Here is a 230,686-nt window from a genome sequence, read left to right as displayed (position 1 = left end):
AATTTAATAGTAGTTGAAGAGAATTCGCATGTGCAAATTATCGAGCGCCATCAAAGTTTAACAGACAATCCTGTTTTAACCAATAGCGTTACCGAGATTTTTACAAACAAACGTGCTATTGTAGATTATTACAAGATTCAAAACGATAGTAAAAAAGCCTCTTTAATAGATAATACATTTATCAAACAAAGGAGAGAAAGTATTGCATCGGTGCATACTTTTTCATTTGGTGGGAAATTAACGCGTAACAATCTAAACTTTTATCAAGAAGGCGAACGTATTGATTCTACGCTAAAAGGCATCACCATTATTGGCGATAAACAGCATGTAGACCACAATACTTTGGTACATCATATCGAGCCAAATTGCGAAAGCCATCAAGATTACAAAGGTATTTTTGACGATAATTCAACAGGCGTTTTTAACGGTAAAGTTGTTGTTGAAAAAGAAGCCCAAAAAACTAATGCATTTCAAGCAAACAACAACATTTTAATAAGCGATAAAGCCTCTATAAACACTAAACCACAACTCGAAATTTTTGCAGACGATGTAAAATGTTCTCACGGATGTACCATCGGGCAATTAGACGAAAGTGCTATGTTTTACATGCGTTCGCGCGGTATTCCAGAAAAAGAAGCCAAAGCACTTTTAATGTTTGCCTTTAGTAATAATGTATTAGAGTCTGTTAAAATTCCAGAAATAAAACAACGTATCACCAAAATTATCGCTAAAAAATTAGGCGTAAATATTGGGTTCGATTTATAATTAATTTATTTGAAGCTTAATCCCGCTATCCACTGTATCTTTTTTTATGTCACCCTAAGCGCAGTTCAAGCGTCAAACATAAAAAAAGGATGCCGTTTCTATCGGGGCTAGACCTATCAGCCATGTTTAATGTAGAAGACATAAGAAAAGATTTTCCCATTCTTTCTCGAAAAGTAAATGGCAAACCATTGGTGTATTTTGATAATGCTGCAACATCGCAAACCCCAAAACTAGTTATTGATGTTATTGTAGATTACTATTCAAATTACAATGCCAACATACATCGAGGTGTGCACACCTTAAGTCAAGAAGCAACAGATTTATACGAGCAATCACGTAAAAAAATACAAACCCATTTTAATGCTAAGTTTTTACACGAAATTATTTTTACTTCGGGTACAACACATAGTATTAATTTAGTAGCAAACGGATTCACATCGTTATTAAAAAAAGGAGACGAGATAATCGTTTCAGCGCTAGAACATCACAGTAATATTGTCCCTTGGCAAATGTTATGCGAGCGTACAGGTGCTACTTTAAAAGTTATTCCTATGAACCTTGAAGGGGAATTGGAAATTGAAGCTTACAACAACTTACTTTCAAAAAACACCAAGCTTGTTTTTGTAAACCACGTTTCAAACGCGTTAGGAACAGTAAATCCTATTGAACACATTATTGACGAAGCGCATAAAGTAGGTGCGGCTGTATTAATTGATGGCGCACAATCTTGTCCGCATATAAAACCCGATGTGCAAGCCTTAGACGCCGATTTCTACGTAACCTCAGCACACAAAGTATGTGGACCAACTGGTGTAGGCATGCTTTATGGAAAAGAATCATGGCTTAAAAAATTACCGCCATACCAAGGAGGTGGCGAAATGATTGCCGAAGTTACCTTCGAGAAAACAACTTACGCCGATTTACCACATAAATTTGAAGCAGGCACGCCTAACATCTGTGGAGGCATTGCCTTTGGAGCCGCTTTAGATTATATGAATGCTATTGGTTTCGATGCTATTGCAGCTTATGAAAACGAGTTACTAGAATATGGCACTGCGCAACTTTTAGCTATTGAAGGTTTAAAAATCTACGGCACATCAAAACATAAAACGTCCGTTATCTCATTTAATCTAGAAGGTATTCATCCATACGATGTAGGGACTATTCTGGACAAACTCGGAATTGCCGTAAGAACAGGTCACCATTGTGCACAACCTATTATGGATTTCTATAAAATTCCAGGAACAATTCGGGCTTCATTTTCATTTTACAATACAAAAGCAGAAATTGATGCCTTAGTTGAAGGTGTTAAGAAAGCTAAAATGATGCTTTCTTAAATTATCTGTCCTATCTTTTTTAATGTCATTTCAATAAATTTGAATAGTTCATTTTGTTAATTATATAACACGATGATGCATTTTGTCGAATAATTAACAAGTTTTTTGTCAATTTATTAGAAATAATGCAAAATAATTTTATCTTCAGCATCGACTAATTCAAAATAATTAATAAAAATGAAAAAAATTCTTTTAGGTATGGCTGCCATAGCCTTACTATTCACAGCTTGTGATGATGACAAAAATGAAATTATTGAGGACCAATCTGTAAAAGTCGACATGAGCGACTTTTTTGTTTACACAGACACTTCTGACGACCTCGTTTCAAAATCACTTAATAGTAAGAACAAGGTAAAAACATGTCATACCATGCATGTTTTAAACAAACAACTTGATGCGAATCCTGGTCTTGAAAAAAAGATGTATGACGTTGAGTATCACACAAGAAGTTTTATTGCTGCTAAAGGAAAACCAACTAAACCCGGAAATGGAAACGGCGGAGGCGGTGGCGGCGAAGAGCCAACACCAGATAACTTAGGCGTTATTAACATTCCTGTAAACGTTATTGTGGTTTACAGCAACTCCAATGAAAATATTAGTAATGCTCAAATAGCATCGCAAATTGCCGTTTTAAACGACGATTTCAGAAAAGCAAACAACGATGTAAATCAAGCACCTGCCGAATTCTCTGGTGTTGCTGCAGATAGCGAGATTACATTTACACTGGCGAATACTTTCAGACATGCTAGCTCAACAACCTCTTGGGGTACAAATAATGCAGTTAAGAGTGCTTATCCTCCGGTAAATCCAGAAACGCATTTAAACATTTGGGTGTGTAATATTGGTGGCGGAATTTTAGGTTATGCGCAATTCCCAGGTGGTAATTTATCTACTGATGGTGTAGTGTGTTCTCCGCAATACTTTGGTACTACAGGCTACGTTTCTGCACCGTTTGATAAAGGCAGAACCATGACACACGAAGTTGGGCACTATTTAAATTTACGTCATATCTGGGGAGATGGCAGGTGTAAGCGAGACGATTTTGTTTCTGACACACCGTCATCAGATGGACCAAATTATGGATGTCCGTCATATCCAACTGTTAATTGTCGATCAAACGATATGACAATGAATTACATGGATTATGTTGATGATGCTTGTATGTATATGTTCTCTGAAGGTCAGAAAGAAAGAATGCGTGCTATTTTTGCTCCTGGCGGTGCAAGAGAAAGCATGCTTCCATAAAAAATATTATATAAGATAATTAAAAAGACGCCTATTTTGGCGTCTTTTTTGTATTATTAAACTAAACTTAATGCATCTCATGAAAACTATATTCATCCTTTTATCCATACTCCTAGTAAACCAAGATTGCTCTACCCATTTAAATCAAGAACAAATGAGTGTAGTTTATAACGCAAGTAGTAGAGGTTCTTATTTTGAAGTTAAATTGGAAAATGATAGCGTTTCAATAAACAGACAAAGAGGAGGCACTCCAGAAATTAAATCATTCCCCGAATCATTAAAAGACAAACTATTTTTAGAAATTCATAAAATAGATGTAAAACAACTCGAGGATTTTGAACCACCATCTGAAAATCATCACTTTGATGGTGCGCAAATTGCCTATTTACAAATTATAAAAAACAATAAAACATATCAATCTAAAAACTTCGATCATAACAATCCGCCTAAAGAAATTGAAGCAATAGTTAAAGAAATCTTATCAATTGTCGAAAACATTGAATAGCAATAATTCTTATTGTATTTTTGCATTGAATTAGATGTTAGATTAAGCACTGTCGAAATCTTCTAGATATTAATCATGCAGATAAACTTAGGACAGAGTTTAAGATAACAAAACTAAAAAAGAACCTATGAGTATTGAAGAGATACAAAACGAAATTATAGACGAATTCTCAATGTTTGAAGATTGGGAAGAACGTTACCAATATATGATTGATTTAGGGAAAGATTTACCCTTAATTGACGACCAATACAAAACCGACAGCAATATTATAAAAGGTTGCCAAAGTAAAGTATGGGTGCATGCTGAAATGAAAGACGATAAAATACTATTTACAGCCGATAGTGATGCGATTATCACCAAAGGTATTATTGCTATTTTAATTCGTGCCTTTTCAAATCAGCATCCAAAAGATATTATTGATGCCGATACCGATTTTATTGATAAAATAGGCTTAAAAGAACATTTATCGCCAACCAGAGCTAATGGTTTGGTGAGTATGATAAAACAATTAAAAATGTATGCTATAGCATACCAAACACAACTTAATTAGTGAAGTTGTGAAGCGTTAAGTCGTAAAATGGTAAAACTACCCTTTCGGCTAAACAACAAACAACTAAACACATAAACAAAAAGTTATGAGTGAAACCATAGATACCGCCGCATTAGGCGAAAAAATAGTAAACGTACTTAAAACGATTTACGATCCAGAAATTCCTGTTGATATTTATGAATTAGGATTAATTTACGACGTATTTGTAAATGAAGATTACGACGTAAAAATTTTAATGACATTAACAACACCAAACTGCCCGGTGGCAGAAACTTTGCCTTTAGAGGTTGAGGAAAAAGTGAAATCGCTTAACGATGTTCGCGATGCAGAGGTTGAAATAACTTTCGATCCGCCGTGGACTCAAGATTTAATGAGTGAAGAAGCTAAGTTGGAATTGGGGATGCTGTAATTTAGTTTTCAGTCGCAATACTCAGTAATACAACGAAACAAAAAACAACTCAACAACTACATATTCTTGAAAGACGAAATTGTAAATCGCGTAGCGAATAGTAAACTAGTAACTATTGATCTTGAGGATTATTATCCTAAAGGGCAACGTATCCTGTTTGATATTAAAGATTGGCTGTATGAAGGTTTTGTGCTTCGTGAAAAAGATTTTAGAGCGCAAGTTTCAGAATTTGATTGGAACCAATACGAAGGTAGTTATGTTGCTTTAACCTGCAGCAGTGATGCTATAATTCCAGGTTGGGCTTACATGCTTCTCAGTATTCAATTGGAGTCGATTGCCAAAAAAGTTGTTATTGGAGATTTAGAACAACTAGAAACCTCCATTTATCAAGACATTATAAATAACCTCGATGTTTCTGCCTATGCAGATAAACCCATCATCATAAAAGGTTGCGCTAACAAACCCGTACCTCAAAATGCCTACATCATGCTTTCTAACAAGCTAAAACCTCTTGCTAAGTCCATTATGTATGGCGAAGCATGCTCTTCTGTACCTCTTTTTAAGAAGAAATAAATTTAATGTGACCAAACTTTGTTAATTGCGTCTAAACATTATATTTGCACAAATTTTTAACAAAAATTAAATTATGAAAAAATTATTTTTCGCATTATTATGTATTAGTGTTGTATCATTAAACGCACAAACAAAAGAAGAATTACAAGCTCAAAAAGCTGAAAAACAAGCTATAGCAGATGCTGCACAAGGTGAAGCTAATGCACTACAAGCTCAAATTGATGCGCTTCCAGGATGGAGAAAAGGTGCATTTGGTACTATTGGTGGTAGCTTATCAAACTTCAACAACTGGTATTCTCAAGGCGCACCTAACAATGCTTCTGGAAACATTGGTATTACTGTTAACGCTTTTGCAAACTTAATTGAAGACAAGTTTTTCTGGAGAAACAGCTTAACTTCCAATTTAAACTGGGTAAAATTAGACAATAAGGATAACCCTGCTGACGACGACAGTTTTAACCCAACTACTGATGTTTTTAATATTTCATCTTTATACGGAAGAAATATTGCTAAAAACTTGGCAGTTTCTGGTTTAGCAGAATACAGAACAACCCTTTTAGATAACTTTAACGACCCAGGTTATTTAGATGTTGGTGTTGGTGCGACTTGGACACCAATTGCCAATTTAATCGTGGTGGTACACCCATTAAACTACAACTTTGTTTTTGCTGATGGAGATTCAGTTTTCGAATCGTCTTTAGGTGCTAAAATAGTTGCAGATTATACGAGACAAATTGGAGCAGTAAACTTTAAAACAAACCTATCGGCTTTCCAAAGTTACAAGTCTGGAGATTATTCAAACTGGACATGGTCTAACTCGTTTGGCTACACCCTATGGAAAATGATTGGTGTAGGTTTTGATTTTGGTTTAAGAAGCAACAAACAAGAGGCTTTAAACTACTCTATCAATACCTTAGGTAATACGGGCGAAACTTTTGATAGCGTTGATAACGACCTACAATCTTACTATACGTTTGGTTTGAGCTACAAGTTCTAATCCAAAACATTTATAAACTTATAAAAAGTGCTTCCTTTTGGGAAGCACTTTTTTTTGGATAAGGTGAAATGATTAAGTTTGATTTTGTGAGAAAAAAATTATAAATTCGTTTGAATTCTGATATAAAACATCGGTTTCATATCATGAAAATTAGGCATCAGATACTCACAAAACCTAAATAACAATGAAAAATTATATTTCAATTATATCCATACTCTTATTATTTCTTTCTCCTAATATTTATTCGCAGAATTTTAATAAGGTTCTAAAAAAGCCAAATCAAGGAGATGTATTTTGTTATAATAATGAGACCAAAGAATGGACAAAAATAGATTCTGAATTATATAAAATAAAAAAAGAAGGCAAACTTGAAAGTCTTCAGTATAAATTAAAAAATTTGAATTATGATGTTGATATTACAAATTGTATTGATAAAAAAACAATTGAAGCCTTTGAAGCTGAATAAATAAGACTCAAAAACGAAAAAAAAATCAATCGGAAATCGGAGCGGTTAAAACAAAAAGCAAAACGGAAGAAAAGACAAATAAATAAAGAAACATAGAATACTAATGCCTAACTCCGAATAAAATTATTTGTTAATCTACGCATATACAAAGCCGTTAAACAAACCCTCCAAAAGAACTTCAAACTAAGAACTAAAATAACCCACCGCAAACAGGTGCGTTAGGGATTGCCGCGGTAGCTTTTGGCGAGGCGTGCATCGAGCCAAAACTTTTAGCAGAAAGCCCGACCCTGTTTAGGGTAACGCCCAACTTCTCGATACATCTCGAATTAAATTGTAGACACTGGAAGTGACATTACTTCATGTCTTCGTAATTGTAATCGGGGTACAAAAAATGGTTGTAAGGGAAGCGGGTAATATGAATGTCGCGAACCTCGTCGTAAACTCGTTTTTTAAAGTCTTCTAGGTTTTGTTTGTTGAGCGCCGAAATAAAGAGGGCGTTGTTGCCTAACTTACTCATCCATGTGCTTTTCCATTCTTCTAGCGAGTAGTGCTTTTCGGTACGCTCGGTTTCTAAATCGTCGGCTTCTAAGGGTTCTGCTTCGTAGGCATCAATTTTGTTGAAAACCATTATGGTTGGCTTATCGCCACTATCTATTTCGCCTAAAATTTTCTCAACAGAGGCTATGTGCTCTTCGAAATTAGGATGTGAAATATCAACAACGTGCAACAACAAATCGGCTTCTCGAACCTCATCTAGAGTGCTTTTAAAACTATCTACCAATTGTGTTGGCAGCTTTCTAATAAACCCTACGGTATCGCTTAATAAAAATGGTAGGTTTTGAATGACTACTTTTCTAACGGTGGTATCGAGCGTTGCGAACAGTTTATTTTCGGCAAACACATCGCTTTTACTTATCACATTCATTAGGGTAGATTTACCCACATTTGTATACCCAACCAGCGCCACACGCACCATTTTACCGCGGTTACCGCGTTGCACCGCCATTTGTTTATCTATGGTTTTGATGCGCTCTTTTAACAATGATATTTTATCTCTTACAATACGTCTATCTGTTTCAATTTCGGTTTCACCGGGTCCGCGCATTCCAATACCCCCTTTTTGACGCTCAAGGTGAGTCCACATACCTCTTAAACGAGGCAGTAAATATTCGCATTGTGCCAGTTCTACTTGTGTTCTGGCATAACTGGTTTGTGCGCGTTGCGCGAAAATATCGAGAATTAAATTGGTTCGGTCTAATATTTTAATACCCAGTATTTTACTAATATTACGCTCTTGTGCTGCCGATAATTCGTCATCAAAAATAGCGGTAGTAATATCGTTTTCTTCAACAAAAACACGTACTTGCTCCATTTTCCCGCTACCAATAAAGGTTTTAGGATCTGGTCTGTCCATTTTTTGGGTGAAACGTTTTACGGCATAACCTCCAGCGGTGAAGGTTAAAAACTCCAGCTCGTCTAAATACTCCTTGAGTTTAGTTTCGTCTTGGTCTTGAGTTATAATACCGATTAAAACTGCCCTTTCGAGGCTTACATCTTTCTTTTCTATCATGCTACAAAGTTACATAATTGCCGTGGTTTTATTTTTAATATTTTTAAACCTATTTTTGACCTATGACAGAATCTTTTGAAGACATTCCCGTTCGCCACGACATGCAAACTGTGGCTTTTTATAATATTGAGAATTTATTCGATTTAAAAAATGATGAATTAACCAATGATGCCGATTTTTTACCGACTTCGGTTAAAAAATGGACACCCAAACGATTGGATAATAAACTGCGGAAAATAGGGTATGCGATTTCTAATATTGGACGAAGAGAAACTGGGAAACATCCCGCTATTGTTGGTTTAGCAGAGGTTGAAAATGATAGTGTTATTAAAGAATTGATTGCCTCTAAACATTTGGCAGATTGCAATTATGATTTGGTGCACTTTGATTCTTTAGATGAACGTGGAATTGATGTAGGCTTAATTTACGACACAACGGTTTTTAAGGTTTTACATGCTGAACCATTTACCATAGCATTAACAGATGAAGATGGCACTCCTGACTATACACGCGATGTTTTATTGGTTTCTGGAATTTTAGATAGTGAAAAAGTGCATGTGATTGTGAATCATTGGTCGTCTAGAAGAGAGGGCCAAAAGGAAACGGAATTTAAACGGTTGGCATCCTCTGAAAAAGTAAGCGATATCATTAGCTCTTTAAGGCTTGAAGATGAACATGCCAAAATTATTGTAATTGGCGATTTTAACGACAATCCTAACAATGACAGTATAAAACGCTTGGTTGATGGTTATGATTTATTTAACCCGATGGAAACGCTACGTTCGTTTAATCGAGGTACCGTAAAACATAAACGCCAGTGGTTTATTTTTGATCAGGTACTTATTTCTACGAACTTCTTTAAAAGCACTCAAGAGGGTTTTGAGTTTTTCAAGGCTAATATTTTTGATGAAGATTTTTTAAAGCTATTTAAGGGCCCTTTTAAAGGTTCTCCGTTTAGAACTTACGTAGGCAAAAAGTACAAAGGTGGTTACAGCGACCACTTTCCAGTTTATGCTATTTTTAAAAAGTAATTAAGTTGCTTGATAGAGTACATAGGTTAACCCCAAAATAACTACGGGCAGTAACCATAGCAACCAAATATTGTAATAAAGTTTTCTGTTTTTAAGCACTTTGGCGTTTAAAACTTTACGCTTTTTACCACTGTATTGTATCCAATTTTTAAAATAGAGGAAGATAACGACTAAACCAAATAAGGTCCATGCTTTAACTGAAGTCATGGTTTGCACATGCATTTGCTTAAAAAAACCAGCAAAAAACACGCCTAATAACAAAAGCAAACTACTTTGCAGAAGTGTTAAATAGAAGGTTGCAATACTATTGGCTTTTTTACTTTTTTTAGATTTATAATACTGAAAAAAGTGAAAAAATAAGGCGTCAAATGTGCTCATATATAAAAATATTGGCGCAAATGTAGCCCTAAAGTTTTACTATTCCACATAATCAATACGAATCTCGTCTAATTCGTAAATACCGTCAAAAGTATCTTGTCCGCTTCCAGTGTATTTAAAGGCAATGTGAATGGTTCCTGAAAGGCAAGATAAATCTACATTCCCTGAATTAAACCAAGGCGCAAAAGAATCTGAATCTTTTACCACATAAGCGTCTGATAATATGCTCCAAGTTGCAGAAGTGATATTGGCTTCGGTACCATCCCAATCTAAAGAAAATAACACTTCCATATAGCTGCTATCTGCTAAACTGTTGGAGGTTTTAAAGTTTAAGGTTTCACCATCTTGGGCATCTAAATCTATGGCTGGTGTAATTAACCATCCAATATTACTTTCATCGCCCGAACTTGCCGATTGAAATCTTGCCGATCTACCTAATGACGCATTTGAAGATGTAGATGAATAGCCTTCCCAAGCCTGAGTGCCTGTTTCCATAAAATTGGTCCAACCATCAATTTCAACGGGTCTATTGTTTCTTTGAGACTCAAAATCTTCATAAAGTAAATTCCCTGAACCAATTGTTGAAGCAATACCACAGCTAAACTCTGAAGGGTCGCAACGCTCATTACTTTCAAAATTAATATCAGCAGAGGTGTTTAACAAAAGGACGTTAAAATCATCTCGAAAATCGCGACTAAATATTCCTGTTACGGTACCTTGACCTTGTGGTACAATTAAAGTTTTAAAATCTGAAAATGTACTGGTTTGCATAATGATTTGAATACCAGAATCGCAACTTTCAAGCAATCGTAAACCATCAAATTCGTCGTATGATTCGCTTGCAAAAGTTGCTCCCATTTCGAATCGGTTCAATTGCATGTTGTTTAACTGTACTAATGTGTTTTCGTCATTTTCAGACAACTCAGCTATTCCTGATACTTTAGGTGATATCTCCACAACCTCATTGGTTCGTATTACGATGTCTTTATATTCTGCAGGTTGAATTTGTTCCACATTGGCCGCATCGCCTTTGCCAATAGTTACCACACCACTTGTTTCTCCAACCGTTAATCCTTGGAGCTTAACATATACTTTTTGCCCAATTTGATAGGTATCAGATAAACTACTTACATTAATATCTATTTTTAAGCCCAATCTTGGGTCTGCATCAGGATTGCTATCGTCTGTTTTGTTTTGAATTATTAACTCTTCGAAAAAATTGCCCGCTTTGTCTGATGATATCACATAGCCTTCAATATAAACATCGTCATTTATAATTGCTGTTGAATTTCCAGCATTAACAGCTTGCTCATAAAGCGACTTTACGGCTTTAAAGGTAACTAATTGATTACTTGGAATATTGGGGTCTTCAGATGAAATATCAGGTGTTCCAAAATCATCATCTTGCACACATGCCGTCATGATGAATAGTATCAAAATGAAGCCAAAAGCCGATTTGTTGATGTTAAATTTCATAATCTATATTTTAGTTTCCAAAGTGGTTTCAACAGTGCGCCACCATGCATTGGAATATTTTAAAATCTATAATTCACATTTAAAAAATAAGTTGCCCCTCTTCCATACCAATATTTCGAACCAAATACTGGAGTATCTAGAGCTTTATCATTTCTTAATTCTCTAAAATTGGCGTTTCTTCCTTGCTCGAAACCACCAGTTTTAAAGGCTTTATCTAAGAGATTATTCACACTTGCAAATACGCTAATGTATTTACTTCCTATTTTCCATGATTTTCCCCCAACTAAATTCACAACCAAATAATCATCAAAACGTTCTTGTTTTAGTAATTCTCTTGCTAAAACTTCATCGTAATCATTAAACACATTACCATCAAAATCTGTTGTAAAATTTGAGGAACGTGTTAGCGGACTGATATCAATATAGGTATTCGTGAAAAAATTGGCCGTAGCGCCAAACCACCAAAACTCTGGGTCGCGATATTCAAACCCAACAGAGTAGGCTCGATGTGGTCCCGCGGCGATTTTGTAATCTTTTAATTTGGATTGGCCAAAATCTTTAAATCCGTTTACGAATCCAGCTTCAACCGATTCATCGTCGGCCTCGGTAGTTAGGTATAAATTAGGGTTGTTGGCATAAGTATATTGACCTAACGAGGCCACACCTTTTAATTTTATGGTTGGTGTTACTTGGGCTTCAATTCCCAATTCTACAACCATATGTTGTTTATCCACGCCTTGTAAAATCTCTTGAACAAAAGCCACATTATCGCCTCCAATACCATCAGCGAAGAAAAAAGAAATCTCATTCGCATCTTCAATTTTAGTGTAGTAACCTGTAAGTTTCGCTTTAATTATTGGTGAACGAAAAATATAACTCACATCTGTAGAAAGTATTTTTTCTTCCGTAATGTTTGGAACAATGTTATGGTTTTCTCTTGAATTGGAATACGTGTTTCTTAAAGACGGTGCCTTAGAAATAAAACCACCATTAGCCACCAACAAATGCTTTCCTGAAAGTTTGTAGGTTATGCCACCTTTGGCGCCAAAACCTGTAAAATTCAATGTTTCGCCTTTTCCTAAAGATGTATCTGGGAAAGCTCCATTTTGATAAAATCCTTCTCGTTGATATTGGGTTTGGGACACGCTTCCAGACACATAATAATCAAACTTATTATATGTAAATTGAGCTTGTGCATAGGCAGTTAACACATTAGCAAAAAGGTTGTAGTTGTATTTGAATTTATCTCCTTCTCCAACTAATCGGTTTGGGTTTTGCAAATCGTTCTGCGCTTCATCAATATCTGTTGCAAACTGGTCGATATCGAGGTAAGTTTCGGCTCCAAATAAATCTAATACGTGTGCAAAATTTTCAGATTTTAACCGTTGAAAATTCACTGAAGCATTAAAAACTGTATTATCATTTAACTCTGCATTTAAAATGGTGTTGAATGTTAACTGAGAGTCATCAACACGATCTTCATACAAGGCATAAATGGCGTTACCTCCAGCTCGTGCGTTTGAAATATTGGCAAGGTATAGGGCGTTCCAATCTATCTGCCCATTGTTTTGAAAATCTTTTAAAGCGGTATAAGCAAACTCTAAATCGTCCGGAAAATTACGCTCGAAATAACTTGGTAGTTTTTGATAATAGGTTGGGCTTGGGTTGGCGCCACCACCTTCAGGAAACCCGTTTACCAAATCGGTTCCATTATTATCTAAACGGCTATTGCCTAATTTTCCAAATTGATAAGCGATATTGGTATTTAAGGTTGTTTTTGAAGATACATCCCAATAATGATTTAGCATAAAAAGTGGCTCTTCAACTTCTTTAATTCTTGAATTACGCTTTTTACCATCTTGCGAACCCCAATATTCATTGTATTTAATATCTTTTAAATCGTAAACTTCTTGTGTATTTGGTGAAGACTTTCCTCTGCGGTTTGGAGCATAAATCCCTGTGAAATTTAAACTGTGCTTTTCATTAAGCTTTTTTTCAACTGATAAGAAAAACGAATTGGCATCGTAAATAGTAGCATCTTGGTATCCCTCATTTCCCCAACGTCTTCCTAAAGAAATAACATAAGCCCAATTATTTTTTAAAAGACCAGAGGCATAAGTTGCCATTAATCGGTTGGTATAACTCCTGTTAGAAGACGAATAAGTAATGCGACCGCCCGATCTCGCTTTTGATGCTCTAACATTAATATTGGTTGTTCCTAATACACCACCAAAATTATAACTTGAAGGCGATAATCCTGATGTGAGTTCCTGGTTTCGCATCACATCATTTAAACCACCCCAATTGCTCCATTGTGGTCTGCCGCTATAGAGTTTATTCATGGAAATGCCGTTAATAAGTACAGAACCGTTTTCAGAATCTAACCCGTGTAATCTGAAAAAAGATTGACTAAACTCAAAGGCTGCAGTTCTTTGAAAAACATCTAATGAAGAAGACAGTAATCCTGTAATATTATCGGAAGCAGTGGCATCATTATCCAATTCATCGTCAGAAAGTGTTATGGTAAATAAATCTTGACTTTGAGATAAATCGCGTTCCATAATCATATCAGAGATATCTACTATTTCGCCTTCATTTACAACTATTGGAAAGCGTTTTATAATATATCCGCTTTTAGAAATCTTTAATATTTGCTCTCCTAAAGGTACATTAGCAGAAAAACTAAATTCACCTTGAACATCGGTAAGTGTTTTGAAATCTGTGTCTTCTAAAGCAACTTCAACATTTAAAATAGGCTGAAACGATGTGGCGTCCTTCACACTTCCTTTTATTAAAGTTTGTTGTGAGTGAAGTGAAATTGAAAAAATTCCGAATAAAAAAATGAGGGTTATTTTATTCATAATTATCTTTAAGACACCAATAATAAGAAAAAGTAACTATTTAATACTAAAATTATTACAACAATAACAGTAAATTTGGCTTAGTATTTGTATAAATAACTACCATAATTACACAGATTTCATGAATTTATTTAAATTCTTAAGTACAGTTTTATTTTTGAGTTTCATTGTTACCGTTAGAGCTCAGGATAAAAAATATAAAATACACACCATTGCTTTCTACAACTTAGAAAATTTGTTCGATACCATCAACGACCCGCTTAAGTTTGATGAATACAGTCCGATAATGGAATTAAAATCGAACCGCGACGAAGCTTATAGGCAAAAAATAAGTAATATGGCACGTGTTATTGCCGAAATCGGAAAGGATGTAACCAAGAACACACCGGCAATTTTAGGCATTTGCGAAATAGAGAATAAGAATGTTTTAGAAGACCTTGTGAATGACCCTCATTTATTAGATAAAGATTACGGCATAATACATTATGATTCCCCAGATGCTAGAGGTATTGATGTCGCCCTATTATACCAAAAAAACATTTTTGCGCCAATTAGCTCAAGCATCCATGAGTTAAAAATTTATGATGACGAAAGTCAAGAGCGCATTACTACACGAGACCAACTTTTGGTTAGCGGAAAGCTTGAAGATGACTTGATTCATTTTCTTGTAAATCATTGGCCTTCAAGACGAGGTGGTGAAGCTAGAAGCAGACCCAAACGGGTAGCGGCAGCAAAATTAAATAAACGTATTATTGATTCTCTTCAAACCGATGACCCATATGCCAAAGTAATTATTATGGGTGATTTTAACGACGACCCCATAAACTCAAGCTTTAAAGATGTTTTAAAAACCACAAGAAAACGAAAGAAAGTAGGTTTTAAAGGCTTGTATAATCCGTTTGAAAATTTTCATAAAGATGGTTTAGGCACAACTGCATATCGTGATAATTGGAGCTTATTCGACCAAATTATCATATCAAAACCTTTACTTGAAAAAGACTATTCATCATTTAGATACTATAAAGCCGGTATCTTTAATAAAAACTATCTAATCCATTCTAAAGGAAAATATAAAGGTTACCCCTTTAGAAGTTGGAGTGATGGTAGTTTTAGCAATGGTTATAGCGACCATTTTCCGGTTTATATGTATGTTATAAAAGAAGTTCAGTAAAAAAAGACCCGATAAATTTAAAATTCTAACAGGTCTGAATTTAGTTTTAACTACTTCCTAAGACAACCAAGCATCCCAAGGAATTCTTGATAATAATAACACCAATGCTATCGTATAAAAAATAGCTATAGTTTTAAGTTTTGGTGCAGAAGTCAATTTCTTTTTATGTTTTGAATACCCAATGGTAATTAGTGCCACAACAGCAATATTTACTATTGGATGCTCTACAAGATATAATCTATTTACAGCATCTTTCATCACGCCGCCCATACCTAATTCGCTAAAAACAGCAAATCGAGGTGAAACAAAATAGAGAACAATACCAATAAGTAACTGGATATGAGAAACGATTAATGTGAATAAAGCAATTCTGAAATCTTTGGCGCTATATTCTTTTCCTCCAACAGATTTAACAATGGCATTTACCACTGCTATTATTAAAATTATTAGCACTAAATAGGCCCAATAAGAATGTAAGTTTAGTATAGCTTCGTACATGATATTATGTTTTAACGAATCAAAAATAATGATTTTAATCTTAAAAAAACCGCTTCTTTGTTGGAAGCGGTTTTTCTAATTCCATTTTTATTTATTACCATCTGTTTTCAGCATTATTACCTCCCCAAACTAAAGTAACCAAATAAGGATTATCAATAAAAGGATTTCTGTTGCCTTGAGCCGCATAAATAACATTGTTTCGTTGCTCTTCAAAGGCAGAAACAGGGTCTTCAATATTCCACTGCAAAAACAATTCTAAAGTTCCAACCTTGGAAATGGTTTCACCATATCTAATATTTAGGTAAAGTACCATTCTTGCAACATCGCCTTTCCACTCGTCACCCGGAAACCAGGTTTCTCCTATTAATTTATAAGTACCACTACCCGCTGCAAAAGGATAGTTAAGTCTATCACTATTTACATTTGCATCACATGATCTTAAATGATGTAAGTCTGTCACAGCATCAGTCGATGCTAACAAAGATTGAGGAAAAACATGCTCTGTATTGAAGGTTTGTGGCGAATATGGATTCGTTCCAGAGGTGTATTCTTGCCAGTATCGACTTTCACTTGAATACATTAAAATAACATTATCAGAATTACTTAAATCGGCATCAGCGTTATACAGGTAAGTATGTCTTTGTCCGTAAGACAAAATAGTAGTGTGCTTCGTTTTAGTAAGGTCTTCTAATTCAGAAAACATTAAATCAGAGTCATTGGCAAACACAACATTATTATAGTAATCTTGTAATTCTGAAGGAATATTAAAGCTTAAAGGGGCAATGACAGTAATAGTTACCGTAGCTGATGAGCACGAAGGATTTGGTGTATCATCATCACAAATGGAATAAGAGAATGAATCTTCGCCTAAAAAGTCGTTTGGTGGTGTATACGTTACTGTTTTATCACTATTTAAAACCACAGTACCCAGCGTTCCTGTATTATCAACAGAAGTTAAAACCGCTTCATCTATAATATCATCGTTTTCTAGAAGCCTATTTAAAATGGTTGAAGAGTTTTGTACGACGTTGAGAGCATCCGCGTTTGCAACCGGATTACCTTCATCTGTCACCATTATTGTCACAGTAGCCGTTGAACAGTTTTGAGGTGTATCATCATCGCAAAGCGTGTATGTAAACGTGTCACTCCCTATAAAACCAGGTTTAGGCGTGTACAAGTAAAATAACCTTTCGTCTGAAACTGTTCCACCGTTAGACGTAGAAGTATCGAATGTAGTTATTCTGGCATTATCAACAACGGTATCATTATTCAATAAAGTACTTAATTCTAAAGGCGTGTCTTCTATGGTTGTTGCCGAATCATTAACAGCAATCGGAACGCCATCATCTGTAGGTTCTTCTTTTGGCGGCGAATCATCACTTCCCGAACTACTACAACTACAAATAAATACTAAGCTGAATATTAATAAAATATTTTTCATAACAGATTAAAGGTATCAAATTTTGAGGAAAAAAAACCACCTCGTTTGAGGTGGTTTTTAAATATTATCATACTATGTTATTGGTATACCCAAACACCATCGGTTTTAATAACGCTTTTTGTTTCGTTAGTTGTAGAACCGTTATAGATTACATAGGTAAGCACATATTTTTGTCCTTCTTCTGCACCTGGATTTTTATTATCTAAAAGTGCATTAAATGCTTCTAAAAGCATATCATCTGTCCAGTAATTTGAACTACTTGGTCGTCTATCAAAACTTCCAAAGAATCCAACATTATCTGCAGGACCAGGATAAGTTGTAATAAATGCATTTGAAATAAATGCAACATCATCGCCAGTAAATGTATATTTTATAGTATTATCTGGAACCCATGTTGTTCCATCATGACCAAATTGAATGGTAGTTGATAAAACATCGCTGTACTCAGACCACGCACTACCGTCAAAAATAAAATATTTTACATAGCTATAAGTAGTTCTATCATCAGTACGACCATCGCCATCAATATCATCAACATCAGTTACAAACAACTTATACATTGTTGCAACAATATCACCAGCTTCTGTGGTTTCATACTTAAATTTATCTTTTAAAAATACAGGTATTTTCGCAATCGCTTCATCTTCATTAGAAAAATTAGGGAAACCTTCTCCCATTTCTGAATATTCATCGTCAGTAAATCCTAATATGAATTCCCAAGCACCATTTATGTATAAAAACCCGTTGTTATATTCATTAGTACTACCATCATAGTAATCATATGTTAATGATACCAACACTCTATCTGCAGGATCAGGATATTTATACTCTAAAAATTCATATAGTTCAGATTCTCTATCAAAATTTCCAAAAGTATGACCTAAGGCAGCATAATCGTCAGAAGACACTGTATATCTTATGATACTTTTTTCTTCTCTTTTTGGTGAGTAAATCTTGAATGTAATTAATGCTGAAGAACCTAATCCCCAAACAGGAAATTTATCCGCTAACAGACCTGGAATTAATGTTTTAGCTTCATCTTCTGAATCAAAATTACCAAAAGATTTATCTAAATCATCATAATCTTCATCTGTTAATTCGTAATTAACGTCGCCAACAATTGGACTCTCTATGGCGTCTATATCTTCATAGATATCATCTAAAGGATTACAACCTGTAAAGGTTAATCCTAAAATCATTAAGTAAAAAATTATTTTTTTCATTTTCAAAGTTTTTTAAAAATTAAGTTTTGCCCCTACACTAAATGTTCTTCCATATCCGTAATAAACCAAAGCTGTATTTGTTGTAGATCCAGAACCATCTTGTGCATCAGAAATATATTCTGTATCAAATACATTATTCATTCTAGCTGTTAAACTTGCATCAAAAGAACCAAACTTAAATCCATGAGTCATTGCTAAATCAAATAAACCGTAATCAGGCATTTTCCATGCATCAGGTGCTCCTGCTACGCCTCTATCACTAGGATCGAAATCCGCATAGATATCTGCATAGAAATTATAATCAACAATAAATCTTGTTTCTGGAGCAAATTTATAATTTAGTCCTAAAGCAGCAGTAGTCTGAGCGGCATCTGCTACGTGTAAGTCTTTAATATATAAATCAACCGTTTCCACTACATTTTGATCTTCATCAAGTATATCAACATCTGTTACATTGCTATCCCATCTCCAGTCTCCTAATGATGCCATACCAGTAATATCTAATTTATCAGATGCTCTGAAGATAAAATCTAATTCAATTCCTTGATGAATCGCATTTACACCTAAAATATTTGCAACGGCTCTAGTTCCATCTGGTTGTTGAAATGTTGCAGTTTCTGTTCTATCATTCCATCTAGTATGATAAAGGTTTAAATTAGCAGATAATTTATCTCCTCTGAATCCATAACCTAGTTCAAAACTTGATATTTTTTGGTTTGGCGCGTCTGCATTAATATTATCATTACTAAAGTTTAAAAATACAGCATCAAAACCTGGAGCCTTCTCAAAGTAACCAAGGTTTGCAAACACATTATGATTCGTGTCAATTCTATAGTTAGCACCACCTTTAGCACTAAACCCAAAGAAATTATAACGATCTGTTTCTTGTAATGGATCTGAATCTAAATAATTGAAATAGTCAATTCTTTTATATGATGTATTAGATGCTGCTAGTGATATAAAGGTATTAAAATTTTCGTTTACATCATACTCTAACTGAGCGAATGCTCCAGTCCAGCCTACTAATCCATCATTGTAATAATCTCTTTTATCACCTACTTGAAGAGCCGCATTTGGATTGTTTACGTTTCCATCATCCAATGCATATTGTGCTCCTAATAAGTCTGTAACTTCAGAGAAGTGTATTCCTTTATAGTTTCTGTAATCTAAACCAGCTAATAAAACTAAATCGTCTGATAAGTTTGTTTTTAAAGTAGACAGTACACCATACCAGTTGTGGTCGTTTCTAGAAGCTCTTAAATACGTTTCGGCACCATTTGCTCCTGCTGCCACATTTTCGTCAACTATTTTATCGAAATCAATTGGTCCAAATGTTCCAATTCTATAATCTCCTTGGCCTGTACTAGAATCAAATCCAAACTTGTAAGTTCCGGCAGTTCCGCCTCCACCACCAGATCCGAAAGATGCGTAAGCTGATGTATTGATTGACGTATTATCATTTAAATTCCAATAGTGGTTTAAAGATATTTGTGGTTTATGATAAAAGTTATCTTCTTGGTGTGTTACTTGACCATTTTTATAACCCCAATCGGCATTAAATTTTCTACCTCTATCACTATTTCTATAAGTTTCAATTAATTGTCTGTTTTGTCTTTGTCCGTGACGTTGTTTTGCACCAAAAGCAGAGAACGATAACTTATGAGAATCATTAATTTCTTTTGAAATATTTACAAAATAGGATAAGCCTGTAAACTCAGTACCATCAACATAACCATCTCCTACTGTTTTTGCAGCAGAAACTGTTGCAGCAAAACCGTTATCCATTAATCCTGTAGAATAAGTTAAACCATATTTAAAATAACCATCGTTAGCTACCGATGTAATTACATTTCCGCCTTCTTCAACGTCTGTAGTTTTAGTTACAATATTAATTGTTCCACCAATAGAAGGTACTGCAATTTTAGCAGCTCCTAACCCTCTTTGTACTTGCATTTGGCTTGTTACATCGCCAAGACCAGCCCAGTTAGACCAGAAAACTCGACCATTTTCCATATCGTTTACTGGAATACCGTTAATCATTACCGCAACGTTTTCAGAGTTAAATCCACGAAGGTTAATTCTACCGTCACCATAACCACCACCAGCTTTGGTAGCATATACACCAGGTGTTGATTTTAAAATCTCTGGAAATTCTTGAGTTCCTAATTTAAGTTCAATGTCGGCAGACTTTACAGTAGAAACTGCAACTGGTGTCTTTCTATCTACTGCAACCGATGCAATAATTTGAATTTCTTCTAAACCAACTTGACTAGATGTTAGAACAACACTTCCTAAGCTCATATCGCCTGAAAAAGAAATGGTTTTAGAATTATATCCTATATAAGATATTACAATGTCTCCAGAAGAAGATTTCGTTTTAATAGTGAAATTTCCATCAAAATCTGAAGTTACACCATTTGTTGTACCCTTCTCAATAACATTTGCTCCCGGAAGTGGAATATTAGTTCCTGCTTCAACAACTGTACCCGAGATTGTACTTTGTGCCATAACTACTGCTGAAAATAGCAATGCTACAGTAAACATTAAAAAATGCGTAGTTTTTTTCATAATTAATTATTTGAAATTAGTCGCGTCAAAAATACATAATTTAAGGCATATAACATTATTTAAATGTTAAGACTTTTAACACCTATTATTAACAAAAAAACGTCGATATTCACAATATCGACGCTTTTGTTAAAAGAATGATAAGTTTTTAGGAATTTTCTTTATAAAAATTTAACAGATTTTGTGTTGACGAATCATGATTGTTAACTACACTATTATTAAATTCTTGTAAAATTTTACTAGCTAATTGCTTACCTAATTCTACACCAAATTGATCGTAGCTAAAAATGTTCCAAATAATACCTTGAACAAATATTTTATGTTCGTACATCGCTATTAATTTACCTAAACTTTCTGGAGTTAGTTTATTAATAAAAATGGTATTAGTTGGTTTATTTCCTTGGAAAATCTTAAAAGGAATAATATCTTCTTTTGTACCCTCTGCAACAACTTCTGCTTTTGTTTTACCATTTAACAAAGCTTCAGTTTGAGCTAAAAAGTTTGAAGTTAATTTGTCTTGATGGTCTTGGTTGCCGTGTAAGGATTTGGTAAATCCAATAAAGTCGGCTGGAATTAACTTCGTACCTTGATGTATTAATTGAAAAAAAGCATGCTGCGAATTCGTTCCAGGCTCTCCCCATATTAAGGTTCCTGTTTCATAATCAATAGGATTGCCGTTTCTATCAATACTTTTACCATTACTTTCCATAATACCTTGTTGCAGGTATGTTGCAAATTGATTTAAATACTGAGAGTAGCCAATAACTGCCTCACTTTCTGCCTTAAAGAAATTGTTATACCAAATACTAATAAGCGCTAAAACTACCGGAATATTACTCGAAAATTCTTCGTTTTTGAAATGCTCATCCATTTTGTTGGCACCTATCAAAAGATTATCAAAGTTATTATAACCAACAGCTAAACTAATAGATAAACCAACGGCACTCCATAATGAAAAACGACCACCAACCCAGTCCCACATCGGGAAAATGTTCTTAGGGTTAATACCAAAATTCTTTACAGACTCTATATTTGTTGAAACTGCAACAAAGTGTTTCGCTATATCAGATTCACTAGCATGTTTTAAAAACCATGCCTTTAAAGTGTTAGCATTCGATAAGGTTTCTTGTGTTGTAAACGTTTTGGATACCACAACAAACAATGTAGTTTCAGGGTTTAGCTTTTTAATGACTTCATTTACATGATCCCCATCCACATTACTCACAAAATGTGTAGTTAATTGGTTTTTGTAAAATTGTAAGGCTTCAACCACCATAGCGGGACCAAGATCTGAACCACCAATACCAATATTCACAATATCTGTAAACGCTTTACCTGTATAGCCTTTTAAATTGCCCGATACCACCTCATTGGTGAAGGCTTCAATTTTTCGTTTTACCTTATAAACTTCGGGCATAACATTCTCGCCATCAACCTTAACGCTGTAAGATTCAGGTGCTCTTAATGCGGTATGCAATACTGCTCTTCCTTCTGTTTTGTTTATAATTTCACCAGAAAACTGACTTTCAATTGCATCTTTTAGCTTCACATCTTCAGCTAATTCAAGCAAATATTTAAAGGTTTCTTCTGTGATTCTGTTCTTGGAAAAATCCACATAAAAATCATCCCATTTAATGGTGAATTTATTTGCTCTATCGCCATCTTTTGCAAACAAATCTTTCATATGAAGATCTTTGACATCATTAAAATGTGCATCTAGTTTTTTCCAAGATGGGGTTGTGGTTGGGTTTATATTTGGTAAAGCCATGAATTAATGGTTAAAGGATATTAAATTATTATTTTGTTTTATAATTTGTTCTGGTTGGTTTTGTTCTTCAAAAACATCTTCCAAGAAATGAATATTATCTAATTTGGTTTTTATAGGTTGTATAAAGTCTAAATATTTCACTTTTAATGAATCTGAAATAGGCTTAGCTTCTGGTAGTTTTTGCTTGAATGGGTCTACTTGTTTCCCGTTTTTCCAAAAACGATAACACACGTGCGGGCCACCAGTATTTCCAGTCATTCCTACCCATCCAATTACATCGCCTTGTTTCACGAATTCGCCCACTTTAGCCTTACGCTTTCTCATGTGAAGGTATTGGGTTTCGTAAGTAGCATTATGTCTAATTTTTACATAATTACCATTACCGCCTTTTCTTCTAGACTCTGTTACTGTGCCATTTGCAGTTGCCATGATAGGCGTTCCTATAGGTGCTGCAAAATCGGTTCCTTTATGTGGCCGTAATTTAAACCCGTATACGGCAATGCGTCTTTTTAAATTATAGCGGGAAGAAATTCTACTGAATTTAACGGGTGCTTTCAAAAATGCGCGACGCAGATTTTTAGCGTCTTCACTAAAATAATCTATAATTCCTTTAGTGGAATCGGTTACAAACTCAAAAGCATAAAATGGCTCTTTATTATGCTCAAAATAGGCTGCTTTAACGTCGTGTACACCAACATATATACTGTCATCTATATACTTGTCGGTGTAAATAACTTTAAAACGATCGCCTTTTTGAAGTCGTCTAAAATCTATGGTCCATGCATAAATTTCATCGGCCATTTTATAGGCTAACCTTGGGCTTAACCCTTGCTCTTCTAAAGTTTCAGAAATATTACTGTTTATTATTCCAGTAGCTGTTTTTTCAACATACGTTACAGGCTTTCTACTGGTATAAGCATGAATAGAATCTTGAAAATTTATCACTACATAGTCTACCAAATTGGGTTGATAAATAAAACACCTAGGTGTTTGCAAAGAATCTTTAGAGCATAAAAGCGTATAAGGCTTGCCTACTTGTAGTCTTCGAATGTCAAAGGTGTCTTTTGCTTTTTCAGCAATGTGAAATATCTTTGGATAACCAACATTATTTCGTTCTAGTATCTCACCAAAACTATCACCACGCTTAATAGTATCTCGTTTTACAATGTAATCTTCTATATTAAAACCAAATTCTATAATTTCTTCTGGTTCCTCAATTACTTCAACTAGCTCTTCTACCGCTGGTTTTTCATCTTCCTTACACCCATAGGCACAAAGTACTATTAGTAAAATTACTAAACATCTGTTCCCCAATCTGCTATTTCTTTGTCGGTCCATAAATCTGGAAAAAATATTCTTTTTTGATATTTTGGGTGCATGTATTTTACCCACTCACTTCCTCCTGTTGCTTCGGCAGTTTTCCCACCAATATTTAAATAATGATTAGCAGTATTATAATGCGCCATAACCCATTTAATATTTACCGTATAATCATAATGTCTCATCGCTTCAATCAGATCTTTATTAGAACGACCTTCTTTGGGCAATGACTTATATTTACTCCACAAATTGTTGTGTTGATAAAACTTTGTAAATCTAATAAATTCTTCCTTATAACGCTTCTCAAAAGCGGTAAGAGTATAAGTTTTTTTACCAGTTTTATAATCTTTACCTGCAGCTTGCCAATATAAGTGCTCAAAAGCATGCTCGTATGTAGAATTTCTATCAATGGTGTCTCTAAAGCGTTTATCAATTAAATTAATTAATTCTGTAGATGCGAATTCAATTTTCCGATATTGTGCACTTTGAAATCCACTTGCTGGAGTTAACGTAGTTCTAAACTTATTATATTGCTCCACATCCATACCATCTTTCATGATACTAAACGAAGAGGTAAGCACATCAAAATAACGACTTATGCGCATTATTTTAATTGTAAAAGTTTCAGTGTTAATAGTAGCGCTTTCGGCTATTTGAGCCATTTCAGAAAGCACCATTTTAAATAACAATTCGGTTACCTGATGATACATAATAAATACATTCTCATCTGGAAAAACTGTACGTTGTACCTGTAAATTTAAAAGTGCATCGGTTTGAATATAATCCCAGTAGTTTATGGGTTTACTATGCAATAACCCTTCCAAATGTACCTCTACATCTTGGTCTATAGCTTTGTACTTGTCTTTAAGTTGGTCCGTTATTTTAGAGTCCAAAATATCTTAATTATTAACAACTATTTTAAATGGATGTTTTAAGCCTTTAAAAGCTTCTAAGTCTGCTCGTAAAGAGCCTACCGCCAAATCTGCCTTGATACGTAAAGGTACTTTATTTTTGTCTTTTGACACCCAAAGCGTTAAACTTTCTTCTTCTTTAAAAACACGACCAGCCATTACATAAGGCCTAAATTTTAACGACTCTATCTCGCCAAAATCCGTATCAATAATTTCCTCACCAAGGTATTTAAGTTTAAAACCGTAGTTTTCTTCATCAAAAAACATGTCAACTCGCACCTCATCTCCAACTTTTAAAGTCTTTGTTTCTAAGTTATTACGCAAATAATAAAACGTTGAAACCATGTCTTGAATATTCGGCGGCGTATCAAAAACTTTTAACGTGTTATGTTTTTTGTTATTAACATGGGCCTTATTATTCTTTTGGTCAAAATCTATTTCAATATCTTTAGTATGACCACCTTCATCAATATTTCTAATAAACTTATAAGGCATAATAGTTTTTTTATCAAAATAGCTTTCATACCTATCCTTAACCTTAAAAAACCATTTAATCATACCTGTAGTCCAGCCTTTGCCAACCACATGAAAAACATCTTTATTATCTAACTGCGTTTCTTTTACGGTAAGTGTTGCATTACCAGCCTTAAGCCAGTTGCTATAACTCATTTTAAATTTAAACCATTCGCCAGTATCAAACGCCGATTCTTTTTGAGCAAAAGCCGTTTGCATTGAAACTATAGCGATACATATAAGTAGTATTCTTTTCATTCTCTTGGGGTAATTGTTTTGTAACTCAATTGCGCCACAAATATTGTATTACACAAGAAATTACAATTACTGTTCCAAAAATATAAATTTTATTGGTTTAGCAGCGGTTAAGCCCGTTATAGTTAGGCTACATTAACAAATATTAACTATTTATCGATTTAAGGGCGTTACCGCAAGGGTCGGGCTTTTCGTTATTAGTTTTGGCTCGATGCATGCCTCGCCAAAAGCTAGCCACTACAATCCCTAACGCAAAAAACCTGCTCATTTTTTAAAGCAGGTTTTTTTTATCATGGTATTTATAAAGTTCTACAGCGTACCTCTTTTAGCTTGTTCGCGCTCAATAGATTCAAAAAGTGCTTTAAAATTTCCTGCCCCAAAACCTCGGGCACCCATACGTTGAATTATTTCAAAAAATAACGTTGGCCTGTCTTCCACAGGTTTTGTGAAAATTTGAAGTAAGTAACCTTCCTCATCAGCATCAATCATAATGCCTAATTTTTTTAATTCTTCAATGTTTTCGCGCAATTCATGGCTATGTTCTTCTAACCTCCCTGGAACAGCACGATAATATTCTTCTGGCGGAATCGATAAAAACTCTACGCCTCTAGCCCTTAACTGGCTAACGGTACTAATAATATCATCTGTTGCCACAGCAATGTGTTGTACACCTGCGCCTTCGTAAAAATCCAGGTATTCTTCAATCTGGGAGCGTTTTTTACCTTTTGCTGGCTCGTTTATTGGGAATTTTATGCGGCCGTTACCATTACTCATCACTTTACTCATAAGTGCCGAATATTCGGTATGGATTTGCTTATCATCAAACGATAAAAAGTTTTCAAAACCCATAACATCTTCGTACCATTTTACCCATGTATTCATTTGGCCCCAACCAACATTACCAACCATATGGTCTATAAATTTTAAACCAACAGGCGTTGGATTGTAATCGGATTTCCATGCTTCAAAACCGGGTAAAAACGTTCCATTGTAATTTTTACGCTCTACAAACATATGCACCGTTTCGCCGTAGGTATAAATACCGGCTCTTACTACCTCGCCATGTTCGTCTTTTTCAACAACAGGTTCCATATAAGATTTGGCCCCTCTGCTAGTCGTTTCTTGGTATGCTTTTTTGGCGTCATCAACCCAAAGTGCAATTACTTTTACACCGTCGCCATGCTTAACAATATGGTCGTTTATGGGTGACTTACTTGTTAATGGTGTAGTTAAAACCAATTTTATTTTATCCTGTGTTAACACATAACTTACTTGTTCTTTCGAGCCTGTTTCTAAGCCTTTATAAGCGTAGGATTGAAACCCAAATGCCGTTTTGTAAAAATGCGCCGATTGTTTAGCATTACCTACGTAGAATTCTACATAATCTGTTCCTAAAAGTGGCAAAAAATCTTGTGCCCCTTCGAATATTTTTTCTAAACCGTAGTTTACTGATTTTATGTCTTTACTCATTTTCTTAAAGTTTAATTGTTTATGAGTTTAAATAGTTTATTTGAAAAGTTAAAACTTACCTATTATGCCTAGCCCTGATTGCAGTGGCATCCTTTTTTGATTTTTCTTCAAAAAAGATATAACGGAAAGCAGGTAATAGCTTCTTTTAAAAAAATTACTCCAACCACGATTTATGGTAACTGTCATCGCTTATTTTCATGGCTTCTTCAGTTACTTTTAGTGGTTTAAACGTATCTACCATAACCGCTAGTTCATCGGTTTTTGTTTTACCAATACTACGCTCTGTAGCTCCAGGATGTGGCCCGTGCGGTATGCCCGCAGGGTGCAGTGATATGTGACCTGCGGCAACATCGTTTCGACTCATAAAATCGCCGTCAACGTAATACAACACCTCATCACTATCTATATTGCTATGGTTATAAGGCGCTGGTATGGATAGCGGATGGTAATCATACAGTCGTGGCACAAAACTACACACCACAAAAGCATCGGTCTCAAAAGTTTGATGCACTGGTGGTGGCTGATGAATACGACCTGTAATAGGTTCAAAATCATGAATAGAAAATGCGTAGGGGTAATTGAAACCATCGTAGCCAACCACATCAAACGGATGGGAAGCGTAAACCATTTCTATAATATCATCTTGTTTTTTGACTTTTATTAAAAAGTCGCCACTCTCGTTATTTGTTTCCAACTCATGAGGCCTGCGAATATCGCGTTCGCAAAATGGCGAATGTTCTAACAATTGCCCAAACCAATTGCGATATCGCTTTGGCGTGTAAATTGGTCTGCGAGACTCTACAATAAACAGTCTGTTGTCTTCAGTATCAAAATCTATTTTGTAAATAATCCCTCTTGGGACTAACAAGTAGTCACCATATTTAAAATCTAGATTTCCTAACATAGTGCGGAGCTTACCAGTGCCTTTATGAATAAAGATAAGCTCGTCGGCATCGGTATTTTTATAAAAATAGTCTTTAGTTGATTGCTTTGGTGCAGCTAAAATAATGGCACAGTCGCTATTAATTAATACTGTTTTTCTACTCTCTAAAAAATCGTTTTCTGGTTTTACCTCAAACCCTTTTAAGCGATACGACTTTATATTATTGGCTTTCGCAATTTTAGGCGCTACACTGTATTGCTTTTTTATTTCTTTGACTTGAGTTGGCCTTTGCTCGTGATAGCTATTTGTATACATTCCATCAAAACCGATAGTACCAAAAAGTTGTTCGTAGTACAAACTCCCATCTGATTTTCTAAACTGTGTATGACGTTTAGCCGGAATATTCCCTAATTTATGATAAAAAGGCATATTTTAAAATTTATTAAATGATTAATAAGTACAGTCCTAAATCAATTTTAGGACGTTAAGTGGCTCGTATTTATAAAGATACAAAAAGTATGCTCATTCAGGATTCCTCTTGATGAGATAGTGAAGATGAATTAATAAGTCTTTCCAATAAAGATTCATAACTACACAAATATCGCAATAATTTTTGACAAAATATGATTCATGCGATTCGTGAGATATTTGCACGATTATATAAAAGCCTAATTAACAATTAAAACCAATAACCAATATTAAAAAACCAAGTGCCGTCTTTTCGCTCTGGCGAGTAACTGTATTTAGCTTGTACAGGGCCTAAAAAAGTTTCAATAGCATAACCTAAGGCATAGCCCCTGTAATCTGGCAACGTAAACCATTCACCAGTATCAAAAATATTATCATCAATATTAGCCCAATTGCCTTCAAGAGTGATGTGATGCTTTTTAAAGATTTCATAATCTGCAACTAAAGATGCCTTAACATAGCTGTTTCCCGTTAATGAAATAAAATCGTAACCTAAAAATGGAATAAAATTGTTTATTAAATTATTGCCGTATCCACCCAAAGCAAAATCTAGAGTTCTTCTTGATTTATCGCCTAATTTAAATCCGCCACTGGTTTTTAAATTAATGGCTAATTTATCGGTAACTCCAAAGGCGTAACCCATATCGGCTTTGGCAATAGAAAAATTATCAAAATCTTCAACAAATTTAGATGCGTATAGATAAATATTGAGTGTTCCGTTAAAATACACGCCTTTTCTAGGGAAATATTTTTCGTCGTAAGTATCTAATTTTAGGTTTCCCACAAGACTTAAATAGTCTGTTTTTTCAAACAGAAATTCACCTGTAGAATTATTATTAAATAGGGTTTCTGAATTAATTTCTAAACGCTTATGTTCAGCTCCAATACTCAACGAAAAATCCCGTCTAAACAAGGTTTGCAAATAAAACTGATTGGTTTGGTCTCTTAATTTGACATCAATTTTATTTAAGCCATTATTAGTAATTTGGTCTTCATCTAACACCAATTGGGCACTAATATTTTTATGAAATTGATTGTATCTAGATTTTAACCCAATACTCCAATAAAACCCTTTATCAATTAAATATTCGAAATTATAGCGTACGTTATCACCCAAGATAAGGTCTAAAGAACCCACGTCGTTTTTAAATAATAACTGCTTTTTTGTTAAGTTCACTAGGGCTGCACTCTTGTACAGATCGTCATAGTGTAATCCGAATTTCAAATAAGTATTTATTTTAGATTCTCTTACCGTGGCAATAAAATCGTAACCAACGTTTTCATCATTTTCCTTTAGCTGGTATTGAAAGGAGTTAAAATTATTAGTCGCCACTAAATTATCGATACCCTTATTAAAATCTTTATAGCTTATTTTTTCGTTGCTTTTTAATTTAAGCTTACCTAAAATGTAGGCTCGTGTGTAATTGTTGTTCCCTAATATCTTAGTATCATTAATGATTAGGCTATCTAACGGTTTAAAGTTTACTTGCTGATTTACATTAGGGATTCCGGTTGCTAAATTTCTTAAAACATTCGCTTTTGATAACGCAGCAATTTCACCTGATTTTATTATACTATTTCCTTCATCGAATGAAATGACATTAAAATCTTCGATATTTGGTTTAATATAGATATCGGTTTTTTTAACCTTCAACTTCATATCGTTAATGGTTCTGAAGTTATTTATTTGAAGTAATACGTCTGGAGCAGACGTTAGTTCATCGCGAGGTGCCAATCCATCTTGTACATCAACACCAATAATGATATCCATTCCTTTAGCCCTTAATTCATCTATGGGGTAATTGTTCACAACTCCCCCATCTATTAAAATGTCATTATTAATATTTACTGGCTGAAAAAGCGATGGCAATGCGCCACTTGCCATTATGGCTTGGGTTAAATTTCCTTTTTCCAGCATCACTTGTTTCCCGCTTTCAACATTTGTGGCTATACAGAAGAACGGAATAGGCAATTGACTAAAATCTTCCGTTTTATTGACGTGAACTAGTAATTTCAAAAGCAAACTATAGGTGTTATGCCCGCGAGAAAGTGCCGATGGTAATTTAATTCTAAAATCATTAAATGGTAATTTTACAGCATACTTTTCCATGTTCGCACGTTCACCAATAGGAGATGAAGAACGTGGCAATTCGTCGTTTATAATCTTATCAAAATCAATTTGGTGAAAAATAGAATCGAGTTGCTCGCCAGAATACCCTGAAGCATACAACGCGCCAATTATAGAACCCATACTAGTTCCTGCAACATAATCTATTTTTACACCTAAACTATCTATCACTTTTAAAACTCCAATATGTGCCAACCCTTTTGCGCCACCACCACTTAATACTAAACCAACTTTTGGTTTAGTATTGTTTAAAGTATCATTTTGCGCTTTTGCGGAAAGTGAAACGAGCAAACAAATGGTTAATATGAAGATTTTTATTTTCAAATTTTTTTTAATTGAAATGACTCTTTTGCGACGATACGATTGAAAGTTTGTTACTTTTCATGATAATAATTATACACTTTTTCAGCGCGCGATACGCCAACAACAGCTTCTAACTCGTCTAATTTGGCATTGGCCACACGTTTAGCAGACTTAAAATGTCTTAGTAATTCTACCACGGTTTTTTCGCCCACTCCAGGAATGGTTTCCAATTCTGTGTTTAACGCAGTTTTACTACGCTTATTTCTGTGATGCTCTATTCCGAAACGATGTGCTTCGTTTCGTAGCTGTTGAATAATTTTTAGGGTTTCGCTTTTTTTATCTAAATATAAGGGAATTGGATCGTTTGGGTAAAATAATTCTTCTAAACGTTTTGCAATTCCGATAATGGCAATTTTTCCTCTTAATTCTAGGGCATCTAAACTTTTTAAAGCTGATGATAGTTGTCCTTTCCCTCCGTCAATAATTATAAGCTGCGGCAAGGGTTGGTTTTCTTCAACCAAACGTTTGTATCTGCGATATACCACTTCTTCCATTGAGGCAAAATCGTCTGGACCTTCAACGGTTTTTATATTAAAATGGCGGTAATCTTTTTTACTTGGCTTTCCGTTTTTAAAAACCACACACGCCGCCACAGGGTGTGTGCCTTGAATGTTAGAATTATCGAAACACTCAATATGCCGTGGCTCTTCCGAAAGTCTTAAATCGGCTTTCATTTGTGCCATAATTCTATTGGCATGCCTATCTGGATCTACAATTTTATCTTGTTTAAATCGCTCCATGCGGTAATATTTAGCATTGCGGAGTGATAAATCTAAAATGTGTTTTTTATCGCCTAACTTCGGCACGGTGACTTTTACTTCTTCGCCTAAATCGACTTTAAAAGGCACGTATATTTCTTTAGAATTGGAATTGAAACGTTGACGAATTTCGGTAATGGCCAGCTCCAACAATTCCTTATCGGTTTCATCTAATTTCTTTTTTATCTCTAGCGTATGCGAACGAATTATTGAACCATATGATAACTGCAGAAAATTAACGTAACCATAACTTTCGTCGCTCATAATAGAAAACACATCTACATTGCTAATTTTAGGGTTTACTATGGTAGATTTAGCTTGGTAATTTTCTAATACCTCTACTTTTTCTTTTATTTTTTGGGCCTCTTCAAATTGCATATTGGCCGCATAATCTTTCATTTGCTTTTTAAACTGCTGCAGCGAATCTTTAAAATTGCCTTTTAAAATTTCTTTTATAGCCTTAATGTTTTCGTTGTATTCTGCCTCGGTTTCTAGACCTTCACACGGTCCTTTACAATTCCCCAAATGGTATTCTAAACAAACTTTATACTTGCCTGCTTCTACTTTTTCTTGAGATAAATTAAAGTTACAAGTACGCAGACTATACAAACCTCTTATTAAATCAAGCAAGGTGTGTACTGTTTTTCCGCTGGTATAAGGCCCAAAATATTCGCCACTGCCCTTAAAAACGCGTCGAGTAGAAAATACTCTGGGGAAACGTTCTTTTTTTATGCAAATCCATGGATATGATTTGTCGTCTTTTAGCAATACATTGTAACGAGGTTTGTGTTTTTTAATGAGGTTATTTTCTAATAATAACGCATCGGTTTCAGTCTCTACTACAATGTGTTTTATGTTGGCAATTTTTTTAACTAAGACCCGCGTTTTACCATTTTCGTGCGTTTTAGTAAAGTAAGAACTTACCCGTTTTTTTAAGTTTTTTGCTTTCCCAACGTATATTATAGTCCCTTCTTTATCGTAATATTGATAAACTCCGGGTTGGTTTGGTAGCGTTTTTAATTGTATCTCTAAATCGGGGGTATCCATTACGGTAAAGGTAATTATTTTAATACTTTTTTTAAGTGAATTTACCCGTGATTTAATATTTTGAAAATTAAATTGATTTTTGTTTTTTGAAAGGATTAATTATCTACATTGCGCCTCTTTTTAAAAAAGGTAAGGTGTTATATAAATAACAAAAAGAACGCTTTAAAACTGTTGTTGACGCATGGGTGCGTTAGGGATTGTAGTGGTTAGCTTTTGGTGAGGCGCGCATCGAGCCAAAACTATTAACGAAAAGCCCGACCCTTGTGGTAACCTGCCTGCCGGCAGACAGGCGCCCGAAAAAATAAAGATAAAAAAGTGAGTAAAAAAATTCTTGGACGAACAGATATTGTAGATTTTCCGAAATTGGGATTGTTTAATATTGACGTGAAAATGGATACAGGTGCCTATACCTCGACCATACATTGCTCTGAAATTATTGAAAAAGACAATACATTGCTTTGTATTTTTAATAGTGAAGTGCATAAAAATTTTGGTAAAACGGAGATTGTTTTTGACACGTTTTGGCGAACTGACGTAAAAAGCAGTAATGGTTTTAAGGAAAATAGGTATAAAGTGAAAAGTGAAGTAGTATTTTTTGGTAAAACGTACAAGATTAACTTAACTTTAAGCACTAGAGACGCTATGAAATTTCCTGTTTTAATTGGGAGGCAATTTTTAAGACAAAAATTTATGGTTGATGTAGATTTGGAAAACGTTTCTTTTAACGCTAATCGCACAAAGCAAATATGAATATAGTAATACTATCGAGAAATTCGAATTTATACTCTACCGACCGTTTGGTAGAAGAAGGAGTAAAAAGAGGTCATAAAGTTGAAGTTATTGACCCATTAAAGTGCGACATAATTATAGAAAAGGAAAAGCCAACTATTTATTACAAAGATAGATATTTAGACTATGTGGATGCTATTATACCTAGAATTGGAGCTTCGGTAACATTTTATGGTTGTGCGGTGGTTAGACAGTTTGAGATGATGGGGGTTTTTACCATTGTAACATCTGACGCGATACAACGCTCCAGAGATAAATTACGAAGCTTACAACGCTTAAGTAAAGCAGGTATTGGCATGCCTAAAACGGTTTTTACAAACTATTCTAGAGATGTTGAAGAGGTGATTGAGCATGTTGGCGGAACACCCGTAATTATTAAACTTTTAGAAGGGACACAAGGTTTGGGGGTAGTTTTAGCTGAAACTAAAAATGCCGCAGAATCTGTTTTGGAAGCTTTTAATGGTTTACAAGCTAGAGTGATAGTTCAAGAATTTATAAAAGAAGCAGGTGGTGCCGATTTACGTGCTTTGGTGGTAGACGGACAAGTGGTTGGCGCTATGAAACGCCAAGGAAAAGAAGGTGAGTTTCGTTCTAATTTGCACCGTGGTGGTTCTGCAAATATTATTAAACTGAATCATGATGAATTGAAATTAGCCATGAATGCATCTCGAGCTCTAAAACTTCCGGTTTGTGGTGTAGATATGTTGCAATCTTCAAGAGGACCATTGCTTTTAGAGGTTAACTCTACTCCTGGTTTGGAAGGTATTGAAGCGGCTACAGGACGCAATATTGCTAAGGCGGTTATAACTTTTATAGAAAAAAGCACACGATAAATGATACAGGTAAATGATAGCGTTTTGCATATTTTAGGAGAAACGGTAAACCTTGGCGAAAGCAAAGAGGTTAATTTTGATGTGGCTAATTTACACACCTCATCGCCAGTAAATATTCCCGTTATTATTGAGCGTTCCGCAAAACCCGGACCTACCGTTTTATTTACTGCAGGCATACATGGTGATGAAGTTAACGGTGTTGAAATAGTTAGACAACTTATAGCTAAAGGTATCAATAGACCTAAAATTGGCACAATTATTTGTATGCCAGTAATCAATATTTTTGGGTTTATAAACTTAAAGCGGGAGTTTCCTGATGGGCGCGATTTAAACCGTGTATTTCCAGGAAGCCCTAATGGCTCTCTGGCGGGTAGAGTTGCCCATAAATTGATTCATGAAATTATTCCACACGTTGATTTGATAATCGATTTTCATACAGGAGGCTCGGGTAGATTTAACGCGCCACAATTACGCTTCATAAAAGAAAATAGAGAACTTAACAGTTTAGCGAAAGTGTTTGGTGCGCCATTTGTTTTGTACTCAAAAAATGTGAATAAATCGTTTAGAACTACTTGTTATAAACTTGGTAAACCTTTATTACTTTTTGAAGGCGGAAAATCGTTTCATATTGATGATGTAGTCACCAATTCTGGAGTAAACGGCTCTAAACGTGTTTTGAAACATTTAGGGATGTTAAAATCAAATTTCAAAGCTTCGAATCCTAAAAAAGAATGCATTTTTATAAATGACAGCAAATGGCAACGCGCCAAATATTCTGGTATGTTTAGAGCTTCTATAACCATTGGCTCTTTAATTAAAAAACATGATGTTTTGGGAAATATTACAGACCCTTATGGCAAGTTTAACTACGTGGTTAAAGCCTCGAATGCTGGCTATATTATTAATGTAAATGAATCGCCTATTGTGTATCAAGGTGATGCTTTATTTCATATTACTACAAAACTAAAAAGGTAGTTTATGACCAAAAATGAACTGCGAAAAAAATACAAGCTTTTACGAAAGGGTTTAACTGAAAATCAAATAGAAGCCCTTAGTTTAGCTATTTCTAACCAGCTTCTTAAATTGCCTATTTGGGAGTATTCGTTCTATCATATTTTTTTAAGCATTGAAGAACTTAAGGAAGTTAATACCGATTTTATATTGAATATTCTTGCTGGCAAAGACAAAAATATTCTCATTTCTAAAAGCCATATGGAAACCGGAACAATGACGCATTATCTTTTAACTGATAATACCGTTATTAGAAAAGGCAGATATAACATTCCTGAACCCGTTGATGGTATAGAGATTAAAGAGGATCAAATGGACGTGGTTTTTATTCCTCTTTTAGCTTTTGATAAACAAGGAAATCGCGTGGGCTACGGCAAAGGGTTTTATGATAAATTTTTAGCTAACTGTAAACCCGAAACTATAAAAATTGGTCTATCTTTTTTTGAAGCGGAAGATGAAATTACTGATGTTTTTGATGGTGATATTGGGTTAGATTATTGTGTAACGCCACAACGTATTTTTAAATTTTAATTTTCTTCCTTTTTCCCAAACGCTTTTTTATTAAAAACGATTAGCATAATGAATCCTGTGCTTATCGCCATATCTGCAATATTAAAAACAGGATCGAAAAAACTAAAGCGTTTCCCTGCGTAAATCGGGAACCAATCGGGGAAATCGATTTCAAATAAAGGAAAATGCAGCATATCTACCACTTTACCATGCAGCAAGCTATCGTAACCTCCAGCTTCAGGTAAAAATTGAGCAACTTGATTATAGCTATCATCAAACAACACACCATATAAGACTGAATCTATTATATTACCTAAAGCACCTGAAAATATTAATGCAATGGCGATAATTAAGATTTTAGGACTATGTTTTTTAGTGGCATCGTATAACCAGTAACCTATACCAAAAATAGCTACTATTCTAAATGAAGTCAGAATTACTTTTGCAGTTCTATCTGATATAAAAGATACAAAATCGCTAATTTTTGTGCCCCATGCCATACCATCATTTTCAACAAAAATTATCTCAAACCAACTAAAAACATCCACACTTTCTTGAAGCACAAAGTGCGTTTTTATATAGATTTTACTTATTTGGTCGATAAGTAGTATGACGATGATAAGGATTATGGATTTTTTTAATGACATTTAAGAGAATGCTTCATTTAATAATAGATCCTGCCTTTGCAGGTTTGATAAATAAAAAACGTCTCAATATCTTGAGACGTTTCAAATATATAATTTAAAATAAAATTATTGCATGTTTTTAGCTTCAATACTTAATGTAGCGTGAGGCACTAATTTTAATCGTTCTTTGTTTATTAACTTACCTGTAACACGGCAAACGCCATAGGTTTTGTTTTCAATTCTAATTAAAGCATTTTTTAAATCGCGAATAAACTTTTCTTGACGAATAGCTAACTGCGAGTTCGACTCTTTGCTCATCACTTCGCTACCTTCATCAAAAGCCTTAAATGTAGGCGACGTATCATCCGTACCATTGTTGTGGTCGTTCATGTAGGCACTTTTTATCAACTCTAAATCGTGTTGTGCTTTGTCAATTTTTTCTTGTATTAGCCCTTTAAACTCTGCTAAATCTTTGTCTGAGTATCTTACGGTATTGTGATCCATAATCTTAATGTTTTTGGATAAATAGCTTGGTATTTACATCGTCAAAAGCAATTTCTATACCATCTTCCAATTTATCTATAATTTCAAGTTCGTTCGTTAATGTTTCAGATTTGATGTAAGTTATATTGGCATCAACCGCATTTACAACTTGTTCATCTTTTTGAAGGAGTACATCTATTCTATCTGTGACTTCAAAACCAGAATCTTTACGTAAATTCTGTATTCTATTTATCAGTTCTCTGGCTATTCCTTCTTTTCTTAATTCGTCTGTGATTGTTACATCTAAAGCCACTGTTAAAGCTCCTTCGTTTGCAACTAACCATCCCTCAATATCTTGTGATGTTATCTCTACATCTGTAAGCTCTAAGGTAATGGTTTTTTCGTTCACTTGGACGTCTAAATTACCATTTTGCTCGAATTTTCTAATGTCTTCCGCTGTAAAGTTATTAACGACTTGCGCAATGGCTTTCATATCTTTTCCGAACCGCGGACCAAGTACTTTAAAGTTCGGTTTTATTTGCTTTACTAAAATATCTGAAGCATCTTCTAAAACCTCTAGCTCTTTTACGTTCACCTCAGATTTTATCAGTTCCGCAACGGCTAATATTTCATTTTTTTGTGATTCACTTTGAATAGGAATCATTATTTTTTGTAGCGGCTGTCTTACTTTTATTTTCTCTTTAGCTCTTAACGATAAAACTAACGAAGATATTGTTTGTGCGCTTTCCATCTTATTTTCCAGCGACTTATCAACAAATGATTCATCAGAAACAGGGAAATTGGCAAGGTGTACACTTTCAAAAGATTCTTTTTTAGATGCTACATTTAAATCTAAATACAGGCGATCCATAAAAAATGGAGCAATAGGAGCACCTAATTTAGCAATCGTTTCCATACAGGTATAAAGCGTTTGGTATGCCGAAATTTTATCTTGTTGGTAATCACCCTTCCAAAAACGCCTTCTACTTAAACGCACATACCAGTTACTTAAATAATCTTGTGTAAAATCTGATATCGCTCTTGCAGCTTTTGTTGGCTCGTAATCTGCGTAATAGGCATCTACCTTCTTTATTAGCGTATGTAATTCAGAAAGAATCCATCGGTCTATCTCCGGTCTTTCATTTAAAGGCACATCGACTTCACTATAATTAAACCCATCTAAATTAGCATATAATTGAAAAAACGAATAAGTATTATAAAGCGTTCCAAAAAACTTGCGTTTTACTTCTTCTACGCCATCCAAATCGAATTTTAAATTATCCCAAGGATTCGCATTGCTAATCATGTACCAACGGGTGGCATCGGCACCATAATTTCCAAGAGTTTCAAAAGGATCTACAGCATTACCTAATCGTTTGGACATTTTTTGTCCGTTTTTATCTAACACCAATCCGTTAGATACTACATTTTTGTAAGCTACAGAATCGAAAACCATGGTTCCAATAGCGTGAAGTGTGTAAAACCATCCACGAGTTTGATCGACACCTTCTGCAATAAAATCTGCCGGAAAAGTTGTTCCTTTATCAATTAAGTCTTTGTTTTCAAAAGGGTAATGCCACTGGGCATACGGCATGGAACCTGAATCGAACCAAACATCTATTAAATCGCTTTCGCGGAACATTTTTTGTCCTGAAGGCGAAACTAAAATGATCTCATCAACTATATTTTTATGTAAATCGATTTTAGCGTAGTTTTCCTCAGAATTGTTTCCAACTTCGAAATCTTCAAAAATATCTTTAGCTAAAACACCTGCGGAAACTGCTTTTTGCATTTCAGCTTTCAATTCTTCAACAGATCCAATACAAATTTCTTCTTTACCATCTTCAGTTCTCCATATTGGCAACGGAATTCCCCAATAACGCGAACGCGATAAATTCCAATCGTTCGCATTTGCTAACCAGTTTCCAAAACGACCTGTACCGGTTGCTTTTGGTTTCCAATTAATAGTTTCGTTGAGTTCGAACATCCTGTCCTTTACGTCGGTTATTTTAATAAACCAGGAATCTAAAGGATAATAAAGAATTGGTTTATCTGTTCGCCAACAATTTGGGTAACTGTGTTTATATTTTTCAACCTTAAAGGCTTTATTTTCTTCTTTTAATTTAATGGCAATCTCAACATCTACTGAACGCTCTGGGGCTTCACCATCGTTATAATATTCGTTCTTTACATACTTACCGGCATATTCACCCATTTCTGGACGAAATTTACCTTGTAAATCTACAAGCGGCACTAGGTTTCCGTTTTCATCTTTTACCAACATTGGTGGCACCTCTGGTTTTGCTTGTTTTGCTACTAAAGCATCATCGGCTCCAAACGTAGGTGCGGTGTGTACAATTCCTGTTCCATCTTCGGTGGTAACAAAATCTCCTGAAATTACTCTAAACGCATGTTCAGGGTTGTCGTTTGGAAGTGCGTACTTTAATAATTGCTCGTATTTTATTCCAACTAAATCTTTCCCTTTACATTCGGTTGCAATGAGATATGGAATTTTTTTGTTTTCTTTTGAATAACTCTTTAGGTCTTCTACATCTTCTGTCTGCACGTATTTCCCAGTAAATTGTTTACCAACTAAGTTTTTAGCAAGTATAACATGTATCGGTTCAAAAGTATATTGATTATAAGTGGCAACCACAACATAATCGATTTTAGAACCTACTGTTAAGGCTGTATTACTTGGCAATGTCCAAGGTGTGGTAGTCCACGCAAGAAAATGTAAATGATCGAATTTTTTTAGAAACTCTGGCAAGGTATTTTCAGTAGCTTTAAACTGAGCAACAACAGTGGTATCTGTAACATCTTGATAGGTTCCAGGTTGATTTAACTCATGTGAACTTAGTCCTGTTCCTGCTTTAGGTGAATAAGGCTGAATGGTATAGCCTTTATACATTAAACTTTTATTGTAAATCTCCTTTAATAGCCACCAAACCGATTCCATATACTTTGGGTCGTAAGTAATATATGGGTCGTCCATATCCACCCAATAACCCATTTTTTGAGTCAGGTCGTTCCATACATCGGTGTAACGCATGACTGCTTTTCTACAAGCTGCGTTATAATCTTCAACCGAAATAGTTTTACCTATGTCTTCTTTAGTAATACCGAGTTCTTTTTCAACACCTAACTCAATAGGTAAACCGTGGGTGTCCCAACCTGCTTTTCGCTTAACTTGGTACCCTTTCATGGTTTTGTAACGTGGAAAAATATCTTTAATAGCGCGCGCTAAAACATGATGTACCCCCGGAAGCCCATTTGCGGAAGGTGGCCCTTCAAAAAATACAAACGATTTTTTACCTTCTCTAGTAGATACACTTTTTTCAAAAATGTTGTTTTCTTCCCAATATTCTAATATCTCTTTAGAAACATTTGGTAAGTCAAGTCCTTTATATTCAGGAAATTTAGCGCTCATTTACTCGTAAATCTTTTAAGTTCGCGAATTTAAGGAATTATACTTAAAACATTAATTTAAAATCAAAAAAAAGACCACTCAAAAAAGTAGTCTTTTAGAATTTTATACTTTTAAAGAAGCCTAATTTACAATAACCTTCTTAGTAAGCACTTCATTAGCCTCAGTTCTCATACAAACTACATAAGCTCCTGTTGATATATTACTAAATTGAATTCCGTTTTTTAATTGTTCTGTTGATACATTTAACAATTCTAATACCGTTTGACCGCGCATGTTTACTAAAGATAATTTACTAACTGTACTATTTAGCTTTTTAACAAACAACGTATTGGTTGCGTTTTGAAAATAAATGTTACTGTCTTCAACTACCGATTCATCAATTCCTAAAACTTGACCTTCTTTCTGGAATACAATTTCGAATCTTTTATTAAAGACTCCTTGCGCTGAAGTGAAACTGTACCCAGATTTTTCAGTTAAATCGAAATATACGCCTGCTAAATTATCTTTTAAATAAATGGCCTGTGTTTCATCTATATTTTCTAATTCGGTTATTTTTATGTTGAATGAATTATCACCAGAAGACTTAAAATTTAAAGGTATTGTTTTATCACTCGTTATCGGGCTATAAGCCATAATATTCATGTTTTTACCTTCTAAACTTAAATTTAAATCGTTGTTACTGGAATCTGCACTTAATGCTTCGTACCCATAATCATACCCGTCGGTAGTACTTTCGCTAAAACCTAAAAGTAGTTCACGTCGCGTTTTAGGTCCTTTGATCGAATTTAATTCCAATCGCATTCTTTGCATCAAATCAATTTTATCTTTTTTGTTTGTTTTACTTTCTGATTTGGTTTTACTATTAGCGTCTTTTGAAAATACTGAACCGTTAAGGTAAGTACCATCGGCATCCGTTTCTTTTATAAAAACACGCTGACTATTATTAAACTCTACTTGTCCATCGGCTACAATTTCGGTAATAAAACCTTGGCCAACTGACAAGTATCTTGTTGGGACTATGGTTCCGTCTTGTGAACCATTATGATCGCCATAAAAACCAACAAACTGATAAGCTCGGGTAGATCCTGTTTTATTTACTTGGGCATAACCGCCTTCGTATTCGCTTAAATTATGTGAATTTCCACCCCATTGTTGCCATAATTGTAATGTACCGTCTATAACACCTGCATTATCATCTATAAACTTATGGATATCTATAGCTGAAGGATAAGGATTTCCAAAAAGAAATTCGGTTTTTGATGCATTGGCAACAGATCCTGGGCCACCTTTATCCAAAACATCTATTAAAATAGTACCATTGTTAGGTTTACCTTCAAAAATGTATTGTTGTTCTGAATCTCCTATACCGGTTCCTTTTTGCGTATAACCTACACCAGGAATTAAAGGATCGCTTGGGCTTAAAAATTCCCAATGCCAATACGTTAAGCCATTTATATAAGTATATAACCAATACGTACTAATGTTGCCATTAGCTGTGTAGTTCGAGGTGAATAGAATATTATTTTTCGCCTCATCTTTAAGCATATTTAAAGTGTAGCTTGAATTATTTGTATTATTAGTTGCCGCATTGTTATCAGTTAAACTTGTTGCACCTAGCGCGCCTACAGGCGACCCCCAGTAGTTGTATCTAAACGGGCTTGATGTCCCTTCTTGACGTCTTAAAATTTTCCCTGTTGCCGAAGTTACTAAATCACTTGTAACGGTTTGCACTAGTTGCGAATCGTCTTCTAAATCTAGCGTCCCGTTTAATTCTAAATACCAATCATTCTCCACGAAACGATCACTATGTACCGTTAGTGTGTTACCCGAATCTATAATTAAGCCTAAGGATCCGAAATCATGACAAGCTGTAACATCATTCGCTATTTTTAAAATACTCCAATTTTTGTTTGTGGATGTGTTTTCAATATCCCAAACATCGCCATGTAACCAAGTAGACTCCGATGTCCATGACCCATCATTTGCTGTTACATAAGGCATAGGTGCCGTTTGGTCTTGAACTGTAGTTATATTTCGTAGGGTCAATGGTTTATTGCTTAAAGAACCATCTAAGGTCACACCAGTTTTTATATCGGTCATTGGGTAATACCCTATTAAATGACTCCAAAGTATCGTATTACCGGAAGCAGTATCTTTTACATCTTTTGGTACTATTTTACCAGCAACATTCCCAGAGTTATCTTGAATTTCTTGATATACTATTTGCTGAATTTGACTATCTGTTAATGCCACATCAAACACACGCACTTCATCAATACTACCACTAAAATGTTGGATAGAACTCCCTGATCTTGATAAACGTCCAACTTCAAATTTTCCATTCCACAAATTTGAATCGGCTTCTATAGTTTCACCAATCCAGGAACCATTAGTTACCGTTGAAACTATTTCTCCATCTATATAAAGTGTTTGGGTCCCAGTAACTCCTGAAAAAGTTCCAGTCACATGATGCCATTCGTTATAATTAACTGTAATATTATCTCCTAAAACATTTGATAACCCTGAATTCGTCCTTATACTAAAGGTAGGGCGTGTGCCCGTTTTTATATACAATCGGCATGACGTGTCTTCTCCTAAAATCGTTCGTGCCGATGAGCCCGCAGATTCAAATTTTACCCAAGCCATTACAGTTACTTCTTCTAATCCTTGAAGCAAGGATTCTCCTGTTAAATAATCATCAACGCCATCAAAATCTAAAGTGGCTGATGAAGGTGGATTACCATCAAATAGATCTCTATAATCTAAATCTCCTCCTGATGCCAAATCACCGTCAACGTCCGGTAATACAGATAAATCTGTAGGGTCTTCTATATCTTCATTAATATCTAAAGAAGCATCGTTTACTCCATTGGTTTCAAATACATCATCTAAACCGTCGCCATCGGTATCAGTTCCAGAAGTCACGTTGGCCATTCCATTTTCTTGAATGTCTGGTATACTATCAGAATCAGAATCTGTATCTCTGTAATCTGGAATTCCATCGGTATCTGTATCTACTGGAACAATACCAGTAGGGTAATTATCATCAACGCCATAAATGTTATAAGTGTAAGCTGGCCCTAAGTAACCAGTTGTTGTTTGCCCTTCTACGTTATCCGGGATACCATCATTATCAGAATCAATATCTAAATAATCTGCGATTCCATCACCATCGGTATCTTCACAATCAGGTAATACATATAATTGAACTTTATCAATAAAATTACCAGAAGTTGTTCCTCCTCCTGAAGCTACGGCAATAGCAGTAAATGTTAATCTGGTGGTTGTTTGACCAGCAGGCACGGTGTAAGTTCCTGAGTGTACAGTCCATGAGGCATCTCCTGCAGAACTGTAATCTCCTTGACTTGTTAATGTACCACTTGGGTCGCCAATTAGTAACCTTACTATATCCTCGCCAGAACTACCAGCATAACTGGTTCTCTTTCTATGTGCAAACGACCACTGTAAAACGTCACCTGGGGTTGTAGTAATATCTTGATATAAACCATCGTTGGTTGTTGCATTAACCTCTCCCCATTGTGATCCTGAATAGGCTCGCCCTCCAAGATCACTTGCTGCGCCTTGGGTGTTATGCCATACTTCTAAATGGTTATTAGCCGTATCAGAACTTAACCAATGTGGTATATTGCTTGCATCTCCTTTCCAAATCCCAGTACTTGCAACAACATCTGTTGGTCCTCCATCTAAACCAGCAGTTATATCTAAATCTTCGAAATCTGAATTTAATAATGGGGCCTTACCTAAATCTGTACATTCAATACTATCTAAAATACCATCATTATCTTCGTCTAAATCATCTACGACCACCACTTTAAATGATGTGAAGTTTCTTCGCCCACAATTATCTGTTACAATAACTCGTATTAAACATTTATCTGGCCCTGTTATCGTTGGGTTTGGTGTATAATTTGGGGTTGCAGACGTAGGGTCATCAAAAGTTCCTCCACAAGAATCAATCCATTGAAAAGTAAAAGGAGGTGCGATACCAGAAACTTCTGCGACCATAGCATAAGATTCCTGAGTGTATAATAATGAGGCTACTGGATCTATTTTTAATTTCGGCCTTCTTTCAATACCAGCTTGTAATAAAAAATTACCATATACTCTGGCAGCTGCTACGTTTTCTGCTTCGGTTCCTCCAGCGATACTATGTGACCCTTCATACATTACCATCCCATTAGAGTTGTCTCCAAATGCTCTACCATAAGCTAAAGCGGTTGCTGGTCCTGTTGGGTATGTTCCATCTATAACATCAGGGTGATCGTCGTCTGTAAGTGCTAGTACTGTTGAGTCTCTCCAACCATCTACGTCTGGTAAATATATTTGCTCTGAACCGTTTTGTAACGCACCATCCATGGTTCCTAAAAATTGCATTAATGGATCTCCAGCAGTTTCAGAACCGTTAAAAACACCTGTTTGTATATTATAACTGTAAGGTGGTGTACCATTATCATGATCTCCCCATGGAATTAAACCATTGTTAGACAATAAATTTAAATCGGGATTGCCATCATTATCGGTATCAACCAATCCTTCCATGGCACTCACAGCGTGACAAGCTGACCAAAAATAACCGCCGTTTTCAATAAAATCTATTAAAGTATTTACTGTAGATGCGCTCCAATTTTGAGGATCTGCGTGAGGCATAGTATACATATCGTCACAAAGTGTCAAATCATCTGGATCTCCAATTCTACCAAAAGTAATTGGAACATTGGCACGATCATAAAATGCATCTTGAACTTTATTACCATTTTGAGTATCTAAAACCGCCCTTGGAAAACTAGAAATATAATCGTAATAAAGCGATTCAAATTCTGGTAAATTTTTATCAACTACTAACCCAGGATAATCAGTCATCCATTGGTTAATAATAGGTTCTGCAATTCCCATATACTCAACAGGGATTACAAAAGGGCCACCTTTATAATCTTTACCATTAACGGTTATGTCTACTTGATCTACTTTGGCATTAGCATCTACCCAGGATTTGGTGTGATTAACTACCCAATAAATAGGAATTAAATTATTAATTGCCAATTCATATACTAACCCGAAAGGAATTAATCCGCTGTTATAGGTTTGAGTAGAAACTCCCATATCTATTATGGCAGACCCAGCCTCAAATGTTCTTTTAGCCGATACTTTAACCGAAGCCGTATTATTATTAGAAACACCATCAGACTGTGATGATGAGGTTATACTAGCCACATTAATAAAAGCTCCACTTAATCTTACAAGGGCATCAATTGTTAAAGTTGCTGAATTGCCATTGTTTAAAGCGCCAACATCCCAAACACCCGAGATATTATTATAAGTACCTTGTGAAGCCACATGACTCACCCAGTCTACACTAAAGGGTAATTGATCTAAAACATTAATGCCTGATGCATCAACAGGACCATTATTGGTTACAGTAATGGTATATTGAATAATGTCATTTTCAGAAGGAAAAGGATCATTAACTGTTTTCGTAATGGCTAAATCTGCTCCTAATACTTGAAAATCAGCATTATCTGTATTATTACTTGTGTCTCCGTCTTGCATGATCGAAGACCCTGAAGCTGTATTAGTAATAACCAAACCACCAGTACCAGAATTTACAGTACAAGTAATCGTTAAGGTTTTTGAAGTTAGCGCGTTTATGGTTCCAGCATCCCAAATTCCTGTTGCAGAATCGTAAGTTGTTCCGCTTGATGCACTGTCATCACCCACATAGGTAACATGCTCGGGTAATAGATCTGTGATAATAGATTTAAAGGCATTTGTTGTCACACTATTATTAGTAGCCTGTATGGTATAAGTAACTGTATCTCCAACGGCCTTTGTAGGTGCATCTACATTTTTGGTAATTTGTAAATCTGCGCTTCCTACGCCGATATCAACACTATCTGAGTTATTATCGGTTATAGAATCATCTTCAATGACACTTAATACGCTGGCGGTATTAGTAACTAAAGTACCATTTGCAGTTACATTTACCGTTGCATCAATAGTTAAAGTAGCCGAATTCCCTACATCTAAATCGTTTACAAACCATTGTCCAGTGCCACTATTGTAAGGGGTTCCTTGAGTAATGGTTGAAGATTGATACGTTAATGTCGCAGGTAATATATCTTGAATGGTAATATCGTTTGCTTTTAGTGGCCCATTATTGGTAACCACAATGGTGTAAGTAATGGTATTTCCAACCGCGGGGTTGGTATTATTTACAGTTTTTGTAACTTCTAAATCGGCACCATTCACGAATAAATCTACTGAAGATTCATTATCCAAGGCATCATTATCATATTGGTCAAAACTAACCAATGCAAAATCGTTAGTGATGGTTTGAGCTGCTGTACCGGCATCAACTGTAGCCAGAATTTTTATTTGTCCTTGTGAACCACTTGTAAGGTTACCAATATTCCAATCGCCAGTAACGCTATTATATGCGCCTCCACTATCATCTGACACATAAGTTAAACCACTTGGTAATAAATCGTTTACAATTATGGAATTAGCGAAAGATGGTCCATTGTTTTTAACTTTTAACGTAAATTCTACGGTCTGACCTTCATCAGGTGTATTATCATTTACCGTTTTAGTTAACTCTAAATTTGCTGAATTAACTACGACATCAATATTTGAAGAATTATTCGTGCTTATTGGGTCCGTTTGATCGGACGCTAAAATAGAAACTACACTATTAATGTTATTCCCTGAAGTACCCGCTCCTACAGTAACATTTATAGTCAATTCTCTTGTAGTACCTGAAGTCAATGTACCAATGGTCCAAACTCCTGTGCCCGAGTTATAACTTCCTGCACTCGCAGTGCTTGAAACATAACTATAGCCAGCAGGAATGACGCTTTCTACAGCAACATTTGTAGCTGAATTAGGTCCGTTGTTTTTAACTTTAATGGTAAACGTTATGGTTTGACCCTCATCAGGTGTATTATCGTTAACGCTAAACTGATTTATTAATAGGTCTGCACTCTGAGCACCAATAGAGGCCACAGAAAAACATAAAAACAATAAATATGTTAATACGCGTAATTTTTTATTCATACTAAGCAGGCTTTAATAGTTTGGGAACTATTAATAAACTCTTTAAAACTTAATTAGCATTAGTTCTATTTATACTTGATGTCTATTAAATCTTTAAAGTTTTATTTTTCTTAATTAACTCATTAACAAATATATATAAATATATCGATAAAATACTTTTTTTTTCGACGAAATGCATAACATTAATTTATTATTATCTTTTTGGTAAGCACTTCATTAGCCTCTGTTCTCATACAAACCACATAAGCACCTGTGGCAATATTACTGAATGGAATTCCGTTTTTTAATTGTTCTGTTGATACATTTAACAATTCTAATACTATTTGACCGCGCATGTTTACTAACGATAATTTACTAACCGCACTATTTAGCTTTTTAACAAATAACGTATTGGTTGTATTTTGATAATAGATGTAATTTTCTGAAACCATCGATTCTTCAATACTTAAGCTTTGTTGCTCACTTTGGAAAACAATCTCAAATCTATTATTAAAGATGCCTTGTTCCGATGAAAAACTATAGGCTGCATCTTGTGTTAAATCAAAATATACTCCTGTTAAGTTATCTTTGATATAAATCTCTTGACTCTCGTCAAGGTTTTCCGTATCTGTGATTCTAATTTCAAAACTATTATCTCCTGATGATTTAAAGTTTAGTGGCACCACCTTATCGGTGGTTATGGGACCGTAAGCTTGAATATTCATATTCTGACCTTCTAAGACTAAATTTAAATCGTTACTGCTAGTTTCGGTGTTTTTGGCATCAAAACCATAATCAAAACTATCTGTAGTAAAATCACTAAATCCTAATAAAAGTTCTCTTCTTGTTTCTGTACCTTTTACAGAGTTAAATTCTAAACGTATCCTTTGCATAGGATTTTCCTCTTCGGCAGTTTTAGAAGCCGTCTCTGTTTTTTCTCCTTTACCGTTTGTGGTTTTTGAAAACGCCGACCCATTATCATAGGTGCCATCCGCATCCGATTCTTTAATAAATACACGCTGGCTATTGTTAAACTCTACTTGCCCATCGGCGACAATTTCCGCAATAAAACCTTGCCCTACAGGCAGGTATCGCGTTGGTACTATACAACCATCTTGCGAACCCGTATTGTCTCCATAAAACCCTACAAACTGATAGGCTCTTATTGACCCTGTTTTATTCACTTGGGCATAACCGCCTTCGTATTCGCTTAAGTTGTGCGAATCACCTCCCCATTGTTGCCACAATTGCAAGTAGCCATCTATGACGCCTACATTATCATCTATAAATTGATGCACGTCAATTGCTGATGGGTATGGGTTAGCTAATAAATATTCTGTTTTGGAATGGTTGGCTACCGATCCTGGGCCTCCAACATCTGCTACATCTATTAAAATGGTGCCATTATTAGGTTTGCCTTCAAAAATATACTGTTGTTCTGAATCTCCTAGTCCTGTACCTTTTTGAGTATACCCAACTCCAGGTGTTAATGGATCGTTTGGATTTAGAAACTTCCAATCCCAATAAGTTTTCCCATTTTTAAAGGTATATAACCAATAAGTACTTATATTACCATTAGCGGTGTAGTTTGAGGTAAATAACATATTGTTTTCTCTTTCATCTTTAAGCATATTTAAAGAGAAACTAGAATTATTAGTGTTGTTAGTTACTGCGTTATTATCTGTTAAACTTGTGGCCCCTAAAGCTCCCACAGGCGACCCCCAATAATTGTATCTAAACGGACTTGATGTACCTTCTTGTCGTCTTAAAATTTTACCTGTTGCGGAGGTTACTAAATCGCTATTTACAGTTTGAATTAATTGAGAATCATTCTTTAAATCTAAAGTTCCATCTAATTGCAAATACCACGAATTGTTTATTTCGTTATCGTTATTTACCGTTAATTCCTTATCGTTATCAATTAATAAACCGATACCCTTGTGTGAATTAGAAGTTGTTACATTATCATGTAAGTGAACAATACACCAAGCCTCTGGTGATTGCGATGGTATAGCAAAATTTGGTAAATTTTCAATATCCCAAACATCACCGTGCAACCAGGTGCTTTCTTCAGTCCAATCTCCATCAGATGAAGTTTCAAAAGGCATTGGAGCTGTTTGTTCTAATATACTGGAAATATTATATAGTTTTAATTCATTATCATTATTTGATAAATCAGCAGTGGTGTTAGTTTTTATATTCGTAAACGGGTAGTAAGCTATGAGATTACTCCAAGGAATTTTAGCATTGGTATTAATATCAACAATATCTTTTGGAATGACGCTTCCATGAACAAATCCTGCATTATTTTCAATTTCTTGATAAACCATACGTTGTATTTGGTCATCGGTAAGCGCTACATCAAAAATTCTAACTTCATCCATCCATCCTTCAAAATTATACTCAAAACTATTTGTGCCACTAACTATTCCAAGGCGAAGTGGTTCTGAATTATTTGATAATGTACCTGGTAACGACAACCAACTAGACGATGCAAAACCATTTCTAAATACTTTTGCTTGAACATCTGGCCCGTTTTGTCTGACTTTAACCGCTATATGTGTCCAATCACTTCGACTAGATTTCCAACCTGAAGCCACTCCTAAAAACGACGAATTATCATAAAAAACTTTCCCTTGTAATGAATAATGGGTTGGATTATTAGCTGGCGACCAATTTTTTATAGTAATCTCAAAAACATCTTTCTGTCCCATGACAAAAACATCATCATTAGTACCTAAAGTTGGGCCATTGTATTTTACCCAAAGCGATACGGTATATTCACTTAAGCCGTTAATTACAGAATTAACTTCGGCATAATCATCTATACCATCAAAATCTAAGGCGGCTGAAGCTGGTGGGTTAATGTTAAATAAATCTCTATAATCTAAATCGCCTCCTGATAATAAATCACCATCGCCATCGGGTAATACTGATAAATCTGTAGGATCATCTATTTCATCATTGACATCATTTGGGTCATTCAAATTAGAACCTTCAAAAAGATTATCCAATCCATCACTATCTATATCTGTAAATGATACAATAAGATCTGCCATTCCGTTTTCTTCAATATCCAGAAGTCCATCGTTATCTGAATCTAAATCCCTAAAATCAGGAATACCGTCGCCATCTGTATCTTCTAAAGCTAAGCCCAAGCCAAAATTATCATCAATCCCATTTTGGTCTACATCTGTAATTCCAGAACCTGCACCACTAGGTGCTATATAACCTATAGTTGATTGGGCTTCAATATTATCTGGAATACCATCATTATCACTATCTAAATCAAGGTAGTCATCTACACCATCACCATCAGAATCCTCACAATTAGGCAATACGTATAATTGAACTTTATCTACAAAATTTCCAGAAGTAGTTCCTCCACCTGAAGCCACTGCGATAGCCGTAAATGTTAATCTTGTTGTGGTCTGACCAGCTGGCACAGTATAGGTTCCTGAGTGTTCAGTCCAAGAGGCATCTCCTGCAGAACTAAAATCACCCTGACTTGTTAGCGTACCACTTGGATTTCCTATAAGTAATCGTACGATGTCTTCACCTGCACTTCCGGCATATCCCGTTCTTTTTCTGTGCGCGAAAGACCAGTTTAATACATCTCCGGGTGTTGTTGTAATATCTTGATATAATCCGTCATTTGTTGTGGCATTAACTTCTGCCCATTGTGTACCAGAAAATGCCAAACCTCCAGAATCATTTCCGGCAGTTTGAGAATTATGCCAAATTTCTAAATGGTTGTTAGTAGCATCTGAACTTAACCAGTGTGGTATATTACTCGCATCTCCTTTCCAGATTCCACTTGTAGCAACAACATCCGATGGTCCTCCATCTAAACCTGTAGTTATATCTATATCTTCAAAATCTGAGTTGAGTAAAGGCGCTTTCCCTAAATCTGAACATTCGTCAGTATCCAAAATACCATCATTATCATCATCTAAATCACAGGAATCATTTATACCATCTCCATCCGAATCTAAACCAGATGGATCTGTACATGGTGAAAAAAACCCGAAGTTCTTTTCACATTTTACCTCATCAACATGATTAAATGAAACTGCATGTAAATTGCCAGTAGATAAGGAAGAACTGGCTGGTAACGTTGTTTGGTCAATTTGGACGATATATGAAGCAGGAGTTATACCATCATAATTTATTTCAAGTAGTGAAGCTTGCGACCCTATTTTTTCGTAAGATTGTGTTTTTCGTTCTGCACTTGGTCCTGCAAAATGACCAAAAAGAAGTGCCAAATTATTCCCTGATGACCAACCTGGTCTATTTACTACAGATTGAATTAATGGTGATACGTCCGGAGTCGGATAAATGTTTAATTCATCCCAATTAGGCATATTGTGCCAATCAACAATATTTGAGGCATCCCATCTATTTGATATATTATTATCAGTATCAATAAACTCTGCGGCATCATCACTATCTTCAATACTAATTTCATAACTTAACGAACCCGTTTGGTCATCCTTAGATAGAAATTTTACTGTGGCTGAATTTATTACTGCACCTTGAGGAATAGTAACATTTCTAAACCTTAAGCCAATATAAGGATCTCCAATTTTAAATTTTAGCTCATTGCCGTCAAGCACCACTTTATTATTTCCTTCTTGCTGTGCATCATCCACACCTCTATCTATGCGCTTAGAAAACACAAGGCCAGTTGCAACTGCTGGAATTATACTGAAATTGTAATTTCCACTAGCATCGGATATAGTGGTCTGGATAATGCTATCAGCACCATCTATTACACCATTAGCGTTAGTGTCTTCGTATAAATTTAGAGTAATATTAGATTCTAAAGGTTCACCAGCATCATGAGTTCCGTTAAAATTATAATCATTAAATACATTACCGTAAATCGTATTAGATCCGCTAACAACTGGATCCGTACAATTTGGAGATACATTAATACTACATCCTCCGCCAAGAGTTGTTGTTATATTGAAAGGTCCATTTTCTAATTCCCAATTTGAAATATCCATGATTTCAGCTAATAAAGAGTCTGCTGTTCCTTCAAATGGATCTGTAGGACAAATAAATGAACCATTATCTATTTCACCAAAATAAACAGCATGAACACCATCTGTTAACCCTGGTGGTAAAGCAGTACTATTAGAGCCTGAAGCATTAGACCAACCACCATCACCGCCATCCATGTGTATAGCATTTAAGAAAATTGGACTCGCATCAGTACCTTGATACACTAATATTTGATCTCCTGAGGCAGCTAGCTGAAAGTTGCTATCGTCGGTAATAGTTCCGTTATCTGCAGTAAAAGGATTTTCTAAATCTAAAACATCTATAACCGTGCCAGCCGACAAGCTAGAGGTCGCTGTCCATGTTAGTACACCTTCGCCAGCTCTAAATGTGCCTAGAGTACTGTTCCATCCACGATCGGTAAAATTTATTTGAGTTCCAGCAGTAACATCTGTTAATAGCACAAATACAAATTGATCTGGATTATCTGTTTTGAATCCAGTTAATGCTACATCTCCTGCAGAAAGCGTTGTTTGAGAATACGTGTTTATTCCGCACAACATCGAAAGGAAAAGAAAACTGAATATTAGTTTTAGTTTCATAAAATAATAGATTTGAGGGTACTATTAGAAACAAACATATGAAATAATTACCATACATCTAAGAAATTATACAGTTTATCGATGAAATGCACGAAATTATTTATTTATTTACGAATAATACTTACAATTTTAATTTAGAATCAAAAAAAAAAGACCACTTAAAAAAGTAGTCTTTTAGAATTTTATATTTAAAGCTATCTAATTTACAATAACCTTCTTTGTAAGTACTTCATTAGCCTCCGTTCTCATACATACTACATAGGCTCCAGTTGCAATATTACTGAATGGTATACCGTTTTGTAATTGTTCTGTTGATACATCTAACAATTCTAATACCGTTTGTCCACGCATGTTTATCAATGATAATTTGCTTACCGCACTGTTTAGCTTTTTAACAAACAAGGTATTGGTTGTATTTTGATAATAGATGTAGTTTTCTGTAACTGCTGACTCTTCTGTACTTAAGCTTTGTTGCTCACTTTGGAATACAATCTCAAACCTATCATTAAAGATACCTTGTGCTGATGAAAAACTATAAGCTGTATCTTGTCTTAAATCAAAATACGCACCTGTTAAATTATCTCGTAAATAAATCTCCTGACTCTCGTCCAGATTGTCCTTCTCTGTAATTCTTATTTCAAAACTATTTTCGCCCGAAGATTTAAAGTTTAGTGGCACTACCTTATCGGCTGTTATGGGACCGTAAGCTTGAATGTTCATGTTCTTACCTTCTAAATCTAAATTTAAATCGTTATTTCGAGTCTCCGTGTTTATCGCATCATAGCCATAATCAAAAGCATCGGTGGTTTGAGAACTAAACCCTAACAGTAACTCATGTCTGGTCTCTGGACCGGTTACCGAGTTAAACTCTAATCGCATCCTTTGCATTGGCTCCTCCTCTTCTGGAGTTTTGGAAGCTGTCTCTGTTTTTGCACCTTTGCCTTTACCTGTTTTTGAAAATGCTGAACCATTGCTATATGAACCATCGGCATCTGATTCTTTAATAAATACTCGTTGGCTATTATTAAACTCTACCTGTCCATCGGCTACCACCTCGGCTATAAAGCCTTGGCCTACCGGAAGGTATCTCGTGGGTACTATACAGCCATCTTGATTGCCATTATTTGCCCCATAAAAACTTACAAACTGATACGCGCGTATCGATCCTGTTTTATTCACTTGGGCATAACCACCTTCGTATTCGCTTAAGTTATGTGAGGAACCTCCCCATTGTTGCCATAACTGTAAGTAACCATCTATAACCCCTACGTTGTCATCTATAAACTTATGCACGTCTATGGCTGATGGATATGGGTTTCCTAATAGGTATTCTGTTTTAGAATGGTTAGCTACCGAACCTGGACCGCCTACATCTTCTACATCTAGTAATATGGTTCCATTATTTGGTTTGCCTTCAAATATGTATTGTTGTTCTGAAGCTGCCGTTCCTGTGCCTTTCTGGGTGTATCCCACTCCTGGACTTAACGGTGTGCTTGTTGATATTTGCGACCAATCCCAATAGGTTCTTCCGTTTATAAACGTATACAACCAATAGGTGCTTATATTACCACTACCTGTGTAGCTGGATGTGAATATACATCCTGAGCCTGTATCATCTTTTAACATACCCAAATTGAAATTTGTGTTGTTGGCATTGTGGGTTGTTGCATTATTATCACTTAAACTAGTTGCTGCTGGTGCACCTACTGGAGATGACCAATAGTTATACCAGTAAGGACTTGCCGTTCCTTCCTGTCGTCGCAATATTTTACCATCTGCAGAGGTTACCAAATCACTTGTGGTGGTTTGTATTAACTGAGAATCGTCCATTAAATCTATGGTCCCGTTTAATTCTAAATACAAACTATTACTTATTAAGTTATCGCCATTTACCGTAAGGGTGTTGCCACTATCTATAACAAGCCCTCTATGGTTATGTGAACTCGATGTACTTACATTACTTGATATTTGAACAATACTCCAATCTTTATTACTTGATGTACTCTCTATATCCCAAACATCGCCATGTAACCATGTGCTCTCACTGGTCCAACTCCCATCATTTGATGAAACATATGGCATGGGTGCCGTTTGCTCTTGGGCAGATAAAATGTTGTACAGCGCCAGGGTTTTGTTTTGTCCTGACATATCATTAGTCGTGCTATTCTTGATATCTGTCATTGGATAATAAGCCAACAAACTACTCCATGGTACGGTGGCTAGTGTCGTAAAATCTTTAATGTCCTTTGGTATTATTTTTCCACGTATATTCCCTGAGTTATTCTCAATCTCTTGATAAACCATCTGTTCGATTTGATCTGAACTTAAGGCGCTATCAAATACGCGAACTTCATCGATATTCCCTTGAAAATACTGAATAGGTGTACTTCTTGACATACGTCCAACTTCAAACTTACCATTCCATAAACTCGCATCGGCTTCTATGGTTTGACCAATCCATGACGCGTTAGTAACCGTAGAAGTTAATTCGCCATCAATATATAAGGATTGGGTTCCTGTGGCTCCCGAAAAAATTCCGGTAACATGATGCCACTCATTATAATTTACTCCAGTGGTACCTCCTATTACATTTGATAACCCTGAATTTGTCCTGATACTGAAGGTCGGACGATTTCCTGTCTTTATATACAATCGGCATGAGTTATCTTCTCCTAAAATTGTTCGTGCTGATGAACCCGCTGATTCAAAGTTTATCCATGCCATAACAGTCACTTCACTTAAACCTTGCATTAGCGCATCACCCATTAAATAATCGTCCGTCCCATCAAAATCTATCGTCGCAGATGACGGGGGGTTGACATTAAACAAATCGCGGTAATCTAAATCGCCGCCAGAAGCTAAATCACCATCCGCATCTGGAAGTATTGATAAATCTGAAGGGTTGTCTATATCATCATTTGGATCATTGGGGTCGAAAGGATTTGACCCTTCAAACAGTAAATCAAGACCGTCATTATCAGCATCGGAAAAAAGAATAATAGCATTAGCCATACCATTTTCTTCTATATCTGGAATGCCATCATTATCTGTATCTAAATCCAAGAAATCGGGATAAAAATCAAAATCGGTAAATACCACATCCAACCCTGTACCATAGGCTAAGTCTATTCCTGTGTTTCCTACAGTCCCTGATGGAGGCAGATATCCAACCGTATATTGTGCTTCTACATTATCTGGAATACCATCGTTATCACTATCTATATCTAAATGATTATAAACACCATCATTATCAAAATCTTCACCAGTAACAATAGTTAAATTATTCGAATTAAAATCTAAAAACTCACATTGCGTAAACGACATCATAAATTGTCGAGTATAAGCTGTAGTTGAAGTTTTAATAGCCTGCATACGCATGGTAAACGAATTTCCAATAAATTGATAATAAGCTCTTAACCATGGTAACGTAGAAAACCCATTAACGGTTACATCATCGGATGTCATTTCAATATTGTTTGAACCCAAATCGGTTACTGTTAAATCTGAAGGATTATCTATACCATAAGCAGCCGGATTATAGTAAATAACAGACTCTAACAAGTTTGATGTACCATCACAATCCCATGTAATTCCATTTACTCTAAAAATATTAGTTGAAGGTGTTGTAGTTCCAGCATTTACAATAGTAAATTTAAACGTAGCTCCTGGGGTACCTGTACCAGAAAAAGTTAGTGTCGTTTGTAAATAATCTGCAATACCTGTTGTATCATCATCTATATTGGCAATGGTGGTGTTGGTTAATTCGGTTATTTCCATCAAAACGTCGTAACCTGCAACCGTATTACCAAATCTATAAACTGCGCCAACAGTACCTACAGCTCCTGAGCTTGCCCCAGCATCATAATATCCATTTCTGAAATTTAATGGAGGTAAAGTACACTCAAACCTATCTTCACCTAAATTTTCAACTGAGTCTGGTATCCCATCACCATCATCATCATAATCCAAATAATCTGGAACTCCATCTTGATCTAAATCGGGTAGACTGTTACAACTTGCATCGCCTCCTGTAACATCAAAATAAATGGTTTGTCCGGTGGTATTAGCTCCAGTACCTGTATCATTAACAACCTCGGTACCATCAACCTTTACTCTTACTCTACCATTATCCCAACCATCGTTTGCGGCATCATATATTTTTATGTAATAATTGGTTCCATTAGGAACACAACCTAAATCGTATTTAACGCTGTATTTATCTGTAGAACCAGATTGTGTCGTTTGATAACATTGTGTGTCATCACAAAGCGTTAGTAATAAATCATTCGCAGTATTATAAAGCTCTACTTTATGCTCATAAGACTCTTTTTTCCATTTAACAATAAGTTTTAATGGAGAATTTTGAGCGATAACATTAATGGATACTAGTAATCCAATAAGTAGACTAATGTGTATTTTTTGTTTCATAATTAATAGATTTGGGGGAATCAAAATTAACTATATTTCAAGTAGTTTGTTTTTTTCGTTATTATTCAAATTTTTCTAAGTTGAATAAATTGAAAAAATCGATTAAATACAAAGAATTACGTTTATTGTACTCCCCTGTATTTTAGACCCTTTCAACCTTATCAAGTCACTTTTTATGTATACTTTTTAAAAATTTATTTTAATACTTTGATTTTGAACTAAACTTGAGGGAAGAATATTTCGATGTTTAAAACTTTTCTAATAACATAGAATTAAAACATTAGACAATATTAGTGTAAAATTCTTAATAATACTAATTAAAATCAGATTAAATACATATTAATCCGATTAAATGTATTTTTTAATAGTAAAATACACATGGTTTTATTTCATTTTATTTAACAATAATTTTTTTCGTAATCAACTCATTAGCCTCCGTTCTCATACATACTACATAGGCTCCGGTGGCTATATTATTGAATTGTAATCCGTTTTGTAATTGTTCTGTTGGTACATCTAACAATTCTAATACCGTTTGTCCACGCATGTTTATCAATGCTAATTTGCTTACCGCACTGTTTAGCTTTTTAACATACAACGTATTGGTTGTATTTTGATAATAGATGTAGTTTTCTGTTACTGCTGACTCTTCAGTACTCAAGCTTTGTTGCTCACTTTGGAATACAATCTCAAATCTATCATTAAAGATACCTTGTGCTGATGAAAAACTATAAGCTGTATCTTGTCTTAAATCAAAATACGCACCTGTTAAATTATCTCGTAAATAAATCTCCTGACTCTCGTCCAGATTGTCCTTCTCTGTAATTCTTATTTCAAAACTATTTTCGCCCGAAGATTTAAAGTTTAGTGGCACTACCTTATCGGCTGTTATGGGACCGTAAGCTTGAATGTTCATGTTCTTACCTTCTAAATCTAAATTTAAATCGTTATTTCGAGTCTCCGTGTTTATCGCATCATAGCCATAATCAAAAGCATCGGTGGTTTGAGAACTAAACCCTAACAGTAACTCATGTCTGGTCTCTGGACCGGTTACCGAGTTAAACTCTAATCGCATCCTTTGCATTGGCTCCTCCTCTTCTGGAGTTTTGGAAGCTGTCTCTGTTTTTGCACCTTTGCCTTTACCTGTTTTTGAAAATGCTGAACCATTGCTATATGAACCATCGGCATCTGATTCTTTAATAAATACTCGTTGGCTATTATTAAACTCTACCTGTCCATCGGCTACCACCTCGGCTATAAAGCCTTGGCCTACCGGAAGGTATCTCGTGGGTACTATACAGCCATCTTGATTGCCATTATTTGCCCCATAAAAACTTACAAACTGATACGCGCGTATCGATCCTGTTTTATTCACTTGGGCATAACCACCTTCGTATTCGCTTAAGTTATGTGAGGAACCTCCCCATTGTTGCCATAACTGTAAGTAACCATCTATAACCCCTACGTTGTCATCTATAAACTTATGCACGTCTATGGCTGATGGATATGGGTTACCCAATAGGTATTCTGTTTTAGAATGATTGGCTACCGAACCTGGACCGCCTACATCTTCTACATCTAGCAATATGGTTCCATTATTGGGTTTACCTTCAAATATGTATTGTTGCTCTGAAGCTGCCGTTCCTGTACCTTTCTGGGTGTATCCCACTCCTGGACTTAACGGTGTGCTTGTTGATATTTGCGACCAATCCCAGTATGTTCTTCCGTTTATAAACGTATACAACCAATAGGTGCTTATATTACCACTACCTGTGTAGCTGGATGTGAATATACATCCTGAGCCTGTATCATCTTTTAACATACCCAAATTGAAATTTGTGTTGTTGGCATTGTGAGTTGTTGCATTGTTATCACTTAAACTAGTTGCTGCTGGTGCACCTACTGGAGATGACCAATAGTTATACCAGTAAGGACTTGCCGTTCCTTCCTGTCGTCGCAATATTTTACCATCTGCAGAGGTTACCAAATCACTTGTGGTGGTTTGTATTAACTGAGAATCGTCCATTAAATCTATGGTCCCGTTTAATTCTAAATACAAACTATTACTTATTAAGTTATCGCCATTTACCGTAAGGGTGTTGCCACTATCTATAACAAGCCCTCTATGGTTATGTGAACTCGATGTACTTACATTACTTGATATTTGAACAATACTCCAATCTTTATTACTTGATGTACTCTCTATATCCCAAACATCGCCATGTAACCATGTGCTCTCACTGGTCCAACTCCCATCGTTTGATGAAACATAAGGCATGGGTGCCGTTTGCGCTTGGGCAGATAAAATGTTGTACAGCGCTAGTGTTTTGTTTTGTCCTGACATATCATTAGTCGTGCTATTCTTGATATCTGTCATTGGATAATAAGCCAACAAACTACTCCATGGTACGGTGGCTAGTGTCGTAAAATCTTTAATGTCCTTTGGTATTATTTTTCCACGTATATTCCCTGAGTTATTCTCAATCTCTTGATAAACCATCTGTTCGATTTGATCTGAACTTAAGGCGCTATCAAATACGCGAACTTCATCGATATTCCCTTGAAAATACTGAATAGGTGTACTTCTTGACATACGTCCAACTTCAAACTTACCATTCCATAAACTCGCATCGGCTTCTATGGTTTGACCAATCCATGACGCGTTAGTAACCGTAGAAGTTAATTCGCCATCAATATATAAGGATTGGGTTCCTGTGGCTCCCGAAAAAGTTCCGGTAACATGATGCCACTCATTATAATTTACTCCAGTGGTACCTCCTATTACATTTGATAAACCTGAATTTGTCCTGATACTGAAGGTCGGACGATTTCCTGTCTTTATATACAATCGGCATGAGTTATCTTCTCCTAAAATTGTTCGTGCTGATGAACCCGCTGATTCAAAGTTTATCCATGCCATAACAGTCACTTCACTTAAACCTTGCATTAGCGCATCACCCATTAAATAATCGTCCGTCCCATCAAAATCTATCGTCGCAGATGACGGGGGGTTGACATTAAACAAATCGCGGTAATCTAAATCGCCGCCCGTGGATAAATCACCATCCGCATCTGGAAGTATTGATAAATCTGAAGGGTTTTCAACATCTTCATTAATATCCCACGAGGTATCAAGAACACCATTGGTTTCAAAGACATTATCTAAACCATCAGAATCTGCATCAACAGATAATACCGCATTTGCCATTCCATTTTCTTGTATATCTGGAAGGCCATCATTATCACTATCTAAATCCAAGAAATCTGGATAAAAATCAAAATCGGTAAATACCACGTCTAATCCTGCGCCGTAATCTAAATCAATTCCTTCAGTTGAGACAGGGCCTCCAGGAGCTATATAACCTATTGTATATTGCGCTTCCACATTATCTGGGATTCCATCATCATCACTATCTAAATCTAAATGATTAAAAACACCATCACCATCAAAATCTTCACCTGTAACAATATTTAATGAATTTGCATTAAAATCTAAAAACTGACATTGTGTAAACGACATCCCAAATTGTCTTGTACGAGAGCTTGTAGAAGTCTTAAGCGCCTGCATTCGCATAGTAAACGAATTACCAATAAACTGATAATAAGCTCTAAGAACTCTCAAAGTTGAAAAGCCAGGGCCTTCTTGCAAACCTGAAGCACTTATTTGAATATCTCCAGCTCCTAAATCGAGAACCTCAAGAGATGTTGGATTTTCAGTTCCGTATGCTGCTGCATCATTATAAACTACAGATTCTCTTAAGCTACCGCCTCCATCACAATCCCAAGTTATCCCATTAATTCTAAATATGTCTGTTGAAGGAATTGTTGTACCAGAATTTACAATAGTAAATTTAAAAGTAACTCCTGGTGTTCCTACTCCCGAGAAAGTAAGTTCAGTTTGTAAATACTCAGGATTACCGGTGGTATCATTATCTATATTAGCGATAGTGGTATTCGACATTTCCATAATCTCCATGAGAACATCATGTCCTGCTATGGTATTACCAAATCTATATACCGCACCCACAGTTCCAACAGAACCTGAACTTGCCCCAGCATCATAATATCCATTTTCAAAATCTAAAGAGGGTAATGTACATTCAAATCTATTTTCACCCAAATTTTCTATGGCATCTGTAATACCATCGCCATCATCATCATAATCTAACTTATCGATAACTCCATCTTCATCGGTGTCTATTTGTGCATTACAGGTTGCATCGCCACCAGCCACATTAAAATAAATAGTATCTCCAGTAGAATCATCAGCCCCACTTCCATCATCATTTATAACTTCTATACCTGCTACAACCACTGACACATAACTTCCGCTACCTTGCCAGCCGTCATCGGCAAAATCATATAATTTAATGTAATAATTGTTACCGTTGGCAACACATCCTAAATCGTATTTTGAGCCATAAGCATCTGTTACACCAGATTGTGACGCTTGATAACATTGGTTATCATCGCAAATAGTTGTAATTAAATCGTTGGCTGTATCGTAGACCTCAACTTTGTTCTCAAAAGAATTTTCAGGCCATACAACGGTTATCTGAACATCAGAACTTTGTGCAATAGTAAAACTGCACATGAAAAAGATAAAAAATAGACTACAGAGTAGATTTTTTTTCATGGTTTATAGATTTGGGCATTTCAAAATTAACTGACTCACAGTTCTTTACATATTTAATTCGATAAAAATTAAAAAATACTCTATCAAATACACATAATCGATGAATGGTTGCTATTCAACTGATTTGAATCGTTTCATTGATATAAACAGCGCCATAGTACTGAAATTAAGTTGAGGGAAGGTTATTTCAGTGTGAGAACCCAATTTGAATTTTTCGATTAAAATAAGGGTCAATATTAGAAAAAAAAATCGATAAAAACTAATATATATCAGATAAAATGCATATTTTTTACGATGAATTGCACTTTATCGGTTTCGAAATCAAAAATAAAATTAAACGATTAAACCTATTAAATCTTCAATTTTAGAAATTAATTGAATTTTTATAACCGTGTTTTTTAGAGAAATTTTATTGTATTTAGACACAAAAATGGTTGAAAACCCCAGTTTTTCAGCTTCTAAAATACGTTGTTCTACACGTTGAACCGGCCTAATTTCACCTGATAATCCCACCTCGGCAGCGTAACAAAAATCTTTAGGAAGGGCAACATCTTCGTTTGAAGATAAAATTGAAGCCACAACCGCCAAATCTATAGCCGGATCATCAACAGATATGCCTCCGGTAATATTTAAAAAGACATCTTTTGCACCTAAACGAAAACCAGCCCGCTTTTCTAAAACAGCCAGCAACATGTTAAGTCGTTTTGCATTAAATCCAGTCGCACTCCGCTGTGGCGTACCATAAACAGCGGTACTTACAAGGGCTTGTACTTCAATCATTAATGGTCGCATCCCTTCTAAAGTAGCAGCTATGGCATTACCAGATAGTTCTTCATCTTTTTTTGAAATTAATATTTCAGAAGGATTTGAAACTTCTCGCAATCCAGAACCTTGCATTTCATAAATACCTAATTCATTTGTTGAGCCAAAACGATTTTTATGTGCTCTTAAAATTCGGAAAACATGATTTCTATCACCCTCAAATTGTAATACGGTATCTACCATATGTTCTAATATTTTTGGGCCTGCAATATTACCATCTTTTGTAATGTGCCCAATCAACAACACGGGTGTTGCAGTTTCTTTTGCAAATTTTATCAGCTCAGTAGTACATTCTTTTATTTGAGAAATACTTCCTGAAGACGATTCAATATAATCGCTATGTAAGGTCTGGATAGAATCAATAATAACAATATCGGGCTCTAAAGCCTGTATTTGTTTGAATATATTCTGAGTTTTGGTTTCAGTTAAAATATAACAGTTGTTATTTTCTGGATTAATACGTTCTGCACGCATTTTTATCTGTTTTTGGCTTTCTTCACCAGAAACATAAAGCGTTTTGTAAGGTAGTTTTAATGAAATTTGAAGCAGCAAAGTACTTTTTCCAATTCCGGGTTCACCTCCCAATAACGTTAAAGAACCTGGTACAATTCCACCGCCTAAAACGCGATTAAATTCTGCGTCAAAAGTATCTAATCGAGGTTCTTTAGAGGTATCGATTTCATCAATTCGAAGAGGAATTGATGCTTTTTTTACTTTAGAAGTAGGTGATTTCCAATCGCTTTTTTCTGGTTTCTGAATCAGTTCTTCAACAATGGTATTCCACTCTTTGCAGGCATTGCATTGTCCTTGCCATTTAGCATATTGCGAACCGCAATTTTGGCAGAAAAAAGTAGTTTTGATTTTAGCCATTATTAATATCCAAAATCTTCTTTAATTAATTCTGCTTTTTCGAGCATCATATCTTTAGTAAGTCCAGCAACTTCTTCAAGTGTGTAAGCAGACTGATATGTTCTCATGGCCTTTTTTGGTTCCCCATTTTCTTCATAAAATCTTGCAATATAATATGCCCCTAAAAGTGTTTCGGGGTATGCCTTTCGTGCTAATTTGCCAAGAGCTTCGTAATATTCGTAATATTCGTTTTTTTCTATTGCAGCAGAAATAGCTTTAAAATCGTTTATTAGGATTTTTTTATCGATACCAAATAAATTGGATATTGCCTGATACTTTTCTTCTAAATAGAGCACAGGCGAGATTTCTAATTCCAGAATAACTTCTTTATATTCCTTTTTTGAAATTGGTTGAAAAACCTGAAAAATACGCTCAATAGCGCTTGGTATAGCATGTGCTGGAACAGAGTAATGCGATGGCCCGTTGAAACTTTTAAAATAATATTCTAATTGGTCATTCTCTATTGCTGAAAGATCTGAATTAAGAGCTTCAGTCATTTGCGTTATCGATTTATTATCGTTAGAAGTATTTGCTAAATAATAAAATGTTTTAGATGGAATTTTATTTAAGACCTCTGGCAAATAATCTATCATATTAGGAGCTAGTTCTGGGCTTATTGATATATAAGCTTGAAATAACGCATTAGGTTTTAATAAGTAATAATTTATAAAATTCGCAGTTTCTCCATGACCTACAGCTATTCTAAAATTACCTGCTCGATATGTTTTTTCCACATATGGCATTAATTCCATACCAATAAACTCGAAAAATGCCGCTCCTGTCTCTATTGGTAACGAATTTTGTTCAGAATACAAACAATCATCAAATCGATTATCTATTTGATTTACTCCAACAACTATAGCTTCTGGCATATCATCCCAATACGAGTAATAATCAACATTTCCAGCAACAATTTCAAACATATAATCGCCATCTAAAACTATAAATATAGGATAAGTTTTATCTTCATTAGCGGCATAACCCCTAGGCAATTGAATTTTAATTTGTCGCTCCTCGCCTAGTTTTGAAGATTGAATAGTTTCATATTTAACTTGAGCCTTTGTAATATTCAAAGCCAATAAACAAAGTATAAAAAGAATTGCAGATTTTTTCATTATGAAAATAATTGAGAAATTTTAGTGGCAAGGTAAGAAATTAAGATAGAGTTTAAAAGCAAAGATTTTTATGCTTCTAAGCCCCTTTAAACTGTTTTTTTTCTATTGAAAATAGGTAAATAGATTAATGAAAGTCCTCCAAAAACTATAATTAGTAAGGTTTGCGAAGACCAAACAATCCAACCAAAAGCACGACTAGGGTCCTCAGGAATAAAAAATAACGATGTAAAAACTAACACGACAGCCTCTGGATAAGAGCCAATACCTCCATTTGTTGCAGCAATACTAAAACTGGCTGCTATAAATCCTATTAAAACAGCGGCAAATGGAATGTCATTCATTTCTGCTAATGAAAAAGTGGTAACGTAAAACATGAGCACATACATGGTCCAGATAAAGAGCGTGTGAAAAATAAATGCCCATTTCTTTTTCATTTTAAAAATACTTAAAGCACCCTCAACTAAACCTGCAACGAAATGCTTAATTTTTAGGGCAATTTTAGAGTTACTTCTATTGATAAATCTTAAAAAGAAAAGAATTAAAATGAATACCGCTAGTAAAGCTATACCTATTTTGAAAGGGTCGAATTTTTCAACTAAAAAACCATAGATAAAATCAAATTGAAGAAAAAGTGTAACGACAATAATACCTAACATGACAAGCATATCGGCAATACGCTCTGCTACAATAGTTCCAAATCCTTTTTCAAAAGGTACATCCTCGTAATTTGTTAGTATGGAAGCCCTTGCAACTTCTCCTGCCCTAGGAATCGTATAATTTATTAAATAGGTTGCAAAAACAGCCATAATACTATTCCCTAATTTAATTTCATACCCCATTGGCTCCAGCTGAAACTGCCAACGATAAGCTCTAGATAAATGGCTTAATAAGCCAAAAAACATCCCTAGTAAAATATAGGTGTAATCTGCCTTCTTGAAATATTCTAAAAGTTCTTTAATTGAAATTTGCGACAGAGAATACCAAACTAAAAAAACTCCCAGTAATAATGGGAGCGTAATTTTTAAAGTATTTTTAAGTTTTTTATTCAAAGCCTATTTTAATAAGTTAGTGGCTTCATCAGGGAAAACTAAAGATGGTTTAAAATTTTTAGCCAGTTCAATATCCATAAACGCATAGGTGATAAGAATTAAAGTATCTCCCACAGATACTTTTCTTGCTGCGGCACCATTTAAAGTGATTTCTCCTGTTTTACGGGGTCCTGGAATACAATAGGTTTCTAATCGTTCTCCATTATCATTATTTACAATCTGAACTTTTTCACCTTGTATTATATTGGCAGCATCCATTAAGTCCTCATCAATAGTTATACTACCAATGTAATTGAGTTCTGCACCCGTGCATTTAACTCTATGTATTTTAGATTTTACTACTTGAATTTGCATGTGGCAAAGATAATTAATTTAAAGCGATATTATCAATTAGTCTAATATCATCGGCATATACGGCAATAAACGCTCTATATGCCTTTTTGTTTGATTTTCGTTTAACCGGTTTTAAGGTTTTAACATCGGCAATAATGAAATATTCCAATTGCAATAATTCATGTTTAGCAAACTGTCTTTCAACCCATTCCGAAACTTTACTAGCACTTTTTGTGCCAAATTTTTCCTTGGCAGTTTTTAAAGTTTTGTAAATAAAAGGTGCTGCGTCTTTATATTCGGGCTTTAACCTTGTATTTCTGGAACTCATGGCTAAACCATTAGTTTCTCTATGAATTTTGCAACCAACAATTGTTACAGGAATATGATATTTTTCAACTAGCTTTTTGATAATAGTCAGTTGCTGAAAATCTTTCTCTCCAAAATAAGCTTTGTGTGGTTTTACAATCTCAAAAAAGCGTTTTACTATGGTGCCTACACCATCAAAATGGCCTTTTCTGAATCTGCCTTCCATTTCAAACTCTAATCCATCAAAATCAAATTCCTGTGAAACGGTCTTTCCTTCGTAAATATCCTTCACAGTAGGTGCATATACTAAAATTTTACTTGCGCTAACCGTTTGCAAAAGTGATACATCTGCATCTAAGGTCCGAGGGTATTTTACTAAATCGTTTTTATTATCAAATTGGGTTGGGTTAACAAAAATACTAACTACAACTATATCATTTTCATTCAAGGCTTTTTTAACCAATTGTAAATGACCTTGGTGCAAAGCGCCCATGGTAGGAACCATTCCAATAGTTAGCTTTTTAGCTTTAAAGGCTTCAATAGCCTTAATTATTCCTTGTTTGTCTTTGTAAACTTCCAACTTTTAATAAAAAATTAACGCGTGCAAACTTAAGATTTTACAACCAATTAGCATAAAATTTTGTACTTTTGCGTGTTTTTTATTTCGAAATTTTAAATAAAGTGTACCCTTCAATTAGGCAAGACTAGTTTTAATTTCTAAAAAACAAATCATTAATTGCTATTGCATTAGTGTTATTTTAAGTCAACAAAAACAAACATATGAAAGATAAGAGGGTATTATATGTATCATCTGAAGTAGTTCCTTATTTACCTGAAACCGAAATTTCTTCTATGTCGTTCGAAGCACCAAGATTGGTGAATCAACAAGGCGGTCAAATTAGAATTTTTATGCCCCGATACGGCAACATTAACGAAAGAAGACATCAATTACACGAAGTTATAAGGTTATCTGGTATCAATTTAGTTATAAATGATTTAGATATGCCTCTTATTATCAAAGTGGCTTCCATCCCAAAAGAACGTATTCAAGTTTATTTTATTGATAATGACGAATATTTTAAAAGAAAAGCAACCTTGACTGATGAAGATGGGAAATTGTTTTCTGATAACGATGAGCGCGCTATCTTTTTTGCAAAAGGCGTAATTGAAACCGTTAAAAAATTAAACTGGGCACCAGATATTATTCACGTGCATGGTTGGTTGGCATCACTACTTCCTATTTATTTAAAGGAATACTACAAGGATGAACCTTTATTTAATGAAAGTAAAATTGTAACATCTATATACAATCAAAGTTTTGAAGACACGTTAAATAAAGACATGTTTAATAAAATTAGATTCGATAACATAAATGAAGATGCTATTAAATCTCTCGAAGAGCCTTCATATAGTAATTTAATGAAAATAGCGATAGATTACTCCGATGCTCTAATTATTGGGTCTGAAGATATTCCTGAAGATTTAAACTCCTATTTACAGGCCACAGATAAGCCTATTTTAGAATACAAAAGTAAAGATGAATTTGGTGAAGCTTACACAACATTTTTTAATGAAACCGTTTTAAGTTAATACATTTGAATTCATTACATATTTTATGAAAAAGACATTGAAAGCCCTTAAATTTCCCAGCGTTTTTCTACTCATGTTATCTACGTTTATTGCTTGCGATAAAGATTTTAGTGTTATAGAAAGTGATGTACTTGGTATTGATAATGCCAATTTTTATATAGATTCGTTAGTTTTACCTATTAATGCATATAATAAAAAACTAGATACGGTTCAAATTAATAATTTACCATCAAACTTACTTGGTGTTTTTAACGATTTAGAATTTGGAAAAACTAACGCTAGTATAATAACACAGATTACGCCAGCCTCTTACAGTGAAGATTTTGATATCAATCCGATTATAGACTCTGTTGTAATAAACATGCCATATTTTAGTACTATAACTGGTACAAATGCTGAAAATACTGATGCCGCTGATTATAAAATAGATTCGTTATATGGGAATATTGATGCAACATTTAAATTAAAAATTTATCAGAACAATTATTACTTAAGAGATTACGATCCATCAGACGTCGATTTTGGTACCCAAAAATATTATTCAAGAACCGAAAATCTTGCAGACCCGACTCATAATTATACCTCTAATGGCAATCAAGAAATTGATTTTGACAATCATTTAGGAGAATTAATTTACCAGAATGACGAATTTAAGCATAGCTCGGACTATATTGAATTATGGAATGTTACGGAAACAGATACCACTATAACTTATAACGCGCCGGCATTACGAATTTTGTTTGATAGTAATAATACAAACGATGCTGATGCTATTGCCTTTTGGCAACAAACCATAGTAGACAAGCATGATGACGCTGTTTTAAGTAATGCCAACAATTTTAAGAATTATTTTAGAGGCTTATACTTTAAAACAGAAGCCATTGGTGACGATGGAAGTATGGCATTAATGAATTTATTTGCATCGGATGCAAATATAACAATCTATTATACTAAAGGTGAAGAAACAGATAGAATTCAAGATGAATACGTTTTAAATTTTTCTGGAAATGTATTGAACACTTATGTAAACGCTTTTAATGTAACTTTAGAAGACGGCGATAAGGACAATGGTGATGAAACGTTATATCTTAAAGGATTAGAAGGCTCAATGGCGGTAGTTGATTTATTTCCAACCGATGAAGATTTGCAGGATTTTAAAGATCAATTTCGAGATTCAGAAGGAAATCAAACAAAGTTCATTAACGAAGCCCATTTAGTAATTTACGAAGATGAAACTAAAGTGATAAACACAGAAGATGCTTATGGAGATGTTTACCATAAATTCGATCGTATCTATGCATATGATATCAAAAACAACACAACCACTCTAGATTACCAAATTGACCCTTTTGAAGATAATGATCCTATTGTATCTAAAATATTTAGTTTAAGTCAGAGAAGCACACAAGGCAAGTATAAAATTCGAATTACCGAACATTTAAATAATATTATACAAAACGATTCTACAAATTATAAACTTGGTTTAGTATTATCAAATAATGTAAATGTCACTGCAACTTCTGAAATATTAAATAGTACAGATGATGTAACAGCAATTCCAAGCATGTCGACAATAACACCAAGAGGGACTATTTTGCATGGTAGCAATGCTATTGATGTAGATAAAAGACTAGAATTAAAAGTGTTTTTTACAGCTTCTAAATAAAATTAGTTGCTCAAAATAAACCACTTTAATTTTTTGGAGTGAGTTTTATCGTATAAATCAAATAGTTCATATAATAATTGACTCATGTTAGTATATATTTTTCATATTTGTTTTAAGTTTTAATAACCCCAAAATCAAATAAAAAAATTATGTGTGGAATTGTTGGATATTTAGGACCAAGGGATGCATACCCAATTATTATCGAAGGACTTAAGAGACTTGAATATAGAGGTTATGATAGTGCTGGAATTGCCTTGTTTGATGGAACAGATTTAAAAGTTTCTAAAACTAAAGGTAAAGTTGCAGATTTAGAAGATCGTGCTGATAAAGAAATAACAAAACATGGAAACGTTGGCATTGGCCATACACGTTGGGCAACTCATGGTGTACCTAATGATATTAATTCTCACCCACATCTTTCAAACTCTGGTGATTTAGTAATAATCCATAATGGAATTATTGAGAACTACGAATCTCTAAAGCAAGAGTTAATTAAAAGAGGATATACTTTTCAATCTGACACAGATACCGAAGTTTTAATCAATTTAATTGAAGACGTTAAAAAACAAGAAAACGTTAAACTTGGTAAAGCAGTACAAATAGCCCTTAATCAAGTGATAGGAGCCTATGCTATTGCTGTTTTCGACAAAAATAAACCTGAAGAAGTTGTTGTTGCTCGATTAGGAAGCCCATTGGCTATTGGAATTGGTGAAAATGAAGATGAGTTTTTTATTGCAAGTGATGCTTCGCCTTTTTTAGAATACACTAAAAACGCGATTTATCTTGAAGATGAAGAAATGGCTGTTATAAGATTTCATAAAGGTGTAAAAGTTAGAAAAATTAAAGATGATTCCTTAGTAGATACTTATGTTCAAGAACTACAATTAAATTTAGAACAAATTGAAAAGGGTGGTTACGATCATTTTATGCTTAAAGAAATTCATGAGCAACCTAAGGCCATAACAGATACTTACCGAGGTAGATTATTAAGAAATGAAGCCATTATTAAAATGGCAGGTGTTGAAGATAACATGAAAAAGTTTCTTAATGCCAATCGTATCATTATCGTTGCATGTGGTACCTCATGGCATGCTGGCTTAGTAGCCGAATATATATTTGAAGATTTAGCAAGAATCCCAGTTGAAGTTGAGTACGCCTCAGAATTCAGATACAGAAACCCTGTTATTAGAGAAAATGATGTACTTATTGCAATCTCCCAATCAGGTGAAACTGCAGATACTTTAGCTGCTATAAAACTAGCCAAATCGAAAGGCGCATTTGTTTTTGGCGTATGTAACGTTGTTGGTTCTTCTATCGCTAGAGAATCTGATGCTGGTGCATATACCCATGCCGGACCAGAAATTGGGGTTGCATCAACAAAAGCTTTCACAACTCAAATAACGGTGTTAACATTAATCGCATTACGATTAGCACGAGCTAAAGGAACAATTTCAAGTTCAGATTTCAGAACCCATCTATTAGAATTAGAAATGATTCCTAAAAAGGTAGAAAAGGCGCTTCAATCTGATGATAATATAAAAGCCATAGCCAGTGTATACAAAGATGTTAGTAATTTTCTTTACTTAGGAAGAGGATATAATTTCCCAGTGGCACTTGAAGGTGCTCTCAAATTAAAAGAGATTTCATATATTCATGCTGAAGGATATCCGGCTGCCGAAATGAAACATGGGCCAATAGCATTAATAGATGAAAATATGCCTATAGTTGTTATTGCGACTAAAAAAGGCCATTATGAAAAAGTGGTAAGTAATATTCAAGAAATAAAGTCTAGAAAAGGAAAAATTATTGGGATTGTTACAGAAGGAGATGTTCAAGTAAAAGCACTTGCAGACCACGTCATTGAAGTTCCAGAAACTTTAGAATCCCTTTCACCATTACTTACAACCATTCCATTACAATTATTGTCATACCATATTGCAGTAATGCTTGAAAAAAATGTAGATCAACCAAGAAATCTAGCAAAATCTGTAACTGTAGAATAAATTACGATTCTAATACATTAATTTTCAATTCCCATGTTCAGTCAAAAACATGGGAATTGCTATTTTTAGACCTTTTTTTTAAGTATTTGATAAAAAAATAACAGTTTTTTTGTTAAAATATACTATGCGTGCATAATTTTTTATATTTTAGACCGCTTGCATAATATAAGTTTTTTATGTTATCTTGTTTTAACTAAAACCTAATTTACTAAATGAAGACAATTCTCCCCTTTTTAATGCTATTGTTTTGTGGCTTATCATACTCGCAAACAACAATATCTGGTTCAGTACAAGACGATAATGGACAACCCATTCCTGGTGCTAACATTATTATTGCAGGAACATCCACTGGAACAGTGACAGATTTTGATGGAAATTTTTCATTAAACACCAATCTAACACCACCTTTTGAGCTACAAGCAAGTAGTGTTGGTTTTGAAACTGTTGTTGAAGCCGTTACTTCAAACAATCAAAAAATTAACTTTATCTTAAAAGAAGGAACTTCTTTAGATGAAGTTGTTATTTCTGCATCAAGAACTCCAGAGCGAATTTTTGAATCGCCTGTAACGGTAGAACGCCTCGGGCTAAAAGAAATAAGAAACACGGCTTCTGCCGATTTTTACGATGGTTTAGAAAATTTAAAAGGTGTAGATGTAAACACTAATAGTTTAACTTTTAAATCTGTAAACACGAGAGGATTCGCCACATTTGCTAATAACCGATTTATGCAGTTAGTAGATGGAATGGACAATTCAACACCCGCATTAAACTTTCCAATTGGTAACCTGGTTGGTATGACGGAAACCGATGTACTAAGCGTCGAATTACTTCCTGGAGCATCATCTGCTTTATATGGTGCAAATGCCTTTAATGGTATTTTATTTATGCGAAGCAAAAACCCATTTGATCACCAAGGTATTAGTGGTTCTATTAAAAGAGGAATTACGTCTCAAGAAGCTGCTGGAGACAATGACTATACCGACTTAAGTTTTAGAGCTGCTTATAAGTTTAGTAATAAAATTGCTGCAAAAATTAATTTTGGTTACCTAAAAGGTACCGATTGGGCAGCCACAAGTGAAGTTGATAAAATAAATCCTTCAAATACTAGGGCAAATCTAGACTATGATGGTATCAATGTTTATGGTGATGAGGTATCTGCTAACATTAGAACTGAGGCGCCTGATGCTGTAAAAGGTATTATTCCAGATGTTGTAGTAAGTAGAACAGGATATAATGAAAGAGATTTAACTAATTACAATGCTGAAAGCATAAAATCAGACTGGGGGTTATTCTATCGCCCATGGGAAGATGATTTTGAAATTCAATATGTTGGAAAAGTAGGTACCGGCTCAACCATTTATCAAGGAACAAACCGATATAATATTTCGAATTTCTTTCAACAACAACATAAACTAGAATTCAAAAATGATAATTTCTTTTTAAGAGGTTATGTAGTAACTGATAAAGCTGGAGATTCTTATGATATGGTATTTACCGGTATTAATATCAATAGAGCTTGGAAAGGTGACACGCAATGGTTTGAAGAATATATTGGAACTTATGCAGCTGCAACACTTGGTGGAGCTACAGAAGCACAATCTCATGCAGCCGCTAGAGCTCAAGCAGAGTCTGGTCGTTATTTACCAGGTTCTCCAGAATACCAATCGGCATTTAACAGAAGTATCAACGACCCTGACTTAAGTACTGGGTCTAAATTCCAAGATGCATCTAAATATTATCACTCTGATGCAAACTACAATTTCAGTCATTTAATAGATTTTGCTGAAATTCAAGTTGGTGGATCTTACAGAAGATATAGTTTAAATTCATCTGGAACAATTTATACAGATCTAGATGGCACTATTGACTATTCAGAGTTTGGTATATATACCCAAATTCAAAAGAACTTAGAATTAAGTGATGCTTTAGATTTAAAATTAACAGGTTCTATCCGTTATGATAAATCAGAATTCTTTGATGGTTTCGTATCACCTAGAATATCAGCGGGTTTAACAGTTAATAGAAATCATAATATAAGAGCTTCTGTTCAAACAGGTTTTAGAAACCCTACAACACAAGATTTATTCATTGGATTAGATGCAGGTAGAGCGATATTGGTTGGTTCTGCTCCAGATAACCTTGATCGCTATGTCAGAACATTTGACATTAGTGATGAAGGGCAAAATTCAGGTCAGCCATCATCAGTAACTCAAACGGGACGTGTATCTTATGAAAACTCTTATACTTTTAGTTCTGTTGAGAGATATCTCAGATCTAATGATGCTAATGATTTGGTTGTTTCTAATCCAGATATAATAAAACCAGAACAGGTATCCTCAGCGGAAATTGGATATCGTGGAAAATTCAGTAATTTAATTGTTGATTTTAGTGCATACTACAATAAATACACAGACTTTATTTCACAAGAAGTTGTAAGATCACCTTTTTATGGAACTGTTGGTAGTGCATTAGCTGTAGAAGCCATTGACAATGATGATTATCAAGCTTGGAGTACATACACAAACTCAAAAGCCGATGTTAATTCTTATGGTGCATCCATTGGTTTATCAACGAAAGTCTTTGGTGATTTCGATTTAAGTGGAAGTTATACGTATGCAAAACTTGATTTTGATAGAGTTAAATATCCAGACTTTACTACAAACTTTAATACACCAGAACACAAGTTTAAAGCTTCTTTTGGTAATACGGATTTGTTTGAAAATTTCGGATTTAATATAGCATACAGATATAGTGATGATTATTTCTGGGAAGCAACCTTTGGTAATGGTCTTGTTCCAGAATACCACGTGGTTGATGCTCAGATAAACCTGAGAGTCCCAAGTTTTAAATCTACATTCAAGGCCGGAGCTACTAACCTTTTAGGAGATGAATACTTTACTGCTTTTGGTACCGGATTCATTGGCTCAATGTACTATGTGTCTTGGACTATTAATAACCTATAAAATGAAATTAAACATGAAAAACATAAAATATTTATCGCTATTATTTGGTCTTATTGCTTTTATAGGCTGTAACGAACCAGAAGATGTACTTAAAGACACAAATATTGAACCCGAAAAAGTTGTAGAATTACCAGCGCTGGTTTCTGGTTCTGCAGATTTTTCAACTTACGTTTCAGTCGGAAATTCTTTAACTGCCGGATTTACCGACAATGCCTTATTCAAAGCCTCTCAGGGAAATTCATTTCCAAATATTTTAGCTCAAAAATTTGAAATGTTAGGTGGCGGAAGTTTTAGCCAACCTTTAATGAACGACAATTTTGGTGGATTAATAGTAGGAGGTAATATAATTATTAACCCCGTAACAGGCGAACAACTTTTCAAACCAAGATTAGTGACTACGGGCGGCGCTCCTAAAGACTTATCAGATGTTATTGGACCAATTACACCTACAACAGATTTTGCATTAAATAATCCTACAGGTCCGTTTAATAATATGGGCGTTCCTGGTGCTAGAAGTTTTCATATGATTGCTCCTGGTTATGGAAATATTGCAAATTTTCCTGCGGCTGCAAACCCTTATTTTGTAAGGATGACAGGCGCAACACCAAATGCAAGCATGTTAGAATTAGCCATGGCTCAATCACCAACATTCTTTACACTTTGGGCTGGAAATAATGATGTATTAGGATATGCTACTTCAGGTGGCGATGGTTCAAGCCCTATTTCTGATAAACCAACTTTCGACTTTGCGATTTCTACTTTAATAACAACTTTAACATCTGGAGGAGCAAAAGGTGTAGTTGCTAATATTCCTTATGTAACGGATATTCCTCATTTTACTACAGTGGCTTATAACTCTTTAGATCCAAATGATGAAGACACAGGCGAAGAATTTAAAGCTCAAGTCCCACTATTGAATACTGTTTATGGTGCCATAAATCAAGTATTTGCGGTATTAGACCCTTCTCGTACCATAGTATTCTCTGAAACAGAAGCCAGTGGCGTTGTTATTTATGACGAAACATTAGCCGATTTATCTGCTCAAATTACTGGCGCTTTGGGAGCTAGTCCTGCATTCCCTGTCTTTGTACAATCTCTTGGATTACCGGCGGAAGCTGCCCCGTTAGTTGCCTTATTATTAGGAAATGCTTACGGTCAAGCAAGACAAGCTAACGAAAATGATTTAATAGTATTATCTAGTGCATCAGTTATAGGCGAAGTGAATAATTTTTCATATCAAGCACTTTTGAATTATGGTTTATCACCTGCGTTGGCAGCTCAGTTTTCAGTGGAAGGAATCACGTTACCTTTAATTGACAAATGGGTTTTATTACCTAGCGAACAAGCTGAAATTAAAGCGGCAACCGATGAATTTAATGCAACTATTGAAGCTGCTGCAAATAGTGCTGGATTAGCGTTTGTTGATGCTAATGCATTATTAACAGAATTGGCAACAACTGGAATTGCTTCTGACAATTTCATTCTAACCGCTAACCTGGTAACAGGTGGTGCTTTTTCTTTAGACGGAGTTCATTTAACCTCTAGAGGGTATGCCATGGCTGCCAATGAATTTATGAAAGCTATTGATGCTACTTATGGTTCTAATTTTGAAGCTTCAGGTAATTTAGTTGACGTTGGAACTTATCCAACAAACTTTTCACCATTATTACAATAAAATAATAATAAAAATTATATTCTAAAAACACCTTCAAATTGAAGGTGTTTTTTTATTTAAAAAAGCTTTGTAAACAACTTTTATTTTAAATTAAAAAATATATCTTTGCAGCGCGAAAACAAAACATGGTTTTTGCATAATTAAATCGCATAATATTAAACACATAAGTAATGTCTAAAGTTACAGGTAAAGTTGCACAAATAGTAGGACCGGTTATTGATGTTGAATTCGCTGCTGGCTCAGAACTTCCAAAAATTTACGATTCATTAGAAATTAAAAGACCAGATGGTTCTATTTTAGTACTAGAAGTACAATCTCATATTGGAGAAGATACTGTTCGTACTATTGCGATGGACTCTTCAGATGGTTTAAGTAGAGGAACTGAAGTTACTGCAACTGGTGCTCCTATACAAATGCCAATTGGTGATGATGTTTACGGACGTTTATTTAATGTGATTGGTGATGCTATTGATGGTCTTGGAGATTTACCTAAAGCAGGAGATGCTGGGTTACCAATACACCGTCAAGCTCCTAAATTTGAAGATTTATCAACTTCTACTGAAGTTTTATTTACAGGTATTAAAGTAATCGACTTAATTGAGCCTTATGCTAAAGGTGGTAAAATTGGTTTATTTGGTGGTGCTGGTGTAGGTAAAACAGTATTAATTCAAGAGTTGATTAACAATATTGCAAAAGGTCACGGTGGTTTATCAGTATTTGCTGGTGTAGGTGAAAGAACTCGTGAAGGAAATGACCTTTTAAGAGAGATGTTAGAATCTGGAATTATCCGTTATGGTGATGATTTTATGCACTCTATGGAAGATGGCGGATGGGATTTATCAAAAGTAGATAAATCTAAAATGAAAGAATCAAAAGCAACGTTTGTATTCGGACAAATGAATGAGCCTCCTGGAGCTCGTGCTCGTGTAGCATTATCAGGATTAACTATTGCTGAGTATTTCCGTGATGGTGCTGGTGAAGGACAAGGGAAAGACGTACTTTTCTTCGTAGATAACATCTTCCGTTTTACACAAGCTGGTTCTGAGGTATCTGCATTACTTGGTCGTATGCCTTCTGCGGTAGGTTACCAACCAACTTTAGCAACAGAGATGGGTGCGATGCAAGAGCGTATTACTTCAACAAAAAGAGGTTCTATTACATCTGTACAAGCGGTTTACGTACCTGCGGATGATTTAACAGACCCTGCGCCTGCTACAACCTTTGCTCACTTAGATGCAACAACAGTACTTTCAAGAAAAATTGCAGAGCTAGGTATTTATCCTGCGGTAGATCCTTTAGATTCTACTTCAAGAATTTTAACTGCTGATATTTTGGGTGCAGACCACTACGATTGTGCACAAAGAGTAAAAGAGTTATTACAACGTTATAAAGAATTACAAGATATTATTGCCATCTTAGGTATGGAAGAATTATCTGAAGAAGATAAAATGGCTGTTGGTAGAGCAAGACGTGTACAACGTTTCTTATCTCAACCTTTCCACGTAGCTGAGCAATTTACTGGGATTCCTGGTGTATTAGTTGATATTAAGGAAACTATTAAAGGATTTAACATGATTATGGATGGTGAATTAGATCACTTACCAGAAGCAGCGTTTAACCTTAAAGGTACCATTGAAGAAGCTATTGAAGCTGGAGAGAAAATGTTAGCTGAGGCGTAATTCAATTGATTATTATCAATTGACAATAATCAATTTTCAATTATAAAAATTATGTATTTAGAAATTGTATCACCTGAAGCAACTTTATTTAGCGGAGAAGTAACTAGTGTTGCTGTTCCTGGTGTAAATGGAGACTTTGAAATGTTAAACAATCACGCACCAATAGTATCTATACTTAAGGAAGGCTTTGTGAAAATTTTAGGTGATATTGAATTAAACGAAGAGGTTCAAGATAAATTTACTAAAGGTGATAATGGTAGAACATTATTAAAAATAAATTCTGGAACTCTTGAAATGAAAGATAATAAGATTATTGTTCTAGCTGATTAAGTTTCAGTTTTAAAATATTTAAAAAAAACGCGAAGTAATTACTTCGCGTTTTTTTATGCTATTTTTTTATGGATTCTAATTCAATCTTTAATTCTTGAAACATATTCATGATACTGCTTAACTTCAGTTCATCGGCATCATATTCTTGGGTGTTGATGCAGCAGGTAAACTCCCATAGCTCAATAACATCCTCAATTTTAACATCAAATGGTTGATACATTTTATTATCAGAATGCAACTCCAAACTGTTTTTCTCTTCTATTTTATTATAAACACGCTTGTATACCAAACCATCACTTTTTGTTAAAACAACATAGGTTCTACCATTTTTTACATCGTTTACATTATCAACAAACTTCGCTACAATAAAGGAGCCATCTTTAACAGGAAGCATAGAATCGCCACTTATAGGAAATGCTCTGTGCGTACCTGTTGGTAAAAAAGGGAGTTTTATTTTTTGAAGCTGCTCAATATATTCAGGATCTGCATACCCTTGTAAATAACCTGCCGATGCTTTTGCGGGTATAATTTCTATTAAATCTTCATTAGCTTCATTAACTGTAATAGGAAACAATACACGCTTATTCCCTACTTCTATAAACGAGGTGTCTTTAGCGCCCCGTAAATCGTTTTTCACTAAAATATCTATAGGAATATCAAAGTAACTAGAAAGCTCTATTAAACGGTCTATTGGTGGTTCTGAACGCCCTTCTTCATACGACCCAACCATCGAGCGTGTCCACTTTAATTCTTCAGCAAAACGCTCTTGCGAAAACTTCTTAAGACTTCGTAAGTGTTTTATGTTAGATTGGATATGCTTCATTATAAAAATAAATTTTAACATTATTTGCTACAAATATAAGCAACAAAAACTACAAATAGTAGCTAATTTTGTTAATCCTATGTATTTAAATTGTCACACCTATTATAGTTTGCGTTACGGCACCATTGCCCCAAGGCAATTACTTGCTATAGCCTCTGCAAATGGGGCTAATACATTAGCATTAACCGACATTAATAACACATCGGCCAGTTTAGATTTTGTGCGACTTTCTGAAAAATATGAAATTAAACCTGTAGTTGGTGTCGATTTTAGAAATGGTGCACAGCAACAATTTGTGTTATTAGCAAAAAACAACAACGGGTTTCAAAACATCAACAGCTATCTGTCTACATTTTTACACGATAGTCATTTAAAAATCCCTGAAAAAGCACCTCAGCTTGATGACACTTTTGTTATTTATCCGTATAAAAATCAAAACGATTATACACTTAAAGACAACGAGTTTTTAGGCATTAAACCTAAAGACCTCAACGCTCTTAAATTTTCAAAATGGAATAAATTACAACATAAACTGGTGGTTTTAAAAACGGTTTCTTTTCAAAATAAAAAAGGATTTAACACCCACCGATTATTGCGTGCTATTGATAACAACACCTTATTAAGTAAACTTTCTAAAACAGAAGAAGGCGACCCCAACGATATGATGTTGCCATATAATGAGTTATGTGAAACCTATGAAGAATTTCCGCAACTTATTAAAAACACACAATCTGTTTTAGAAAATTGCCAAATTGAATTCGATTTTTCGCAAGAAGTACCTAACAACCAAAAATCGTATACCGAAAATGAAGATTCAGATTATACGCTACTTAAAAAATTAACTTACGAAGGCTTACCGTATCGCTATAAAAACCCTGATGATGTGATTTATAATCGCATTAAAAAAGAACTTGAAATTATTAAAGAAAAAGGGTTTGTATCGTACTTTCTTATTAATTGGCGCATTTTAGAATATGCCCGAAGCAAGGGCTATTTCTACGTTGGTCGTGGTAGTGGCGCCAATAGTATTGTGGCTTATTTACTTCGCATTACCGATGTAGACCCCATAGAGCTCGATTTGTATTTTGAACGTTTTATAAATCTGTATCGTAAAAATCCACCCGATTTTGATATTGATTTTTCGTGGACAGACCGCGACGATATTACCAAATTTATTTTCAAAACCTTTAAAAACACCGCACTATTAACGGTTTACAACACCTTTAAGTTTAGAGCTTCAGTGCGCGAATTAGGAAAAGTTTTTGGATTACCTAAATCTGAAATGGATATACTTACTCGAGGTAAATATCAAATCAATCAGCTTGATAAATTATCGCAATTGGTTATTAAATACAGCGAATACATTCAAGGGTTTCCAAACTATTTAGGTATTCATTCTAGCGGTATTATTATTTCAGAAAAACCCATTCATTTTTACACAGCCACTTTTTTGCCCCCAAAAAACTTTCCTACCACACATTTTGATATGGTTGTTGCCGAAGATATCGGGTTGTATAAATTCGATATCTTAAGCCAACGTGGGTTAGGAAAAATTAAAGATACCGTTGAGATTATAGCCTATAATCATCCTAAAAAAAAGCCAGTTGATATTCACGATATTAAACGATTTAAAGCAGACGAAAACATTAAACACCTGCTGCGAAATGCCAAAGCTATTGGTTGCTTTTATGTAGAGTCTCCCGCCATGCGTATGCTACTTAAAAAACTACGCGTTGATACATATTTAGGTTTGGTGGCAGCCAGTTCTATTATTCGTCCTGGTGTTGCAAAATCTGGAATGATGCGCGAGTATATTTTACGCTACCGTTATCCTGAACGCATTAAAGAAGCGCACCCTGTTTTATTAAAAATTATGCCCGAAACATATGGCGTTATGGTGTATCAAGAAGATGTTATTAAAGTTGCGCATATTTTTGGCGGATTAACTTTAGGTGAAGCCGATAAACTACGTAGAGGGATGTCGGGCAAGTTTCGATCGCGCGACGAATTTTTACAAGTAAAGCAACTCTTTTTTGATAATTGCAAACAAAAAGGAGAGCCCGAAACAATAACCGAAGATGTATGGCGCCAAATTGAAAGCTTTGCTGGCTATGCCTTTGCAAAAGGACACTCCGCCTCTTATGCTGTAGAAAGCTACCAAAGTCTGTTTTTAAAAGCCTATTATCCTTTGGAGTATATGGTCGCTACCATTAATAATTTTGGTGGTTTTTATAGAACCGAACTTTATGTACAAGAAGCCAGAATGCATGGTGGTATTATTGAAGCACCATGTATAAACCACAGCTTCAATATGGCTATTATTAAAGGAAAAACCATTTATTTAGGTTTTATGTTCTTGCATGCTTTAGAAGCAAAAACCATTGCTAAAATTATTGAAGAACGCAGAGGTAACGGCCTTTTTAAAAGTCTAGATGATTTTATTGAACGCGTCCCTATTTCTATAGAACAAATTTCAATACTCCTAAAAATTAATGCATTTAGGTTTACAGAAATTAATAAACGAGAATTGCTTTGGGAAGCACATCTTAAAATTAGCAAAACAGTTATTCAAGAGCATGTAATAACCTTGTTTAAAACCGAGCGTATAAATTACAAAACACCAAGATTATCTAGCACCGATTTAGAAAACGCTTTTGATGAAATGGAGTTGTTAGGTTTTCCATTATGCAATCCGTTTCATTTATTGCAAACCCCAACATCAAACCCCATGCGAGCAGAACATTTAATCCATTTGCAAAATAAAACCATTACTATTGAAGGCTATTTGGTAGCCACAAAAAACACCCGAACTTCCAACGGAAAAAGCATGCACTTTGGTACGTTTTTAGACTACGATGGTAATTTTATTGATACCGTTCACTTTCCGCCTGTGGCAGCAAAATACCCGTTTCGCGGAAAAGGTATTTACAGCATTACAGGAAAAATAATGGTAGAATTTGATTGTGTGACTATTGAAGTTTCGGCTATGGAACGTTCTGCGATTATTGAAGACCCGCGTTATGCTGTAAACTCTTTAAACAGCACTTTTCAGAATAAAAAAAGTTTTGCAGACCATAAAGCAAATCAACTGTCTCCTATGTCTCCAAAAATAATGAGGCGTACTCCAGAAACATTGTAATAGATTTTAAGATATGAGTTACGAGCGTTCTATTGTTCATATGGATTTAGACACCTTTTTTGTGTCCTGCGAGCGTTTGCTTGATAGCCGCCTTAATGGAAAACCGGTGCTTATTGGCGGTACTTCTGATAGAGGTGTTGTAGCCTCGTGTAGTTATGAAGCACGACGCTTTGGTATACATTCTGCAATGCCTATGCGTTTAGCAAAACAGCTGTGTCCGGAAGCGATAATACTTAGAGGTAATTCTGGTGTTTATACCAAGTTTTCGCAAAATGTTACCGAAGTTATTAAAGAAGCTGTACCCTTATATGAAAAAACATCGGTTGATGAATTTTACATAGACCTTACCGGTATGGATAAGTTTTTTGGTTGCCATAAACTGGCTTCAGAATTACGCCAACGTATTATAAAAGAAACTGGTTTACCCATTTCGTTTGGGTTGTCTGTTAACAAAACCGTTTCAAAAATAGCCACTGGCGAAGCAAAACCTAATAACGAAATACGTATTCTTTCGGGCACTGAAAAACCTTTTTTAGCACCACTTTCCGTAAAAAAAATACCTATGGTTGGCAATGTTACTTACAAAGCCTTGTGCGATTTAGGTGTAAAACGCATTAAAACCGTGCAAGAAATGCCCATGGAACTCATGCATCGTGTACTTGGTCAAAATGGTTTAAGCATTTGGAAAAAGGCAAACGGCATCGATAATAGTCCTGTGGTTCAATACCACGAACGCAAATCTATTTCAACAGAGCGTACCTTTAATAAAGACACTACCGATGTTGCCAAATTAAAAGGCATTATTATAGCTATGGCCGAAAATTTAGCCTACCAATTGCGTCGAGGTAACAAATTAACCGCTTGTGTTACCTTTAAAATTAGATATTCTGATTTTCAAACGTATACACAACAACAACGCATTCCGTATAGCGCTATGGATCATACCATTATTCCTGTGGTATTAGATTTATACAGAAAACTGTACAACCGTCGTTTATTGGTACGACTTATTGGTGTGAAATTTAGCCATTTGGTTGAAGGCGGACATCAAATTAATTTATTTGAAGACAATGAAAAACAACTGCACTTAAGTGAAGCTATAGATAAAATGCGCGAACGTTATGGCGATAGGGCAGTAATAAATGCGGCAGGAATGGAAGCCAAAAGCATTAGTAGATGGAATCCTTTTACAGGCGAACCGCCGCCACTTTTGGCGAATAGGAGGCAGTAACTTTCTATTTTTAAAGTTTTAACAAGATCACTTCCCATAGTTGATTATTAGATGTGTAATTTTTTAAAACTTCAAAACCAACCGCTTTATGCGCATTGGAAGACCGTGTATTTTTAGTATCAACTTCTGTAATAATAGCATCAAAATCATCTTTTAGCTGGTTTGCCATATAATAATACAACCCCCTAAAAACCCCATGGCCTCTAAAGTTTTTATCTACACATATTTGCCCCATTGCTATATAGTTTTTATACAAGTCTTTTTCTTGTAATACCTCATCAATTTCATGGAACATAGGTGCTAACAAAGGAATGTCATTTTTAAAATCTTGCAGCATCGATAGAGCATATCCAACAACTTCACCTTCGTGTTTGACAATACAATGTGCACAAGCATCATTCATTTTTTTGAGCATCTCAAAACTATGCTTTAAAGTAACAAATCCTTCTTCCAGCCTTTCTTTAGTCGATAAAACAGTTCTTAAGTTTCGTTCTTGAAGTTTTACAATTTGATGCAACTCTTCATCAGTTGCAGCTCGAGAGTATATTATGTTCATTTTTACCATAATTTAAATGATAAATAACAGGCAAAGTATTGAAATTAAAAAGACAATGATATTAACTAGAAAATTTTAGTGTTTTTTATAATGGTATTCCCAACGCGCTTATATTTAACCAACTTTCCATTAGCACAAAATGTATATAATCCTTTTGATTTTTGCTCTGAAACTGTTAGTAGTAAAACTTCCTCCAGAGTACAGTTGTTATCTTTTGCTACTTTCTTTTTAATATGATTAATTGTAGCACGACCTTTTTTTAATTGTTGTTGTATTTTTTGATCTAACTTAGGCTCAACAAAATCATCAGTTAATTTACATTCTGAACTTTTACTAACTTGCGATTGTACTTCAACGGGCAAATTATTTACAGCAGGAGCTTCAGCATCAATATACTCCCAAGTAAAATCGGCTTTTAATAATACACGTCTACCGTCTTCAGTTTTTACAATGTGGTTGTTTTGTGCAAAACTAATTGCTGATATTAAGAATAATAGAATGAAGAAATACGTTTTCATATTAAAAAGTAAAGTGACGTCAGAATCAAAAATACAATTTTAATCCTCTACATACTCTAAAATATCTGCTGGCTGACAATCCAATGCTTTGCAGATAGCCTCTAACGTTGAAAACCGAACCGCCTTAGCTTTTCCAGATTTTAAGATAGAAAGGTTAGCCGTTGTTATACCAATAATTTCAGCTAGTTCTTTGCTTTTCATTTGCCGCTTAGCAAGCATGACATCAAGATTTACGATTATTGACATACTTAAATGGTTAATTCGTTTTCTTTTTCAGTGTCTTTAGCGCGTTTAAAAATTTCAGCAAGAATAAAAAATGCTAAACCTACTGGAATTAAAAAGGTAAACTCCGCTTTGAGCTCGTTAAAAAAGTTAAAAGTAGATTTACCAATTGCCGCCAAAAGAAATCTTAAAATCAAAACATTAACAGTATACCAAATAAAGATATTTCCAATCTTTTTAAAATATTTAATATTCTTATCGCTGAAATAGTTTCCATTTTCGATTTCTTTAAGAATAGATAAAAAATAAGAAAACCCATAAAGAAGATAGCCCCTCCAAAAAAACAACCCAGCACTAATGGCGTAATAACTCCATTGAATCGCGTTTTTTGAAGTAAACCAAGACTCTTTCTTATTTGCCGTTTTTGCCCAATTTTGAAATTCTTTAAATTGATTAAAATCAAATTCTCTCATATCATTGAGCAACACCGAAACTGAGGCTAATAATATGCCCCAAGTGATAATGATTAATATGTTGGTATTGTCTTTCATTTGTATAAATTTTATCGTTTTTAATAGATCAGATGTAATTCGCCATTAAACATCTCTTTAGCATCAAGAATTACTCAGACCCCTATCATTATTATATAGTTAGGTCATTCTCAGATTGGATTTCGATACCACATTTAAAAACAAACGCAATAATAAATATTATTCCAGCCATAAATAAATACTCTTGTATAGGCCAATGCAATCGAGTAACAGCATCTTTACTTATTAGCCAAGTGTTATAAATATTTGCTACGAAGGCTACAACACCTATACTAAAGGCAACATGGCTAATTTTAGATATGAGGTTAGCAACGTTTAAGCTAAATGGTTTATTCAAGTTAATTTTTAAAAATATTCTAACCACTAAATAAAAGAGATATGCCTTTATCATTGATATTAAAATAATAAGTATTACAAAAACACTATAGTGGCTCTTAGAAAAATTAAATAGTTCTATGAAGTCCAACCCTTGATATAAATCTGTTGAAACCACGTTGTTCACAACTAAGCTAACTAAAAACACTATTAACATTGCTCCAGATTTAATACATAAACCAATAAAAATGATCCAAGATAAAACCTTCATTGTTTTTAAGATTTGTTTTGTTTTCATAATAAATTATCGTTTAACAATAACAAATATACAAAAATTATCGAAAAACAATAATTTATTAATAAAAAAATAAATTAGTCTACAAGCCATAATAACTATATTTACTAAAATTATTTTTTAACTATGACAGATACCTTCACTACGATTGCAAGATTTCAATATTCAAGTGAAGCACAAATTATAAAAGGGCGATTAGAGGCTGAAGGAATTCAAGTTTTTCTTTCAGATAATTTAACTATTGATACCGATCCGTTGGTTAGCAATGCCATTGGTGGTGTGAAACTTAAAGTTTTGACACATCAAGCTTCAGAAGCACAAGACATTTTAAAATCCATAGAAAAATATTCTGTTGATGATGACGGTAATACTATTATTTGCCCAAATTGTAATAGCGAAAAAATAGAACTATTTTCAACTATAAAAAATGCTAAATCATTTTTTGCATTTGTTTTTGCGCTTGTTTTAAACGTCTTTGTAAATGTACTTCCACTTTACGAGAAACACAGATACAAATGTGAAGATTGTAATGCTGAATTTGATATGGGTAAACACTGAATATAAAAATATCCTAATTATAAACTGAATACACAGATTGATACGCTTTCTTTAACTTCTTTATTACACGTTCAATTTCTTCCTCATTTAAATGCCCAAAGCCAAAACGAATGGCGCAGGTATTTTTATCTTGATATAATGATGTATTTGGAATAAATAAATCTTCCTTTTCGGCTGCTTCGGCTAATTTTACTAATGAAATTTCAGATTGAAATTGCAACCAAAGAGCTAAACCACCAGATGGTGTTTTCCAGCTTAAAATATCCTTAAAATTACTTTCTAAACACTTACATAAATAATCGCGCCGTTGCTTATAAGTGATAATGTTTTTTTTCATAAGACGATATATTTCACCTTCAGAAATTAACTCAGTAAGCATTTGTTCTTGAATAACATCACCTTGCTTATCTAATAGTTGTAGATAATTTTTAGCTTCAGAAATCAAATTTTCTGGTGCCACAACAAAACCTGTTTGAAAACTTGGAAATAATGACTGACCAAATTTTCCTAGATAAATAACTACTCCGCTAGCATCGGCTGTTGCCATTGGTAATATGGCAGATCCTTCAAACTGAAAATCGTAATCGTAATCGTCTTCAATAATAGCAAATTGATAGGCTTTTGCTAATTCTAACAATTGCAATCGTCTTTCTGCTCGTAACGTCGTAGTTGTTGGATATTGCCTATGTGCACAAACATACACACAGCGAATACTTCCTTTAACAAAATGAGTTTTTATATAATTTACATCTATGCCATCGGCATCAATAGGAATGGTTTTTATCGTTGCCCCTGCTTGTTGAAAAATCATATTAGAGGCATAATTACTTAAACTTCCCACTAAAACCACATCATTTTGTTTTATTAAAAGCCTTGAAACAATGTACAAACTCATTTCGGTACTTCTTGTACTAATTAAATTCTCAGGTTTTATATGAAATCCTCTGGTGGCGTTTAAGTAATTACAAAGTTGAATCTCAAATAAAGAATAACTGGATTGATTAGGCTGGTTCCATTTATTAATTAATGTTTTTCGTTTCATAACGGCACTATACCATCTAGAAAATTGATAAACAGGATGCAGTCGTAAATCTGGACTACCATCATTAATACTATGCTTAGCTTCTGTTATTTGCGAAGTTGAAGCCAAATTAAAGGAAGGTTGAAATGGAAACCCTGTTATTTTTGAATATTGATAAACAGCATCTAACTTCTGTGTGCCAGCTTTTATAGTTGCAGTTGTTTGCTCTGGCACTAATACGAACGTACCCTTATTTGGTATAATTTCTACCCAACCTTGTGAGGCAAGCTCATCGTAAACAGCAACTACAGTATTTCTATGAATTTTTAAAATCTGACTTAAAACTCGCGTTCCTGGTAAAACCGAACCTTTAGAAATATAACCACGTTGAATAGCATTTATAATTTGTTGAGCAATTTGTAGATATACAGGTTGTATGTTCGATTTATCAAAATCTACTAATTGTTTAAGAAGCACACCAACCGGACTATTCATTGTTTTAAAACTGGACTATTAAACTCGTCCGGAAAGTTACGACTTTTGCAGCGTTTTAAACAAGCTCATATTATGAAAAGAAAATTATCTATTATTTCGTTAATATTTTTATTCACATTAACTGCTCAAGCACAAGTAGAACCTATAAAAACAGATTCTTTACAAGAAATTATTATTACTTCAACTAGAATAAATTTGCCTTTTAAAGAAAATTCTAGAACGATTGATATTATAACTTCGGAAGATATAAAAAATAGTGCTTCTACAAATGTTGCCGACTTATTACAACAAGTTGCTGGAGTTGATATTCGTCGTCGTGGAACAGCTGGAAGTCAAGCTGATTTATATATTAGAGGTGGTAGTTTCGACCAAACATTACTACTTATTGACGGTATAAAAATGGACGATGCTCAAACCGGGCACCACACCATGAATGCCGCATTACCGCTTGAAGTTATCGAACGCATTGAAATTATTAAAGGGCCTGCTGCTCGTGTTTTTGGACAAAATGCATTTAGTGGCGCCATTAATATTGTTACTAAAAAAGAATTAAGCAACTCTATATCGGTTAAAGCAGAAACAGGATCTTTTGGACAATTAAACGGAGGCGTAACCATCGGTTCGAGCTTAGAAAATTCATCACATATTGTGCATGTTGATAAAATGTCTTCCGCAGGTTATCGTCATAACACCGATTTCGACAACAGTAATTATTTTGTGAAAAGTGTATTTAATAAAAATAAAAAAGCTGTTGAAATGATTGCCACGTTCCAAGAGCGCAAGTTTGGTGCCAACGGTTTTTATGCCAGAGCAAGTGCCACCGAACAATATGAAGAAACTCAAAACAGTTTGATTGGGTTTTCTACACAATTTAACACCGAAAAACTAACCATCGCACCGCGTATTTACTGGAAAAGAAACCAAGATAAATATGTATACCTTAGAAACGACCCAACGGTTTACAGAAATTTGCATATTACTAATAAAATTGGTGCAGAAGTGAATGCCAACTATAAATCGAAAGCAGGAACTACTGGGTTTGGTATCGATATGTCTAAAATTTATATTAGAAGTAATAATCTAGGAGACCGAAATAGATTTATGACGACGCTTTTTTTAGAACATGAGTTTAAGGCATTTAATGATAATCTAGATATTACTCCTGGTGTTGCAGTTACCTATTTTTCAGATTTCGATTTTTATGCATTTCCTGGAATTGATATTGGTTTAAAAATTACCGACCAGTTAAAAGCTTACGGAAATATTGGTTACACGTATAGAATACCAACTTATACCGATTTGTATTATAACGATTCAAGTACCATTGGAAACCCAGATTTAGAAGTAGAAGAAGCTTTTGCTCAAGAAATTGGAATTAAATTTTTCTCACCAAAGTTTACAGGTTCATTAGCATTATTTAATAGAGATGCTCAAAATTTGATTGATTATATTCGCCCAAACACCACAGAAACCATCTATACAGCTACAAATATTGCAGAAGTAAATACTAAAGGATTTGAAGTTGATGTGGCTTATCATTTTAAATGGAGTGGTTTCAACCAAACACTGGCTGTAGGATATAATTTTTTAGATGATGACATTTTAGATCAGAATAAAGACTTATCTCGATATTCATTAAATACACTAAAGCATCAATTTACCACGCGTTTAAGTACACAATTATTTAAAAATGTAAGTCAGAATATAATTTATAAACATGCTGAACGTACTACTGGAGACAGCTATAATGTTTGGGATGCATCCTTAGCACTTCAATTAAAACAAATTGAATTCACTATAACAGCAAGTAATATCTTTGATGCCGATTATATTGAAGCCGGATTTGTACCAATGCCACCAAGCAATGTGCTTTTTGGATTGCGATATAATTTTAATTAACCAAAAAATACATAATAAATTTAGATTTGCTAACGTTTTCATAACTTTGCACATCTAAATTTATTAAGTGTTGTCATTAAACTTACAAGACATTCCTCGCGTTAAAACGTTAACTAAAGAGGAATTTATAAAGCACTATTTTAAGCCGCAAAAACCTGTGGTTATAGAACGTTTTATTGAAGATTGGCCAGCTTATACCAAATGGAATTTAGATTACATGAAAGCAGTAGGCGGCGATATTATTGTCCCACTTTATGATGACAGACCCGTTGACTATAAAGATGGTTTTAATGAACCCCATGCTAAAATGAAACTTGGTGAGTATATCGACTTACTAAAAAGAGAACCAACCAAATTCCGTATTTTTTTATGGAATGCGCTTAAAGAAATTCCGCAACTACAGCAAGATTTCACATTTCCTGATTTTGGTTTGCGCCTTATGAAAGGTATCCCGATGCTGTTTTTTGGAGGAAAAGACTCCCATACCTTTATGCACTACGACATAGATTTAGCAAATATTTTCCATTTTCATTTTGAAGGCAAAAAACAGGTTATATTATTTGACCAAAATCAAAATGATTATTTATATAAAATACCCCATTCTTTAATAACCAGAGAAGATATCGATTTTAATAACCCTGATTTTGAAAAATGGCCAATGCTAAAAAAAGCAAAAGGCTTTAAAACCGAGCTCAATCATGGTGAAGTTTTGTATATGCCAGAAGGCTATTGGCACTATATGCGTTACGTTACCCCAGGATTTTCGATGAGTTTACGGGCCATTGCTAGAAACCCTAAAAATTTTAGTAAAGCTGTTTATAATGTTTTCGTCATGCGAAATATAGATAACGTTATGCGACGGATACAAGGGCAAAAATGGATAGATTGGAAAAACGAGCAAGCTATTGTAAAGACTAACAAACAATTATAAATAAAGTTTGATATTGAAAAACTTGTAATATATTTGCCCACTTAAATTTAAAACTCAAATCATGAAAAATTTAATTTTATTAATAATCTTGTTAAGCGTTTCGCTTATTAACGCCCAAGCCTATATAGGAAAAGGCGACAACAAATTTCAAGTTGGTGCCAACCTACAAGAAAACGGATCTGGTATAAATGTTAGTTACGACTTTGGTATTGGAGAAAATATTTCAATAGGTATATCTTCAACATATCTTTTAGGTATTAACGATATTCTAAAAAATAACGCTAATGAAGATTTAAATGCCGATTTTGATAACCGTTTTGATGTTAGAGCAAGATTTAATGCCAATTTAGGAAATGTAATTAATGTTGATCCAAATTTTGATCTTTATCCAGGTTTAAGCCTAGGGCTTAAAAATTTTGGTGGTCATTTAGGAGCGCGTTACTTTTTTACAGAAGGTTTTGGTATTTACACAGAATTAAATGTGCCATTCGCAAAATATAAAACTGAAAATTTAACTGCAGCCGAAACTTTACACAATCAATTTACAATTAATTTTGGCGCAAGTTTTAACTTGTAAAAAAAACATACGAGAATTTATAAAACGGGTTAAATTTAGCATTTAATCCGTTTTTTTATGTCGTTACCCGAAAAGTTCCTTAGCCTTTTCATATACTAAGTGCGTTTCCCAGCCTCTATATAGCAGATAATCGATTAATTTTTGCTTTTTTTTGTATTTGTTAGTTTCTGTGATGGAATTCGCTCTTTTTTCGGCTAAAACATTGAAAACCTCGTTGTACTCCGTAATATCTATTTCAGCAAGTGCTTGATTTATATTAACTTTGCTTATGTCTTTTTTCTTTAATTCATGAGTTAATCGACGTATACCCCACTTCTTAATTTTAAACTTACCGCTTACAAATGTTTTGGCGAAACGTTCTTCATTTAGAAAGTTATGCTCCAAAAGGTGGACTATAATAATATCGATAGCTTCGGGTATCATATTCATAGACACTAACTTTTGTCTTACTTCTTGATGACAACGTTCTTGATACGCACAATAATGCTCTAGTTTTCTAGTGGCTTCTTGTACCGTATATGTTTTTTTTGTTTGCATTGGCATCAAAAATAACAATGTTAGATAAACAAAGCGTTTAAAATATTAGAAAAAACCAAATCCGCTATACAAAGCCTTGCTTGGTGTAGTTTTTAACTTAACGATTATGAAAAAGATTATTTATTTATTTACACTGCTTTTAGTTTTCAATTTTGGTTATGGACAAACCACATTAGCAAAAGAGGATATAGCGATTATTGGAGTTAATACAGATAACGAAGATTTCACATTCTTATTAAGAACCGATATAACAGCAGGTACAACAATATATTTCTCCGATAACGAAGTAAATGCAGCAGGAACAGGACTAAATGACGATAATGAAGGGGTAGTATTATTTACTGCATTAACTGCTTACAATTGCGGAACAGTTTTAAGTTTTGTAGCCAACAGCTCTGAATTTACTGTGATTGATAATACTTTTCAATTAGCCAATAATAGTGGTGAGGTTGTATTAGCTTTTCAAGGCTATAACCCTGTTACTCTAGAATGGACAACATTTCTTCATGCTAATACAGATCCAGCAATTAATTTACCTGCAGGTTTTACTGCGGCAGATATTGTCGATGGTACTTTTGACAACAGAGAATATAATGGAAATAGATCAAATCCAAGTTGGGCCGAATTAAATAATATTACAAACTATCATCAGTCTAATAATTATGCTAGTGTCACCTTAAACACAACTGCATTTTCTTGCTCACCTTGCCCAACAACAACAACTTGGACGGGTACATGGTCAAATGGATTGCCAAATGATTTAACAAAAAATGTTGTGATTAATAGTAATTACAATACTACAACTGGTGATATTATGGCATGTATTTTAACTGTAGATGCCGGTGCAACCCTAACAATTGGTAATAATTCTTTTGCAGAAGTTGAACATGATGTAACAAATAATGGAACTATAGTAGTTGAAACTCAAGGTAATTTTGTCCAAAATGATGATGCTGGAATTTTTACAAATAACGGCACATCTATAGTTAATAAACAAACAGCATCGAAAGCAGATTGGTTTTATTATACCTATTGGAGTTCTCCTGTAACTGGCGAGACTATTGGAAGTGTTTTTCCAGATGTAGATGGAGATCGACGTTTTTGGTTCAATGCAGCAAATTTTGTTGATACGGATGGCGATGACATTGATGATAATGGTGATGATTGGCAACCTGCCTATGCTGCAGATGCCATGATTCCTGGTGTTGGTTATGCAGCAACCGAAAGTAGATTCTTCTTTGGTGGTTCAGGAACAGCTAGTTTTGAAGGACAATTTAATACAGGAGATATTGATGTAAGCATAACTCTTAATGGTGCTAATCCAGGAATTAATTGGAATTTTATTGGAAACCCATATCCTTCAGCAGTTGACTTTGATGCTTTTCATGCTGCTAACGCAACGGTAGTTGATGGTGCAGCCTATTTCTGGTCGCAATTCACCCCACATGCCGAATCAAATCCTGGTAACGAACAAAGTAACTTTAGTAAAAATGATTATGCCACATATACAGTTGGATCTGGCGGTGTTGCAGGAGCTAGCGGTGTTACACCAACGCAATATATCCCTTCTGCACAAGGCTTTTTTATTCCAGCTTTAACCACAGGTACTGCCACATTTACTAATGCTATGCGTATGGCAGATGGCACAAGTAATTCCTTATTTTTCAAAGGTTCAAACAAATCAAAATCTAGTAATATTGCTAATAGGCTTTGGCTTAACTTAACTACAGAAAATGGTGTTTTTGGTCAAATATTATTAGCATATGTTGAAGGAGCAACTAATGGAAATGATGGTTTATCATATGATGCACCAAAACTGGTAAGTGAAGATTATGCTGCTATTTTGTATTCAAAAATGGATGCTAGTCCTATGAAGTATGTCATCCAAGGAAAAGATATCAATAGACTTAATGAAGATGAAATTATCAAACTTGGATTTAGCTCAACTATTGAAGATAATACAGCATACAAATTATCCATTGCGCAATTTGAAGGTGATTTTTTATCTAGCAACCCTATTTATATCAAAGATAATTTTCTAAATGAGCTTCATGATTTATCTACTTCTGATTATACTTTTAACTCTGAAGATGGTACTTTTAATGACCGCTTTGAAATCGTATTTAGTAATAAGGTACTTTCAACCAATGAGTTTGACATAGAGCCTAATAGCTTAAGAATTTTAGAAATTGATGACAACCATGTTCAGTTTACAACGTCTAGCCCAATTAAAACAATTAAAATATTTGATTTATTAGGAAGACAATTATACGAACTTAATGGAAATAGTAATCAAGAAACATATAATCTTTCTAGCTTAGATAATACCATTTTTATAGCCAAAGCTGAACTTTTAAATGGTGCTACTATTACTAAAAAAGCAATTAAAAAATAATCGAATATTTTTCAATAAGTAACTAAAGCTCTAACATATAGTTAGGGCTTTTTTATATGCTGTATTTTAAAGATAAAATCAAGTTTCTTCCAGCAGCAGCAATACCAGAAGAATACGTTTTGTAACGCTGGTCGGTAATATTTTCTAAACTTGCCATTATTGAAATGGATTTATTTACCTGATATTGTGTTCGAAAGTTTAAAGTATACCAAGAAGGGCTGTAGGGATTTCCATTGGTGTCAAGTGCATAAATATAATCTTTCTCTATTTCTGATGGTGCCAGTTGATTGTATGATAAGGAACCATTATAGTTAGCAAATAAATCAAATTTTAGATTATTTGAAGACCAAATAAGATGAGAATTTCCAAAATTTGGAGCCACATGTCTTATCGGTACTTCAATATTACCTTCAACCTCTGTTCCACCAATAATAGAATATTGTGATGTGAATTTTAAGTGATTACTAATAGCCAATTTCACACCTATTTCGTAGCCATAAATCCATGCTTTTGAAGCATTTTGTATAGCCTGTACATTACTTAACTCGCCATCATAAATAATCTGCGATTCGCCATTTAAAGTAAAATCTCGTCTTACTAAAGCATTGTCTAAATACGTGTAGTATGTACTCATATCAAATACCAGCAAATCATTAAAGTTTAGTTTCAAACCAATTTCACCACCATAGGCATATTCTGGTCTTAAATGCTCATTTGGCACCACAACCGATCCAGGTTCAGAATCAAATACCTTACCAACATCGTCTATATTTGGTGCTCGGAAAGCAGAAGAAGCGTTTAATTTCCATTGTAAGGTTTGATTTGGCGACCAACTGATACCCGCTGTTCCGGTTAAGGCTTCCGACTCATTTCTCGAAGTATCAAAAGGCAAATTCAAATACATATTATTTTCAGTAAAATCGGCTTCAGAACCTACATAGTTAAATCTTAAACCAGACTGAAAAACGAACTTCGGATTTGGCTTGTATTTTATACTAGAATAAATTGCAGCAGATTGCCAACTTGCTCCATTTGGATATCTGGAAACTGTTTTAGTTGCTGTATTATTTACAACATCTTCCTCAGCACCAATGGATTTCACAATATTAAAAACATATTCAGCACCATAAAAAAACTGTGTTTTAGGTGATATTCTTTTCTCTAAATCTAAATTGAATGAATAAGCATCAACGGCTTCTTCTCGAACATTTCGGGTTGAAGATTGAAAATCTCTATCATATCTGCTTTCTTGAAAATTTTGATAGGCTAAAGTTGCTTTTATCTTATCGTATAAATTTGATTTACTACTTAATTTGGTGACTTGAAAGTTAGACATAAACCAATTTTGAGGACCATAGCTCCATTCTGCAGAACGCAAAGTCTCCCCTTTATAACGAATTAATCGATCGTATCTGGGAATATCTGAAGTTGTGGTATAATATAATCCGAAATCGAAACTTAAATCTTCATACGGTTCAAAATGTACCTTTTGCATTAAATTGAGTTGATCGTATCCAGTATATTTTTGAACCAAAGGATTATCGTTACTAATAATAACATCGCCAGTAGTTGTAGCCAGTGCAAACTCGGGTCGTAAATAATCGTCTGGACCATGGCTTCCCATGCGTAAATCATCAAAACTATTATAACTAACACTTGTGGCTAGAGCCCATTTTTCATACCCTAAATTAAAATCGAAATGTCCCGTTTTTTCTTGACTTGCCGATGCGTATCTAACTTGAGAATTACCACTAAATAATAATGATTTTGTGTAAGAAAGTTGTGGTTTTTTGGTATAAAAACTCATTACACCACCAATGGCGTCGCTCCCGTATATAACAGAACCTGCTCCTAAAGTTACCTCTGTATTTTCAATTGAAAACGGATCAATAGATATTACATTTTGCAAATTCCCGCCTCTAAAAATGGCATTATTCATTCTTACGCCATCAACAGTTATTAAGAGTCTGTTAGTAGAAAACCCTCTAATCATAGGGCTGCCACCACCTAATTGGCTTTTTTGAATATAAACCTGCCCAGAATTTTCTAATAAATCTGCACTTGTTTGAGGGTTTGCAAATTGAATTTGATCTGCATCGATACTTAATATTTTCTGAGGAATATCTTTTTTGTTTTGCCTAAACTTTGATGCCGAAATTACAATCTGTTCTAACCCTTGTGTATTAGATTCTAAATAGACCTTATTTGTCTTTATTTGTTGCTTGGTTAAAGATTTTAGTACATGCGATAAATGCTTGAAATAAATAATTTCCACATCGGAGAATTCACTCAAATCGGCTTCCCCTCTAAAGTTAGAGATGGTACTTTTGGATTTGTCTACATTGTAAATTGCTACTCCAAAAATGGGCTCCTTAGTATCATTATTGAGAACTTTTATATTTTGAGCACGAGATAAAGAAGAGACAAGTATAAAGAAGAAAATAATAATACGGAACTTCATAGTTTTAACTAAACACTTGATTTAATACCTGCAAAGATTTAGGGGTTTTAAAACTCCCCAAATGTAGTTCAAAATAAAGCAAAATCATACTTAAAAAAAACTGTCTTTGTTTTGCATTTATTTTTATACTAGGTAAAGCATCAAATGTTGTGCCTAAAAGCATTTTTAGAAGTATTATATTTTCTCCAGATATAGAATATTTATTACTAGGTTTATTTTCAAATTTTCCTTCTTGTAAATTAAAAAAAGACCATTCTATGTGGGTAGTATCTGGATAAAAGCCCAAATATTTTGTGAGTTTTAAAAGAAATAATAAATGGAAATTTGCGTATTCTGATTGTGAATCAAGCCATAACAAGGTGTTTTCTAAATAACTAAATAAATTGTCGTTTTGCTCCTCTTCTTGCAACGTATTTGATAAAACTTCAGATAAAAACATTACGATAGCACTTTTTAAAACATTACTGTGCACACTAGAATATATAAAATTTAATCGAGACTCTTTTATGGTTTGCAACGACCTGTTGTTTTTTTGGTCAAACTCTAATTGTAATTGTGATAGTAACTGAAAATGTGCTGTTTTAGAACCACCTTTTTTACTTTTTAAAACGCCTCTAAGTAAAAAACTAACAATGCCAATTTTTTGGGTATAACACTTAACAATTAAGTCGTTATCTCTATATCTTAATTTTGAAAGTACAATGGCATTTGTAGTGATAAGCATTATCTAACAACCATTAATTTTAAGACTTTAGTTTCGAAAGTATCTAAATCTGATAGCATAACCAAGTAAACCCCTGAGGCTACAATATTATTGGCTAAGTTTTTCCCATTCCAATAAGCTGTTCCGCCATCAATTTCCAAATTATATCCTCGATGTCTTAAGTTAATTCGAGATTGCGCTTCTGCAACCAAATTACCTTCTATATCTGTAATTTTTATATTTATATTTTCTGAAATATCTTTAATTTTAATCTTATCATCTAAAATATTAAACCCAGGTCTAACCGGATTTGGGTAAGCATATGCACTGGCTAAATCGTCTGTAGTACTTGAACCTCCAGATTTAAAAGAAAGCAACCCTTTACTTGTAGCAATATAAACCACCCCGTTTGCCTGATCCAAAGACACATCGCTTATACTGTTTGATGGCAAAGGCGAATTATCTTTTGTGAAATGATATATTGTATTTTGCCCATCAGAAGAGAGGTAAAATAAACCAGAATCAGAAGTTCCAATCCATTTATTATTTGAGCCATCAACTTCAATATCGGTTACATACTGCTCAAAAAGAAGTTCTTTTGCAATACCATCTTCTTCAATAATAATCTCATCTACAGTAATGTTATCATTGGTGAAAAAACTTGAGGTGTTGTATAAAACTCTTAGGCCTCTAAAGGTTCCAATCCACAATTGATTTCTATTATCAAGCGCAACTGCAGTGGCTAACTCTGTGGGCATATTTTCTTCATTTTTACTAATATTTTTGATTAAAGGATTGTTTCCATTCTCGTTAAAACCGATTACTCCATATTTATATGAAGCAATCCATTTTGTTTGATCGTTACCTATAACAATATCTGCATAACCTAAATTTCCCCCCGTAAAACCATCTACAATAACATCGGTAAAATCATAAGATCGCCATTGATTGTTTGCTGGATTATACGATTTTAAAGGCTCGTCAATAAGTGTGCTTAACGTCCATAATACACCATTGTCATCAAACAAGGGATTTAAAACCCTTACACTTACGATACTTGGGTTACTAGGAACAACTAAAGATTCTAATCCGCTATTATTTTGATCGTATAACATGGTTGGCACGTTTTCGTTTAACTCCACAAGCCCATTATGGAATGAACTGATAAACACTTGATCTCTGTTCTGCGGATTTATGGCTACTCCGTTTAAATCTCTAGCTTGAAAAGCATCTTGATTTGACACGTTAACCCAACTTTCATCTCTTAAATGACTTACCCCTCTTAATCTTGAGAAAGGCACATAAAACAGACTATAGCCACCAAACGTTACCCAAACACCATTGGTCTCTGATTCAATTGAAAAAGGGGTGTTAAAAAGAGGCCCTTCTGGATGAATCTCTTCAAAACTCAATCCCTCATTAATGTTTGTTTTCAAAATTCCAAAATCAAAGGTCCCAATAAATATATTCTCTAAATTAACTGTTGCACAAGTAAATCGTGTTGGGAATTCTGTACTCACAGGTACCTGATTAATCACATTAAAATTCGCGTCATATACAAATACTTCATTTATGGTAGTAACCACTAAATTTGAATTTACAGCTCTTAAATCTAGCGGTAAATTCGGGTATGTGAATAATTCAATTACAGAATTGCCAACTACTTGATAGATTTTACGATTATTATTTATGGCAAATAAGTTGTTATCAATAGCTTCAATGGATTGCCAGTTTCCAGAACTAACAGACTCCCAATTTTGAAAATCGATTAAATTAGTACTTGCCACTGGGGCTCTTTTTATACCGTTCCCTCCCAAACAGGAAGCATAAATATAATCTTCAAAAACAGTGGTTTGCGTAATTGGTATTTGGCCGCCTCCATTACCTATAAAGTAAGTATCTCCAAACTCGAGTCTTTGCAAATCAAAAGCCGAAATTCCATAATTGGTTGACAAATAGATGAGGTTGTCGTTAGCACTAATATGATTTATTTTTTTATCTGATGGTGAAATTGTAGGTTTATCAATAATATCAACTACCGTTAAGATCTCTGAATCGTTATCAAATACAATTTCTAGTAGTCCGTTTTCATAACCAATAACTAATAATTCATAGGCCTCACTGTAATAAATAGTTGAAATACTTTCTCCAGAAATACCATTTACAGTTGTAATTTCATCTATTTCATTTGTTTGGGTATCTAGTTTAAAAATGGCATTATCTGCCGCCGCATAAATGGTATTAGTCCCTTGAGAAACATCCTTAATTTCATTATAAGAATAATGCCCTTCCCAAAGTGCCGAATAATCTTGTGAAAAGTGAAATAATGGGAAAAGAAAAAAGACAACTACTAGTAAACTCCTAAACATAAGTGTTTTTTGAATGGTCAAATATATTTATAACTAACGAGTTTTACTTAAAAATAATATATTTTAAACAAAAAAAGCTTCCATAAAATCTGGAAGCTTTTTAATTTATATTTAAATGCCTTTAAACAATTCCTTGTGCCAACATCGCATCGGCTACTTTTACGAAACCTGCAATGTTTGCTCCCTTTACGTAATCAATATAACCATCGTCATCTTTTCCATATTCTAAACAAGACTTATGAATATCAGACATGATATCTTTTAACTTGTTATCTACTTCTTCTCTAGTCCATTTATATCTCAATGAGTTTTGAGTCATTTCTAAACCTGAAGTAGCTACTCCGCCTGCATTTGAAGCTTTTCCTGGTGCAAATAATATTTTTGCTTTGTGGAACGCTGCAATAGCTTCTTTGGTTGATGGCATATTTGCACCTTCACTGACACATATACATCCATTTTTTAATAATGTATTAGCGTCTTCTTCATGTAATTCATTTTGTGTTGCACATGGTAGAGCAACTTCACATTTTACACCCCAAGGTGTTTTTCCTTTATGAAATTCAGCATCAGGGTATTTATCTAAATACTCACTTATTCTTCCTCTTTTCTCATTTTTCAATTGCATTACAAATGCTAATTTCTCTTTATCAATTCCTTCTGAATCATAAATATAGCCTCCAGAATCAGAAAGTGTTAGCACCTTGCCTCCAAGTTGCAAGACTTTTTCGGCTGCATACTGTGCTACATTACCAGAACCAGATATAACCACATTTTTACCCTTAAAGCTATCTCCTTTAGTTTCTAGCATTTTTTCGGCAAAATAGACATTTCCATAACCTGTGGCTTCTGGTCTTATTAAAGATCCACCCCAAGACATGCCTTTTCCTGTTAAAACACCTGTAAATTCGTTTCTTAATTTTTTGTACATCCCGAATAAAAATCCTATTTCTCTGGTTCCTACACCAATGTCGCCTGCTGGAATATCGGTATTAGGGCCTATATATCTAAATAATTCGCTCATAAATGCATGGCAAAATCGCATAATTTCATTATCAGACTTTCCTTTTGGGTCAAAATCGCTTCCCCCTTTTCCACCTCCCATAGGCAGTGTAGTTAAAGCATTTTTAAACACTTGTTCAAAAGCTAAAAATTTTAAAATACTTGCATTAACAGTAGGATGAAAACGTAAACCACCTTTGTAAGGACCTATAGCAGAGTTCATTTGAATTCGATACCCTCTATTTACTTGAATTTCACCACTATCATCAACCCATGAAACTCTAAAAGATATTAATCGTTCTGGTTCAACCATTCTAAGTAGTATGTTCTTGCCATAATAAATATCATGTTCTACAATGTAAGGAATTACAGTTTCTGCTACTTCCTCCACAGCCTGTAAGAACTCAGGCTCATGACTGTTTCGCGATGTAACCATAGCCAAAAATGATTCAATGTTTTGTTTCATATATACAATTATTGTACTGTTATTTATTAAATAAGTAATTTATCGGTACAAATATACATTATCTTCAAAAAGATATGTGATTTTTTTTGAATTTCGCAATAAATATTTTTCGAATATTTTCGTTGTATTGATTAATGTTTGTTTGTTTTCCTAGTTTTTATATATTTGCTCTTAATCATGCCCTCAAAAAATAAACCTTTTATGCTTAACTTAAAACATTTAGCTTCTGGTTTTTGCTTGTTTCTGCTAGTTCAAACTGCAAGTGCTCAACTAGGATTTTCTCACGAAATTGGCGTTATTGCTGGGCCTCTTCAATTTAGATCGGACTACGGAGTACGTGGCGACGAAGAAACCAATTTTGGTAATTCAGGCTTTGGAGTTGGAATTATTCATTATATAAATTTCGCTTACAGGGCAGACTGTAATTGCTATACTACCGATACTTTTTTTAACGACCACTTTAAACTAAGAAACGAAGTTTCCTATAACAAAACCAATTTAGAACATTTGGGCAAATGGGTTGACCCAAGTAGAACAACTATTGAGGCTAATCAGCTAAGAGGCCATAAAGGGGTAGCTAAGAACTTAGATATTGGTACTCAATTGGAATTTTTTCCATTAAGTATTCGTGATTTTCAAGGATTTGCATACAGCTTTGCTCCTTTTGTGAGTATTGGGGTGCATTATACCTCGTTTACACCAGAAGTAAGCACAACGTATGCTAATCCAAACCCAGATGCTGTGGGAGATGTTACAGACCCTAGTAACTTTTATACAGCTTGGGAGCCAGGATCGGTTGACGCATCACCTGGCAGCACATGGTCTGTTGTTTCAAGTGTAGGTGTAAGATACAAACTCACTAAGCTTTCCGACCTCATGTTAGATATGAGATGGCAATATTATTTTCATGATCGTATAGATGGGTTAGACCATCAATTAAGCTTTAACAAATACAATGATTGGTTGGTATGGCTTAACTTCGGTTACATTTATTATCTGGACTAATTTAAGGCTTGCTTTAAATCGGCAATCAAATCTTCTATATCTTCAATTCCAACACTTAGTCGTATTAAAGAATCTACAACGCCTGTTTTTTCGCGTTCTTCTTTTGGTATACTAGCATGTGTCATACTCGCCGGATGACCCGAAAGTGACTCTACACCACCTAAAGATTCAGCCAAAGTAAATACCTTTAGCTTTTCAACTATTTTTATGGCTTCTTTGTAATTGTTCCCTTTTGTTGTAAAAGAAATCATCCCACCAAAATCGTTCATTTGGCTTTTAGCTATATCATGATTAGGGTGGTTTTCAAAACCTGGCCAGTATACATTTTCTATTTTAGGGTGACTCGCTAAAAATAAAGCTACAGCTTTTCCATTTTCGCAATGACGTTGCATTCTAACATGTAATGTTTTAATACCTCGCAACACTAAAAAACTATCTTGAGGCCCGCAAATTGCTCCACTCGCGTTTTGAATAAAGTAAAGTTTATCAGCCAATGCTTTGTCTTTAACAACAAGCGCTCCCATAACTACATCGCTATGACCACCGAGATATTTGGTTGCAGAATGCATAACGATATCTGCACCTAAATTTAATGGTTGTTGTAAGTATGGCGTAGCAAACGTATTATCTACAGCCAATAAAATATTATTGTTTTTAGCTATCGTTGAAACCGCCTTAATATCTATAATATTCATCATGGGATTAGTTGGCGTTTCTACCCAAATAAGTTTTGTATTTTTGTTAACAAAGGCTTCAATATTAGATGCATTCTGCATACCTATAAAATGAAACTTTATTCCAAAATCTTGAAATATTTTAGTAAACAATCTAAACGAGCCCCCATACAAATCGTTGGTAGACACAACTTCGTCTCCAGGTTTTAATAATTTGATTATCGCATCAATTGCTGCTAAACCAGAGCCAAATGCTAAACCGTAAGTTCCGTTTTCAATACTGGCTAGTGCGTTTTCTAGTGCGTTTCTGGTAGGATTATGAGTTCTTGAGTATTCATAACCTTTATGGCCTCCTGGAGTTGTTTGAGCATATGTTGAGGTTTGATAAATAGGTGGCATAACCGCGCCATAAGCAGCATCATGCTCCTGTCCTCCGTGAATTACTTTAGTATTGAATTTCATAAAAATATATCTTTTGTACAAATGTAACTTTTAATTCGGTGTATTCAAATGCAATAATTATCTTTAGTCTAGGTTTAAATTTTTCATATGAATCACTCTAAAATCACTGTGCTAATTTGGTGTTTTTTAATACTCTTTAGTTGCAAAGAAGAACAAAAAATCACATTTACCGACGTAAACATTTCTTCTGAAAACAATTCAATTGTCGTTGTTAATATTCCTGAAGCTATTGGAAACTCAACAATTGCAGATCGAATAAATTCTGAAATTGAACAAACTATCATTTCTGAATTACACATAGGAAATCGCGATGATATCACATCAAAAACCATAAAAGAAAGCATATTAAACTTTAACAATGAGTATCAATCTTTTGTGAAAAACTTTCCTGAATCTGAATCTATATGGGAAGCGCAAATTGATGGTGAGGTTATGTATCAATCTTCAGAAGTTATCAGTATTGCCTTAACCACATTTATTAATACTGGTGGCGCCACTGGCATTTTAAATATAACTTTTTTGAATTTTGAATCGGAATCTGGAAAGCGTCTTGAAAACAATCAACTAATAAATAACCTTAAAGCTTTTAAAACTCTAGCCGTACCCTATTTTAATGATGCCATTGCAGACCAAGATGTGCCATTAGATGCTATACAATTTAAATTACCTGCAAATATAGGCTATAGTGAAGATGGTCTAGTATTATTGTATAATATTCAAGACCTTTCACCGTATTTAAATGACATATTGGAATTTGCTATCCCGTTCGAGGTTGTTCAAGATATTTTAGTATATAACAGTCTTTAAAAATCGATTCTTATCATAAAAGTTGAATATTAAAAATACATCATATGAAGAAAGTTTATTATCTAAAAACGTGTAATACTTGCCTTAGAATTTTAAAGGAATTGAATTTATCATCAGATTTTATTTTACAAGACATTAAATCAGATGAGATAACAGTCAAGCAGGTTGATGAAATGAAAGAACTAGCAGGAAGTTATGAATCACTTTTTAGTAAACGAGCGAAACTTTACAAGGAAATGGATTTGAAAAACCAAAATTTAACAGAGCGCGATTACAAGCAATACATCCTTGAACATTATACATTTTTAAGCAGACCTGTCATAATTGTCAACGATAAAATTTTTGTTGGTAATTCTAAAAAAACGGTTGAGGCTGCTAAGGCTTATTTAAATTCATAGAATTAGGTATGATTTTATTAATGATTTGAGAAAATCAATAAATATGTAACAAATGATTACTTTTACAATTACAAACATATCATCCTTCCTTAATTAATCCTTACTAAAACATAGATATTATTCAGCAATTCAATGAAATTAAAAATACTAAGAGCAGATGTTGTTAAAGTTATTGCCTAATAACTTTAATTTTGGCCTATTTTATGTTATCACTGATAAAAAACATATAAGAAGTTGATAATCGACGTTTTATGTAAAAAAATACAAATACTTTCCATGTAAGTCAATTCCGTTAGTATTTTGGTTAAAACCCTCAAATCTGATAGTTAGGTATTTCATCTAATAAAGTAGTTGTAATTGCAGATATATCGTACCTTTATTCTATATTTTTCTCTCTCTAAGTCGTGAATAAATAGCTAATTTCAAGCTTTTTGTTATGACGACCTTATTGAAATATATCTTAAAAATTGTTCAAAATTCGCTCTTAATTTTATCTGCGTTTTGTTGCTTTGAAGTTTCTGCTCACGGAGATTTACTTAAACGAATTCATATCGCTACAGAACAAATTAAAGCTCACCCAGACAGTGCCAATCTTTATTTTCAACGGGCGAAACTATATTACCAACATAATGAACTGAATAATAGCTTAAAGGATCTTAAAAATTCTAAAAAATTAGGATTTAAAAGTATTGAATACGATTTTTTAATTGCAAAAAACCATTTTAAATTAAATCACTTAAGTGCAAGCAAAAGGCATATCAAAAAAATTTTGAAGAGCCAACCAGAAAATGTAAAAGCATTTAAATTACTTGGGCAAATACATTTAAAAAAGGGTGATTTTAAAAAATCGGCGGAGTCCTTTGAGTATGTCATATTATATTCAGATAGAGTATTTCCAGTGAACTATATAGAAACCTCAGAAGCTTGGTATGCTTTAAAAACAGAAAAAGGAATAGAAAGTGCCAAGTCTATATTATTAAAAGGTATAGCAGTTTTTAATGATAATATTGTGCTTTACAATAAACTTATCTCGATTTATGAAGAAGTTGGCGATTTTTCTTCTGCTATTAAATATCAAAATATAATCCTCAACTTAAGTAATAGAAAAGAACAAGGCTATTTGAAATTGGCCAATTTACAAATACTAGAAAAGAGCTATACTGAAGCTAGAAACTCCCTAGAACTCGCTAAAATTTATTATTCAAATCTTCCAAATAGGATAAAAACAACCAATTATATGAAAAGTTTTTTGGATGAATTAGAATTAAAATTGAATGAGATTAAATTTATAAATGACAAAATAAAGTAAATATGAAACAGAATTACAAATTTTTATTAACATTAAGTCTTAGTTTATTAATTGGTTTCACTTCACTTGGTCAGACGATTACGAGGGGTCCTTATCTTCAAAAAGGAACAACTACAAGTGTAATAGTAAAATGGCGCACTAGTACTAATATTGCGTCAATAATTGAATATGGAAACGATTCGAATTATAGTTTAACTATCAGTGAATCCACTCCTAAAACAGAACATGAACTTGAAATTACAGGATTAAATCCTAACACGAAATATTTCTATAGAATTGGCACTAATGGTTCTTTATTAAGTGGTGCTGCAGATATTTTCTTTAAAACACATCCTACTATTGGAAATTCAAACCCATATACCTTTTGGATACTTGGTCATACTGGTGAAGGTGGTGTTAACAATCCAAATGCTGTAGCTGTTCGTGATGCTTATTATTCTTATATAGGCTCAAATGATACAGATGGTATTATATTAAATGGTGATAACGGAGGTGTTCAAGGAGAAGATTCAGATTATCAAGCGAAAATTTTTGATATGTTTGATGATAAACTAAAAAATACTGTTGTTTGGTCTTGTTTAGGAAACCAAGAAGGTAACGCTGCTAGTTCATCTACTCAAACAGGACCTTATTATGATATATTTACATTTCCCACAGCTGGTGAATCTGGAGGAATTAGTTCTGGTACAGAGTCTTATTATTCTTTTGATTATGGAAACATACATTTTATTGTATTAAATTCTTTTGATGAAAGTAGAGCAGTTGGTAGTACTATGTACAACTGGGCTCAAAATGATATTCAAAACACAACTCAAAAATGGACTGTAGCCATTTGGCATCATCCACCGTATTCTAAAGGTTATCACACCTCTGAAGGTCTGCAAAGTAATGGTGATCCTGCTGAAATCGAATTAATTGAAATGAGGCAAAATTTTCTTCCAATGCTGGAAAATAATGGTATTGATTTAGTGATTTCTGGGCATAGTGAAAGCTATGAAAGGTCCTTTTTGATTAATGGCCATTACGGAGAATCAAATTCTTTTAATTCATCGGTTCATACAATTGGTAGCACTGGTTATGGTGATGGAAAAAGTGATGGCGATGGAGCCTATAGTAAATCATCTTATGGTTACAATGCCGGTAAAGGAGCTGTATATGTAGTTACCTCTACAGCTTCAAGAAAGGTACCTAATTCTGCCTTAGATCATAACGCAATGTACTATTCAGTGAGTCAATTAGGGTCATGTATTCTTGAAATAGAAGGCAATGATTTAACTATGAAGTTTTTAAGAGATAACGGTAATATTGACGATTATTTTACTTTACAAAAAGGGCCAGATTGCCCTACCTGCCCTACCTGTGATGATGGTATTATGAATGGTGATGAAACTGGAATTGATTGTGGAGGTCCTGATTGTTCAGATTGCCCTACATGTGATGATGGTATTATGAATGGTGATGAAACTGGGGTGGATTGCGGAGGACCAGATTGCGCGGAGTGCCCACCTACCTGTGATGATGGTATTATGAATGGCGATGAAACTGGGGTGGATTGTGGTGGTCCAGATTGCATCCCTTGCCCAACCTGTGACGATGGTATAATGAATGGTGATGAAACTGGTATAGATTGTGGTGGTCCTGATTGTGCCGATTGTCCTCCCACCTGTGATGATGGCATCAAAAATGGAAACGAAACAGGAATAGATTGTGGTGGTCCTGATTGTGTTGAATGTTGTACAGACACTACAATAAACATAACTTTCGATAAATATCCTGAAGAAACCTCATGGAATATTACAGATGAACAAGGAAATATAGTCGCCAGTGGCGGACCATATGTAAATCAACCTGATAATTCTAGTTTAAGTATTTCAAATTGTTTGCCTGATGCCTGCTATGAATTCAAGATAATCGATTCCTATGGTGATGGCTTGTTTAATTCATCTGGCGTAAATGGTAGTTATACTTTTACCGTAGATGGAGAAGTTTTAGCTAGTGGTGGTAATTTCGGTTTTAACGAAACTACACCATTCTGTATCTCCAATCCTACATGTGTTGATGGTATTATGAATGGGGATGAAACTGGTGTAGACTGTGGAGGTTCTAATTGTGCACCATGTCTTCCTACCTGTGAGGATGGTATTATGAATGGGGATGAAACCGGTATTGATTGTGGTGGTCCTGATTGTACAGACTGTCCTACCTGTGATGACGGTGTAATGAATGGTGACGAAACTGGTGTAGATTGTGGAGGTCCTGATTGTGTAGAGTGCCCACCTACATGTGATGATGGTGTAATGAATGGCGATGAAACTGGTGTAGATTGTGGTGGTCCTGATTGCGATCCTTGTCCTACTTGTGATGACGGTGTAATGAATGGTAATGAAACTGGTGTAGATTGTGGCGGTCCTGATTGTGCCGAATGCCCACCTACATGTAATGATGGAATAATGAATGGTGATGAAACTGGTGTAGATTGCGGAGGTCCTGATTGTTCTCCTTGCCCTACTTGTATTAATGTAGACATCACGATTAATTTCGATATATATCCTGAAGAAACTTCATGGAATATTACAGATACTCAAGGAAATATTATTGTTAGCGGCGGACCTTATGGAAATCAACCTGATGCCTCAACACTAATCATTACAGAGTGTCTTCCAGTTTCATGTTATAACTTTACAATGTTGGATTCTTATGGAGATGGCTTATTTAATTCCTCTGGAACAAACGGAAGTTATTCTTTTGCTGTAGATGGAATAGTTATTGCCAGCGGTGGTAATTTCGGTTCAAGTGAAACCACACCTTTCTGCATCTCCAATCCTACCTGTGTTGATGGTATTATGAATGGGGATGAAACTGGTGTAGACTGTGGAGGTTCTAATTGTGCACCATGTCTTCCTACCTGTGAGGATGGTATTAAGAATGGGGATGAAACCGGTATTGATTGTGGTGGTCCTGATTGTCCTGACTGCCCTACCTGTGATGATGGCATTATGAATGGAAATGAAACTGGTGTAGATTGTGGAGGACCCGATTGTGCAGAGTGCCCACCTACCTGTGATGATGGTGAAATGAATGGGGATGAAACTGGGGTAGATTGTGGAGGTCCTGATTGCGATCCTTGTCCTACTTGCGATGATGGTATTATGAATGGTGATGAAACTGGGGTAGATTGTGGAGGTCCTGATTGTGCAGAATGCCCACCTACATGTAATGATGGAATAATGAATGGCGATGAAACTGGGGTAGACTGTGGTGGTCCTGATTGCGATCCTTGTCCTACATGTATTAATGTAGACATCACGATTAATTTCGATATATATCCTGAAGAAACTTCTTGGAATATTACAGATACTCAAGGAAATATTATTGCTAGTGGAGGGCCTTATGGAAACCAACCAGATGCCTCAACAATTACAATAACTGAGTGTCTCCCTGTTTCATGTTATAACTTTACAATGTTAGATTCTTATGGCGATGGCTTATTTAATTCTTCTGGAACAAACGGAAGTTATTCTTTTGCTGTAGATGGTATAGTTATGGCTAGCGGTGGTAATTTTGGATTAAGTGAAACGACACCTTTCTGTATCTCCAATCCTACCTGTGTTGATGGCATTATGAATGGTGATGAAACTGGGGTAGATTGTGGAGGATCCAACTGTGCACCATGTATTCCTACCTGTGAGGATGGTGTTATGAATGGTGATGAAACCGGTATTGATTGCGGTGGTCCAGATTGTCCTGACTGCCCTACCTGTGATGATGGCATTATGAATGGTGATGAAACTGGTATAGATTGTGGAGGATTGTATTGCGTGGAATGCCCACCTACATGTGAAGATGGTGTAATGAATGGTGATGAAACTGGTATAGATTGTGGAGGTCCTGATTGCGATCCTTGTCCTACCTGTATAAATGTCGACATCACTATCAATTTCGATATTTATCCCGAAGAAACCTCATGGAACATAACTGATATTGAAGGAAATATTATTGTTAGCGGCGGACCTTATGGAAACCAACCTGATAGTTCAACCCTTCATATTACAGAGTGTCTCCCGCCTTCATGCTATAATTTCACAATTTTCGATTCTTATGGAGACGGACTGTTTAACACAACAGGACCAAACGGAAGCTATAACTTAACAGTTAATGGTAATGTTATAAACAGCGGTGGTAATTTCACTTTCTTTGAAACTACTAATTTCTGTACCAGCGCTTCTAATAACGCTGCTGTTAAATCTAGAAATGAAGAGTTGTTGGATGTAAATAAATTAGATTTAGAAAAGATCATTATAACTCCAAATCCATTCAATGATAACGTTAAAATAAAATTGCCATTAAACTATAATGATAGCGAGTTTAGCATCAAGATTTTTGACTTAAATGGAAGACTAGTTTTAAATAATAATTATGTGTCAACAAGCGGTCAAATTAATGTGAAAGGTTTAGACAAATTAGAACAAGCAACTTATTTGTTTAAAATCACAAACACTAAATCTGGGACAACTACTTATAGAATTCTAGTCTCAACAAATTAATATAATAATGTAATATTTAATAAAAGCACTTACTTCTCAATAAGTGCTTTTTTTAATTTAACAATGACTCAAAGAAATCAACCAAGTATCATTTCTATCAAGTTACAAGCACTTAATTAATTAATTTTTACATCACAAAAACCTTACATTATATCGGTATAATAAATCATTTTATCGAATTCAAAAAGATTTTTAGTTAGTGTTGTAATTAATTGACTACCTTAATACTGCTATTAATCAACTAAAAACCAACTAATTAATAACTCCCTATTTTTTTATATTATGATAAATACATTAATCTTTGAAAGTATTTATGGATTAAATTTTTATCATTAATTTTTTAATTTCTCCTAACAGTATATTGATTATTGCAAGATTTAAATAAAAACTTGCCCATATTCTGCTCAGCTTCTCCAATTCCTCTTATAGGTATGTTTTGGTATTTTTTCTAATTAACCAAACATAATTATGAAGACTGTCAACACTTCTCAGCTGCTCCCCTTATTCTTTTTAAAATTTAAAACCTGTTTACTTATTTTACTATTGAGTTTATTGAGTTCTACAGTATGGTCACAAACTGTTTGGACCGACAAGGGTGATTACCAACCCAGCGAAACAGCTTACGCAACAGGGAGCGGTTGGTTACCTGGTGAAACAATTGTACTAAATGTTCACGAGGAACCCGTTGTTCATGCTGATGTAATAACCAACACTACCGCTGATGCCAATGGTGAATTTGTAAATGTGGTAATTTACAATTTCGACCCTACTGATTTAGGCGCTAGCTTCACTTTAACTGCGACCGGCCAAACTTCTGGAAATGTAGCTACAGCATTTTTTACTGATGCGGGTGGAGATTATGACGACATGGATTTTGAAGCTGGCGACCCAGATTTGTATCCTAGAGTTACATATGCTCAAGTTTCAGGTTCGCTCCCAGTTGGAAATGCCAATTCAGCAAGTCCTGGGTTTCCAATCCCTGGCGCAGACCATGGGACTTCAGTAGAATCATTACAACCTAGTAACCTCGGATTAGGACAAGTTGTTCCATTTTTACTTGAATTCGGAATGGACCCAGGAAGTACTTGCGCTAATGATTGTATGACATTTGTAGCTTCTTGGAGAACAAAAACCACAGCTAACTCAAACTTTGGGTTCGATGAGTCACTAGGCGTTATAGCTGCTTTTGTCGATTCAGGAGATCCATTTCATAATGATACTGGAACTACGGCAACAGTTGTCAGTTTTTCATGGGTATTTGATGGCGTTAATGAGATTATTGGGACTATAAAAGTCTGTGGAATAGACCCAGGAGACGACTTAGTTGTAGAAATGTGGTTAGTGCTTGATGATGCATTACCAGGAGGTAGTTTAAGTGGAAATATTCAAACTGCACTTGAAGATGCAGAAACCTCAGGTACAGGTACGGGGTCTTGTGCTCCTGGATCCTCAATTAGTACGGGTAACCAAACAGTTCCTCTAAATCAAGTTGGAAAATTTAAAACTGAAGATGTAGATATAGCTATATCCAAAGTAGATAATGCAGACCCGGTACCGTATAATACCGATTACACATACACCATAACGGTTTCAAACTTAAGTGCAACCACTGTAGCCAATTCAGTAGTTATCACAGATATATTGGATTCTAATACCACTTATATTTCTCATGTTGTTAATGATACTGAAGGTTTTATTACAACATGTTCCGAATCTGGTGGCACTTTAACATGTGATGCCGGGTTTTTGAATCCTGGAGAAACATTTACAATTGATGTTACAGTCCAAGCAACCGGAACTACAGCCAATTCTGGAGTGGCTTATGAAGGGGTACCGTGTAATGGAAGTGAAGATTTGTGTAATTCGGTGAGTATTACTACAATTACTGATGACACTAATTCTTCTAATGATTCTGACAATGAACCTACAGGAGTCATTTGCACGCTTAGTAGTTCTACAACTCAAGTAGATGTCTTATGTTTTGAAGATAGTTCTGGTTCAATAGATTTAACTTTAGCAAATGGAACAGCTCCTTATACATATGCATGGACAGGACCTAGCGGTTTTACTGAAACAACAGAAGACCTATCAGGAATTGCAGCTGGAACATATAATGTAACAGTAACGGACGCCAACGGATGTACCACAAATACTAGTGCAACAATTACTGAACCTGAGGCTTTAGCCTGCAGTGTCATTCAAGACAGTGCCGTAACCATCAATGGAGCCAGTGATGGGGTCGCTACAGTTACACCCACAGGAGGCGTAGCGCCTTACTCCTATGCCTGGGATATCAGTGGGGAAACTACCGCTACGGCTACCGCTCTTGCCGTAGGACTACATACTGTAACAGTAACCGATGCCAACAACTGTACTACAACCTGTCAAGTCACTATTACCGAACCAGATGCTTTAACTTGCAGTGTTCTTCAAGATTCTGCCGTTGTTTGTAATGGGGAAAGTAATGGCGCAGCTACAGTGACACCTTCAGGAGGTGTAGCACCTTATACTTATGCTTGGGATATCAGTGGCGAAACTACTGCTACGGCTACCGCTTTAAGTGCTACAACACATACCGTAACAGTAACCGATGCTAATGGTGCAACAACCACCTGTCAAGTCACCATCACTGAACCTGAGGTCCTAACTGCTGAAACTAATGCTTCATGTAGTACAGGAGCTTCACCTAATATCGATTTAACCGTTTCAGGAGGAACTGCTCCTTATGATTATTTATGGAGCAATGGTAGTACTGCAGAAGATTTGTTTTTTGTTACTTCAGGTTCCTATAGTGTTACTATAACAGATAATAATGGCTGTATCGCTACCAGTAGTATAGAAATTGGTATTACATTAAATAATAGCATAAACAGTCTAACAAATATTTCTTGCTTTGGAGCGACGGATGGTGCTGTAGATATAGAAACAATTGGAGGTGTTATTCCTTATAATTACACTTGGGATAACGGCGCTACTACTGAAGATTTAACTGGAATTGGACCAGGAATTTACACATTAACTATAACAGATGCCCTTAATTGTGTGGCTACTGCTCAAGTCACTATCACTGAACCTGAGGCTTTAGCCTGCAGTGTCATTCAAGACAGTGCCGTAACCATCAATGGAGCCAGCGATGGGGTCGCTACAGTTACACCCACAGGAGGCGTAGCGCCTTACACCTATGCCTGGGATATCAGTGGGGAAACTACCGCTACGGCTACCGCTCTTGCCGTAGGACTACATACTGTAACAGTAACCGATGCCAACAACTGTACTACAACCTGTCAAGTCACTATTACCGAACCAGATGCTTTAACTTGCAGTGTTCTTCAAGATTCTGCTGTTGTTTGTAATGGGGAAAGTAATGGCGCAGCTACAGTGACACCTTCAGGAGGTGTAGCACCTTATACTTATGCTTGGGATATCAGTGGCGAAACTACTGCTACGGCTACCGCTTTAAGTGCTACAACACATACTGTAACGGTAACCGATGCTAATGGTGCAACAACCACCTGTCAAGTCACTATCACTGAACCTGAGGCTTTAGCCTGCAGTGTCATTCAAGACAGTGCCGTAACCATCAATGGAGCCAGCGATGGGGTCGCTACAGTCACACCCACAGGAGGCGTAGCGCCTTACACCTATGCCTGGGATATCAGTGGGGAAACTACCGCTACGGCTACCGCTCTTGCCGTAGGACTACATACTGTAACAGTAACCGATGCCAACAACTGTACTACAACCTGTCAAGTCACTATTACCGAACCAGATGCTTTAACTTGCAGTGTTCTTCAAGATTCTGCTGTTGTTTGTAATGGGGAAAGTAATGGCGCAGCTACAGTGACACCTTCAGGAGGTGTAGCACCTTATACTTATGCTTGGGATATCAGTGGCGAAACTACTGCTACGGCTACCGTTTTAAGTGCTACAACACATACCGTAACGGTAACCGATGCTAATGGTGCAACAACCACCTGTCAAGTCACTATCACTGAACCTGAGGCTTTAGCCTGCAGTGTCATTCAAGACAGTGCCGTAACCATCAATGGAGCCAGCGATGGGGTCGCTACAGTTACACCCACAGGAGGCGTAGCGCCTTACACCTATGCCTGGGATATCAGTGGGGAAACTACCGCTACGGCTACCGCTCTTGCCGTAGGACTACATACTGTAATAGTAACCGATGCCAACAACTGTACTACAACCTGTCAAGTCACTATTACCGAACCAGATGCTTTAACTTGCAGTGTTCTTCAAGATTCTGCTGTTGTTTGTAATGGGGAAAGTAATGGCGCAGCTACAGTGACACCTTCAGGAGGTGTAGCACCTTATACTTATGCTTGGGATATCAGCGGCGAAACTACTGCTACGGCTACCGTTTTAAGTGCTACAACACATACCGTAACGGTAACCGATGCTAATGGTGCAACAACCACCTGTCAAGTCACTATCACTGAACCTGAGGCTTTAGCCTGCAGTGTCATTCAAGACAGTGCCGTAACCATCAATGGAGCCAGTGATGGGGTCGCTACAGTTACACCCACAGGAGGCGTAGCACCTTACACCTATGCCTGGGATATCAGTGGGGAAACTACCGCTACGGCTACCGCTCTTGCCGTAGGACTACATACTGTAACAGTAACCGATGCCAACAACTGTACTACAACCTGTCAAGTCACTATTACCGAACCAGATGCTTTAACTTGCAGTGTTCTTCAAGATTCTGCTGTTGTTTGTAATGGGGAAAGTAATGGCGCAGCTACAGTGACACCTTCAGGAGGTGTAGCACCTTATACTTATGCTTGGGATATCAGTGGCGAAACTACTGCTACGGCTACCGCTTTAAGTGCTACAACACATACTGTAACGGTAACCGATGCTAATGGTGCAACAACCACCTGTCAAGTCACTATCACTGAACCTGAGGCTTTAGCCTGCAGTGTCATTCAAGACAGTGCCGTAACCATCAATGGAGCCAGCGATGGGGTCGCTACAGTGACACCCACAGGAGGCGTAGCGCCTTACACCTATGCCTGGGATATCAGTGGGGAAACTACCGCTACGGCTACCGCTCTTGCCGTAGGACTACATACTGTAACAGTAACCGATGCCAACAACTGTACTACAACCTGTCAAGTCACTATTACCGAACCAGATGCTTTAACTTGCAGTGTTCTTCAAGATTCTGCTGTTGTTTGTAATGGGGAAAGTAATGGCGCAGCTACAGTGACACCTTCAGGAGGTGTAGCACCTTATACTTATGCTTGGGATATCAGTGGCGAAACTACTGCTACGGCTACCGTTTTAAGTGCTACAACACATACTGTAACGGTAACCGATGCTAATGGTGCAACAACCACCTGTCAAGTCACTATCACTGAACCTGAGGCTTTAGCCTGCAGTGTCATTCAAGACAGTGCCGTAACCATCAATGGAGCCAGCGATGGGGTCGCTACAGTTACACCCACAGGAGGCGTAGCACCTTATACCTATGCCTGGGATATCAGTGGGGAAACTACCGCTACGGCTACCGCTCTTGCCGTAGGACTACATACTGTAACAGTAACCGATGCCAACAACTGTACTACAACCTGTCAAGTCACTATTACCGAACCAGATGCTTTAACTTGCAGTGTTCTTCAAGATTCTGCTGTTGTTTGTAATGGGGAAAGTAATGGCGCAGCTACAGTGACACCTTCAGGAGGTGTAGCACCTTATACTTATGCTTGGGATATCAGCGGCGAAACTACTGCTACGGCTACCGTTTTAAGTGCTACAACACATACCGTAACGGTAACCGATGCTAATGGTGCAACAACCACCTGTCAAGTCACTATCACTGAACCTGAGGCTTTAGCCTGCAGTGTCATTCAAGACAGTGCCGTAACCATCAATGGAGCCAGCGATGGGGTCGCTACAGTTACACCCACAGGAGGCGTAGCGCCTTACACCTATGCCTGGGATATCAGTGGGGAAACTACCGCTACGGCTACCGCTCTTGCCGTAGGACTACATACTGTAACAGTAACCGATGCCAACAACTGTACTACAACCTGTCAAGTCACTATTACCGAACCAGATGCTTTAACTTGCAGTGTTCTTCAAGATTCTGCTGTTGTTTGTAATGGGGAAAGTAATGGCGCAGCTACAGTGACACCTTCAGGAGGTGTAGCACCTTATACTTATGCTTGGGATATCAGTGGCGAAACTACTGCTACGGCTACCGCTTTAAGTGCTACAACACATACTGTAACGGTAACCGATGCTAATGGTGCAACAACCACCTGTCAAGTCACTATCACTGAACCTGAGGCTTTAGCCTGCAGTGTCATTCAAGACAGTGCCGTAACCATCAATGGAGCCAGCGATGGGGTCGCTACAGTGACACCCACAGGAGGCGTAGCGCCTTACACCTATGCCTGGGATATCAGTGGGGAAACTACCGCTACGGCTACCGCTCTTGCCGTAGGACTACATACTGTAACAGTAACCGATGCCAACAACTGTACTACAACCTGTCAAGTCACTATTACCGAACCAGATGCTTTAACTTGCAGTGTTCTTCAAGATTCTGCTGTTGTTTGTAATGGGGAAAGTAATGGCGCAGCTACAGTGACACCTTCAGGAGGTGTAGCACCTTATACTTATGCTTGGGATATCAGCGGCGAAACTACTGCTACGGCTACCGTTTTAAGTGCTACAACACATACCGTAACGGTAACCGATGCTAATGGTGCAACAACCACCTGTCAAGTCACTATCACTGAACCTGAGGCTTTAGCCTGCAGTGTCATTCAAGACAGTGCCGTAACCATCAATGGAGCCAGTGATGGGGTCGCTACAGTTACACCCACAGGAGGCGTAGCACCTTACACCTATGCCTGGGATATCAGTGGGGAAACTACCGCTACGGCTACCGCTCTTGCCGTAGGACTACATACTGTAATAGTAACCGATGCCAACAACTGTACTACAACCTGTCAAGTCACTATTACCGAACCAGATGCTTTAACTTGCAGTGTTCTTCAAGATTCTGCTGTTGTTTGTAATGGGGAAAGTAATGGCGCAGCTACAGTGACACCTTCAGGAGGTGTAGCACCTTATACTTATGCTTGGGATATCAGCGGCGAAACTACTGCTACGGCTACCGTTTTAAGTGCTACAACACATACCGTAACGGTAACCGATGCTAATGGTGCAACAACCACCTGTCAAGTCACTATCACTGAACCTGAGGCTTTAGCCTGCAGTGTCATTCAAGACAGTGCCGTAACCATCAATGGAGCCAGCGATGGGGTCGCTACAGTGACACCCACAGGAGGCGTAGCACCTTATACCTATGCCTGGGATATCAGTGGGGAAACTACCGCTACGGCTACCGCTCTTGCCGTAGGACTACATACTGTAACAGTAACCGATGCCAACAACTGTACTACAACCTGTCAAGTCACTATTACCGAACCAGATGCTTTAACTTGCAGTGTTCTTCAAGATTCTGCTGTTGTTTGTAATGGGGAAAGTAATGGCGCAGCTACAGTGACACCTTCAGGAGGTGTAGCACCTTATACTTATGCTTGGGATATCAGCGGCGAAACTACTGCTACGGCTACCGTTTTAAGTGCTACAACACATACTGTAACGGTAACCGATGCTAATGGTGCAACAACCACCTGTCAAGTCACTATCACTGAACCTGAGGCTTTAGCCTGCAGTGTCATTCAAGACAGTGCCGTAACCATCAATGGAGCCAGTGATGGGGTCGCTACAGTTACACCCACAGGAGGCGTAGCACCTTACACCTATGCCTGGGATATCAGTGGGGAAACTACCGCTACGGCTACCGCTCTTGCCGTAGGACTACATACCGTAACAGTAACCGATGCCAACAACTGTACTACAACATGTCAAGTCACTATTACAGAACCAGATGCTTTAACTTGCAGTGTTCTTCAAGATTCTGCTGTTGTTTGTAATGGGGAAAGTAATGGCGCAGCTACAGTGACACCTTCAGGAGGTGTAGCACCTTATACTTATGCTTGGGATATCAGTGGCGAAACTACTGCTACGGCTACCGCTTTAAGTGCTACAACACATACTGTAACGGTAACCGATGCTAATGGTGCAACAACCACCTGTCAAGTCACTATCACTGAACCTGAGGCTTTAGCCTGCAGTGTCATTCAAGACAGTGCCGTAACCATCAATGGAGCCAGTGATGGGGTCGCTACAGTCACACCCACAGGAGGCGTAGCGCCTTACACCTATGCCTGGGATATCAGTGGGGAAACTACCGCTACGGCTACCGCTCTTGCCGTAGGACTACATACTGTAACAGTAACCGATGCCAACAACTGTACTACAACCTGTCAAGTCACTATTACCGAACCAGATGCTTTAACTTGCAGTGTTCTTCAAGATTCTGCTGTTGTTTGTAATGGGGAAAGTAATGGCGCAGCTACAGTGACACCTTCAGGAGGTGTAGCACCTTATACTTATGCTTGGGATATCAGCGGCGAAACTACTGCTACGGCTACCGTTTTAAGTGCTACAACACATACTGTAACGGTAACCGATGCTAATGGTGCAACAACCACCTGTCAAGTCACTATCACTGAACCTGAGGCTTTAGCCTGCAGTGTCATTCAAGACAGTGCCGTAACCATCAATGGAGCCAGTGATGGGGTCGCTACAGTTACACCCACAGGAGGCGTAGCACCTTACACCTATGCCTGGGATATCAGTGGGGAAACTACCGCTACGGCTACCGCTCTTGCCGTAGGACTACATACTGTAATAGTAACCGATGCCAACAACTGTACTACAACCTGTCAAGTCACTATTACCGAACCAGATGCTTTAACTTGCAGTGTTCTTCAAGATTCTGCTGTTGTTTGTAATGGGGAAAGTAATGGCGCAGCTACAGTGACACCTTCAGGAGGTGTAGCACCTTATACTTATGCTTGGGATATCAGCGGCGAAACTACTGCTACGGCTACCGCTTTAAGTGCTACAACACATACTGTAACGGTAACCGATGCTAATGGTGCAACAACCACCTGTCAAGTCACTATCACTGAACCTGAGGCTTTAGCCTGCAGTGTCATTCAAGACAGTGCCGTAACCATCAATGGAGCCAGCGATGGGGTCGCTACAGTTACACCCACAGGAGGCGTAGCACCTTATACCTATGCCTGGGATATCAGTGGGGAAACTACCGCTACGGCTACCGCTCTTGCCGTAGGACTACATACTGTAATAGTAACCGATGCCAACAACTGTACTACAACCTGTCAAGTCACTATTACCGAACCAGATGCTTTAACTTGCAGTGTTCTTCAAGATTCTGCTGTTGTTTGTAATGGGGAAAGTAATGGCGCAGCTACAGTGACACCTTCAGGAGGTGTAGCACCTTATACTTATGCTTGGGATATCAGCGGCGAAACTACTGCTACGGCTACCGTTTTAAGTGCTACAACACATACCGTAACGGTAACCGATGCTAATGGTGCAACAACCACCTGTCAAGTCACTATCACTGAACCTGAGGCTTTAGCCTGCAGTGTCATTCAAGACAGTGCCGTAACCATCAATGGAGCCAGTGATGGGGTCGCTACAGTTACACCCACAGGAGGCGTAGCACCTTACACCTATGCCTGGGATATCAGTGGGGAAACTACCGCTACGGCTACCGCTCTTGCCGTAGGACTACATACTGTAACAGTAACCGATGCCAACAACTGTACTACAACCTGTCAAGTCACTATTACCGAACCAGATGCTTTAACTTGCAGTGTTCTTCAAGATTCTGCTGTTGTTTGTAATGGGGAAAGTAATGGCGCAGCTACAGTGACACCTTCAGGAGGTGTAGCACCTTATACTTATGCTTGGGATATCAGTGGCGAAACTACTGCTACGGCTACCGCTTTAAGTGCTACAACACATACTGTAACGGTAACCGATGCTAATGGTGCAACAACCACCTGTCAAGTCACTATCACTGAACCTGAGGCTTTAGCCTGCAGTGTCATTCAAGACAGTGCCGTAACCATCAATGGAGCCAGCGATGGGGTCGCTACAGTGACACCCACAGGAGGCGTAGCGCCTTACACCTATGCCTGGGATATCAGTGGGGAAACTACCGCTACGGCTACCGCTCTTGCCGTAGGACTACATACTGTAACAGTAACCGATGCCAACAACTGTACTACAACCTGTCAAGTCACTATTACCGAACCAGATGCTTTAACTTGCAGTGTTCTTCAAGATTCTGCTGTTGTTTGTAATGGGGAAAGTAATGGCGCAGCTACAGTGACACCTTCAGGAGGTGTAGCACCTTATACTTATGCTTGGGATATCAGTGGCGAAACTACTGCTACGGCTACCGTTTTAAGTGCTACAACACATACTGTAACGGTAACCGATGCTAATGGTGCAACAACCACCTGTCAAGTCACTATCACTGAACCTGAGGCTTTAGCCTGCAGTGTCATTCAAGACAGTGCCGTAACCATCAATGGAGCCAGCGATGGGGTCGCTACAGTTACACCCACAGGAGGCGTAGCACCTTATACCTATGCCTGGGATATCAGTGGGGAAACTACCGCTACGGCTACCGCTCTTGCCGTAGGACTACATACTGTAACAGTAACCGATGCCAACAACTGTACTACAACCTGTCAAGTCACTATTACCGAACCAGATGCTTTAACTTGCAGTGTTCTTCAAGATTCTGCTGTTGTTTGTAATGGGGAAAGTAATGGCGCAGCTACAGTGACACCTTCAGGAGGTGTAGCACCTTATACTTATGCTTGGGATATCAGCGGCGAAACTACTGCTACGGCTACCGTTTTAAGTGCTACAACACATACCGTAACGGTAACCGATGCTAATGGTGCAACAACCACCTGTCAAGTCACTATCACTGAACCTGAGGCTTTAGCCTGCAGTGTCATTCAAGACAGTGCCGTAACCATCAATGGAGCCAGCGATGGGGTCGCTACAGTGACACCCACAGGAGGCGTAGCACCTTATACCTATGCCTGGGATATCAGTGGGGAAACTACCGCTACGGCTACCGCTCTTGCCGTAGGACTACATACTGTAACAGTAACCGATGCCAACAACTGTACTACAACCTGTCAAGTCACTATTACCGAACCAGATGCTTTAACTTGCAGTGTTCTTCAAGATTCTGCTGTTGTTTGTAATGGGGAAAGTAATGGCGCAGCTACAGTGACACCTTCAGGAGGTGTAGCACCTTATACTTATGCTTGGGATATCAGCGGCGAAACTACTGCTACGGCTACCGTTTTAAGTGCTACAACACATACTGTAACGGTAACCGATGCTAATGGTGCAACAACCACCTGTCAAGTCACTATCACTGAACCTGAGGCTTTAGCCTGCAGTGTCATTCAAGACAGTGCCGTAACCATCAATGGAGCCAGTGATGGGGTCGCTACAGTTACACCCACAGGAGGCGTAGCACCTTACACCTATGCCTGGGATATCAGTGGGGAAACTACCGCTACGGCTACCGCTCTTGCCGTAGGACTACATACCGTAACAGTAACCGATGCCAACAACTGTACTACAACATGTCAAGTCACTATTACAGAACCAGATGCAACTTGTACAGATGTAGTTATATCAATAGAATTCGATAATTATCCGGAGGAAACTTCTTGGTCTATTACAGACTCTGATGGAAATATTTTATACAACGGCGGACCCTATAGAAACCAACCAGATGGATCTACCCTTATCATTTCGGAATGTCTTCCTACAGGATGCTATGAATTTACAATATTTGATAGCTATGGTGACGGTTTATATTATTCTGGTGGTAATGGAAGTTATAGTTTAATCGTAGGTGGTGTTGAAGTTGCTAATGGTGGATATTTCAATTTTAGTGAAACAACACCCTTCTGTACGTCTGGTGGAAACAATCCAACTTGTAGTGATGGTGTAATGAATGGACAAGAGACAGGTGTTGATTGTGGAGGACCTGACTGCGACCCTTGCATTGTTCCTCCTACTTGCGATGATGGGATTATGAATGGAAACGAGACTGGAGTTGATTGCGGTGGAACTGATTGTACGCCTTGTAATACTGATTGTACCGACGTGGCTATTTCAATAGAATTTGATAATTATCCAGAAGAAACTTCTTGGTCTATTACAGACTCTGATGGAAATATTTTATACAACGGCGGACCCTATAGAAACCAACCAGATGGATCTACCCTTATCATTTCGAAATGTCTTCCTGCAGGATGCTATGAATTTACGATATTTGACAGCTATGGTGACGGTTTATATTATTCTGGTGGTAATGGAAGTTATAGTTTAACCGTAGGTGGTGTTGAAGTTGCTAATGGTGGGTATTTCAATTTTAGTGAAACAACACCCTTCTGTACCTCTGGTGGAAACAATCCAACTTGTAGTGACGGTGTAATGAATGGACAAGAGACAGGTGTTGATTGTGGAGGAACTGACTGCGACCCTTGCAATGTTCCTCCTACTTGCGATGATGGGATTATGAACGGAAACGAGACTGGAGTTGATTGCGGTGGACCTGATTGTACTCCTTGTAATGCTCCTCCAACATGTGATGATGGAGTTATGAATGGACAAGAGACTGGAGTTGATTGCGGTGGACCTGATTGTGCACCTTGTAATACTGATTGTACTGACGTGGTTATTTCAATAGAATTTGATAATTATCCGGAAGAAACTTCTTGGTCTATAATGGATTCCGGAGGAAATATCGTCTACAGTGGAGGAACTTACGGAAACCAACCAGATCAATCTACCCTTAACATTTCGGAATGTCTTCCTGCAGGATGCTATGAATTTACAATATTTGATAGCTATGGTGACGGTTTATATTATTCTGGTGGTAATGGAAGTTATAGTTTAACCGTAGGTGGTGTTGAAGTTGCTAATGGTGGGTATTTCAATTTTAGTGAAACAACACCCTTCTGTACCTCTGGTGGAAACAATCCAACTTGTAGTGACGGTGTAATGAATGGACAAGAGACAGGTGTTGATTGTGGAGGACCTGACTGCGACCCTTGCAATGTTCCTCCTACCTGCGATGATGGGATTATGAACGGAAACGAGACTGGAGTTGATTGCGGTGGACCTGATTGTACGCCTTGTAATACTGATTGTACCGACGTGGTTATTTCAATAGAATTCGATATTTATCCAGAGGAAACATCATGGAATATTACAAATCCACAAGGAAGTATTGTAGCTAGTGGAGGTCCTTATGGAAACCAACCTGATAATTCAACTCTTACTGTAATAGAGTGCCTTCCTAATTCTTGTTATGATTTCAATATTTTTGATTCTTACGGAGATGGATTATATTATTCAGGTGGAAATGGCAGCTATAGCTTAACTGTTAATGGAAACGTAATAATGACTGGAGGTAATTTCAATTATATTGAAACCACTATTTTCTGTACTAGCAGTCCTATTAATAATCCTATTCAATCTAGAAATGAAGAATTATTAAATACTAATTCCTTAGATCTTAAAGAAATTACTTTTACTCCAAATCCATTTAATGATATTGTTAGTATCATTCTACCATTAGACTTAAATAATACTGAATTTAACATTAAAGTATTTGATTTGAATGGAAGGCTTGTAATGGATAGAAGTTATTTATCAACTAATAGTCAAATAAGTATAACAGATTTAGATCAGTTAGAACAGGCGACATACTTGTTTAAAATCACAAATATGAAATCTGGAGCTACTAATCATAAACTATTAATTGCAAGGCAATAGATTAAATTGAAGGCTGAATATAGAACTATTCAGCCTTTTTTTATTTATTGCAGACCTTATTCTCTAAAAAAACAGAAACAAAAAAGCACTTACATAAATGTAAGTGCTTTTTTTTGCTCCCCCTCTTGGGCTCGAACCAAGGACCCTTTGATTAACAGTCAAATGCTCTAACCAACTGAGCTAAGGAGGAGTGTTAGTTTTCGCCTAAGCGAGCGCAAATATATATATCTTTTTACTTACTGCAAACATTTTTTTGAAAATTTTTATCCAAAAATAGCTTTATAAATATCATTGCCGTTTGCAAACAATACTAAAGCAATTAAGATAAAGAAACCTACCATTTGTGCGTACTCCATAAATTTATCTCCAGGCTTTCTTCCAGAGACCATTTCATATAATAAAAACATGACATGACCCCCATCTAATGCTGGGATAGGCAATAAATTTAAAACGCCTAACATAATAGATAAAAACGCTGTTAAATACCAAAAAGCTTGCCAGTTCCAAACTGGAGGAAACATATTGCCAATTGCAGCAAAACCACCTATTTGAGTAGCTCCTTTTTTAGTGAAAATGTATTTAAACTGCGCCAAATAGTCTTTTACTTCCCAATAGCCGTTACTTATACCTGCAGAAACACTCTCAGCAAAACCATAATCCTTCTGATTAAACTTAATAAATTCTAAATCACTTGGTCTTGCATAAATACCAATTATTTTATCTTCATTAGGTTTTATACGTAACTCTTCTGGCTGATTATTGCGTTCTATTTTTACTAATAACTCATCTGAATCGCTGTTTTTTATTTGATAAGTTAAATCTGCATAATATTCAACAGGATTACCATTTATCGCTACAATTTTATCAGTCGGTTGTAAACCTGCAATTTCTGCTGGAGAATCTGGGGTAATAGAATCTAGTTCAAAAGGATAACGAGGTGTTAAGGCGGGTAAATCACCAGCTTCAAAAAGTTGTGTTCCAATATCTTCAGGAATCTTAATATCTTCAACACTTCCGTCTGAATGCTCTACTTTAATATTATTGACATCCCTAAACATGATATATTTATTAATATCGATGGTTAAATCCTCAAAAGGTTCCCCATTTATAGAAATAACTCGATCACCTTGCTGAAAACCATAGTTTTCTAGGGTTTTGGCAACACTATAACCGTACTTTATATCATCTTTAGTTGAATATTTGGTTCCCCAAACAAATAGCATCATAATGAATAAAAAGAAGGCCAGTAAGAAATTTACAGTTACTCCACCAAGCATGATTATTAAGCGTTGCCATGCAGGTTTAGATCTAAACTCCCACGGTTGTGGTTCTTGGGCCATTTGTTCGGTATCCATGCTCTCATCAATCATACCCGAAATTTTAACATAGCCACCTAAAGGTAACCAGCCAATACCGTAAACAGTTTCACCAATTTTCTTTTTAAATAAAGAAAACTTCACATCGAAAAATAAATAGAATTTTTCAACGCGTGTTTTAAAAATTTTAGCTGGTATAAAATGTCCTAACTCGTGCAGAACTACCAATATAGAAAGACTCAAAAGTAATTGAGCTCCTTTTATTAAAAATACAGACATGTATTACAATTTTTTTTTAACCGCACAAAAGTAAGCTTTTAAACCAAGTTTAAAAAGTCATTCGCCGAAAGGCTTGTGTTTTAACAATAATTTATGCTGGTTTTGAGCGCTTTCAAAATTAAAATCGTCGTATTTTTGTAACTGCTTTTAATGTTAATGAGTTAAAAATGCTATCATTTTTTAAGGATTACAAGATTTTCGCAATTGTTTTTGGTATTATATCAATCATTATTGTTTCAATTATTTATAATACGTTAAACGTTTACAGACCGCTTCCTATTTACCAACCAGCTATGGTTAGTACAGAATTGGTTGACAGCACCATTCAACATCAAAAAAAATATCATAAAATAGCAGATTTTGCTCTTATTAATCAAGATGGCAAAACAATTACCCAAAATAATTATAAAGATAAAATTTACGTAGCTGACTTCTTTTTTACAACATGCCAAACCATTTGTCCAATAATGACAAATCATATGGTTGAAATTCAAAAAGAAATTTTAAATGACGACGAAGTTATGCTACTATCACATTCTGTTACTCCAGAAATTGACACCGTTGCACAACTAAAACGATACGCCATTGAAAAAGGGGTTATAGACCGCAAATGGAATTTAGTTACAGGCAATAAAAAAGATATTTACAAATTGGCGCGTAAAAGTTATTTAGCTGTAAAAGATAATGGTGATGGTGGCCCATTTGATATGATACATACCGAAAACTTTATGCTAATTGACAAAATACGTCAAATAAGAGGGTTTTATGATGGCACCAATTCTGAAGAAATAGAACGACTACTTAATGATATCGCTATTTTAAAAGAAGAATACAAAAACTAATTAATTGGATATAAAAAAAGCCCTTTCAAAAAGGGCTTTTTTGTGTTTTAAAGTTTATTTTATTTGAAACGTCTTTTGTTGTTCCAAACTAATGAACTAGCGTTACTAAATTGTTTCGTTTTAGTTCCAACTTTACTTTCTGTTGCAATACTATTACTTGTTTTCATATTTTTAAATTTTACGTTCTTTAAAAGTTAAAATGTAGTTTACCTAATCACTTTTTATCATTATCAACATGATTGTTATGGCGCATTACATTATGCAATTAATTCTGGTGCAAAGATAAGCCTCACTTCAACTTGCTGAAAACAACAGATTTAGCATATTTATATGCTATATTAACATAAAAGTCTTCAAAAATGCTTTTAGCCTGCAAAATGACACAATTAGTAACATATTGCGATAGGAATTTTTGTCAAAACGTTTCATTTGTTAGATAAGACTAACGGCATACAGAAGCCCGATCAATTATTTATATTTAAAACTTTTATACTTCTAAACTTTTACATTACTTTTGCTTCTTTAAAATCAATCTAAATAAGCTTGAAGACAACTTTAGCACATTTAAAACGAGGTGAAAGCGCTGTAATTACTGATGTTTCATCATCTGATATCCCTTTAAAACTTTTAGAAATGGGTTGTTTACCTGGAAATACAGTTGTTCTTGTTCAAGTAGCTCCGTTTCAAGACCCTATGTATCTAAATATTAACGGATCGCATTTAGCCATAAGAAAAGAAACCGCCTCTCTTATTTTAATTGAAAAAGTAGCACATGAGTAAACAAATTAATGTGGCACTTATTGGGAACCCAAATACTGGGAAAACCTCAGTTTTTAATGCTTTAACAGGGTTAAACCAAAAGGTTGGAAATTATCCAGGAATTACGGTCGAAAAAAAACAAGGTATTTGCAAACTACCACGTGGTGTTAAAGCACATATTATTGATTTACCTGGAACTTACAGCTTAAACGCTTCTTCTCTTGATGAAAATGTAGTAATCGAGCTACTTCTGAATAAAAATGATAAAGATTTTCCTGATATAGCTGTTGTTGTTACCGATGTTGAAAATTTAAAACGAAATCTGTTACTTTTTACCCAGATTAAAGATTTAGAGATTCCTACAATTTTGGTTATTAATATGGCCGACCGAATGCTTTACAAAGGTATTTCCTTGGATATTGATTATTTGGAAGATAAACTTAATACCAAAATTGCACTTATTAGTACTCGAAAAAATGAGGGCATTGAAAACTTAAAACAACTTATTACAAATTATAAAGAGGTTTCTATAGAACCTTGTATTGATACTACAGAAATAGACAAAGACTATTTTGAAAATTTAAAAAAAGCCTTTCCTAATCAATTATTATACAAACTCTGGTTGGTAATTACTCAAGATGTCAATTTTGGAAAAACCGATAGAAATAAAATTGATGCAGTAGCTAATTTTAAAACTAAAACGAAAGCCGATTTAAAGCGTTTACAACAAAAAGAAACCATAAAGCGCTACCAATTTATTAATGAAGCTCTGGATAAAGGGCAAACGATAGATTTAAGTCAAGCGAAAGACTTACGTATAAAACTTGATAGAATTTTAACCCATAAAGTTTGGGGGTATTTAATTTTTGGAATTATTCTGCTTACTATTTTTCAAGCCATTTACGACTGGTCAAGTATTCCAATGGATTTTATTGATGGGTTGTTTGCCAATTTAAGCGAATGGACTAAAAACCAATTACCATCTGGTGCTTTTACAAGTTTGTTGTCGGAAGGCATTATTCCAGGATTGGGTGGCATCGTCATTTTTATTCCACAAATCGCCTTTTTATTTCTATTTATTGCCGTGTTGGAAGAAAGTGGTTATATGAGTCGCGTTGTGTTCTTAATGGACCGAATTATGCGCCGTTTCGGGCTTAGTGGTAAAAGTGTTGTACCACTAATTTCGGGTACTGCATGTGCTATTCCAGCCATTATGGCAACCAGAAATATTGAAAGTTGGAAAGAGCGTTTAATTACTATTTTAGTAACGCCTTTTACCACTTGTTCTGCACGTTTACCTGTTTATTTAATTATCATAGCCTTGGTTATTCCAGAAGGCCGCATTTTTGGATTGGGTTATCAGGCCCTAACCTTAATGTTACTCTATCTTATAGGTTTTGGAACCGCTATTCTTTCGGCTTATATTTTAAATAAAATATTAAAAATTAGAAGTAAAACGTTTTTTGTAGTCGAAATGCCAAACTACAAACTACCACTTTTTAAAAATGTTGCGCTTACAGTTATCGAAAAAACTAAATCCTTTGTTTTTGGAGCAGGTAAAATAATTTTAGCCATTTCAATCATTTTGTGGTTTTTGGCGTCTTACGGTCCTGGAGAACAATTTAACAACGCCGACGAAATTATAAAAACGGAATACGCGTCTCAAAATTTAACTGATGATGATTTACAACAAAAAATAGCATCTCATAAGTTAGAGCATTCGTTTATTGGGATTACTGGTAGAGCCATAGAACCTGCAATACGTCCTTTAGGTTACGATTGGAAAATAGGTATTGCCATAGTGAGCAGTTTTGCAGCTCGTGAAGTGTTTGTTGGTACTCTTGCCACCATTTACAGTGTTGGAAATGATGATGAAGCTACCATAAAAAACAGAATGGCAGCCGAAGTAAACCCCGTTTTAGGTGGGCCACTATTTACCTTTGCTTCTGGTATTTCATTAATGCTGTTTTATGCTTTTGCAATGCAATGTATGAGTACGCTAGCCATTGTAAAAAAAGAAACTAATAGTTGGAAATGGCCAATTTTACAACTCGTTATTATGTCCGCTTTCGCATATATTGTGGCCTTAATTGCGTTTCAACTATTGAAATGAAACTAGTTTAAACTCGACTACTTTATTATGAATGAGATTATTCAAAACATATTAGTCTTTACAGCAATAGCATTAGCTATAGCATTTCTAGTTAAAAAATTCTTCTTAAAAAAACCGAAGTCTAAAAAAATTTGTGGAAATGACGATGGTTGCGGTTGTCATTAAATCAAATTGATACCTTATAACTTAAATTAGTTACAGATTTTATTCGTAACTAATTTTTTTTAGTTACTTTTGAAAAATATTTAAGCTTACTTAAATATTGTTTAAAGCAATTAAAAATGTCTATAGCCATAGAAAATTTTGTAAAAGCCATTTACAAAAACGGAAAACGAGATAATAATGATACCAAACCAGGTAACATAGCAAAAAAACTTGGCATTTCTAACGCAGCAGCCACAGATATGGCACAGAAATTAGCCTCAAAAGATTTACTGCATTACGAAAAATATCAAGCTTTAAAACTAACAGATAAAGGCAATAAAATGGCTTTAAATGTGGTGCGAAAGCATCGTTTATGGGAAAGTTTATTATTTAAATTGTTTGATATGTCTTTACACGATATTCATCGAGAAGCTGAATTATTAGAACATCAAACTTCAGATTTATTGGCAAACAAAATAAGTGAATATCTGGGGAACCCTAAGTTCGACCCGCACGGAGACCCGATTCCAAATGCTAACGGTGAAATAACAACCACTGATACCTCAATAGCGCTTTCTCAGACCAGTGAAGGGAAAAAATACATGATTTCTAGATTAATGAGCGACGATAAAGAGTTTTTTGAATTTTGCGCGCAACACGGATTGAAATTCGGGAACACACTATTTGTTTCAAAGCAATTCAACAAAAATAAAATGACACAAATTTTAATAAACAATAATACCATTTTACTCAACGAAGACTTTACTTCAATAATATATGTCAATGAAAGCAATTAAATACACTCTTTTTTCACTTAGTTTATCATTTTCTTTTTTAACTTTTTCTCAAGAAGATGACAGACTTTCTCAACCCTTAGTTACCGACCGACCAGATGCTACAGAAGCATCATCAACTGTAGGGAAAGGCACTTTACAGTTTGAAACAGGCGGATTGTATGAATCCTACGAAGCAGGAAACATAAAATCTGAGAACTACACTTTTAATACGATGCTGATTCGATACGGAGTTCTAGAAAACTTAGAATTACGATTAGGTTGGGATTTTGTTGAAGGCACTAATAAAATAAACAATAATAAACTGGATAATGTAACGAGCGGTTTATCCCCATTGCTTTTAGGGATGAAAATCGACATTGCAGAAGAAAATGGCTGCATGCCCGAAATAGCATTAATAGGACATGTGTTTCCTGTTTTTAGCGCATCTGCCGATTACAGACCCGAATATACGAGCATTGATTTTAGATTATCATTATCTCATACACTTAGTGAAAAATCAAGTTTAGGGTACAATATAGGTGCCGAATGGGGAAATGATTCTCCAGAAGCTTCAGCTATTTATACACTTGCTTATGGTTATAGTATTAATGATAAATTTGGTATGTACGCAGAACTTTACGGCGATTTACCAGAAGACAATAAAGCAAACCACTATTGGGATGCCGGATTCACCTATTTAGTTTCAAACGATTTACAATTTGATACCTATTTAGGAACAAGCATTACGGAAGGACAAGATATTTTATTCGGACTTGGGTTGAGTTATCGTGTTAAGCCAACAAACAAATTAAAATAAATTCGATATGAAAAAAATACTTATCATACTTCTTCTTTCTACTGTTTGCATGAGCTGTAAAGAAGAAAAAAAGACAAACGATAAACTAAATATAGTTACAACCACCACCATGATTACCGATTTAGTTAAAAATATTGGTGGCGACCACATTAATTTACAAGGATTAATGGGTAGCGGTGTCGATCCGCATTTATATAAAGCTAGTGAAGGCGATGTTACCAAATTATCAAACGCCGACATTATTTTTTACAACGGGTTGCACTTAGAAGGCAAACTAGTTGAGGTTTTCGAGAAAATGAAAAACAAAAAAACCATTGCTATTTCTGATGCTTTAGACAAATCAACTTTAATCGGTTCAGAATATTTTGCTTCTAACTACGACCCGCATATATGGTTTGATATAAACTATTGGAAAAAAGCTACAGAATTTGTGGTAAAAACACTTTCAGAAGCTATACCTGAGCAAAAAACAACCTTCGAAACCAACGGAAATGTCTATATCGAAAAATTAAATACGCTTAAAAATAAATTAGAGCAAACCATAAGTAGTCTTCCAAAAGAGCAGCGTATTTTGGTAACGGCGCATGATGCGTTTAATTATTTCGGTAAAGCTTTCGATTTTGAGGTAGTAGGCCTACAAGGACTTTCAACTGCAACCGAAGCCGGCGTAAAAGACGTTCAAAAATTATCAGCCTTCATCATTGAAAATAAAGTTAAAGCTATATTTGTAGAGAGCTCGGTACCAAAACGCACCATTGAAGCGCTTCAAGCAGCAGTAAAATCTAAAGGGCACGAAGTTACCATTGGCGGCACATTATATTCCGATGCGTTGGGCGATGCTGGAACCATTGAAGGCACATATATAGGCATGTTCAAGTATAATGTGAACACTATTGTAAATGCACTAAAATAAAATGTTAATTTGAAGCTATTTCCTGCTATTCGCTGTATCTTTTTTTCGTGCCTCAAAAAAGGATGCCGCTTCTATCAGGGCTAAATTATCAGCCAAAAGTAGTTTAAAGCATGTAATTACAGATTAGTTTGCAAGAACATATACATAAGAAATGAGAAAAAATAACAAAAAGTCAACACCCAAATCAATTCGTAGAATTGAACGTCAAGGCGCAGAATAGATGAAGAAAAGCTCCGAGAACAGGAGAACGAAGTTCGACGCGGAGTTTTCAAATCGGTTTTTATTCCGATAAAATCGGGATAAAAAATTCCTCGGCTTGAACTTGATTTTTTGGTTCGTTTTGTATCAAGACAAAATGAACACATAAATAAATAAGAGATGGAACAAAAAATAGCCGTAAAAGTAGACGATTTAACAGTAGCCTATAACTACAAACCCGTGCTTTGGGATATCGATTTAGAAATCCCCGAAGGCGTTCTTATGGCTATTGTGGGGCCCAACGGTGCTGGTAAATCTACGCTTATAAAATCTATTTTAGGTATTTTAAAACCTATAGCAGGCAGCGTTAGTATTTACGATAAACCCTATGATAAACAGCGATCTCTCGTAGCTTACGTACCCCAAAAAGGCAGTGTAGATTGGGATTTTCCAACAACGGCTTTAGATGTCGTGATGATGGGCACTTACGGCAGTTTGGGCTGGATAAAACGTCCAGGACAAAAAGAAAAAAAGGCAGCATTAGAAGCTTTAGAAAAAGTAGGTATGCTTCCTTTTAAAAACCGTCAAATTAGTCAGCTTTCAGGCGGGCAACAACAACGAATATTTTTAGCAAGAGCCTTAGTGCAAAACGCTTCCATCTATTTTATGGATGAACCCTTCCAAGGAGTTGATGCCACTACTGAGATTGCCATCATAAACATCCTTAAAGAATTACGGAAAGCTGGAAAAACTGTTATAGTAGTACACCACGATTTACAAACCGTACCAGAATATTTCGATTGGGTAACCTTTTTAAATGTCAAAAAGATTGCCACGGGTCCGGTAAAAGATATTTTTAATGATGATAACCTTACTAAAACCTATGGTATTAATTATAAAGTGAGTATTCAAGAGTAAAATAAGTTTACAGTCGCAGTCGCAGTAAACAGTTCTTACTCTAATTTAAAAAATAGATCAAGAAAAGTAAATAAATGAAAGTCAAGTCTCAATTCAATTCGTAGAATTGAACGTCAAGGCGCAGAATAGATGCAGAAAAGCTCCGAGAACAGGAGATCGCAGTTCGACGCGGAGTTTTTAAATCGGTTTTTATCCTGATAAATTCGGGATAAAAAATTCCTCGGCTTGAGCTTGATTTTTTGGTTCGTTTTGCATCAAGGCAAAATGAACAAAGTGAACAATAAATTCTGAAGATAAGTTTAGAATAACAAAATAAAACTATTGTGAAATCAGGAAGAGATTCCTGCCTTCGCAGGAATTATGGACATAACAGAATACATAAAACTGGTCTTTACAGACTATACCTTAAGAACCATAACCATGGGAACCGCCATTCTTGGTGCAGTTACAGGTATGCTAGGCAGTTTTGCTGTATTACGTAAACAAAGTTTACTAGGTGATGCTATTTCTCATGCAGCCTTACCCGGAATTGCCATTGCTTTTTTAATTACGGGAACCAAAGACACTAATGTGTTATTGTTGGGAGCTTTAATAAGTGGACTTTTAGGCACGTTTTGGATTCGAGGTATAATTAGTAAAACACATTTAAAATCTGATACCGCCTTAGGGCTAATATTGTCTTTGTTTTTCGGATTCGGTATGTTGTTGCTAACATTCATCCAAAAACAACCTAATGCCAACCAAGCAGGACTCGATAAATATCTTTTTGGTCAAGCAGCAACTTTAGTTGAAAGTGATGTCTGGTTAATGGCCATAGTAACGGGTATTTGCCTTTTTGTTTTATTACTTTTCTGGAAAGAATTTAAAATTTTATTGTTCGATGCCGATTATACCAAAACTCTAGGTTTCAATACTAATTTTATTGATGTATTAATAACCTCCTTTATCGTATTAGCCATTGTACTCGGCCTTCAAACGGTTGGCGTGGTATTAATGAGTGCTATGTTGCTTGCGCCGGCGGCTGCGGCAAGACAATGGACAGACAGCCTAGGAATAATGGTATTTCTTGCTGCTGTTTTTGGTGCTTTTTCAGGTGTATTTGGTACAGCAATAAGTGCCACTCAAAATAACCTTTCAACAGGACCTGTAATCGTTATTGTTGCAGGAGTTTTTGTGCTTGTTTCTTTCGTATTTTCACCAAGTCGAGGATTGCTTTTTAAGCAAATTCGATTTATTAAAAACCGTAGAGATTTACAGCTTCATAACACCTTAGCTTTTATGTTCAGAATTGCTGAAACCCATGAAAATATTTCACACCCACATGCTATTAAAATATTAAACAACTTTCAGGGTTTTACCAAAGGGACGCTTCAAAAATTGGTACGTAAAAATTATGTGAAATTAGACGGGAGCATGTGGAGCTTGACCGAAGAAGGTTTTAAAATTGCATCAAATTTGTACAACCAACAATCCGATAACAATGAGTAATGCACAATTAGAAATACAGGTTATTGCTAGTTTAGTTGCTATTGCATGTGCCATTCCAGGTACGTTTTTAGTTCTTCGAAAAATGGCCATGATTAGTGACGCCATTAGTCATTCTATCTTGCCTGGTATCGTTATTGGATTTTTTATAACACAAGATTTAAACTCCCCATTATTAATATTACTTGCAGCAATAACTGGTATTATTACTGTGGTTTTGGTAGAATATATTCAAAAAACAGGGTTAGTAAAAGAAGACACCGCTATTGGATTAGTATTTCCTGTACTCTTTAGTATTGGTGTAATTATGATTGCTAAAAATGCTAACGACGTCCATTTGGATGTAGATGCGGTTTTATTGGGTGAGCTCGCATTTGCGCCATTCGACAGACTCGTTATTTCTGGAGCCGATGTTGGCCCAAAATCCCTGTGGATTATTGGAAGTATTTTAATTATTACCTTCGGGCTATTAATCGCATTTTTTAAAGAACTAAAAGTAAGCACTTTTGATGCTGGGTTATCTGCTTCATTAGGTTTTTCACCTGCGGTTATTCATTACGGATTGATGACGGTTTCTTCGGTTACAACTGTTGGGGCTTTTGATGCGGTAGGCGCCATATTAGTCGTTGCTTTAATGATTGCTCCAGCAGCAACAGCCTATTTATTGACAAACAATTTAAAGCGCATGCTCTTATATGCCATCTGTTTTGGTGTATTTAGTGCCATTTCAGGATATTGGTTAGCACATGTTTTGGATGCCTCAATTTCAGGATCGATAACCACAATGCTCGGTTTACTGTTTTTTATGGTTTACTTATTTGCGCCTAACAAAGGTGTTATTGCTGTTATGTATCGAGAAAAGCAACAACGTACTGAAGTATCATTATTAACGTTTTTGTTACACCTTAAAAACCATATTGAAGAAAGTGAGCGCCATGTTAATCACCTCAACGAACATATCAATTGGCAAAAAGTGCGTTCTAAAACAGTTTTAGATTTGGCTTTAAAAAACAATATGATTCAGTTTGATAAAAACATAGTTTCATTAACCGAAAAAGGTGATGAATTTACATCAAAAGCTATCGACTATATCATTACTAACAAAGATGCTCAAATTGAGCACATGAAAGATGATTTCTTTTTGTTTAGAGGTTAAACTATGGCACAACACAACGAACTCGGTAAAAAAGGCGAACAACTGGCAGTAGATTTTCTTATGAAAAACAATTATGATATCGTTGAACGCAACTACAGGTTTGATAAAGCTGAAGTGGATATTATTGCCCAAAAAGAAGGTGTTCTAGCTATTATTGAAGTTAAAACACGTTCTACTTCCGATTTTGGAGATCCGCAAGATTTTGTTAAACCCAAACAAATTCAACGCTTAGTAAAAGCTGTTGATGAATATGTAACCGTAAACGATTTAGATGTGGAGGTACGTTTTGATATTATCGCCATTGTAAAAGAAGGTAAAGGCTTTAATATTGAGCATCTAAAAAATGCGTTTTACCATTTTTAGTTTTATTCTTCTTCGCCTTGAATATACTTTACCAAAGATTTAAAGTCTGATGGCTTTTCGAGAATTCTTTTATCCTTATCTAATATAAAATACGTTGGTGTTGAAGTTACACCATAGGCGTCACCGATTTCGTTATCCCATTTACCTTCACCGTAAACATGAATAAAATCAGGAAAATCATAAGTTAGATTTTTCCAACTGTAAGGCTCATCTTCTAAACCAACAGCAACTACTTTTACCTTGCCTTTTTCCAAAGTATTTACAAAATCTCTTAATTGAGGTATTTCTTCTAAACAGTGCGAACAACCACTACTCCAAAATACTAATATGTAATTTTCGGCAACATTTAATTGGGTTAATTTCTTAGTAACAAGCTTTCCTTTTTCTTTGACTTCAACATCAAAATCTGACGCTATATTACCTTTTGAAAGATTTTTATATAAAATTAATGCATGTAAAAGATCTTGATCATTTAAAGACACTGCAACATTCATTAAATAATTTTCTGCTATATAATTTGAAATAGATTCAAATCCTAAATCAGACATTTGCTGCCATAAATCAAACAACAAGATGCGCTGTACTTCTTTTGGAGCTGTCTTCATATGGCGATAAACCACATCGATATTCCTTTTGTAATTTTCAAGTTCATCTTTAGAATTTGCAGACATTCCAAATACATAATTCAACATTTTTTCTTCAAGAAAGTTAGAGCTCTGTAAGATTTTATTATTAAAATCTACATGGTCAAAATAATGCTTTTCTAAGTTTTTAATATAAGTTTTAACATCTTCAACCTTTGATGGAATATAGGGCCTGTTCGCTTTAATAAAATCTAAAGCCATAGTGCCTTTTGCAGCTTTCTCAAAACTTTCTTGTGTTTCTTTCTGAGTTTTAAAAATAGCCTTTAACGCTAGGGTATCTTTACTTGCTTTTCCATAGTAATTCCCTATGCTTTGAGTTACCATAGACATGCTATTGGTATAAGAAGATAATAATTTATTAACCGTAGATTTCTTGAATTCCACACCAGTTTCTGACATAAACGTGAGTTCAATGTCTTCCTTCCCGTTGTACATAATATCAAAATTATAATCTTCTTGAGGAACTGCATACACCAATCGATACATACCTTTAGTAGCCGTAGAATCTAATTTGAACTCAAAACTACCATCTTCTTTTATTTCTGCATTGGATATATAATCTGAAATAGTTGGGTTAACCTTATAAAGAAGTGCAAAATTAAAATCTTCTGCGGGATAAAAAACACCTTTAATACTGTGTTGTGCAAGTAACATACTTGGTATTAAAAAGGCTATAAAAAGTAATCGTTTCATGTATTTTAGATATTCCTTATTTTAAAATCAATAATCAAGCCACAATAGGTTGTAAAACCTCTAACGCTTTTTTTACAGATTTAATATTCTCGAAAGTTAGCATTAATCGTAAACCACTTCGGGTTTGTTTTTCTTTCATTTTACACGCGTTAGGATGAGTTTGTACAAACTGTAACACTTTAGTAAAATTATGACTTTGGTAAAAACTACTCTGTTGGTCGTTAATAAAATAACCTATTAACTTACCTTTTTTCATGATGATTTTTTCAAATCCAATTTTAGTAGCTAACCACTTTATTTGGACACTGTTTAACAAATCGGTCACTTGTTTGGGTAATTCTCCAAAACGGTCTATCAATTCCTTTTCAAAGGTAATCAAATCAGCTTCAGTTTTTAAGTTGTTTAATTGGGTATAAAGGTTCAGTCTTTCAGCAATATTATTAACATAGCTATCTGGAAACAACAATTCAAAATCTGTGTCTATCGTCACATCTTTTACATAAACTTTCTCAGAGTTATCATCATTATACAAGTCTTTAAACTCGTTCTCTTTCAACTCATCAATCGCTTCATTTAATATTTTCTGATAGGTATCAAATCCTATTTCATTTATAAACCCACTTTGTTCACCACCCAGTAAATCGCCAGCCCCTCTAATTTCTAGATCTTTCATGGCAATGTTGAACCCGCTACCTAATTCGGTAAATTGCTCTAAGGCGGTGATACGTTTTCTAGCATCATCCGTCATTGCTGAATATTCTGGAGTAATGAAATAACAAAATGCCTTTTTGTTGCTACGTCCTACTCGTCCGCGCATTTGGTGCAAATCGCTAAGCCCAAAATTATTCGCGTTATTTATAAAAATGGTGTTGGCGTTTGGCACATCTAAACCACTTTCTACAATGGTAGTGCTTACTAAAACATCAAACTCACCATCCATAAACGAAAGCATGAGTCGTTCTAATTTTTTACCTTCCATTCGCCCATGACCAATACCAATTTTAGCATCAGGCACTAGGCGTTGTAACATGCCTGCTACCTCTTTTATATTCTCGATTCTGTTATGAATGAAGAATATTTGTCCACCACGTTGAATTTCGTAACTAATAGCATCACGAATAGTTTCTTCGCTAAAACGAATAACATGACTTTCGATAGGGTATCGATTTGGAGGGGGTGTTGTAATAACCGATAAATCTCTCGCAGCCATTAAACTAAACTGAAGCGTTCTAGGTATTGGTGTTGCGGTTAAGGTTAGTACATCAACGTTATCTTTTAAGGTTTTTAGCTTTTCTTTTACAGCAACTCCAAATTTTTGTTCCTCATCGACAATAAGTAAGCCTAAATCTTTAAACTTTACGTTTTTATTTACGAGTTGATGGGTACCAATGATAATATCAACTTTACCTTGATCTAGAGCTTCTAAGGTTTCTCGTTTTTCTTTCGCGGTTCTAAATCGGTTTAGATAATCAACGGTTAAAGGGAAGTCTTTTAAGCGGTCTTTAAAGGTCCTTGAGTGTTGATATGCTAAAATAGTAGTTGGCACCAATACAGCTACTTGTTTACCATTATCTACCGCTTTAAATGCTGCACGAATTGCAACTTCTGTTTTTCCGAAACCTACATCGCCACAAATAAGTCTATCCATGGGGCGCTCACTTTCCATATCGGCTTTAATATCGGCCGTTGCAGTACTTTGATCGGGGGTGTCTTCATAAATAAAAGAAGCTTCCAGTTCGTGTTGCATGTAACTATCGGGATTGTATTGATAGCCTTTTTCGGTTTTACGTTTTGCGTAGAGTTTTATTAAGTTGAAAGCGACGTGTTTTACACGGGCTTTTGTTTTTTGTTTTAAGGTTTTCCAAGCATTACTCCCTAATTTGTAAATTTTAGGTGGTTTGCCATCTTTACCATTAAATTTAGTGATTTTATGAAGCGAGTGAATACTTAAATACAATACATCGCGCTCGCCATAAATAAGTTTTATGGCTTCTTGCTTTTTACCTTCTACATCTATTTTTTGAAGTCCGCCAAAACGCCCAATACCATGATCTATGTGCGTTACATAATCGCCAATATCTAAATTGGTGAGCTCTTTTAAAGTTATGGCCTGTTTTTTAGCATATCCGTTTTTTAAATGAAACTTATGGTAGCGCTCAAAAATTTGATGATCGGTATAACAGGCTATTTTATTATCATGGTCTATAAAACCCTGGTGTAATGATAAAATTATAGTTTGATATGCTTTAACATCGAGATGAGAATCGTCAAAAATATCATGAAACCGTTTAGCTTGCTGTTCGCTAACACAAGCTATATAATTAGTATAACCGTTCTCGGAATTAGCATTTAAATTTTCAATTAATAAATTAAATTGCTTGTTAAATGCGGGTTGTGGTGTGGTGTTAAATTCTATATGTTGAGAAGTCTCGACGGAGCCTGTGCTTGGCACAGCAGAAGTACTCGACATGATAGCAGAACTTCCAAATTCAACAATAGAGAAATCAAGTAATTGCTTTTTTAGTAATGCGGCATCACAAAATAATTCGTGAGGTTCGGCATGTTTTATATCTTCTGAAAGGGTTTTAAAGGCTTCTTCGGCTTTTGCATAAAAATCGTCGATTCGAGAAAAAAGTAAATCGGCATTTTTTATACACACTATTGTTTTTTGAGCGATGTATTTTAAGAAACTTTGCCTGCTTTCTTGCAATAATTTATTGGCAACATTGGGTATGATGTTGATTTTTTTTATTTGCTCGATGGACAGTTGTGTTTCTACATCGAATGTACGGATACTATCAACCTCATCGCCAAAAAATTCGATACGATAAGGCTCGTCGTGCGAGAATGAAAATACATCTACAATACCACCACGCACTGAAAACTCTCCAGGTTCGGTTACAAAATCGACACGTTTAAATTGATAATCAAAAAGGACTTCGTTTACAAAATCGATTGATAACTTATCGTTTACACCAACTTTTAGAGTATGTCGTTCCAGTTCTTTTCGTGTTACCACCTGCTCGAAAAGTGCATCGGGATAAGTAACAATAATTGCTGGTTTTTTTTGTGAGTTGATGCGGTTTAAAACTTCAGCGCGTAATAATACATTGGCATTATCAGTTTCTTCAATTTCGTATGGCCTTCTGTAGCTTCCTGGGTAGAAAAGTACATCTTTATCGCTTAAAAGTTGTTCTAAATCGTTAAGGTAATGCGCTGCCTCTTCTTTGTCGTTAAACACTAATAAAAAAGGCTTTTGAACCTCTTTAAAAACAGCAGCAATAACAAAGGATAATGAAGATCCTACGAGGCCTTTTAAATGTGTTTTTGCTTGGGTTTGGGCAATAGCATTTTGCAGATTTTGCTTTTGCAAAGTCTGTAAATAGGTTTGAGAGATAAGGGTTTTACTCACCTAATTTTGTTTTACGAATGCAAATATAAGGTTTAGGTTTATTTAAATGTGAGTTAATTATAATTTCGCAATTTTTTATGTAGCTAAAAAAGTGTTGTGCACACGCGTTAGGGATTGTAGTGGAAAGCCCACAGCGAAGGAACGAAGCGAGGACTTGTAGCGGAAAGCCCGACCCTTGTGGTAACGCCCAAAAAATTAAAATTTCGGTTTAAAATCTTAAAAAAAATATGTACGTTTGCAGCACTAAAAAGAAGTATATATGTCGTTTTCAGATTTATTTGACAGTGGGTTTAAAAAGCGTAATGAAAGTCATTTTGCTGCAATTGTTCGTGTGGCTATGGCAGATGGTGTAATTACAGATGATGAGAAAAAGTTTTTGGATAGATTAGCAACTAATTTAAATATTAGTGCTGAGGATTATAAACTCATTTTAAAAAATTACCAATCGCACCCTATAAACCCGCCAGCATCTTACGATTTAAGGTTAGAGCGTTTGTATGATTTGGTGCGTATGATTCATGTTGACACGATTAAAGGCGATGCTGAAATGATGCTTTTAAAGAAAATAGGCGTTGGTCTTGGTTTTCATGCGGTAAACGTAAAGTATATTGTAGATAAAGCTTTAACTCTAGTTAGTAACGGTGTAGATTTAGACACGTTTGTACAGGAAATAAAGAATATGAATAGGTAAATTCTATTATATAAGAATAAAAAATGCGAACCATTGGGTTCGCATTTTTTTTAGCTTTAAAATTAAATAAAGAGGAGTTGGCAGCCTTCTTGATCTGCTCTACTATAAAAATCTCCAATAGTTAGAATTCCATCTAATTCATCAATTAAATCTTCTTCTTTTAAATGGAACATATCTACAGCCAATTTACATGCCCATAGTTTACACCCAGAATCTGAAAGAATTTCTAAAAATTCGCCAATAGGTGGCATATCTAGTTTTTCCATTTCTTTTTTCATCATTTTGGTTGCCAATGCTTCCACTCCTGGTAAACCGCCTAACATAGTTGGAATATGCATTCCTGGGTTACCAACGGTAGCCACGTGTAAATGTTCTAATTTTTTCTTTTGAATAGCTTCTAAACCAAAGAAAGTAAAAAATATTTCGGATTCTATGCCTTCCATTCTTGCTCCATTTGCCATTACAAATGCTGCATAAGCATTTTCAATGGTAGCTTTGGATAATATAAAAAGCATTTTTTTGACTTTTGTGCCCATAATTTCTTGTGTTTGATGTGTTAGTTAACTTAAATACAGCTTTTTGGCTTAGGGATTCCTGCAATAAGTGTTGATTTTTTTAATGGCCCTCCAGGGAAAAGTTCATAAAACTCTTTTATGTTTATAACGCCACTTTTTTTAATGCCACGAATAGATAATGGCTCATCTTTATGATGCTTGTCTTGCAAGTACTCTATTACTTCCCAGTGTTTTTCGGTCATTACCACATTACACTCACCTGCTATACATTCACAGACTTCGCGGTCCCATTGTTTAAAGTCTACTAAGTAGCCTTCTTCGTTTACATCGATTTCTCTATTTGCGATTACTTTTTTCATTATTTCTAAAATTTATAAGGTTATTAACTAGTTATCTGCTTTTATATCGAATTTTTTTCCTTTAAAACTCATGTTTCTACCAACAAATGGTATTGGTATACCCTTTAACAACATGTTCCAATAAATCCACCTGAAAGCTAATTTTCCCCAATGGTTAAATACACTTTCTTTTAATAATTTTAGGGGGCCTATTTTTGCAAATGGAAATGTGCCATGAACTGGTTCTTGGTCATAATTAAAGTCAATCAATAGCGCTTTATTATTACCTGTTTCTATAAAACAATTGGCGTGACCATCAAACTCTTGTTTTAGTTTAAAGCCTTTAGTATGTAAGATAATATTATCTGTTAATGTTTCTGCTTGAAAGTGTGCTACAGAACCCGCTTTAGAAGCTGGTAAATTTGTGGCATCACCGATTACAAAAATATTTTCATGAGCTTTAGATTGTAAGGTATGTTTATGTGTTGGAATAAAATTTAAATCATCTCCCAAACCTGATCGTTCTATTACTTCATCACCCATATTGGTAGGTACAGTTACTAACAAATCAAAAGGAATTTCTCTGTCCACATAATCCACAATGGCTTTCTTATCATTATCAACCTCCATTATTGCAAAATCGGTCTCTATCTTTATTTGCTTTTCCTTCAACAAATAATTTAGGGCTTTGGTGCAAGTTGGTTTTGTAAATGCACCATCTAAAGGCGTTACATAAGTAATATCTACCTTATCTCGCATGCCCTTATTTTTGAAGTAAGAATCAGCTAAAAATGCAAATTCCAATGGTGCAACAGGACATTTAATAGGCATTTCGGTGATATGAACTACTAATTTTCCACCTTTCCATTCGCGCAATTTGTTTCGTAAAGCCAAAGCGCCTTCGTACGTGTAAAAATCAAAGATATCCTTCTTCCACAATGGCCCTAATAAACCATCCGTTTCGTCTGGTGCAATTTTAGAACCCGTTGCAACTATGAGAATATCATAGCTTAAAGTTTCGTCTTCTAGTGCTACTTTATTTTCTTCAGGGAGAATTTTATCTATTTTTTTTTGAATGTAATAAACACCTTTCGGAATAAATTTTTTGCCCTCTTTTTTTACTTGATCTTCTGTATAGGTATCGAAAGGAAGAAATAAAAATCCTGGTTGATAATAATGCGTTTTATACTGATCCACAATGGTGATTTTCCAATCCTTTTTAGGAAGTTTGGAAACCAAATGATTTGCCATCATAGTTCCGGAAGTACCTGCACCTAAAATAACTAAATTTTTCATTGATTTTGGTTTTTAGGAATACCATCTAAACTGATTTATTCCTGTTTTAATTCGGAGTAAAATTAAACATTGTGTTAGACTTAAATCATGACGAAAGTCATATAAACCCTTGTGTAACAAAGGTTACACAAGGATAAACAAATTTCAATTAGCTTCACTCGACCAAATTTAACACGCTTGAAAAGACATTTATTATTATAAACCTAACTATTAATTAGGAAGAATTTATTTTTTTGAAAAACCAACCAATTGTGACAAAAGTCATAGGTCAGTGTGTAATCAGAAATTAACTTCGTAGACGCATTACAAACCATAAGAATTCTATCCGTATTTCTTTTCGAATTCTTTTAAATATTTCAGTTATGAAAACTTTTTTTTTACGTTCGTTATTTTTACTTTTTTCTGTTTCGGTTTTATCACAAGCAGGTCATATTATGCAAGGTGTTGGCGCTGTAAACATGTCTATGGGTGGAGCTTCAACGGCTCAACCTCTTGATATTTCAGGCGCATTACAATGGAACCCTGCTTCTATTTCAACTTTTGACGATAAGATTATTAAATTTGATCTAGGATTATTCTTTTCTTCTCCTGAATTATTCTCTACAGTTCCTGAATTTGATTCTAGTGGGCAACCCACTGGAAACTTCTTTAGCGGTAACACAAAAGATGATAGAGGGGTTTCGCCTATGCCTGCCTTAGCAATGGTTTGGGGAAAGGAAGACAGTAAGCATACTTTTGGTGCCTCTGCTTTTGGAATTAGTGGGTTTGGTGTTACATTCCCAGAAAGTATGTCGAATCCTATAAATATGCCTCAACCTAATGGTTTTGGGCATATTGAATCGGATTATATTTTGTTACAAATTGGATTTTCTTGGGCTTATGAATTGTCAGATAAATTCTCAATTGGTGTACAACCGACTTTTAATTATTCTACATTAGAACTAGCCCCCAACCCAACTGCAAACCCTAATGGTTCAGGTTATCCATCAACAGATAAAGCTACAGCCACAGGATTTGGAGCACAATTTGGACTGTTCTATGATTCTGGTTCAGGATTTAAAGCAGGTGCATCCTATAAAACCACACAAAAATTTAGTGAATTTGAATTTGATAATACGTATTTGGATAATTCTACAGCAAAAAATAAATTTCAAATGGATTATCCTGCCATCTTATCATTTGGTTTAGGGTATACTAATGATCTGCTTGATTTAGCCTTGGATTATAGATTGGTGGATTATGAAAACACCGATGGTTTCTCAGAAACTGGATGGACACCAACAGCTTCTGTAGCAGGCTTTGGTTGGGAAAACATTTCCATTGTATCAGCTGGTATTCAATACAAAGGTGTTGATAAATTACCATTGCGATTAGGCTATACGTATAGCTCTAATCCAATTCCTGAAGAGGTAGCTTTTTTTAACATTCCTGCAACCGCAATTATTAAAAACGCCTTCCAATTAGGGTTTAGCTATGAAGCCAATGAAAGTTGGACATTTGATACCGTATTTCATTATGGTACTAGTGGTGATGCTACCGAAGGTCAAGTTTTAAACCCTATGTTTATCAGTGCTAGTAATCCGCTAGGGGCTATCCCCAACAGTGAGATATCTTACGACATGACTACATCGATGATTCAATTTGGTGTGAGATATAAATTTTTGAACTCACAAAAAGATTAAAAAGTACTTTAGACGATAAAGTAAGAGTTATTATAAAAAATGCGAACCTTGAGTTCGCATTTTTTTATTGATGTAATTTTAATTGAATACGCTTTCTCGGAATATCTACCTCTAATACCTTAACGATTATTTGTTGATGCAAACTCACATGCTCATTCACATCTTTTACAAAACTATCCGATAAGTTTGAAACATGAATTAATCCACTTTCCTTAATCCCAACATCTACAAAACATCCAAAATTAGTTATGTTATTAACGATTCCTGGGAGTAATTGCCCTACTCTTAAATCGTTAATGGTTTTTATATTTTGATTGAAAGTGAACACTTTAGCTTGTTCTCGGATGTCTAAACCTGGTTTTTCAAGTTCTTTGATGATATCTTCAAGGGTTAGCAAACCCACTGATTCTGTAAAATAACACTTTAAATCAATTTTTTTAAGTAACTCTGAATTCCCTATTAAATCTTGAACCGATTTGCCCAAATCTTTGGCCATTTTAGTAACTATAGAGTAACTTTCTGGATGTACTGCTGAATCATCTAATTGGTTTTTAGCGTCCTTAATTCTTAAAAAAGCAGCGCCTTGCTCAAACGCTTTGTCACCTAATCGCGGTACTTTTTTAATGTCGTTTCTTGAGGTAAACACACCTTTTTCATTTCTGTAATTGAAAATGTTATCGGCTAGTTTTGGACCAATTCCAGACACGTAACTTAATAAACTTTTACTTGCGGTATTGATGTTGACGCCTACGGCATTCACACAATTTTCAACCACCACATCCAATTGTTTTTGCAATTTTGTTTGGTCTACATCATGCTGATATTGCCCCACACCAATAGATTTAGCATCAATTTTTACCAATTCTGCTAATGGGTCTTGCAAACGCCGCCCAATAGACACTGAACCACGAACCGTAACATCATAATTTGGAAACTCTTCACGAGCTATTTTTGAAGCTGAATAAATACTGGCACCAGCTTCACTAACCACAAAAACTTGCACATCGTTTTTAAAATGTACTTTTCTTATTAAAGCTTCAGTTTCTCTAGATGCTGTACCGTTACCTATGGCAATGGCTTCAATTTTATAAGCATCACAAAGTGAACTTATTTTTTTCATAGCCCCAATACTATCACTTTTAGGTGGATGCGGGTATATGGTTTCGTTGTATTTTAATTGGCCTTGAGCATTTAAACACACTACTTTACAGCCTGTTCTAAATCCTGGATCTATGGCTAATACGCGTTTTTCGCCTAAGGGCGACCCTAATAACAATTGCTTTAAGTTTTTAGCAAATACACTAATGGCAGATTCATCGGCTTTATCTTTAGCTATTTGTAAGGCTTCGTTGCTTAAAGATGGTAATAATAAGCGTTTATATGCATCTTTTATGGCAAGTTGAATCTGTACAGCACATGCATTATTACTTTTGATAATACGCCTTTCTATATTATCGATTGCACGATCATCATCAATGGCTATTTTTACTCGAATAAAGCCTTCTTTTTCGGCTCTTAAAATCGCTAACAAGCGGTGTGATGGGATACGACTTAAATTTTCTTCCCAATCAAAATAATCTCTAAATTTTTGAGCGTTTTCATCATCCACATTTATTTTTATCACTTTCGTGGAAATCATAGCGAAACGCTCTAATTGGCGACGGATGTTATTCCGAATATCACTGCGTTCATTAATCCATTCAGCAATAATATGTCTTGCGCCTTCTAGTGCATCATCAGCGGATTTTACATCGCCTTTTATATATTTATAAGCCATAGATTCTACATCATTCGCATTCTGACTCATGATGATTTTAGCCAATGGTTCTAATCCATTTTGTCTTGCCTTTTCAGCTTTAGTTTTTCGGCTTTTTTTGTAGGGTAAGTATAAATCTTCAAGTGCGGTTAAATCTTGAGTAGCTTCTATTTTCTGTTTTAATTCTGAAGTTAAAACCTCCTGCTCTTCTAAAGCTTTTAAAATGGCGATTTTACGTTTTTCTAAAGCTTCAAATTGCTCTTTGAATTTTACAATTTCACCTATTTGAACCTCATCCAAATTACCTGTGCGCTCTTTTCTGTAACGGGATATAAAAGGGATGGTGCAATCTTCATTGAGTAATTCAATGGTGTTTTTTACAGATTGTTCTGGGAGTTTTGTTTGTGAGATTATAAAGTTTAACATATTGCTAATTTAAAAAGACCTGTTAGGTTTTAAAAACCTGACAGGTCTGGCATGAATTTTTATTAGCCTTAACAGAATCAAATGATCGACTTTGGTTAAGCGACTTTCTTAATTAAATCATAGCAAGGACATTTTTTACAACGCTTGTTCTCGCCTTTCTTAAATTTTTTACAGCAACTACTTTTTACTTTTTCAGGAAGATCAATTCCTAATTTTCGTAATTTTTTAATTGCTTTCTTTTGCTTCTTTTTTTTGCCCACAGAGAATTGTATTCAATACTGAGGCAAAAATAAGTTATTTTTATTGAATCTAAATAAGCTTAATTGTTAAAATTATTCAGGTGATTTTGTAGCAGCTGTAGTTACTGTTAAATTTTCAATATCTCTATCAAATAAATACAACCCGCCTTTATCATCGCCAATCATATTTATTTTGTCAAGAATAGTTCTGGCAACCGCTTCTTCTTCTATTTGTTCAGCCACATACCACTGTAAAAAATTATGAGTTGCATAGTCTTTTTCTTGAAGACTAATATGCACCAATTCATTGATACTTTGAGACACAAACACTTCGTGCTCAAACAATTTTTCAAACATCTCTTTAAAAGACTTAAAGGTTACATTAGGCGCTTTTAATTGAGATATTTTAGCATGACCGCCACGTTCGTTTACAAATTTTACAAGTTTCAACATGTGTTCGCGCTCTTCATCAGATTGCGCGTACATAAAATTTGAAACCCCTTCTAGCCCTTTTACTTCTGCCCAACAGGCCATGGCAAGATAAATTTGTGAAGATTCTGCCTCGACTCTAATTTGAGTATTTAAAGCATCTTCTATAGTTTTTGATAACATAATTTCTGGTTTTATGTAAAGTTAGCTAATCTGTAAACCATTTCCAACACTGGCATCATCAGGATTTACAAAAACCAACTTACCTTCAGGAGTTTCAGTCATTAAAATCATGCCTTGGCTTTCTACACCTCTTAACGCTCTTGGAGCTAAATTGACAAGCACTGTAACACGTTTCCCGATTACATCTTCAGCTGTAAAACTTTCTGCAATACCCGACACAATAGTGCGTGTATCAATACCAGTATCAACCTTCAACTTTAATAGTTTTTTAGTTTTAGGCATTTTTTCAGCTTCCAGAATGGTTCCAACACGAATATCCAATTTCGTGAAATCATCAAAAGCAATGGTGTCTTTTTGTGGTTCTACCGTTTTATTTGCGGCTTCATTCGCTTTTTTACTGGCTTCTAATTTATCCAGTTGTTTTTGAATGGTATCATCTTCAATTTTAGAAAATAACAATTCTGCTTTTCCTATTTGGTGTCCTGCAGGAAGTAATTCTTTTTTGGTGCTTACTTCATTCCAAGACGTTTCAAGCGCGCTTGAAGTAATATTTAGAATGTTCTTTAATTTTTCTGAAGTAAAAGGCAAAAACGGTTCGCTTAAAGTCGCTAATGCCGAAGCAATTTGAAGTGCTACATACATGATTGTTTTAGTCCTAGCTTCATCTTCTTTTATCACTTTCCAAGGTTCGGCGTCGGCTAAGTATTTGTTACCAAGTCGAGCCAAATTCATTAATTCCTGCCCTGCCTCTCTAAAACGGTACCGCTCAATTGAGCTTGCAATAACATCTGGGTATGCCTTTACGCTGGCCAAAGTTTCTTCATCAACTTCATTAAATTCAGCAGGTTCTGGAACAATGCCCTCGTAATATTTATTGGTTAAAACTACTACGCGATTGATAAAATTCCCGAAAATAGCCACCAATTCATTGTTATTTCTGGCTTGAAAATCTTTCCAAGTAAAATCGTTATCCTTAGTTTCTGGCGCATTCGCATTTAATGCATAGCGCAATACGTCTTGCTGTCCTGGGAAATCTTCTAAATATTCTGGTAACCAAACGGCCCAGTTTTTTGAAGTTGATAATTTATTGCCTTCTAAATTTAAAAACTCGTTTGCTGGCACATTATCTGGTAAAATATAACTGCCTTCCGCTTTTAACATAGCTGGAAAAATAATACAATGAAACACGATATTATCTTTACCAATAAAATGAACCAATTTGGTGTCTTTATCCTTCCAATAAGGCTCCCAATCTTTTCCTTCGCGTGCAGCCCATTCTTTAGTCGACGAGATGTAACCAATTGGCGCATCAAACCATACGTAAAGCACTTTACCTTCGCCACCTTCTGCTGGCACAGGAATTCCCCAATCTAAATCGCGTGTTACGGCTCTAGGGCGCAAACCATCATCAATCCAAGATTTACATTGACCGTAAACATTAGGTTTCCAGTCTTTTTTATGACCTTCTAAAATCCATTCTTTTAAAAAAGATTCGTGTTTATCTAAAGGTAGAAACCAGTGTTTTGTTTGTTTTAAGGTTGGCACATTGCCCGTTAATGCCGATTTAGGGTTAATTAAATCGGTGGCATTTAAACTGGTTCCGCAGTTTTCACATTGATCGCCATAAGCATCTTCGTTACCGCATTTTGGGCATCTTCCTGTTACAAATCGGTCCGCCAAAAATTGGTTCGCGTCCTCATCATACAATTGCTCTGTAGTTTCTTCAATAAATTCACCTTTTTCATTAAGCGTTTTAAAGAACTCTGAAGCTGTTTCATGATGAATAGGCGCAGTGGTACGAGAATAATTATCATATGTGATGCCAAAATCTTCAAACGATTTTTTAATAATCGCATGGTATTTATCAACCACATCTTGAGGTGAAACCCCTTCGTTTTTTGCCTTAATGGTAATTGGAACACCATGTTCATCACTTCCGCCAATAAACGCTACATCGTTACCTGTTAAACGCAAATAGCGCGCATAAATATCGGCAGGCACGTAGACACCAGCTAAATGCCCAATATGAATTGGACCGTTGGTGTATGGTAATGCGGTTGTAATGGTATATCTTTTTGGTTTGTTCATTTCTGTTGTCTTAATGTCTGGTCGAGCGCAGTCGAGACCATACTTTTACTCAATTTCTAACAAACCTCTCGACTGCGCTCGAGTGGACATGCATTATCGAAGTTATTTTGAAGCCGTAAAAGTACACATTTTGAGTACGATTTAGAAACGAGAGTTTACAATTTTTAAACATACATTTTATAATAAAGTTTAAATAATTTAAATTCGAGAAGTGAGTAGTTACACACGTTTTAATTTTATGATTAATTATTAAATTTAAACGTGTGAAAAAAAATGTACTTTTACATTATGTCTAAAAACCTGTTCATACTTAGCTTGTTATGTCTTCTTTTCTTCCTAAGAATTGAAAATATGAATTCGCAAAATGCAGTTGAAACAAAACATCACCATACTTTGAAACAACCACCATACTTAAAACCAGGAGATACAGTTGCCATTGTTGCTCCTTCAGGAATTTTAAAAAATCGAGTAGAAGAAATTCAACGAGCTCAAACCTTATTAAAAAGTTGGGGGTTACATTCAGTGGTTGGGAAACATGTTTTTAATGTAGATAATCATTTTGCAGGCACTGATAATGAGCGTTGCGAAGACCTACAAAAAGCGTTAGACGACCCAAAAATAAAGGCCATTTGGTGTGCTAGAGGCGGATACGGAACCGTCAGAATTTTAGACAAGCTAGATTTTTCTATATTCAAACAAAACCCAAAATGGTTGATTGGATATTCTGATATTACAGCGCTTCACAACCAAATTCATAACGAGGGTGTAGAGAGTTTGCATGCCATTATGTGTGTGAGTTTAGATGCCGATGCAACCGAAATTGAAGCTAGTGTAACCTCTTTTAAAGATGCTATTTTTGGCAAACCATTGAGTTACACCATTGAGGGTTCAACTTATAACAAGACAGGCAAAACTACAGGACAATTGGTTGGAGGAAATCTCACCTTACTGCATACCATGCTAGGATCGGATACAAGTATTGATGTTTCTGGTAAAATTTTGTTCATTGAAGAAATAGGCGAATACAAATACCATATAGACCGGATGTTACAAAGTTTAAAACGTGCTGGTTATTTTGATAGTTGTAAAGGTGTAATAGTTGGTGATATTTCAAAATTAAGAACCAACACCACACTTTGGGGTACATCAATAGAACAATTAATTTTAGATGCCCTTTTGGAATACAGCTTCCCTATAGCCTTCAACATGCCTGCTGGTCATGAAAATGACAACCGAGCTTTAATTATGGGACGCACAATTCAATTGAATGTTGCGAAAAACAAAACAACTATTGTCTTTGAATAATCCTTCTAACTAGCTATAAATCTTATAATTGACGAGTCAGTCGTCGAATTAATCTGTTTTTTACAGACAACAAACTGAATTGAACGGTTTTAAAGGGGAAATCAACTAATATTTTTAATGATTGAAGATATAAGTGATAATCTTGTAGTTCATATTAATTCATTAAAAAATCCCTAACATGAAAAAACTACAATTTTTATTCGCAGCAATGATGCTTTTGGCTTCAGTAGATGTAAAAGCTGATGACACCATTAATTCAAGTTTAAACTTAAACAATCCAGATGTTCGAAAATGTCTTTTAGAGGCTACAAAAACGGAGGGATGGAAAGTTTCATCAGTATATACAGATGCAGAAAACAAGATAGTTTATGTCTTTAAAAAAGATAATGAAACTAAAATCTACAAGAGTAAATAAGAACTTTTACTTTAAAAAAAAACCAGCTTTACATTTTTGTTTAGCTGGTTTTTTTTTTGTGAATTATTTTAATCTTGGAAAGATTAAAACCCACGTTCCTTTTGCAATTGCTCGTAAGCAGCTTGCACTTGCCTAAACTTTTCTTCAGCGCCTTTTTGGTGTTCTTTCCCTAAATGAATCACCTTATCTGGGTGGTATTTTTTGGCCATTTTACGGTATGCTTTTTTAATTTCGTCATCGGTAGCGCTTTTATCAACCTCTAAAACTTTATAAGCATTGTCGCTACTGTTATAAAACATGGCTTTTATACTTTCGTAATCTTTAGAACTGATGCCTAAATAACCTGAAATTGTGTAAATCTGTTTTTCTTCGTCGCTTGTAACTGTACCATCAGCCTTGGCAATACCGAACAAGAAATGCATTAATTGTAGACGTGATGGATGATCCATCATTTGTCGAATTTGCAAACAAACGGGTCTTACCGAAACATTTTGCTTCCGTATATTTTTAAATAACTTAAAGGCATGATTTGCACGTTCTTTACCATACATGTTTAAGAATTGCTGACGCACAAAATCTAACTCGCTTTGATCTTGCTTACCATCTGCTTTGATAACTACCGAAGCTAAAATGAGTAAACTCACTTCAAAATCGCCCGATTGTGTTTGTGGGCGTTGTCTGGGTTGGGTTCTGTAGGTTGTTCTGCCTCTTCTAGTTTGTTGCCCCTGACCTAAAAACGGATTATCCTTACCATTTGCCATAGCATCGATAACACTACCTATTGCTAAACCTATTATTGCACCAATAGGACCACCAAACGACCAACCAATTGACGCACCTATCCATTTTGAAAAACCCATGTAATTATTTTATTTTAAATACGACCAAATATACCATTGTTAGTTGAATTTTTTATGCTTTTGTTACAGTTGAAATGCGTTAAGGATAGAACGGTATGTTTGAGCTCTCCCGATTAAAATCGGGAAGCGAGTAGTGATAGCCTGACCTTATAACGCCAAAAGCGTTTTAAGGGAACGCCCAATAAATTATTACAAAGGATTTGATTAACTTTGCACATTATTAATATGAAGAATTAAAATTAAAAAATATGTATCCAGCAGAATTAGTAAAACCAATGCGTGAAGATTTAACAAAAGTTGGTTTTGAAGAATTACATACTGCCGAAGCTGTTGAAACTGCTTTAGCAAAAGAAGGGACTACTTTAGTGGTTGTAAACTCGGTTTGTGGTTGTGCCGCAGCCAATGCCCGCCCAGGTGCTAGAATGAGTTTGCAAAATGCTAAAAAACCAGACAACATTGTAACGGTTTTTGCAGGTGTTGATAAAGATGCGGTTGATGCGGCTCGTGCCCACATGGTGCCTTTTCCTCCTAGTTCACCAAGTATGGCGTTATTTAAAAATGGCGAATTGGTGCACATGTTAGAGCGTCACCATATTGAAGGTAGACCAGCAGAATTAATTGCTGAAAACCTTGTTGATGCTTATAACGAGCATTGTTAAGAAGCTTTTAAAAAATAAGAAACCACGTTAATAGCGTGGTTTTTTTATGCGTTTACGCAACCTTTTCTATTTAATTTCATCTTATGGAAAAAAATAATTCGATGATACGAAACCAGTTTTTTAGTCCGTTTTTAGCTGTGATTTGTTTGAGCTTTTTAGCTTTTCAATGTGATGATGACATGACGCAAGAAGATGATAGCGCCCAATTAGAAGTTTTAAGATTAGAAATTGAAAATTTGGCTAAAACGTCAATATGTAACGAAGCTACCGAGTGCAAGTATATTGGCTTTGGCAGCAAACCTTGTGGTGGACCATCAGGCTATCTAATTTATTCGACTTCTATTGATACTGAAAAATTAGAAGGTTTAGTTTCAAATTACAATAAAATAAATGCAGAGTACAACTCAAAATGGGGTATTATTTCAGATTGTAGTATTGTAAACCCACCAACTAGTATAATTTGCGAAAATAACATCTGCGTTGCTGTGTACTAAAACATAGATTATTTATTTTTGGGGCATGATAAAAATCTTGTCTTATCCATTATCGGTTATTTACAATATTATTTTTGGGTTAACACTTGTTGTGTTCCACCCCATACAATGGTTTTGTTTTAATGCACTAGGTCCGAGAGCTCACGAAAAAAGTGTATTTGCGTTGCAATTTTGTTTAATGCGATGTGCAAATATTTTAGGCACACGGTTTTCTTTAAATAACCCGCATCAAATAGATACCAACCGACCGTTAATTATTGTTGCAAATCATCAAAGTTTGCACGATATATACCCGCTAACTTGGTATATGAGAAAACATCATCCTAAATTTATTAGCAAAATAGAATTAGGTAGAGGCATACCAAGCGTATCTTATAATTTACGTCATGGTGGAGCTGCATTAATCGATAGAAAAAACCCGAGACAATCGTTACCAGCACTCATGAAATTTGGTGAGTATATTGAAAAAAACAATTATGCTGCCGTTATTTTTCCTGAAGGCACGCGAAGTAAAGACGGTACGCCTAAACCATTTCAAACTAAAGGCTTAGATATTTTATTTAAAAAGATACCTTCAGCATTGGTTGTTCCTGTTTCTATAAACAACTCCTGGAAAATGTTACGTTATGGAAAGTTTCCAATGGGATTGGGCAATCATCTAACTTTTACCGTGCATAAACCTCTAGAATTAGCTACCTTTGTTAATAAGCAAGAACTTATTGCGCAGATTGAAACAACAATTAAAGCAGGTATTAACCATTAAAATAAGAGTGAAATGTCTTTAAAAAATAAAAGATTAGAGGTGATGAAGTTTTTGGAAAAAGACGTAGATGCCTTAATGGAGAAATATTTAATTCCGATTGACAGCATTTGGCAACCAACAGACTTTTTGCCGAATTCTGAATCTACGGATGGTGCTTTTTTTGAGGAAATTAAAGAAATTAGAGAGTTGGCTAAAGAATTACCTTATGATTTTTGGGTAGTTTTAGTTGGCGATATGATTACCGAAGAAGCCTTACCAACCTACGAATCTTGGTTAATGGATGTTGAAGGTGTAGACCAAGTTGAAAATGGCGGAAACGGATGGGGTAAATGGGTACGCCAATGGACTGCTGAAGAAAACAGACATGGCGATGTGCTTAACAAATACCTTTACCTTTCTGGTCGCGTAAATATGAAAGAAATTGAAAAAACCACACAGCATTTAATTGCCGATGGTTTTGATATTGGAACAGATAGAGACCCATATAAAAACTTTTGTTACACGAGTTTCCAAGAATTAGCCACTTATGTGTCGCACAATCGTGTTGCAAAACTGGCAAAAGATAAAGGGAACAAGCGATTGTCTAAAATGTGTAAAATTATTTCGGGCGATGAAATGCGCCACCATCATGCGTATTCTGAGTTTGTAGAACGTATTTTTAAAGTAGATCCTAGCCAAATGATGATGGCTTTTCATTATATGATGAAGCAAAAAATTACAATGCCAGCTCATTTTTTAAGAGAATCTGGAAATAAAATAGGCACTGCTTTTGAAGAGTTTTCAAATACTGCACAGCGTATTGGGGTTTACACCTCGACAGACTATGTTGATATTTTACAAAAATTGATAGACCGCTGGGAAATTGATAAGATCACTAATCTTACGGATGAAGCTGAAAAGGCAAGAGATTATTTAATGAAATTGCCTGCGAGAATGTATCGTTTATCTGAACGTATGAAAATTCCAGAAAACTCATTTCAATTTAAATGGGTAGAGCCCGCTATTACAAAGTAAAAGTAACTTCATTATTAATTGATTAATTACAATAACAAAAGGTTTAGGCCGATTTCTAGTTCAGAAAATAGCGAAACTGACGCTAGTACTGTTTTTGTATACAAACAATCGGGTAACATTGTTACGGCTTCCTATTCAAGTAAAAATATCGTGTCAGGTCATTTAATAGGATTGGTGAGTGCCAATGGCTCTATTAACATGCGGTATCATCAAGTGAATAAAAATGGTGAATTAATGACTGGAATTTGTACCTCAACGCCAGAAATACATACCAACGGAAAATTAACTTTGCATGAAGAATGGCAATGGACTTCTGGTAACAAATCTAAAGGCACATCTAAACTTCAAGAACTTTAAGGTTTATGCATTCAGAAGACATAATAAATAAGACTATAGCATTTGTAAAACATACCTTGGCAGATGCCGAAGGTGGGCACGATTGGTTTCATATTGAGCGGGTTTATAAAAACAGTCTTTTAATTAGTAAAACCGAAACTGTAGATCCTTTAGTAGTGGCTTTAGGCGCCTTATTACATGATATTGCAGATAGTAAATTTCATAATGGCGACGAAACTCTTGGCCCCAAAATAGCCCGTGAATTTTTATTTAAACACAATGTAGATTCAAAAATAATAGAGCATGTTATTCAAATTATTGAAAACATTTCTTTTAAATCGAGTTTATCTGGGAAAAATACATTCAAATCGTGCGAATTGGATGTTGTGCAAGATGCAGATAGATTGGATGCTATTGGTGCCATAGGTATTGCTCGTTGTTTTAATTATGGAGGTTTCAAAAACAGAGCACTTTACAATCCTGATATTAAACCCAACCCGAATATGACTAAGGAAGCATACAAAGCTTCAAACGCCCCATCTATCAATCATTTTTATGAAAAATTGCTGCTTTTAAAAGATAAGATGAACACCAAAACAGGGAAACAAATCGCTGAAGAAAGACATAACTATATGTTAGGTTTCCTAGACCAGTTTTATGGCGAATGGGAGGGCAAGAGGTAAATGCTTTACGTTTAATTCTCTAATGCCACTTGTAACGCTGTAATTTTATACTCCAAAATAGAAAGTTCTTCGGCATTTTCAATAATTTCTTCAACAGTTAAGTCGTCTTTACTGTTTATATAATTCATAATACCTTGTCTCTTATAGGAATAGTATTTTAAAGCTTCATTGATTTTATGTATCATACCTATTAATATTATTGTATAATAAGCTTAATTTCTTTTCTATAGTTAGAGGCACTTTTACCCGTAATGTCATTAAATACCTTATTGAAATGTGAGAAATTGTTAAATCCGCATTCGTAACAAACATCAGCAATACTCATTTCGCTTTCTTCAGATAATAATTTAGTAGCATGCACAACACGATATTCATTAACGACTTGCGTAAATGTTTTATTCGTGGCTTTTTTAAAGAATCTGCAAAACGCAGGAACTGTCATGTTTACTTTATCTGCCATTTCATCTAAAGCAATATGGTGATGGAAATTTTCACGTATGTATTTAAAAACCACACCTATTTTAGCACTGTCCTGTGCTTCGGGTTCAAAAGCTATTCCGTCGGCATTTAATAATGTATAGTCATCAGTTTTTGCTAAATAATCTAAGATTTCAAGAAATTTCAAGATACGTTTTAAACCATCGCACTCTAAAAGCTTCTCAATTTTTCGTCCAATCTTCTTTTTAGTATCAATTTTAAAACGAATGCCCTTTTTTGCACGCTCAAAAAGCGCCACTATATTGGCCATTTCTGGTATATTAAAAAACTCTTCTCCTAAAAAATCAGATTTAAATTGTACAATCGTTTCTGTGCCATTGGCTGTAAGCCTATCGGAAAACCCATTATGCGGCAAATTCGCACCAATTAAAATCAATTGACTGTTATTAAAATAAGATAAGTGATTTCCAATATGAGTCTTTCCTTGGCCTTTATTTACATAAACCAGCTCTAATTCAGGATGAAAGTGCCAATAGGCATTATTCTTGTCAACATTATCACCATGTTGCTTTACTAACAAGGAACTTCCAAAACTCGGGGTAAGTTTTTCAAAAGTAGGTTTCTTTTTAATCATGAGGGTACATATTTAATAACAAATTTAGTATTTATTATGCACACATTATATATTCTTTTACCCTAAATGTATGCTATATTAACTTTACACACCCTTAACAAATAATTAATAGATAATTTAGCATACAAATTAGTCAAAATTGATGTTTTCGGGGGCTTCCATCTAATATATCTTTGTACCGTTGAACGTTATAAAACCCAAATTATGAAAAACGTAATTAAAAACACAAAAAAAGGAATTCTAATGGTTGCCCTAATGGCTACGGTTAGCTCATTCGCTACAAACACTGATGCTTCTATTAAAACAGGCGTTAAAAAAACGGCTTTAGTATTAAAAAATGTAAAACAAGGTAATATTCTTTCTATTATAGATAGCAACGGGATCATTTTATATAAAGAAGCTATCGCAATTAATGGTGATTATAAAAAAGCTTTTGATTTAACTGAGTTACCAGATGGTGATTATGTTTTCGAACTTGAAAAAGATTTAGAAATTAAAACCATTCCATTTTCAATTGCATCTGATGTGGTTAGCATGAATGCTAAAAATGAAGTGTCGTACTTTAAACCTTTTGTAAAACAGATTAATGATTTAGTTTATGTATCTAAACTTAATTTATCTCAAGAAGATACTAAGATTAACATTTTTGAAAACATTGAAGGAACATACACATTAGTGCATTCTGAAAAATTTGAAAATGAAAAGACGATACACAAAGCTTTTAAATTGAATAAAGGAAATTATAAAATTGAAATAAACTCGATTAATACCGAGTATACAACATTCATTAATAATTAGTTTAATGTCTTATTTAGTTTAGTTTAGTTGGTAAAAGTGGGCTGTGGTGGCCCACTTTTCTTTTCTACAATCTTCAAAATTTTATTCGCACACATTGATGTAGTGCTTTTTTTGTCTTCCAGGTTTTTGGTATCGATTTCTTGAAAATGGTAAATATATACCCTATTAACTTACTTCTATTTTATATTAATTTAACCCAAAGTTAATGTAAAAATAACAGATAATTTAGCACATAAATTAGTCAATATCAATGTTTTACACATCGTAAAACTAACATACCTTTGAAGTGTTGAACGTTATAAAACCCAAATTATGAAAAACACAATTAAAAACACAAAAAAAGGAATCTTAATGGTAACAATGTTTGCTACCTTGTTAAGTTTCGCAAATGATGGATCATTATTTAACATTACTAATGATGCAAAAAGAACCTACCTTACTTTAGAATCTGTAAAGCAAGGTAACCTATTATCTGTAAAAGATATAAACGGTATTATATTATACAAAGAGTACATCCAAAAAACAGGAACTTACACAAAAGGTTTTGATTTAACGGCTTTACCGGATGGTGAATATGTTTTTGAACTTGACAAAGATTTAGAAATAAACACTATACCTTTTAAAGTCGATTCAAATGTGGTTGTTTTTAATAAAGAAAACGAAAAAACAATCTACAAGCCTGTGGTAAGAGTTAAGAGTGGTTTAGTTTATGTAACAAAACTTAATTTAAACGAAACACCTTTAAAAATTAGTATTTATTTTCAAAACGAAAGTGGATCAGAGTTAATGTATAAAGAAATCATTACAGAAACCACTTCTAAAACTATTAGCAAAATCTTTAAGCTTGAAGGCTTGAAAAAAGGATCTTACAAAATGATATTTAATTCTGAAGGTAGACAATTTGTTGAATACATTAACTAATTTCTAATTGCCCTATTTTAGAATATGTTGAGAAAAGTGAGCTGTAATGGCTCACTTTTTTTTAGAATAATTTTAACTGCCCGTTTTTACAAGGCTGATGCAAATTACAATTCAGTTTTTGTGGTGCTTTATCTTTAAAGTATTTAAGTTTAGCCAGTTTTACCAGATTATTAATTTGTTCGGCTATTTTACCTTCACCTCGCATGCGTGCACCAAATCTTGAATCGTTTAAAACACCTCCATGGCAACTTTCTATTTGATGTAATACCTTATCTGCCCTATCGGGCATTGTTTTTTTAACCCAATCGGTAAAAATTTCACCAATAGCGCCATTAAGTCTCACTATGGTATGACCAATAGATAAGGCTCCAGCTTCTGAAACCGCTTTGGCCATTGGTAATATTTCATGACTGTTTATAGACGGGATAATAGGCGCCAACATCACATTAACCGGAATTCTATTTGTGCTTAAAACCTGTATGGTTTCTAATCGTTTTTTACTGGTTGTTGTTCTAGGCTCTAAAATACGTCGTGTATTTTCAGAAAGTGAGGTTACCGAGATGTTTACACTCACCAATTGATCTTGAGCCAAGACTTTTAAAAGATCCAAATCTCTTAAAACTAAAGCGTTTTTGGTTATAATCCCAACAGGATGCTTGCACTTTAAAAACACTTCTAAACAGGCTCTTGTTATTTTATAAATTTTTTCGGCTGGTTGGTAACAATCCGTGTTCCCAGACATGACTATAGGTTGTGCTTTCCAGTTTTTACTTTTTAATTTGGCTTCTAATAATTTTGGGGCGTCTTTTTTAACCAAAATACGTCGTTCAAAATCTAAACCAGGACTGTAACCCCAAAACTCGTGCGTGTTTCGGGCGTAGCAATAAATACAACCGTGTTCGCAACCTTGGTAAGCATTCATGGAATACCCCATACCAACATCAGGACTTTGTACTTTATTGACTATGGTTTTAGGAAACACCTCCAGATATTTCGTTTTATTTGTATCGGGAGTTTCGCCTTCCTTATGGCAATATTCTAGGAAGTCGTAACGCATCTCGTGACTAAGTTCAAAAAACCGATTAGGCAGATTAAGTTGCGCACCGCGACCTTTTATGGTAGATTTTGGGTTCATGCTGTAAAATTAAAGAGTAGTATGATTTAAGTAGCTCTTTAAAATTAGCAATTATATAAACCCAAAACTGTTAAAATAAAAAAGGGTTATTAACAAACTAGCAGGAGTATTATTGTTTTATCAATTTCAAGATTGAAGTTCTATCTTGTTCGCTCACCAATTTTAAAATATAAATGCCAATTGGTAATGATTCTGAAAAATATTCAAAATCGGAAACCTCAGTGGACTTGTAAATGACTTTACCTAATAAGTTATATAATTCTATATCTTGAATTTGAGATTTAGTATCAATATTTACCTTGTCTTTGAAAGGATTGGGATATATTTTGATGTTTTCAATTTCTAATTTTTTTTTACTCAAGGTCGTACCATCACCAGTAAATAGCTGATCAAAATGAGCAGTTGCTGTCCCAGGATCTTGAAGATATACGCCAGCTTTCCAATAGCTTGGGAATGTCCAATATGAAACATCTACATTTACTTTTTCAACCCCTTCAAAATCAATAATCATATTCCCACTTACTAGTCGGATATCGACGTTAAAGTATCCACCAGGATCAGCTCCTAAATCGATATGCATATTATTATTCCCTGTAATATCAGTCTTATAAACCGCCCAAATATGGTTGTTTGGAGTCTTGTTATTATGCTTATAAATTCTTAGTAATGGTTTATTTGGCCCGCTTCCAGCATTGGCGTCATCATGAATTTGTAATATGGTTACTTGATAGTTATCAGGTGTTTGTGAAACAATATCTATGGTAGCATGTAATGAACGATCTGCTGAATTAAGATTCCAGTTAATTTCATCCCTTAGTTCTGTACGCTGGCTATCACCAGTTTGATTAAAAAGAATTTTATCGGTATCGACTACATGAAACCAAGTGCCGTGTGTATAGCCACTATTTAATGCTGAATTTGTTGCAGCAGTATTGCTCCCTGGAGCTTGCAATTTGCAATGAGATAAAAAAGCTTGAAATTTTGGTATATCTGAAGGTGCCTGAGCACACACTTCTGAAATGCTTAGCATCACACTAAAAATCAAACCTATTTTTAAACTTGATTTAAGCGTAAAAAATCTGAAATAACTTTTAGATATAATTGATTGTAATAAATTGAAATTCATCATTTTAGAAGTGGTATAAGTGTTGTTAAATAATTGGTTTACCAATTTATGAAAATAAATTAACAATCTATTAAATTTGTTTGAATATCATCCCACAAGTTTCAATATTTCGTTACTTAATCACGTCATATGAACATCATAAGAATTAAACGACTTACAAACAACCCTACTCCCCCGGGAAATCAGCTTTTCGTTTCTGTAAAAATGCGGTAGTGCCTTCTTCAAAATCTGCGGTGCCAAAGCATTTACCAAATTCTTTAATTTCAATATCAAAACCGTTCACACCGTCTTTATAGTTCGCATTAATGGCTTTTATGGCGCCACTAATAGCTACTGTAGAGTTTCGTAAAATTTTAGAAGCTATTTTTTCGCATAGTGGTAGTATTTCTTCTTGTGTGGTGACATGGTTTACGAGTCCGTAGCTTAAGGCTTGGTTTGCGTCTATCATGCCTGCGGTCATAATCATTTCCATGGCGCGCCCTTTGCCTACTAATTGCGGTAATCGCTGTGTTCCTCCATACCCCGGAATAACACCTAACGACACTTCTGGCAAGCCTAATTTAGCATTGTCGCTAGCTACTCTAAAATGGCATGCCATGGCTAATTCGAGTCCACCACCAAGGGCAAACCCATTGACAGCGGCAATAACTGGTGTGGATAAATTTTCAACATAATCGAATAAAATATTTTGCCCGCTTGCGGCAAGTTTGGTCCCCTCGCTAACATCATAATCGGCAAATTCGCTTATATCGGCACCAGCAACAAAAGCTTTTTCGCCACTGCCGGTTACAATAATGATTTTAGTGTCTTTATCTTCTTGCGCCGCTTTAAAGGCTTCGTGCAATTCTTCAATAGTTTCTCTGTTAAGTGCGTTTAATTTATTAGGGCGATTGATGGTTATTGTTCTGATACCACCGTTTTCTTCGGTTAGGATATTATTGTATTTCATGATTTTGGTTCTTTATAAAATCCCTATCTGCATAGGAATGGTTACTCTTTAGGGAATGTCACTTTAAATGTTGTGCCTTTATTTTTTTCTGATACAAAAGACACCGAGCCTTTATAGGTATCTACAATATTTTTTACCATGGCTAAGCCAAGACCCATACCACTTGTTTTGGTCGTGAATTTGGGCTCGAAAACCTTATGCTTGTTCTCTTCGGCAACTCCCAATCCATTATCGGCTACGGTTATTAGCACATCGCCATTGTTTTGCGACACGTGAATTACAATTTTTGGCGTTTTATCTTCAGGAATTGCCTGAATAGCATTTTTAACCAAGTTGGTAACCACACGAATGAGTTGTGTTCTATCAAATTTAGCAATTATTTCATCTGAATCCGTACTAAAAATAATATAATCTTCGTTAAAAATATCGAGCGCCAATTTTACAATTTTAACCACATTAAGGGTTTCATTTTGTTGTGCTGGCATTTTAGCAAAGTTTGAAAATGCCGAGGCTATAGAACTCATAGTGTCTATTTGCTGAATTAAGGTTTTACTATATTCATCTAGTTTTTGATGGATGTTTTCATCTTCGGGATTAAACTTCCGTTGGAAATTCTGCACCGTTAAACGCATCGGCGTTAGTGGATTTTTAATTTCATGCGCTACTTGTTTTGCCATTTCTCTCCATGCTTGTTCGCGCTCACTTTTTGCCAATTGCACCGCACTTTCCTCAAGCTCGTCTATCATACTATTATAAGAGTTTACCAAAGTTGAGATTTCTTCAGAAGTATCATCAACATCAATACGTTCGTTACGTTTTTCAAGTCTTGTTGTGTTTATTTTATCACTAATAGTTTTTAATGATTTGGTAATGTATTTTGATAATAAAAAGGCAATGCCAACGGCTGTTAAAAGCACCAACATAAAGGCAAACCCTAATCGTTGTAAGAACTCTTGAAGTTCTTTGGAAAGAAAATCGTCTTTTTCTAAATACGGGATATTTAAAATAGCGATGGCCTTAGATCTATTATCTGTAATGTAGGTGTAAGAGGACTGGAAAGTTTCGCCATTTTCTTTATGCTTATCTACATAACGGTGTTGTGCAATTTCTGAAGCGTTATTAAATTCTATATTTTGAGTTAAAGCATTCATAACTTCCGCTGTAAGGCATTTAGCAACGTTATTATCTTGCAATCCTGCTTTTGAGGTGATGAGCAAATCCCCTTCTAAATTGTATAAGTTAATTTGAAGTTTATGAATGTCGGCAACGTTGTAAATTTCTTCTTTAAATATAAGAGGGATGTTTTCTGTTTTAACTTCCCAAGTATTTTGGCGACCATTTAAAACACGCTTTAAATGTGTTTGAATGTTTTCTTCTTTGCGCTCTAAACGCTCTTTATGGTAGTCTTCACTCTGCTCCTTGTATTGGTAAATGGCTACTGCCGAAATAAGCACTGATGCTAATAATACTAGCAAAATCATGGCTAGAAAGATGCGAGTGCGTAAGGAGAGTTTCTTTAATTTCATGTATTCATTATGATTCAATAAATATAACAATAATCAAACCAAACAGCCTAAGGCTCATATAAAAACTCTAAGATAACTTTTGTATGGTCATATATAGAAAAATATAGATTATCTACAAACACCGCAGCAATAACTTTAATCGAAATCAATTAAGTATTGTTTTTCCATTATTATACAAGATTTAATCATAACTCATTCTAATAAATATTAAATAATTAAAGAAAATTCGACAAAACGCATTTACATTAACGTATTTCGTCGATTAAATTTGTCTTATGTCGGATATTTTTCTTTATTGTAGAGTCTAAGTACAATAAAATGAAAAAACTACTACTTATTCTCCTTTTATCTTCAAGTCTTCTTGTAAGCTCTCAAGAAACCCTTGAAATTATGGGAACAATTGTGAACAGTCAAAACACGCCCGTAAGTTCCGCTTCAGTCAGCATTCCTGCTGCGTTTTTAAGAACCACAACCGATCAAGAAGGTCAATTCAATTTATCACTAGAAAATGTTAATTATAAAATTGATGATATCATTAAAATATCAAGTACAGCCACTGATGAGACCATTAATATGACCATTGGGGACTATATGGAATTAAACAAAAAACAAATAGTTTTAAACGAGGGAACCCTAACTGATAAAAGGAATAATGAAAAAAATACTTCAACTAATGAAGAACAAATTGAGTATTCTGAAGCGAAAAAGACGTTGCTAACTTTAAACAAAGTAAAAAAAGGAGACAAAATTTCAATAAAAAATTATCGCGGACAAACATTTTTTAATGAACGTGTAGTGACAGAAAATCTTCTTAGTAAAGAATTTGATTTAAATTATTTAAGAGATGGTAGTTATTATTTTGAAATTGAAAAGGATGTACAAATTGACATCATACCATTTAATATAAGCTTCGAAAAAGGTATTATTTACTTAAAAAATAAAGAAAACACACTTTTTAAACCACATGTTAAATTTGAAAATGAGTCTGTAAAACTGACGCAATTGTCTCCAAATAAAGAGCCCGTAACAGTGAATATTTATGGTGATTACCATAATACTTATGAGTTAATATACACTGAGACAATTAGAGATGAACAAGATATTAAACGTCTTTACAAACTAGAAAAAGGAAATTTCAAAATTGTGATTAAGTCCAACAATAAGGAATACGCTACATTAATTAATAATTATGATTAGTTAAAAGGTATACAAGTTTAAACCTGTTTTGTAGCAATTCGCTATTTTGTATTTAGTTTTGCAATTCTGCATTCACAAATACTATTTTTCTAAAACCATACAGCGCAAAACTTCTCAAGCTTCAGGATTTTTATTACGGATATTTTTATACACTTTATACCCAAGCATAATAAGCACTCCAAGAATAACAAGCCCAATAATACCCCAAACCCAGTTGATGGCATTTTGTAAAATAACCAAAAATACAACAGCGAAAAGGATAAATGTGGCGCCTTCGTTCCAGATACGCATATAACTGGAGGTTTTTTTGACCACATTGTTTTGTAATTGGTTGAAATATTGATGAGTTTTAAAGTGATAGATATACAGTAAAAACACAAAAGCAAGTTTTACATGCATCCATGGTTGTTGCAGCCAATATGGTTGTAAAACAAGCAACCAAATCGCGAAAAGTGTAGCTAAAATGGCCGATGGCCAGGTAATAATAAACCACAAACGTTTGGCCATGAGTTTAAGTTGCTCACCCAAAATTTCTTTATCAGGCGAGGGTTTTTGAGACGCTTCAATTTGATATACAAACAAGCGCGGAATATAAAATAAGCCCGCAAACCATGTGATTACAAAAATGAGATGAAAAGCTTTGATATATTGGTAATATTCCATTTTAGCCGGCTATTTCTGGTTTTTTCACCCAATTGTTTACCCAATTGGATAGGAGATCTACAAACTCTTGATCGTCGTTTAAACACGGAATGGTTGTAAATGTTTTACCGCCAACTTCATGAAATATTTCTTCGCCTTCCATAGCAATTTCTTCTAACGTTTCAAGACAATCGCTTACGAAAGCTGGTGTTACAATAGCCATGTTTTTTATGCCTTGTTTACCTAAACGCTCAATGGTTCTATCGGTATATGGTTGCAACCAAGGATCGAATCCTAATCGAGATTGGAAAGATGTGGAATAAGTGCCTTCTTGTAATTGTAATTTTTCGGCAACCAATCTAGTAACTTCTAAACATTGATGCCTATAGCAAAACTCGTGCGCTTTACTAGGTGTTACACAACAGCTCCCATCTATTTTACAATGCGATTTGGTAACGTCGCTTTTTCGAATATGACGTTCTGGAACGCCGTGATAAGAAAATAATAAATGCTCGTAGTTTTTACCTTCTAAATGTCCTTTTATGGAGTTTGAAAGTACTTCGATATAATCTGGTTTGTTATAAAACGCGGGAACCGATTCTATTTTTAATTTAGGAAAAAATTCTTGTCGTAACTCTTCGGCTAACACTGTAATAGTTTCGGTTGTTGCCATGGCAAACTGTGGATATAGCGGAAAGAGCAACACCTCTTCTACACCTTTATCTACTAACTCTTGAAGCCCTTTTTTAATGGTCATACTACCATAACGCATGGCTAAAGCTACAGGTTGCTCAACCTGTTGTTGTATTTTATTTTGAAGACGTTCTGAAAGTACAATGAGTGGCGAGCCTTCGTCCCACCAGATTTTTTTATAAGCTGCAGCCGATTGTTTTGGGCGTGTGTTTAAAATGATGCCCTTTACAAGTGCAGTTCTGGCTACTAATGGAATATCGATAACACGCTCGTCCATTAAAAACTCGCCTAAATATTTTTTGACATCTTTTGGGTCTGGACTGTCTGGAGAGCCCAGATTCACAAGTAGAATTCCTTTTTTCATCTGTTAATTTTCAATTTTTTTAAGATGAGATGCAATTCGCCTTGTCACAATTTGGTAAGTTTCCATGCTGCTGTTATGGCTCATTTCATTTCTTTTTTATAGCCTTGCAAAAATACGATAGATATTGCAATCTTAAAATCTTGTAAAACATATTCTTCAAGATTTATTGGCTTTAGCGGTTTATTTTAAGCTTTTTGGTTGTTGATATAATTCCGGACGCACTTCATTATAATCACAATCTTGAAAGATGCCACACGACACATTTGTTCTTGCTAGAGATTTCCCTTGGATATTTTTAGATAAGGCTTCTATTTCTGGGGTTAAATATTTCATTTCTGTATTAATTTATCAATTTAGTAATTACACGTTACAATTCCTTAGATTAGTTAAGCGACATCACATATTTTTTGGGCGTAGTACCATACTTCTTTTTAAAAGCAGCTATAAAATGACTCGATGTGCTATAACCTACTTTTAGTCCAACTTCGTTAACATTATCATTACCTGCTTCTAAAAGTTTTCTGGCCAACTCCATTTTATAATCGAATAAAAAACTAAAAACCGAATCGCCATAAATTTGTTTAAAACCTTCTTTCAGTTTTTTTAAGCTTAACCCTATTTCGTCTGCTAACTCCTGAAGGCTTGGTGGTTCTGCCATTCTTGAAATGATAATATCTTTGGCTTTTCTAATCTTAATAACATTGGTTTCATCCACTAAAAACGGACATTGCTCAACATCAGCCTCTTCGCTTCTATTAAAATATAAACTTAAAAGCTCGTAGGCTTTTCCTTTAAAATAAAGTTGCTTTATAGATGCATTTAAGTTATAGTTAATGAGCTGATTAAGCACAATGGCCATTGATGGTGAAATGGCACCATCTTTATAATACTTTTTATCCTTATTATCTTCACTTAAAAACGTGATATAATCGGCCTCTTGCGAAAATAAACCATGGAATTTTTTTATAGAAATAATGATGGTAACAATCCAAGAGTTAGACTCTACTTGAAGGTCTATTGGTAATTCGCGTTGCGGATTATAAAGCAGTAACGAGTTTTCTTCATGAATATCTAAGGTATATCGCCCTTGATTGAAAACAAATTTACTAGACCCTTTGATACAGAAATGAAATTGTAAAAAACTGCTATCTATTTCTTTTGCAACACTTTGTGCAATATTTTCATCGTTCTTAAAAGCCAGAATTAAAAATCCGTCTTCAATTTTTGTTTCTTCAAAAGAACTTTTAGCGACACTTTTTACCTGTTTATAATCTGAATTCATTTGTATTTATTTAGATTGGTTCTAAATAAAATCATTAAAACCTATTGAATACACTACAAAAATATGATATTTATCATGTTTTTTATCAATTTGATGTTAAAAAACCACAAACGACACTAAAAGTTCTTCTAGCGTTACTTTTTCTTATTGCAACCACATATTTTTGCTTGACAATTTCAGGTATAGCAATGCATAAGTATAATATTAGTAAAAGCAGTTCCTTTTACGCTATTGGTTTAAGTTATAAAAAAGCCGATGCAGATATAAGAGGGCGATTTAGTTTGGATGATGAATCTAAACTGGCATTGCTTAATCAAGCTAAAGATAATGATATTGAAAGCTTGGTGGTTACTTCTACCTGTAATCGCACCGAAATTTACGGTTTTGCTCAACATCCATTTCAACTTATTCAACTCCTTTGTGAAAACACACGAGGCACAGTTGAAGAATTTCAAAAAGTGGCTTACGTTTTTAAAAACAAAGATGCAATTTCGCATATGTTTCGCGTAGGATCTGGATTAGACAGTCAAATTCTTGGCGATTTTGAAATTATCAGTCAGCTTAAAACCAGTGCTAAACTTTCTAGAAAATTTGGCTTACTGAATCATTTTTCAGAGCGACTTGTTAATGCTGTAATTCAAGCCAGTAAGCGTATTAAAACAGAAACCAATATTTCTTCTGGTGCAACTTCGGTTTCTTTTGCTTCCGTTCAATATATCTTAAATACAATTGAAGATGTTTCTAATAAGAATATTTTACTCTTCGGAACAGGTAAAATAGGTAGAAATACATGTGAAAATTTGGTAAAACATACCAAAAACGAGCACATTACCTTAATTAACAGAACAAAAGACAAGGCAGAACAAATTGCAGGTAAATTTAATTTACTGGTTAAGGATTATGCCAATTTACAAGAAGAAATCACATCTTCAGATATTTTGATTGTAGCAACTGGCGCACAGCGACCAACAATTGACAAGCACATTATTCAAAGCAATAAACCGCTTTTAATTTTAGACTTATCTATTCCTAAAAATGTTGATGCTAATGTTGAAGAATTGGAACATGTATCGCTAATTCATCTAGATTATTTGTCGAAAATTACCGATCAAACTTTAGAAGCTCGTAAGGCTCATATTCCTTCAGCCGAAGCTATTATAGAAGAAATAAAAGGCGAATTTAATGGCTGGTTAGAGACAAGAAAATTTGCGCCTACCATAAAAGCTTTAAAACATAAACTATCAGATTTTGCTACTGCAGAACTAGATTCTCAACGTAAAAAAATTGACGATTTTAACGAGGAACAAGCCGAATTAATTAGCAAAAACATCATTCAAAAAATAACAAATCACTTTGCACATCATCTTAAAGATGACAATATTTCAACCGACGAAAGTCTTGAATTGATTAAAAAAGTGTTTCAGTTAGAACCTTCAACAAAAAATGTCTAAAACCATAAGAATTGGTACGCGCGATAGTGAATTAGCACTATGGCAAGCCAACATTGTAAAAAAATTACTCGAAGAGGCTGGTCATCAAACCGAATTAGTACCTGTAAAATCTACTGGTGATTTGGTTCTAGATAAACCACTCTACGAATTAGGCATCACAGGCATTTTTACCAGAACTTTAGATATCGCCATGTTAAATCATGATATTGATATTGCAGTACATTCTTTAAAAGATGTGCCTACAGTTTTACCAAATGGTATTGTCCAAGCTGCGGTTTTGAAACGTGGTAATGTAAACGACACACTGGTTTTTAAAGATAACGAAGAGTTTTTAGGAGCAAAAGAAGCGGTAATTGCTACGGGAAGTTTACGCAGGCGCGCACAATGGTTAAACCGTTTCCCCACACATACCATAACGGACTTACGCGGTAATGTTAATTCACGCTTGCAAAAACTAAAAGACAATAACTGGAACGGAGCCATATTTGCTGCTGCAGGTATTGGTCGTATAGGTTTAAGACCCGAAGAGGCAATTAATTTAGATTGGATGATTCCAGCTCCTGCGCAAGGTGCTATAATGATTACTGCTCTGGAAGAAGATGAATTTGTTAAAACAGCTTGTGCCGAATTAAACCATGAAGAAACTGAAATTTGCACAACCATTGAGCGCGAATTTTTAAATAAATTAGAAGGCGGTTGTACCGCGCCTATTGGTGCTTTAGCTTACATTAAAGATGAAGAAATAAACTTTAAAGGTGTTTTACTTAGTCCAGATGGCACCAAAAAAATAGATGTGACTCGAGTTAAAAAACTAGGCGAGCATCATGATATGGCGCAATATTGTGCCGATTTTATAATCGAGCGCGGAGGAAAACGCTTGATGGATAAAATCAAGAATTCAGATAGAAAAACCAATGTGTTTTCTACTAAAAAGTTAACCGAAGATCAGCGCTTATTATTTCATGAAAAGGTGATTGCTGAAAGTAGCGATTTTATTAAAATCAATATTAACAGAATTCATCCGCGTTTCTTAAAAAACGAAATTCAGAACGTTATTATAACGAGTAAAAATGCAGTTGAATCCTTAACCACAAATTATTCGGCATCAGAATTACAATTTAAAAATATATACTGTGTTGGTAGACGTACAAAGCGCCTTATTGAAAATAAAATAGGTAAAGTTAAGCATGCTGAAAAGAACGCCAAAAAACTAGCTGAGTATTTAGTTGAATACATGGAAGGTACTGAAGCTACCTATTTTTGCAGCGACTTAAGATTAGACGATTTACCAACTATTTTATCTGAAAATCATATAAAAGTAACTGAAGTTGAAGCTTATAGTACGAAATATGATGGCGTTAAAATAGACGATTCAGTGGAAGGTGTTATGTTCTACAGTCCATCAACAGTAGAAAGTTTTGTAAAAAGTAACCATGATGAAGTCATTGCCTTTTGTATTGGCGAAACAACTGCTAAAGAAGCAAAAAAGCACTTTAACGATGTGCGCGTTGCCAAAGTGCCAACTGTAGAAAGTGTTATTGAGTTGGTTAATGAGTATTATATTTAATAGCCTTTCGCCATTAGCTATTAGCTCATGGCACTACTGTTAAGAATAAAAAATGCTAAAAGCTAAAGACAGATAGTCTACAGCTGGATAAAATGAGAGATTTTAGAAAACTTGATATTTGGAAAAACGGAATTGAGCTTGTAAAGCAAGTATATCAATTATCAAAAAAATTTCCCTCTGAAGAAAAATTTGGTTTAAGGAGTCAAATAACAAGAGCATCGATTTCAGTTCCGTCTAATATTGCAGAAGGATGCAGTAGAAATAGCGAAGTAGAATTTAAACGGTTTCTCGAAATTGCAATAGGTTCGCTTTTTGAAGTAGAAACCCAATTAATTATTGCTCAAGAATTAAAATTTATAGAAGAAAAAGAACTCGAAACTATTTTCACTTTAATTCAATTAGAAGCAAGAATGATAAATAGTTTAATTAACAAAATTAAAAACAGTTAATGTCTTTTAGCAAACAGCTAGGAGCCAAAAGCCAAAAGCTAAATATGAAGAACGATTTATTCTTAAGAGCGTTAAAAGGCGAAACCGTAGACCGTCCTCCAGTTTGGATGATGCGTCAAGCTGGTCGTTACCTTCCAGAATTCATGGAAATAAAAGCGAAATACGACTTTTTTACGCGTTGTCAAACTCCTGAATTGGCGAGTGAAATTACGGTGCAGCCAATTCGCAGATATGGTATGGATGCCGCTATTTTGTTTAGTGATATATTGGTTATTCCGCAAGCCATGAATATTGAGGTGCAAATGAAACCCAATTTTGGTCCATATTTGCCAAACCCAATTCGTTCCCAAAAAGATGTTGATAATGTTATTGTTCCAGATGTTACTCAAGCATTAGATTACGTTTATCAAGCCATAAAAGCTACCAAAGAAAAACTTAACGACGAGATTCCGTTGATAGGTTTCGCAGGTTCTCCATGGACTATTTTATGCTATTGCGTACAAGGACAAGGCAGTAAAAATTTCGATAAAGCCAAAGAATTTTGTTTTACAAATCCTGTTGCGGCGCATCAATTATTACAAAAAATAACAGACACTACTATAGCTTATCTTAAGGAGAAAGTGAAAGCAGGATGTAACGCAGTGCAAGTTTTTGATTCTTGGGGAGGCATGCTCTCACCGGTAGATTATCAAGAATTTTCATGGCAATATATTCAACAAATTATCGATGCATTAAAAGACGATGCTCCAGTAATCGCATTTGGAAAAGGCTGTTGGTTTGCACTGGGCGAAATGGCAAAATCTGGTGCTTCGGCGTTAGGTGTAGATTGGACATGTTCTGCAAGAAACGCGCGTTATTTAACCGGTGGAAACATTACGCTACAAGGTAATTTCGACCCTACACGTTTATTTTCACCACCTTCAGAAATCAAAAAAATGGTACACCAAATGATTAACGAGTTTGGTAAAGATAAATACATAGTAAACCTTGGTCATGGTATTTTACCTAACATTCCGTTAGATCATGCTAAGGCATTTATTGATGCTGTAAAAGAATATAAGAGCCCCTCTTAATCTCCCCGAAGGGAAGAAACTCTTACTCAATTGAATAATTTGTAAAAAAAATTAAATTGGGAACGAAAGTTAAATAATAAACACGAATCTAATCCCCTCTCCTTATGGAGAGGGCTAGGGAGACGCTTCTATGATAAAAAACATCATTTCAGGTATAAAAGCATACTTCGGTGCTTTCAGCTTAGTTTCAAAACTCAAACTTTGGAAATATTTTGCTATTCCTATGCTCATCAGTTTTGTAACTGCCATTGCCGTTTTTGGTTCAGCTTACGCATTATCAGATAATATCGGGAATTTCATTGCTAAAATCTGGATTTGGGATTGGGGCAAAGAAACCTTTTCTTCTATTAGCAATGTTATAGGTGGATTAATCATAATTGTAATCGGTTTAATCCTTTTCAAACACATCATAATGGCATTATCTGCACCTTTTATGAGTCCCGTATCCGAAAAAATAGAAGCTCATTTTACAGGCAATGTTCCGCATACCCATAGAAACACATCTTTTATGCAACAACTCTGGCGTGGTATTAAAATAAATGGCAGAAACCTCATTATGGAATTGCTTTTAACCATTCCTATCTTGTTATTAAAATTTATTCCGGTAGTCAATATATTTTCAACCATATTGTTGTTTTTGATTCAAGCCTATTATGCTGGTTTCGGTAATATAGATTACACTTTAGAACGCCATTTTCAATATAAAGAGAGCCTACAATTTGTGCGTAATCATCGTGGTTTAGCCATAGGTAATGGCATAGTTTTTATTCTTTTTTTATTAATTCCTGTAATAGGGGTTATTTTAGTGTTACCGTTATCGGTTACCGCAGCATCAATCAAAACGGTTGAAGCCCTTCAAATTAAAAAAAACTCTGTTAATGCAGCTTAATTTTGATTCATACTGCATATCTCCTATTCAACCTAAAGACGGATGGAAAATTTGCAATTTTGTTGTTGCTAATGAAGACCGATTAAAACGCTACTTTCCTAAAACTTTAGAACAAAATCTAACTCCCGATTTAGCAAATATATTTGTAGCTAAAAAAGTAAAACAATTTGAAAATAAGGGTGAGTTTCTATTCACGTTAAAAACAAACGATTCCGATCAACTGGTGGGATTAATTTATATAAAAAAACTAAATTGGACCAAAAAGGAGGGTGAATTTGCTTACTGTATTGGGTACGAATATGAAGGTAAAGGCATCACTACCAAAGCCATAAAAATATTATCAAATCACGCTTTTGATACTTTAAATTTAAAAACACTTCAAATTATAGTTCACCCAAGCAATAAACCAAGCATTAAAGTAGCGGAAAACTGTAACTTCACCTGGATAAAAACATTAGAAAAAGAACATACCCCTCCAGGAGAGAAGCCTTTAGATATGGAATTATATGAATTGTATAATGAAATGGAGTAACCAATGAAAGATAAGTTCTATCAATACATACAGGATCTGCAAAATACAATAACTTCTAAGCTAGAAGCTGTAGATGGTAAAGCCAAATTTGAAGAAGACATTTGGAAACGACCAGAAGGTGGCGGCGGGCGCACTCGCGTTATTGAAAATGGTCAGGTTTTTGAAAAAGGTGGCGTCAATATTTCTGGAGTTCATGGTAAATTACCGAAATCGATGCAGGCTTATTTTAATGTTGGCGATGTCGATTTTTTCGCATGCGGACTAAGTTTAGTTTTGCATCCAGAAAATCCAATGGTGCCAACAGTTCATGCCAACTGGCGCTATTTTGAAATGTATAATGACGCCGGAGATATTATAGATAGTTGGTTTGGTGGCGGGCAAGATTTAACGCCTTATTATTTGTTTGAAGAAGACGCGATTCACTTTCATAAAACCTGTAAAACAGCATGTGATAAGCATAACATGGAGTTTTATCAAACGTATAAAAAACGTTGCGATGAATATTTTTACAACGCTCACAGAAATGAAGGCAGAGGCATTGGTGGTTTATTTTTCGATTATTGCAAAGCTTCAGAACAGATGTCTATGGAAAATTGGTATAACTTTGTAACCGAAGTTGGAGATAGTTTCCTTGATGCTTATGCTCCTATTGTTGAAAAGCGTAAAAATTTACCATACACCAAAACACAACGTAGTTGGCAAGAAATTCGTCGCGGACGCTACGTAGAATTTAATTTAGTACACGATAAAGGCACGCTTTTCGGACTTAAAACGAACGGGCGAATTGAAAGTATTTTAATGAGTTTACCACCGCATGTACAATGGGTGTATGACCATCATCCAGAGGCTGGAAGTGACGAAGAAAAATTAATTAACGTTCTAAAAAATCCCGTTGATTGGGTTTAATAAAAACTAAATGTCAGGTTGAGCGCAGTCGAAACCTATCAAAATAAAAAACCATGTTCCCACTTAGAAGAAACCGAAGATTAAGAACCAACGAAGCCATTCGTAGTTTGGTTCGAGAAACCATAATAACACCAAACGATTTTTTAGTGCCACTTTTTATTGTTGAAGGTAAAGGTGTTAAGGATGAAATTCCATCGATGCCAAATTACTACCGTTACAGTCTAGATTTACTGGAAAATGAAGTGAGGGAACTTTGGAAATTGGGCTTAAAATCGGTATTGCTTTTTGTAAAAGTACCCGATAATTTGAAAGATAATAAAGGTACCGAAGCCTTGAACCCAAACGGATTAATGCAACGTGCTATTAAAACTGTTAAAAATGCATGTCCAGATATGTTGGTGATGACTGATGTGGCACTAGACCCCTATTCTGCTTACGGGCACGATGGTATTATTGAAAACGGACAAATAATCAACGATGAAACTGCCGAAGTATTAGCAGAAATGAGTATTTCTCATGCGCAAGCTGGTGCCGATTTTGTTGCGCCTAGTGATATGATGGACGGACGCATCCTTACCATCCGTGAAGCCCTAGAAGATGAAGGCTTCATCAACACCGGAATTATGAGTTATTCTGCAAAATATGCCTCGGCATTTTACGGTCCGTTTCGTGATGCTCTGGATTCTGCCCCTGTGGATTTAATTGATATTCCGAAGGACAAAAAAACCTATCAAATGGATTACGCCAACCGTTTTGAAGCGATTCGAGAAACCGAAATGGATATAGACGAAGGTGCAGATATTGTTATGGTAAAACCAGGTTTGTGCTATTTAGATATTGTGCGTGAAATAAAAAACGAAGTTGATGTTCCTGTTGCGGTTTACCAAGTTTCTGGTGAATATGCGATGCTAAAAGCAGCCGCTGAAAAAGGTTGGTTAGAACACGACGCTGTTATGATGGAACAAGTAACTGCCATAAAAAGAGCAGGAGCCGATATCATTGCTTCATATTTTGCTAAAGATGTTGTGAAATTGATTTCGTAACTTTCATTTATCAATGATATGCTTTGTTTTAACCTGCCTAATTCAAACCGAAGATATTGGTCTTTTTGAGATTTTAAGTGCTTTTATTTAAGTAAACACAAATTACTGCTGCTATTTTAAACTGCCACAAAAGATTAATACCATTTCTCGTTTGAAATTAGTATTTTCGAGTTTTAAAACATGTTATGGGATTACTACTATTTTACGCTTTTATTTCCGTTTTTTTTTCATTTTTATGCTCAATTTTAGAGGCTGTACTTTTAAGTGTTACACCTACTTTTATTAACGTAAAAAAGCAAGAAGGCAAAGAATATGCATCCAATTTAGAAGCTTTAAAAAAAGATGTAGATAGACCTTTAATTGCAATTCTTACATTAAATACTATTGCACACACCGTAGGCGCTATATTGGTTGGTGTACAAGCCAAAGTGGCTTATGTAGAAAGCTACGGCGCCCAAACTAGTACGATTTTAGGAATTAAATTTACTGAAGATTTAATGGTTGGTGTGGTTTCGTCTGTGATGACGGTTTTGATTTTAGTCGCTTCAGAAATAGTTCCGAAAACTATTGGCGCAACGTATTGGAAAAAGCTTGCCAACTTTACTTCAAAAGCTTTAAATGTATTGATTTTCCCTCTAAAATGGACAGGGCTTTTATGGTTGCTTCAACTTACTACAAAACTTATTGGCGGTAAAGGGCACGGGAGTGTATTAAGTCGTGAAGGGTTTTTAGTCATGGCAGACATGGCTCATGAAGAAGGTGTTTTTCAAGAAAATGAAAGTAAAATTATAAAAAACTTACTCACCTTTAAAGAGGTTTTTGCAAAAGATGTGATGACACCTAGAACGGTTATGAAAGCTGAAAATCAAAATACTACAGTTGAAGATTTTTTTAAATGGAATTTAAACATTCGATTTTCAAGAATTCCAATATATAAAGATGACCCCGATAATATTGTTGGACTGGTATTAAAAGATGAAATTTTTAAAGAAATGGCTCTAGATAATAATAAGAAAAAATTATCTGAGCTTAAACGCGATATTATTATAGTTAATAGAGATCTACCCATTCCAACTCTTTTTGAAAAATTAGTGGAAAGCCGAAACCATATGGCTTTAGTAGTTGATGAATACGGTAGTGTAAGTGGATTAGTAACTATGGAAGATGTTATTGAAACTTTACTTGGTTTGGAAATTATGGATGAAAGTGATAACGTTTCAGACCTTCAACTTTTAGCAAGAAAAAGCTGGAAAACACGCGCCAAAAAATTAGGTATTATTGATGATGAAGAATAATACATCGTGTTAATGGAAACTTGTATCATTAATACTCCTTTAGGTTTTACCAAAATTATTGGTGATGCAGATGGTATTTCTTCTGTAACTGTTCTGAATTCAGAAGAAAAAATAACAGATATAATTCCTGATAACTTAGAAGATTGTGTCATACAACTCAACGAATATTTTGAAGGTAATCGCAAAAAATTCATTTTAAAATTAAATCCACAAGGCACCGATTTCCAAAAAAAAGTATGGAACGAACTAGAACAAATTCCTTTTGGCAAAACAACGTCTTATCTAAAACTATCAAAGCAATTGGGCGATGTTAAAGCCATACGAGCTGTGGCCAATGCCAATGGAAAAAACCCTATTTGGATTATTATTCCATGTCATCGTGTTATTGGTAGCGACGGTAGTCTTACCGGATATGCCGGCGGGTTGCATCGCAAGCAGTGGTTATTAGAGCATGAAAGCCCTTATAAGCAACAAACACTTTTTTAAATGTACAGAACATTATCGCATATTGCTAAACGCTTTTTTTCTGAAGCTCAAATTTATAAATATGGGTTTAATTTGTCTCCTATGTATAAAAGATCAACAGGTAAAATCGTTGAAGTATCGCAAGATCTGCATCATGTAAAAGTTAAAATTCCAATAAGCTATAAAAATAGAAATTATGTAGGGTCAATTTTTGGTGGGAGCTTATTCTCAGCAACCGATCCAATGTACATGATTCAATTATTAAACATTTTAGGAGACAATTATGTAGTTTGGGATAAAGAAGCCACGATTAAGTACAAAAAACCAGCGAAAGAAGACGTATTTTGCGATTTTACTTTTTCTGCAGATGAAATTGAAACTATAAAAATAGAGGTAAAACAACATGGAAAGTTTAATATCGTAAAAGAAACGAATATTATAAATAAACGTACGCAAGTTATTGCAGAACTAACCAAAACTATTTATGTTGCCAATAAAAGTTATTACAGAGAAAGACGTCAACAGAAAGCACACACTAATTAAATTTCTACAATACAGTATATTAATTTTATTATCTTTAGTTTCTACTTTAAACTAAACGAATGAAATTCTTAAAAAAGCTCCTAAAGTGGTTAGTCATTTTAATCGGGCTACTAGTCATTGGCCTATACCTTACCGATACAGATTATCTTATAAAGGCCGTAAGAACCATCTATCTAAAAGGCTATACAACCGCATTTTTAGAAGATTACAAATCTTTTGATAATCGAGTTATTGAAAATGGCACACCTCAACCATGGCCAAATCATAAAAACTACAATTCGGCTACAGAGACCAAACGATTGGACTCTATTAATACAGCCAATGGAACTATTGCCTATGTTATTATAAAACAAGATAGTATTTGGTTTGAAAATTATTATGACGAGTTTAATGAAAACTCTCAAACTAATTCCTTTTCTATGGCTAAGAGTTACGTTTCTGGGCTTATGGGGAAAGCGATAATGGAAGGCCATATTAAAAGTTTAGACCAACCTGTTAGTGATTTTATACCTGAATTTAGCGAAGGATTAGCGGCAAAAATGGTTGTAGGTCACTTATCAAGTATGGCTTCTGGTACCACTTGGGACGAGCGTTATTACTCACCTTTTTCGATAGTAACACGTGCATATTTTGATGATGATTTAGAAAAAGTGATGTTAGGACTTAAAGTTTCTGAAGAACCAGGACAACGCTTTAAATACTCTAGTGGCGATACCCAAATGCTTGCCATGGTTATAGAACGAGCAACTGGCAAAAAGTTATATGATTATTTATCTGAAAGTTTCTGGAAACCGTTAGGTTCAGTAAACCCAACTCTTTGGCAGGTAGATAGTGAGGATCACGATTTGGTAAAAGCTTATTGTTGTATAGCAAGTAATGCTAAAGATTTTGCGCGTTTTGGCAAACTATATAAAGACCATGGCAAATGGAATGGACAGCAAATTTTAGATTCTACTTTCGTTGCTAATTCTTTGAAACCAGTTTATGAAGGCGGCGATGTCTACGGCTATGGTTGGTGGCTAAAATCTATTGGAACCAAAGACTTTTTTATGATGCGCGGGCACTTAGGTCAATATGTAATTGTTGAACCAAATGATAATATTATTATTGTTAGATTAGGACATTCAAAAGGAAATAATAAAAAAGTTGGTCAATTTACTCAAGATATCAGTTTATATATAGAAGAAGCTTATAACATGCTGAACATCACATTATAAAACATATATTTTACCAAAAAGATTATTTGAAATAATAATATTTCAGGCTTTTTATTAAATTTCTATAAATTCAATAAAACTTGTCTTATATATCAGGATTAAAGAAAGTAAATACTTACTTTAGTGTTTTGCTTTTATTTGAGAATTATGATAAATAAACTCAACCTAGAACACATTTTATTTTTAGATATTGAAACTGTCCCAGAAGTTCAACATTTTTCTGATTTAGATCAAACCAAACAAGTACTTTGGGAACACAAATCGAAGTATCAACGGAAAGACGATTTTACTGCTGAAGAATTTTACGATCGCGCAGGAATATGGGCAGAATTTGGTAAAATTATTTGTATATCCGTTGGGTATTTTACGTTTCAAGGTGATTTAAGAACGTTTAGAGTTACTTCTTTTTACGGCGACGAAATTACCATTCTAAAAGATTTTAAAAACTTACTCATTTCTCATTTTAGTGAAACAAAGCATCTGCTCTGTGCCCACAATGGAAAAGAATTTGATTTCCCTTACATCGCAAGACGCATGATAATTCATAACATAGAATTACCTTATAAACTCAATTTATTTGGAAAAAAACCATGGGAAGTACCTCATTTAGATACTTTAGAACTCTGGAAATTTGGTGATTTTAAAACCTATACATCTTTAAAACTACTTACCAATGTTTTAGGTATTCCATCACCTAAGGATGATATTGATGGCAGCGAGGTTTATCGTGTCTATTACGAAGAAAAAGAAATTGACCGAATTATTACCTATTGCGAAAAAGACACGGTTGCTGTAGCTCAAATTTTTCTGCGTTTAAGAGGTGATTCCATTTTAATGCATGATGAAATTAAACATATATAAAAGGTCCGAAAATAATTTCCGGACCTTTTAATTGATTTAATTATTTGAGTTAGTCTTTAATAAATCGTTTCATCATTTTGTCAGCACCTTCGGTTACTTCAATAAAATACATACCTTCTTCTAATTGGTCTACAATTATTTCTTTTGAAGTTTTACCTGTAATTACAATTTGTCCCAGTGCATTAATAATTCTAAAGGACATGGTTCCTCCTTTAGATGTTTTAATGTTTAATATGTCTCCTTTAACGGGGTTTGGGTAAACTTTAAGAACATTATTAACTATCACATTTTCTGTTACATCAAGAACTTTTTTAGGTTCGTTAGTTTTAAATAATGCAGCATTACCACCTCTTCCTGTAATTACTACCTGATCAATGTAAATTTGATCATTATTTCCTGAAGCATCACAAATCAGCCTAAATTGAGCATTACTTGAAAGATTAAATTGAGAAGCGCTAAGAGTTACTATAAAATTATCAAATGCATTATTTACAAAATCAGTTCCTCTAGCCCACGTTTGGACGGTTACAAAACCTGAACCATCATTATATTGTAACCAAAAATCTTCACCTACTTCCATACTCTGTGAATAGAAATAAAAATTAAATTCGACCTCATTAAATGTCGAGAGATTAAAACTAGGAGAGGTCATAGATGAAGCAGTACCAGAATTATCTCTTATACGAATTGAGTATGAATTTTCGTAAGAACGTGCGGCATCTGCTCTTCTCGCACAATCACTACCACCATCAATCCAACCATCCCATCCAGTTTCAAAATAACCTTCGTGTATTATGACATCTGTTGGAACATTAACTACACTCACTGTTCTTGTAACTTCAATTGCTGCATTTCCCGATGTATCATTTACATTATAGGTGACTATGTAAGTCCCCTCTGCATTCGTGTTAACTGTATCACCCCCGATAACAATACTGGCCGTAATATCGCCATCTAAATCATCAGTAGCGGTTGCTCCTTGTTCAGTGTAAACATCGCCGACATTTAAATCGATTGACGAAGCACCGTTTAAGGTAATTACTGGTGCTGTGGTGTCTGGAATGACATTAACTGTTCTTACCACCTGTGTTGCTGAATTTCCTGCGGCGTCATTAACATCATAAGTTACTAAATACGTGCCTGCGGTGTTAGTATCCACAACATCGCCTGCTATAACAATACTGGCGGTAATATCACCATCTAAATCATCGGTGGCTGTGGCTCCTTGTTCGATGTAATTTGCACCAACATTTAAATCGATTGTCGAAGCTCCGTTTAAGGTAATTACTGGTGCTGTGGTGTCTGGAATGACATTAACTGTTCTTACCACCTGTGTGGCTGGGTTTCCTGCAGCGTCACTAACATCGTAAGTTACTAAATAGGTTCCTGCGGTGTTGGTATCTACAACATCGCCTGCTATTACAATACTGGACGTAATATCGCCATCTAAATCATCTGTGGCTGTAGCACCTTGTTCGGTGTAATTTGCACCGACATTTAAATCGATAGTAGATGAACCGTTTAAGGTAATTACTGGTGCTGTGGTGTCTGGAATCACATTAACTGTTCTTACCACTTGTGTGGCTGGGTTTCCTGCAGCGTCACTTACGTCGTAAGTTACTAAATAGGTTCCTGCGGTGTTGGTATCTACAACATCGCCTGCTATTACAATACTGGACGTAATATCGCCATCTAAATCATCTGTGGCTGTGGCTCCTTGTTCGGTGTAATTTGCACCGACATTTAAATCGATAGTAGATGAACCGTTTAAGGTAATTACTGGTGCTGTGGTGTCTGGAATGACATTAACTGTTCTTACCACTTGTGTGGCTGGGTTTCCTGCAGCGTCACTTACATCGTAAGTTACTAAATAGGTTCCTGCGGTGTTGGTATCTACAACATCGCCTGCTATTACAATACTGGACGTAATATCGCCATCTAAATCATCGGTGGCTGTAGCACCTTGTTCGGTGTAATTTGCACCGACATTTAAATCGATTGTCGAAGCTCCGTTTAAGGTAATTACTGGTGCCGTGGTATCTGGAATTGCATTAACTGTTCTTACCACTTGTGTGGCTGGGTTTCCTGCGGCATCACTAACATCGTAAGTTACTAAATAGGTTCCTGCCGTATTGGTATCTACAACATCGCCCCCGATAACAATACTGGCTGTTATATCGCCATCTAAATCATCAGTGGCTGTGGCTCCTTGTTCGGTGTAATTTGCACCGACATTTAAATCGATAGTAGATGCACCGTTTAAGGTAATTACTGGTGCTGTGGTGTCTGGAGTCACATTAACTGTTCTTACCTCCTGTGTGGCTGGGTTTCCTGCAGCGTCACTTACGTCGTAAGTTACTAAATACGTACCTGCCGTGTTGGTATCTACAACATCGCCTGCTATAACAATACTGGCCGTAATATCGCCATCTAAATCATCGGTGGCCGTGGCACCTTGTTCGGTGTAAATAGCACCGACATTTAAATCGATAGTCGAAGCTCCGTTTATGGTAATTACTGGTGCTGTGGTGTCATCTTCAACAGTTGTTAGATTAACGTCATCAATAGCAACATCTGCCCTCCAAGTATCTCCGGTTAACCTATTAAATCTTAATTGCACACTCTGTCCAACATAACTATTCAAATCAATATTAACTAATAACCATAAATCTCCTTGATTCACAGTTTGGCTCCAAAGACTTACCCATGAAGCTCCATCATCAACACTTATTTCTAAATCAATACTTCCCATATCAGCAACCCCAAACATGTGGTATTGAAAACTGAAACTAGCTGCACTAGCACTTGATAGATCAAAGCAAGGTGAATTTATAATCGCTCTCTTACTCGGGTATCCTGTATTATTCCCTGACGCTTCAACATAGATGTAACTGCTTCCCTCATTTGCGGCAGATGGCCCTGTATTGTTAGAAGGAGTATTATTTGAGATTACCAACCAATCTAAATCATCACCTGAAGCCTGTGACCATAATCCAATTGAACCTTCAAATCCTTCGGCATAAGGAAATGTATCAATCCCACCTGAACATCCGCTCGAAGGCACCACAACATTTACTGTTCTTGTAACCTCTGTGGCTGAATTACCTGCTGCATCATTTACGTTATAAGTCACCACATAGCTTCCAATAACATTGGTGTCAACGGTATCTCCTCCTACAATAATGTTTGCAGAAATATCACCATCAACATTATCCAAGGCTGTTGCCCCCAAATCAGTATAAGTAGCGCCTTGATTCACATCAACATTGGTTCCTCCATTCAAAGTAATAACAGGTGCTGTTGTATCAGGACCCGCAGCTTCGATTACAACTGTATAATCTTCAACCTCACCGTACTGAAAAGTTTGACAAGACGTTGGGATTGCATTGTATTGCATAGATACTCTCATTCTAGTAGAATTCTCTACTGCTGAAGTTGGCACTGTAAAATTTCCAGTAACTGATGTTGCATTTGTAGGAGCTTGTGAAAACACTTGTTCACCTGAATCATCAAAATCTCCATCTTTATTAAAGTCAATCCAAACGGAATAAGCCTCGGTATATACTGAACCTGTCCAGGTTGGCGTAATAGTTATTGCATATTGTGAGCTTTTAGTTAAGGTCGTTTGAATTCCTGTGAAATCTGAATAAAACTGACCCGCAGAACTATTATCAATGGTGTTAAGTTGTACTCTACTAATGTACTCATCATTAACATTAGTACTTGCAGAACTACAATAATTTACTTGAACATCTAGGGTTGTAAAATTAATTGAAGCTGAATAAGCAGAACTACTTGTTCCACAATTTGAACGTACTTGAACTTCATAATCGGTTAGCGTTGCAAGCCCTGTAAGAGTTAAAGTTGGCGCTGTTAACCCTAAAACATCTGTCCAGTTGGCATCACCAATAATTCGATATCTTAAATCGTAAGTTGCAGAGGGAATATTATCCCAAGAAATAGTTGCTTCTGTAGTGGATATATTGCTGCTGGTTACATTTACAGGTACTGATAATGCACAAGGTGTTTGAATACTAATAACTTTAAAGTCATCAAAAGTAAATCCATCAAAAGTTGTGGTTAAATCATCTTCTCTGTTAGAAGCATCCGTTTTTAATCTAAATCGCAACTGCACATTACTTTGCCCAAATAGGAAACTGTTTTCAGAAGGATTAATATAAATTTCTTCCATCACCCATTTATCCATGGTGTCACCATCATAAACAATGTCGCCATTAGTTGATTGATGTGTTCTAAACGCTGTTGTATTTTTATTTAAATGATAATTGGTAGTAGAGGTAGAAGTTGGCTTATTGTAATTTCCACATAATGCATCCCAAGTACTTCCGCCGTTGGTACTAGCTTCTAACTGCACAAGATCATAATTCCTTTCTAAATCCCACTTCGCATAAAATTGAATCAAAGCTTGAGATGTACCCGAAAAATCTAATGCTGTATTTAATGTAATCGTACTACTTAAATTGTTGCTATATGCTCCCGAAGGCGAATCTGTTATAGCGCTAGAACCAGAATAAGCATCGGTTGTGACACCCCAACTACCCGAAGTGGTCCAATTTGTTATTCCTGTAACATCAGGATTGTCCTCAAAAAGTAAACTCGATTGATAGTATTTAATATAGTTTGCTTGATAAAGCACAAAATCATTATTACTTAAAGTCACTTGAAATTCAATTTCATCATTTGGTTGAATTCCCGCATCTAAAGTATAAGGAATACTCAAGTTTCTTTGTTCAAGTTTAGTCCAACCCGATTGTACGGTTGGTGATGTTATTGAAGTGATGTTTGAAGAAACCGGCGTAACAGTTAAGGTGATATCATCATAGGTTTTGCCTAAATATTCAACCCCAAAAGAAAGATTTCCAGAAGTTGATGTGATGGCACTCGAATTTAAATCATGAAGTTTAGCGAATTTTCCAGAGTATAAAACTGAAAGGAAATTCATTCTCATAGCTCTTACTGCAATTGGAGTAATTAAAGAAGGAGTAGGCCAAAAATCATCTCCATTTTCAGGCGCAAAAGCTAAAACATCTTTACCAGAACCAGCATTTGTTTGGCCTCCAGAAGAAACTGATGGTCCACCAAGCATCCAGTCATTAGCATCACCATTTGCCTCATAAAGTGTATTAGGCGCAGAACCGTATATATAACGATTGTACTGGGTTAAATCATGACAAATTTTGGCATATTCATCTTCTCTTCCAGAATCTGCGGCAGAAACACTACCGTTATACGAAGAGGTAACTATAGAGTTTAATCCACCATGATGGTTAACAGCCACTTTAATATCGTGATTCAACACAAAATCTTGAAGAATTTGAGTTTCTGGCTCCGATCCTGCAGAGGGTCCTCTGTATGTGTTACTGCTAGTTGTTGGAGACGATCCAGAATTATCCCATCCCCAATAATAATTGAAGTTTCTATTTAAATCAACACCTCTTACGTTGTTGGAGGTAGCCGTAGTTCCATTATCAGCAACGCCGGGTCTCAAGTTTTTACGTTGTAAACCTCCACCTCCTGGTGCGATGACTTCGTTCCAAAGTAAACCGTCAGGATTCACAATTGGTATGAAATAAATTTCTTGATTATCAACAACATTTTTTATAAACGGATCGATGTTATAATTTTCTAGAATATACCACATAAAGTACATCACATTCATAAGGCTATTAACTTCTCTGGCATGGGTCATACCTGTAATTAAAGTTTCAGGTTCCGAGCTTTCATCAATATCAGGATTATCTGAAATTCTAACATAATAAACTGTTTGTCCAGACCAAGTGGTTCCTCCTGTTGAGTTACCATGAGTTGTTTGTCCAGTTGGAGAAGCGTCAGATTTTACAGATATTAAATTTGGATATAAGCTGCGCATCAAATCTAACTGTGCCAAAGTTTCACTGACTGTTAAACAGCCTCCCATACTTCCCAATTGAAAATTTGAAGGTACAGGCCAATTAATTTCACTACATTCATCGTGCTGCGTCGGATTACCAACTAACACGTTCTGTAAACTTAAACTCTTTTGATAGTTGCCTGTCTTACCTTTTTGTTTTGTTTGGGTTTTAAGACTACTTAAAGTCGATTTTGCTTTAGGTAACTCTATAGCATTTCTTTGGCTGTAATAGGTCGTTAAATCATCAATTACTACTGTGTATTGAACACCACTTTTTCGCAATTCCTCCAATTCAGCAGATCCTAGTTCTAGCTCTAAATTATTCCCGATAAATCTAGGTCCACAGGTTAAATCTATACCTGCTTGTTTAATTTTTTTGATTACAGTTTGAGAAGGGTTTGAAATTGAGATTCTTTTTGGTGATAAATTTTGTTGTGAAAATACAAACGTAAAACTTAACAATACAAGGAGAGTGAAAATGTTCTTTTTCATGAAAATTGGGTGGTTAAAAAATTAAAATATGTGTTGAATTTAAATGAAATTATTCTAAAAATTAAAGAATCTTCGATTGATTTTTAGATAGTTATCCATTTTACGGGTTTACCATAACAGACCTGAAGAAATCACCTACACATAGTATTAATCTTACACAAAATACCACGTTTAAGCAACTTTCTATTTAGTATATTTGAACCTACAAATTAACCTGTTATAAAGAATGAAATCAATTTTAAAAGTCAATAATCTCAACATAGCTTTTGGAAATAATGAAGTCATTCATAATATCTCTTATCACTTAAATAAAAACGAAATTTTAGGAATAGTTGGAGAGTCTGGTTCTGGGAAATCGGTTTCGTCTTTAGCCATTTTGGGTTTATTACCCAAAAAGATTTCTAAAATAACAAATGGCTCTATTGTTTATAACGGAGACGATTTAACGCAATTAAATTCAAAAGCATTTCAAAAAATTAGAGGTCTTAAAATTGCCATGATTTTTCAAGAACCTATGAGTTCACTCAATCCGTCGATGGCTTGTGGGGATCAAGTTGAAGAAATATTGTTGCAACATTCAAATTTATCAAAAAAACAAGTTAAGGAAGAAACATTAACGCTATTCGAAAAAGTAAAACTACCACAACCAGAACGTGTTTTTAATGCTTATCCTCATGAAATTTCAGGTGGACAAAAACAACGGGTTATGATTGCCATGGCCATTGCTTGTAAACCAGATATTTTAATTGCAGATGAACCCACCACGGCTTTAGATGTTACTGTGCAAAAAGATATTATAAACCTTCTTAAAGACCTGCAAGCCCAAACAAAAATGAGTATTATTTTCATAACACACGATTTGGCCCTAATTTCAGAAATTGCACATCGTGTTCTTGTTATGTATAAAGGCGAAATTGTAGAACAAGGTGAAGTAGAAACGATTTTTAAGAACCCAGAGCACAACTATACTAAGGCTTTAATAAATTCTCGACCCACATTAAATTCGCGATTAAAAATTTTACCAACCATTCAAGATTTTTTAAATGATAGTATTTCAGATGAAATTATAACTCCTGCAGAACGTCAAAAACATCATAAAAAACTGTACAGTAAACCGCCTTTGTTGGAAGTTATTAATGTTGAAAAAGAATATCTTACAAAGTCAGGTTGGTTTACAAAACCTCAACATTTTAAAGCTGTAAATAATGTGAGTTTTAAATTGTACGAAGGCGAAACATTAGGTTTAGTTGGAGAATCCGGTTGCGGGAAATCGACCCTAGGAAATGCGATTTTACAATTAGATAAAGCCACTGCAGGTTCTATTTTATATAAAGGTACAGATATAACTAAACTTTCAAAAAAAGAAACGAGAGTGCTTAGAAAGGAGATTCAGATTATTTTTCAAGACCCTTATTCCTCACTAAACCCTCGAATTCCTGTTGGTGAATCGATTTTGGAACCCATGAAAGTTCATAACCTTTACAATTCTGATGTTGAAAGAAAAGCTCAAGTTATTGAAATATTGAATAAGGTAGGATTATCTGAAGACTATTATAACCGCTATCCGCATGAGTTCTCTGGAGGACAGCGTCAGCGTATAGGCATTGCAAGAACTATTGCGTTGCAACCTAAATTGATAGTTTGTGATGAATCGGTTTCTGCTCTAGATATTTCAGTTCAAGCTCAAGTATTAAACTTGCTTAATACACTGAAAATTGATTTTGGATTTACCTATATCTTCATTTCACACGACTTGGCAGTAGTAAAATATATGTCTGACCAATTGCTTGTTATGAATCAAGGTAAAATAGAAGAATTAGGAGACGCCGATATTATTTATAGCGATCCGAAAAAAGAGTATACAAAAAAATTAATTCATGCTATTCCCAAAGGGTTATAGCATGAATAACTTCTTTGTAAGATAAACCAAGCTCTTCAAGAATTTTAAATTTTCTTTTAAAGTTTCTTTGAATTTGCTTTCGTTATCAGTAGGTAGTTCAGGTAGATTTGTTGCAATATTCATAGGTTGTTAAGATTAAGGTAGATTTGGGGCAATCTATAATTATTTGGTTTCTTTGGGGACTGCTAATATAACACACATTTTCAATTTGTTCGTTTAAAAACATATAAAATCGACAAAATGCATAATTATTTAACATTTTGTCGATTTTTCTTTCGATAAATGTGCTTTTGAACTTAAACTTGCATCTCTGGAATATCTCCTTCAACAATTAAATTTCCTGCCGTAGCCTTTTTTATTTCATCCACAGAAACACCTGGTGCGCGTTCCAAAAGTTTGAAACCATTGTTTGTAACTTCAACAACTGCTAAATTGGTGACTATGCGTTTTACACAGCCTACACCAGTTAATGGCAGTGTGCACTTTTTAAGTAATTTAGATTCACCGCGCTTATTGGTGTGCATCATAGCTACTATTATATTTTCGGCACTGGCCACCAAATCCATAGCACCACCCATACCTTTAACCATTTTACCAGGTATTTTCCAATTCGCTATATCTCCGTTTTCTGCAACTTCCATAGCACCTAAAATAGTGAGGTCAACATGCTTTCCACGTATCATAGAAAAACTCATTGCCGAATCAAAAAAACTGGCTCCAGGTAAAGTCGTTATCGTCTGTTTACCAGCATTAATAACATCAGCATCTTCTTCCCCTTCAAAAGGAAATGGGCCCATACCTAATACGCCGTTTTCACTTTGAAATTCAACCTCAATATCTTCTCTAACATAATTAGCTACCAATGTAGGGATGCCAATGCCTAGATTTACATAATACCCATCTTGTACTTCTTTTGCTATTCGTTTAGCTATACCGTTTTTGTCTAACATTTTTATTGATATAAAGTTGAACTTTTAACTTATTTTTGGTCTCACAGTTCGTTGCTCAATGCGCTTTTCATATACTTCACCCTGAAAAATACGTTGAACAAATATTCCTGGAATATGAATTTGATTAGGGTCCAAAGTACCTAGTGGAACCAATTCTTCAACCTCAGCTACCGTTATTTTTGCAGCCCCACACATATTAGGATTGAAATTTCTTGCCGTTCCTTTAAAAATTAGATTACCTGCCGCATCACCTTTCCAAGCTTTTACAAATGCGAAATCTGCTTTAAACGCATGTTCTAAAACATACATTTTCCCATCAAACTCTCGTGTTTCTTTACCTTCAGCTACTTCAGTGCCATACCCGGCAGGTGTATATATTGCTGGAAACCCAGATTGGGCAGCCCTACAGCGTTCTGCCAAGGTGCCTTGTGGTATTAACTCGACATCCAATTCACCTGAAAGCATTTGGCGTTCAAACTCTTCATTTTCCCCAACGTAAGATGAAATCATTTTTTTGATTTGCTTTTTTTGAAGCAATAGTCCCAATCCGAAATCGTCTACCCCAGCGTTGTTAGAGATACAAGTTAAACCGCTTACCCCTAATTTTACTAATTCAGCTATTGCATTTTCAGGAATTCCGCTAAGGCCGAAACCCCCAAACATAAAAGTCATGTTGTTGGAAACTCCATTTAAAGCTTCTTGAACGTTGGCTACTTTCTTATTAATCATTATTATTCAGTTTTTACTGTATAAATTTACGAATAATTGAATGATAAGTCTAAATTTCTGATAAATAAAAAACCGCTCTTTTCAGAACGGTTTTAATCAATTTAATGAATTCTTAAATATTTTATCCGAAGTCTAAATCTTCAGGTGTTTCTTCATCTGAATCTTCTTCAGTTGTATCTGAATTATGGTTCGCACAATCTACATTTATCGTTAAATTTTCTGGTGCTTCAAATTCTTCTTTGGAGATATTCAAATCCTGATCAGCATAACAATTTTTCATATAAATACCCCATATAGGTAAGGCCATAGCAGCTCCCTGTCCGTAAGTTATGGTTTTAAAATGTGCTGCTCGATCTTCGGCTCCTACCCAAACACCAGTAACTAAATTGGGTACCATACCCATAAACCAACCATCACTTTGGTTTTGGGTGGTTCCTGTTTTTCCTGCTATAGGATTTGTAAGTTCGTATGGATATCCTGTGATCACCTCTTTATATTCGGTTACATTTTTAGCCCAATTGTGTCTTAATCTAGCTCCAGAACCAACCTGCGTTACGCCTTCCATAAGCTTAACCGCCACATAGGCAGTTTCTTCACTCAAAACATCACGCGTTTCAGGTTTGAATTGATATAAAATGGTTCCGTTTTTATCTTCAATGCTAGTTACCATAACAGGTTTTGTATAAACTCCTTGATTTGCAAATGCTGAATAAGCACCTACCATTTCGTATACGCTAATATCTGGCGTTCCAAGTGCTATAGATGGCACCGGAAGCATTTCAGATTCTATACCCAATTTATTAGCTAAATTAACAACGGTTTGAGGACCTACTTTATCAATCAATTGTGCTGTTACCGTGTTTACAGAATTTGCCAAGGCATTTTTTAAAGTTCTAGTTCCACCGTAATTGTGTCCAGAATTTTTAGGACACCACTCTTCTGGGTTTCCATATTTATTGGCTTCGATACAATACGGTACATCTGGAAATTCATCGCATGGCGAATAGTGCAATTGATCTATTGCAGCTGTATATACAAATGGTTTAAATGTTGAACCAATTTGCCGCTTACCTTGTTTCACCATATCATATTGAAAATGCCTATAATTTATACCGCCAACCCAAGCTTTTACATGACCAGTTTGTGGATTCATAGACATCATCCCTGTTCTTAAAAATGACTTATAATAACGCATAGAATCAATTGGTTTCATAAGCGTATCTACCTCTGAAGCTTTACCATCTTTCCAAGTAAAAACACTCATTTTTGTTGGCTTTTGAAAAGATTCTATGATTTCCTTATTCGATTTTTTTAAATCGTATTTCATTTTTCTCCATCGTTCTGATTGTTTCATTCCTCTATTAAGCAATGCATCAATTTCTTCTAGCTCTAAATCTAAAAAAGGAGCTGTTGGGTTTCTTTTTGGTGTATTTTGAACAAAGAATTCTGCTTGTAACCTTGGCATATGTTGTTGAACCGCATCTTCAGCATGTTTTTGCATTCGGGAATCAATCGTGGTATAAATTTTTAAACCATCGTTGTATAAATTCCATTTAGTGCCGTCAGGTTTTGGATTATTCTTAATCCAATCTTTCATGAATCCATCTAAATAACCTCTAAAATAAGTTGCAATACCTTCGCGGTGCGATTCTGGTGAATAATCTAAATCTAACTCCGTTTGTTGCAACGAATCTTTAACTTTTTCTGAAATGTATCCGTATTTTTCCAGCTGATATAATACTACATTTCGTCTATTTTTTACACCAACAGGATTTCTTCTAGGGTTATATAAAGATGAGTTTTTAAACATCCCTACTAACATTGCAGATTCTTTTAAGTCTAACTGTTTAGGTTCTTTATTGAAATAGATTCTGGATGCACTACGAATACCATCGGCATTATTCCCAAAATCATAAATGTTGAAATACTGAGCTATAATTTCTTCTTTGGTGTATTGACGTTCTAGACGAATAGCGATAATCCACTCCTTAGCTTTTTGAAGTACACGTTTTACAATATTTGTTGACCCTTCACCATGAAATAATTGTTTAGCGAGTTGTTGCGAAATGGTACTCGCTCCACCACCGCTTCCTAATGTTATAAATGCTCTTAAAGTCCCTCTGCCATCGATTCCTGAATGCTCATGAAAACGCGCATCTTCAGTAGCTATTAATGCATCAACTAGGTTTTGAGGTAATTCGCTATAACTTACCGGTGTTCTGTTATCATTAAAATAAAATTTACCTAAAGTTTGACCGTCTGAAGAAATAATTTCAGTAGCTAAATTAGTTCTAGGATTCTCCAGCTGTGTATGGTCTGGCATTTCACCGAACGCGCCCCAAGAAGCTAATAAAAATATTAATAGAACAGCTAATATGCCACCTATAAATACCATCCAAAACCAACGGATATATTTTGAAAAATCTTGTACTCCTTTTGTCTCTTTTTTTGTTTTTGCCATGTCGTTCTAATTAAAAAACACTTCGATTTCTCTCTGTGTGACAAGTTTTATTTTGTGATAGGATTTTCAATTCTAAAGCCAATATCTGTAACACCTTCTAGCTCTTCAACGCCATTTACTTTACCATTTTCTCTCATGGCATGCTGTATGTTAACAATATATTCTCCTGCTTCTGAAAAAACAACCTTTTCCTTATACCACAATTTATTTTCTTTAATATCCATGTAACCTTCACCTAAAAGCTTGCCACTAGGTTCTGCCATTTTATATTCTAAAGTGTCTTTTATTGTTTTTCCGTGCGGAAATACCATTTCAACAATTAAAAATAAGTTGTTGTATTTATAGGCATTGGTATTTCTAAGATTAACAAAAAGATTATACGCCTTAGTTGAGTCTGGTGGGTTTATTTTGAAACTTACAATAGAATCTTTATGCCACGCATTTGGAACAGATTTATAATTATCATAAACACTGTTAGAATCGCATGACACTACGATAAAAGAAAACATTAATAAAAATAACAAGAATCTATTTTGCAGCATTTTTACTGTTTTGTGGTTTTCTTTTATTGTTTTTTCTAGGTTTTTGTTGGTTAGGCTTATTATTGGATGGCGCCTGGTCTTTTGGACCTGTTTTCTTTCTCCCTTGATTACCTTTCCTTCTATTATTTCTACGTTTTTTATTGCCTTTTGGACCATCAAAACGTGTTAAACTATCTTGACCTACAACGTTTTCAAATTCGGTTTTAGTGTCTTCCACCACATCTGACGCGTATTCTTCGAGGCTAGCTACTTTTTTCTTTTGTTTATTTAATTCAATAATTTCATTGGCCTGCTCGGTAGTAATTTTGTGCCAATTCATCCATTCACCTTCATAGGCATACCACATATGTCCTTTAAAAATATCTGTTTTTTGGCAAACCGCAGTTCCTTTTTCTGTGTAAAGTTTGGTGTCTGTTTTTGGAAAGTCTTTCAGGGCATCTAAATACGTGTCTAACTCGTAATTTAAACAACATTTTAGTTTACCACATTGTCCTGCTAGTTTTTGCGGATTTAGTGATAATTGCTGATAACGAGCAGCCGAAGTGCTTACCGACCTAAAATCTGTTAACCATGTAGAACAACATAGTTCTCGACCACAAGAACCAATACCACCAAGTCTTGCAGCTTCTTGACGAAACCCAACTTGTTTCATTTCAATACGTGTTCTAAATTCTCGAGCAAAAACTTTAATTAATTCACGAAAGTCTACGCGCTCTTCGGCCGTATAATAAAATGTAGCTTTACTAGCATCGCCTTGAAATTCGATATCAGAAATTTTCATTTGAAGTTTCAAATCGATTGCAAACTGACGTGCTCGAACCTTCATAGGCTCTTCTTTATCGCGTGCTGCTGACCAAATATCGATATCTTTCTGACTTGCTTTTCGGTAAATTTTTAAGGCTTCTTCAACATTTTCTGGGATATTTTTACGCTTCATTTGTACGCGCACCAATTCCCCCGTAAGGGTTACCATTCCAATATCATGACCCGCTTTAGCTTGTGTTGCCACAATATCGCCAATACTTAAAGTTAAATTCTCTGTGTTGTGGTAGTACTCTTTTCTACCGTTTTTATAACGAACCTCAACCCAATTAAATGGTTTTTCGCCGTTAGGAAGAGACATGTTTGCTAACCAATCAAAAACGGTTAACTTATTGCAACTATCTGTACCACAAGTACCATTATTTTTGCAGCCTTTAGGTGAGCCGTCTTTAGTTGAGCAACTTGCGCAAGCCATATTTTTATATATTGATTCCGATTAGAATTAAAAATCTATCGGAAGATGGTTCATAATTATTTTGAATCTTGCCTTTACCGTAAAGACTTGATAATGAAAATTTAAGAAATGATTTTTGAAATGAATTTTCTAAAAAATCTGGTTCTTGGACGTAAATATAAGATTATTCTAAGAGACTATAAAGCAAAGCATTTTTTAATTAAACTCAACTTCATAATTAAGCTTATTTGAGGTTGTTTTTAGCTGCTTTTTAGACTTAAAGATATTAGAAAACAGGAGTTTACTCCATCCTATTTTTTTGCTAAATTCGTTAAAACTCTCTTCTTTCCAATTAAAGCCTTCTTTCCAGAAACTTGTTGGCGACACGTAGCAAAATGTGTAATCGAATATAAAACTAGCTTCGTTATTGTTACTTAATTTAGATATAGAATTTGGTGCTAATAAGGTAATATTATTAGTTTTACAATTATCTGTAATTACTTTTATGATTCTAGTATAATCTTCTTCTAAGCTTGAAATATCAAAATCATTATACGCTGTATTTCCTATTTTTTGAATAGGACGTATTTGGAGGATATCGAAGCTTTTGCCATTAAAATGATTAAAAAATTCTTCTAATTCGTGAAAATTATCTTTATTGAATGTATAGTTAATTCGAACTTTAAAATCATAAAATTGTTTTAGCTTTTTGAATGCATTGAAAGCGGCATGAAACTTTTCATAATCTGCTTTTCCCATGAAATTCTCGTAACTTTCTTTGGTTACGCCATGAAGCGAAATGGTAAACTCATTTAAGCCTGCTTTTAAAAGGGCTTCTATTTTTTCTTCGGTCAGTAAATTTGCATTTGTAGTCAGGGAGATATATGGCACATTATACTTTTTACCTAATGCAATTAATTCTGGTAGTTTTTTATAAAGGGTTGGCTCTGTACCACAACCGACTTGAAGTTTTAATGCGCGGTTAAAAATGGTTTTAGCTACGCGATCAATTTCTTCTTCGTTAAATTGACCTTTTAACTTTTTTACATACTCTTCATCTGTAAAATAACACATTTTACAACGCAGATTACAAGCCAAAACTGGGTCTAAATTAACCGCTAAATAACGCCTGTTTAATATGTGCAAAAGATATAACCCTAGAAATTTAATCCTGTGGTTTTTTATCTTTCGATTGAGTTGTAAAAGTTTGTATATGTTCATAAATGATTTTACTAAGGTATCAAAATAATTGGCAAAAATATAGCATTGCGCAATGACTAGGTTACCTGTCTTTTGTTTTAGTTTTAAACATCTTTTACCGAAATAATTTTAACAGGACAAGCCTTTGCTGCATTATCGCAAGCTTCAAAAATTAAATGATCGTTAGATTTTAATGTGTAAAAACCTTTTTTTTCTGAGGCATGCAACAATACAGTTTTACCGTCTTTTTTAGACATTTGAAACTGACTTGGTGCCAACTCCACGCAGTAGTTACAGCCAATACACTTATTTCGTTGCAATGTAATAACTACCATTAAGCTTCTACTTTATTTTCAACGATTTTATAGAGTTTATCGGACTGACGAATTCTAAAAGGTAGTTTTATGGTTACTAAATCGCCTTTTAAGCCTTCAGTTAGTTTTTTATCGTTCACTAAAAATTCTTCTATAACAAATTCTTTTGCTCCTGTAGTTGGCCCTGTAATAAGAACGGTATCTCCAACTTTAATATTATAGGCTTCAATTTTAAATTCGCCTACATGAGCTTTTGGGAAATAGTGCATACCCTTACCTATATACACTTTCTTTTGTGTGGCATGAGATCCTGAGCCTTTACTCCACTCTCCTAGTTTCTGTCCTAAATAATAACCACTCCAAAACCCCCGATTGTAAACCGTTTCTAAACTTTGCATCCAAGTAACAACCTCTTCTTTGCTATAGGTACCTTTCTCTAAACTATCAATAGCTTCACGATAGCATTTTATAACCTTAGCCACATATTCAGGGGCTCTTCCGCGACCTTCAATTTTTAATACTTTTATTCCTGCATCTACAACTTCATCTAAAAAATCGATAGTACATAAATCTTTTGGAGACATGATATACTCATTATCTAGCTCCATTTCGAAACCAGTTTCTTGATCGATAACCGTGTATTTTTTTCTGCAATTTTGCTTACAAGCACCTCTGTTTGCTGAAGAATTTTGGGAATGTAAACTCATATAACATTTACCAGAAACTGCCATACAAAGGGCGCCATGACCGAATATTTCAATTTCAACCAAACGTCCTGAAGGGCCTTTAATTTGTTCCTTTTCTATTTGTTCGGATATCTTTTTTACTTGACGCAAACTAAGTTCACGACTTAGTACCATCGTGTCTGCAAACATGGCATAAAACTTAACCGTTTCAATGTTGGTAACGTTTATTTGCGTTGAAATATGGACTTCCATACCAACCTCTCTTGCCGATGCGATTACAGCCTGATCCATGGCTATAACCGCTGTAATATTAGCATCTTTAGCCTTATTTATCAAAGTTTTTACTACTGATAAGTCATGATCGTAGATAATCGTATTTAAGGTTAAATACGTTCGGACATTTTTTGCTTTACATCGGTTTGAAATCTCTTGTAAGTCATCTAACGTAAAATTTATTGATGCTCTGGCGCGCATGTTTAATTGTTCAACACCAAAATAAACGGAATCGGCACCATTATCTAAAGCGGCTTGAAGTGATTCAAAATTTCCCGCAGGCGCCATTAACTCTATCTTCTGCATAACCTTTACTTATTTTTTATCGACTTTCAAGTTTTCAAAAATATTTCTCAAGTCTTTTTTATAAGGTAAATGGTCTGCGCGCCCTTTTTTAAAAATGTCGTTACTATTGGATTGCCCTTTTCTTAATGCTTTCTGCTCCTCAAATGGTAAAGCGTGTATTTCTTTACAGTTTGTTGAACAGCAATTATTCATTTCTTCTTTACATGCATCACATTGAATAAATAACAAATGGCAAGCATCATTAGCACAATTGGTATGCACATCAAAAGGTTCGCCACATTGATGACATTGTGCAATAACATCGTCGCTAATTTTTTCGGCTCTACGTTCATCAAAAACAAAATTCTTTCCAATAAATTTATTGTCTAGATTGTTTTCATTTACCTGTCTTGTGTATTCAATAATTCCGCCTTCTAGCTGAAACACATTTTTAAATCCTTTATGCTTAAAATAAGCGCTCGCTTTTTCGCAACGAATACCACCAGTGCAATACATTACTAGATTTTTATCTTCTTTATGGTCTTTTAAATCTTCTTCAATAATATCTAGAGATTCTCTAAACGTATCAACATCGGGGGTTACCGCATTCTTAAAATGCCCGATTTCACTTTCGTAATGGTTACGCATATCAACCAATACCGTTTTTTCATCTTCAATAAGTTCATTAAACTTATCCGCATCTACATGAATACCTTTATTAGTCACATCAAAAGTATCATCGTTCAATCCATCGGCAACAATCTTGTGTCGCACTTTAACTTTCAATTTTAAAAACGACATGTTATCCTGCTCTACGGCAATGTTTAATCGAATGCCTTTTAAAAAACTAATGGTATCGAGGTGTTCTTTAAACTCGTTAAAACGGTCTGCTGGCAGTGATAACTGCCCATTTATACCCTCTTTAGCAACATAAATGCGCCCTAACACGTCTAGTTTATCCCAAACGATGAATAGTTGATCTCTAAATTCTTGTGGATTGGCAATTTTGGCGTACTGGTAAAAAGAAAGTGTTAATCGATCTTTGCCAGCTTTCTCGATTAATTCTGCTCTTTCTTTTGCACTTAATTTATTGTACAGTTGCATGCTATACTAATTTTAAGATTAAAGAATATTTTATAAGGTGCAAAAATACACTTTTAAGAAGATGGGACAATAAAATCCACAAAAAAAGCACTTTAGCTTAACTAAAGTGCTAATAATTAGTTCGAGTTAGTCAAATTTCAAACCATTTAGGATAAATTTCATAGCAAATTTTTTCCTCTTTTTTATATAGATGCAAAATGTTGATAAAGGTTGCGCGATAATATTGTATTGTGAAAAAAGTTATAGTATTTTAGCATACAATTTTTTAGAAAAATATAGAAATGAGCAACGAAAAAGAAGCCAAATTAAAAGCACTAAAACTAACATTAGACAAACTTGATAAAGCCTACGGAAAAGGAACCGTAATGAAAATGAGCGACTCTGCAATTGTAGATGTTGATGCTATTCCGTCGGGTTCTTTAGGTTTAGATATCGCTTTAGGCGTGGGTGGTTACCCTCGAGGACGAGTTATAGAAATTTATGGTCCAGAATCTTCTGGTAAAACCACCTTAACTTTGCATGCTATTGCCGAGGCTCAAAAAGCGGGAGGTATTGCTGCATTTATTGATGCAGAACATGCTTTTGATCGTTTTTATGCCGAAAAACTAGGTGTTGATATTGATAATCTAATTATCTCTCAACCTGATAATGGTGAGCAAGCTTTAGAAATTGCCGATAATTTAATTCGTTCTGGTGCAATTGATATTGTGGTTATCGATTCTGTTGCGGCATTAACCCCAAAAAGTGAAATTGAAGGTGAAATGGGCGACTCTAAAATGGGACTTCACGCACGTTTAATGTCTCAAGCCTTAAGAAAACTTACCGCCTCTATAAGTAAAACCAATTGTACCGTAATATTTATTAACCAATTACGAGAAAAAATTGGGGTAATGTTTGGTAATCCAGAAACGACAACAGGTGGTAATGCGTTAAAATTTTATGCTTCTGTTCGATTAGATATTCGTCGTTCAACTCAAATTAAAGAAACCGACGGTAACGTTGCTGGAAATAAAACCAGAGTGAAAGTGGTGAAAAACAAAGTTGCACCACCTTTTAAAATGGCTGAATTTGATATTATGTATGGCGAAGGCGTATCAAAAGTTGGTGAAATATTAGACTTAGCTGTAGAACATGAAATTGTAAAGAAAAGTGGCTCATGGTTTAGTTACGACGAAACCAAACTGGGTCAAGGTAGAGATGCTGTAAAAGCCTTAATAAAAGACAATCCAGAACTTATGGATGAGCTCGAAGCCAAGGTTAGACAAGCTGTCTCAGAAAAATAATTTAAAATCCCGTTAATTCGGGATTTTTTTATTTCTAGATTCTTGGTCATGCTGTTTACCCTCTCCTTTCTAGTCTACAATTAATAGGAAACAGTTTTTCAATCGCAAATAACTTCTTATTTTTTTATAATGTCGCGCAACCTTTTCATATCAATTGCATCTAAATAGTGCAAACATGTATGAAACCCCAATTTATTATTTGTTATGAAAAAATTATTAGTTCTTTGTTTAACTGTTATTTTTAGTGCATCTTGTGATTTAAACGATGACGACGGTACAAGTTATAGTTTTGAAATTTTACCTGTTGAAAGCGTAGACATTCCTGAAGAATTCGAATTAGGCGAAATCTACCCCATTACAGTATCTTATTTCAGGCCTTCAACTTGCCATGCCTTTAAAGAATTTTATTATTTAAAAGAAAATAATGAAAGAACAGTTGCTCCAATAACTTATGTTTTTGATAGTAATAACTGTGAAACCCTAGAAGAGAGCTTAGTTGAATCGACTTTTAACTTTCATGTTACAAGTAATGGCTCTTACATTTTTAAGTTTTGGCAGGGTGAAGATGACAACGGAGAAACACAATATTTAACCATTGAAGTTCCCGTAGTTGAGTAAAAATTAATTAATACATGTTTAAAAATTGAGTTTAAAGCAACTCATAGAAAATTGTAAAATTAATGATACTAAAGCTCAAGGTGAATTATATAAACTCTTTTCGAGTAAATTATTCGCTATTTGCTTAAAGTATTCGCGGAACTATGCCGAAGCCGAAGATAATTTGCAAGACGCATTTTTAACGATTTTTGATAAAATTGAACAGTATAAAAGTAAAGGTTCTTTTGAAGGTTGGATTAAACGCATTACAGTAAATACCGTTTTACAGCGTTACCGAAACGAAAAAGTTTTTGATATAATTAATGAAAATACAGCTGAGAATGTTGAGTTAGATGTTGAAGAAGATACCGTTTCTATCGACTATCTATTAAAAATTATTCAAGAATTACCAGACAGATACAGATTGGTTTTTAACCTTTATGTACTTGATGGTTATTCGCATAAAGACATAGCAGAAATGCTAGAAATAAATATAGGAACCTCAAAATCTAATTTAGCTAGAGCGCGATTAATTTTGAAACAAACTATAGAAGATTATAAAACAACACAACGTTCGCAGACATTATAAATGAGTGATAAAAAACATATAGACAGAATTTTTCAAGAAGGTTTTAAAGATTTTGAAGCTGCACCTAGCGATGCTGTATGGAAAAATATTGAAGCTAAACTTAATGAAAAAAAGAAAAAGCGACGCGTTGTACCTATTTGGTGGCAATATGCTGGTATTGCAGCTGCATTGCTTATTTTATTAACCATTGGCGGGATTTATTTTAATAACTCTGAAGAAGGCTCAACCAATCCTATAGTTGAAACAGAAAATACAATTCCTGAAAACACGATTCTTGGTAATGAAAATATAAACGATACTTCTGAAACCAATCAAGTGGTTTTAGAAAACTCGAAAGAAGAAGAATCAAATAAGACTTCAAACCTAAATGCCGAAGCACCTTTAATTACAGATCAAATTGATGCTTCAAATGAAACTACTGTTGCAGAAACAAATACTTCAACAATAAAAAATCAAAGTAAATCCAAATTGGTTTCTTCTGATAAAACAAGGCTTAAAAACAATCTGAATAATCAGAATACTGATCCTGTAGCAAACGCTTCCGAAGACAAAAATGAGCAAATCAGTCTTCCTAAAAATGTTGATGAGAAGACTTCTGTAGCGAATTTATCAGAAACTGTAAAAGTTGAAAATGTAACAGAAACACTTTTGGTTGACAAAGAAAAAGCTGAAGCTATACTTAATGATGCTTTAAAAGACGATACAAAAATTGCTGATACTAGTTCTGAAATTGAAAATAACGTAACAGTTGATGAAAATTCAGAAAATAACGAACTATCTATCGAAGAAGCTATAAATATTTCAAAAGATATTATTGACGAAGAAAGTAATAATCAAAAAAACAAATGGACTGTTTCACCAAACGCAGCGCCTATTTATTTTAATACGCTTGGAGAAGGCTCATCTATAGACCCACAGTTTAATAACAATTCTAAATCTGGTGAGATTAATATGAGTTATGGAATAGCGGCAAGTTATGCTTTAAATAAAAAACTAAAAATACGCTCTGGTATTAATAGAGTGAACTTAGGCTATAATACTAATGATGTGATTGTATTTCAATCTACCGGTTCAAGATCAAGTAGTAGTGCATTGCAAAATGTTTCTGGAGCTAATAGAAATAGTGACGACGTTTCTTTTATAAGTTCTGAAACATTAAGTAGTTCAAATGCCACCGAATCCATTGCTTCGAGTAATGCGTCAATTAATCAAGCGTTAGGATACATTGAAATTCCTTTAGAAATTCAATACACACTCTCTGATAAGAAGTTTGGTGTAAACGTAATTGGTGGTTTTAGTTCGTTGTTTTTAAATGACAATGAAATTTATTCTCAAGAAGAAAACGGTACTAGAACTTACCTTGGTGAGGCTAGTAACATTAATAAAACAAGTTATAGTGCGAATTTCGGGTTAGGTCTAAACTATAAAGTTTCTAAACGATTCGATTTGAATTTAGAACCTATTTTCAAATATCAATTTAATACGTTTAATAATACTTCTGGTAATTTTTCACCATACTTTATTGGTGTTTATACCGGATTTGCTATAAAGTTCTAGGTTTTTGGTTAGATCTAGATATGAGTTTTATTTAAGCTCGAAACTCATATCAAAAAAGAAGCTGCTCGTCCCCTCGAGCAGTTTTTTTTATGGGTTAAATTGTTGAAGCTGATTTAAAATAATAGTTCTAGCATTTTCATTCAGCGTTTTTGTATTTTCAATGGTTAAGCCTTCAGTAGATAAAAATTTATGAACTTTAACGCGCATTTTTCCCGGACCACCGCTAAAAAACGTGTACGAAAAACGTTTTTTGTTATCTGCAAAAGTTATTGGTACAATAGGAATTTGATGATTTATAGCCAATCTAAAAGCACCATCTTTAAATTCATCGAGTATGATATGTTCTTCTGGTACACCACCTTCAGGAAAAATGCAAATACTTAGTCCAGATTTTAAGCGTCGTTGTGCTCTTAAAAAAACCGCTTGCCTACTTTTAGCAGAGTTTCTGTCCACCAAAATACAAGTACGTTTATAGAAAAACCCGAATAGCGGTATTTTTGCTAATTCTGCCTTACCAACAAACACAAATGGGTTTTTTACAGAAACCAGCATTAACATAATATCTACCATAGATGTATGGTTCGCAATAAACATATAGCTTTTATCTTGCTCTGGTATTTGCTCTCGTTTAATACTATAAACAAAACCCATCCCAATTAAAATAAACTTTGCCCAAAATCTAGCCAATTTAAAAAAGAAAGGATACCACGATTCTTTTGAAATAGAAATTAAAAGAATTGGAAAAAGCACTAGAATCGGTAAGGTTACAAGAATATAAAACCAAATACGATAAAGTAACCAAAAAATGTATTTAAATAAAATCATGAGCCTCAAAAATACATAATTGTATTGAGCTATTTTATTAAATCGTTTACCTTTGCTTTTTTCGTTTAACTTTTAAAGAGATACCTGTTTTTACGGGTAAAATTATGGCAAGAATACTAACAGGGATACAAAGTACAGGCACACCTCACTTAGGAAACATTTTAGGGGCTATTATGCCAGCTATTAAAATGGCCGAAAAATCTGAAAACGATTCGTATTTATTTATAGCAAATTTGCATACGTTAACTCAAATAAAGGACGCAAAAACCTTACGCGAAAACACCTATTCTACGGCAGCAACTTGGTTAGCTTTTGGCTTAGACATAGAAAAAACGGTGTTTTACAGACAGAGTGATATCCCTCAAGTGACCGAGCTTTCTTGGTATTTAAGCTGTTTCTTCCCGTATCAGCGATTAACCTTAGCGCATAGTTTTAAAGATAAAGCAGATAGATTAGAAGATGTTAACTCTGGGTTATTTACATACCCAATGCTTATGGCAGCCGATATTTTATTATATGATGCAGAGATTATTCCTGTTGGAAAAGACCAAGAGCAGCATATAGAAATGACCCGTGATGTGGCATCACGTTTTCACGCTAAAGTAGGCGAGACTTTTGTTTTACCTAAAGCTGAAGTTCAAAAAGACACCAAACTTATTCCTGGAACTGATGGTCAAAAAATGAGTAAGAGTAGAGATAACATCATCAATATTTTTTTAGATGATAAAAAACTACGTAAACAAATCATGTCTATTGAAACCGATAGCACGCCTCTTGAGGCTCCAAAAGATTGGTCAACTTGCAATTGCTTTGCGATTTACAGCTTATTGGCTAATGCATCTCAAATTTCTGAAATGAAAGCCAATTATGAAAATGGCGGATATGGTTACGGGCATGCCAAACAAGCGTTATTTGAATTAATTGTTGAAACTTTTGCTGAACCTAGAGAACGCTACAATTACTACATGAACAACTTAAGTGAAATTGATAAAGCACTCGCTGTTGGTGCTGAAAAAGCAAAATTAGTTGCTGATAGTGTTTTAAATAGAGTTCGCGAGAAAGTTGGATACTAATTACAAAAAAAATATTTTTTTAGTTGTCGTACTCGCATTTCTCTCAAACGGTTTTGCGCAAACAAACTTTGCTCCTAATACTAAAATTTATATTAAAGGTAATTCGGCACTAATTGGAAATAATATTCTAAGTACACACGCTAAATATCCGTTTAATGAAAACGCTATAAACGATTTTATTGAATTACAATATATCGATGTTGATGATGATTCAAATACCTTTTCATCCAGTCAAGCTAATTTGAATATTATTGAAAACGATGCAGAAATTGAATACGCAGCATTATACTGGAGCGCTATTTACAAGTACGATAAAGGCTGGAAGGATGTTGTAAATTTTAAAAGGAAAGGGAAACTCTATAAAAAATATGTTTACGAAGGCAGCGAAAATCGCTCTATGAATGTAAACAATATTTTGTTCAAAACCCCTAATGGTGCCTATCATCCTATTGATGGTAAAATAATTTTTGACGATTTTAATAACGAGGAATCTTTTCCAGATACCAAACCCTATGTTTGTTATGCCGATGTAACTTCGCTTTTAAAAAATAATGCTCAGGTTAATGGGACTTACACGGTTGCCAATATAAAAGCAACTGAAGGTTTTGTAGCAGGCGGTGCCGCAGGTGGTTGGTTACTATATGTGGTTTATAAAACAGATGCTTCAACCCCAAAGTATTTTACTTCCTATAATGGTTTTGTTGACGTCTTTAAAAAACCTGTTGATATTCGGTTTTATGATTTTAAATCGCCAGAAGAGGGGAACATAGAAACATCATTATTAATTGGTGCTTTGGAAGGCGATCAAAAATTTAAATCGGATCATTGTTCATTTTATAACTACCAAAACAATACGTATATCCCTTTGTTTAACAGTCTAAGACCAAAATTCAATTTCTTCAATAGTACAATTTCACTGGATGATACCATTTTTAAAGAACGAAATCCGAATAGCACAAACACATTCGGATTTGATGCTTTAAAATTTAAATTACCTAATGAGAATAATTCTTTAATTTCTCATAACGTATCGGAAGCTACCATACGTTTTAATAGTAAAGCAGACCAATTTTACCTGTTTTTTGTTGCCTTTGAAACTGAAATATCACCAATTTACATGGATGTTACAGAAAACAAAAATTCTATTTTAATTTTAAATAATAGTAATAACGAAATGGTTGATGAAGGTCTTGAGAAAATTAAAAATTTACAATCCATTTCAATTCCATTAGTGGAAAAAGGTTATTATTTAGTGACTAACATTTTTTCGAAAGAGCAAAATGCTAATAATTGGACAGCCTTTTTAAAAAATAAAGGTTACACACCAGAATCTTTTGTGAACCCAGAAAATACCTGGACTTACATTTATTTAAAAACAGACCCTGACCCGAATATTATTTATGAGAAACAGAAAGAACTCTTAAAGCTCAATGATTTTAAAGATATCTGGGTTTTAAAAATTAATATTTAAGTTTTTAAATCACCTCAAACAATTTCCCGGGAAGCGGTCTTATTACGCCTTTCAATTCCATATTTAAAAGTGTTCCTGAAACCTTAAAAATCGGCATATTGCAGTGTAAAGCAATAATATCGAGCTGTTGTTTTTCGTTATCTTTTAAATAATTATAAATAATTTTCTCGGTAGCATCCAACTCAACAAATAATTGCTTTTGTATTACAGGTTGTTTATTATCTTCCAACTCCCAATTCAACATATAAGGGATGTCTAAAGGTGTTGTAAGCATATGCGCTTTTTGGTGTTTTATTAAATTGTTACAACCCATACTCTGGCTATCTGTAATTCTTCCGGGTACTGCAAACACATCTCTGTTATAGGAATTGGCAATATCTGCGGTAACCAAGCTTCCGCCTTTTTCGGCAGATTCTATAACTATAGTCGCTTCACTTATACCTGCAATAATTCTATTTCGTTTTAAAAAGTTCTGTTTATCAAATTTATCGGTGCTCCAAAAATCAGAGAAAAATCCACCGTTTTTCTCCATATCTACCATGTATTTTTTATGCACTTTTGGATAAATTTGATTTAATCCGTGTGCTAAACAAGCTATCGTTTGTAAATTATGTTTCATGGCCGCTTTATGTGCCGTAATATCTGTTCCGTAAGCAAACCCAGAAACTATTATCGGGTTGTATGGCGTTAATTGCTCAATTAAATCTTCACAAAATGCAATGCCATTAGTTGTAATTTTTCTAGTACCTACAATGCTTATGATGTGTTGGTTATTTAAATCAATTTGCCCAGATTCAAACAATAATATCGGGCTATCAATACAGTGTTTTAATTTTTCAGGATAATCGCTGTCTTTAAAATAAGAAACCTTTATGTTGTTGTCCTTTATGAAAACCATTTCCTTTTCGGCCACTTTTAAATGATGGGTTTTAAACAAGTCGCTTATAGTAACGCTACCAATGCCATCAATTTTTAATAGATTATTTTTAGTTTCCTTTAAAACCGCTTCGGCAGAACCACAATGTGAAATGAGTCGTTTTGCAGTAATGTCGCCAATATTATGTACATGTTGCAGCGCTAAAGTGTAAAGCAAATCGTTTTCTGTCATGCTATTCAATTGATTTTGAAGCTGCAATAAAAGAATTTTTGCATTGTTAATAAATAGTTAAGCCCAAATTTTATTAGAAAGCACAATTTTTTAACTTTGTTTTCATGCAATTAGAAACCTACATAAGCGATTTACTGTATAGATATGAGTGTGTTACCATTCCTGAGTTTGGATCATTTTTAACGCAACGCGTATCTGCAACTATTGATGATACCTCAAATACTTTTAATGCACCAAAAAAAGTCATCTCTTTTAATGAGCAAATTCAAAAGAATGACGGGTTGCTTGCAAACTATATTGCCGATGTAGAAAAAATTCCTTTCGAAATTGCCAACAAAAAAATAGCGAAACGTATAAAGATTTTAAAATCTTACCTAACACAAGGAGAAACCCTTACTTTTAAAAATATTGGTGAGATTGTTTTTAATAATGAAGGTAAAATTTTATTTGAGCCTACATATCATCTCAATTACCTAACCGATTCTTTTGGTTTATCTCAATTTGTATCGCCAGATGTTAAACGCGAAGTGTACAAAGAAGAAGTAGAAGCCATCGAAAAAGTGGTTCCTATTGCTATTACGGCAGAAAAACGCAAGTCTAATTCATACTTAAAATACGCTGCAGTTGCGTTAATTGCCTTAACATTGGGTGGTTTTGGTGCTTCAAAATATTATGTCAATCAAATAGAAACTTATAATCAACTAGCACAAGAACAAGCCGCACAAGAGTTAGATACTAAAATTCAACAGGCTACTTTTAATTTAAATCCATTCCCAGCTGTCACTTTAAATGTTACTAAACAAACAGGAAACTACCATATTGTTGCTGGTGCATTTAGGATTGAAGAAAACTGCAATAAACGTGTTAAACAACTAAAAGCAGACGGCTTTAGTGCCAGAAAAATTGGTGCTAACAAATACGGTTTACATCAAGTGGTTTATGCAAGCTACGAGGGCAGACTAGACGCTTTAAAAGCACTACGAGAAATCAAAAAAACGCACAACCGCGATGCTTGGTTGTTGGTTAAAAAGTTAGACTAGTTTAATACGCTTTACCCTTTAAATTATTGCATTAATACGTAACTTTGCCGCATCATAAAAACACGTTATGAAGGCAAAAACACCCGAACAATCAAAAACAACACTTACAGACTTAGTTTTACCCAGTGAAACCAATCCGTTAAACAACTTATTTGGTGGCGAACTCTTAGCACGTATGGATCGTGCAGCAAGTATTGCGGCCAGACGCCATTCCAGACGCATTGTTGTTACCGCATCGGTAAACCATGTAGCATTTAATAGAGCTGTGCCTTTAGGAAGTGTTGTAACTGTTGAAGCTAAGGTATCTCGCGCCTTTAATACCTCCATGGAAATTTTTATTGATGTTTGGATTGAAGATCGCGAATCTGGAGAAAAAACCAAGGCCAACGAAGCTATTTACACCTTTGTAGCTGTAGACGAAACTGGACGGCCAGTACAAGTGCCAGAAGTAACTCCCGAAACCAAAATAGAAATTCAACGATTCAATGCCGCTTTACGTCGCAAGCAACTAAGTTTATTGCTCGCTGGCAAAATAAAACCTAACGATGCTACCGAGTTAAAAGCGTTGTTTGATTAAACCTTTTTTAAAATACAAAGTCTTATAGTAAAACCCAAAATCATATTGCTATGAGAACTTTATTTATTTCATTATCAGTTATCTGTATAATGTCATTCACATCATGTGCTACGCGAGTTGTTGCAAACCCTAGTTCAGTAACCGTTGTAAAAACAGCACCAAAACATTATAAAACAGTTATAGTAAAAGGTAATCGTTACTATTTTTGGAATGGAAAACATTACAGAAAAACACGAAGAGGTTATGTTTTTGTAAAAGTATAATTTCATAAGATTCCTGCTAAAGCAGGAATTTTTTATTCAATGAGATCCTGAAACAAGCTCAGGATTACACTTCGTGTCACATCTTATAAATCCAGCTTGCAGGATTTTCGGTGGCAGTACCTTTTGACAATGTAAAACTTAATATGGTTTCACCGTTTGTTGGGTTTGTAAATACCTCGCCAATAACCTGTTTGGTTTTTACTTTATCACCCTTTTTCACGTAAACTTCAGATAAATTTCTATACAGCGTTAAATAATTTCCGTGCCTAATCATAACAATGGGGTTAACGTTTCTCATCTTCAAAATCTCACTTACCTCACCATCAAAAACCGCTCTGGCTTTAGCTCCTTTTTCGGTTGCAATACGCACACCGTTACTTTTTATTGTCAACGATCTATCAATAGGATGTGGTTGTGTGCCATAACCTAAGCGCACAAAACCTTTTTCTACTGGCCACGGTAACTTGCCTTTATTCGAAATAAAATTTGAAGCCAACACCTTTTCTTCTGCGGTTAAAGCAAACGATTTTGAGCTTGCGCTATTACCTGCTTTGGTATTCGATCTAGCTATGGCCGCTTTTATAATTCTATCTATTTCTCTATCAATTCTATCGGCCTCTCGTTGCTTTTCTTTTATTTGAGCTGCATATCTTGACAAATTCTTTTGAATAGAATTCATAACAGATTGGTGTTGCTGGCGCTCTGACTCTAAGGATTTTTGAACGACTCTATTTTCAGCTATTAACTTCTTTTTTTCTTCCTGTTGCTTTAACAAACTGGCATTTGTGTCTTGTAGCTCTTGCGTTTTAGCCTTTATAATTTCGCCTTGCTGCTTTTGGTGATCTGAGTATTGCTTGATATACTGCAATCGCTTATAAGCTTGTTTAAAGTTTTCAGAAGACAGCAAAAACATGATTCTACTTTGCTGGTTTTTACTTTTATAAGACTTCACTATCATTGCAGCATAATCTTCCTTAAGCTGCTTTAATTCGTCTCTTAAACTCGTTATTTTGTTTTGATTAGAAGCTATCTCTCGTGTTAACAAATTAGCTTGCTGGTTAGTGACCTTAATTAAATTTGAAAGCACACTAATTTTATAGTTAAAATCTTCAATTAAAGACAATTCAGATTTTGCCTTCGATTTATTGGCATCACGCAATTCATTAATTTTCTGGATTTCTCTGCGCAGCTCTTGTCGGCGTGTTTCTAGCTCTTTTTGTTTATCGTTTTGAGCAAATGATAAACTGGTAGCAAATAAAAATCCGAGTATAAAAACGAGTTTGTATGTAAGCTTCATCACTTTCATTTATAACTCAATTTCTTTAAAACCTGAAGGTATTTTAAACGGGAATCTTAAATTTTCATTTAAAGATACATTTTTCATTTCTAACTCTACAATCATTTCTTCTTGCTCTTCAACCGCAATTACTTTTATAAGTTCTGGTATTATTTGTGCTTCAACATCCTGGTATTTTAAATAATCAATCTGTAAATGTCTAAACTCCTTTGGTTGCGAAATTTGTTGTGATTTCACTTTAAAATTCGACGGACTCAACAAAAAGAAAATTTCGAATAATTCTAACTGTTTTTTGGGTTGTACAACATAGTTTTCAGTATCAGAAGAAGCTTTGTATTCGCCATCTTTCAAGTTATAAATGGTTTCACCTATCAATAAATTTTGGACCTTGCCAAAATCTAATTCTGTTCCTAATAAATTGCTTAAATATTTATAATCACCATCAAAGTAGGTGTTGTCTAGCTTATTATAAAAGCTTACTTTTTCTGGAGTAACCATAGCTCTAATTACAGAGAATGGTGCGTTAATCCATAAAGCTTCGTCTTTTTTAGCTCTAAAATTTACGGAATGTGTTTGAGACTTCCCTTTCTGAGTATACGTAATTTTTAGTTTTGCTTGAAGCGTGCTAAAAGTAGCAGCTTGTTTTGTGTTTGCTTTTATTAATTGTTTGGTAGATAAATTAAAATTAGCCTCACCATTAGTAATGGTTTTTGCAGATTTACAATTTATCAGCAACATGGCTAACAAGCCTATAAAAAGTTTATGGTATGTATGCATTAATTTGGGGATTGTAACTGTTTTGCCTTATCACTAAACGTTTTTGCTTTATCGGTATTGTTTAGCAAAGTATATGCTTTACTTAATTGGTTATAAAAATCGGCTTCCATTTTAGTGTCGTCAATAAGGTAATCTAAACCTGTTTCTAAAACTTCTAAGGCATCTTTAGGTTGGTTTAATTCGTTTAAGGATACACCATTTATCAAGTAAAGTAAGGGTTGAGATGGGAAACTTTCGAGAGCCTTATTACTCTCTACCTTTGCCAAATCAAACTTTTTTAAATCAATATATAACAGTAAGGTGTTTTTTAAAACTTCAAAATTATTAGGCTCTAGTTTTAAGGCTTCTTCAAACTGTTCTAAGGCCTTTTCTTTGTTATTCCTACTTAAATAATATTGCCCTAACTCGATAATGGTTTTACTATTATTGGTATCGCTTACCAAACTTGTAGCTTCAATCAAATCTGCTTCATACTCCGGATTTGCTTTTACAAATTTTACAAAATCTGTAAGTACTTTTAGCTTCGCTTCAGGTTTAATTTGAGTGCTTTTAATAACCACTTTCATAGATTCAATAGATTTTTCAGCATCATTATCATCTAAATAAAATTTATATAAAGCCAAATGTACTAATTGAGAATTGGGGTTTATTTTTAATAACTCCTTTGCGGTTTCAAAAGCCTTTTCTGTTTCGTTATTTTCACTGTAACGCAAAATAAGCGCAAGGTAATTTGACTCTTTATCGGGGTTATTTTCTACGCGTGACTCTAAGTTTTTAATTTGATCTTTTTTACGTCCGGTTGCATCATAAATTCTATTACGTAAAATGTCTCTATTTACCGATACACCAAACTCCGCATCTAAAGCATCCAGAATCTCCAACGCCTTGTCGTACTTTTTGGTTTGCACATAAAGCGATGCCAAATCTTCTTTATAATCTGGGTGAAACCTAACCAGTTGCTGCACTGTTTTGATAGCCTTTTCCTGTTCGTTTTGAGAGGTGTAGAATCCATAAAGCTCATCTAAAAACCATTCGTTATCTGGGTCTTTATCAACTGCCTTTTTTAGGGCGTCTTCAGCGGCACCAAAATTTTTAAGCTTATTATAACTTTTACCCAATTCAAAATACAAAACAGGTACCGTTTTATCAAGTTCTATACATTTTAGAAACGCTTCTGCAGCTCTATCATAATTTTCAATGCCTTTTTGCTTTAAACCCTCGTAAAACAACTCCTGAAACCTGTCTTCATGATCACCTAAATCGTCATCGGGTGTTTTGTTAAAATCCACTTGAGCATAGTTTATCTGCGGAAGCAAAAACATTCCGAAGAAAAAAATGATGATATAGAAATTTCTTTTCATTAATAATAATTTGGGCGCCTGCCTGTCGGCAGTCAGGTTACCTATAGGTCTGGCTATACGCTATATCTTTTTTTAAAGCTTCGCTTTGGTCTATTCAACCAAAAATATTTTGGTTTCGATAGAATCAAAAAAGGATAACGCTTCTATCCCTAGCTCGGGCAGCAAGTTTATATACATAAGTAATAACTTCAAATTGTATTCCAAACTCAAATTTATGAGACACCTGCCTTTACAAGCATTATTCTAAAACAGAATAATCGCCAATACTTATTGCTTTAAATTCGCCGTTATACTTTACATGATTACCAATCATAGCTTGATCTAAATTAGCGTTTTTTATGCTTGTATGGCTTTGTATTAAGCTATTTTTAACGGTTGAGTTTTCAATTAAAGAATCATTACCAACCGAAACAAACGGACCAATAGTTGTGTTTTTAAGCACCACATTTTCGCCAATAAAGCAGGGTTCTATAATTTTCGAATTTTCTAATTTCGCCGAATTTGCCACTAATTGCTCCTCACCATCAGCTTTTAAAAACCCCAACATACGTTGGTTAGTTTCAATAGTAATGTCTTTATTTCCACAATCCATCCATTCATCAACAGTTCCGGTTTTAAAAACTTTTCCATCAGCCATCATGCGTTTTATACCATCGTTAATTTGGTACTCGCCACCATTCATAACGTTTTCGTCTAATATTTCTTGTAGTTTTCCTTTTAAGACAGCAACATCTTTAAAATAGTAAATACCAATAACAGCTTGGTCGCTTACAAAAGTTTTCGGTTTTTCAACCAACTCTACAATTTCTTGGTTCGCATTTAACTTAACAACACCATAGGATTCAGGATTATCTACTTGCTTAGTCCAAATCACGCTATCTGCCGTTGGGTCTAAATCAAACTCTGCTCTTATCAAGGTATCCGCATATGCAATAACTGCTGGCCCTGACAATGACGGTTTAGCGCACATAATAGCATGACCCGTTCCAAGCGGTTTGTCTTGTCTATAAATCGATGCTTTGGCACCTAAACTTTTAGCCAAATCCTCAAGTTTTGAAACCACATCATCATCAAACCACGCTGGGTCGCCTAAAACAAAAGCAATTTCTTCAATTGGTTGTTTTAAAACTTTGGCGATATCTTTAACCAATCGGTGCACAATAGGTTGTCCTGCAACTGGTATTAATGGTTTTGGTACGGTTAAACTGTGTGGTCTAAGGCGAGAACCTCGACCTGCCATTGGTACTATTATTTTCATTTTATAATGCTGATTCGTTTATTTGTTTAATTGTTTTATTTGGTACCTGTGCTACCAAAACCACCTTCACCTCTATCTGTTTCAGATAAAACTTCTACTTCTTCCCATTCCGCTCGTTCGTGTTTTGCGATTACTAATTGGGCAATGCGCTCTCCATTATTAATGATGAATTCATCGTTTGAAAGATTTACCAAAATCACGCCAACTTCACCTCTATAATCCGCATCAATAGTTCCTGGAGCATTAAGCACCGTAATGCCTTTTTTAGCCGCTAAACCACTTCTCGGACGTACTTGGGCTTCTATACCCACTGGAAGCTCCATAAACAAGCCTGTGCCCACAATACTGCGTTCTAATGGTTTCAAAACTCTTGGCTCTGAAATGTTTGCTCTTAAATCCATTCCAGCTGAAGCCAAAGTTTCATAATGCGGTAAATCATGATTGGATTTGTTAATGATTTTAATTTTCATGTTATCTTTTTAATAATTCTTTAATCTGTTTTTTTTCAGATAAATACACTAAGCTCAAAAATACAATTAACATCGCAATTCCTACAAGATAATTACCTCGATATTGATAAAAAGCTAGTATAGAAAAAACTACTGAAACCAGTAAATACAATCCTATTTTTTTAAGGTTATAAGGTATTGGATAGTATTTCCTTCCAAAATAATAAGACAATAACATCATAGAAGCATAAGCTGCTAGGGTTGCAATAGCAGATCCTTTGTAACTTATAATTGGAATTAACCATATATTTAATCCTAAGGTTAATAATGCGCCGAAAACCGATATATAGGCACCAAATTTGGTTCTGTCTGTTATTTTGTACCAAACCGAAAGATTGTGGTAAATACCCAAACAAAAATTTGCGATAAGAATTATTGGCACAATCCACATGGCTTCCCAATAATCTTCACTTCTTACAATAATTGGTTTTAAAATATCCGCAAATACAACAACGGCAAGTAATATAATCGCCCCAATTGCTACAAAAAACTCCAATATTCTAGCATAATTCTTTTGAGGGTTTTCAGCTTTAGCATGACTAAAGAAAAAAGGTTCGATACCCAAACGGTAGGCGGTAGCAAAAAGCGTCATAAACAATGCTAGTTTATAACAAGCTGAATACATTCCTATTTCTGTTTTGGCAATATTTTCAGGTAATAAATAATCTAATAGAATTCTATCAAATGTTTCATTAATGGAAAATGCAATACCTGCTATTAACACAGGTGTCGCGTATTTTATCATATTTTTCCATAAGCCATTGTCAAATTTATATTTGATTTTCGCATAAAATGGAAACATTAACAATAGTGTCATTCCACTCGCTATTAAATTGGCTATGAAAATGTAATTAATTTCAAAGTTTGGAATATATATACTTTCAAAAAGCGCATTATTGGACGCTAAACCCTTCAATGCTAATAAAAAGAATAAGTTTAATCCAATATTTACAACGACATTGAAGATTTTAATAACTGCATATCGCATGGGTTTTTCGTTTGCTCTTAACCATGCAAAGGGTATAATAACTAAGGCATCGAACAATAAAATCCATATGACTAGCTTAATATATTTGACATCGATAGCGATTAAGTTTGAAATCTGATTTTTGAATAAAAACCCGAGCACAAAAAAACCAATTGAAGTAAGTAGTAATGAAATTGCCGCTGTACTGGTTACGCTATTTTTATCGTCTTCTTTGTTAAAAAACCTGAAAAAAGCAGTTTCCATACCGTAGGCCAGAATTACATTGAATAGCACGAAATAGGAGAAAATTACAGAAACTTCGCCGTACTCGGCAACGGAAGAAAGGACACCTTCGGTTGTGTAAAGTGGCACCAATAAAAAGCTTAACATTCTAGGAAGCACCGTTGCTAAACCATAGATGAATGTTTGTTTAAATAAGGATTTGAGTGCGCTCAAAAAAGTTATGTGTTTATCCGGTTAAAAATAAGGCTTTTATAACAAAAAAACCTAACTCGCTAAAGTTAGGTTTATCTATTTATTTGTTAAGATTACTACTGTAACCGGAATGTATTAATTATTCAAAGCTTCGGCACCACCAACAATCTCTAAGATTTCATTGGTAATAGCGGCCTGACGTGCTTTGTTATAGGTTAATTTCAATTGATCTCTTAACTCTGTTGCGTTATCAGTTGCTTTGTGCATTGCAGTCATACGCGCACCGTGCTCAGAAGCAAAAGAATCTCTAATACCTTTATACAATTGCGTTTTTAAAGACTTAGGAATTAATTCTTCAACAATTTCTAATTTTGAAGGCTCAAAAATGTAATCCGCATTGGCGTTTACAGCACCTTCAACAGGAACAATAGGCAAAAATTGTTCAGTCATTACAATTTGAGTAGCTGCGTTTTTAAATTTGTTGTAAACAATTTCAATTTTATCAAAATCACCAGCAACAAACTTTTCCATTAAAAGTTCCGCAATTGCAGCAACATTATCAAACGTTAAATCGTCAAAAATTTCACTTTTATTAGCAATAACTTTATTGGTTTTCTTAAATGCATCATTTGCCTTTTTTCCAATAGCTAAATACGAAACCTCTTGGTTTGCATACGTTTCTGCTGTTAATCTATTAACCTCTTTAATGATGTTAGAATTAAAAGCACCTGCCAAACCTCTATTTGAAGTAATTGGAACAATAAGTACTTTCTTTAATTCGCGTTGTTCAGAAAATGCACTTCCAGAATCTGCATCTAAAGTAGCACTTAAACTTTGTAAAAGCTCAGTTAACTTATCTGCATAAGGTCGCATTGCAGTAATCGCATCTTGTGCCTTCTTTAACTTTGCAGCCGATACCATTTTCATGGCACTGGTAATCTGCATGGTTGAAGATACCGATGTTATTCTGTTACGTATTTCTTTTAAGTTTGCCATTCTTTAATTTATAAAGACTCTTCGACTATAAGCTCAGAGTGACATTAGATTTTTATATTTAAGCTCTATATTTACCTGATAAATCTTTTGCTACAGCTGTTAATGTATCTGTAACCTCATCAGTTAATTTACCTGCTTTTAAAGTATCTAAAATACCTCTGTGTTTCGCGTTTAAGAATTCAATGAAATCTCTTTCGAATTCTTTTACTTTATTTACAGGAACGTCTCTTAATAAGTTTTTAGATCCAGCATAAATTATAGCAACTTGATCTTCAACAGTAAACGGATCGTTTTGAGCTTGCTTTAAGATTTCAACGTTACGTTTACCTTTTTCAATTACATTTAAAGTAACGGCATCTAAATCTGAACCAAACTTCGCGAAAGCTTCTAACTCACGGAATTGTGCTTGATCTAGTTTTAATGTACCTGCTACTTTTTTCATAGACTTAATCTGTGCATTACCACCAACACGCGATACCGAAATACCTACGTTAATTGCTGGACGTACACCAGAGTTAAATAAATCTCCATCTAAGAAAATTTGTCCGTCTGTAATAGAAATTACGTTTGTTGGAATATAAGCAGAAACGTCTCCCGCCTGTGTTTCAATAATTGGTAAAGCCGTTAACGAACCTCCACCTTTCACTAATGGTTTTAGTGAATCTGGTAAATCGTTCATTTCTTTTGCAATATCATCATCATTAATCACTTTTGCAGAACGCTCTAATAATCTCGAGTGTAAGTAGAAAACGTCACCTGGATACGCCTCACGTCCTGGTGGACGACGTAATAATAATGATACCTCACGGTAAGCTACGGCTTGTTTAGATAAATCATCATAGATGATTAAAGCTGGACGACCAGTATCTCTAAAATACTCACCAATTGCAGCACCCGCCATAGGAGCGTATACTTGCATTGGAGCAGGATCGGATGCATTTGCAGCTACAATAGTAGTATAAGCAAGAGCACCTCTTTCTTCTAAGACTTTAGCAATGTTTGCTACTGTAGATGCCTTTTGGCCTATAGCAACATATATACAGAATACAGGCTCGCCTGCATCATAAAATTCTTTTTGATTTAAGATGGTATCAATACAAACTGTTGTTTTACCAGTTTGACGGTCACCAATAACCAACTCACGTTGACCACGACCAACAGGAATCATTGCATCAATAGACTTGATACCGGTTTGTAAAGGTTCTGTAACGGGCTCACGGAAAATAACACCAGGCGCTTTACGCTCTAAAGGCATTTCGTAAGTTTTACCAGAAATTGGTCCTTTACCATCAATTGGGTTACCTAAAGTATCAACAACACGACCAACTATACCTTCACCAACATTAATAGAAGCAATACGTCCTGTACGTTTTACAGTTGACCCTTCACTTACACCTACTGAAGCACCTAGTAATACAATACCAACGTTATCTTCTTCAAGATTCAGTACAATACCTTCTAGTCCGCCTTGAAATTCAACTAACTCACCATATTGTGCGTTAGATAATCCGTATGCACGAACAATACCATCTCCTACAGTTAATACAGTTCCTACTTCATCTAATGAAGCGCTTGCTTCAAAACCTGAAAGTTGTTTTTTTAAGATTGCTGATATTTCAGCTGGTTTTACTTCTGCCATCTTATTATTTATTTAGACCTATAAGGTCTTAGTTTAATGTAAATTCTTGTTTTAAATTATTTAATTGATTTGCAACACTTGCGTTATATTGCATATCTCCAATACGTAAAATGAAACCACCTAAAATGCTTTCATCTATAATATTTTCTACTTCAACATCTTTTCCCGTAAGTTCTTTAGCTTTAGCTAATACCTTCTTTTTTAAATCTGCTGTTAACTCTACTGCCGTGGTTACTGTAGCTAACTGAATTCCTTTAGACTCATCATATAATGCATTGTATTTTAAAGCTACATTGCTTAATAAATCAATTCTATTATTTGCAACCAAAGTATCTATTAAGCTAAGTGTTGATTTATTAGCATTTTTAAACACCTCTAAAAGTGTAGATTTTTTGACTGAAGAAGGAATTACAGGACTTTGAAGTGCTTCGCTTAAATCTTTACTTTGCGCTAAAGTATCAGCAATTAGCTTCATATCCTTATTTACAACCTCGGCTGTTTTAGAATCTATAGCTAAACTTAATAATGCTTTTGCGTAACGTATTGCTGCTCTTGCTCCCGCCATTATAACTTAGTTTAATGATTTTTCACCTAACATAGTTTCAACCAATTTTAATTGCTTGTCTTTGTTAGATAATTCAGTACGTACTACTTTTTCAGCAATTTCAACTGATAAATTAGCTACTTGAGATTTTAATTCTGCAATAGCTGCTTTCTTTTCAGATTCTATACTTGCTTGTGCTTGAGCAATAAGTTTTGCAGCGCTTTCACTAGCTTCAGTTTTAGCGTCTTCGATCATCTTATTTTTCATGTCGCGTGCTTCTTTAAGCATTTCTTCGCGCTCTGCTCTTGCCTCTTTTAATAGCTTTTGGTTATCTGCTTGCAAATTCTCCATTTCTAATTTTGCTTTTTCAGCAGAATCTAATGCATTTTGAATGCCTTCTTCGCGCTTCTCAACAGCATCAAGAATAGGTTTCCAAGCAAATTTTCTTAAAAGTAAAACTAATCCAATGAACAATACTAATTGCCAAAAGAATAACCCTATTGAAAACTCATTAATTAACTTCTCCATTTATATCTATGATTTTAATACATAATAAATTTAAAAAACAGCTTTAACCAACCGTTAAAGCTGTTTTTGCTTTTTTAAGCTGCAAATAAAGCAGCAAATCCAATACCTTCAATAAGTGCAGCTGCGATAAGCATTGCTGTTTGGATTTTTCCAGAAGCTTCTGGTTGACGTGCAATAGCTTCCATTGCTTGTCCACCGATTCTACCAATACCTAATCCAGCACCGATAACAATTAAACCAGCTCCTACAAAATTTAAACCTGTCATAATATATATATTAAAAATTAAACATTCTTTTTTTAGTGGTCGTCATGGTGTTCTTCAACAGCCGACCCGAAATATAAAGCAGATAACATGGTAAAGATATATGCTTGTAATGCGGCTACTAAAAGTTCAAGCAATGATAAAGCGAATGCTAAACCAAATGACAATGAACTTCCTAACCAGTTTTTAAATATGAACATTAAACCAATAATACTCATTAATACAATGTGTCCTGCAGTAATATTTGCATACAAACGAATCATTAAAGAGAATGGTTTAATTATAGTTCCTAGCAACTCAATTGGTGCTAAAATTATTTTCATTGGAACAGGTACACCTGGCATCCAGAAAATGTGCCCCCAGTAATTCTTATTAGCAGTAAAAGTAGTTAGAAAATAAGTTATTAAAGCCAATGCCAATGTAACTGCTATGTTATTCGTAACATTTACTCCTAGTGGAGTAAGCCCTAATAAGTTTATAATCCATACAAAAAAGAACACCGTTAGTAAATATGGCATGTATTTTTTATATTTTTTTACGCCAATATTTGGAATGGCAATATCGTCTCTAATATATAAAATGATAGGCTCTAAAAACCTGCCCATACCTTTAGGTAAACTTCCTGTTTTATATTTTTTAGCCATTCTGCTAAACATGAAAAACATTAATAAACCAACTAAAAATATGGTGAACACGTTTTTAGTTATAGAGAAGTCTAAAGGTTTTTCGTTTGTAGCGTGATGGTGCTCGTCTAAATTAATAGTTCCAGACGCATCAGTTTTATATATTTTTCCGTGAAAAGATTTATAATAATTACCATCCACTTCGGCAACACTTTCACCATGGTGTAATTTTGAAGATGAAAACACTTTTAATCCGTTATCCCATAAAATAACCGGCAAAGGAAATCCGATATATTTATGCTCGCCACTTTCAGTTGTATAAGAAGTTAAACTAAAATCATGCGAATCAAGTAAGTGATGATTAATGTATTCTTTTATTTCAGTTTTTATATCACTTTCTCCTTCTTTAGGTTCTTCTTTTGCGAATACAGACGCTGAAACAAAAAAGAAGAATAGACAAATAGTTTTTAAAGAAATAATATTTTGCATATCACTTATAATAAATAGTGGCTTAAAAATCGGTGCAAAGGTATGTTTTTATCTGAAAAGCAAAAAAGAAAATTTAATAATATTTACTTCGTTCAATTTTAAGGCTTTAAATTGTCTAATCGATTGAGAAATTTGGACAGAATAACACTTTCTGTAATCAAGCAAATAACGTAAGGAATAAAAAAAGTTAAGAACTCTAATCGGGTTAAAACTCCATCAGCTTTATACTGCGGGAAAAAAAGAAAAAAAAAGAATACAAACTTCAGCATACTTGCTGCCATAAAGATAAAACCTAGTTGATCCTTTAGTTTATTACGCAACGCGAAAAGAAGAATTATTACGCCACAAGCTAGAATCACGTTAACCACATAAGAATAAATTAATTGGTTAACGGTAATCGATTCAATAAACAAATTATTAAGAAGCAGGTGTGCAACAAATGCGATTAAAGCAACAAAAACCACAATGAAGCAGTTTGAAACAAGTTTTTTAATAGTCAAGGATTTAGTTTCTTTATTTGTTTAAGTACAGCATACAAAGAAATGGCAACACCAAACAGTGTGCAAACAATTAAAAAAACTTTACCAGAATTTCCGAATTTAACATCGAGCCATTTACCTAATATTACAAAAAGATATATAGTGATGCCCATTTGAATAGTAATTCCAGATAAAGCAGCTATTTGTTTAAGCTGTTTTTTCTGGTTCTCCTTTTCGTTGTTGGATTGCTGCTTGTCCGCCATTATTCATTTCTTTTACAGTACCTTTCATAACGCAGGTAACGTTAAAGGTTGCACCTGGCTCTACAGCTAATTTGCTGGCAACAACCTCACCTTCAATATGTGCAGAAGCTTTTAGTGTTAATGTGCCAGACAATGCCAGTTTACCAGAAAATTTACCTTCAAAATACGCATCTGTACCATTTAATGTGCCTTTAATGAGTCCGGATTTACCAACAACTACTTTTCCTGAAGTTTTTATGTTTCCTTCAATAGTACCGTCTATTCTTAAATCGCCTTGGCTACCAAAGTCTCCAACCAATTTAGTGCCTTGAGCAATTATGTTTTGGTTTGATGTGCCTTCAGTCATTTGTTTTTCCTTTTTGTTTTCTGAGAACATGATTTTGTTAAGTTTAATTATTATCGATATTCAAATACGCATCCAAATTTTTATGAATTTGAATGATTTGATAATTTGTAGATGATACTACAAAATAGGGGGCTTTTATTTTCTTTTGATCTTTTTCAGTTAATAACTGATTAAAGGTTTTTGCTACTTGTGCCGTTTTTAACCCGTGAACTAATACAAACTTGGTTACTGGATTGTAAACATCTACAGATGAGTTCAAATTATAATACTTCACGTTTTTTAAAACTTCGTCTAAAGTTACTTTAAAATTAGCTATTTGTTCTTGCTGCGCCGTATTAAACCGGAATACCACCTTATAATTGTCGGGAATACTATCGGTATCTTGAACAAATTCTTTGTTTTCTAATTTAGGTAAAACATTAGTCTCAATATGTTGTGCTTGTTTACCTTCCGGTGTATTGGCGTAAGTAACAGCCAAATAATTAATAGCTTGTTGGTAAGCTTCATAACCGTGTAAACGCCCAGATGCAGTTGCTTTAAGCAATTCGAATTTAGACACCATGGGTTCGCCATCAAAAGTTTTTATATACTCTTCACTTTTTGCAATAACATCTGCATATTCTTGATTTTCATGCTGAATATATAAGGCTTCGTACAAACTTTCAGGACTATTTTCATCCCGTTCAGTAACCAATTCTGGATTCTTTAAAATGGTTGCATATCTTGAATCTGGATATTTTTGAATAATTTCTACTTTAGCAATTGAAGCTTCATCTTGTTCACCTAATAATTCATATATTTTATACAAGTTATATTTTGAAGGTAATACGAGCCTTTCTTCAGGATTACTATCTAAAAGATTCTGTAATTTATCTTTTGCAAGTTCGTATTCTTTGAACTTCTCTTTGTAAATTAATCCTAGTTGATAATATGCGTAATTGCGTGTTTTTGAAATACTATCAATTTCTTTTTCTTCGGAAGGTATTTTGGAAATGTAAAACTGCGGATCAAAGCGTTCTTCTTCTGAGGCCGTATCCAGCACACTTGTAAGAGTATTGTTATTACTAGTATTTGAAGCGCCTTGACTAGACCATCTCCAATTATCTTCTAATGGTCTATCTCCCCAAAATTTTACAAATTCATTTTTCCCATAAGCCACAGTTGTTGGATTATAAAAATAAAAATTATTGGATTGTGGGGCAGAATTAAAACTGTTTGGTCTAGACCCAATGGTATTTACCGTTGCTAAACCTGTATTTCTCTCGGCAGCTTCTTCTTTTTCTTTCTCTGCTTCGGCTTTCGCTTTTAAATCGCTTACAAAAGTTTCGAAATAGGTTAATTTTTCTTCTTCTGTTAAGTTTACTAAATTTAAGATACTGTCGTTTACCTTCGCAATGGCTTCGTAATAAATAACATCTTCTAAATTATCGCGCTTACGCTTTATTATTCTGTATGGTTTTGAGTTGAGCACTAAATTACTCATAGTACTATCATAATACTCGCCAGCATCAGCATAAACAGAAGCATCAAAATACATGTCGCCTAACGTTTCATAGTTTTTTGCTTTCAGTAATTTGTCTCGACTATCTGTTCTTAACGATTTATTGTAATACGCCACCGCCAAAGAATCTGAGCCATTTTTTAAATGATAAGTTGCCGTGTGGTGATATATTTTGTCTAAAAATGGACGATTTTCCCTGTTTTCTTCGAGTTCAGCTAATAATTCGTTCATTTCTAACTTATTACCGTTTTCAAAATCGAAGTTCTTAACCTTTTCTAGATAAGCCGATATCATATAGATTCTCGGTGTTTTTCTATTGAGTTCTATCACCTTATTGAAGGCAATGTTTGCGCTATCTTTATAACCCAGCTGGTTGTATAACTGGCCTTGAATGAATCGATATCGACCGCGTTCATCATTACTTTTCGTAGCATTTGAAGCGATTTCTAGTTGTGTGATTGCGGTATCAATTATTTTGACGTTTAAATACGCCTGAGCTAATATTGAAGAGGCGTCTGCCAAATCTTGGCCTTCTAAATCTTCTTGTTTAAAAAGTCGTTTTAAATTTTTTATAGCCAGCTCGTTGTTATCTAATCTAATATTTGTTTTTTCGCGCCATACTTTGGCTTGATTTATTTTATCGCTAGCTGGATATTTGTATAGTATGTAGTTGAAAGCTTCAAGTGCTGGTACAAAGCGCTGATCGAAATACCTAGCTTTTCCTAACAGCAAATAGGCTTCATCCATTTGCGGGTTTTTCTCCTTACCATCAATATTCATGCTATGCTTCTGAATGGCTTTTACTGCTTTTTCTTCAGCTTTAGAAAAGTTTTCGTTTTTAGATTGACCAGGAAGCACAACATCTTCAAAAATCTGCATGCGCTCTATGGGTAATATTTCCCAGTAATTGTCAAAATAAGCCTCGTTAAGTGAAGTTTTTCCTTGCTCTAAAGCATTGTAACCATTAAATAACGCATTATATTCGGCGGTAACAGCATGAAAATTTCGATTTATAAATTTATCCTTTTTCCTAGAACAACTTAATGCAACTATGGCTAAGAAAAGAACGAGTAGTATGGTTTTATTGGGTGTTTTCAATGCTTGTTTTTTTTAGACTAAATAACTGTAAACTGCCGTTATTATTATATAGAATGGTAAAAATAAGCATCTTTTTCTATTTACCTAAAAAATGTAATGACTTTTAAATAAAAGGATTAGTTCGCAAAATGAGCTTCAAGTTCTTTTAAAGTGGCCGCACTGGTTTCTAAATCTTTCACAACCTCACCTTTATCTAAAACCACAATGCGCTCGCACACATCGGTTACATGCATTAAATCATGACTAGAAATTAAAACGGTAACACCCTGTTTTTGGGCTAATTCTTTAACAATACTTTTTAATCTTATTTGTGTTGTAGGGTCTAAGTTCGCGAAGGGTTCATCTAGAATAATGACTTCGGGGTTACCAATTAATGCGGCAATAATACCAGCCTTTTTTTGATTTCCTTTACTTAAATCGCGCAAATACTTTTTTTGCCCGATGATTTCGCCATGAAAAAAGTCTTCAAACTTTGCTACAAGAGTATCTACATCGGCTTTATTTTGTCCGCGTAATTCGCCAATAAAATAAAAATATTCTTCTGGAGTTAAATACCCAATTAAAAAGCTCTCATCAATAAATGCCGATGTAAAAGGTTTCCAATCTTCACTTTTATCAACTTGTACGCCATTATTTTTTATGAATCCTGTAGTTGGCTGAATCAAATCTAAAAGCAAACTGAAATAGGTCGTTTTTCCTGCGCCATTATTACCAACCAAACCAAAACTTTGCCCTTTAGGAATATCTAAAGAATCAATTTTCAAAACTTGATTACCGCTGTATTTTTTAGTTAAGTTAGAAGTTGTTATCATGATAATTATTTTAATTATTTTGATTGAATGCGTCAATCATTTTATATTTTGAATCTAAGTATTTCTGAGTAATGAATTTCATTAGTTTTTGATGCAATACAATGCCAATAATTCCTAAAATCATTAAAACTAAGCAAGCTATTTCGAAGCCTACTAAAAAATAGCATGCAGCAAATAAACCCATTGGTAAGAGCAAGAGCGGAATACCAATTAGCCATTGTACAGCGCCAGTTCCTTGATAATTAAAGGCCGCCTTTTGACTTAAATCTATTTTTTTTCTGTTGAAAGAACCACCATATAAAATAACATGTGTATTTACCCCCACGTTATAAATGGCCGCCGCAAAATGTGCTAATAATATTTTCCACCCGAAAAACACGTAAGGAATGCCTAAAACAAACAATATCAAGACGCTAACTGCCATCAACGTGAATTTAGATTTCAAATACTGCTCGTATTTAATGTTTTGACTCATGAGTAGTTTGTAATATCCACTGTCCCAAGCTGGAATAAACTGCCCGAAATTAATAAGGAAGATGCCTGTTGAAAACACGCCAATAAACACAAAAAACCAAGGTAGATTTTGATAGGTTGGTTGCGGATAGAAAAACAAACCATACAATAAGCCAATAGCCAACATCCATACTGAAGATTTTGTGCGTTTGTTTCGCCAAATCAACTTTAAATCAAGCTGCATAAAAGGAGCGATATCTCCAAAGTTTTTTGTCCATTCTAAATTTGAAGCATTAACTTCTTTAATTTTTGTTTTTAGACCAGAATCTAAAAACAGTTTTTGCCTTAAAATTTTAAAGTTGAACAAATAACATAATACCAAAAGTATTATTGGGGCAGTAATTAGAAGTGGTTGATTATATAAAGTGTCAAAGGCGTTTCCAATTATTCTATTAAATGATATAATATTAAAATGATTGAGTGCATAGAAACCTCCTGCGATAACAATTATAGGTAGAAAAGACAGTTCCTTTTCTGAAGAAAAACTTTCTATTATGAAGTTTAAAAAATTAATAATTAAAACCACGACGACTAAAGCTAACATCCAGATAAGTACGTTTACCATGGGATAATCATGATAGATTAATGTGATACCGAACGGGACAATAGCGAATAGAGGCAGAAAATTAAAAAATGAAAATGCCGATTTACCTAAAACATAGTTAACCACCTTACTTCTTTTAACAGGAAGTGTTAATAATGGTTTTACCGACATGACTGGTAATTTTTGGAAGAAAAAACGAAAAACCAAATCAAACAAAATCCAATAGAACAGTAAACTATTCACAATGATTAGAGGATCTTGCTCTGGATACATTTTTTTAAGTCCGGGAAATAATAACACCCCCATTCCTAAAAACATCGCAATAAAATAAAGGCTTAAAAAGCCCATGAATATTTTAATACCCAAACTTTTTCCAAAACTTGCTGATCTAAAAAAAGATTTCCATTCTAGCATTAAAAATCGTTTAATCATATCTTGATGGTTTAAGTTTTACAATAAGTAAGTACTGTTCAGTTACGTATTGTTACATTTTTTTTACAATTTTAAGAAATTAATGTAATTTCTCACGAAATTTAGGGTTAATTAACGCCCTCATGTTTTTCATGTAACTTTCTAATTCGGCCAATTTTTTTACCGTTTCTTTGGTTCCTGCTTCAGTTAATCGATAATATTTACGAATTCTTTTGCCAATTTTTACAATTTCAACTTCCACTAAGTCTTGGTCTTCAAGCTTATGAAGTGCAGGATACAAGGCGCCTTCGGTAAGTTTAAGCTCTCCGTTTGTGATTTCAAATACTCTTTGAGTAATTTCATAGCCATACATCTTGTCATGCTCGTTTAAAAGCTTCAAAAGAATTGTAACTAAACTGCCTTTATATAAATTAGAGTTTTTCATACTACTTCAAATATAATACATAATTTATTTATGCATTTATATATTATATATAGTTTTTTATCGAAAAAACTTACCGTTTATTTAATGGCTTCACTATTTTTGCCTAAAACTATTCTATATGTCATCATTCTATAAACTTTCAGTAAAAAACATAACAAGAGAAACAGCCAAAGCGATAAGTATTTCTTTTAATCTTCCCGAAAATCTTAAAAATACATTTCAATTTAAAGCAGGACAATATATTACCCTCAAAACAGAAATTGAAGGAAATGAAGTGCGTCGTGATTATTCGCTTTGTGTATCTCCAAAAAGTGGCGAATTAAAAGTTGCTGTAAAAGAAGTTAAGGATGGCACATTTTCAGCATTTGCAAATAATACTTTAAAAGTGGGCGACACTATTGAGGTTGCTCCGCCTAAAGGACGTTTCATTTTTGAACCAAACGATTCTAAGACTAAAAATATCGCGCTTTTTGCTGCTGGTAGTGGCATTACACCTATACTAAGCATAATTAAGTGCGCTCTAGAAGAAGAAATACATAGCAAAGTTATTCTAGTTTACGGTAATAAAACCACCGACGACACTATGTTTTTAAACGAATTGTTAGAACTTCAACACGAATATAAAGAGCGATTTTCTATTCAGTTTGTTTTTAGTCAGCAAGATGAAGACGATTCCATTTTTGGACGTATTGAAAAAAGTACGGTTAACTATGTCATGAAAAATAAACACAAGCATATTGAAGTTGATGCCTACTATTTATGCGGACCAGAAGCCATGATTCATACGGTTAAAAATGTTTTAACTGACCATGGATTAGACAAAGACCGCATTCATTTTGAACTGTTTAAAGCTGCTAAAACAGCTGATGTGAAAGAAGAAAAAGTTGCCTCTGGCACCACTAGCATTACCATAACTGTTGATGAAGATACTACCACTTTTGAGATGTCTCAAAAACAAACCATTCTTGAAGCAGCTCTTGATGAAGATTTAGATGCACCGTATTCTTGTCAAGGCGGTATTTGTAGTAGTTGTTTAGCCAGAATTACAGAAGGTGAAGCCACTATGCGACAAAATAATATTTTAACGGAAAGTGAAGTTGCCGAAGGGTTAATTCTTACCTGTCAAGCACACCCAACAACACCCACAATTGTTGTAGATTATGATGATGTTTAACTTTAAACCGTAACTGTTAGATTATAGATTTAATTTTTTGAACTACCTGTTTAGGGCTAATTGTACCAGCCACATTCTTGTAAGCTTCGGGGTATTTATTTCCAAATACAGAAGTTGGAATTAACGGAAACTTTTCTCTATCAGGAAGTAAGGCATAATCTGAAGGTTGATTAAAAGGCATAAAGCCAGAATACGGATGGGTAACACCCCAAATAGTGATTACTTTGACGCCCAACATAGCAGCGATGTGTGCGTTCCCAGAATCCATTGAAAGCATCACATCAACATTAGAAATGATATCCATTTCTTCATCAAGCGATAATTTTCCGGCAAGATTTACGGTATTTTTATTTGTGTTTTCAATTTCATTAAGTACTTCAATTTCTTTAGTTCCTCCACCAAATAATAACACATGATAATCTTTAGTTAGCTCTTGAATGACTTCTTTCATTAAATGTAAAGGGTACATTTTGCCTTCATGAGCAGCGAAAGGCGCTATGGCAATAGGTTTTAATTCAGTATTACCCATAAATTTTTTCAACTTATCATTTAGCTCTATCTTTTTGGGGAATTTCGGTTTATTTAAATCAATTTTATAGCCTAATGCTTCGAACACATCTGCATAACGCTGATGTGTTGTTTTAAGTTTTTCAAATAATTTACCGCTGATTAATTGCTTTTTTTCTTTTCTACCTTTATAAATAGAAATGAATCGTTTACACCTAATAAATTTCTTTAAAATTTTACTTCTAAGCACATTGTGTAAATCGGCAATAACATAAAACTGCTTTTTGTTAAGTGTTCTTGCTAGTTTATACAGACCATACACGCCTTTATGTTTTCCCTTTACATCGGCAATGACCACCTCAACACCAATTAAATCCCTAAAAAAGGGTTTAAAAAAAGCGCGAGTTAAAACGGAGATTTTAAGTTCTGGATGTTGCTCTTTAAGTGCGCGTAATACAGGAACCGTCATAGCCACGTCTCCCATTGCTGAAAGGCGAATAACTAGAATGTTTTTTTGTGGTTCTGACATCTCAACTATGAGGATGAGATTCCTGCTAAAGCAAGAATTTTATTTCTGCGAACGAAGTACTGGGTTTAGCTCGTCGTCATTAT

Annotated in this window: 176 protein-coding genes and 1 tRNA gene (2 of these 177 cut by a window edge); 82 read left to right on the top strand and 95 right to left on the bottom strand. The window is 34.9% G+C overall.

Annotated elements, in window-relative coordinates; all coding sequences use genetic code 11:
* From sufD to O5O44_RS02590, 9 genes are all read left to right on the top strand, one after another.
* Positions 1-765, top strand: the 3' portion of a protein-coding gene (sufD, locus tag O5O44_RS02630) for a Fe-S cluster assembly protein SufD (protein WP_019385970.1). Its footprint begins 549 nt before the window's first position; the window shows 765 of its 1,314 coding nt (coding positions 550-1,314); its start codon lies beyond the left edge, outside the window; the stop codon is at positions 763-765.
* Between the two features lie 122 nt (positions 766-887).
* Entirely contained in the window at positions 888-2,102 is a 1,215-nt protein-coding gene (locus O5O44_RS02625; protein ID WP_289196462.1) for an aminotransferase class V-fold PLP-dependent enzyme, read from the top strand.
* A 177-nt stretch (positions 2,103-2,279) separates the two neighbouring features.
* Positions 2,280-3,347, top strand: a complete 1,068-nt coding sequence (locus tag O5O44_RS02620; RefSeq protein WP_289195624.1) for a zinc metalloprotease — start codon at positions 2,280-2,282, stop codon at positions 3,345-3,347.
* A gap of 79 nt (positions 3,348-3,426) precedes the next feature.
* Positions 3,427-3,852: a hypothetical protein gene (locus O5O44_RS02615; protein ID WP_019385967.1), complete on the top strand. Its 426-nt coding sequence runs from the start codon at positions 3,427-3,429 to the stop codon at positions 3,850-3,852.
* A gap of 127 nt (positions 3,853-3,979) precedes the next feature.
* Positions 3,980-4,402, top strand: a complete 423-nt coding sequence (locus O5O44_RS02610) for a SufE family protein (protein WP_289195623.1) — start codon at positions 3,980-3,982, stop codon at positions 4,400-4,402.
* A gap of 85 nt (positions 4,403-4,487) precedes the next feature.
* The gene (locus O5O44_RS02605) at positions 4,488-4,811 is read left to right on the top strand and encodes a DUF59 domain-containing protein (protein ID WP_019385965.1); all 324 of its coding nucleotides are present in this window, start codon (positions 4,488-4,490) and stop codon (positions 4,809-4,811) included.
* Between the two features lie 66 nt (positions 4,812-4,877).
* Complete coding sequence (locus O5O44_RS02600) at positions 4,878-5,384, top strand: DUF2480 family protein (RefSeq protein ID WP_289195622.1); 507 nt, start codon at positions 4,878-4,880, stop codon at positions 5,382-5,384.
* Between the two features lie 73 nt (positions 5,385-5,457).
* The gene (locus O5O44_RS02595; RefSeq protein ID WP_289195621.1) at positions 5,458-6,381 is read left to right on the top strand and encodes a DUF3078 domain-containing protein; all 924 of its coding nucleotides are present in this window, start codon (positions 5,458-5,460) and stop codon (positions 6,379-6,381) included.
* Positions 6,382-6,565: 184 nt separating this feature from the next.
* Positions 6,566-6,847, top strand: coding sequence for a hypothetical protein (locus O5O44_RS02590; RefSeq protein ID WP_289195620.1), 282 nt, complete (start codon positions 6,566-6,568; stop codon positions 6,845-6,847).
* A 352-nt stretch (positions 6,848-7,199) separates the two neighbouring features.
* On the opposite strand, the gene hflX is transcribed toward O5O44_RS02590, so the two are convergent.
* A complete protein-coding gene (hflX, locus tag O5O44_RS02585) occupies positions 7,200-8,417 on the bottom strand; it encodes a GTPase HflX (protein ID WP_019385961.1) in 1,218 nt (405 codons plus the stop codon).
* A 62-nt stretch (positions 8,418-8,479) separates the two neighbouring features.
* Here hflX and O5O44_RS02580 point away from each other — a divergent pair, with 62 nt between their 5' ends.
* Positions 8,480-9,448, top strand: a complete 969-nt coding sequence (locus O5O44_RS02580; RefSeq protein ID WP_289195619.1) for an endonuclease/exonuclease/phosphatase family protein — start codon at positions 8,480-8,482, stop codon at positions 9,446-9,448.
* On the opposite strand, the gene O5O44_RS02575 is transcribed toward O5O44_RS02580, so the two are convergent.
* Genes O5O44_RS02575 through O5O44_RS02565 form a run of 3 tightly spaced genes read right to left on the bottom strand, consistent with a single transcriptional unit; the run spans position 9,449 to position 14,163 of the window.
* A complete protein-coding gene (locus O5O44_RS02575; protein ID WP_289195618.1) occupies positions 9,449-9,826 on the bottom strand; it encodes a hypothetical protein in 378 nt (125 codons plus the stop codon). It abuts the gene before it with no gap.
* A gap of 39 nt (positions 9,827-9,865) precedes the next feature.
* Positions 9,866-11,302 carry a DUF5689 domain-containing protein gene (locus O5O44_RS02570; protein WP_289195617.1) on the bottom strand — a complete coding sequence of 479 codons (1,437 nt, stop codon included), beginning with the start codon at positions 11,300-11,302 and terminating at the stop codon, positions 9,866-9,868.
* A 59-nt stretch (positions 11,303-11,361) separates the two neighbouring features.
* Complete coding sequence (locus O5O44_RS02565) at positions 11,362-14,163, bottom strand: TonB-dependent receptor (RefSeq protein WP_289195616.1); 2,802 nt, start codon at positions 14,161-14,163, stop codon at positions 11,362-11,364.
* Between the two features lie 121 nt (positions 14,164-14,284).
* Here O5O44_RS02565 and O5O44_RS02560 point away from each other — a divergent pair, with 121 nt between their 5' ends.
* Positions 14,285-15,334: an endonuclease/exonuclease/phosphatase family protein gene (locus O5O44_RS02560; RefSeq protein WP_289195615.1), complete on the top strand. Its 1,050-nt coding sequence runs from the start codon at positions 14,285-14,287 to the stop codon at positions 15,332-15,334.
* Positions 15,335-15,391: 57 nt separating this feature from the next.
* On the opposite strand, the gene O5O44_RS02555 is transcribed toward O5O44_RS02560, so the two are convergent.
* From O5O44_RS02555 to uvrC, 12 genes are all read right to left on the bottom strand, one after another.
* Entirely contained in the window at positions 15,392-15,832 is a 441-nt protein-coding gene (locus tag O5O44_RS02555; RefSeq protein WP_019385955.1) for a hypothetical protein, read from the bottom strand.
* Between the two features lie 94 nt (positions 15,833-15,926).
* The gene (locus O5O44_RS02550; protein WP_289195614.1) at positions 15,927-17,273 is read right to left on the bottom strand and encodes an endonuclease; all 1,347 of its coding nucleotides are present in this window, start codon (positions 17,271-17,273) and stop codon (positions 15,927-15,929) included.
* A gap of 77 nt (positions 17,274-17,350) precedes the next feature.
* Positions 17,351-18,496, bottom strand: coding sequence for a hypothetical protein (locus O5O44_RS02545; protein WP_019385953.1), 1,146 nt, complete (start codon positions 18,494-18,496; stop codon positions 17,351-17,353).
* A gap of 12 nt (positions 18,497-18,508) precedes the next feature.
* A complete protein-coding gene (locus O5O44_RS02540; RefSeq protein WP_289195613.1) occupies positions 18,509-21,064 on the bottom strand; it encodes a TonB-dependent receptor in 2,556 nt (851 codons plus the stop codon).
* A gap of 148 nt (positions 21,065-21,212) precedes the next feature.
* Positions 21,213-22,832 carry a glucose-6-phosphate isomerase gene (gene pgi, locus O5O44_RS02535; RefSeq protein WP_289195612.1) on the bottom strand — a complete coding sequence of 540 codons (1,620 nt, stop codon included), beginning with the start codon at positions 22,830-22,832 and terminating at the stop codon, positions 21,213-21,215.
* Positions 22,833-22,835: 3 nt separating this feature from the next.
* A complete protein-coding gene (locus O5O44_RS02530; protein WP_289195611.1) occupies positions 22,836-24,170 on the bottom strand; it encodes a peptidoglycan DD-metalloendopeptidase family protein in 1,335 nt (444 codons plus the stop codon).
* Positions 24,128-25,045 carry a tryptophan 2,3-dioxygenase family protein gene (locus tag O5O44_RS02525; protein WP_289195610.1) on the bottom strand — a complete coding sequence of 306 codons (918 nt, stop codon included), beginning with the start codon at positions 25,043-25,045 and terminating at the stop codon, positions 24,128-24,130. Before O5O44_RS02525 ends, O5O44_RS02530 begins: the two co-directional genes overlap by 43 nt.
* 6 nt (positions 25,046-25,051) lie before the next feature.
* A complete protein-coding gene (locus O5O44_RS02520; protein ID WP_289195609.1) occupies positions 25,052-25,834 on the bottom strand; it encodes a DUF3108 domain-containing protein in 783 nt (260 codons plus the stop codon).
* A gap of 306 nt (positions 25,835-26,140) precedes the next feature.
* A complete protein-coding gene (gene hppD, locus O5O44_RS02515; protein WP_289195608.1) occupies positions 26,141-27,301 on the bottom strand; it encodes a 4-hydroxyphenylpyruvate dioxygenase in 1,161 nt (386 codons plus the stop codon).
* A gap of 154 nt (positions 27,302-27,455) precedes the next feature.
* Positions 27,456-28,613: a homogentisate 1,2-dioxygenase gene (locus O5O44_RS02510; protein WP_289195607.1), complete on the bottom strand. Its 1,158-nt coding sequence runs from the start codon at positions 28,611-28,613 to the stop codon at positions 27,456-27,458.
* Between the two features lie 250 nt (positions 28,614-28,863).
* Positions 28,864-31,104 carry a patatin-like phospholipase family protein gene (locus O5O44_RS02505; RefSeq protein WP_289195606.1) on the bottom strand — a complete coding sequence of 747 codons (2,241 nt, stop codon included), beginning with the start codon at positions 31,102-31,104 and terminating at the stop codon, positions 28,864-28,866.
* Positions 31,105-31,154: 50 nt separating this feature from the next.
* Entirely contained in the window at positions 31,155-32,948 is a 1,794-nt protein-coding gene (uvrC, locus tag O5O44_RS02500; RefSeq protein WP_289195605.1) for an excinuclease ABC subunit UvrC, read from the bottom strand.
* 315 nt (positions 32,949-33,263) lie between these two features.
* Between uvrC and O5O44_RS02495 the strand changes: the two genes are divergently transcribed.
* The 4 genes from O5O44_RS02495 to O5O44_RS02480 are packed head-to-tail and all read left to right on the top strand — an operon-like array spanning position 33,264 to position 36,112.
* Positions 33,264-33,698 (top strand): ATP-dependent zinc protease family protein, encoded by a 435-nt coding sequence (locus tag O5O44_RS02495; protein ID WP_289195604.1) that lies wholly within the window; start codon positions 33,264-33,266, stop codon positions 33,696-33,698.
* Positions 33,695-34,570, top strand: a complete 876-nt coding sequence (rimK, locus tag O5O44_RS02490; protein WP_019385942.1) for a 30S ribosomal protein S6--L-glutamate ligase — start codon at positions 33,695-33,697, stop codon at positions 34,568-34,570. The genes O5O44_RS02495 and rimK overlap by 4 nt, the downstream gene beginning before the upstream one ends.
* Entirely contained in the window at positions 34,571-35,545 is a 975-nt protein-coding gene (locus tag O5O44_RS02485; RefSeq protein WP_289195603.1) for a succinylglutamate desuccinylase/aspartoacylase family protein, read from the top strand.
* Between the two features lie 3 nt (positions 35,546-35,548).
* On the top strand, positions 35,549-36,112 hold the full coding sequence (locus tag O5O44_RS02480) for a 5-formyltetrahydrofolate cyclo-ligase (RefSeq protein WP_289195602.1): 564 nt from the start codon (positions 35,549-35,551) through the stop codon (positions 36,110-36,112).
* On the opposite strand, the gene O5O44_RS02475 is transcribed toward O5O44_RS02480, so the two are convergent.
* The 12 genes from O5O44_RS02475 to panC all read right to left on the bottom strand — a co-directional run bounded on the left by O5O44_RS02475 (position 36,109) and on the right by panC (position 67,464).
* Complete coding sequence (locus tag O5O44_RS02475; RefSeq protein WP_289195601.1) at positions 36,109-36,738, bottom strand: lipoprotein signal peptidase; 630 nt, start codon at positions 36,736-36,738, stop codon at positions 36,109-36,111. The genes O5O44_RS02480 and O5O44_RS02475 overlap by 4 nt on opposite strands.
* Before the next feature lie 105 nt (positions 36,739-36,843).
* Entirely contained in the window at positions 36,844-37,221 is a 378-nt protein-coding gene (locus tag O5O44_RS02470) for a TraR/DksA family transcriptional regulator (RefSeq protein WP_019385938.1), read from the bottom strand.
* 4 nt (positions 37,222-37,225) lie between these two features.
* A complete protein-coding gene (gene ileS, locus O5O44_RS02465; protein WP_289195600.1) occupies positions 37,226-40,630 on the bottom strand; it encodes an isoleucine--tRNA ligase in 3,405 nt (1,134 codons plus the stop codon).
* 120 nt (positions 40,631-40,750) lie between these two features.
* The gene (locus O5O44_RS02460; protein ID WP_289195599.1) at positions 40,751-47,701 is read right to left on the bottom strand and encodes a DUF8693 domain-containing protein; all 6,951 of its coding nucleotides are present in this window, start codon (positions 47,699-47,701) and stop codon (positions 40,751-40,753) included.
* Positions 47,702-47,883: 182 nt separating this feature from the next.
* Complete coding sequence (locus O5O44_RS02455; RefSeq protein WP_289195598.1) at positions 47,884-53,286, bottom strand: DUF8693 domain-containing protein; 5,403 nt, start codon at positions 53,284-53,286, stop codon at positions 47,884-47,886.
* A gap of 198 nt (positions 53,287-53,484) precedes the next feature.
* Positions 53,485-57,714 (bottom strand): DUF8693 domain-containing protein, encoded by a 4,230-nt coding sequence (locus tag O5O44_RS02450; protein WP_289195597.1) that lies wholly within the window; start codon positions 57,712-57,714, stop codon positions 53,485-53,487.
* A gap of 394 nt (positions 57,715-58,108) precedes the next feature.
* Positions 58,109-62,350 carry a DUF8693 domain-containing protein gene (locus O5O44_RS02445; protein WP_289195596.1) on the bottom strand — a complete coding sequence of 1,414 codons (4,242 nt, stop codon included), beginning with the start codon at positions 62,348-62,350 and terminating at the stop codon, positions 58,109-58,111.
* Between the two features lie 333 nt (positions 62,351-62,683).
* The gene (gene radA, locus O5O44_RS02440) at positions 62,684-64,042 is read right to left on the bottom strand and encodes a DNA repair protein RadA (RefSeq protein WP_289195595.1); all 1,359 of its coding nucleotides are present in this window, start codon (positions 64,040-64,042) and stop codon (positions 62,684-62,686) included.
* Positions 64,043-64,044: 2 nt separating this feature from the next.
* Positions 64,045-65,196: an alpha/beta hydrolase gene (locus O5O44_RS02435; RefSeq protein ID WP_289195594.1), complete on the bottom strand. Its 1,152-nt coding sequence runs from the start codon at positions 65,194-65,196 to the stop codon at positions 64,045-64,047.
* Positions 65,197-65,282: 86 nt separating this feature from the next.
* Entirely contained in the window at positions 65,283-66,245 is a 963-nt protein-coding gene (locus O5O44_RS02430) for a lysylphosphatidylglycerol synthase transmembrane domain-containing protein (protein WP_019388472.1), read from the bottom strand.
* Positions 66,246-66,248: 3 nt separating this feature from the next.
* A complete protein-coding gene (gene panD / locus O5O44_RS02425; protein ID WP_019388471.1) occupies positions 66,249-66,599 on the bottom strand; it encodes an aspartate 1-decarboxylase in 351 nt (116 codons plus the stop codon).
* Between the two features lie 13 nt (positions 66,600-66,612).
* A complete protein-coding gene (gene panC, locus O5O44_RS02420; protein WP_289195593.1) occupies positions 66,613-67,464 on the bottom strand; it encodes a pantoate--beta-alanine ligase in 852 nt (283 codons plus the stop codon).
* Positions 67,465-67,664: 200 nt separating this feature from the next.
* Between panC and O5O44_RS02415 the strand changes: the two genes are divergently transcribed.
* The 7 genes from O5O44_RS02415 (at position 67,665) to O5O44_RS02385 (ending at position 78,790) form a co-directional block, all read left to right on the top strand.
* Complete coding sequence (locus O5O44_RS02415) at positions 67,665-68,474, top strand: glycogen/starch synthase (RefSeq protein ID WP_019388469.1); 810 nt, start codon at positions 67,665-67,667, stop codon at positions 68,472-68,474.
* Between the two features lie 25 nt (positions 68,475-68,499).
* Positions 68,500-70,140, top strand: coding sequence for a BamH family beta-barrel-assembly machinery protein (bamH, locus tag O5O44_RS02410; RefSeq protein WP_289195592.1), 1,641 nt, complete (start codon positions 68,500-68,502; stop codon positions 70,138-70,140).
* Positions 70,141-70,289: 149 nt separating this feature from the next.
* The gene (glmS, locus tag O5O44_RS02405) at positions 70,290-72,143 is read left to right on the top strand and encodes a glutamine--fructose-6-phosphate transaminase (isomerizing) (protein ID WP_289195591.1); all 1,854 of its coding nucleotides are present in this window, start codon (positions 70,290-70,292) and stop codon (positions 72,141-72,143) included.
* Positions 72,144-72,355: 212 nt separating this feature from the next.
* Complete coding sequence (locus O5O44_RS02400; protein ID WP_289195590.1) at positions 72,356-75,106, top strand: TonB-dependent receptor; 2,751 nt, start codon at positions 72,356-72,358, stop codon at positions 75,104-75,106.
* Positions 75,107-75,119: 13 nt separating this feature from the next.
* Positions 75,120-76,781: an SGNH/GDSL hydrolase family protein gene (locus O5O44_RS02395; RefSeq protein WP_035106536.1), complete on the top strand. Its 1,662-nt coding sequence runs from the start codon at positions 75,120-75,122 to the stop codon at positions 76,779-76,781.
* Positions 76,782-76,951: 170 nt separating this feature from the next.
* On the top strand, positions 76,952-78,460 hold the full coding sequence (gene atpD, locus O5O44_RS02390; RefSeq protein WP_019388464.1) for a F0F1 ATP synthase subunit beta: 1,509 nt from the start codon (positions 76,952-76,954) through the stop codon (positions 78,458-78,460).
* Between the two features lie 51 nt (positions 78,461-78,511).
* Positions 78,512-78,790: a F0F1 ATP synthase subunit delta/epsilon gene (locus tag O5O44_RS02385; protein ID WP_019388463.1), complete on the top strand. Its 279-nt coding sequence runs from the start codon at positions 78,512-78,514 to the stop codon at positions 78,788-78,790.
* A gap of 58 nt (positions 78,791-78,848) precedes the next feature.
* On the opposite strand, the gene O5O44_RS02380 is transcribed toward O5O44_RS02385, so the two are convergent.
* Complete coding sequence (locus O5O44_RS02380) at positions 78,849-79,613, bottom strand: XRE family transcriptional regulator (protein ID WP_289195589.1); 765 nt, start codon at positions 79,611-79,613, stop codon at positions 78,849-78,851.
* A gap of 79 nt (positions 79,614-79,692) precedes the next feature.
* On the opposite strand from O5O44_RS02380, the gene O5O44_RS02375 reads away from it, so the two are divergent.
* Both O5O44_RS02375 and dinB read left to right on the top strand, forming a co-directional pair.
* Entirely contained in the window at positions 79,693-82,752 is a 3,060-nt protein-coding gene (locus O5O44_RS02375) for a DNA polymerase III subunit alpha (protein WP_289195588.1), read from the top strand.
* A 13-nt stretch (positions 82,753-82,765) separates the two neighbouring features.
* Positions 82,766-83,983, top strand: a complete 1,218-nt coding sequence (gene dinB, locus O5O44_RS02370; RefSeq protein ID WP_289195587.1) for a DNA polymerase IV — start codon at positions 82,766-82,768, stop codon at positions 83,981-83,983.
* A 10-nt stretch (positions 83,984-83,993) separates the two neighbouring features.
* Here the strand turns inward: dinB and O5O44_RS02365 are convergent, their stop codons facing one another.
* The 5 genes from O5O44_RS02365 to O5O44_RS02345 form a co-directional block, all read right to left on the bottom strand.
* Complete coding sequence (locus O5O44_RS02365) at positions 83,994-84,539, bottom strand: GNAT family N-acetyltransferase (protein WP_289195586.1); 546 nt, start codon at positions 84,537-84,539, stop codon at positions 83,994-83,996.
* Positions 84,540-84,604: 65 nt separating this feature from the next.
* Entirely contained in the window at positions 84,605-85,057 is a 453-nt protein-coding gene (locus O5O44_RS02360) for a DUF3157 family protein (protein ID WP_289195585.1), read from the bottom strand.
* Positions 85,058-85,096: 39 nt separating this feature from the next.
* A complete protein-coding gene (locus O5O44_RS02355) occupies positions 85,097-85,303 on the bottom strand; it encodes a helix-turn-helix domain-containing protein (protein WP_289195584.1) in 207 nt (68 codons plus the stop codon).
* 2 nt (positions 85,304-85,305) lie between these two features.
* Positions 85,306-85,830, bottom strand: a complete 525-nt coding sequence (locus O5O44_RS02350) for a DUF2975 domain-containing protein (protein ID WP_289195583.1) — start codon at positions 85,828-85,830, stop codon at positions 85,306-85,308.
* Positions 85,831-85,921: 91 nt separating this feature from the next.
* Positions 85,922-86,443, bottom strand: a complete 522-nt coding sequence (locus O5O44_RS02345; RefSeq protein ID WP_289195582.1) for a DUF2975 domain-containing protein — start codon at positions 86,441-86,443, stop codon at positions 85,922-85,924.
* A 123-nt stretch (positions 86,444-86,566) separates the two neighbouring features.
* On the opposite strand from O5O44_RS02345, the gene O5O44_RS02340 reads away from it, so the two are divergent.
* The gene (locus tag O5O44_RS02340; protein WP_289195581.1) at positions 86,567-86,998 is read left to right on the top strand and encodes a putative signal transducing protein; all 432 of its coding nucleotides are present in this window, start codon (positions 86,567-86,569) and stop codon (positions 86,996-86,998) included.
* Between the two features lie 13 nt (positions 86,999-87,011).
* Here O5O44_RS02340 and O5O44_RS02335 read toward each other — a convergent pair whose 3' ends face one another.
* On the bottom strand, positions 87,012-88,514 hold the full coding sequence (locus O5O44_RS02335) for an aminotransferase-like domain-containing protein (RefSeq protein WP_289195580.1): 1,503 nt from the start codon (positions 88,512-88,514) through the stop codon (positions 87,012-87,014).
* 72 nt (positions 88,515-88,586) lie between these two features.
* Between O5O44_RS02335 and O5O44_RS02330 the strand changes: the two genes are divergently transcribed.
* From O5O44_RS02330 to O5O44_RS02320, 3 genes are all read left to right on the top strand, one after another.
* Positions 88,587-90,413 carry a TonB-dependent receptor plug domain-containing protein gene (locus tag O5O44_RS02330; RefSeq protein WP_289195579.1) on the top strand — a complete coding sequence of 609 codons (1,827 nt, stop codon included), beginning with the start codon at positions 88,587-88,589 and terminating at the stop codon, positions 90,411-90,413.
* A 70-nt stretch (positions 90,414-90,483) separates the two neighbouring features.
* Entirely contained in the window at positions 90,484-91,344 is an 861-nt protein-coding gene (locus tag O5O44_RS02325; RefSeq protein WP_289196461.1) for a cupin-like domain-containing protein, read from the top strand.
* 61 nt (positions 91,345-91,405) lie between these two features.
* Positions 91,406-91,921: a DUF6646 family protein gene (locus tag O5O44_RS02320; RefSeq protein WP_289195578.1), complete on the top strand. Its 516-nt coding sequence runs from the start codon at positions 91,406-91,408 to the stop codon at positions 91,919-91,921.
* Between the two features lie 63 nt (positions 91,922-91,984).
* On the opposite strand, the gene O5O44_RS02315 is transcribed toward O5O44_RS02320, so the two are convergent.
* On the bottom strand, positions 91,985-92,458 hold the full coding sequence (locus tag O5O44_RS02315) for a regulatory protein RecX (protein WP_026010123.1): 474 nt from the start codon (positions 92,456-92,458) through the stop codon (positions 91,985-91,987).
* Between the two features lie 106 nt (positions 92,459-92,564).
* Here O5O44_RS02315 and O5O44_RS02310 point away from each other — a divergent pair, with 106 nt between their 5' ends.
* Positions 92,565-94,853, top strand: a complete 2,289-nt coding sequence (locus tag O5O44_RS02310) for a DUF8693 domain-containing protein (protein WP_289195577.1) — start codon at positions 92,565-92,567, stop codon at positions 94,851-94,853.
* 52 nt (positions 94,854-94,905) lie between these two features.
* On the opposite strand, the gene O5O44_RS02305 is transcribed toward O5O44_RS02310, so the two are convergent.
* The 4 genes from O5O44_RS02305 to gdhA all read right to left on the bottom strand — a co-directional run bounded on the left by O5O44_RS02305 (position 94,906) and on the right by gdhA (position 101,851).
* Complete coding sequence (locus O5O44_RS02305) at positions 94,906-97,314, bottom strand: TonB-dependent receptor plug domain-containing protein (protein ID WP_289195576.1); 2,409 nt, start codon at positions 97,312-97,314, stop codon at positions 94,906-94,908.
* Positions 97,315-97,318: 4 nt separating this feature from the next.
* Positions 97,319-98,038 (bottom strand): DNA repair protein RecO, encoded by a 720-nt coding sequence (recO, locus tag O5O44_RS02300; protein ID WP_289195575.1) that lies wholly within the window; start codon positions 98,036-98,038, stop codon positions 97,319-97,321.
* On the bottom strand, positions 98,038-100,386 hold the full coding sequence (gene porZ / locus O5O44_RS02295; RefSeq protein ID WP_289195574.1) for a type IX secretion system anionic LPS delivery protein PorZ: 2,349 nt from the start codon (positions 100,384-100,386) through the stop codon (positions 98,038-98,040). The genes recO and porZ overlap by 1 nt, the downstream gene beginning before the upstream one ends.
* A 121-nt stretch (positions 100,387-100,507) precedes the next feature.
* Positions 100,508-101,851: an NADP-specific glutamate dehydrogenase gene (gene gdhA / locus O5O44_RS02290; protein ID WP_289195573.1), complete on the bottom strand. Its 1,344-nt coding sequence runs from the start codon at positions 101,849-101,851 to the stop codon at positions 100,508-100,510.
* 201 nt (positions 101,852-102,052) lie between these two features.
* Here gdhA and O5O44_RS02285 point away from each other — a divergent pair, with 201 nt between their 5' ends.
* Entirely contained in the window at positions 102,053-102,856 is an 804-nt protein-coding gene (locus O5O44_RS02285; RefSeq protein WP_050981783.1) for a THC0290_0291 family protein, read from the top strand.
* Here O5O44_RS02285 and O5O44_RS02280 read toward each other — a convergent pair.
* Positions 102,853-103,992 carry a cystathionine gamma-synthase gene (locus O5O44_RS02280; protein WP_289195572.1) on the bottom strand — a complete coding sequence of 380 codons (1,140 nt, stop codon included), beginning with the start codon at positions 103,990-103,992 and terminating at the stop codon, positions 102,853-102,855. The two genes, O5O44_RS02285 and O5O44_RS02280, sit on opposite strands and share 4 nt — an antisense overlap.
* Positions 103,993-104,079: 87 nt before the next feature.
* Between O5O44_RS02280 and O5O44_RS02275 the strand changes: the two genes are divergently transcribed.
* The 5 genes from O5O44_RS02275 to O5O44_RS02255 all read left to right on the top strand — a co-directional run bounded on the left by O5O44_RS02275 (position 104,080) and on the right by O5O44_RS02255 (position 124,853).
* The gene (locus O5O44_RS02275; protein WP_289195571.1) at positions 104,080-104,799 is read left to right on the top strand and encodes a PdaC/SigV domain-containing protein; all 720 of its coding nucleotides are present in this window, start codon (positions 104,080-104,082) and stop codon (positions 104,797-104,799) included.
* Positions 104,800-104,843: 44 nt separating this feature from the next.
* Positions 104,844-105,197, top strand: coding sequence for an arsenate reductase family protein (locus O5O44_RS02270; protein ID WP_026010121.1), 354 nt, complete (start codon positions 104,844-104,846; stop codon positions 105,195-105,197).
* Positions 105,198-105,633: 436 nt separating this feature from the next.
* Positions 105,634-106,506 (top strand): tetratricopeptide repeat protein, encoded by an 873-nt coding sequence (locus O5O44_RS02265; protein ID WP_289195570.1) that lies wholly within the window; start codon positions 105,634-105,636, stop codon positions 106,504-106,506.
* Positions 106,507-106,508: 2 nt separating this feature from the next.
* Positions 106,509-111,050: a T9SS type A sorting domain-containing protein gene (locus O5O44_RS02260; RefSeq protein ID WP_289195569.1), complete on the top strand. Its 4,542-nt coding sequence runs from the start codon at positions 106,509-106,511 to the stop codon at positions 111,048-111,050.
* Between the two features lie 468 nt (positions 111,051-111,518).
* Positions 111,519-124,853 (top strand): T9SS type A sorting domain-containing protein, encoded by a 13,335-nt coding sequence (locus O5O44_RS02255; RefSeq protein ID WP_289195568.1) that lies wholly within the window; start codon positions 111,519-111,521, stop codon positions 124,851-124,853.
* A 116-nt stretch (positions 124,854-124,969) separates the two neighbouring features.
* Here O5O44_RS02255 and O5O44_RS02250 read toward each other — a convergent pair.
* Both O5O44_RS02250 and rseP read right to left on the bottom strand, forming a co-directional pair.
* Positions 124,970-125,043, bottom strand: a tRNA-Asn gene (locus O5O44_RS02250).
* Between the two features lie 73 nt (positions 125,044-125,116).
* A complete protein-coding gene (rseP, locus tag O5O44_RS02245) occupies positions 125,117-126,448 on the bottom strand; it encodes an RIP metalloprotease RseP (RefSeq protein ID WP_289195567.1) in 1,332 nt (443 codons plus the stop codon).
* A 167-nt stretch (positions 126,449-126,615) separates the two neighbouring features.
* Here rseP and O5O44_RS02240 point away from each other — a divergent pair, with 167 nt between their 5' ends.
* The 10 genes from O5O44_RS02240 (at position 126,616) to O5O44_RS02190 (ending at position 136,932) form a co-directional block, all read left to right on the top strand.
* On the top strand, positions 126,616-127,290 hold the full coding sequence (locus O5O44_RS02240; protein WP_289195566.1) for an SCO family protein: 675 nt from the start codon (positions 126,616-126,618) through the stop codon (positions 127,288-127,290).
* A gap of 543 nt (positions 127,291-127,833) precedes the next feature.
* The gene (locus O5O44_RS02235; RefSeq protein WP_019388438.1) at positions 127,834-128,070 is read left to right on the top strand and encodes a FeoA family protein; all 237 of its coding nucleotides are present in this window, start codon (positions 127,834-127,836) and stop codon (positions 128,068-128,070) included.
* Entirely contained in the window at positions 128,063-130,162 is a 2,100-nt protein-coding gene (gene feoB / locus O5O44_RS02230) for a ferrous iron transport protein B (RefSeq protein ID WP_289195565.1), read from the top strand. Before O5O44_RS02235 ends, feoB begins: the two co-directional genes overlap by 8 nt.
* A gap of 281 nt (positions 130,163-130,443) precedes the next feature.
* Positions 130,444-131,103, top strand: coding sequence for a metal-dependent transcriptional regulator (locus O5O44_RS02220; RefSeq protein WP_019388435.1), 660 nt, complete (start codon positions 130,444-130,446; stop codon positions 131,101-131,103).
* Positions 131,090-131,899 carry a transporter gene (locus O5O44_RS02215; RefSeq protein ID WP_019388434.1) on the top strand — a complete coding sequence of 270 codons (810 nt, stop codon included), beginning with the start codon at positions 131,090-131,092 and terminating at the stop codon, positions 131,897-131,899. The genes O5O44_RS02220 and O5O44_RS02215 overlap by 14 nt, the downstream gene beginning before the upstream one ends.
* A gap of 7 nt (positions 131,900-131,906) precedes the next feature.
* Positions 131,907-132,812 carry a metal ABC transporter solute-binding protein, Zn/Mn family gene (locus O5O44_RS02210; protein WP_289195563.1) on the top strand — a complete coding sequence of 302 codons (906 nt, stop codon included), beginning with the start codon at positions 131,907-131,909 and terminating at the stop codon, positions 132,810-132,812.
* Between the two features lie 378 nt (positions 132,813-133,190).
* On the top strand, positions 133,191-133,928 hold the full coding sequence (locus tag O5O44_RS02205; RefSeq protein ID WP_019388432.1) for a metal ABC transporter ATP-binding protein: 738 nt from the start codon (positions 133,191-133,193) through the stop codon (positions 133,926-133,928).
* 360 nt (positions 133,929-134,288) lie between these two features.
* Positions 134,289-135,416, top strand: coding sequence for a metal ABC transporter permease (locus O5O44_RS02200; RefSeq protein ID WP_026010119.1), 1,128 nt, complete (start codon positions 134,289-134,291; stop codon positions 135,414-135,416).
* Entirely contained in the window at positions 135,409-136,569 is a 1,161-nt protein-coding gene (locus O5O44_RS02195; protein WP_289195562.1) for a metal ABC transporter permease, read from the top strand. Before O5O44_RS02200 ends, O5O44_RS02195 begins: the two co-directional genes overlap by 8 nt.
* Before the next feature lie 3 nt (positions 136,570-136,572).
* Positions 136,573-136,932: a YraN family protein gene (locus tag O5O44_RS02190; RefSeq protein WP_019388429.1), complete on the top strand. Its 360-nt coding sequence runs from the start codon at positions 136,573-136,575 to the stop codon at positions 136,930-136,932.
* Between the two features lie 2 nt (positions 136,933-136,934).
* Here the strand turns inward: O5O44_RS02190 and O5O44_RS02185 are convergent, their stop codons facing one another.
* Positions 136,935-138,269 (bottom strand): TlpA family protein disulfide reductase, encoded by a 1,335-nt coding sequence (locus tag O5O44_RS02185; protein WP_289195561.1) that lies wholly within the window; start codon positions 138,267-138,269, stop codon positions 136,935-136,937.
* A gap of 34 nt (positions 138,270-138,303) precedes the next feature.
* Complete coding sequence (mfd, locus tag O5O44_RS02180) at positions 138,304-141,681, bottom strand: transcription-repair coupling factor (RefSeq protein ID WP_289195560.1); 3,378 nt, start codon at positions 141,679-141,681, stop codon at positions 138,304-138,306.
* 259 nt (positions 141,682-141,940) lie between these two features.
* On the opposite strand from mfd, the gene O5O44_RS02175 reads away from it, so the two are divergent.
* Positions 141,941-142,372, top strand: a complete 432-nt coding sequence (locus tag O5O44_RS02175) for a tellurite resistance TerB family protein (protein ID WP_289195559.1) — start codon at positions 141,941-141,943, stop codon at positions 142,370-142,372.
* 62 nt (positions 142,373-142,434) lie between these two features.
* Here O5O44_RS02175 and O5O44_RS02170 read toward each other — a convergent pair whose 3' ends face one another.
* Genes O5O44_RS02170 through sqr form a run of 3 tightly spaced genes read right to left on the bottom strand, consistent with a single transcriptional unit; the run spans position 142,435 to position 144,521 of the window.
* Entirely contained in the window at positions 142,435-142,887 is a 453-nt protein-coding gene (locus O5O44_RS02170; protein ID WP_289195558.1) for a DsrE/DsrF/DrsH-like family protein, read from the bottom strand.
* Positions 142,888-142,937: 50 nt separating this feature from the next.
* A complete protein-coding gene (locus O5O44_RS02165; RefSeq protein ID WP_019388424.1) occupies positions 142,938-143,246 on the bottom strand; it encodes a TusE/DsrC/DsvC family sulfur relay protein in 309 nt (102 codons plus the stop codon).
* 27 nt (positions 143,247-143,273) lie between these two features.
* On the bottom strand, positions 143,274-144,521 hold the full coding sequence (sqr, locus tag O5O44_RS02160) for a type III sulfide quinone reductase, selenoprotein subtype (protein ID WP_289195557.1): 1,248 nt from the start codon (positions 144,519-144,521) through the stop codon (positions 143,274-143,276).
* 362 nt (positions 144,522-144,883) lie between these two features.
* On the opposite strand from sqr, the gene O5O44_RS02155 reads away from it, so the two are divergent.
* On the top strand, positions 144,884-146,203 hold the full coding sequence (locus tag O5O44_RS02155; RefSeq protein ID WP_289195556.1) for an OmpP1/FadL family transporter: 1,320 nt from the start codon (positions 144,884-144,886) through the stop codon (positions 146,201-146,203).
* 64 nt (positions 146,204-146,267) lie between these two features.
* Here O5O44_RS02155 and O5O44_RS02150 read toward each other — a convergent pair whose 3' ends face one another.
* The 3 genes from O5O44_RS02150 to metG all read right to left on the bottom strand — a co-directional run bounded on the left by O5O44_RS02150 (position 146,268) and on the right by metG (position 151,324).
* On the bottom strand, positions 146,268-148,385 hold the full coding sequence (locus O5O44_RS02150) for a Tex family protein (RefSeq protein WP_289195555.1): 2,118 nt from the start codon (positions 148,383-148,385) through the stop codon (positions 146,268-146,270).
* A gap of 332 nt (positions 148,386-148,717) precedes the next feature.
* A complete protein-coding gene (locus tag O5O44_RS02145) occupies positions 148,718-149,236 on the bottom strand; it encodes a ferritin (RefSeq protein ID WP_019388419.1) in 519 nt (172 codons plus the stop codon).
* A gap of 21 nt (positions 149,237-149,257) precedes the next feature.
* Positions 149,258-151,324 carry a methionine--tRNA ligase gene (metG, locus tag O5O44_RS02140; protein ID WP_289195554.1) on the bottom strand — a complete coding sequence of 689 codons (2,067 nt, stop codon included), beginning with the start codon at positions 151,322-151,324 and terminating at the stop codon, positions 149,258-149,260.
* 288 nt (positions 151,325-151,612) lie between these two features.
* Here metG and O5O44_RS02135 point away from each other — a divergent pair, with 288 nt between their 5' ends.
* Entirely contained in the window at positions 151,613-152,629 is a 1,017-nt protein-coding gene (locus O5O44_RS02135; RefSeq protein ID WP_289196460.1) for a S66 peptidase family protein, read from the top strand.
* A 178-nt stretch (positions 152,630-152,807) separates the two neighbouring features.
* Entirely contained in the window at positions 152,808-153,044 is a 237-nt protein-coding gene (locus O5O44_RS02130; RefSeq protein ID WP_289195553.1) for a hypothetical protein, read from the top strand.
* An 83-nt stretch (positions 153,045-153,127) separates the two neighbouring features.
* Here O5O44_RS02130 and O5O44_RS02125 read toward each other — a convergent pair whose 3' ends face one another.
* A complete protein-coding gene (locus O5O44_RS02125) occupies positions 153,128-153,904 on the bottom strand; it encodes a TerB family tellurite resistance protein (protein WP_289195552.1) in 777 nt (258 codons plus the stop codon).
* A 248-nt stretch (positions 153,905-154,152) separates the two neighbouring features.
* Here O5O44_RS02125 and O5O44_RS02120 point away from each other — a divergent pair, with 248 nt between their 5' ends.
* The 6 genes from O5O44_RS02120 (at position 154,153) to O5O44_RS02095 (ending at position 157,853) form a co-directional block, all read left to right on the top strand.
* A complete protein-coding gene (locus tag O5O44_RS02120; RefSeq protein ID WP_289195551.1) occupies positions 154,153-154,563 on the top strand; it encodes a BrxA/BrxB family bacilliredoxin in 411 nt (136 codons plus the stop codon).
* A gap of 83 nt (positions 154,564-154,646) precedes the next feature.
* A complete protein-coding gene (locus O5O44_RS02115) occupies positions 154,647-155,057 on the top strand; it encodes a hypothetical protein (protein WP_289195550.1) in 411 nt (136 codons plus the stop codon).
* A gap of 25 nt (positions 155,058-155,082) precedes the next feature.
* Positions 155,083-155,820, top strand: a complete 738-nt coding sequence (locus O5O44_RS02110) for a 1-acyl-sn-glycerol-3-phosphate acyltransferase (protein WP_289195549.1) — start codon at positions 155,083-155,085, stop codon at positions 155,818-155,820.
* Between the two features lie 12 nt (positions 155,821-155,832).
* The gene (locus tag O5O44_RS02105; protein ID WP_289195548.1) at positions 155,833-156,834 is read left to right on the top strand and encodes an acyl-ACP desaturase; all 1,002 of its coding nucleotides are present in this window, start codon (positions 155,833-155,835) and stop codon (positions 156,832-156,834) included.
* 18 nt (positions 156,835-156,852) lie between these two features.
* Positions 156,853-157,191 carry an avidin-fold protein gene (locus tag O5O44_RS02100; protein WP_289195547.1) on the top strand — a complete coding sequence of 113 codons (339 nt, stop codon included), beginning with the start codon at positions 156,853-156,855 and terminating at the stop codon, positions 157,189-157,191.
* A gap of 5 nt (positions 157,192-157,196) precedes the next feature.
* Complete coding sequence (locus O5O44_RS02095; protein ID WP_289195546.1) at positions 157,197-157,853, top strand: HD domain-containing protein; 657 nt, start codon at positions 157,197-157,199, stop codon at positions 157,851-157,853.
* Between the two features lie 11 nt (positions 157,854-157,864).
* Here the strand turns inward: O5O44_RS02095 and O5O44_RS02090 are convergent, their stop codons facing one another.
* Both O5O44_RS02090 and O5O44_RS02085 read right to left on the bottom strand, forming a co-directional pair.
* Positions 157,865-158,038, bottom strand: a complete 174-nt coding sequence (locus O5O44_RS02090; RefSeq protein WP_289195545.1) for a hypothetical protein — start codon at positions 158,036-158,038, stop codon at positions 157,865-157,867.
* Positions 158,039-158,049: 11 nt separating this feature from the next.
* Positions 158,050-158,925 carry an AraC family transcriptional regulator gene (locus O5O44_RS02085; protein WP_289195544.1) on the bottom strand — a complete coding sequence of 292 codons (876 nt, stop codon included), beginning with the start codon at positions 158,923-158,925 and terminating at the stop codon, positions 158,050-158,052.
* Positions 158,926-159,129: 204 nt separating this feature from the next.
* Between O5O44_RS02085 and O5O44_RS02080 the strand changes: the two genes are divergently transcribed.
* The gene (locus O5O44_RS02080; RefSeq protein WP_289195543.1) at positions 159,130-159,723 is read left to right on the top strand and encodes a hypothetical protein; all 594 of its coding nucleotides are present in this window, start codon (positions 159,130-159,132) and stop codon (positions 159,721-159,723) included.
* Between the two features lie 312 nt (positions 159,724-160,035).
* Complete coding sequence (locus O5O44_RS02075) at positions 160,036-160,644, top strand: hypothetical protein (protein WP_289195542.1); 609 nt, start codon at positions 160,036-160,038, stop codon at positions 160,642-160,644.
* Positions 160,645-160,705: 61 nt separating this feature from the next.
* Here the strand turns inward: O5O44_RS02075 and O5O44_RS02070 are convergent, their stop codons facing one another.
* From O5O44_RS02070 to O5O44_RS02055, 4 genes are all read right to left on the bottom strand, one after another.
* Entirely contained in the window at positions 160,706-161,779 is a 1,074-nt protein-coding gene (locus tag O5O44_RS02070; protein ID WP_289195541.1) for a PA0069 family radical SAM protein, read from the bottom strand.
* Positions 161,780-161,888: 109 nt separating this feature from the next.
* The gene (locus O5O44_RS02065; RefSeq protein ID WP_289195540.1) at positions 161,889-162,971 is read right to left on the bottom strand and encodes a polysaccharide lyase family 7 protein; all 1,083 of its coding nucleotides are present in this window, start codon (positions 162,969-162,971) and stop codon (positions 161,889-161,891) included.
* 100 nt (positions 162,972-163,071) lie between these two features.
* On the bottom strand, positions 163,072-163,854 hold the full coding sequence (locus tag O5O44_RS02060) for an enoyl-CoA hydratase/isomerase family protein (protein ID WP_289195539.1): 783 nt from the start codon (positions 163,852-163,854) through the stop codon (positions 163,072-163,074).
* A gap of 41 nt (positions 163,855-163,895) precedes the next feature.
* Entirely contained in the window at positions 163,896-165,380 is a 1,485-nt protein-coding gene (locus O5O44_RS02055; RefSeq protein WP_289195538.1) for a sensor histidine kinase, read from the bottom strand.
* A gap of 318 nt (positions 165,381-165,698) precedes the next feature.
* On the opposite strand from O5O44_RS02055, the gene O5O44_RS02050 reads away from it, so the two are divergent.
* The gene (locus O5O44_RS02050) at positions 165,699-166,577 is read left to right on the top strand and encodes a carboxypeptidase-like regulatory domain-containing protein (protein WP_289195537.1); all 879 of its coding nucleotides are present in this window, start codon (positions 165,699-165,701) and stop codon (positions 166,575-166,577) included.
* A 114-nt stretch (positions 166,578-166,691) separates the two neighbouring features.
* On the opposite strand, the gene O5O44_RS02045 is transcribed toward O5O44_RS02050, so the two are convergent.
* From O5O44_RS02045 to O5O44_RS02030, 4 genes are all read right to left on the bottom strand, one after another.
* Entirely contained in the window at positions 166,692-167,240 is a 549-nt protein-coding gene (locus O5O44_RS02045; protein WP_289195536.1) for a CopD family protein, read from the bottom strand.
* A 1-nt stretch (position 167,241) separates the two neighbouring features.
* The gene (gene hemH / locus O5O44_RS02040) at positions 167,242-168,276 is read right to left on the bottom strand and encodes a ferrochelatase (protein ID WP_289195535.1); all 1,035 of its coding nucleotides are present in this window, start codon (positions 168,274-168,276) and stop codon (positions 167,242-167,244) included.
* A 180-nt stretch (positions 168,277-168,456) separates the two neighbouring features.
* Positions 168,457-168,609, bottom strand: a complete 153-nt coding sequence (locus O5O44_RS02035) for a hypothetical protein (RefSeq protein WP_289195534.1) — start codon at positions 168,607-168,609, stop codon at positions 168,457-168,459.
* Positions 168,610-168,658: 49 nt separating this feature from the next.
* Positions 168,659-169,558, bottom strand: coding sequence for a helix-turn-helix transcriptional regulator (locus tag O5O44_RS02030; protein WP_289195533.1), 900 nt, complete (start codon positions 169,556-169,558; stop codon positions 168,659-168,661).
* 188 nt (positions 169,559-169,746) lie between these two features.
* Here O5O44_RS02030 and hemA point away from each other — a divergent pair, with 188 nt between their 5' ends.
* From hemA to O5O44_RS01965, 13 genes are all read left to right on the top strand, one after another.
* The gene (gene hemA / locus O5O44_RS02025) at positions 169,747-171,009 is read left to right on the top strand and encodes a glutamyl-tRNA reductase (protein WP_289196459.1); all 1,263 of its coding nucleotides are present in this window, start codon (positions 169,747-169,749) and stop codon (positions 171,007-171,009) included.
* A complete protein-coding gene (gene hemC / locus O5O44_RS02020; RefSeq protein WP_289195532.1) occupies positions 171,002-172,576 on the top strand; it encodes a hydroxymethylbilane synthase in 1,575 nt (524 codons plus the stop codon). The genes hemA and hemC overlap by 8 nt, the downstream gene beginning before the upstream one ends.
* 92 nt (positions 172,577-172,668) lie before the next feature.
* Positions 172,669-173,025, top strand: a complete 357-nt coding sequence (locus O5O44_RS02015) for a four helix bundle protein (protein ID WP_019388393.1) — start codon at positions 172,669-172,671, stop codon at positions 173,023-173,025.
* Between the two features lie 44 nt (positions 173,026-173,069).
* The gene (hemE, locus tag O5O44_RS02010) at positions 173,070-174,098 is read left to right on the top strand and encodes a uroporphyrinogen decarboxylase (protein ID WP_289195531.1); all 1,029 of its coding nucleotides are present in this window, start codon (positions 173,070-173,072) and stop codon (positions 174,096-174,098) included.
* Positions 174,099-174,228: 130 nt separating this feature from the next.
* Positions 174,229-174,987: an EI24 domain-containing protein gene (locus tag O5O44_RS02005; protein WP_289195530.1), complete on the top strand. Its 759-nt coding sequence runs from the start codon at positions 174,229-174,231 to the stop codon at positions 174,985-174,987.
* A complete protein-coding gene (locus O5O44_RS02000; protein WP_289195529.1) occupies positions 174,977-175,519 on the top strand; it encodes a GNAT family N-acetyltransferase in 543 nt (180 codons plus the stop codon). The genes O5O44_RS02005 and O5O44_RS02000 overlap by 11 nt, the downstream gene beginning before the upstream one ends.
* A gap of 3 nt (positions 175,520-175,522) precedes the next feature.
* Positions 175,523-176,425 (top strand): oxygen-dependent coproporphyrinogen oxidase, encoded by a 903-nt coding sequence (hemF, locus tag O5O44_RS01995; RefSeq protein ID WP_289195528.1) that lies wholly within the window; start codon positions 175,523-175,525, stop codon positions 176,423-176,425.
* 53 nt (positions 176,426-176,478) lie between these two features.
* Positions 176,479-177,468, top strand: a complete 990-nt coding sequence (hemB, locus tag O5O44_RS01990; protein ID WP_019388388.1) for a porphobilinogen synthase — start codon at positions 176,479-176,481, stop codon at positions 177,466-177,468.
* Between the two features lie 185 nt (positions 177,469-177,653).
* A complete protein-coding gene (locus O5O44_RS01985; protein WP_289195527.1) occupies positions 177,654-178,763 on the top strand; it encodes a CNNM domain-containing protein in 1,110 nt (369 codons plus the stop codon).
* 12 nt (positions 178,764-178,775) lie between these two features.
* Complete coding sequence (locus tag O5O44_RS01980; RefSeq protein ID WP_289195526.1) at positions 178,776-179,249, top strand: methylated-DNA--[protein]-cysteine S-methyltransferase; 474 nt, start codon at positions 178,776-178,778, stop codon at positions 179,247-179,249.
* Positions 179,250-179,771, top strand: coding sequence for a DUF4442 domain-containing protein (locus O5O44_RS01975; protein ID WP_289195525.1), 522 nt, complete (start codon positions 179,250-179,252; stop codon positions 179,769-179,771).
* A 59-nt stretch (positions 179,772-179,830) separates the two neighbouring features.
* A complete protein-coding gene (locus tag O5O44_RS01970) occupies positions 179,831-180,988 on the top strand; it encodes a serine hydrolase domain-containing protein (protein WP_289195524.1) in 1,158 nt (385 codons plus the stop codon).
* A gap of 147 nt (positions 180,989-181,135) precedes the next feature.
* Positions 181,136-181,849: a 3'-5' exonuclease gene (locus tag O5O44_RS01965; protein ID WP_019388383.1), complete on the top strand. Its 714-nt coding sequence runs from the start codon at positions 181,136-181,138 to the stop codon at positions 181,847-181,849.
* A gap of 49 nt (positions 181,850-181,898) precedes the next feature.
* Here O5O44_RS01965 and O5O44_RS01960 read toward each other — a convergent pair whose 3' ends face one another.
* A complete protein-coding gene (locus tag O5O44_RS01960) occupies positions 181,899-188,252 on the bottom strand; it encodes an immunoglobulin-like domain-containing protein (RefSeq protein ID WP_289195523.1) in 6,354 nt (2,117 codons plus the stop codon).
* A gap of 226 nt (positions 188,253-188,478) precedes the next feature.
* Between O5O44_RS01960 and O5O44_RS01955 the strand changes: the two genes are divergently transcribed.
* Positions 188,479-190,152 carry an ABC transporter ATP-binding protein gene (locus tag O5O44_RS01955; RefSeq protein WP_289195522.1) on the top strand — a complete coding sequence of 558 codons (1,674 nt, stop codon included), beginning with the start codon at positions 188,479-188,481 and terminating at the stop codon, positions 190,150-190,152.
* Between the two features lie 296 nt (positions 190,153-190,448).
* Here the strand turns inward: O5O44_RS01955 and O5O44_RS01950 are convergent, their stop codons facing one another.
* From O5O44_RS01950 to trhO, 9 genes are all read right to left on the bottom strand, one after another.
* Entirely contained in the window at positions 190,449-191,102 is a 654-nt protein-coding gene (locus O5O44_RS01950) for a CoA transferase subunit B (RefSeq protein WP_019388070.1), read from the bottom strand.
* 24 nt (positions 191,103-191,126) lie between these two features.
* Positions 191,127-191,831 (bottom strand): CoA transferase subunit A, encoded by a 705-nt coding sequence (locus O5O44_RS01945; protein WP_019388069.1) that lies wholly within the window; start codon positions 191,829-191,831, stop codon positions 191,127-191,129.
* Between the two features lie 121 nt (positions 191,832-191,952).
* Complete coding sequence (locus O5O44_RS01940; RefSeq protein WP_289195521.1) at positions 191,953-194,292, bottom strand: penicillin-binding protein 1A; 2,340 nt, start codon at positions 194,290-194,292, stop codon at positions 191,953-191,955.
* A gap of 47 nt (positions 194,293-194,339) precedes the next feature.
* The gene (locus tag O5O44_RS01935) at positions 194,340-194,834 is read right to left on the bottom strand and encodes a gliding motility lipoprotein GldH (RefSeq protein ID WP_289195520.1); all 495 of its coding nucleotides are present in this window, start codon (positions 194,832-194,834) and stop codon (positions 194,340-194,342) included.
* Positions 194,821-196,071, bottom strand: coding sequence for a PSP1 domain-containing protein (locus O5O44_RS01930; protein ID WP_026010083.1), 1,251 nt, complete (start codon positions 196,069-196,071; stop codon positions 194,821-194,823). Before O5O44_RS01930 ends, O5O44_RS01935 begins: the two co-directional genes overlap by 14 nt.
* A 195-nt stretch (positions 196,072-196,266) precedes the next feature.
* Entirely contained in the window at positions 196,267-197,271 is a 1,005-nt protein-coding gene (locus O5O44_RS01925; RefSeq protein WP_289195519.1) for a radical SAM protein, read from the bottom strand.
* 83 nt (positions 197,272-197,354) lie between these two features.
* The gene (locus O5O44_RS01920; protein ID WP_019388063.1) at positions 197,355-197,585 is read right to left on the bottom strand and encodes a ferredoxin; all 231 of its coding nucleotides are present in this window, start codon (positions 197,583-197,585) and stop codon (positions 197,355-197,357) included.
* Positions 197,585-198,829 (bottom strand): peptidase U32 family protein, encoded by a 1,245-nt coding sequence (locus O5O44_RS01915; RefSeq protein WP_289195518.1) that lies wholly within the window; start codon positions 198,827-198,829, stop codon positions 197,585-197,587. Before O5O44_RS01915 ends, O5O44_RS01920 begins: the two co-directional genes overlap by 1 nt.
* A gap of 9 nt (positions 198,830-198,838) precedes the next feature.
* Complete coding sequence (trhO, locus tag O5O44_RS01910; RefSeq protein ID WP_289195517.1) at positions 198,839-199,912, bottom strand: oxygen-dependent tRNA uridine(34) hydroxylase TrhO; 1,074 nt, start codon at positions 199,910-199,912, stop codon at positions 198,839-198,841.
* A 281-nt stretch (positions 199,913-200,193) separates the two neighbouring features.
* Here trhO and recA point away from each other — a divergent pair, with 281 nt between their 5' ends.
* The 4 genes from recA to O5O44_RS01890 all read left to right on the top strand — a co-directional run bounded on the left by recA (position 200,194) and on the right by O5O44_RS01890 (position 203,938).
* Positions 200,194-201,195 (top strand): recombinase RecA, encoded by a 1,002-nt coding sequence (gene recA, locus O5O44_RS01905; protein WP_289195516.1) that lies wholly within the window; start codon positions 200,194-200,196, stop codon positions 201,193-201,195.
* 204 nt (positions 201,196-201,399) lie between these two features.
* Positions 201,400-201,813: a hypothetical protein gene (locus O5O44_RS01900; RefSeq protein ID WP_289195515.1), complete on the top strand. Its 414-nt coding sequence runs from the start codon at positions 201,400-201,402 to the stop codon at positions 201,811-201,813.
* A gap of 25 nt (positions 201,814-201,838) precedes the next feature.
* Positions 201,839-202,381, top strand: coding sequence for an RNA polymerase sigma factor (locus tag O5O44_RS01895; RefSeq protein WP_019388058.1), 543 nt, complete (start codon positions 201,839-201,841; stop codon positions 202,379-202,381).
* A complete protein-coding gene (locus O5O44_RS01890; RefSeq protein ID WP_289195514.1) occupies positions 202,382-203,938 on the top strand; it encodes a hypothetical protein in 1,557 nt (518 codons plus the stop codon).
* Positions 203,939-204,025: 87 nt separating this feature from the next.
* On the opposite strand, the gene O5O44_RS01885 is transcribed toward O5O44_RS01890, so the two are convergent.
* Complete coding sequence (locus O5O44_RS01885) at positions 204,026-204,763, bottom strand: lysophospholipid acyltransferase family protein (RefSeq protein WP_289195513.1); 738 nt, start codon at positions 204,761-204,763, stop codon at positions 204,026-204,028.
* 104 nt (positions 204,764-204,867) lie between these two features.
* Here O5O44_RS01885 and trpS point away from each other — a divergent pair, with 104 nt between their 5' ends.
* Together trpS and O5O44_RS01875 are read left to right on the top strand one after the other, a co-directional pair.
* The gene (gene trpS, locus O5O44_RS01880) at positions 204,868-205,836 is read left to right on the top strand and encodes a tryptophan--tRNA ligase (protein WP_289195512.1); all 969 of its coding nucleotides are present in this window, start codon (positions 204,868-204,870) and stop codon (positions 205,834-205,836) included.
* On the top strand, positions 205,826-207,307 hold the full coding sequence (locus O5O44_RS01875; protein ID WP_289195511.1) for a hypothetical protein: 1,482 nt from the start codon (positions 205,826-205,828) through the stop codon (positions 207,305-207,307). The genes trpS and O5O44_RS01875 overlap by 11 nt, the downstream gene beginning before the upstream one ends.
* A gap of 4 nt (positions 207,308-207,311) precedes the next feature.
* Here O5O44_RS01875 and dprA read toward each other — a convergent pair whose 3' ends face one another.
* Positions 207,312-208,415, bottom strand: a complete 1,104-nt coding sequence (gene dprA / locus O5O44_RS01870; RefSeq protein ID WP_289195510.1) for a DNA-processing protein DprA — start codon at positions 208,413-208,415, stop codon at positions 207,312-207,314.
* A gap of 104 nt (positions 208,416-208,519) precedes the next feature.
* On the opposite strand from dprA, the gene O5O44_RS01865 reads away from it, so the two are divergent.
* The 3 genes from O5O44_RS01865 (at position 208,520) to O5O44_RS01855 (ending at position 210,295) form a co-directional block, all read left to right on the top strand.
* A complete protein-coding gene (locus O5O44_RS01865) occupies positions 208,520-209,455 on the top strand; it encodes an HU domain-containing protein (RefSeq protein WP_289195509.1) in 936 nt (311 codons plus the stop codon).
* A gap of 67 nt (positions 209,456-209,522) precedes the next feature.
* On the top strand, positions 209,523-210,032 hold the full coding sequence (locus O5O44_RS01860) for an acyl-CoA thioesterase (protein WP_019388051.1): 510 nt from the start codon (positions 209,523-209,525) through the stop codon (positions 210,030-210,032).
* Between the two features lie 50 nt (positions 210,033-210,082).
* The gene (locus tag O5O44_RS01855) at positions 210,083-210,295 is read left to right on the top strand and encodes a DUF6515 family protein (protein WP_289195508.1); all 213 of its coding nucleotides are present in this window, start codon (positions 210,083-210,085) and stop codon (positions 210,293-210,295) included.
* Positions 210,296-210,371: 76 nt separating this feature from the next.
* Here the strand turns inward: O5O44_RS01855 and O5O44_RS01850 are convergent, their stop codons facing one another.
* The 19 genes from O5O44_RS01850 to O5O44_RS01765 all read right to left on the bottom strand — a co-directional run bounded on the left by O5O44_RS01850 (position 210,372) and on the right by O5O44_RS01765 (position 228,393).
* Positions 210,372-211,601: a murein hydrolase activator EnvC family protein gene (locus tag O5O44_RS01850; RefSeq protein ID WP_289195507.1), complete on the bottom strand. Its 1,230-nt coding sequence runs from the start codon at positions 211,599-211,601 to the stop codon at positions 210,372-210,374.
* On the bottom strand, positions 211,602-212,369 hold the full coding sequence (gene lolB1, locus O5O44_RS01845; RefSeq protein ID WP_289195506.1) for a lipoprotein insertase outer membrane protein LolB1: 768 nt from the start codon (positions 212,367-212,369) through the stop codon (positions 211,602-211,604). It lies immediately after the preceding gene.
* A complete protein-coding gene (locus O5O44_RS01840) occupies positions 212,369-213,730 on the bottom strand; it encodes a tetratricopeptide repeat protein (RefSeq protein WP_289195505.1) in 1,362 nt (453 codons plus the stop codon). The genes lolB1 and O5O44_RS01840 overlap by 1 nt, the downstream gene beginning before the upstream one ends.
* A 238-nt stretch (positions 213,731-213,968) precedes the next feature.
* The gene (locus O5O44_RS01835; protein ID WP_289195504.1) at positions 213,969-214,988 is read right to left on the bottom strand and encodes a sugar phosphate nucleotidyltransferase; all 1,020 of its coding nucleotides are present in this window, start codon (positions 214,986-214,988) and stop codon (positions 213,969-213,971) included.
* 35 nt (positions 214,989-215,023) lie between these two features.
* Positions 215,024-215,458, bottom strand: a complete 435-nt coding sequence (dut, locus tag O5O44_RS01830; RefSeq protein ID WP_289195503.1) for a dUTP diphosphatase — start codon at positions 215,456-215,458, stop codon at positions 215,024-215,026.
* A gap of 1 nt (position 215,459) precedes the next feature.
* On the bottom strand, positions 215,460-216,920 hold the full coding sequence (locus tag O5O44_RS01825) for an oligosaccharide flippase family protein (RefSeq protein ID WP_289195502.1): 1,461 nt from the start codon (positions 216,918-216,920) through the stop codon (positions 215,460-215,462).
* A 114-nt stretch (positions 216,921-217,034) separates the two neighbouring features.
* Positions 217,035-217,895, bottom strand: coding sequence for an ATP synthase F1 subunit gamma (gene atpG, locus O5O44_RS01820; RefSeq protein ID WP_019388042.1), 861 nt, complete (start codon positions 217,893-217,895; stop codon positions 217,035-217,037).
* Positions 217,896-217,953: 58 nt separating this feature from the next.
* Positions 217,954-219,534 carry a F0F1 ATP synthase subunit alpha gene (atpA, locus tag O5O44_RS01815; protein ID WP_019388041.1) on the bottom strand — a complete coding sequence of 527 codons (1,581 nt, stop codon included), beginning with the start codon at positions 219,532-219,534 and terminating at the stop codon, positions 217,954-217,956.
* Between the two features lie 28 nt (positions 219,535-219,562).
* Positions 219,563-220,099, bottom strand: coding sequence for an ATP synthase F1 subunit delta (atpH, locus tag O5O44_RS01810; protein WP_019388040.1), 537 nt, complete (start codon positions 220,097-220,099; stop codon positions 219,563-219,565).
* A 6-nt stretch (positions 220,100-220,105) separates the two neighbouring features.
* Positions 220,106-220,606 carry a F0F1 ATP synthase subunit B gene (locus tag O5O44_RS01805; RefSeq protein WP_019388039.1) on the bottom strand — a complete coding sequence of 167 codons (501 nt, stop codon included), beginning with the start codon at positions 220,604-220,606 and terminating at the stop codon, positions 220,106-220,108.
* Positions 220,607-220,680: 74 nt separating this feature from the next.
* Positions 220,681-220,872, bottom strand: a complete 192-nt coding sequence (atpE, locus tag O5O44_RS01800; protein ID WP_019388038.1) for an ATP synthase F0 subunit C — start codon at positions 220,870-220,872, stop codon at positions 220,681-220,683.
* Between the two features lie 32 nt (positions 220,873-220,904).
* Complete coding sequence (gene atpB / locus O5O44_RS01795; RefSeq protein ID WP_019388037.1) at positions 220,905-221,981, bottom strand: F0F1 ATP synthase subunit A; 1,077 nt, start codon at positions 221,979-221,981, stop codon at positions 220,905-220,907.
* A 98-nt stretch (positions 221,982-222,079) separates the two neighbouring features.
* On the bottom strand, positions 222,080-222,445 hold the full coding sequence (locus O5O44_RS16300) for a DUF6168 family protein (RefSeq protein WP_350494441.1): 366 nt from the start codon (positions 222,443-222,445) through the stop codon (positions 222,080-222,082).
* A gap of 32 nt (positions 222,446-222,477) precedes the next feature.
* On the bottom strand, positions 222,478-222,633 hold the full coding sequence (locus O5O44_RS01790) for an AtpZ/AtpI family protein (RefSeq protein ID WP_019388035.1): 156 nt from the start codon (positions 222,631-222,633) through the stop codon (positions 222,478-222,480).
* 34 nt (positions 222,634-222,667) lie between these two features.
* Positions 222,668-223,099, bottom strand: coding sequence for a bactofilin family protein (locus O5O44_RS01785; RefSeq protein WP_019388034.1), 432 nt, complete (start codon positions 223,097-223,099; stop codon positions 222,668-222,670).
* 13 nt (positions 223,100-223,112) lie between these two features.
* On the bottom strand, positions 223,113-225,668 hold the full coding sequence (gene porW, locus O5O44_RS01780) for a type IX secretion system periplasmic lipoprotein PorW/SprE (RefSeq protein ID WP_289195501.1): 2,556 nt from the start codon (positions 225,666-225,668) through the stop codon (positions 223,113-223,115).
* A 116-nt stretch (positions 225,669-225,784) separates the two neighbouring features.
* The gene (locus tag O5O44_RS01775) at positions 225,785-226,480 is read right to left on the bottom strand and encodes an ABC transporter ATP-binding protein (protein WP_289195500.1); all 696 of its coding nucleotides are present in this window, start codon (positions 226,478-226,480) and stop codon (positions 225,785-225,787) included.
* Between the two features lie 10 nt (positions 226,481-226,490).
* On the bottom strand, positions 226,491-227,969 hold the full coding sequence (locus O5O44_RS01770; protein WP_289195499.1) for a DUF5687 family protein: 1,479 nt from the start codon (positions 227,967-227,969) through the stop codon (positions 226,491-226,493).
* A 79-nt stretch (positions 227,970-228,048) separates the two neighbouring features.
* A complete protein-coding gene (locus tag O5O44_RS01765) occupies positions 228,049-228,393 on the bottom strand; it encodes a PadR family transcriptional regulator (protein WP_289195498.1) in 345 nt (114 codons plus the stop codon).
* A gap of 118 nt (positions 228,394-228,511) precedes the next feature.
* Between O5O44_RS01765 and O5O44_RS01760 the strand changes: the two genes are divergently transcribed.
* Positions 228,512-229,567 carry a ferredoxin--NADP reductase gene (locus O5O44_RS01760; protein ID WP_289195497.1) on the top strand — a complete coding sequence of 352 codons (1,056 nt, stop codon included), beginning with the start codon at positions 228,512-228,514 and terminating at the stop codon, positions 229,565-229,567.
* Positions 229,568-229,583: 16 nt separating this feature from the next.
* Here the strand turns inward: O5O44_RS01760 and O5O44_RS01755 are convergent, their stop codons facing one another.
* The gene (locus tag O5O44_RS01755; protein ID WP_289195496.1) at positions 229,584-230,603 is read right to left on the bottom strand and encodes a glycosyltransferase family 9 protein; all 1,020 of its coding nucleotides are present in this window, start codon (positions 230,601-230,603) and stop codon (positions 229,584-229,586) included.
* Between the two features lie 39 nt (positions 230,604-230,642).
* On the bottom strand, positions 230,643-230,686 hold the 3' end of the coding sequence (locus O5O44_RS01750; RefSeq protein ID WP_289195495.1) for a DUF4254 domain-containing protein. The gene runs 562 nt beyond the window's last position; only the last 44 of its 606 coding nucleotides appear in the window; the start codon falls outside the window, past its right edge; it ends in the stop codon at positions 230,643-230,645.

Source organism: Algibacter luteus (assembly GCF_030344935.1).
GTDB lineage: Bacteria > Bacteroidota > Bacteroidia > Flavobacteriales > Flavobacteriaceae > Arenitalea > Arenitalea lutea.
The sequence above is the reverse complement of the archived record's forward strand: the minus strand, read 5'-3'. Positions and strand labels throughout refer to the sequence as shown.

Bases quoted from the DNA above. Each gene is read 5' to 3' on its own strand.
- O5O44_RS02625 (WP_289196462.1), top strand. From the start codon at position 888: ATGTTTAATGTAGAAGACATAAGAAAAGATTTTCCCATTCTTTCTCGA.
- O5O44_RS02620 (WP_289195624.1), top strand. From the start codon at position 2,280: ATGAAAAAAATTCTTTTAGGTATGGCTGCCATAGCCTTACTATTCACA.
- O5O44_RS02615 (WP_019385967.1), top strand. From the start codon at position 3,427: ATGAAAACTATATTCATCCTTTTATCCATACTCCTAGTAAACCAAGAT.
- O5O44_RS02610 (WP_289195623.1), top strand. From the start codon at position 3,980: ATGAGTATTGAAGAGATACAAAACGAAATTATAGACGAATTCTCAATG.
- O5O44_RS02605 (WP_019385965.1), top strand. From the start codon at position 4,488: ATGAGTGAAACCATAGATACCGCCGCATTAGGCGAAAAAATAGTAAAC.
- O5O44_RS02595 (WP_289195621.1), top strand. From the start codon at position 5,458: ATGAAAAAATTATTTTTCGCATTATTATGTATTAGTGTTGTATCATTA.
- O5O44_RS02590 (WP_289195620.1), top strand. From the start codon at position 6,566: ATGAAAAATTATATTTCAATTATATCCATACTCTTATTATTTCTTTCT.
- hflX (WP_019385961.1), bottom strand. From the start codon at position 8,417: ATGATAGAAAAGAAAGATGTAAGCCTCGAAAGGGCAGTTTTAATCGGT.
- O5O44_RS02580 (WP_289195619.1), top strand. From the start codon at position 8,480: ATGACAGAATCTTTTGAAGACATTCCCGTTCGCCACGACATGCAAACT.
- O5O44_RS02575 (WP_289195618.1), bottom strand. From the start codon at position 9,826: ATGAGCACATTTGACGCCTTATTTTTTCACTTTTTTCAGTATTATAAA.
- O5O44_RS02570 (WP_289195617.1), bottom strand. From the start codon at position 11,302: ATGAAATTTAACATCAACAAATCGGCTTTTGGCTTCATTTTGATACTA.
- O5O44_RS02565 (WP_289195616.1), bottom strand. From the start codon at position 14,163: ATGAATAAAATAACCCTCATTTTTTTATTCGGAATTTTTTCAATTTCA.
- O5O44_RS02560 (WP_289195615.1), top strand. From the start codon at position 14,285: ATGAATTTATTTAAATTCTTAAGTACAGTTTTATTTTTGAGTTTCATT.
- O5O44_RS02555 (WP_019385955.1), bottom strand. From the start codon at position 15,832: ATGTACGAAGCTATACTAAACTTACATTCTTATTGGGCCTATTTAGTG.
- O5O44_RS02550 (WP_289195614.1), bottom strand. From the start codon at position 17,273: ATGAAAAATATTTTATTAATATTCAGCTTAGTATTTATTTGTAGTTGT.
- O5O44_RS02545 (WP_019385953.1), bottom strand. From the start codon at position 18,496: ATGAAAAAAATAATTTTTTACTTAATGATTTTAGGATTAACCTTTACA.
- O5O44_RS02540 (WP_289195613.1), bottom strand. From the start codon at position 21,064: ATGAAAAAAACTACGCATTTTTTAATGTTTACTGTAGCATTGCTATTT.
- pgi (WP_289195612.1), bottom strand. From the start codon at position 22,832: ATGGCTTTACCAAATATAAACCCAACCACAACCCCATCTTGGAAAAAA.
- O5O44_RS02530 (WP_289195611.1), bottom strand. From the start codon at position 24,170: ATGGACCGACAAAGAAATAGCAGATTGGGGAACAGATGTTTAGTAATT.
- O5O44_RS02520 (WP_289195609.1), bottom strand. From the start codon at position 25,834: ATGAAAAGAATACTACTTATATGTATCGCTATAGTTTCAATGCAAACG.
- hppD (WP_289195608.1), bottom strand. From the start codon at position 27,301: ATGAGTAAAGACATAAAATCAGTAAACTACGGTTTAGAAAAAATATTC.
- O5O44_RS02510 (WP_289195607.1), bottom strand. From the start codon at position 28,613: ATGCCTTTTTATCATAAATTAGGGAATATTCCGGCTAAACGTCATACA.
- uvrC (WP_289195605.1), bottom strand. From the start codon at position 32,948: ATGGATACCCCCGATTTAGAGATACAATTAAAAACGCTACCAAACCAA.
- rimK (WP_019385942.1), top strand. From the start codon at position 33,695: ATGAATATAGTAATACTATCGAGAAATTCGAATTTATACTCTACCGAC.
- O5O44_RS02485 (WP_289195603.1), top strand. From the start codon at position 34,571: ATGATACAGGTAAATGATAGCGTTTTGCATATTTTAGGAGAAACGGTA.
- O5O44_RS02480 (WP_289195602.1), top strand. From the start codon at position 35,549: ATGACCAAAAATGAACTGCGAAAAAAATACAAGCTTTTACGAAAGGGT.
- O5O44_RS02475 (WP_289195601.1), bottom strand. From the start codon at position 36,738: ATGTCATTAAAAAAATCCATAATCCTTATCATCGTCATACTACTTATC.
- O5O44_RS02470 (WP_019385938.1), bottom strand. From the start codon at position 37,221: ATGGATCACAATACCGTAAGATACTCAGACAAAGATTTAGCAGAGTTT.
- ileS (WP_289195600.1), bottom strand. From the start codon at position 40,630: ATGAGCGCTAAATTTCCTGAATATAAAGGACTTGACTTACCAAATGTT.
- O5O44_RS02460 (WP_289195599.1), bottom strand. From the start codon at position 47,701: ATGAATAAAAAATTACGCGTATTAACATATTTATTGTTTTTATGTTTT.
- O5O44_RS02455 (WP_289195598.1), bottom strand. From the start codon at position 53,286: ATGAAACTAAAACTAATATTCAGTTTTCTTTTCCTTTCGATGTTGTGC.
- O5O44_RS02450 (WP_289195597.1), bottom strand. From the start codon at position 57,714: ATGAAACAAAAAATACACATTAGTCTACTTATTGGATTACTAGTATCC.
- O5O44_RS02445 (WP_289195596.1), bottom strand. From the start codon at position 62,350: ATGAAAAAAAATCTACTCTGTAGTCTATTTTTTATCTTTTTCATGTGC.
- radA (WP_289195595.1), bottom strand. From the start codon at position 64,042: ATGGCTAAAATCAAAACTACTTTTTTCTGCCAAAATTGCGGTTCGCAA.
- O5O44_RS02435 (WP_289195594.1), bottom strand. From the start codon at position 65,196: ATGAAAAAATCTGCAATTCTTTTTATACTTTGTTTATTGGCTTTGAAT.
- panD (WP_019388471.1), bottom strand. From the start codon at position 66,599: ATGCAAATTCAAGTAGTAAAATCTAAAATACATAGAGTTAAATGCACG.
- O5O44_RS02415 (WP_019388469.1), top strand. From the start codon at position 67,665: ATGAAAGATAAGAGGGTATTATATGTATCATCTGAAGTAGTTCCTTAT.
- bamH (WP_289195592.1), top strand. From the start codon at position 68,500: ATGAAAAAGACATTGAAAGCCCTTAAATTTCCCAGCGTTTTTCTACTC.
- glmS (WP_289195591.1), top strand. From the start codon at position 70,290: ATGTGTGGAATTGTTGGATATTTAGGACCAAGGGATGCATACCCAATT.
- O5O44_RS02400 (WP_289195590.1), top strand. From the start codon at position 72,356: ATGAAGACAATTCTCCCCTTTTTAATGCTATTGTTTTGTGGCTTATCA.
- O5O44_RS02395 (WP_035106536.1), top strand. From the start codon at position 75,120: ATGAAAAACATAAAATATTTATCGCTATTATTTGGTCTTATTGCTTTT.
- atpD (WP_019388464.1), top strand. From the start codon at position 76,952: ATGTCTAAAGTTACAGGTAAAGTTGCACAAATAGTAGGACCGGTTATT.
- O5O44_RS02385 (WP_019388463.1), top strand. From the start codon at position 78,512: ATGTATTTAGAAATTGTATCACCTGAAGCAACTTTATTTAGCGGAGAA.
- O5O44_RS02380 (WP_289195589.1), bottom strand. From the start codon at position 79,613: ATGAAGCATATCCAATCTAACATAAAACACTTACGAAGTCTTAAGAAG.
- O5O44_RS02375 (WP_289195588.1), top strand. From the start codon at position 79,693: ATGTATTTAAATTGTCACACCTATTATAGTTTGCGTTACGGCACCATT.
- dinB (WP_289195587.1), top strand. From the start codon at position 82,766: ATGAGTTACGAGCGTTCTATTGTTCATATGGATTTAGACACCTTTTTT.
- O5O44_RS02365 (WP_289195586.1), bottom strand. From the start codon at position 84,539: ATGAACATAATATACTCTCGAGCTGCAACTGATGAAGAGTTGCATCAA.
- O5O44_RS02360 (WP_289195585.1), bottom strand. From the start codon at position 85,057: ATGAAAACGTATTTCTTCATTCTATTATTCTTAATATCAGCAATTAGT.
- O5O44_RS02355 (WP_289195584.1), bottom strand. From the start codon at position 85,303: ATGTCAATAATCGTAAATCTTGATGTCATGCTTGCTAAGCGGCAAATG.
- O5O44_RS02350 (WP_289195583.1), bottom strand. From the start codon at position 85,830: ATGAAAGACAATACCAACATATTAATCATTATCACTTGGGGCATATTA.
- O5O44_RS02345 (WP_289195582.1), bottom strand. From the start codon at position 86,443: ATGAAAACAAAACAAATCTTAAAAACAATGAAGGTTTTATCTTGGATC.
- O5O44_RS02340 (WP_289195581.1), top strand. From the start codon at position 86,567: ATGACAGATACCTTCACTACGATTGCAAGATTTCAATATTCAAGTGAA.
- O5O44_RS02335 (WP_289195580.1), bottom strand. From the start codon at position 88,514: ATGAATAGTCCGGTTGGTGTGCTTCTTAAACAATTAGTAGATTTTGAT.
- O5O44_RS02330 (WP_289195579.1), top strand. From the start codon at position 88,587: ATGAAAAGAAAATTATCTATTATTTCGTTAATATTTTTATTCACATTA.
- O5O44_RS02320 (WP_289195578.1), top strand. From the start codon at position 91,406: ATGAAAAATTTAATTTTATTAATAATCTTGTTAAGCGTTTCGCTTATT.
- O5O44_RS02315 (WP_026010123.1), bottom strand. From the start codon at position 92,458: ATGCAAACAAAAAAAACATATACGGTACAAGAAGCCACTAGAAAACTA.
- O5O44_RS02310 (WP_289195577.1), top strand. From the start codon at position 92,565: ATGAAAAAGATTATTTATTTATTTACACTGCTTTTAGTTTTCAATTTT.
- O5O44_RS02305 (WP_289195576.1), bottom strand. From the start codon at position 97,314: ATGAAGTTCCGTATTATTATTTTCTTCTTTATACTTGTCTCTTCTTTA.
- recO (WP_289195575.1), bottom strand. From the start codon at position 98,038: ATGCTTATCACTACAAATGCCATTGTACTTTCAAAATTAAGATATAGA.
- porZ (WP_289195574.1), bottom strand. From the start codon at position 100,386: ATGTTTAGGAGTTTACTAGTAGTTGTCTTTTTTCTTTTCCCATTATTT.
- gdhA (WP_289195573.1), bottom strand. From the start codon at position 101,851: ATGAAACAAAACATTGAATCATTTTTGGCTATGGTTACATCGCGAAAC.
- O5O44_RS02285 (WP_050981783.1), top strand. From the start codon at position 102,053: ATGCTTAACTTAAAACATTTAGCTTCTGGTTTTTGCTTGTTTCTGCTA.
- O5O44_RS02280 (WP_289195572.1), bottom strand. From the start codon at position 103,992: ATGAAATTCAATACTAAAGTAATTCACGGAGGACAGGAGCATGATGCT.
- O5O44_RS02275 (WP_289195571.1), top strand. From the start codon at position 104,080: ATGAATCACTCTAAAATCACTGTGCTAATTTGGTGTTTTTTAATACTC.
- O5O44_RS02270 (WP_026010121.1), top strand. From the start codon at position 104,844: ATGAAGAAAGTTTATTATCTAAAAACGTGTAATACTTGCCTTAGAATT.
- O5O44_RS02265 (WP_289195570.1), top strand. From the start codon at position 105,634: ATGACGACCTTATTGAAATATATCTTAAAAATTGTTCAAAATTCGCTC.
- O5O44_RS02260 (WP_289195569.1), top strand. From the start codon at position 106,509: ATGAAACAGAATTACAAATTTTTATTAACATTAAGTCTTAGTTTATTA.
- O5O44_RS02255 (WP_289195568.1), top strand. From the start codon at position 111,519: ATGAAGACTGTCAACACTTCTCAGCTGCTCCCCTTATTCTTTTTAAAA.
- rseP (WP_289195567.1), bottom strand. From the start codon at position 126,448: ATGTCTGTATTTTTAATAAAAGGAGCTCAATTACTTTTGAGTCTTTCT.
- O5O44_RS02240 (WP_289195566.1), top strand. From the start codon at position 126,616: ATGCTATCATTTTTTAAGGATTACAAGATTTTCGCAATTGTTTTTGGT.
- feoB (WP_289195565.1), top strand. From the start codon at position 128,063: ATGAGTAAACAAATTAATGTGGCACTTATTGGGAACCCAAATACTGGG.
- O5O44_RS02220 (WP_019388435.1), top strand. From the start codon at position 130,444: ATGTCTATAGCCATAGAAAATTTTGTAAAAGCCATTTACAAAAACGGA.
- O5O44_RS02215 (WP_019388434.1), top strand. From the start codon at position 131,090: ATGAAAGCAATTAAATACACTCTTTTTTCACTTAGTTTATCATTTTCT.
- O5O44_RS02210 (WP_289195563.1), top strand. From the start codon at position 131,907: ATGAAAAAAATACTTATCATACTTCTTCTTTCTACTGTTTGCATGAGC.
- O5O44_RS02205 (WP_019388432.1), top strand. From the start codon at position 133,191: ATGGAACAAAAAATAGCCGTAAAAGTAGACGATTTAACAGTAGCCTAT.
- O5O44_RS02200 (WP_026010119.1), top strand. From the start codon at position 134,289: ATGGACATAACAGAATACATAAAACTGGTCTTTACAGACTATACCTTA.
- O5O44_RS02195 (WP_289195562.1), top strand. From the start codon at position 135,409: ATGAGTAATGCACAATTAGAAATACAGGTTATTGCTAGTTTAGTTGCT.
- O5O44_RS02190 (WP_019388429.1), top strand. From the start codon at position 136,573: ATGGCACAACACAACGAACTCGGTAAAAAAGGCGAACAACTGGCAGTA.
- O5O44_RS02185 (WP_289195561.1), bottom strand. From the start codon at position 138,269: ATGAAACGATTACTTTTTATAGCCTTTTTAATACCAAGTATGTTACTT.
- O5O44_RS02175 (WP_289195559.1), top strand. From the start codon at position 141,941: ATGTCGTTTTCAGATTTATTTGACAGTGGGTTTAAAAAGCGTAATGAA.
- O5O44_RS02170 (WP_289195558.1), bottom strand. From the start codon at position 142,887: ATGCTTTTTATATTATCCAAAGCTACCATTGAAAATGCTTATGCAGCA.
- O5O44_RS02165 (WP_019388424.1), bottom strand. From the start codon at position 143,246: ATGAAAAAAGTAATCGCAAATAGAGAAATCGATGTAAACGAAGAAGGC.
- sqr (WP_289195557.1), bottom strand. From the start codon at position 144,521: ATGAAAAATTTAGTTATTTTAGGTGCAGGTACTTCCGGAACTATGATG.
- O5O44_RS02155 (WP_289195556.1), top strand. From the start codon at position 144,884: ATGAAAACTTTTTTTTTACGTTCGTTATTTTTACTTTTTTCTGTTTCG.
- O5O44_RS02150 (WP_289195555.1), bottom strand. From the start codon at position 148,385: ATGTTAAACTTTATAATCTCACAAACAAAACTCCCAGAACAATCTGTA.
- O5O44_RS02145 (WP_019388419.1), bottom strand. From the start codon at position 149,236: ATGTTATCAAAAACTATAGAAGATGCTTTAAATACTCAAATTAGAGTC.
- metG (WP_289195554.1), bottom strand. From the start codon at position 151,324: ATGAACAAACCAAAAAGATATACCATTACAACCGCATTACCATACACC.
- O5O44_RS02135 (WP_289196460.1), top strand. From the start codon at position 151,613: ATGTCTAAAAACCTGTTCATACTTAGCTTGTTATGTCTTCTTTTCTTC.
- O5O44_RS02130 (WP_289195553.1), top strand. From the start codon at position 152,808: ATGAAAAAACTACAATTTTTATTCGCAGCAATGATGCTTTTGGCTTCA.
- O5O44_RS02125 (WP_289195552.1), bottom strand. From the start codon at position 153,904: ATGGGTTTTTCAAAATGGATAGGTGCGTCAATTGGTTGGTCGTTTGGT.
- O5O44_RS02120 (WP_289195551.1), top strand. From the start codon at position 154,153: ATGTATCCAGCAGAATTAGTAAAACCAATGCGTGAAGATTTAACAAAA.
- O5O44_RS02115 (WP_289195550.1), top strand. From the start codon at position 154,647: ATGGAAAAAAATAATTCGATGATACGAAACCAGTTTTTTAGTCCGTTT.
- O5O44_RS02110 (WP_289195549.1), top strand. From the start codon at position 155,083: ATGATAAAAATCTTGTCTTATCCATTATCGGTTATTTACAATATTATT.
- O5O44_RS02105 (WP_289195548.1), top strand. From the start codon at position 155,833: ATGTCTTTAAAAAATAAAAGATTAGAGGTGATGAAGTTTTTGGAAAAA.
- O5O44_RS02095 (WP_289195546.1), top strand. From the start codon at position 157,197: ATGCATTCAGAAGACATAATAAATAAGACTATAGCATTTGTAAAACAT.
- O5O44_RS02090 (WP_289195545.1), bottom strand. From the start codon at position 158,038: ATGATACATAAAATCAATGAAGCTTTAAAATACTATTCCTATAAGAGA.
- O5O44_RS02085 (WP_289195544.1), bottom strand. From the start codon at position 158,925: ATGATTAAAAAGAAACCTACTTTTGAAAAACTTACCCCGAGTTTTGGA.
- O5O44_RS02080 (WP_289195543.1), top strand. From the start codon at position 159,130: ATGAAAAACGTAATTAAAAACACAAAAAAAGGAATTCTAATGGTTGCC.
- O5O44_RS02075 (WP_289195542.1), top strand. From the start codon at position 160,036: ATGAAAAACACAATTAAAAACACAAAAAAAGGAATCTTAATGGTAACA.
- O5O44_RS02070 (WP_289195541.1), bottom strand. From the start codon at position 161,779: ATGAACCCAAAATCTACCATAAAAGGTCGCGGTGCGCAACTTAATCTG.
- O5O44_RS02060 (WP_289195539.1), bottom strand. From the start codon at position 163,854: ATGAAATACAATAATATCCTAACCGAAGAAAACGGTGGTATCAGAACA.
- O5O44_RS02055 (WP_289195538.1), bottom strand. From the start codon at position 165,380: ATGAAATTAAAGAAACTCTCCTTACGCACTCGCATCTTTCTAGCCATG.
- O5O44_RS02050 (WP_289195537.1), top strand. From the start codon at position 165,699: ATGAAAAAACTACTACTTATTCTCCTTTTATCTTCAAGTCTTCTTGTA.
- O5O44_RS02045 (WP_289195536.1), bottom strand. From the start codon at position 167,240: ATGGAATATTACCAATATATCAAAGCTTTTCATCTCATTTTTGTAATC.
- hemH (WP_289195535.1), bottom strand. From the start codon at position 168,276: ATGAAAAAAGGAATTCTACTTGTGAATCTGGGCTCTCCAGACAGTCCA.
- O5O44_RS02035 (WP_289195534.1), bottom strand. From the start codon at position 168,609: ATGAAATATTTAACCCCAGAAATAGAAGCCTTATCTAAAAATATCCAA.
- O5O44_RS02030 (WP_289195533.1), bottom strand. From the start codon at position 169,558: ATGAATTCAGATTATAAACAGGTAAAAAGTGTCGCTAAAAGTTCTTTT.
- hemA (WP_289196459.1), top strand. From the start codon at position 169,747: ATGCATAAGTATAATATTAGTAAAAGCAGTTCCTTTTACGCTATTGGT.
- hemC (WP_289195532.1), top strand. From the start codon at position 171,002: ATGTCTAAAACCATAAGAATTGGTACGCGCGATAGTGAATTAGCACTA.
- O5O44_RS02015 (WP_019388393.1), top strand. From the start codon at position 172,669: ATGAGAGATTTTAGAAAACTTGATATTTGGAAAAACGGAATTGAGCTT.
- hemE (WP_289195531.1), top strand. From the start codon at position 173,070: ATGAAGAACGATTTATTCTTAAGAGCGTTAAAAGGCGAAACCGTAGAC.
- O5O44_RS02005 (WP_289195530.1), top strand. From the start codon at position 174,229: ATGATAAAAAACATCATTTCAGGTATAAAAGCATACTTCGGTGCTTTC.
- O5O44_RS02000 (WP_289195529.1), top strand. From the start codon at position 174,977: ATGCAGCTTAATTTTGATTCATACTGCATATCTCCTATTCAACCTAAA.
- hemF (WP_289195528.1), top strand. From the start codon at position 175,523: ATGAAAGATAAGTTCTATCAATACATACAGGATCTGCAAAATACAATA.
- hemB (WP_019388388.1), top strand. From the start codon at position 176,479: ATGTTCCCACTTAGAAGAAACCGAAGATTAAGAACCAACGAAGCCATT.
- O5O44_RS01985 (WP_289195527.1), top strand. From the start codon at position 177,654: ATGGGATTACTACTATTTTACGCTTTTATTTCCGTTTTTTTTTCATTT.
- O5O44_RS01980 (WP_289195526.1), top strand. From the start codon at position 178,776: ATGGAAACTTGTATCATTAATACTCCTTTAGGTTTTACCAAAATTATT.
- O5O44_RS01975 (WP_289195525.1), top strand. From the start codon at position 179,250: ATGTACAGAACATTATCGCATATTGCTAAACGCTTTTTTTCTGAAGCT.
- O5O44_RS01970 (WP_289195524.1), top strand. From the start codon at position 179,831: ATGAAATTCTTAAAAAAGCTCCTAAAGTGGTTAGTCATTTTAATCGGG.
- O5O44_RS01965 (WP_019388383.1), top strand. From the start codon at position 181,136: ATGATAAATAAACTCAACCTAGAACACATTTTATTTTTAGATATTGAA.
- O5O44_RS01960 (WP_289195523.1), bottom strand. From the start codon at position 188,252: ATGAAAAAGAACATTTTCACTCTCCTTGTATTGTTAAGTTTTACGTTT.
- O5O44_RS01955 (WP_289195522.1), top strand. From the start codon at position 188,479: ATGAAATCAATTTTAAAAGTCAATAATCTCAACATAGCTTTTGGAAAT.
- O5O44_RS01950 (WP_019388070.1), bottom strand. From the start codon at position 191,102: ATGTTAGACAAAAACGGTATAGCTAAACGAATAGCAAAAGAAGTACAA.
- O5O44_RS01945 (WP_019388069.1), bottom strand. From the start codon at position 191,831: ATGATTAATAAGAAAGTAGCCAACGTTCAAGAAGCTTTAAATGGAGTT.
- O5O44_RS01940 (WP_289195521.1), bottom strand. From the start codon at position 194,292: ATGGCAAAAACAAAAAAAGAGACAAAAGGAGTACAAGATTTTTCAAAA.
- O5O44_RS01935 (WP_289195520.1), bottom strand. From the start codon at position 194,834: ATGCTGCAAAATAGATTCTTGTTATTTTTATTAATGTTTTCTTTTATC.
- O5O44_RS01930 (WP_026010083.1), bottom strand. From the start codon at position 196,071: ATGGCTTGCGCAAGTTGCTCAACTAAAGACGGCTCACCTAAAGGCTGC.
- O5O44_RS01925 (WP_289195519.1), bottom strand. From the start codon at position 197,271: ATGAACATATACAAACTTTTACAACTCAATCGAAAGATAAAAAACCAC.
- O5O44_RS01920 (WP_019388063.1), bottom strand. From the start codon at position 197,585: ATGGTAGTTATTACATTGCAACGAAATAAGTGTATTGGCTGTAACTAC.
- O5O44_RS01915 (WP_289195518.1), bottom strand. From the start codon at position 198,829: ATGCAGAAGATAGAGTTAATGGCGCCTGCGGGAAATTTTGAATCACTT.
- trhO (WP_289195517.1), bottom strand. From the start codon at position 199,912: ATGCAACTGTACAATAAATTAAGTGCAAAAGAAAGAGCAGAATTAATC.
- recA (WP_289195516.1), top strand. From the start codon at position 200,194: ATGAGCAACGAAAAAGAAGCCAAATTAAAAGCACTAAAACTAACATTA.
- O5O44_RS01900 (WP_289195515.1), top strand. From the start codon at position 201,400: ATGAAAAAATTATTAGTTCTTTGTTTAACTGTTATTTTTAGTGCATCT.
- O5O44_RS01890 (WP_289195514.1), top strand. From the start codon at position 202,382: ATGAGTGATAAAAAACATATAGACAGAATTTTTCAAGAAGGTTTTAAA.
- O5O44_RS01885 (WP_289195513.1), bottom strand. From the start codon at position 204,763: ATGATTTTATTTAAATACATTTTTTGGTTACTTTATCGTATTTGGTTT.
- trpS (WP_289195512.1), top strand. From the start codon at position 204,868: ATGGCAAGAATACTAACAGGGATACAAAGTACAGGCACACCTCACTTA.
- dprA (WP_289195510.1), bottom strand. From the start codon at position 208,415: ATGACAGAAAACGATTTGCTTTACACTTTAGCGCTGCAACATGTACAT.
- O5O44_RS01865 (WP_289195509.1), top strand. From the start codon at position 208,520: ATGCAATTAGAAACCTACATAAGCGATTTACTGTATAGATATGAGTGT.
- O5O44_RS01860 (WP_019388051.1), top strand. From the start codon at position 209,523: ATGAAGGCAAAAACACCCGAACAATCAAAAACAACACTTACAGACTTA.
- O5O44_RS01855 (WP_289195508.1), top strand. From the start codon at position 210,083: ATGAGAACTTTATTTATTTCATTATCAGTTATCTGTATAATGTCATTC.
- O5O44_RS01850 (WP_289195507.1), bottom strand. From the start codon at position 211,601: ATGAAAGTGATGAAGCTTACATACAAACTCGTTTTTATACTCGGATTT.
- lolB1 (WP_289195506.1), bottom strand. From the start codon at position 212,369: ATGCATACATACCATAAACTTTTTATAGGCTTGTTAGCCATGTTGCTG.
- O5O44_RS01840 (WP_289195505.1), bottom strand. From the start codon at position 213,730: ATGAAAAGAAATTTCTATATCATCATTTTTTTCTTCGGAATGTTTTTG.
- O5O44_RS01835 (WP_289195504.1), bottom strand. From the start codon at position 214,988: ATGAAAATAATAGTACCAATGGCAGGTCGAGGTTCTCGCCTTAGACCA.
- dut (WP_289195503.1), bottom strand. From the start codon at position 215,458: ATGAAAATTAAAATCATTAACAAATCCAATCATGATTTACCGCATTAT.
- atpG (WP_019388042.1), bottom strand. From the start codon at position 217,895: ATGGCAAACTTAAAAGAAATACGTAACAGAATAACATCGGTATCTTCA.
- atpA (WP_019388041.1), bottom strand. From the start codon at position 219,534: ATGGCAGAAGTAAAACCAGCTGAAATATCAGCAATCTTAAAAAAACAA.
- atpH (WP_019388040.1), bottom strand. From the start codon at position 220,099: ATGGCGGGAGCAAGAGCAGCAATACGTTACGCAAAAGCATTATTAAGT.
- O5O44_RS01805 (WP_019388039.1), bottom strand. From the start codon at position 220,606: ATGGAGAAGTTAATTAATGAGTTTTCAATAGGGTTATTCTTTTGGCAA.
- atpE (WP_019388038.1), bottom strand. From the start codon at position 220,872: ATGACAGGTTTAAATTTTGTAGGAGCTGGTTTAATTGTTATCGGTGCT.
- atpB (WP_019388037.1), bottom strand. From the start codon at position 221,981: ATGCAAAATATTATTTCTTTAAAAACTATTTGTCTATTCTTCTTTTTT.
- O5O44_RS01790 (WP_019388035.1), bottom strand. From the start codon at position 222,633: ATGGGCATCACTATATATCTTTTTGTAATATTAGGTAAATGGCTCGAT.
- O5O44_RS01785 (WP_019388034.1), bottom strand. From the start codon at position 223,099: ATGTTCTCAGAAAACAAAAAGGAAAAACAAATGACTGAAGGCACATCA.
- O5O44_RS01775 (WP_289195500.1), bottom strand. From the start codon at position 226,480: ATGATAACAACTTCTAACTTAACTAAAAAATACAGCGGTAATCAAGTT.
- O5O44_RS01770 (WP_289195499.1), bottom strand. From the start codon at position 227,969: ATGATTAAACGATTTTTAATGCTAGAATGGAAATCTTTTTTTAGATCA.
- O5O44_RS01765 (WP_289195498.1), bottom strand. From the start codon at position 228,393: ATGAAAAACTCTAATTTATATAAAGGCAGTTTAGTTACAATTCTTTTG.
- O5O44_RS01760 (WP_289195497.1), top strand. From the start codon at position 228,512: ATGTCATCATTCTATAAACTTTCAGTAAAAAACATAACAAGAGAAACA.
- O5O44_RS01755 (WP_289195496.1), bottom strand. From the start codon at position 230,603: ATGTCAGAACCACAAAAAAACATTCTAGTTATTCGCCTTTCAGCAATG.